Genomic DNA, 230,686 nt, shown 5'->3' with positions numbered 1-230,686 from the left:
GCTGGTATTGCTGAAGACTTCCTGCATGGTGTCCAGGTACAGACGCTGACGCGTGACCTCTGGAGCCTTGCGATACTCGGCAACCAGTTTGGTAAAGCGATCCGCTTCACCCTTGGCGCGCGAGACAGTCTCGTCGCGGTAACCATTGGCATCCTCGAGGATGCGCTGGGCCTGACCACGGGCTTCCGGCACCACGCCGTTGGCGTAGGTTTCGGCCTGGTTACGCGAACGCTGCTCGTCTTCACGGGCGCGGATCACGTCATCGAAGGCTTCCTGAACTTCACGCGGTGCAGCTGCGCTCTGTACGTTGACCTGGGTAACGGTGATACCAGTGCGATAGGTGTCGAGGAAACGTTGCAGACGCTCCTTGATTTCGCTGGCCATCAGCTCACGACCTTCGGTCAGCACCTGATCCATCGCGGTGGAACCCACCACGTGACGCAGAGCACTGTCGGTCGCGTGCTGCAGGCTGATTTCCGGCTGGTCGACGTTGAGCACGAAGTCCTGCAAGTTGCTGATCTTGTACTGCACGGTCAGCGGCACTTCGACGATGTTCTCGTCTTCGGTGAGCATCTGACCCTGCTTGGTGTACGCCCGCTCACGCGTGACGTTCTCCATGTACTTCTTGTCGATCGGCGGGAAGTAGATGTTCAGGCCCGGGCCGACAGTCTCGTAGTACTTGCCGAAGCGCAGCACAACGGCTTGCTCCTGCTCGTCGACCACGTACACCGCGCTGTACAGCCAGACGGCCGCGAGCACAACGAGGCCGATGCCGAGCAGGCCGCCAAAGCCGCCACTCCTGCTCGAACCACCGCCGTCGCCACCACGTTTCTTACCACCACCGAACAACCCGTTCAGGCTTTCCTGCAGCTTTCGGAAGGCCTCGTCGAGATCTGGTGGCCCCTTGCGGTCGCCGTTATTGCGGCGCTTGCCACCCCAAGGATCCTGATTATTCGAGTTGCCACCCGGCTCATTCCAAGCCATAGCGCTCTCCATCTGATAAAGCAAAGACGCACCCACGGCGCGCCGACCAATGCTACAGAATGCCTGCGACTGCGGCACAACCGCTTTTTCAGGCTTTTATTGCAAAGTGTGTTGTTCGATGAACTCAGCCGGTACAACGCCTTCACGGCTGACCAGCCGATTAAGCTCCGAGCGCGGCAATCGAACGGCCAGCAAGCTGACACCCTCTTCGTCGTGTTCTTCTTTCTGCACCGCGCCGAGTTCGAAGAACTGCGCACGCAGTCGAGCGAATCGTTGCGGCAAGCGCAAAGTCCCCACAAACAACTCACTGCCTAGCAATTCGGCAATGGCTTGTTCAAGCAATTCCAGACCACTGCCATCACGCGCCGACAGCCAGACCCGTTGCGGCTTGCCATCGGCATCGCGCTGGATCTGTGGCTCAACGCCTTCAAGCAAATCGAGTTTGTTGTATACCTCGAGGATCGGCAAGTCCTGGGCACCAATCTCGCCCAGCACCACCATCACCTGCTCGATCTGCAACATGCGATCCGGCTCGGCCGCATCGATCACGTGCAACAGCAGGTCGGAGTTGCTCGACTCTTCGAGCGTAGACCGAAATGCCTCGACCAGCTTGTGCGGCAAGTGCCGAATGAAACCCACGGTGTCGGCGAGGACAATCGGCCCCAGGTCGTCCAGTTCCAGACGGCGCAGGGTCGGGTCCAGCGTGGCAAACAGCTGGTCGGCCGCGTACACGTCGGATTTGGTCACGTTATTGAACAGCGTGGATTTGCCGGCGTTGGTATAGCCCACCAGAGAGACGGTAGGGATATCCGCGCGCATGCGGCCGCGTCGCGATTGTTCGCGCTGGCTGCGCACTTTTTCCAGACGGCCCTTGATCTGTCGCAGGCGCACCCGCAGCAGACGGCGGTCGGTCTCGAGCTGGGTTTCGCCCGGACCACGCATGCCGATACCGCCACCTTGACGCTCAAGGTGAGTCCAGCCGCGAACCAGCCGGGTGCTCATGTGATCAAGCTGGGCCAGTTCGACCTGGAGCTTGCCTTCATGGGTCCGGGCGCGCTGGGCGAAAATATCGAGAATCAGACCGGTACGGTCGATCACGCGACACTCGAAAACACGTTCGAGGTTACGTTCCTGACTGGGCGTGAGGATGTGATTGAAGATCACCAGATCGGCCTTCTCGGCATGGACCAGGTCGCGTAGTTCCTCGACCTTGCCGCTGCCGATCAGGAATTTGGCGGTTGGCCGATGACGCGGCACGTTAAAAAACGCAACGGTCTCGGCGCCGGCCGAATTAGCCAACTCCTGAAACTCCTGCGGATCTTCGCGCGCCTCAGGGTCCTGTCCATCCAAGTGAACGAGGATTACTCGCTCACCACCACCGTGGCGCTCAAAGAACAAAGGAGACTCCTATCAGGCGTTACCTGGCTCAGCGTCCGCTTGTTCGCCATCAGCTGCGCTAGGCAGACGAATTGGACGAACTGGAACGACTGTCGAGATAGCGTGTTTGTAAACCATCTGGCTAACGGTGTTTTTCAGCAGGATGACGAACTGGTCGAACGATTCGATCGTGCCCTGCAGTTTGATCCCGTTGACCAGGTAGATGGAAACCCCAACTTTCTCTTTACGTAAAGTATTCAGGTAAGGGTCTTGTAGCGAATGCCCTTTTGACATGTGCCGCACTCCTTTAAGGATTCAATAATAAAAATAGGTAAACAGATGGCTTTGGCCGTCACACCCCCAAGGATAGACGGCAATTGCAAGGACTCAGCTCAATATGGAGATGGTCCCAAGGTATTTCAAGGCGCGTGGCAGATTGTCGCAATCGAGACTGTCGAGCCAGTGTAAGTCTTCCCAACTGCGCAGCCAGGTGAACTGGCGTTTGGCCAATTGGCGCGTGGCAATGATGCCGCGCTCCTGCATCTCGGCTGACGTCAGCTTGCCATCCAGATAATCCCAGACTTGGCGATAGCCTACTGCACGTATAGACGGCAACCCCGAATGCAGGTCACTTCTTGTACGCAGGGCTACGACCTCGTCGATGAACCCCTGTTCCAGCATATTTGTGAATCTTTGTTTAATGCGCTCGTGCAGTACCTGGCGATTTGCCGGGGCAATGGCCAAGTTCGCGACAGTATAGGGCAATTGTTGGCGCCCCGATGCCGCAGCTTCAGTACTTTGCGCAGATTGTTGCAGGCGCAGGTCGGTCATGCTTTTACCGCTGACTCGATAAACTTCCAGCGCGCGACTCAGGCGTTGCGGATCATTCGGGTGAATGCGCGCCGCCGAGACCGGGTCGATCAGCGCCAATTGCTCGTGCAGGGCTTGCCAGCCAAGGCGTGCAGCCTCTTCTTCGATCTGCGCGCGCACTTCGGGATCGGCCGCCGGCATATCTGCCAGACCTTCGACCAAAGCCTTGTAATAGAGCATTGTGCCGCCGACCAGCAGCGGGATTTTGCCGCGCGCGGTGATCTCTGCCATGGCCTCCAGCGCGTCGCGGCGGAAATCCGCAGCCGAATAGGCGTCGGCCGGATCAAGAATATCGATAAGACGGTGCGGAAACTCGGTCAGCAGCTCTTTCGAAGGTTTGGCGGTGCCGATGTCCATGCCGCGATAGACGAGCGCCGAATCGACGCTGATCAGTTCGCACGGCAGCACCTTGGTCAGCTCGATGGCCAGGTCAGTCTTGCCCGCAGCGGTCGGGCCCATCAGGAAAATCGCTGGAGGTAACTGGCTCATCAACGTCCGCGCAAAAACAGTTTGTCCAGATCGTCCAGGCCCAGTTGGGTCCAGGTCGGTCGGCCATGGTTGCATTGACCGCTGCGCTCGGTGTTTTCCATATCGCGCAGCAAGCCATTCATTTCCGGCAGGGCCAGACGCCGGTTGGCGCGGATCGCGCCGTGGCAGGCCATGGTGCCGAGCAGTTCGTTCAGGTGTGCCTGAATCCGGTCGCTGGTGCCGTATTCCATCAGATCCGAGAGCACGTCACCGACCAGACGATTGGCTTCAGCTTGTTTGAGCAGGGCCGGAATCTGGCGGATCGCCAGGGTTTCCGGACCAAGCCGCTGCAATTCGAAGCCCAGCCGCTGGAACCACGCCGCATGTTCTTCAGCACAATCGGCCTCGCGCTGACTGACCGCCAGCGACTCCGGCACCAGCAACGGCTGGCCGCTCAGGCCCTCACTGGCCATGGCGATTTTCAGCCGTTCGTACATGATTCGCTCGTGCGCGGCGTGCATGTCCACCAGCACCAGACCCTGGGCGTTCTCCGACAGAATGTAGATGCCCTTGAGCTGGGCCAGTGCGTAGCCGAGCGGCGGAATGTCCTCCTGACCTTCCGGCAATGCGTTGGCATTGGCCTCGGGCAGCGGCGCGAAGAACTCACGATAAGCCGCTTGCGCTTCACCCGCCGGCACGCCGGATTGCGGGCGCGGCGTGTATTGATACTGATAACCGCCGCCCGTGCTGGCGCCGGATGAAGTATTGAACGTCGGCTGCGCCTGCGGTTGTTCGAGCAAGGCATTCGCCGCCAGACGCATCTCGCCCTGCGGGCCGAATTCCCCGGCATCGATACCGGTAGGTCGAACGATGCCAGCAGTTGCGGCAGGCGCCGCGAGTTGATCCTCGGGCCGCACATCGCCCAGCGCGCGGTGCAAGGTGCCATACAGGAAGTCATGCACCATGCGTCCGTCACGGAAGCGTACTTCGTGTTTGGTCGGGTGCACGTTGACATCGACCGCCGCCGGATCGACCTCGAAAAACAGTGCAAAGGTCGGATGCCGCCCGTTGAACAGCACGTCGCGATACGCCTGACGCACTGCGTGCGCCACCAGCTTGTCGCGCACTGCTCGGCCGTTGACGAAGAAGTACTGCAAATCGGCCTGACTGCGGTTAAAGGTCGGTAGACCGACCCAGCCCCACAGGTGCAAACCATTGCGCTCGATCTCGATCGGCAATGCCTGTTCAAGGAACCCGGCACCGCAAATCGCCGCCACGCGCCGCGCACGGGCCGCATCGTCGTGGGCCTCGTGCAGGCTGAGGATGGTCTTGCCGTTGTGACGCAGATGGAACGCCACGTCGAAACGCGCGAGCGCCAGACGCTTGATCACTTCTTGCAGGTGATCGAATTCGGTTTTTTCGGTCTTGAGGAATTTGCGTCGCGCCGGGGTGTTGAAAAACAGGTCGCGCACTTCCACCGAGGTGCCCACGGGGTGCGCCGCAGGCTGGACGCGCGGGGCCATGTCGCGCCCCTCAGTCTCGACCTGCCACGCCTGATCGGCATCACGGGTGCGCGAGGTCAGAGTCAGGCGTGCGACGGAGCTGATCGATGCCAGCGCCTCACCGCGAAAACCCAGGCTCATCACCTGTTCCAGGTCTTCCAGATTGCGAATCTTGCTGGTGGCGTGACGCGCCAGCGCCAGCGGCAAGTCATCGGCAGAAATACCATTGCCATCGTCACGCACCCGCAGCAGTTTGACGCCGCCCTGCTCGACATCGACATCGATGCGTTTGGCACCGGAATCGAGGCTGTTTTCCAGCAACTCCTTGATCACCGATGCCGGGCGCTCGACCACTTCACCGGCGGCGATCTGGTTCGCCAGCCGTGGGCTGAGCAGCTCGATGCGGCCGGTGTTGCTCATCTGGTTCATTCTTTGGACGCCAGTTCGGTACCGGGAATGGTCAGGTGCTGGCCGACTTTCAACTCATCGTTTTTCAGATTGTTGGCGCTGCGCAGCGCGGCCGGTGAGATCTGATAGCGCACGGCGATCATTGCCACGGTTTCACCCGGGCCGACGCGGTGATCACGCGGCCCCTGAGCAATCTTGCCGGAATCACGTAGCCACGCAATGTAAGTGCCCGGTGGCGGATTCTGCTGGAAGAACTGGCGCACGCCGCTGCTGATCGACCGCGCCAGCGCCTGCTGGTGGCCGGATGCCGCGAGCTTCGAAGCTTCGTTGGCGTTGGAGATAAAACCGGTCTCGACCAGAATCGACGGGATGTCCGGCGACTTCAGCACCATGAACCCGGCCTGCTCCACGCGCTGTTTGTGCAGAGGAGTTACCCGGCCGATGTTGGTCAGGACTTTCTGGCCGACGTTGAGGCTGGAGGTCAGCGACGCGGTCATCGACAGGTCGAGCAGCACACCGGCGAGCATACGGTCCTTGTCATCGAGGCTGACGTTGCCGGCACCACCGATCAGGTCGGAACGGTTTTCGCTGTCTGCCAGCCAACGGGCGGTCTCCGAGGTGGCGCCACGGTCGGACAGGGCAAACACCGAGGCACCGAAGGCTGCCGTAGATGGCGCGGCGTCGGCGTGGATCGAGACGAACAGATCAGCCCCCTTCTTGCGGGCGATCTCGGTACGGCCGCGCAACGGGATGAAGTAGTCGCCGGTGCGTGTCAGTTCGGCGCGGAAGCCTTTCATGCCGTTGATCTGCCGTTGCAGTTCGCGGGCGATCTGCAGCACCACGTCTTTCTCACGCTGACCGCGCGAGCCGGACGCACCCGGGTCTTCGCCGCCGTGCCCGGCGTCGATCACCACGATGATGTCGCGCTTGCCGGGCGGGGCCGGTGGCATTTTGATCGACGGCTCGGTCGGGGTGACCGGCACCGCCGGGATGTTCGCCACCGCCGGGGTCGGGATTGGCGCAGGCGGCGGCGCGGCATCGGCGGCGTTGTCGAACAGATCGACCACCAAGCGGTTGCCATACTGCGCGTTCGGCGCCAGCGAGAAGCTTTTCGGGGTGACGGCTTTTTTCAGGTCGATGACCACCCGCAGGTCGGTCGGCGTGCGCTGCGCCGAGCGCATTGCGGTGATCGGGGTGTTGGCCGACTGAATTTTCAGCGGCGCGCCGAGGGTGGCGCCGTTGATGTCGATCACCAGTCGATCCGGCGACGTCAGGGTGAACACACTGTGCTGCACCGGGCCACTGAGGTCGAACACCAGTCGCGTGTTGTCCGGCGCCCGCCACAGGCGCACGCTGTTGACCTTTGTTTCGGCCACAGCGTTGACGGTTACTGCCATCAACAACAGTCCAACGGCAGCTACCACCGCGCGAAAGCGCATACCTGACCCCATCATTTAATTGGATTCCAATGCCAAAGCGGCACACCAGGCCTCGCCACGCGAGCCCTGGGACAAAATATTCAGCGAACGCCCGCTGTCTTGCGGGCTAATGGTAATGGTCAGGTCCGGCTTTGGCAAAAAGCCTGCACCTTTATCGGGCCACTCGATCAGACACAGGGCGTCGTCTTCGAAGTAGTCGCGGATGCCGAGAAACTCCAGTTCCTCCGGATCGACCAGTCGATACAGGTCGAAGTGGAACGCGCGGATGTCGCCGATCTCGTAGGGTTCGACCAACGTGAAGGTCGGACTTTTTACCGCACCGATATGCCCCAAGCCACGAATAATGCCCCGCGACAGGGTGGTTTTGCCCATCCCCAGATTGCCTACAAGAAAAATCAGGCCATGGCCCTGGGTAACGCGGGCGATGCGTGCGCCAAATTCGCTCATGGCCTGTTCATCGGCCAGGTACAGGGTTACTTCAGACACGGTGCATGCTCCTCCAACAACTGACGAATGGCTGGAATCAGATCACTGGCCGCCAGCCCACGGCCGAATTTGCCTTGTTGCATTCCGGCGTTGGCGTGCAGCCAGACCGCCAGACACGCGGCATCAAAAGCATCCATGCCTTGCGCCAGCAGCGCGCCGACCAACCCGGCCAGCACATCGCCGAGACCGGCAGTGGCCATGGCCGGATGGCCCTGATGGCACAGCGCCAAGCGCCCGTCGGGATGGGCGATCAGGCTGCCGGCGCCCTTGAGCACCACCACAGCTGTGTATTTTTTGCTCAATGCCAACGCCGCCGCCGGACGATCAGCCTGCACCTCGGCAGTGCTGATCCCGAGCAACCGCGCAGCCTCGCCCGGATGCGGAGTGATCACACAGTCCTTGGGCAAGCTGACCAAACCGCTTGCCAGCAAGTTCAGCGCATCGGCGTCCCATACTTGCGGCAACGGAGCATTCGCCGCTGCGGACAGCAGACTGCGCCCCCAACCGGCGTGGCCCAATCCCGGCCCGACGACCAGCACCGAGACCTTATCCAGCAAACCCATCAACTGATTGGCCGAGGAAGTGCCGAGCACCATCACTTCCGGCACTCGGCTCAACGCGGCCGGCACATGCTCCGGACGGGTTGCCAGCGACACCATGCCGGCGCCGCTGCGCAAAGCGCTCTCACTGCTGAGCAGAATCGCCCCGCCGAAACCGTGATCGCCACCGATCAGCAAGACATGCCCGAAACGGCCTTTGTGGGAGGTCGGCGCGCGGGCGGGCAGCAGGGCAAGATTAGCGGCGTTGAGCCGTTTGGATGCGACGGGTATGTCACTGAAGGTTTCGTCGGTGGCTTGCAGATCGTTGAACACCAGCGCGCCTACGTGATCCGCCGCGTCACCGGTGAACAGTCCCAGCTTGAGGCCAATGAACGTCACGGTGAGATCCGCATGCACCGCATCGCCCAGCACGCGGCCGGTATCGGCGCACAGCCCGGACGGAATATCCACCGAGGCGACTGGTAGACCGCTGGCATTGATCGCTGCGATTGCCGAAGCATAGGGTTCACGCACTTCGCCGCTCAGGCCAGTGCCGAGCAATGCGTCGAGGATGACTCCGCGTAACTCACCTTGAGCATTGACGGTAACGCCTTCGGCCAGTGCTTCGGCATGCGCCAGTGCGGCGTCGCCCTTCAAGAGTTGCGGATCGCCGACAGCCCACACCCGCACCTGCCACCCGGCACGCTGCGCCAGCGCTGCCACCAGATACCCATCTCCGGCGTTATTGCCATGCCCGGCCAGCACGGTCAATTCGCTCGCCGCAGGCCATTGCCGGACCAATGCGCGCCACATCGCATGCGCCGCACGCTGCATCAATTCGAAGCCCGGCGTGCCGGCGGCGATCAGCCGCGCGTCGAGTGCTCGCACCTGTGCGGCGCGGTACAGCGCGTCGGGTAATTCATCTTTAGTGTGCGGCATGCGTCTTCCGGCTCCGATGTCTGGCAGAATTATACGCACCTCAGCTCCGGTTTCTCTCGCCTCATGTCCGCCATCACCACAGACCTGCCCGCCCTCGCCCAATCCATCAAGGACTGGGGCCGCGAGCTGGGCTTTCAACAAGTCGGCATCAGCGGTCTGGATCTGGCTGAACACGAGCAGCACCTGCAACGCTGGCTCGATGCCGGCTACCACGGCGAAATGGATTACATGGGTGCCCACGGCAGCAAACGCTCGCACCCCGAAGAACTGGTACCGGGCACCTTGCGCGTGGTTTCGCTACGCATGGACTACCTGCCGGGCGACACGCAGATGGCGCACATGCTCGCCCAACCGGAAAAAGCCTACGTCTCGCGCTATGCCCTGGGCCGCGATTACCACAAGCTGATTCGCAAGCGAGTGCAACAACTGGCCGACAAGATTCAAGCCGAGATCGGCCCGTTCGGTTTCCGCGCCTTCGTCGACAGCGCGCCGGTGCTGGAAAAAGCCATCGCCGAACAGGCTGGTCTGGGCTGGATCGGCAAAAATACGCTGGTGTTGAATCGCAAGGCCGGCAGTTACTTCTTTCTCAGCGAACTGTTTGTCGATCTGCCGTTGCCGGTGGACGAGCCGCACGGCACCGAACATTGCGGGCGCTGCACCGCGTGTCTGGACATCTGCCCGACCAATGCCTTCGTCGGGCCATACGTGCTGGACGCCCGGCGCTGTATTTCCTACCTGACCATCGAGCTGAAGAGCGCGATTCCCGAAGACTTGCGACCACTGATCGGCAACCGCGTATTCGGCTGTGATGATTGCCAGATCTGCTGCCCGTGGAATCGCTTCGCAAGCCCCTCGAAAGAGAGCGACTTCAAGCCACGGCATAATCTGGACAACGCGGAGCTGGCCGAATTGTTCATGTGGGATGAAGACAAGTTTCTCAGTAGTACCGAGGGCTCGCCATTGCGCCGCGCCGGTTATGAACGCTGGTTGCGCAATTTGGCGGTGGGGCTGGGCAACGCGCCGTCGAGCATTCCGGTGCTGGAAGCACTTAAATCACGCCGCGACTATCCTTCGGATCTGGTGCGCGAACACGTTGAATGGGCTTTGAGGCAACACGCTGACCGCGTTAGGTAGTTTAGCGGGTGAAAATTCGCGGCCTCACATCGGCTTCCTCCATTTGGCACTGCGCCCGTTGCCTGTAGACTCAATCAGCCCATCCGCCTTGAGCGCACGCAGCACCATTCGAACTGTGTCGCGACTTACTCCAGGGCAGGATCTTTCAATGTCCGAAATGGAAAAGGGCAATTCACGCTTCAGTGCTTCGCTTCTGACCCGATCACTCTTACCTCCCCGACGGCTATCAATCTTACCGACTCGACTCTCAAACTCTTTGTACGCTCGAAGCATCGCACCCCAAAAATAGTCAAGCCATGGCTGAACGTCATGTAAACCTTCATGCCAGTCCTTTGAGCTCAGCTCAAGCGTCTCGTAGTAACCTTCTTTTGATTCTTCAAATATTCGTTCAAGACTGATGAAGCGCCCGACTCGATAATCGAATTGATAAAGCAGCAGCGTCAGCAGGCGCGCAACTCGCCCGTTGCCATCCGAAAAGGGGTGTATACAAAGAAAATCAAGAACAACGAGCGGAACTAGAACCAAGGGATCAGCCGAGTTCTGGTCCACTGCTCGCCGGTATTGCGTGACCATGTCGGCAACCGCGATAGGGGTCAAATGCGCAGCGACCGGCCGGAAACGAACGCGTGAGCTTCCATCGATGTGCCGCTCGATGATGTCATTGTTCGTTGCCTTCCAATGGCATGGGGTAAAAAACAGTAAATGGGGTAATAAGCATCTCAAATACCCCTTTTAATACTCCTTTACCCCATTCAGTGAGTGTCGACCATTAACCAACCTCAACAGGATATTTCTGATCGCGAAATCAATGCTCGTCGTTATAAACAAACTTCGGCATTTCCCAATGAAAGCGAATCGCCAACAGCCGTAGCAGGAAGCCACCGAACAAAGTGATCAGAATCGCCTGCTCGCTCGGCACATTCAGATACAGGCAGAGCATGTAGCACCACGCGGCGGCGAACGAGACGCTGGCGTAGAGTTCGCGGCGGAAAATCAGCGGGATGTCGTTGCAGAAGATGTCGCGCAAGATGCCGCCGAACACGCCAGTGATCACACCGCTGACCGAGGCGACGAGCATGCCGTGACCCATTTCCAGCGCCGTCATGCAGCCAATCAGGGTGAACGCCACCAGACCGACGGCGTCGAGCACCAGAAACAGCGAGCGCAGATGGCGCATCCAGCGTGCGGTGAACACGGTGAACATCGCCGCCACCGTCGTCAGCACCAGGTATTCCGGGTGTTTGACCCAAGTCAGCGGGTAGTGCCCGAGCAGCACATCGCGCACCGAACCGCCGCCCAGAGCAGTGACGCAGGCGATCAGCACCACACCAAACCAGTCCATGCCGCGACGGCCCGCAGACAGGGCGCCAGTCATGGCTTCAGCGGTGATGGCGACGAGATAGAGCATCAGCAACATGGTGGCGGTCCTTGCAAGAAGGCGCGCAGTCTACTCACTTCGCCATCGCACCAAAAGAGCGCGCGATGGTGAAGTTCGCCGATGTCAGAACTTGATGAAATGCTTGCGGTAGTGCTGCAGTTCGGCGATGGATTCGCGGATGTCGTCCAGCGCCAGGTGCGTGCTGCCCTTCTTGAAGCTGTCGCGCACGTCCGGCGCCCAGCGTGCGGCCAGCTCTTTGAGCGTGGACACGTCGAGGTTGCGGTAGTGGAAGTAGCTTTCCAGCGCCTTCATGTGCGTATAAAGGAAGCGTCGATCCTGGCAGATACTGTTGCCGCAAATCGGCGACTTGCCCTTCGGCACCCACTTCTCGAGAAACGCGATGGTTTCGGCTTCGGCTTCGGCCATGGTCACGCGGCTGTCGCGCACGCGCTGGGTCAGGCCGGAGTTGCCGTGGGTGCGGGTGTTCCATTCATCCATACGCGCGAGCACTTCGTCGCTGTGGTGAATCGCGATGACCGGACCTTCCGCGAGGGTGTTCAGATCGCTGTCGGTCACAATAGTGGCCATCTCGATGATGACGTCATTTTCCGGATCCAGACCGGTCATTTCCAGGTCGATCCAGATCAGATTCTGCGGGTTTGGCATGTTTCGGCTCCTGAGCAATGCTGCGCAGTTTAGCTTAGGCAGGTGGCCGGGCGTGCTAAACTCGCGGCCGTTTTACCTAATCGCTGCATTATTCATACGGAACACCCATGGCCAAACGCCAACTTAATCGACGTCAAAACTGGCGTATCGAAAAAATTCAGGGCGAGCGCGCCGCCCGCGCCGCCAAACGCGAGTCCTCGGCTGTCGAAGCCCTTGAGGGCGGCGATCTGGGCCCGGAACAAACCGGCCTGGTGATCGCGCACTTCGGTGTGCAGGTCGAAGTCGAAGCCATTGACGGCGATCAGGCCGGCCAGGTCTTCCGCTGCCACTTGCGCGCCAACCTGCCGGCGCTGGTAACCGGCGACACCGTGGTCTGGCGTGCCGGCAACCAGGGCATCGGGGTGATCGTCGCGCAACTGCCGCGCACCACCGAGCTGTGCCGCCCGGACAGCCGTGGCCAGCTCAAACCGGTCGCGGCCAACGTCGACATGATCGTCATCGTCTTCGCCCCGCTGCCCGAGCCGCATGCCAACCTGATCGACCGCTATCTGGTCGCGGCCGAACACGCCGGCATCCGCCCGTTGCTGCTGTTGAACAAATTCGACCTGATCGACGAACAGAATGCCCCGGCGCTGAATGCCTTGCTCGCGGTCTACCGCACGCTCGGCTACCCGGTGCTGGAAGTCTCCGCGCACCACGGCGACGGCATGGAGCAACTGCAGAAACAGCTCGACGGACGCATCAGCGTGTTCGTCGGCCAGTCCGGTGTCGGCAAGTCGTCGCTGGTCAACAGCCTGTTGCCGGAAGTCGAAACCCGTGTCGGCCCACTGTCCGAACTGTCCGGCCAGGGTACCCACACCACGACCACTGCGCGCTTGTTCCACTTCCCGGGTGGCGGTGAACTGATCGACTCCCCGGGTATCCGCGAGTTTGGTCTGGGTCACGTGAGCCGGGCTGACGTAGAGGCCGGTTTCATCGAGTTTGATGATCTGCTCGGCACCTGCCGCTTCCGCGACTGCAAACATGATCGCGAACCAGGTTGTGCGCTACTCAAGGCGCTGGAAGATGGGCGTGTGCAGCAGCAGCGGATGAATAGCTATCGGTCGATTATTGCCAGCCTGGGTGATAACGGATATTGAGTCGGAGCGCTCCGCTGAGGGGACTGGATTCAGACACAAAAAAGCCGCGATCATCTCGCGGCTTTTTTTCGCCTCAGGAAACGCTCGCCGGCGGTTTCGGCGCTACGACCTTCGGCTCAGGCTTCTGAAACGCATACAGATGCTGACGCACTATCCCGCCGGGCAATTCTTTGCCAAACACGCCGTAACGCACCGGCCACTCTTTCGGCGGTAGCTTGAACGTGCCGAACAGCATGTCCACCAGCGGCGTGTGGATGGCGTAGTTCTTGTAGATGTAATCCTTGTGCCGCGCGTGGTGCCAATGGTGATAGCGCGGCAGGACGATCACGTAGTTCAGCCAGCCGCCATCAATCCGCACGTTGGCATGGGCCAGCACTGCCTGCACGCCGACGAGGATTACATAGGCATTCAATGCTTGCGGCGCGAAGCCCAGCAGCATCAACGGCACCAGCACGCCGGTTCGGGTCAGCAGGATTTCAATGAAGTGCACGCGCGAACCGGCGAGCCAGTCCATGTGCGTGCTCGAGTGATGCACGGCATGCACGCGCCATAGCCACGGCACTACGTGATATAGGCGATGCAGCCAGTACTGGCCGAGATCCGCCACCAGCACCGCGAGGAAAAATTGCAGCACAATCGGCAAGCTCTGCACGCTCGCCTGCAAGTCCGGCGACATCGCCCAACCGGCGACGTAACTCGACGATGCGGTGATGAAGATCAGGATGAATTGCACCAGCATGTGGCTGACGAAAAAGTAGGTCAGATCGGTGCGCCAGTGTGGGCGCAGGATGTTTTGCTGGGGATCCTTGGAGTAGAGCTTTTCCAGCGGAATGAAGACGATGGCCGACACCAGCAAGGCCAGGACGAACCAGTCCAGCCCCAGCGAGTACGGCGTCTGGCCGATCGCGTTGATCTGCACATCGGTGCCGCCGAGAAACACCGCCAGGCCCGAGGCAACCAGCCCGGTGATTCCCAGGCGTTTGCGCTTGTTCAGCAGAATGTTCAGGGTGCCGAGGCTGAACGACAGCACCAGCCCGAGCAGCAAGGTCGTGCGCGCGAACTGTTCGTCGTAGACCTTGCGCAGTTCGGCGGTGGTCAACCACTCAGGGAACAGAAAACACAACACCGCCAGCAGGCTCAACAGGCCGAGAGTCGCGGAGATATAGCCGCTGACCCGCCCCTCACCGAATTTGAAAGGCGCGTTGCCATGCCGCTGAAAATAAGACTTGAGTCTTTCCATTACTGATCTTCCATGATTCAAAGAAACGTTGTGCAGTGAGTGACGCAGGCACACACAAAAAAGCCACGAATGTCGTGGCTTTTTTGCGGGTTATTGCTTGGGCGGTTCAGCCGGTTTCGCTGGGTCACCCGGCTTCGGCGCCGCGTCGTCGAACAGGTTCAACCGTTCGCGCAACTCGTGCGCTGGCACCGGTTGCTGATCGGCCGGCAAGGCGTTCGGGTCGACCGGGGTGGCCGGAGCGGCGCCGTTCTGGCCGTCTTCTGCCGGCTTCGCGGCGTCGGCACCTTGTGCACCTTCGATGGCCGCCTGAGCCTTCTTGGTCAGTACCACGATGTCGATGCGGCGGTTGACCGGGTTGAACGGGTTTTCCTTGTCGAACAGTGCCGACGAGGCGTAACCGACAACACGCGCCACTTGCGCATCCGGATAACTGCCGGCAATCAGCGCGCGGCGTGCCGCGTTGGCACGGTTGGCCGAAAGCTCCCAGTTACCGAAATCACCGCTGCCGGTGTAAGGCTTGGCATCGGTGTGGCCGCTGATGCTGATCTTGTTCGGCACTGCTTTGATGGTGTCCGCCATGGCCAGCAGGATGTCCTCGAAGTACGGCTTCAGACGCGCAGAACCTGAGTCGAACATCGGCCGGTTTTCTGCGTCCATGATCTGGATGCGCAAACCGTTCGGGGTGATTTCGAACAGGATCTGATCCTTGAATTTCTGTAGCTGCGGGTTCTCGTCGACCTTGTTCTGCAATTCTTGCAGCAGCAGTTCCAGGCGTTCCTTCTCGACCATTTCGGCCATGCCTTCGACTTGCTCGGTATCGACCGTGACCTTGTCCGGTTGCGGCTGGGACTTCACCTCAGGGTTGAGGGTGTTTTCCGGCGCCAGGGTCGGCGTGCCGCCCAGGTCGATGATGTACGGCGTGCCGCTCTCGGAGAAACCGACCGGGTCTTTGAAGTAGCCGGCGATCGCGATCTTCTGTTCCGGGGTCGCGGTGGACAGCAGCCACAACACCAGGAAGAACGCCATCATCGCCGTGGCGAAGTCGGCGAAGGCGATTTTCCACGCCCCGCCGTGATGCCCGGCAGCAATGCGCTTGACGCGCTTGATGATTATCGGCTGGTTATTTTCCATGACTTAGCGACCGCGAACCGCTTGTTCCAGCTCGGCGAAGCTTGGACGGTGCGCCGGGTACAGAACCTTGCGCCCGAACTCGACGGCCAGCGACGGCGGCATGCCGGAAGCCGAAGCTACCAGGGAAGCTTTAATAGCTTCATACACGTTCAGCTCTTCCTTGGCATCGTGCGCCAGGGAATGCGCCAACGGGCCGAAGAAACCGTAAGCCGCGAGAATACCGAAGAAGGTACCGACCAGTGCCGCACCTACGTGCAGACCGATGGATTTCTGATCGCCTTCACCCAGGGAGGCCATGGTCACCACGATACCCAGTACCGCCGCAACGATACCGAAACCGGGCATGGCGTCGGCAATGCCGTTGACCGCGTGGGAAGGATGCTCGAGATCTTCCTTGAGGCTGTACAGCTCCATGTCGAACAAGCCTTCCAGCTCGTGCGGAGCCATGTTGCCGGACGACATGATGCGCAGGTAATCGCAGATGAACGCGGTCATGCGTTCGTCCTTGAGCACTGCCGGGTACTTGGCGAAGATCGGGCTCGCGGCGGCATCTTCGATGTCGCCCTCGATGGCCATCATGCCTTCGCGGCGGCTCTTGTTGAGGATCTCGTAAATCAGACCCAGCACTTCCAGGTAGAACGTGTGGCTGAAACGCGAACTGAACATGCTCAGGGATTTCTTGAGCACGTGCATCGTCATATAACTGGGGTTGGCCTGGAGGAAAGCGCCGAGCGCGGCACCGCCGATGATCAACACCTCGAAAGGCTGGATCAGGGCGGCAATCTTGCCGTGGGAAAGCACGTATCCGCCGAGCACGCTCGCGAATACGACGATGATGCCGATAATTTTAGCCATAGGTAGAAAGTACTTATTTAAGTCGGGTTCAAGGTCATATTCGGAAGTTAAAAAATCTCTTCTTCTACTTATCGGCAAAACTGCGCCAGACTATAGCCAGTTCAGGCGAAAAGCCAATTTAGCCCGTGCCGGGCGCGTCTACAGCAGATGAAGATCCCGTCCAGACATGGCTAATGAAACGAACGTCCCACACCCGACACCGACCACGCTCGAAGGCTGGGTCAAGCTGCTCGACAGTGTTCACTTGCCAGTGCCGCAAGAAGCGCATGACCGGGTTTGCCGGGCCATCCGCGATGACCGCAGCTCGCTGCGCGACATCGCCGATCTGATGCAGGACAGCCCAGCGCTAGCCTTGAGCATCATCCGTGAGGCCAATCGTCACACTCACGGCAGCATGAGCGAACCGGCGGAAAACCTTGAAGTGGCGATCAATCGCCTCGGCCTGGCGCGCACCGAAGAACTGCTCGCACGCCTGCCCGCTGAACCCAACAAACAGATTCCCCAAGCGCTGCGCCAATTGCAGATGGTCAGCCAGCACGCCACGCAACAGGCCAACGGTTTTTTCGCCAGTCGCCTCGCGCGGCTGTGGCAGGACATACATTGGGGCAGCTTGCTGTTCCTCTCGCCGCTGTGGCCGTTGGCGCTGACTCATCCCAAGCTGCTGGAAGAATGGGAGCTGCGGGTCATCCACAAGGGAGAACCGGCGCGCGAGGTCGAAAAGCAGCTATTTGGCGTACGCCTGCTGAAGATCGCCGAGGCGCTGGTGGAGATCTGGCGTCTGCCGATCTGGGTCCAGCAAGGTTACAAACTGTTGCTCAGCGAGCAGCGTGAACTGGTCAAAGTGCTGCGCATCGCCCGGGATGTCGATCACCCGTTGCGCCAGCAAAATCGCCTTGACGACGATCCGACCCTGCGCCGCTGGCTCAATCAGCCGGCCAACACTGTGCTGTTGGCCAACGGTCTGGCGCTGTCGGCGCAACAGGCGTGGGACAGTCCGCACAGTGAGCGCTGGCAATACCTGACCAGCCTTTATCTGCAAATCTCGATGGATGAGGTGCAACAACAGTTGCACCAGCAAGCTGCCAACAGCGCCCGTCAGCACGCCATGCCGGACCTGTGGCACCCGGCGGTTGCGCTGCTGTGGCCATCGGGTACCCGCCGCCTCCCTGCCGGGATGTTGCCCGCCGCTGCGCCGACTGCCCAAGACTTGACCGAGTGGCGCAAGCAATGCGCCGAATTGCTCGCAGAGCCAAGCCGCTTCGCCAATGCCATGAGCCTCACCGTCGCCGCGCGCGACGCACTGGTCTCCAGCGGCATGCGCCGGGTGATGATCCTGATGGCCGACCGCACCCATTCCAGTCTGCGCGTGCATCAAACCTCGGGTTTGCCCAAGGACGCTGCGGCGCTGAATTTTGTCGTCAGCCAGAGCAAGGTCCTGCAACGGCTGCTCGCACAACAGGCGCAGGTACGGATCACCCCCGAGAACAACGCCCAGTTTTCCGCGCTGCTGCCGCCGAGCCTGCGTACGCTGTTTCGTGGCGAGCATCTGTTTCTGCGCTCACTGGTCAATAACGGTCGAGTGATCATGATCGTGGTTGCCGATCAGGGCGGCGGGCCGTTTGCCGACATCAGCGTGCAAGCCTTCGGCAAAACCGCGCAGTGCATCGAGAAAGCCCTGCACAGCTTTAGCCAGCGCGGCCAATGACAGCTACAATCGTTCCCCTTTGTGCTCTGGAGACCTCACATGTCTGACTTCTCTGGCCTGTCGCTGGTGATCGAGCCGAGCGACCTGCTCGCGCGCCTCGACGCCCGCAACCTGATTCTGGTCGATCTGACCAGCCCGGCGCGCTATGCCGAAGGGCATCTGCCCGGCGCGCGGTTTGTCGATCCCAAGCGCACCCAGCTCGGCCAGCCGCCGGCGCCGGGCTTGCTGCCGAGCAAGGAAAAACTCGAAGAACTGTTCGGCGAACTCGGCCATCACAAAGACGCGGTGTACGTGGTCTATGACGACGAGGGCGGCGGTTGGGCCGGACGTTTCATCTGGCTGCTCGACGTGATCGGTCACGACAAATATCACTACATCGACGGTGGTCTGCCGGCATGGCTGGCGGAAGGTTCGCCGATGTCGATCCAGATTCCTCCTGCGGTTGGCGGCCCCGTAGCCCTGACCCTGCACGACGAACCGACCGCCACCCGCGAATACCTGCAAAGCCGTCTCGGCGCCGCCGATCTGGCGATCTGGGATGCGCGCGGACCACTGGAATACTCGGGCGAAAAAATCCTCGCCGCCAAAGCCGGGCACATCCCCGGCGCGGTCAATTTCGAATGGACGGCAGGCATGGATCAGGCGCGTCATCTGCGCATCCGCAGCGACATGCCGCAGATCCTCGAGAAACTCGGGATCACCAAGGACAAAGAAATCATTACCCACTGCCAGACCCATCACCGGTCCGGTTTCACTTATCTGGTGGCCAAATCCCTCGGTTATCCGCGGGTCAAGGGCTACGCTGGTTCCTGGGGCGAATGGGGCAACCACCCCGACACCCCCGTCGAGCTTTAAGGATTTTCAAGGACAGTCATGAAAGAGCGTTTATTTATCATCAGCCAATACCTGCTGCCGCATCACCTGCTGTCGCGCCTCGCCGGCTGCGTTGCCGAGTGCCGTGTGCGCTGGTTCAAGAATGCCTTCACCACCTGGTTTGCCAAGCGTTATCAAGTGGACATGTCGCTGGCGCTGGTTGAAGACGTGACGGCTTACGAGCACTTCAACGCCTTCTTCACTCGCGCACTGAAAGACGGCGCACGTCCACTGGACCAGACGCCGGGCGCGATCCTCAGCCCGGCGGACGGCGCGATCAGCCAGCGCGGCCCGATTGAACACGGGCGGATCTTCCAGGCCAAGGGCCACAGCTTCAGCGTGCTCGAATTGCTCGGCGGTGATGCGGCGAATGCCGCGCCGTTCATGGGCGGCGAATTCGCCACTGTTTATCTGTCGCCAAAAGACTACCACCGCGTACACATGCCGCTGGCCGGCACCCTGCGCGAAATGGTCTACATCCCGGGACGGATCTTCTCGGTGAACAAGACCACCGCGGAAAACGTCCCGGAACTGTTCGCGCGCAACGAGCGTGTGGCGTGCATCTTCGACACCGAGCGCGGGCCTATGGCCGTGGTGCTGGTGGGCGCGATGATCGTGGCGTCGATTGAAACCGTGTGGGCCGGTCTGGTCACGCCGCCGAAGCGCGAACTGAAAACCTTCCGCTATGACGAAGCTGCGCGCGCACCGATTCATCTGGAAAAAGGTGCGGAGTTGGGGCGCTTCAAGCTGGGATCGACCGCGATCGTGCTGTTCGGGCCGGATCAAGTGAAATGGGTTGAAGAACTGGGCGCAGGTGCGCCAGTACAAATGGGTCAAGCGCTGGCATTACCAGCCGCCTAGGCCTGTTGATCCGCCCCGGCGCACGTCTGCGCCGGGGCGGACACGACCTGAGTGGCGCCGTTACTCTATCTGCCCACGGAAGCCGATTGGCCCTTCGTTGGCGTAGGTATTGGTGCCGCTGAGGTTTTTCCCGCCGTCACTCGAGGTGACGCTCAACGCGATAACGTTCTGGTTATCCCGCCCGCCGATTACCCACTTGCCGCCCGGATGCCATGGAGCATCGTTGCCGCCCCACTGATTCTCGACCGTGTACTGGTTCTGGCCGGTGCGTTGCGCCTTGAAGCCAATGGGACCTTCGCCGGCGTAAGTCATGGTGCCGGTGAAGCTTTTGCCGCCATCGCCAGACTTGATGTCAATCGCGACGACTTTCTGGTTGTCCCGCGCGCCCAGCACCCAGTCTCCGCCCGGATGCCAAGGTGCCGAACTACCGCCCCATTGATTTGCCACTACGTATTTAGACATGAACCTCATCTCCTTGAAGTTTTCCGAAACCTGCCCGAAGTAGCGGCAGGCCGTGCAACCGTGCGTTTCCGATCGCACGCCTGAAAGCCTAGTAGCGCTCGCCGACTGGCATCCGGCCAGCAGACCAACGGTTAGAATGTCTGACAAGATCCGGCGAACTAGACCACAACTGCTAGAGTTTCCAGCAATGCCCAATTCGCCGCCGGAGCCTTGCACGGCATGAGTGAGCCTAAATTCCAACCCGCGCTACGCACCCCTACTCCGACGCAGTTGCGCCTGTCTTTCTGTGAAGCTACCCCGCGCGACCTCAAGCGCTGGATCGCCCAACTGCCCAAGGCCAACATCGGCGAAACCGCGCGCCAGCTCTATCAGGGCCTGGGCGAACTCAATCAACTGCTCACGCCCAGCGACAATCGCCTGCATCTGCTGGAACTGTTGCGACCCGAGGTGTATTACGTTTGCCAGCATCTGGAGCGGCATTTTCTGCATCAGGCGATTGTGCTGGACGAGCGCTCGCGCAAGATCAGTAACCTGTGTCAGGCGCTGCAAAGTCATCTGGCGATTGGCTACAAGCAGATCGTCATGCGCATTGCGCCGAAGTACTCCAAAGACCGCGCAACGTTGGTAAGTGAGGCGCTGCAACGCGCGGCGCATGCGCTCAAGGGCCAACTGGTGCGCGCCACTCGGCTATATACCTCAGCGCCGGAGCATCTGTGGCTTGAGCTGCATCAGTTGTATCGCACAGCATGCGGTTTGCAGCTGCAACATCGCCGGGTGCGCGACGAGTTGGCCAGCCTGAGCGGCGAACTGAGCCTCGAACAAACCTATATCGCCGCCCTGCTGCTCGGCAGTGCGCGCTGCAATCAACTACGGCAGAACCAGATCGCGCGCCTCGCCGAAGTGCTGGAACCGTGGAGTGGCTGGCTCAAGCTGTATCCGGGCAATCCAGGTGACGGCTTGTTCGCCATTTCGTGGGAGATCGATGCAGGTCCGCGTTATCGCAGCATGTTCCGCAGCGAGCAGTTGCCGGGGTTGCTCGGTTTCGATCCGCAGCCGCTGGTGAATGCCATCGAAGCGCATTTATTGCATCAGGACACGACTACGCCGCTGCCAGTGCCGAATGGCCTGAGCCTCGACACCCTGCAACACCTGCACGCGACTTGGGGTCAGGCCGCCGAGCGCAGTTTTCAGCGCACCGTCGGCCAGGGCAGTCTGACCGTGTGTGTCGGCATGAGCGCCCTGCACTTCTACCTCGGCGGCGAACGTAGCTTCAGCGACATGCTCAAACATCCCGGCGCCCGCCCCGCGAACTTCAGCCAAACGGTGACCCAGGGCGAGAAAGACAGTTGGAGTCAGGCGTTCGACGCCGCGCCGCAGAGCAAAACCGATGAGTTTTTGCCCTACGAAGAAATTCAGTACGAACAACTGATCGACAACGAAGGCAACGCCGACAGCCCGGCGCACTATCCGACCTATGCCTTGCCGGTGATCAATCACAGCCCCGGCGGGTATTGCGTGGGTTGGCCGAACGAAGTACCGGCCGAATTGCAGGCCGGGGAAATGCTCGGGATTCAGGACACGGTCAGTCAGGGCTGGAGCATTTCCGTGGTGCGCTGGATTCGTCAGGTGCGCGGTGGCGGGACGCAAATGGGTATCGAACTGGTGGCACCGCATGCCCAGCCCTGCGGGTTGCAGCTTGTGCGGTCGAGGGATGATCACAGTCAGTACTTACGGGGTTTGTTGTTGCCGGAGATTAGTGCGATTGACTTGCCGGCGACGCTATTGGCGCCACGCCTGCCGTTTCAGGAGGGCAGCAAGGTGTTGATCAATACCCTGGGAGAGGAGCACCGCGCGGGGCTGGATCGACGGGTGTCGAGCACGCACAGTTTCAATCAGTTCGCCTATCGCTCGCTGGAGGCCGCGCAGAATGGCGCAAGCGAGGAGGATTTTGATTCGTTGTGGAAATCACTTTAAAGCGTAAACACGAATTATGTGGCGAGGGAGCTTGCTCCCGCTGGACTGCGCAGCAGTCCCCTTCTTTGAATTGAAGAGTGGGGCCGCTTCGCGACCCAGCGGGAGCAAGCTCCCTCGCCACAGAGGCCAGCTCAGATCTCAGAGCTGCCCGTCACGATCGCGAAAACCCAGCAGATACAACACGCCATCCAGCCCCAAGGTCGAAATCGCCTGCTTCGCCGACTGCTTGACCAATGGCTTGGCGCGGAACGCCACACCCAACCCGGCAATCGCCAGCATCGGCAAATCATTCGCACCGTCGCCGACCGCGATGGTCTGCTCCAGACGCAAGCCTTCCTTGTGCGCCAGCTCTCTCAGCAGATCAGCCTTGCGCTGTGCATCGACAATCGGCTCCACCGCGACGCCCGTGACCTTGCCATCGACCACTTCCAGTTCATTGGCGAACACATAGTCAATGCCGAGTTTGGCCTGCAATTGCTTGGCGAAATAGGTGAAGCCGCCGGACAGGATCGCCGTCTTGTAACCGAGGCGCTTGAGTTCAGCGAACAGCGTTTCCGCACCTTCGGTCAAACGCAGCGACGCGCCAATCGAATCGAGCACGCCGACGTCCAGACCTTTGAGCAGCGCCAGACGTTCTTTGAAACTGGCACGGAAATCCAGTTCGCCGGCCATGGCCCGCTCGGTGATTTCCGAGACCTGGTCGCCGACGCCGGCGGCCTTGGCCAGTTCATCGATGACTTCGGCTTCGATCAGGGTCGAGTCCATGTCGAATACCGCCAGACGGCGGTTTCGGCGGAACAGCGAATCTTCCTGGAACGCGATATCGACGTTCAATTCCTGCGCCACGCTGAGGAATTCGGCACGCAGCGCCTGCGGATCAGCCGCTTCGCCACGCACGGAAAACTCGATGCAGCCCTTGCCCTGGTCAGCCGGAGTGTCCAGCGGCATGCGTCCCGACAAACGGTCGATATGGTCGATGTTCAGCCCGTATTTGGCGGTGATCGAGCTCACAGCCTGCAGTTGGCCGGCAGTCACTTTGCGCGTCAGCAGGGTGACGATGTGACGCTTTTTGCCCTGATTGCCCACCCATTGCTGGTAATCCTCTTCGGACACCGGGGTGAAGCGCACTTGCTGATCCAGCTCGTAGCCCTTGAACAGGATGTCCTTGAGCACCGACTTGCCTTGCTCGGAGTCGGGGATTTCCACGAGGATGCCAAACGACAAGGTGTCGTGAATTACCGCCTGACCGATGTCTAGGATGTTCACACCACCCTGGGCCAGAACGCCGGTAATGGCCGCAGTCAGACCCGGACGGTCGACTCCCGTGATGTTAATCAGGACGATTTCGCGCAACGCGCACCCCCGCAACTGGAAAAAAACCGCATTCTACCCACTTTCAGTGACCATCGGGCACCGCCAGCGCTTTGCCGGTCTAGGGCCTGTCGCTATACTGCGCGTCAACTTCACGGACAAGAGCCGAGCTCAGTGAACCGGCCCACGCCAGTTAAAACCGATAACTTCTTTCTGCTGATCTTCCGTGCACTGCGTCATCGCCGTGTACCGATTGCATTACGCATTGCCAGCCATAACGTGATCCTGGTCGCTCTGGCCCTGGTGATCTATGCCTGCGTGATGGGCTTGCAGTTCAAGCAGGCCATGCACGAGCAGGCCGATGCGCTGGGCGAAAGCCTGACCACGCAGACCGCCACCTCCGCCACTGAGCTGCTGGTGTCCAACGACATCCTCAGCCTCAACGTGCTGCTCAACAACCTGACCAAGAACAAGCTGGTGGCCCACGCCGCCATCTACAGCGTGGATAACCGCATCCTCGCCGAATCCGGTCAGCGCCCCAAGCACAGCCTGCTGGGCGAAGCCGAGGGCATGTACGAGAGCAAGATCACTTTTCAGGACGTGACTGCCGGGCAACTGCGCATCAGCCTGGACATGGATCAGTTCCAGCAGCCGATGACCATCAGCCTGCAAAGCATGGGCATCCTCAGTGCGATTCTGTTGGCGCTGTCGCTGGCCCTGAGCCTGCGACTGGGCCGGCACATCTCCACGCCGCTGCTGCAATTGCGCGTCTGGCTGCGGCGGATCGACGAACACACACCGGGTATCGAACGTCAGGACGAAATCGGCGATCTCGCCCGTCAGTTGCACGCCAACTACGCACCGGAACCGACGGTAGTAGAGCCCGAACCGGAACCGGAATTCGAAGATGACGACGTCGAGCCGGAATTCGAAGTGCGCAACCTGCGCGACCCGAGTTTCGACGAGAGCCGCCCGCTGGCCGCGAAGAAGCCTGCACCGCGGCATGTGGTCAGCACCGTTGAGGACGACGATGACGAAGACCCGTTCGCTGATCTGCGCGACGAGTCGCTGAACAGCACGCCGCAACCGGCTGTGCGCCGCCCGACCCCGAGCGTGCCGCAACACACGGCGGTGCTGGCGGTGCAACTGGGTTCGCAGGAGCAACTGCGCCGTCTGCCGCGCGCACGCCTGGATGAGTTGCAGGAGCGTTATCGCGACTGCCTGGAACAGGCTGCTTCGCTGTATCAGGGCGAGATCGAGACGCTCAATGATGGCAGCACGCTGATGCTGTTCCACACCGAAGACAGCGGCGACGATTACCTGACTAACGCGATTTGCTGCGGCGAACTGCTGCGGGCGCTGGGCCATCAGTTGCAGATCGAAGTCGCGGACAGCGGCATTACCCTGCAATTGCAGTTGGGCCTGACCCTTGGCGATGAGTTGTTTGGCATGAGTCAGATTGACCTGCTGCTGACTGACTCGGCGCAGGATGCCCTGGCGCTGTCGCAACACAGCCGCAATCTGCTGCTGGTCGAGCGCAAGATCGGTGACGACGCGCTGATCCGTCAGCGTGCGCGGATCCGGCCGATTGCCAGCCCTGAAGGGGCTTGCTGTGTGGAGCGGTTGATGGAGCCTTATCCGTCGATGCTCGAGCGGCAGTTGGCGCGGATGCATGAGCGCCGGGCCTGACGGTTTGCCCTGGATGTGAAGAAGCCCGCAGATGAGTGATTGTCTGCGGGCTTTTTTGTGCGTGCTGGTTTTGAGATTGCGCTTGGCCTTGAATAGCCCCTCACCCTAGCCCTCTCCCATAGGGAGAGGGGACTGACCGAGGTGTCTCGCGTCATACATCGACCTGAAAGATCGTGTCGATTATGGATTCGGCACAGCACGTTCCGGTCGATGAGTGCCTGGAGCATCCCCCAATCAGTCCCCTCTCCCTCCGGGGGAGAGGGGACTGACCGAGTCGCCTTGCGTCATACATCGACCTGAAAGAACGTGTCGATTATGGATTCGGCACAGCACATCCAGGTCGATGAATTTCTAAAGCATCCCCCATTCAGTCCCCTCTCCCTCTGGGCGGTCCGACGTTTCGGGAGGGCTAGGGTGAGGGTAGCTCTTGATCTTCAATCCCCAGAAACAACAAAGCCCGCACAAGGCGGGCTCTGGTTTGACTCGATTAACGCTTAGAAGCGAAACACTTCCATATCCGTGCGAATCGGCGAAGCCATCGGAATCTTCGGCTGCTTCTCGGCTTCCGCCGCCGGCGCTGCCGGTTTCGGTGCCGATTTACGTGGGGCTTCAGCAATTGGAGGCTGATTGGCCAACGGCTTCAGCGCCACCGACAACTGTTCGGCCAGACGCTGCAACAATACGCCTTGCGCCTGAACCTGAGCCGCCGTTGTACCGGCATGCTGCTCCTGCAAATGGATAATGCGGTTATCGCGCACCTTTCCACGACGATCGATCAAGCGCCACTGCGCGTCGAGAATCGCCGGTTGCTTCTGGCCCGAATCCAGACGCGTGATCGTCAGCAATACCTGCACATCCGGAGTGAATCCCGGCGTAGCCGGCGACAGCACAACGCGTTGGCTGTCCAGATGACCAGCCACCTGACGCAGCAACAGCTGATCGATATCCGACGACAGGCTACCCGCCCAACGACCGTCCATCGAAGCTTGCAAACTGCCGTCCGGCTGACGCTGCAACAGGGTTTCGCGTTGCAGATAGTCGGCCAATACCACTGGCCCCAACAAAACCGCCATGCCCGCGCTTTGCGCAGGCTGAACCGGACTTCCGCTGTCCAGTTGATACAGCGACACCGGCTGGTGAACGCTGCAACCCGCCAGGCCAAGAACGCCCGCGAGCAACAAAATAAGTGGAAGGCGCAGCGCAGTCATCATCCCGTCCAGGTGGCCGCCACAAAGCTGACCACAGTGAAAATACTCAATAAATATGAAGAACGCTCGGCCACGCCGGCGCTTGAAAGGCCATATCATCCGTGAATATGCGTTCCGACTCCAGCGCCAAAGCGTCGATCTACGCGTTAAATCGTAGATCGAGCCGTCTAGGACGCCTGATTGAGGTTTTCGACGAGCAGCGCATCGACTCGCTGGAAGCCACGCGGGAGTTTATTACCACGTCGACCGCGCTCACCTTTGTAGTGTTCGAGGTCGTCGGCCTTTAGCGACAAGGTACGTTTGCCGGCCTGCAGCACCAGCGTGGCACCTTCCGGCAGGACCGCGATGTCCGTGACATATTCCTCGCGACTGGCCACCCGCTCACCGGAAATACCGATGATCTTGTTGCCTTTGCCCTTACCTAGTTGTGGCAGGTCGCTGATTTTGAAGATCAGCAGGCGACCTTCGGTCGTGACCGAAGCCAGCCAGTTGTGCTCACGGTCAGCCACTGGGCGCGGCGCAATCACTTTGGCGTTGTTCGGCAGGCTCAACAGGGCTTTACCCGCCTTGTTTTTGGCTTGCAGATCTTCGCCTTTAACCACGAAGCCGTAACCGGCGTCGGAGGCGATCACGTACAACGAGTCCTCTTCCGGCATCAGCACGCACTCGAACGTCGCGCCCGGCGGCGGCGTCAGACGGCCGGTCAAAGGCTCGCCCTGACCGCGTGCCGATGGCAGGGTGTGAGTGGCCAGCGAGTAACTGCGACCCGTGGAGTCGATGACCACGGCGGACTGGTTGGAGCGCCCCGCCGCCGAGGTCTTGAAGCCGTCACCGGCCTTGTACGACAGGCCAGTGGCGTCGATTTCGTGGCCCTTGGCCGAGCGGATCCAGCCTTTTTCCGAGAGCACAACGGTAACTTTCTCGTTCGGTAGCAGGTCATGCTCGGTCAGTGCTTTGGCTTCGGCACGTTCGACGATTGGCGAACGACGGTCGTCGCCGTAGGTTTCGGCGTCCTTGATCAGTTCGGTGCGCACCAGTTTCTTCAGCTTGGCTTCGCTGCCCAGCAGGGCTTGCAGCTTGGCTTGTTCCTTGAGCAGTTCATCCTGCTCGCCGCGCAGCTTCATTTCTTCCAGTCGTGCCAACTGACGCAGACGGGTTTCAAGAATGTATTCGGCCTGGATATCGCTGAGGGCGAAACGCGCGATCAGCGCGCTTTTCGGATGTTCCTCGGTACGGATCAGGTGGATCACCTCATCCAGGTTGAGGTAAGCAATCAGCAAACCGTCCAACAGGTGCAGGCGACGCTCGACCTTGTCGAGGCGGAATTGCAGGCGCCGGCGCACGGTCTGCACCCGGAATTCCAGCCACTCGACCAGCAACGCACGCAGGTTTTTCAGCTGCGGCTTGCCATCCAGACCGATGATGTTGACGTTGACCCGGTAGGTCGACTCCAACTCGGTGCTGGCGAACAGGTGCTGCATCAGCGCTTCATGATCGACACGGCTGTTGACCGGAATGATCACGATGCGGCATGGATTTTCGTGGTCGGATTCATCGCGCAGGTCGGCGATCTGCGGCGCTTTCGACGGCTTGGCCTGCATCAGCGCGGCAATCTGCTCCAGCACCTTGGCCCCGGAAACCTGATGCGGCAGCGCGGTGACGATGATATCGCCGTCCTCGACGTGGTACACGGCACGCATGCGCACCGAGCCCTTGCCGGTTTCGTACATCTTCAGCAGGTCGGCGCGTGGGGTGATGATTTCCGCTTCGGTCGGATAGTCCGGACCCTGAATGTGTTCGCAAAGCTGTTCGACCGTGGCTTTAGGCTCATCGAGCAGGCGCACGCAAGCGGTGGCGACTTCGCGCAGGTTGTGCGGCGGCACATCAGTGGCCATACCCACAGCGATGCCAGTGGTGCCATTGAGCAGGATGTTCGGCAAACGTGCCGGCAACACCAGTGGTTCCTGCAGGGTGCCGTCGAAGTTCGGGCCCCAGTCTGCGGTGCCTTGGCCGAGTTCGCTGAGCAGCACTTCGGAATAACGCGACAGGCGTGCTTCGGTGTAACGCATGGCGGCGAAGGACTTGGGATCGTCCGGCGCACCCCAGTTGCCCTGGCCGTCGACCAGCGTGTAGCGATAGCTGAACGGCTGGGCCATCAGCACCATCGCTTCGTAGCACGCCGAGTCACCGTGCGGGTGGAACTTGCCGAGCACGTCGCCGACGGTACGCGCCGACTTCTTGTGCTTGGAATCGGCATCCAGCCCCAACTCGCTCATGGCGTAGATGATACGCCGCTGTACCGGCTTCAGACCGTCGCCGATATGCGGCAGGGCACGGTCCATGATCACGTACATGGAGTAGTTGAGGTAGGCACTTTCGGTGAAGTCAGCCAGCGATCGGCGTTCTACGCCATCCAGGCTGAGATCAAGGGAGTCGCTCATGCGGGCCTCATCGGTTCGTTGTCTGGCGCAGCAGCATGGTGCCACCGCGCTGGGTAAATTCAAGTTTGTTCAGGGCGCTCATGCCGAGCAGCACCTGATCGCCATGCAGGCCGGGCGCGACCAGTGCGCGCACGTCGCGCAGCACGATGTCGCCCAGTTGCAGGCGGTCGATACGGGTGCGATAGCCCTGGCTCAGGCCATTGGCCGTGCTCAGGGTCACACCGAAACCTTCTTCCAGCTTGAGGCTCTTGGCCACATCCGCCGGGATTGCCACGTCGGTCGCGCCGGTGTCGAGCATGAACTCGACGGGCTGACCGTTGATCTGGCCACTGGCGACAAAATGCCCTTGGGCATTGCCGACCAGTTTCACTTCGATAAAACCTGCGCCCTGCTCCGAACTGACGACTACGTTCGGATTCTGCTGGCGCTGCTCCCAGTCACCGAAAAACCGCGTGGCGAGAAACAGCCCCGCGCACCATGCCAGAATCATCAGCACCCGACCGGCACGTTTGCCCGGCGGTTGCTGGCTCATGGCTTGGCGCTCCAGCCACCATCGGGGGCGGCGAAACGCCAGACAATCGGCCGGACCTCGCCATCGGCGCGCGGGCCGAAATTGTTGTCGACGCCAATCCACGCACCGTCAGCATCGACGATCAGCGCTTCTTCCAGCCCGTAGTTCTGTTTATAGCGGCGATTTTCCTGCAACAACTCGGCGGCGTACGACCAGCAACGCTCGACCTTGGCGGTTTGCGCATCGCGCCGGCAAATCTGGAACGCGTTGCGGTCAAGGGTGAACAGCTTGCCGTTGAACAACGAAATATCGGAGAAATCCCGGTCGACCGCTTTCGCATTGGGGAACTGCGGCGGTTGCATTTCCTTGCCGCCCTCGCTGAGCAGTACACAACGTCCGTCGCAATCCCACACTGTCTGCTGGCGCTTGATCAGCAACACGCCACGACTTTGCCGTTCGGCGGCCAGCCACATCTGATCACCAGCCGGGTTGATCGCCAGTCCTTCGAATATTGCATTGAATTTCAGCAGCATGCCGCTGGCCCGCGCTTCGCGCACCAGCATCGGCGAGATCTTCAGCCAGTTAACCGGGCCGCTAACCGGCACTTGCAAAACCGCCGCCTGCCCTTCGCTGACGATGTAGCGATTGCCGGCGCTGTCGCAGCTGATGCCTTCGAAATCCAGATCACCGCCACGCACGAACGATGCTGCCCAGTTGCGCGAACGCAAACCCCACGGCAAACCGGTTTCCGGCACTTCGGGAACGTCGATGTGCACGGTTTCGGCCTGCCAGGTAGATTGCCGGGTGTCGAGACGATAAATCTGATCATCGTCGCGGTCGGACACCGTCCACAACTCGTTGCCGCACAGCGCAAGCCCCGAAAGATTGCCGCCGCGCATGCCGTCCACCGGATGCTCGAACAGCACGCGCAACTCCGGCAGCGGTTCGGCCAGTGCCGACACCGAGGTCAGAAGTAACGCACACGCCAGGGCCAGGCCAACCCGCATCAACCAAGAACCTCGGCCAGGTTGCCTTTGGATTCCAGCCACGACTTGCGATCACCGGCGCGTTTCTTCGCCAGCAGCATGTCCATCATTTCCGCAGTCGCCGGGTAGTCTTCCAGGGTCAGCTGCACCAGACGCCGGGTGTTCGGGTCCATGGTGGTTTCGCGCAGTTGCGGCGGGTTCATTTCACCCAGACCTTTGAATCGGGTGACTTGCGGCTTGCCGCGTTTTTTCTCGGCCACCAGCCGGTCGAGAATGCCGTCGCGCTCGGCTTCGTCGAGGGCGTAGTAAATCTCTTTACCCAAGTCGATGCGGTACAGCGGTGGCATGGCGACGTAAACGTGACCGGCATCCACCAACGGACGGAAATGCTGGACGAACAACGCGCAAAGCAAGGTTGCGATGTGCAGACCGTCGGAGTCGGCGTCGGCGAGGATACAGATCTTGCCGTAGCGCAGTTGCGCGATGTCGGCCGAGCCTGGATCAACGCCGATGGCCACGGCGATGTTGTGCACTTCCTGGCTGGCGAGCACTTCGCTGCCGTCGACTTCCCAGGTATTGAGGATCTTGCCGCGCAACGGCAGGATCGCCTGAAACTCTTTGTCCCGCGCCTGTTTCGCCGAGCCGCCGGCGGAATCACCTTCGACCAGGAACAGTTCGGAGCGCATCGGATCCTGTCCGGCGCAGTCCGCCAGTTTGCCCGGCAATGCCGGCCCGGCGGTGACGCGCTTGCGCTCGACCTTCTTGCTCGCCTTGAGACGGCGACCGGCGTTGTTGATCGCCAGCTCGGCCAGCGCCAGACCGGTTTCCGGGTTGGCGTTGAGCCACAGGCTGAACGCGTCCTTGACCACACCGGAAACGAACGCCGCCGCCTCACGCGACGACAGACGTTCTTTGGTCTGGCCGGAGAATTGCGGTTCCTGCATTTTCATCGACAAGACGAAGGCAATGCGTTCCCAAACGTCTTCCGGCGCCAGCTTGACGCCGCGCGGCAGCAGGCTGCGGAATTCGCAGAACTCGCGCATTGCATCGAGCAGGCCCTGACGCAGGCCGTTGACGTGAGTACCGCCCTGCGCGGTCGGGATCAGGTTGACGTAGCTTTCCTGCACCGCGTCGCCACCTTCCGGCAGCCACAGCAGCGCCCAGTCGACGGCTTCTTTATTACCGGCGAAAACCCCACAGAACGGCTCGTTCGGCAGACGCTCGAATTCGCTGACCGCGTCCACCAGATACGAGCGCAGACCATCTTCGTAATGCCACTCGATTTTCTCGCCGGTGCTCTTGTCTTCGAAGCTGACCAGCAGGCCCGGGCACAAAACCGCCTTGGCCTTGAGCACATGCTTGAGGCGGCTGATGGAGAATTTTGGCGAATCGAAATACTTCGGGTCCGGCGCGAAGTACACGCTGGTGCCGGTGTTGCGCTTGCCCACCGCGCCAACCACTTCCAGCTCGGTGGCCTTGTAGCCGTCGGCGAAAGTCATCTGGTATTCGTTGCCGTCGCGTTTCACCCGCACGCGGACTTCGGTGGACAAGGCGTTGACCACCGAAATACCCACCCCGTGCAGACCGCCGGAGAACTGGTAGTTCTTGTTGGAAAACTTGCCGCCCGCATGCAGCTTGGTGAGGATCAGCTCGACGCCCGATACACCCTCTTCGGGGTGGATGTCGACCGGCATGCCTCGGCCATCGTCGCTGACTTCCAGCGAGTGGTCGGCATGCAGGATGACCTGCACCGATCTGGCGTGGCCGGCCAGCGCTTCGTCGACACTGTTGTCGATGACTTCCTGGGCGAGGTGGTTCGGCCGACTGGTGTCGGTATACATGCCCGGGCGTTTGCGCACCGGGTCGAGGCCCGAGAGGACTTCGATGGCGTCGGCGTTATAGGAGCTAGCGCTGGGAGTGGCCATAGGGTCTCGTCGTCAATGATTCAGTGAAATTGGGGCAAGATTTCACAGTGCGGTGAAATCGATTGCCTGATACAGATCGGCGCCAATGCCGGCAAAACTCAGCAGTGCCGGAATTTGTCCGGCGAAATTTTGAAAACTGTGGTCGCCGCCGGCCTGAATGCGCAAGGCACATGCCCGGTAATACTGCTGGGCGAGGCGATAATCGAGGGTTTCGTCCCCGGTCTGCAACCACACCTGAAACCGCTGCGGATCCTGCGGCGCCGGCACTTCCAGTTCGGCCAGAGCCGTAACGTGGTCGTGGGTCAATTCCCAGGTTTCATCGGTATACAGGTTTTTCTGCGTGCCCAGATAGCCGTCGAACATCCGGTGCGGGCTGACCGCCGGGTTGACCAGCAAAGCTTTCAGGCCATGGCGCTCGGCCAGGCAGGTCGCATAGTAGCCGCCGAGGGAGCTTCCCACCAGTAATGGCCGGTCGAGCTCGGTGATTGCTTGTTCTAACTGACCGATGGCTTCGCGCGGATGGTGATGCAGCGCCGGGATGCGCAATTGATCGCTCAAACCCAGCTGCTTCATCACCTCGACCAACTGACAAGCCTTCTTCGATGTCGGGGCGCTATTGAAACCATGGATGTAGAGGATCGAACCGGACATTTGAGCTCCCTGGGCGTCGGTTGGAAAGAGCGGAGTTTACAGGGAGATGTGCTTGGGTTGGGGGCGAGGTCTGGAGAATTTGATGAATCGTCAGGAGCGGCCCTCACCCTAACCCTCTCCCAGAGGTAGAGGGGACCGATTGGGGGATATTTATGAAATACGCCGACGTGAAAGTACTGCATGGAATCCACAATCGACTGGATTTCTCAGGTCGACGTATAGCGCCAGACACCTCGGTCGGCCCCCTCTCCCCCCGGGCGGTCCGACGTTTCGGGAGGGCTGGGGTGAGGGGCTTTTGATCGTCGAGTCAATAACCGTCAGAACCATAATCCACGGTAAATTCGAAATCGGTCACGCGCTCGACGCCGGTTTCGATTCGGCCATCGGGCATCAGGCGCAACCAGCGATACCCTGGTTTCTGTTCGCCGACCTTGAAATCCTCACTCCCCGGCTCGAACTGAATACAGGTCGAAGGTGAAGCCAGCAAGCGCACGCCACTACGCTCGCGATCAATCTCCTGATGTACATGCCCCCACAGCACGGCCCGCGCCTGCGGAAAGCGATCCAGCACTTCGAAAAATGCTTCGGGATTGCGCAAACCGATCGGCTCCATCCATGCGCAGCCGATCGACACCGGATGATGATGGAAGCACACCAGATGATGGCGCTCCGGAGCTTCACTCAGCGAACGCGCGAGCAATTGCAGCTGTTCATCCTGCAAATACCCCGGCACCGAACCCGGCACGGCCGAATCAAGCAAAGTCACACGCCAGTTGCCGATATCCACAACCGACTCGAGCAATGCGCTGTGTACGGCGGCGACTTCCATGATCTGTGGTTCGTCGTGGTTACCGGGGATCCAGCGGGCGGGAGCGTCGAGCTGTGCAGTCAATTCGCGAAACAGCTGGTAAGACTCCAGCGTGCCGTCTTGCGACAGATCACCGGTGGCCAGAATCAGATCAATCCGCGGTTGTTGCGAAAGCACCAGCTCAATGACCTTTTGCAGGCTGTCGCGGGTGTCCATGCCCAGCAGCGTACCGCCCGGCTCGGCATACAAATGGCTGTCAGAGATTTGCACCAGCAACGCGGCATCGGCGGTGGTCAACGTGGATACGCTCGGCAAGGCGCTCTCCCAAGGCTGCAACGGGTCTGGATAGGTGCGGCAATTATGCTGGGCGACAAGCGAAAGAGGAAACCACCGAACCGGGCACAGTTCACAACTCGCAGTTATCGAACCGCCGCGTACTCATGCCCGCAGGCCAGGCAATGACTCAGCCATTCCCCGAGGAACAGATTGAGCTGGGCCTTTTCATCCGGCTGGTGCATCGCCGCGTTCGGGTAAGGATAGACGCCGCGAAAGCGTCGTGCATGCTCGGCGCTGACCACTTCGGCCATGCGTGCGTCGTGATAGACCTGTACTTCCAATTGCGGGATCGGCAGCCATGGCAGGCTGTGTTCCTGACGCACTTGCAAAGTGGTGGTGTACGGGCAGGTTTGCAGCACTTCGAGGGCCAGCACGCCGAGCATTTGCTCGCCTTGGGAAACGGCAATGCGCCGCGCTTCGGGATCGCTGCGCATGTCCGGCAACAGTCGCATCAGGCGCGCGTAGTTGGCCTCGCAGGCGGCTTGCAGCCCCACGAGGTCAACCCGATACCGATCGCGCAACTTGTTTACAACCATAGCCCCCTCACTTCGGCGCGATTGAGCGCCAGCCACTGCAAGGCGATGATGCTCGCCGCGTTGGCAATCCGTCCGTCGCGTACGGCCTGCAAGGCATCTTCGAATGCCCAGACCGTGACGCGGATATCTTCTGCCTCTTCCTCCAGCCCATGCAGGCCGCCAACGCCGGTGGTCTCGCAACGCCCCAGGTACAAATGCACGAATTCGTTGCTGCCGCCCGGCGACGGGAAATATTTGGTCATCGGCCACAGGGCCTTGATGTTCAGCCCAGCTTCCTCCTGCGCCTCGCGGTGAGCAACTTCTTCCGGTTGTTCATCCTTGTCGATCAGACCGGCGACCAGTTCGATCAGCCAGGGGTTGGCCGTCTTGCCCATCGCGCCGACACGAAACTGCTCGATCAGCACCACTTCGTCGCGCTGCGGATCGTAAGGCAGCATGCACACCGCATCGTGACGCACGAACACTTCACGGTTGATCTCGCGGCTCATGCCGCCGTCAAACAACTCGTGGCGCAAGTGCAGGCGATCGAGCTTGTAGAAGCCCTGATAGCAATTCTCGCGGCGCACGATGTCGACGGTGGTCGGAGTAGCGTTGGCAAAATCAGTCATGAGCATCCTCGTTTACTGCAAATCCGTTACGCGGCTGCCTGGTGTTGCTGGCAACCTCGACTTCGCGCCATCCTAACGCGCCCGAACCGTTTGATGCAGCCCCTTTACCGTGATCGGGATGGACGGTGGAGCCGAAACCCACTCTAATTAGCTTAGTGGCGAACTGACTGCTTCGTTGAGAGTCGAAGCGGTAACTTTTTGCCTTCCCCTGCTTCAGAAAGGACGCCCATGTCGCTTTTCAAAATTGCCTCCGTGGCCGCCATCGCCCTGACCCTGGGCGCCTGCGCCAGCCTGTTTCAGCCCAATCTGCGCACGCCGCTGGAAACCACCCGCGATGCGTCGGAACAACTCAAACCCGGCTGCTCAAACCCTGATTGCCCGCTGGTGAATATCGATACCCTGCGCTTCCCGGCCGAACCTGCGCTGGACGGCATCATCGAAAAACGCCTGCTGCAAATGACCCGCACCGAAGCCAATGCACCGGTTGCGCCGACACTGGCTGCCTATCGCGAGCAGTTTCTGGCGAACGCCGGCCCGCGCAACAGTATTTATCTGCAAGCGAAAGTACGTGAGCAGCATGACGGTCTGGTGATCATCGAACTGTCGAGCTACCTCGACACCGGCGGTGCGCATGGCACGCCGGGCCGTGGCTTCATCAACTATTCGCGCCAGCAGCACAAGGTGCTGAATCTGTCGGACATGTTGCTGCCGGGTCAGGAAGATGCGTTCTGGAAGGCTGCGCAAGTTGCGCACAACAGCTGGCTGATCAGCACCAAACTCGATCAGGAAGCCGAGTTCATCAAGAGCTGGCCGTTCGTGAAAACCCCGCACGTGGCACTGACCTACGGCGGGGTGATCCTCAAGTACGAAGTGTCGACGATTGCGCCTTACGCGCTGGGCCACATCGAACTGAAGATCCCTTATCCACGTCTGAACGGCATCCTCAAGCCTGAGCTGTTCCCCGGCCGTAACTGAAGGCTCGACCGAGCACGAGTTGCAGCAGCCCTGCCAGCACCAGCGCCGGCAGGGTTGCGCCGACATCCGGATACAGATTGGCCAGCAAGTGATAGGTGCTTACCCCACCCAGCCAGGCCAACAGCGCCGGCCAGCGCAATGCGGCCGATGCGACCTGACCGCTGCGTTTGCGCAAGATGAAGTGATCCACCAGCACCACGCCGAACAGCGGCGCAAACACCGAACCGATCAATAGCAGGAAATTCTGGTACTGCGCCAGTGGCGCCAGCAGCGCGATCAAGGTGCAGATCACGCCGATGGCCAACGCCAGATGTTCGACTTTCGCGCGCAACAGAATCCCGCTGGAAACCGCTGCCGAGTGAATATCGGCGAAGGCGTTTTCCGACTCGTCGAGCAGGATCAACAACAACGGAATTCCCAGCCCCGCACCGGCCAGTGCCAGTAGCAACGCGTTGACTTCACCGCTCGGCGCAAACGCCAGCGTGTAGGCCACGCCGAGGCTCATCAGCCAGAAGTTGCCGATGAAGAAACCGATGGCGGTGCCACCGAAAACATTCTTCGCACGTTTGCCGAAACGCGAGTAATCAGCGATCAGCGGCAGCCACGACAGCGGCATCGCGATGGCAATGTCGAAGCCCACGGCGAATGGCATCGAACCGTCACCGGAGCGCGCCCAGATTGCGGCCAGGTCGGCTTTGGCAAACAGGTTCCAGGTCAGCCAGATGCACGCGGCCAGCAGCAGCCAGATGCCCCACTTGCGCAGGATCTGCCGCACGAAAGTCAGCGGCCCGCTGACGGCGAGCAAGGTTGCCAAGGCGCCGAAAAACAATGTCCACAGCACTGGGTTCGACCACAGCGAACCTTCGCTGAACGCGCGGGTGCCGAGCAGGCTGGCGGCGTCGCGCATGACGATGATCTCGAACGAGCCCCAACCGATCAGTTGCAGCAGGTTGAGCACGGCCGGCAGGCTCGCGCCTTTTGCACCTAGACTGAGTTTCAGTGCGGCCATCGACGACAGGCCGGTGTCGCTGCCGATCACGCCGACGGCGGCCAGCAGCAATACGCCGACCAGCGTGCCGAGGAAAATCGCCAGCAACGAACCCGACAGGCCCAGACCCGGCGCCAACAACGCGCCGGTCTGCAACACCATCAGGCCGATGCCGAGGGAAAACCACAGGGAAAACAGATCTCGACCGCCGAATACCCGCTTGGCGGCGGGCACGGCGAGATCGGGGGAGTAAGTGCTGGGTTGAATGCTCAAGGGTGTTATCTCAGAGGGACATTTGTTGTTTTTTTAAATCGCCATCGCGGGCAAGCCCGCTCCCACAGGGTCCTCGCTGATCACAAATTTTGTGGCCAACGCGGAACACTGTGGGAGCGGGCTTGCCCGCGATGACGGCGGTGATGTCACCGCCGCACGCAGGTCAGATCAAACCTTCTTGTACAACTGACTACCTTCCTTCTTGAATCGCTCAGCCTGCTCTGCCAGTCCCTGGGCAACCTCGGCGTCGACGGTTTCGATACGCTGGTTGGCCGCGTACTCGCGGACTTCCTGAGTGATCTTCATCGAGCAGAATTTCGGCCCGCACATCGAACAGAAATGCGCGACCTTGGCCGAGTCCTTCGGCAGGGTTTCATCGTGATACGAACGCGCGGTGTCCGGATCAAGGCCCAGGTTGAACTGGTCTTCCCAACGGAATTCGAAACGCGCCTTGCTCAAGGCGTTATCGCGGATCTGCGCGCCCGGATGCCCTTTGGCCAAGTCCGCTGCGTGGGCGGCGATCTTGTAAGTGATGATCCCGGTCTTTACGTCATCCTTGTTCGGCAGGCCCAAGTGTTCCTTGGGCGTGACGTAGCAGAGCATCGCGCAACCGAACCAGCCGATCATCGCCGCCCCGATGCCCGAAGTGATGTGGTCGTAGCCCGGCGCGATGTCGGTGGTCAGCGGACCGAGGGTGTAGAACGGTGCCTCGTCGCAGCACTCGAGCTGCTTGTCCATGTTCTCTTTGATCAACTGCATCGGCACATGACCCGGGCCTTCGATCATGCATTGCACGTCGTGCTTCCAGGCAATTTTGGTCAGCTCGCCGAGGGTCTCCAGTTCGCCGAATTGCGCTTCATCGTTGGCATCGGCAATCGAGCCCGGACGCAGGCCATCGCCCAGCGAGAAGCTGACGTCGTAGGCCTTCATGATTTCGCAGATTTCGTCGAAGTGGGTGTAGAGGAAGTTCTCTTTGTGGTGCGCCAGGCACCACTTGGCCATGATTGAACCGCCACGCGAAACGATGCCGGTCACGCGTTTGGCTGTCAGCGGCACGTAGCGCAGCAGCACGCCGGCGTGAATGGTGAAGTAGTCGACGCCCTGCTCCGCCTGCTCGATCAGCGTGTCGCGAAACAGCTCCCAGGTCAGGTCTTCGGCTACGCCGTTAACTTTTTCCAGCGCCTGATAAATCGGCACGGTGCCGATTGGCACTGGCGAGTTGCGGATGATCCATTCGCGGGTTTCGTGAATGTGTTTGCCAGTGGACAAATCCATCACCGTGTCCGAACCCCAGCGAATGCCCCAGGTCAGTTTCGCCACTTCTTCTTCGATGGAAGAACCCAGTGCGCTGTTGCCGATGTTGCCGTTGATCTTCACCAGGAAGTTACGGCCGATGATCATCGGTTCCAGTTCGGTGTGGTTGATGTTGGCCGGAATGATCGCGCGACCGCGGGCGATCTCGTCACGGACAAATTCGGGTGTGATGATTTTCGGCACGCTGGCGCCGAAGCTGTGGCCGGCGTGTTGCTGGTCCAGCAGCCCGGCGGCGCGGGCCACTTCGAGCTTCATGTTTTCGCGGATGGCGACGTATTCCATCTCGGCGGTGATGATGCCCTTGCGGGCGTAGTGCATCTGGCTGACGTTGGCCCCGGCCTTGGCGCGGCGCGGGTTGTTGACGTGGGCGAACCGCAGCTTGGTCAGTTCGGCATCGGCGAGGCGTTGCTGGCCGAAGTTCGAGCTCAAGCCGGGCAGGCGCTCGGTGTCGCCACGGTCGTCGATCCACGCCGAACGCACATCGCCCAGGCCTTTGCGCACGTCGATCACCACGTTGGGATCGGTGTACGGGCCGGAGGTGTCGTAGACGGTGACTGGCGCATTGATTTCGCCGCCGAAGTCGGTCGGGGTCACATCAAGGGAAATTTCGCGCATCGGTACGCGGATGTCCGGGCGAGAACCCTGAACGTAGACTTTTTGCGAACGGGTGAACGGCTTGACCGATTGTTCGTCGACCTTGGCCGAGTCACTCAGGTTGATCGCGTTTTTAGATTTTGTAGTCATCACGGGCTCTCCAGACAGCATCCAGGCAGTGGATTGTCGGAGCAGAACCTGAAAGGCACGGACGCACCAGGACTGGTGCTGTGCATCGTCGTCGAGCGTTCGATTGTCGAACAATTTCCCGGACGAAGCACAAGAGGACTCGCCGGGTGACGAGAAATCTTGTTCCCTACGCAGGCGCTAACCTGATCAGGTTCAACGGGATCCGAAATTATTCGATCTCAGCCTCATAGCAAGGCACCCCGACAAGAACCCGGCCAGTCTAGACACAACCGGCAAAGAACGCCAACACCGTGGCATACACCATGATGAATGGCGCAATTAGCGGATTGTTGCGATGCGCGCGCGCAACTACACTCGCTACGCCATGCTGCGCCTTGACGCTGCACGGCCCGCGTCTTACCTTTGGCGCGCGGATTACTTCCATAATATTCATGCTAGGGATCGCCTCATGCTGCGCAAACTTTCACTGGCTGTTGCCGTGTCGTGTGCCTCCACCGCAACGGTCTGGGCAGCAGAAGCGCCTTTATCGACCAAGACCGATCTGGTCAGCGTTTATCAGGAAGCGGTCGACAACAACGCCGACCTCGCTGCCGCCCGCGCGCAGTACGGCGCGCAGAAAGAAATCGTGCCGCAGGCGCGGGCCGGGTTACTGCCGAATCTGTCGGGTGGCGCCGAAGTCGCCGACGTGCGCACAGCGATTGATCAGCCCTCGGCGGTGGCCAATCGCAGCGCGCATTCGTATCAGGCGACCCTCGCCCAACCGTTGTTCCGCGCCGACCGCTGGTTCCAGTATCAAGCGGCCAAGGACGTCAACGAACAGGCTGCGCTGCAACTCTCGGCCACCGAGCAGAACCTGATCCTGCAAAGTGCTGAAAGCTATTTCAACGTGCTGCGCAGCCAGGACAACCTGGCCTCGACCAAGGCCGAAGAAGCCGCGTTCAAGCGCCAGCTCGACCAGTCCAACGAGCGCTTCGATGTGGGCCTGTCGGACAAGACCGACGTGCTGCAATCGCAAGCCAGTTACGACACGGCGCGGGCCAACCGGATCGTTGCCCAGCGTCAGGTCGATGATGCGTTTCAAGCGCTGATCACTCTGACCAACCGTCAGTACAACTCGATTCAGGGCATCGTCCACACGCTGCCGATCCTGCCGCCGGCGCCGAACGACGCCAAATCGTGGGTCGACACCGCTGCCAGACAGAATCTCAATCTGCTCGCCAGCAACTACGCGGTCGCCTCCGCCGAGCAGACGTTGAAGCAGCGCAAGGCCGGGCACTTGCCGACCCTTGATGCAGTGGCGAAGTACGAGAAAGGCGACAACGATAATTTCGGCTTCAGCAACCCGAATGCGTTCGGCACGCCGTATGGCGGCAACGTCGAGCAGCGCACGCTGGCCTTGCAAGTGAACATTCCGATCTACAGCGGCGGCCTGACCAGCTCGCAAGTGCGCGAGTCCTACTCACGCCTTGATCAGACCGAGCAGCAGCGCGAAGGTCTGCGCCGTCAGATTGTCGAGAACACGCGCAATCTGCATCGCGCGGTCAACACCGATGTCGAACAGGTGCAGGCGCGCCGCCAGTCGATCATCTCCAACCAGAGCGCGGTCGAAGCCACGGAAATCGGTTATCAGGTGGGTACGCGCAACGTCGTCGACGTACTCGATGCGCAGCGTCAGCTCTACACTTCGGTGCGCAACTACAACAACACCCGCTACGACTACATCCTAGACAACCTGCGGCTGAAGCAGGCGGCGGGCACGTTGAATCCGGGGGACTTGCAGGATCTGGCGCGCTATCTGAAAGCCGACTACAACCCGGACAAAGACTTCCTGCCACCGGATCTGGCCAAGGCTGCAGCCGAACAGCTCAAGGCGCGACCTTAAAAGCAAATTGCGAACGGCATCCTGTGGCGAGGGAGCTTGCTCCCGCTGGGCTGCGAAGCGGCCCCATTATCTAAGACACCGCGTCGTCAAGTTTTGCGACTGCTGCGCAGCCGAGCGGGAGCAAGCTCCCTCGCCACAATAAGCGTTTCAAGCGGTTATTTGATCAACCTACCCAACCCATCCAGCAACCTCTGCAACACGCCCTGATTGCGGCGCATCACGCTCAGTCCGGCTTCGGCCATGCGCTGCGCATCGCGTGGCAGTTCGAACAGCCGCTGCACTTCCACCGCCAAACCTTCGGCATCATCCACTTCAACCAACGCCCCGGCGCTGCGCAGTTGCGCGGCGATGTCGAGGAAGTTGAACAGGTGCGGGCCGCAGATCACCGGTTTCGCGAGTGCCGCCGGCTCCAGCAGATTGTGCCCGCCGTTCGGCACCAGGCTGCCGCCGACAAATGCGCTGTCGGCCAAGGCATACAGAAACAGCAACTCGCCCATGGTGTCGCCGAGCAGCACCGAAGTGTCGGCCTCGACGTTCACGCCAGTGGAACGACGCACCGTCGCAAAGCCTTCGCGCTGGCACAACTCAAACACCGAGTTGAAACGCTCCGGATGACGTGGCACCAGAATCAGCAGCGCATCGGGATGATTGGTCAGCAAACGACGATGCGCCGCCAGCACCACTTCGTCTTCACCTTCGTGAGTACTCGCGGCAATCCACACCGGGCGCTCCTGCGCCTGCCACTGGCCGCGCAATTCAGCAGCGCGTTGCAACAGTTGCGGGTCGATGGTCAGGTCGAACTTGATCGAACCGGTAACCTCGACCGTTTCCGTGCGTGCGCCTAAATCGCGGAAGCGCTGGGCCTCGGCTTCGGTCTGCACGGCAAACAGGCTCATCTCGGCGAGCATCGGCGCAGTCAGTTTGCGGAACCGGCCGTAACCCTTGGCCGAACGTTCAGACAAGCGACCGTTGGCCAGCGCCACCGGAATTCCGCGTTTGGCGCACTGATGAATGTGGTTGGGCCAGAGTTCGGTTTCCATGATCACCGCGAGTTTCGGCTGCGCACGATCGAGAAAACGCGCCGCAGCACACGGCAAGTCGTACGGCAAATAGCAGTGCTGAATGCGCGGTTCGTTGGCGAACAAGGCCTGAATCCGTTCCGAACCGGTCGGGGTCATGCAGGTCACGGTGATTGGCAACTGCGGATAACGTTGCAGCAAGGCACGGATCATCGGCGCCGCCGCGATGCTCTCGCCGACCGACACCGCGTGCACCCAGATGCCGCCCGGTTGCAGCGCCGGCATCCCGTAAGAGAAGCGTTCGCCAATCCGCTTGGCGTAGGCCGGTGCCTTGCGCGAGCGCAGCCACAGCCGTATCGCCACCAATGGCAGCCCCAGATAAAACAGCGCGGTGTACAGAGTTCTATTCATGGCGGCGGAGTTTATCGACTTTTTTCGCCGATCGCGCGCAAGTGCACGGCAAAACGCTCGGCCAGCCACCGCGCGGCCGGACCCAGCGGCTCGTCACGGCGCCAGACCAGTTCAACCACCAGCGCCGGCGGCGTCCATTCGCTGTCGAGTTCGACCATCAAGCCCTGATACGCCGAATACTGCACCACATGCCGTGGCAGCCAAGCCCAACCGAGATCGCGCACCAGCCATTCGGCCATCACGTAAAAACTGTCGGCACGCCACACTTGCGGGCTGGCCGGCTCGCTGCCGGGATAGACGCTGGACTGGGTCGACATCAACAGTTGACGATGTTGCGCGAGTTGCTGCGCCTTGACGTATGACTGCGCCGCCAAGGGATGATTGACGCCACACACCGTGACCATTTCCACGCTACCCAGCACACGGCGCTCCAGCGCTTCGGGGATTTGGTCGTGATAGAACAGCAGTCCGAGATCGGCGCGACGCTCGACCAGTTTGCGCGCGACTTCACCCTGCGCAGCGCTGGTCAGTTGCACTTCCAGACTGGGAAACTGCTCGGCCAGCGCGTCGAAACTTTCCACCAGCGCCTGATACGGCATCGCTTCGTCCTGCGCGACGCGCAACTGCGCTTCCTGGCCGCGCAGCATCGCCATCGCCCGACCATTGAGACGCTCGCACTGGCGCAGCACTTCGCGCGCTTCTTCGAGCAACGCCTCGCCTGCTTCGGTGAGACTCGGCTGGCGACCGCTGCTACGCTCAAACAGGCTCACGCCCAGATCGTCCTCGAGCATGGCAATCGCGCTGCTGATCGCCGACTGTGCCTTACGCTGCTGGCGCGCCACGGCAGAAAACGAACGCTGCTCGGCGACGGCGATGAATACGCGTAACTGATCGAGATTCCACTGCATGCTCATGCAACAACCCATCTTTCAAACAGATAGGTAATGACTTTACCGCATCTGAACAGTCTCTAGAATGCCGACCTCAGAAAGCAACGTTTCACACGAGGATTGAACATGAACGCTTACGCCTACCTGGCCATCGCCATCTGCGCCGAAGTAATGGCCACCGTTTCGATGAAAGCGGTCAAAGGCTTCAGCACGCCGCTGCCGCTGCTGGTGGTGATTGTCGGCTACGCCATCGCGTTCTGGATGCTGATCCTGGTGGTGCGCACGGTGCCGGTAGGTGTCGCGTATGCGGTGTGGGCCGGGATGGGGATTGTGATGGTCAGTATTGCGGCGCTGTTTATTTACGGGCAGAAGCTCGATGTGCCGGCGATGTTGGGCATGGGGCTGATCGTGCTTGGCGTGGTCGTCATCCAGCTGTTCTCGAAAACCGCCGGCCATTAAAAGCAGCTTCGGGTTGCAGCTTGCAGCTTGAAGCTTGAAACTTGCGACTTCTTCAAATCCCGAGGTCGCTGCATGCCATCCGTTATTTCCACCGACGTGCTGATTGTCGGCGCTGGTGTCGCCGGCCTCTGGCTGAACGCGCGCCTGCGCCGTCAGGGTTTTTCGACCGTGCTGGTGGAAAGCGCCAGCCTCGGCGGCGGGCAGAGCGTGAAGTCCCAGGGGATCATTCACGGCGGCGCCAAGTACGCGCTGCACGGCGCGTTGACCGGCGCCTCCGAAGCCATCGCCGACATGCCACGCCGCTGGCGTGAAGCGCTGGCCGGCGACGGCGAACTCGACCTGAGCGGCGTGCGCCTGCTATCCGAGGCGCATTACCTGTGGTCGCCAGGCACACTGGCCGGCAATCTCACCAGTTTCTTCGCCAGTAAAGCGGTGCGCGGGCGGGTTGATCAGGTCAAGGGCGAGCAACTGCCGCCGGCCCTGCAAGACAAGCGCTTCAAGGGCAAGGTCTACCGACTCGCGGAACTGGTGGTCGACGTGCCGAGCCTGATCCAGCGTCTGGCAGATCTGGCTGGCGACGGCTTGCTCGCAGGGCAAAATATCGAACCGTTGCTTGATGGCGGTTTATTGGTCGGCCTCAGAGTCGACGGCCGCGAAATCCGCGCGCAACGTATCGTCCTCAGTGCCGGCGCTGGTACCGCAGCGCTGCTGGAGGCGCTGGGCTTGACGCACCCGGCCATGCAACGCCGACCGCTGCACATGATCATCGCCAAAGGCCCGAGCCTGAAACCGCTGTACGCGCATTGCCTGGGTGGCGGTACCAAACCGCGCATCACCGTGACCACTCACCCGGCCGCCGACGGCCAGTGGGTCTGGTATCTGGGCGGCGACATCGCCGAGTCCGACGGTGTGGCGCGCACGCCTGCCGAACAAATCGCCACCGCGCAAAAAGAGCTCGGCCAGTTGCTGCCGTGGATCGACCTGAGCACCGCGCAATGGGCAACCTTGCGCGTCGACCGTGCCGAACCGCTGCAAACCGGCCTGACCCGCCCCGACAACGCATTCCTAGCCGAAGAAGGCCGACTGCTGGTCGGCTGGCCAACCAAACTGGCGCTGGCGCCGGACTTCGCTGATCGAGTCTTAGCGTCCTTGCAACGCGACGGCATCCAGCCGAGCCACCCGACCCCGCTGCCGGAGCTGCCAAAACCACCAATGGGCGTTCCTGCCTGGGATCAATTACTGCCATGAGCCTGCCAACCCTGCACGAACTGCATCGCCCGTTGGGCAGCACCGGTCTGCTGGTTTCGCCGCTGGGCCTGGGCACGGTCAAACTCGGTCGCGACCAAGGCGTGAAATACCCCAATGGTTTTCAGATCCCCGACGACGACACCGCGCGCATGCTGCTCAGACAGGCGCGCGAACTCGGCATCAACCTGATCGACACTGCGCCGGCTTATGGCCGCAGCGAAGAACGCCTCGGCCCGCTGTTGCGCGATCAGCGTCAGGACTGGGTGATCGTCAGCAAGGTCGGCGAAGAGTTTACCGATGGGTTGTCCAGCCACGACTTCAGCGCTGCCCATACACGGATGTCGGTGGAGCGCAGCCTGCAACGTCTTGAAACCGATTTTATCGACCTGGTGCTGGTGCATTCCGACGGCAATGATCTGGCGATTCTGAATGACAGCGAGGTGTACGCGACACTCGCGGCGCTGAAGGCCGAAGGCAAGATCCGTGGCTTCGGTTTCTCCGGGAAAACCGTCGAAGGTGGCTTGAAAGCACTGGAGCAGGGCGATTGCGCGATGGTCACCTACAATCTGAACGAACAGAGCGAGAAGGCAGTCATTGACTATGCTGCTGCCCACGGCAAAGCCATTCTGGTGAAGAAAGCCTTGGCCAGCGGTCACGTTTGTCTGAGCCCCGGTGTCGATCCGGTGCGCGCCAGTTTCGAGTTGTTGTTCCAACAGCCCGGCGTAGCCAGTGCTATTGTCGGCACGATCAATCCGCTGCACCTCGCCCACAACGTTGCGACCGTTGCTCAAGTCCTTCGTGGTCACTGACGCCGCTTCGCGGCCTTAAGCTGGAGCCGACATGCCGCGCACGCTCATCAGAAAGAACCCGAGCAACTTCAAGACCCTGCCACTGTTCGTCGAAGCGACCCCCGAAGGCCTGACTTACCAGAGCGTCGGCATGCCGCTGAATTTCTCCCAGACTTTGCAACGCAGGCGTCCGGTCACGGTGCCGGACGCCGAGCGTTTTGCGCTGGAACTGGCCAACCTCGGCGTTTCGGTACGCCTGACCCTGCATTGGCAGAATCGCGATTACTGGGTGCTGGTGCGCCAGCGCCGGCAGGATCGCGGCGACGTGGTGTTGAAGCTGATTTCCGGTTACGTGCCGGCACATGAACTCAATCTGCCGTTGCACACGGCGATCCAGGAGGTCGCTGAAGAATGCCTGCTGGAAACCCCGGAAGGCTGGCTCGGCGGGCGCTTCAAAGACACCTGGCTGCCAGCGCCCTACGCCACTGCCCTGCACTATCGCGAGGCCCTGCCGTTTCGTCTGACGCCGCTGTCCGGCTCGGCGCGTCCCGTGCGCTGTGCCAATTTGCAATTGATCGAGCGGCCGCGTGCCTATGTGCACTTGCCGACCGCGTCATTGCAGTTGATCTACGACTTGCGGCTGGACGTACCCAAGGAAGCCAAGAACCTCAGTCTGTTCCACGTCGATGAGCGACTGGAGGGCGACCAACTGGTCGCACGGCTTGATCGCAAGCGGCCGGATCTGTATCTGATGCCCTTGCAGGACGGTCAACCGCTGGCCGAGCTGTACACCCTCAAGCGCGACAAGCTCACGCCGGCCAGCACCCGTGGGCTGTATCTGGCCGAGAGCTTCGCCGCTCAGCAAGGCTGGGTGGTGCGCGAGGAGCGCATTCGCTGGAAAGACTGGCTGGTGCAACAAGGTTTCGCCGCGCCCAAAGTCACACGCCCGGGACTCAAGCAACTGAGCATCAAGGCGTTGCGAATGGTGGGGCTGGTCAAGAAGTGACGCGGCTTGACGCTAGCCGTTGCGCAGCTTGTCGAGGCCGGTACGTAACCGGGCAAACAAGTGGAAATAGCGATTCTCGCGCTTGCCCATGCCACGTTTGGGCGAGAACGATTCCTCGGCAAACGCGCCAGTAATGCGCACCCGCGAGGCCTGCGTGGCCATGGTGCAGACCTTGGCGTCAGCCTGTTGCAGCGCGTATTTGAGCAAGCGTTCGGAATGCAGCTTTCTGCCAGTGGCTTTGCAGAATTCGAATATTTTCTCGACGCGCTTGCCATACGCAACGTAGGTGTCGCGACCGCAAATGGCAAAACGGTCGTTGAGCCCCCCCCACCACTGCCAGTCCGGAATGTAGGCATTCAGCCGCCGGGCTTCCGGCTGCTTGAAGACATACGCCGGAAGCGCTGTATGGAAGAAATTGTCCGGCCGTACGAACACGACGAAATCCGGATTGAACGACTCCATCATGGTAGTCACGGCGTGCAAAGAATTGAGTTGGTAGATCAGGTTGCGCAGCGATGCGTAATCATCCGCCCAGGTATCGCCCTGCGCCTTGACCTGTTCAAAGTCCCAACGCTCCAGCACGCCGTCGGTTGAGGTCAGCGTGCCAGTCATCGACTCGAAGACCTGATAGTTGTCAGCGCTCAGCTCGCCGCGCTCATCGGAGCGGGTGTTCTGAATCTGGTCGATTTTGTACAGGTGATAAAAGCATTTGACGTTGCTGTCCGCAGGCAGTGACGCCAACACCTTCTCTTGAATGGAAGGGAAACAGATCTGCGAATTTCTCGGAATCCCGAAAAAAGCCACCGCGATATTCAACACTGCCAAGCACCTTGATCACGTCATTCGGGCCGGTTGTCGATGCCTTGCCAGGCGCGAACCGGGGATTGTCTATTTGCGGCGAAACAGCTTCTGCCACCAGCGCCGCGGTTGCAGCGGAACAACGATGACGTCGGACTTCTGCAGCCATTCGCGCTCGTAATCCCAGGCATGTCCGCCCCAGAGTTTGCCGGCCTCGTTGGAGAATCCGAGCGTCATCAACTGATAGGCATAACCGCTGTGACTACGCAGCCAGTCGAACAGCACCAGCGTATTGAAACCAGTAGAAGGCCCGACGTAGCGCTTGCCACCTGGCCGGTCGACCGGGTAGTTCCACAGCGGCGGCAACGGAATGCGGTCCCAGTACATGGCCACTCGCGGCAACGGACACATCGGCGCAGCACAACCGACCACCAGCGTGAAGCAACGCTCGGCCGCCCGCTCGAAGAGCTGCTGCACATCCGGCGCGTAAGGCAGACCAAAAAAATACGCGTCTGGCGCGTTGAAACCATGCACGAACAGATTGACGCTCTGCTCATTGAGCAAAGGTGCCTTGATACAGTTGTTGAAGCTGACCACTACGTCATTAGCACCGATGTCGAGCGCCTGAAAGTCCGCGAGGGTAATTGCAGGATTGTTGGCGATCAGCACCACACGAGCAGCTCGCTGCAAGCATGCCCGCAATTCTTGCGGCAATGCTTCCAACACCGACTGGTGACCGCCGGGCAGTGCATCCAGCGCCATGTGTTCGGCAGCCTGCGGCGATAGCTCCGTCATCTAGACCGGAACCTTCATGCCGTAACGCCACTTCACCCACAACCGCACGAGCGCGGAAGGCGGCTGCCACGGACGCATTTCGCGCTGGATCTCGCGGGCAAGCGTCTGACCGACGCGGGCGAAAGAGTAGCGGCTTTGCGCGAACGCCTGACCATTGGCGGCGATCCGCTGTGCGAGCTCGGGATCGTCCTGGAGCATTTTGATCTTTTCCACAGCCTCGGCTTCGCTGCGATAGAACACCGTGTTGTGCATGTCTTCAAAACCGAGCAGGCGGTCTTCCTCGCCCTGGCTCCAGGCCAACAGCACGCAACCGCAAGCCATCGCTTCGAAGTTCTTGATCATGAACTCGTTCATGCCGATATCGGCACTGACGAAAATCTTGATGCGATTGAGCGTTTCCAGATACTCGGTACCCGACTTGGTGCGGGTCACCAGCATGCCGGTACGCCGGGAAAGCGCCTCCAGCAACGCCTTGCGCTGGGCATACTCGGTGCTTTTCAGACTGCCAAGGAAACCGATGGGAATGTCGCGCTCGACGCCGGTATTGCGCAGCATCTGCTCGTCGTAGCCCTTGGAAACGAACACCGTGTCGATGCCTTCAGCCTGCATCCGCTGCGCCACGACCGCCCCGGAAACCACGGCGCGGCAGCTCGGCAGGCGCTTGTACAGACGCGAGTAAACACGCCGGTACTTACTCGCTGGCATGTAGTTCTGGTAGGCATCGTGTTCAAGAAAGACCAGACCGGGGATGCACTTGAGCACCCGCAGTTGCGGGGCCAGGCGTTTGACCCGGGAGAAAATCACCACACGATCGAAGGTCTGATAATCAACCGAGGCGAGAAACGGCCCCAGGTTCATCTGCTGCTGTTTGCTCAAACGGAAGATCAAACATTCGTCACAGTTCTGCTGCGCAATTTCGTAGAGCCGATCCAGAATCACACGCTGTTCGTCCATGACCAGAAGCATGACTTTCATAGTTTATTGACCACGCTACAGAGGCAAGCAGGTGCGCCGCCGCCGAAATTGCCTACATGGCGATTCCCGAGGCGAATCTGATTCGCACGCTGCGCGCTGTGGTAAAGATCCATGAGATCAACGACTGCGAATTTTTTCGACGATCGCAGTCGTCGAGCTGTTTGCTACAAGCCCGAGCACCGCAACGGTACCACCATAGGCTGTCACGATATCCGCACCCACTACCTGATCGACGCCATAGTCTCCGCCCTTGACCAATACATCGGGTTTTACTTCGCGCAGCAGATTTTCCGGGGTGCCTTCCGGGAAGCTGATGACCCAGTCCACGGCGCCCAGACCTGCCAGAACGGCCATGCGCCGGTCGACGCTGTTGATCGGTCGGCCTGGCCCTTTCAGGCGGCTGACCGAGGCATCGTCGTTGACCGCGACAATCAATCGATCGCCTTGGGCCCGAGCCTGCTCGAGGTAGGTCACATGACCGGCATGGAGGATGTCGAAACAACCGTTGGTGAACACGATGCGCTCGTTGTGCGCACGGGCATCGGCCACTGCCTGCAGCAGTTGCTCCAGACCCAGCACGCCACGCTCGGAACCTTCTTCGCGCTGAATCGCGCGGCGCAGTTCCGGAGCGCTGATCGCCGCCGTACCAAGCTTGCCGACCACGATGCCCGCCGCGAGATTGGCCAGGGCCACCGCATGCGGCAGTTCTTCGCCAGCGGCAATCGCTGCGGCCAGCGTGGAAATCACTGTATCGCCAGCACCGGTCACGTCGAATACTTCACGCGCACGTGCCGGCAAGTGCAGAGCGGGATGATCCGGACGCAGCAAAGTCATACCGTGTTCGCCACGCGTAACCAGCAGCGCGCCGAGGTCGAGATCGTGCATCAGCGTTGCGCCCTTGCTCACCAGTTCGTGTTCATCGGCGCAACCGCCGACGATGGCTTCGAACTCGCTGAGATTGGGGGTGATCAGGCTGGCACCACGGTAGATCGAGAAGTCCTTGCCCTTCGGATCGGCCAGCACCGGAATGCCTTTGGCGCGGGCAACCTGAATCAGCGCCTGATGGTTTTTCAGAGCGCCCTTGCCGTAATCGGACAACACCAACACTTTGATGCCTTCGAGCAGTTCGTCAACCTGTGCACCAAGTGCCAGCGCGTCAGTGGCGAACGGTTCTTCAAAGTCGATACGCAGCAATTGCTGGTGCCGGCTCATGACCCGCAGCTTGACGATGGTCGGCTGGTGCGCAATGCGCTGGAACAACGCGCGCACGCCCGCGCCCTTGAGACTGTTGCTCAGGCTGTCGGCGGCTTCGTCATCGCCGGTCACACCGACCAGCGAGGCCGGCGCACCCAGCGCGGCAATGTTCAAGGCAACGTTGGCGGCACCGCCTGGACGATCTTCGATTTGCTCGACTTTAACGACCGGAACCGGCGCCTCAGGGGAAATCCGTGAGGTTCCACCATGCCAGTAACGGTCGAGCATGACATCGCCGACCACCAAGACAGGGGCTTGATCGAATCGCGGCATGGACAACTTCATGGAGCAACCCACATACAAAATGAACAGGGGCGCGATATTAACACAGGGTGGGCGCAGGCTTGCGTGCTGGCTGCAACAGGATGAAACAGGTGGTTTTTTTGTGCACTTTTTGAGCACGGAGCGTCTTGGAAAGAATCGCCGGGCGCATTGCACGCCCGGTGATTTCGGGTCGGATCAGGCGATATCTACGGCAGGAGCGTCGAGGCCCATGGCATTTAGCCGCGCGTAATAGCCGTTTTGTGCCAGCAGTTCATCATGGGTGCCGCGTTCGACGATCCGGCCCTGATCCATGACCAGAATCAGATCGGCCTTTTCGATGGTCGACAGACGGTGGGCAATCACCAGCGTGGTGCGGCCCTTCATCACTTGATCGAGTGCAGCCTGAATGTGCCGCTCGGATTCAGTGTCGAGGGCCGAGGTGGCCTCGTCGAGAATCAGCAGCGGGGCATTCTTGAGCAGCGCGCGGGCAATCGCCAGACGCTGACGCTGACCACCGGAGAGCAATACACCGTTCTCGCCGACCTGGGTATCCAGGCCTTCCGGCAGTTGCGCGATGAAATCCATGGCGTAGGCATCACGCGCGGCTTTTTCGATGTCTTCGCGCGGTGCACCGGCCAGATCGCCATAGGCGATGTTGTTGGCCACGGTGTCGCTGAACAGCGTGACGTGCTGGGTCACTTGCGAGATGTGGCGGCGCAGGTTGAGCAGCTTGTATTGCTCGACTTCCACACCGTCGATCAGGATCTCGCCCTTGTCGTGGTGGTAGAAACGCGGAATCAGGTTGGCCAGGGTCGATTTACCGCTGCCCGAACGTCCGACCAGCGCGACCATCTGCCCCGGTTCGACCGAGAAGCTGATGTCGTCGAGCACCTGCCGCTCGGTGTCCGGATAGGTGAAGCTCAGATTGCGCACCTCGAGACGACCGGTCACCGCATCGCGCTCGACCGTGCCGGTGTCGACTTCCGGAGCCACGTCCAGTTGCTCGAAAATGCTTTCCGCCCCGGCCACGCCTTTCTGGATGGTCGAACTGACTTCGGACAACTGGCGGATCGGTTTCGGCAACAGGCCGGCCAATGTGATGTAGGCAACCATGTCACCCGCCGAAGCGTCGCCACGCAGATACAGCACGAGGAACATCAGCACCGCCATGGCGCTGTAGATCACCAGTTGCAGCAGCGGCGTATAGATCGCCCCGGTGCGGGTCATGCGCAGCTGTTTATCGGTGTTGCCCTGGCTGGCGTCGAAGAAGCGCTTCTCTTCATAGACTTCGCCGCCGAAGCTGCGCACCACGCGATAACCCTGGATGGTTTCCGACGCGACGTGGGTCACATCGCCCATGGCCGCCTGGATTTTCTTGCTCTGTTTGCGGAATTTCTTGCTCGCGGTGCGCACCATTATCGCAATCAGCGGCAGGATCGCGACCATCACCAGCGTCAGCTTCCAGTTCATGAACAGCAACGAGGCGAACAGGAAGATCACCGTCATGCCTTCACGAATCACGACCTTGATCGCATCCGTTGCCGCCCCCGTGACCATGGTCACGTTGAAGGTGATACGGGAAATCAGATGACCGGAGTTATGCTTGTCGAAGTAGCGGTTCGGCAGCACCAGCAGGTTGTTGAACAGCTGTACCCGCAAGTCGTGCACCAGACCGAGAGAAACCTTGGCGAGGAAATAGTTGCCCAGATAAGATCCCAGCCCCTGCCACGCGGCGATCAGGATGATCAGCAGCGGAACGGCCTGCAACAGTTGCAGATCACGCAGGTACGGCACGCTCGGGAACAGCACCGCTTCGGGATTGGACAGGCCATCGACAAAGTACTTGAGGATGTAGCCGAGCATCGGCTGCGTCGAAGCGAAAATCAGGAAACCGACGATGCTGATCAGGAACAGACTGATGTACGGCCGGACATAGCCGAGCAGGCGGAAGTAGATTTTCAAGCTCGAAGGGCTTGCAGCGGGACTGGAGTCGGTCATATCACGCGAAAGGTCGAGAAAAAGGACGCTGACTTTAGCACAGCTTCTTCGGGGTTCTGGCAATCGGGCAAAGGCTGTTATTGTTAGACGTCTTTTTCAGCATCAAATAGCCATCATCGAAATGGCCGATCAACTTCAGGATTGAATCTCACAGCATGCAATCTCGCGGCTTCAGCAATACGTCCAATCGAGTTTTCGATTTCATCAGCCTGTGGATTCTGCCCATCGGTTATTTCTTGCTCTTGTGCGCGCTGTTCTTTCTGCCGGGCCGCAGCCTGCATCACAAGCTGTTTTATGGCTTGTTCAGCATCCCGACGCTGATTGCCCTGTGCCTGCGCCCGCGGGCGTTGAAAGAGTTGTTGCGCGAACCGATCTTCATCGCGTTGCTGACCTTCGCCGCATGGGCTTTGCTCAGCCTCTGCTGGGGGCCGAGTGACGAGCCGATCAGCGGCAGCTTCAAGGCCCCCTTGCACACCATCATGTTGTTCGCCGGTTGCTATCTGCTGGTGCGCTATTGCAATGACATCCTCGCGCCCTTGCTGTTCAGCGCCGCGCTGGTCGCATTGATCGCCACGATCTGCTTTATCACCCAGTTCATCTACCACCACGAACCCGGCACGCGCCTGGTCGGCGGCGGGGCGTTCGACAATCCACTGCTCAGTTCGCACATGTTCGGGTTTTTCTGTGCCTACTGGCTCAGCCTGAGCATGACCTGCAAGCACAGCCGTGTGCTGTGGCTGAGCGTGCCGGCGATGCTGATCATGTTTGCCGCAGTCATCGGCACCGGCTCAAGAACCCCGCTGGTAGCACTGACCATGGCCGCGCTCTGGCTCGGCTTTATCTGCTGGAATCGTCGCTCTCTGCTGCTGTTGGGTACATTGGCCGCCAGCGGCATCGCGGTGATCGCGCTGTTCTCGAAAATGCTCATCGAGCGCGGTGACTCCTATCGCTTCGAAATCTGGCAGATTGCCCTGCAAAAGATTGCCGAACATCCATGGATCGGACATGGCTACAACGCCAGCCTGGCGATTGATCCCGGCGTCGGTTACAGCTTTGAAGAGCCACACAGCTTTGCGCTGGGCGTGCTCTATTACGTGGGCATCCTCGGCCTGCTGCCGTGGTTGTTTTTCCAGGCTTGGGGTTTGCTCAGCAGTTGGCGCCAGCGTGTGCAACCGTTGCTGATCATTGCCTCGACCTGGCTGGTGTTCGGCATCGGCGCCGGTCTGACCGAGGGCGGCGGGATCATTTCGCGGCCCAAGGAGCACTGGTTTCTGCTGTGGATTCCACTGGCGCTGATCGCAGCGCTGAGCATCAATCAGCGCGCACGGCGCTTGCTGGCAATGCCGGTACAAAAGCTTGCGCCAGCGGATCTGCAACGCCTGAACAGCGATGCCCAGGTGATCGAAGAAGACGGCCTCGGCCCCAAAGTGCTGCGTCTGGTCGATGGCAGTTTCCTCAAGCTGTTCCGCCGCCGTCGCTGGTACACGTCGGGCAGTTTCAACCCGTATTCCGAGCGTTTTGCCGTTAACAGCGAGCAGCTGCGGACCATGGGCATTCCGACGCCACAGGTGCTGAATCTGTATCGCCTCGAGGACGGCAGCAGCGCGGTCCACTACCAGCCACTGCCGGGCCACACGTTGCGCCAGGTTCTGCAAAGCATCACAGCACCAGCGGTGCGCGGCGCACTGGTGGAACGCTTCGGCAAATTCATGGCGCAGTTGCATGAGCAAGGCGTGTATTTCCGCTCGCTGCATCTGGGCAATGTGCTGGTTCTGGAGGATGGTGAGTTCGGTCTGATTGATCTGGCCGACCTGCGGGTCTACCCGTCCCCCCTGAGCCTTTCGCTGCGCCAACGCAATCTGCGCCACATGCAACGCTACACCGTGGACAAACGCTGGCTGTTCGAAGAACACCTTGATGCGTTGCTTGAAGGGTATGCCGTAACGGCGTCGAAATCAGCTGTGGATAACTTGCGCAGGCAAGTCCTGGCTGGCAGCACCCCAGCCCCCGTCAACTGATCGCGAGCGGGGTTAGCCTCAGTCCTTTTCCAGTGGTGAAAAGTACAGGCGCCCCAATCCACGCCAGGTCTTCTTGTTCCACGCGCGAAACGGAATCTGCGCCAGCAGTTCACGCGCCATTGCGCGGTCGCGGTTGGCGAGTTTGAGGAACATCGAACTGAGAAACTTGTAGCGCACTTCGTCGTACAGCGGATGATCGCTGAACAACGCGTAGGTGCGCAGAATGTTGTCAGTCATGAAACGGTGATTCTTGTAGGAGTTGGAGGCGTGCTTGCGATAGCGCGCCATCACCACGCTCAAGCCATCAATGAAATACCCGGCGCGAGTGACCTTCAATTCGATCAGCAAGTCCTCCAGGCGAATCGTCGGATCAAAACCGCCGACCTTTTCCAGCGCTTCACGACGGATCATCAGCGTCGGCGCCGGCGGATAGGGTTTGCGCTCGAGAAACATGTCGTCGAAATCGATGCGGCGGAACGGCACGTCACGGCGCTGACGCTTCTCCGGATACAAGTTGCCTTCAGCGTCAATCAGCTCGATGTTACCGGCACAAATGCCCACCTCAGGCTTGCCGTCCATATGCGCGACCTGGATGGCGATGCGGTCTGGGTACATGATGTCGTCCGAACCGAAGGGGACGATCAGGCTGCCTTTGGCACGTGCGATTGCACCGTTGAGCGTGTTGGTCAGGCCCTGATTCTCTTGCACTCGAAAATCGAATCCGTGCAACGCCTGCAAAGCCGTGATGCGCTCGACGCTGTCGTCCTGCGAACCATCGTCGACCACCAGCAACTCGATGTTTTTGTAGCTCTGGTTGATGACGCTGAGGATGCTTTCTTCGATATACGGGCCATGGTTGTACGACGCAATGATGACCGTAACGATGGGTTGTGTGTCGCTCATGGGCGTTCCTTGCGAGCTTGCTCGAGGCCGGAGTCAATCAGATCCAGGTACTCCTGACGGAACACCTCTATGTCGTGCTGTTCCTGCAGATAGCGGTAGGCTTGAGCGCCCTTGGCCTTGAGCTCTTCGTCCGAGAGCGCCAGATATGTGTCCAGCGCTGCGACCAGACTCGGTACGTCTTTGGGCGTAATCGCCAGACCGCCAGCGCCTTCGATCAACGGCACCATTGCCGGCACATTCGAAGCGATCACCGGCAAGTGCCCGCTCATGCCTTCCAGCAACGCCAACCCCAGGCCTTCAGCCAGCGACGGCATGGTCCAGATATCGAATGCGCGCACGTATTGCAGGGCGTTTTCCTTGAAGCCCAGCAAGTGCGCACGTCCCACCAGACCAAGCTGCTCGATCTCGGCCGCCAGCGGCGCCTGCAGGCGCCCGGCACCGATTATCGCCAACTGCGTGTCGGGGTATTTGTCTTTAAGTGCGGCGAAAGCCTGCAACAGATAGGTATGACCTTTGACCGACACCAATCGCCCCAGCGCGCCGATCAGACGCACATTCGGATCGATGCCGAGCAACTCGCGAGCGCGCTCACGGCTGTGCTGCAAACCTTCGGCCTGCTCGATATCAATGGCGTTGGTGATGGCCCAGGTGTTGGCGTCGGTGAAACCGCACTTGCAGTCCAGCAGGTACTGCTTGACCGCGGGCGAGACGCCGACGAAACGCCAGTGCCGATCAATCAGACGTTGCGTCTGACGGCGCCGGTAGAAGCGGTCGTATTCGCCAAAGCCGTGGGAAATGCCGATGCACAGCGGCACTTTCAGCCAGCGATTGAGCGTGAGCATCATGTTCACCGGTTTGAAGCGATTGCAGATGACTACGTCGAATTTTTCCTGACGACAGAATTTGTACAGCGCCCACATCGCGCGCAAGCGCAGGCCCTTGAGCGACTTGTCGGAAAACTCGAAATACACCGAACGGTCGGCCCGGCTGACAGCCTCGCCCGGCCCTGGTTTGCCGCGCAGAAACGCTGCGGTTACCTCAAAGCGATCAGCCGGCAGGGCTTTGACAATCTGCTCCGCGAGGTCGGCGAAATCATGGGCTTTGACGTTGTAGTCTGGCTGCAGCTGCAGAACCTTTGACCGTTGACTCATAAATCTCCCCGGTGAAAACCCGTTGCATCAATGATCCAGGCGGGATCGGCAGCAATGCGCCTGATCTCCGCCGGATCGGGTTGAGGTAACCGTGACCATTCGTTGCGCTTCCAGCAGACGAAATGGAAATACGGAAACCGGCGATCGCCATCGCGATCGTTGCTCAAATTGCCATTGCGCCAAAACCAGCGGCGCGGAAAATCATCGGTGCCATCGTGCCACTTGATGCAGCCCCCGGGTGTACTGAATGCCTCAGTGAACTCGCTGCGGCGACGCCACGGATTGAACTTGCCCACCAGAGTGAACAGCGGCTCGGGAAAATTCTTGCGCCAGAGAAAAATTCGACTGAATGCTCCTTCATCCAGCGCATGGTGTTCTTGATCGGTAAACCGCAGCCGCCAATTCTTTATCTTCATGAACAGCTCACGCTTGCGCGCCGTGTTGCGCATCAGGCACAGATGCCCGGCAACCCGTCGTTCATGGGTCGAAAACAGGTCATATCCGGCCAGTCGATCAGGCGTGAAGTAACTTCGCAGGTCACCGTATACGAGGTCAATATCGCCGAATGCCCAAAAATCATAGCCTTGCAGTCGATCGGCATGGATGTGGCCAAGCGCAGGCTTGATGTCGCACAGCTTGTAAGCCGCCCGAGGGGCGAAATCGATCCCCAGCCGTTTTGACACCAACCCGCAGTAATCGTCGAACGTCATGGCCTCGACCGTGACGTTGGGCGGCAGATTCGGCGGTGTACCGCAGTCACTGAACAGCAGCCAATCAATGTCGGCATTGTGCCGGCAACTTTCAAGGAAGAACGGCATCCAGAATGGCCACTGGCCAAAATACGGAATCAGAAACAGAATCCGAGGGTATGGATTAATCACAGTAAATCACCGGCGCTATCAAACACACGTCAATGCTAAGCCGCGAATGGCTTCAATTCTGCTTCACAGGTGTTTCACCATGCTTCAAAAGCCAGAACAATTCATGGCGTCTGACGGCTTTTCTGAAGAATTCGTTCTCGCCGTACACCGACGGTGCCCTGCAAGCCAGAAAACGCTGGAATAACCGGCGCAAGCGGCGCTTGAAAGGTGCCGGCGGTTGCAGGTCATGCATCATGCCCAGCGCCATGGCTTTATCGCGTTGCTGCTCGATTGATAACGGCAAACACAACGGCTGCATCGCTACCGATGCGTCAAACGCCGGTGGCAGTGCGATGCCTTGCCCGGAATCACCCATCGGCCAGCGGTCGTTGTCGTGCAAATGATTGGCGTAACCCAGCAGCGTCGGCTGCCAGTCGAGACCGCTGAGGGCTTCGAGCACAGCTTGTCGGGCACAGATATGGTCGGGGTGCGGATCAAGTGTCGGGTGCGGCAACACGAGCACATCCGGACGTGCCCGGATCAGCACTTCGCGCAAGTCGGCCAGCAGATTGTTCCAGGTCGGTGCGCCGTCGGCATCGCCGGGCAAGATGAACGGATTGAGTTGGCGAAACAGCCGAGTGTCGTTCAAATCCGCTTCGCGCGAACCAACAGGCTGGCTTGGTGCAGCTTGCATCGCCGCCAGTTGCAGGCAGAAATAGCCAAGCTGTACGCAGTTCTCCGGCGGCACACCGGCCCAGCGCGGCACCGCAAGGCTGTCCCAGGCACGCAGCCGGCCCTTGAGCCGTGCCGCCTCGACCTGGTTCAGTCCGAGCTTTTGGTAGTGCTCGGCTTCGATCTCGCCGGCCGTCAGGGTGACGATCCAGGCGTCATCGGCCTGGCTGTACAAACCGTAAGCGGCGAGCTCGGCATCGTCGGCGTGGGGTGCGATGACCATGACTCGCTGACGGCGGTAGTCCGGCTGTTCCAGCGCCCACAGGACGGGTTCGCCAGAGACTCGGCAATAGCGCCCGCGCAGGCGCAGCTGACCTTGCGACAAGGCCTGCGCCTGACCGCTGAGGTTCAGATAACGCAAACCGTTAACGCCTCGCTCGAAGGTCTGCACGTCGGAATTGGTTCCGCCGATCAACTCGACGCGCGGATCGAGAAAACGTCCGAGCCAAGAGCCTTTCACCCGTACAGCGAGAATCAGCGTGGCATCGTCGACCAGCATCACGCCCTCGTCCAGGCGCAATTGCTCACCGCTCAAATGCACTTTCGGCTGCGGGGTATAGGGAGGAAAGCTGTATTGGTAATCGTCTTTAGGCGAATAGAACAAATGGTCGGCAAACCACGCTTCATGGGCGATCCAGCCGACGACTGCCAGCACCAGCGGCAGCCACCAGACGACCAACACACCGAGGGCAATCAACCCGACCAGCGCAATCAACAGACCGATCCGCTTGTTGCGACGGTGACGCTTGAGCAGTTGCTGTTTGCGGCTCATGGGCTGACTCATACGGTGAACACCGGCACAGGATTGCACCAGCGATCCTTGTATTCACGGTCGGCGCGACCAAAGGAAAAACGCAGCGGCTTGTTCAGCGCGCGGGCATGTTCCCAGGCGCTTTGCGTGTTGAGGAAACTCAGTACGCTGCCGGGGCTGAACTCACGGGTTTCGGGATCGACGCCGCCATTGATGTACTCGACGCTGATCCACTCGGCGGCCTCGACGCGATACACCAATTGGATCGCAATCGGCGCATCGTTGAGGAAAATCACCGAACCGATCAACAGTTCGCGCAACAGCTCGATGACTTCAGCCATGCGCGCCGCGCCAGTGGCCGGGAAGCCCCAACGACGCTGAAACAGATCGCAGTAGATCGCTGCCAGTTCACTGCTGGAAAACTCGCTGACCGGTCGCACCACACCGCCGGCCTCTTCCAGCAGACGCAATTCGCGGCGCTGGTTGTAGCGAAACTTCTTCGACAGTTCTTCGGGAGTTCGGGCCATCGCCAGTTGTTCGGTCTGCGGTTTGAGACCGCTGAAGCGAGTTTCGTTGAGTTGCGACAGGTAGCGCCCGCGATGACGCAGCGGTGCCTGAGCGTCAGCGGCGGCTGGCAGGATCAGCTCGGCGTTACCGAGATCAAACAGCCCCTTTTTGCCATTGCGCTTGAGCACGTCCTTGGACAGTGCCAGATCGCGGCCCCAGGTCGGGATCGCGGCTTGCATTTCGCCCTGCAGCTCCCAGGCCAGATAACGCACCGGAATGCCGGCCAGATCCGCCAGACGCTCAACCACCATAGGATGGGTCGCGACGCTGCCGCCAAAACGCTGCCAGGCCTGCGCATAAGTTGAGGCGTCGACGAGCGACCAGCCACGTTCACGCCAGCCTTGAAATCGGTTGAGCATCAGCCCCTCGGTGCCAGATCGGTAACTTGTGGCAAATGCCAGAAGATTTCGCGCACCGCGCGGTCGGAAAAGCGCTCACGCAGGCGATCGAGCATCATTTCGGCACACTGCCGACGTTGATGATCGTCCATCGCGGCCAGATGCTGCAGCCCCTGAGCCAGGCGTTCGGCATCGCCGACCGGGAACAGAATGCCCACGCCTTCGGCCACTTCCCTGGCCCCGGAGCACGCCGTGGCGAGCAACGGCACACCGGCGGCCATGGCCTCCAGCAGCACCATGCCGAACGGTTCGTGATCGGAGCTCAGAGCGAATACATCGAAGGCGCGGAAGTAGATGCGCGCTTCCGGTACCTGACCGAGAAACAGCACCCGGTCACCGATACCCAACTCGCGAGCCAGCTCTTTGAGGTTCTGCTCCAGACGTCCGATGCCAAGGATCACCAGTTGGCTATTGGCCGGCAGACCGGGCAATGCCGCGGCGAAACCATGCAGCAACGTGGTCTGATCCTTGTCCGGATGCAGGCGACCGACGTTGCCGACAATCCACGCATCCGCTGCCAGACCGAGGGTCTCGCGCGCTTCGCGAACTGACACCTGACGGGTCTGCAGCGCTAGCACATCGATGCGGTTGTACAGGGTCTGGATACGCTCTGCCGGCCACTTCGGCAAGCAGCGCCGCATGTTGTCGCGCACCGAATCGGACACGCCCAGCAGGCTCAGACGCTTGCGAAAGAACTGCGCGAACAATCTGCGCGTGCCGCGTTTGTAGTCGTCAAACGCGTGATGCACGCCAATCACCGGCAGCGAGGTGCCGAGCAAGGCGATGTAGGTCGGCTTGAAGCGATGGGCGATGCAGAAACTGAAATTGCGTGAAGCGGCGATCTTGCGCAGATCGCCAATGGCTCCCAGCTTCAGGCCACGAATGGCCTTGGAGCTGTATTCCATGAATAACACTTCATCGGAAGCGCAGGCCGCGGCCACCTCGCTATCAGCCGCCCCGGTCAGGAAGACCGTGGTGACCCGATAGCCGGTGCCGACAAACAGGCTGGCATACTGCCGCGCGCAGTCCAGGAACGGCCCGTCATAGCCGTGGCAGAACTGCAACACATGGCGTTCAGCCGAGCGTGTCATAAGCGTTTGCGCCCTCTTTGACCACCAAGATGTCTTCCATGATCAGATACTGTAGATCGGAACCGAAGAACATGTTCAGCGCATCGGTCGGTGAGCAGATCATCGGCTCGCCACGGCGGTTGAGCGAGGTGTTCAGCGACACGCCGTTACCGGTCAGCACTTCGAGCGCTTTCATCATGTCGTAGTAGCGCGGATTGTATTCGCGCTTGAGCACCTGAGCCCGGGACGTACCGTCTTCATGGACAACTTCCGGCACGCGGGTCTTCCACTCTTCGGCCACTTCGAACGTGAAGGTCATGAACGGTGCAGGATGATCGATCTTGATCATCTGTGGAGCAACGGTGTCGAGCATCGACGGGCAGAAAGGCCTCCAGCGCTCGCGGAACTTGATCTGGTGGTTGATGCGGTCAGCCACACCGATTGCGCTCGGGCAACCAATGATCGAGCGACCGCCCAAGGCACGCGGACCAAACTCCATGCGGCCCTGGAACCAGGCTACCGGGTTGCCGTCGACCATAATCTTGGCGATGTTTTCCGGCATGTTGTCGAGCTTGCGCCAGGCCGGCTTGCTCGCATGACGCGCGCAGGCAGCGATCACGTCTTCGTTGCTGTACGACGGGCCGAGGTAGACGTGTTCCATCTTCTCTACCGGTACTCCGCGAGCGTGCGACACGTAAGCTGCCGCGCCAACCGCAGTGCCGGCATCGCCGGACGCCGGTTGCACGAACAGTTCTTTTACGTCGTCACGCGCGATGATTTTCTGGTTGAGCTTGACGTTCAACGCGCAGCCGCCGGCGTAGGCCAGCTTGCCGGTTTCCTTGAGCACGTCGCCCAGGTAGTGATCGATCATCTGCAGCGAAATTTTTTCGAACAGCGCCTGAATGCTCGCCGCGTAGTGGATGTACGGCTCGTCGGCGATGTCGCCTTCGCGCTTCGGTCCCAGCCACTCGATCAGCTTCGGCGAGAAGTAATAGCCTTTGCCCTTCTCTTTGTAACGACGCAGGCCGATGACGTTGGCGTAGTCGGTGTTGATCACCAGCTCGCCGTTTTCGAACGAGGCCAGACGCGAAAAGTCATATTTGCTGGCGTCGCCGTACGGCGCCATGCCCATGACCTTGAACTCGCCATCGAGCATATCGAAACCGAGGAACTCGGTGATTGCGCCGTAGAGGCCGCCGAGGGAGTCCGGATCAAAGAATTCCTTGATCTTGTGGATCTTGCCGTTCTCGCCGTAACCGAAGAAGGTCGTGGCGTATTCGCCCTTGCCGTCGATACCGAGAATCGCGGTTTTCTCTTTGAAACCCGAGCAGTGGTAGGCGCTGGAAGCGTGAGCCAAGTGGTGTTCAACAGGCTCGATCTTGATTTTTTTCGGATCGAAGCCCAGTTGCTCAAGGCAGAAGACGATCTTGTTGCGATAGCGCTTGTAGCGACGATTGCCCATCAGGATCGCATCGAGGGCGCGATCCGGGGCGTACCAGTAACGCTTGGCGTACTGCCAGCGCGCCTTGCCGAACAGGCTGATCGGGGCGAAAGGAATCGCCACCACGTCAACGTCGGAAGGCTTGATGCCGGCTTGTTCCAGGCAGAACTTTGCCGATTCGTAGGGCATGCGGTTCTTTGCATGTTTATCGCGTACGAAGCGCTCTTCCTCAGCCGCCGCGACCAGCTTGCCGTCGATGTACAAGGCTGCGGAAGGATCATGGCTAAGGGCGCCGGACAGGCCAAGAATCGTCAATGCCACAGGGGTCTAGCCTCTTTAGTCTGCATTCAGGCGCAAGGCGCCTCGAAAAATAATGTGCCCTCGCACCGGGCGAGTGACAGCTAAAGGGCGGGATTATAGCGTAAACGTGGCTGGAATAATCCTGTGCGAATTGACCCAGGCTCTTCAACCCGGTGAACCCCGTCCTGGCGGGCTATCTGCGACCCACGCGCCAGTAAATGCTGATGCTCCCATCCACCGTCTGGCGATAGATCGTGTACGGCAGGCACGCCGTGTCGAGTACCCCGGACAGGGTCAGGTCAAGCAGGACGACGGGCACCAGAATGCCCGTGGGATCGGGAGGCGCATGCAGCAGACAGAAGCCGTGGGCCAGACCGCTGTAAACGCGCGGAATGGATTGGCAGTAGGTTTTTTGTTTTCTCAGACTTCGCGTAGCGCCTTCATCATCCTGCAACACCGTGACGGCGGTGCCGCAGCCGGATAAAGCCCAGGAAAAAGCGCCGATGGTTACAGCCGTTTTTATGCTCAAGATTTGCCCTCCACAAACATTGGGGCAAATTAGCATCGGGCCTGAAGGAGGGGCAGTTCATGGGTTCTGTAGAGGCTGTAGGACAAGTCACAAGGATTTGTCGCCACATGCCCCATCAGAATTTTTTGCGGAATGGCCCTACAGGCATGCGAGATAAATCACGCAGCGCCCGACACATCCTTGGGCAAACGCTGATCAATCAGTTGATACAACGCGCTGCTCTCCGGCCAGTTACGCATGAACCGCGCGCGATCCTTCGCATAGGCCGGGGCAAAGCTGCCCACGGAGCCGTGCTGGCACATCGAATCCAGATCGATAAGCGCCCAGCGATCCTCGTGCCAGAACAGGTTGTGGCCCTTGAAATCGCCATGGCTGATGCGCTCGGCAATCAGCCGCGCGAACAAGTTATCCAGCGCGAGTAATTCATTTTCCGGCGCATCGCCGTTTTCCACGTACGGCGCAAACCGCTCGATGATGTCCGGCCCCGGCAGATATTCCGTCACCAGGTAAGCCTTGCAGCGCAGCCAGAAAAACCGCGTCTCCAGCATCGCCAGCGGTTTCGGCGTGGCGATCCCGAGGAAGGCCAGGCGATTGCCTTCACGCCACGAATGCCAGGCGCGGCTCGGACGCCAGAAACGTTTGAGCCAATGGGCGAACCCCTTGATGTTGTAACGCTTGATCACCAGCGCGCGACCGGCCACTTCGACCTTTCCGACGCTCGCCGCGCCGCCGGTCTTGTACAGATGGCCCTGATCGAGCAAGGCATCGGCCTGCTCCAGCACCGGCAGCATCGCCGCTTCTTCCTCGCGGCGAATCGCGCGCAATCCGAACGCGCCGCGCTGGACACTGAACAGCGTGCATTCACGCCCGACCTTGATCAGGTAATCGCGCAAACGCCAGGCGCGGACTTTGTCGATCTGCTTCTGCAAGGCTTCCAGCGGCAATGCATGCTCGGCGTTGCTCAGCAGGTAATGCACGAGCAGTTCTTCGGTGAACGGTTCCAGCGCCTTGGGCAACTGGGCGAAAAACACCCCGAGGTTTTCCAGCACTTTCTGTCGCGACAACGGTTGGCCAGCGCTTTCGGCGCAGATACCGGCACCGTCGATCAAGTACAACTGACCGCCGTGGCGCAGCAAGTTATCCAGATGCAGATCTTCCTGCCACAACCCTTTGCCGTGCAGTTGAGCAATAGCGCCAAGGGCTTCGGCCAATACGGCTGTTTGCTCATCTGCCAGCACCGGCAATGCTTCGACTTGCTGCCAGGCATCACCCAGACTTTCCGCGTTTTCGAGGAATTCGAACAGCAGCCAGCCGCCCTCACCGTCCTTCAAACCATCGGCCAATAGCAGCGGCGTGGTCAGGCCCTGCGCGGCCAGCAGTTTCACGCCTTGCAGTTCACGCTGAAAATGCCGCGCGGCTTTGCCGCCCACCAGCAACTTGGCCAGCACCGGGCGCCCGCGCCACACGCCGGCACCGACGTAACGCTGGCCCGGCAATACCCGCAGCAGGCTGAGCAACTGCAAATCCGCCGTGCCCGCCGCATCCGCCAACGAGACAGTCAGCGGCAGACTCGGCGTGCGCCCGGCGTTTTTCAGGTCGGACAGCTGCATCAGCGCGCCCTCTTGTAGCTGCGGCGCGCGGTCAGCCGTGTGATCCAGCTGTCGACCAGCGAACTGTCGGTCGATTGCTCGAGATACACCGCCAGCAGTTCACGCTGCTGCGCTTCGCTCCACTGCGGTGCACGCCGCAGTAGCGGTTCAAGATCCTTGACCCGATCACGCTGACCGAACAGCAATGGCCGGGTTTTCTCCAGATCGATCAACTGCGCTCGATAGCCCGCGCCATTGGCCTGCAAGAAAATGTGCTTGGGATAAAAACAGCCATGCACCTGACGCACACCGTGCAGATACCGCGCCAGTTGACCGCAGGCCGTGAGAATCGCCGATTGCTGCGCAGCGCTCAGACTCGACCAGCGCTGCAACAGCGAATCAAGATCGTCCCAGCCATCGAGGGCACGGGTCAGCAGGATCGCGCGGACTTCGCCTTCGACTTTGCGCTGACCGAAGAACACCGCTTGCAACGCTGGAATCCCGAGCTTTTTGTAGCGACTGATGTTGCGAAATTCCCGGGCAAAGGTCGGCTCGCCGAACGGCGCATGCAAGGTGCGGGTCAGATAATTGCTCTGGCGCTTGAGGTAATAGGCGTGACCTTCAACCTCGAGGCGAAACACGCTGCTCCAGCCTCCGCCGGCGGTGTTCGGCTCATCCACCGCTTCGAGCTGTTTGGCCCAGAGTGCGTCGAAGGAACCGAGGCCGTGGCGCTCAAGCAGCGCTCGGTCTTCAGCGGCGAGAAAATCAGTCATTCGCGTCCCTCGAAAAATCTCACTACGTGACGAATGCGTTTCTTGTCGGCGGCATTCAGTCGGTCACGCTGGCGATATTGCAGGTAAAAGCGCAGGCGCTGGGTACTCGACAGGTGATATTTGGCCACCTTGTCGAGGCAGGCCAGATCCTTGGTGATCCGGTACTTGAGCCAGAACCCGCGCCAGAAATCGCCGTTCGGGCAGTCGATCAGAAACAGCTGTGCCTGATCGTCGATCAGCAAATTGCGCCATTTCAGATCGTTGTGCGTGAAGCGATGGTCATGCATCACGCGGGTATACGCGGCCAACTGGCGGCTGACACCATCGACCCAGGCCCGATCCTTGAGTTTCGGATCATTGCGGTCGGCCAGCGCCGACAGGTCTTCGGTACGCGGCAATTCGCGGGTGATCATCGCCCCACGGTCATACGCCATGCCGTTGCGTTCCAGGCCCCAAGCCACAACCTCGGCTGTGGGAATACCCCATTTGGCGAAACGCTTGAGATTCTGCCACTCCATCTTCACCCGAGGTTTGCCCAGATAACGGCGCAAGCCTTTGCCGGCACCGACGTAGCGCTTGACGTAATAATTGACGCCATTGCGCTGTACGCGAATCACCTCGGACAGCGGATCCCAGGTCAGGCGCTCGCCCTGCAACGCGAACACCGCTTCAAGGCTACCGAAATCTTCCGCGAGGTCGCTGTACTCAGGCTCTAAAGTCCAACCGGCCATCAGAGCGCATCCCCATAACGCTGTTTGCGCGCATAAAGCTTGTTGGCCTTGCCTTCGAGCCAGCTCAGCAGCGCTGCTTCTTCCGCCAGAATCTGGCGCAGCGGTTGCTGGAAATAGCCTTGGAGAAAACGCAGTTTGTCGCGGCGAGTCAGACCGATGTCCAGCGCGGAAAAGTACAGCGCGGCCAGATCCTTGTTGCGCCAGCGCTGTGTGATCTTCGTGCGGGTCTGGGCACGGTGCAGGTCGATCACCGAAAGCTTGAAGTCTTCAGCCGTCACCGGTTTGTCGGTGTGCAGCAGGAAGTGGCAGATGTAGCAGTCGCGATGGTTAACCCCGGCGCGGTGCATCATGCCGGTCATGCGTGCGACTTCGGCGATCAGTGCGCGCTTGAGTTTCGGCTGCGGTGGCTGCTTGATCCAGTCGATGCTGAAATCTTCGAGGCTGACGGTCGGCGCCAGCTCTTCGGTGACGATGAACGAATGCTGATCTGCCGGGTTGCTACCCTTCTCGCCGTATGCAACGGCGGTCATGGTCGGCACGCCGACTTCCTGCAAACGCTGGATCGCCTTCCACTCCTGGCCCGCGCCGAGCACCGGCAGCTTGGCGGTCAGCAGATTTTTGAAGATTTCGCCCCAGCCAATGCCCCGGTGGATCTTGACGAAAAATCCGTTGCCGTCGACTTCCGTGCGCAAAGTCCGCCGAGCTTCCAGCTCGCGGTATACCTCGCCTTGCAAGCCCTCGACTTCCGCGAACGGATCGCGGCCAGCCCAGAGGCTCTTGAACGGTTCAGCCAGCATCAACTTCATTTAAGCGTGCTCCGCCAGAATCACATCGGCCGCGTGCTGCGGCATGCTGTAGAGGTCGGCCGTCTCGGCAAAAGCCAGACCGTTGCGGCTCCAGGCCGCCCGTGCAGCGTCGTCGTGCAACATTTCAGTCAAAAATTGCGTCAACTGCGCCTGATCGAACGGTTCGTCCAGCACTCGCCCGGCGTCGGCCTCGGCGATGTAATGGGCGTAACCGCAGACCGCGCTGACCAGTACCGGCAACCCGGCGACCAGCGCTTCGAGCAGCACGGTACCGGTGTTTTCGTTGTACGCCGGGTGGATCAACAGATCGGCGCCGAGCAGGAAACGCGGGATATCGCTACGGCCCTTGAGGAACGTCACGTTATCGCCGAGCCCCAGAGTGGCGCTCTGCATCTGGAACAATTTGGGGTCATCCTGGCCGATTACAAACAGCCGGGTGCGTTTCTTCAATTCGGCTGGCAGCGCGGCCAGTGCTTTGAGGCTGCGATCAACGCCCTTGGTCTTGAACCCGGAGCCGATCTGCACCAACAGCAATTCGTCGTCTTTCAGATTGAATTCGGCGCGGAACCCGGCACGAATCTCGTCGGCATCCGCTGGACGGCGACGATCCTGAGCGATGCCCGGCGGCAGCAAATGGAAGCGTTCCAGCGGCGTGTCGTAATGCTTGATGAACAGCGGCTGCTGCACTTCGGAAATCATCAGCACTTCGGTCTTCGCGTCTTTGGCGAACACCGCGCGCTCGTACTCGGCGAAATGCCGGTAGCGGCCCCAGCGACGGTACAGCAAGTTGCGCAGATTCTGCGCCTTGTCTTCGAAGCAGCCGTCGGCGGCGTAATACACGTCCAACCCCGGCATCTTGTTGAAGCCGATCAGACGATCCACCGGACGCTTGGCCAGATCAGCCTCCATCCACGCGCTGAGTTTTTCGTTACGGCGGTGATTGAAGAACGCCTTGACCGGCGCCACCAGCACTTCGAAACCGGGCGGCACGTCGCCCTCCCAGATCAGCGTGTAGACGCGAATCTTGTGGCCGCGCTGTTGGCATTCGAGGGCGATGCGCATGAAATCGCGCTGCAGACCACCGAACGGGAAATATTTGTACAGGACAAAAGCCAATTGCATCAGCGCAGCTCCTCAGCCATTAACAACGTGCTCAGACGGCTGGCGACACGCTCGGGATTCAGACGCGTGAAGCACAGAGGCCACTCGCGTTTCAGGTCAAACTGACGGGCATCCTGCGCGGTCGGTTGATACGTACATTTCTTTTGCAGGCACGGCGCGCACGGGAAGTCACTGCCGAGATGAATCTGCAGCTTGCCATAGGCGCCGGTCAGGCCCGGATTGGTCGGGCCGAACAGGGAAATCGTCGGCACATCCAGCGCAGCGGCCAAGTGGCCCAGACCGGTGTCCACCGCCACGCAAGCCTGCGCGCCGGCCAAGACTTTGCCGACCCCGGCCAGATTGAGTTTCGGCAGCACTTCGGCGTGTTTGAAACCGGCAGCGATGCGCTCGGCGCGGGCCTTCTCCAGCGGATTGCCCCACGGCAGCTTGATGCCGACGCCGAGGTAGCCGACGCGTTCGGTCAGCTCGCGCCAGTAGGCTTCCGGCCAGTGTTTGGTGTCCCACGTGGTGCCGTGCAGGAACACCACGTAGGCACTCTTGCGTGGCAACTCGACCAGCGGCTCGACGTTGAGACCGTAATCGCCCAAGCCTTTCGGCAAGTCATAGCCTAAAGCGATGGCGAACAACTGACGCACACGCTCGACCGCGTGCTGACCACGCGCCACTGCCAGTTTGCGGTCGTAGAACCGCGCGGCAATTGGCTCGCGCGCCGAGCCTTTATCCAGACCGGCCACCGGAGCCTTGACGTAGCGCGTCAGCCAGGCGCTTTTCAGCAGGCCCTGGGCGTCGATTACCAAGTCATATTTCTGCGCGCGTACCGCTTGCTTGAAGCGCTTCCACTCGCCGCTGGTGATGGTTTTCCAGATGTTCTTGCGCCAGCGGCGGATCGCCACCGGAATCACTTTGCCCACGGCCGGGTGCCAGGTCGGAATCTCGGCGAAGCCTTCTTCCACCACCCAGTCGAACTTGATTCCGGGAATGGCCCGGGCGGCGTCAGTCAGCGCCGGCAACGCGTGAATCACGTCGCCCAGCGATGAAGTCTTGATCAGCAATATGCGCAAACTATTGAACCTCGACCACAGAGCCCTGCAAACGCTGCAAGGCTTCGTTGACCGCGTCCGGCATCAGCTGGCGCAGGCAGTTGTAATGGCCGAAACGGCAAGTGCGCTCGAAGCACGGGCTGCAATCGAGGCCCAGGCGCACGATCTCGACGTGCTCGGCGAGCGGCGGGGTGAAGCCCGGCGAAGTCGAACCGTAGACCGCCACCAATGGACGATTCAGCGCCGCCGCAACGTGCATCAGCCCGGAATCGTTGGAGACTACCGCGTCGGCGCAGGACAGCAGATCAATCGCCTCGGCCATCGATGTATCGCCACTGAGGTTGACCGATTCTTCACGCAAGCCAGGAATCAGCCGCGCGCGGATTTCTTCACCAACCGCGTGATCGTTCTTCGAACCGAACAGCCACACCTGCCAGCCTTCGCGAATGCGTGCTTCGGCAACCTTGGCGTAGTGCTCGGACGGCCAGCGCTTGGAAATACCAAACTCGGCGCCGGGACACAGGGCCAACACCGGACGGTCGAGGCTCAGACCGAACTTGGCCAGCGCGGCCTCGCGGCTGACCGGATCGATTTGCAGGCTTGGACGCGGATAGGGTTTTGGCAGCTCGGCGTTCGGCTCATAAGCCAGCGCCATGAAGCGCTCGATCATCAGCGGATAGCGCTCTTTATCGAGCGTGCGCACGTCATTCAGCAAGCCATAACGGAATTCGCCGCGCCAGCCAGTACGTTTGGGGATGCCGGCAAAGAACGGCACCAGCGCCGACTTCAGCGAGTTCGGCAGCAGAATCGCCTGGTCATACTGGCCGCGCAGGGACTTGCCGATGCGTCGACGCGTCGCCAGTTCCAGCGCGCCGTGGCCGAGCGGGAAGCTCAAGGCCTTGCGCACTTCAGGCATGCGCTCGAGGATCGGCCGGCTCCACTCGGGGGCCAGTACGTCGATCTCGCACTGCGGGTGGCGTTGCTTGAGACACTGAAACAGTGTCTGCGCCATCACCATGTCACCGACCCAACTGGGCCCAACGATCAGAATATTCATGTGGTTTCCAAAAACGAACCGGGGAGGCCAATGCCTCCCCGCCGCGAAAATCAGCTTAGCCCCAGCTCACGCCAGATTCGCATTACCTGGCGCCGTTCGTCCGCGAACTGGTCGCCCGGTATTACCCCGGGATCCTTCTGCAAGGCCTGTCGGTGCGCGGCGGAGCGGTAGGCTTTGTAGGCCTCGCGCAACAGACTGGCATCTTCGGCAGGCATCAGCCCTTCGTGTTCCAGCTCTTCCAGAATGCGGATATTGTCGCTCCAGCGCAGTAACGCCGGGTGGGTCTGCGACAACGCCAGGGCCGCGTATTGCACCATAAATTCAATATCGACGATACCTCCGGCGTCCTGCTTGAGATCGAACGGCGCCGTGGCCTCGAAGGCGTTAGCCGCCGTACCGGCAGCGGTGCTCTTGCTACCGAGGTTGCCGCGCATCTTCGCGCGCATCTCGCTGACCTCCTGTTGCAGCTTGGCCAGATCGCGCCCCTTGCCCAACACTTGCGCGCGAACCTTCTCGAACGCTTGGCCAACATCCTGACTGCCGACCAGCACCCGCGCGCGCACCAGCGCCTGATGCTCCCAGGTCCAGGCTTCGTTTTCCTGATAGCGCGCAAACGCGCCGAGCGAACTCACCAGCAACCCGGATGCCCCGGACGGGCGCAGACGCATATCAACTTCATACAGCTGACCGGAGTTGGTCTGCGCCGTCAGCAAGTGAATGATCCGCTGGCCGAGACGGGTGAAGAACTGCGCGCCGTCGATAGGTTTCGCCCCATCGGTTTCCGCCTGCGGATCGCCGTCGTGGATGAACACCAGATCCAGATCCGAACCATGCCCGAGCTCCAGACCGCCGACTTTGCCGTAACCGACAATGATGAAGCCGGGATCGCACAGGGTGCCGTCGGTGCGCAGCGGCGTGCCGTACTTGGCCACGGTCTGACGCCAGGCCAGGGCCAGCACTTGCTCGAGGATCGCTTCGGCGAGCCAGGTCAGATAATCGCTGACTTTCATCAACGGCAGGCTGCCGGCGATTTCCGAGGCAGCCACGCGCAAACGGTGCGCCAGTTTGAAATGGCGCAGCGCTTCCATCTGTTGTTCGAGATCGTCTTCCGGGATACGCGTCAGGCGTTCGCGCAACTCGGCGGCCAGTTCCGGCGCCAATGGCGGTTTGAACAAACGCCCTTCGTTGAGCAATTCATCGAGCAGCAGCGGGAAACGGGTGATCTGCTCGGCAATCCACGGACTGGCCGCACACAGCGTCAGTAAGCGGCGCAGCGCGCCAGGGTTTTCCGTGAGCAATACAAGATAGGCCGAGCGCCGGGCAACCGCTTCCACCAGCGGCAATACCCGTTCCAGCACCAGATCCGGGTTGTCGTGCTCAACTGCTTGGGCAAGCAGACGCGGGATAAACGCATCGAGGCGCTCACGGCCCAGACGCTGCATCGCGCGCAATTGCGGACTGCCGCGCAGGCCCGCCAACGCTCTCAGGGCCTTGCTCGCATCAGCGAAACCGCCCTCCTCCAGTTGTCGGCAAGCGGCCTCTTCGTCCTGCGCTTCTTCCCACAGCGGCAGCCATTCGCCGCCGACCACCACTTCGCTTTCGGTGCCCTCTTCTTCGTCGGGATCAGCGATCACCTGAGCGAAATGCCAGGCCACGCGGCCACGCCAGAACACCAGTTTTTCGTGGAACGCATCCCAGCTGTCGAAGCCGAGCATGAAAGCGATACGCGCCTGATCCTGCGCGCCGTCCGGCAGCATTTGCGTCTGCCGGTCGGCAATCGCCTGGATCGCGTGTTCGGTGTAACGCAGAAACTCGTAACCTTCGCGCAACTCGCTGACCACCGCCGGCGGCAGATAACCCTGTCCCTCCAGCGTGCTCAATACCTTTAATAGCGGACGCTGTTGCAGACTCAGATCGCGTCCGCCGTGGATCAACTGGAACGCTTGGGCGATGAATTCAACTTCACGAATGCCGCCAGAACCCAGCTTGATGTTGTCGGCCATGCCTTTGCGCCGCACTTCCTGCTGGATCAATTGCTTCATGGTGCGCAGTGCTTCGATAGCCGAGAAGTCCAGATAGCGCCGATAAACGAACGGTCGCAGCATCTCTTGCAACTGCGCACCGGCGACTTGATCGCCGGCCACCACCCGCGACTTGATCATCGCGTAGCGTTCCCAGTCGCGGCCCTGATCCTGGTAATACTGCTCCAGCGCATTGAAGCTCAGCACCAGCGCGCCGGAAGAACCGTACGGCCGCAGGCGCATATCGACGCGGAACACAAAACCGTCGACGGTGATCGGATCGAGGGCCTTGATCAGGCGCTGACCGAGACGGATGAAGAATTCCTGATTATCCAGCGCACGTTTCACGCCGACGGTTTCGCCGCCCTCGGGGTAGGCGAAAATCAGGTCGATATCCGAAGACAGATTTAGCTCGACCGCGCCGAGCTTGCCCATGCCGAGGATGACCATTTGCTGTGGCTCGCCGCTGCGGCGGCCGGTCGGTGTGCCGAACTGCTGGCAATGGCGGCTGTACAACCACTGATAGGCTTGATCGATGCTGGCGTCGGCCATGTCCGAGAGATCACGGCAGGTCTGCACCAGATCGGCCTGGCGCGTCAGGTCGCGCCAGATGATCCGCACCTGATGCCGGGCGCGCTGACGACGCAGAACGCGGCCAAGTTCGTCTTCGGTCTGCGCGGCACTCACCGCCGCTGCGATCTGCGCGCACAACTCACCGGCAGCGAACGGTCGGTCGAGCTCGCCGGACTGCACCAGCGCGAGCAACATCAAAGGGTCACGAACACTCTGTTCAATCACGAAATCGCTGGCAGCGGTGACACGCTCGAATTGCGCCCAGCGCTCAGGCGTCCACAATGCGAAGCCATGATCGTCGTCCAGCGCGGCAACCGCCGTGTGGAACGACTGCGCAGATCGGCTGACCAATGGCAGGAGAATGGCGGGCAGTTCGGCAAGCACGGGCAGGGTCATGGTCTATCCTTGATCGGCGTGTAAATGGCCGCTTGTAGTGAATGGTGAAAACCCGCTACGCGATGGACTGTCGAACAAAAGTTAGAAATAGCTGATTTTTCTTCTTCTTTGGCAGCCAGCATCAATCTTTCACCTTTTGCGGATGGAAAACGACCAACCTTAACGATTATTCTCACAACGCAGTTGGAGGCCAGAAGCCTTTCATCTGTAGTTTTACTACTCGTCTATACATGCGAAAGGCTGAAATGCCGGAAGATTTGTAGTAAAACTACACGCCGCCGGAACAACCAGTCGGCAATCCAAGAATTTTAAATCGTCTGCCCACAAGGCCAGTCGCAAACTCAGGCAACCGATTCTGGAAGCCTTTCCGCCCTGGAGCAAGCCATGCAAGACCTCGATCCCGTCGAAACCCAGGAATGGCTGGACGCCCTGGAATCGGTTCTCGATAAAGAAGGCGAAGACCGCGCTCATTATCTGATGACCCGTATGGGTGAGCTAGCAACCCGCAGCGGTTCGCAACTCCCGTACGCCATCACCACGCCTTACCGCAACACCATCCCCGTTACCCACGAAGCACGCATGCCTGGCGACCTGTTCATGGAACGCCGCATTCGCTCGTTGGTGCGCTGGAACGCGATGGCCATGGTAATGCGCACGAACCTGAAAGATTCTGACCTGGGCGGTCACATCTCCAGCTTCGCTTCCAGTGCGACCCTGTATGACATCGGCTTCAACTACTTCTTCCAGGCCCCGACCGAAGAACACGGCGGCGATCTGATCTACTTCCAGGGCCACACCTCGCCAGGCGTTTACGCCCGTGCATTCATGGAAGGCCGCATCACCGAAGACCAGATGAACAACTTCCGTCAGGAAGTTGATGGCAACGGTCTGTCGTCCTACCCGCACCCATGGCTGATGCCTGATTTCTGGCAGTTCCCGACCGTTTCGATGGGGCTGGGCCCGATCCAGGCGATCTACCAGGCACGCTTCATGAAGTACCTCGAAGCCCGTGGTTTCATCCCTGAAGGCAAGCAGAAAGTCTGGTGCTTCCTCGGCGATGGCGAGTGCGACGAGCCGGAATCGCTGGGTGCAATCTCCTTGGCCGGCCGCGAGAAGCTCGACAACCTGATCTTCGTCATCAACTGCAACCTGCAGCGCCTCGACGGCCCGGTTCGCGGCAACGGCAAGATCATCCAGGAACTCGAAGGCGTGTTCCGTGGTGCTCAATGGAACGTGACCAAAGTCATCTGGGGCCGTTTCTGGGACCCTCTGCTGGCCAAAGACGTCGACGGCATCCTGCAACGTCGCATGGACGAAGTCATCGACGGCGAGTACCAGAACTACAAAGCCAAAGACGGCGCGTTCGTGCGTGAACATTTCTTCAACACGCCAGAACTCAAGGCGATGGTTGCTGATCTGTCCGACGACGAGATCTGGAAACTCAACCGTGGCGGCCACGACCCGTACAAGGTCTACGCGGCATACCACGAAGCGGTCAACCACAAAGAACAACCGACCGTCATCCTCGCCAAGACCATCAAGGGTTATGGCACCGGTGCCGGCGAAGCGAAAAACACTGCGCACAACACCAAGAAAGTCGATGTCGACAGCCTGAAGTTGTTCCGTGATCGTTTCGACATCCCGGTCAAGGATGAGGAGCTGGAAAACCTGCCGTTCTTCAAGCCGGAAGTCGGCAGCGCAGAAGCTCGCTATCTGAGCGAGCGCCGCACGGCCCTCGGCGGTTTCGTGCCACAGCGCCGCGCCAAGAGTTTCAACATTCCGACGCCGCCACTGGATACCCTCAAGGCTATCCTCGACGGTTCGGGCGACCGTGAAATTTCCACCACCATGGCTTTCGTGCGCATCCTCGCGCAACTGGTCAAGGACAAGGAAATCGGCCAACGCATCGTACCGATCATCCCGGACGAAGCCCGTACCTTCGGTATGGAAGGCATGTTCCGTCAGTTGGGCATTTACTCCTCCGTCGGCCAGCTCTACGAGCCAGTCGATAAAGACCAGGTGATGTTCTACAAGGAAGACAAGAAGGGCCAGATTCTCGAAGAAGGCATCAACGAAGCGGGCGCCATGAGCTCCTTCATCGCTGCCGGTACTTCGTACTCCAGCCACAACCAGCCGATGCTGCCGTTCTACATCTTCTACTCGATGTTCGGCTTCCAGCGTATCGGCGATCTGGCATGGGCCGCTGGCGACAGCCGCACCCGTGGCTTCCTGATCGGCGGCACCGCCGGCCGTACCACCCTGAACGGTGAAGGCCTGCAACACGAAGACGGTCACAGCCACATGCTGGCCGCGACCATCCCGAACTGCCGCACCTATGATCCGACCTACGGCTACGAGCTGGCGGTGATCATTCAGGACGGCATGAAGAAGATGACCGAAGAGCAACAGGACGTCTTCTACTACATCACCGTGATGAACGAGTCGTACCAGCAGCCAGCCATGCCGGCCGGTGCCGAAGAAGGCATCAAGAAAGGCATGTATCTGCTGGAAGAAGACACCCGCGAAGCCGCGCACCACGTGCAACTGATGGGCTCCGGCACCATCCTGCGTGAAGTGCGTGAAGCTGCGAAGATCCTTCGTGAAGAGTTCAACATCGGTGCCGACGTATGGAGCGTTACCAGCTTCAACGAACTGCGTCGCGACGGCCTTGCCGTTGAACGCAGCAACCGTCTGCACCCGGGCCAGAAGCCGCAGCTGAGCTACGTCGAAGAGTGCCTGAACGGCCGTAAAGGTCCGGTCATCGCCTCCACCGACTACATGAAACTGTTCGCCGAGCAGATTCGTCAGTGGGTACCGTCCAAGGAATTCAAAGTCCTCGGCACCGACGGCTACGGCCGCAGCGACAGCCGCAAGAAACTGCGTCATTTCTTCGAAGTTGACCGTCATTTCGTGGTGTTGGCAGCCCTGGAAGCACTGGCTGACCGTGGTGATATCGAACCTAAGGTGGTGGCTGAAGCCATCGTCAAGTTCGGCATCGACCCGGAAAAACGCAACCCACTGGACTGCTGAGGAGAACCCCTGTGAGCGAACTCATTCGCGTACCTGACATCGGCAGCGGTGAAGGTGAAGTAATCGAATTGTTTGTGAAGGTCGGCGACCGTATCGAAGCCGACCAGAGCATCCTGACCCTGGAATCGGACAAGGCCAGCATGGAAGTGCCGGCCCCGAAGGCCGGTATCGTCAAGAGCCTGAAAGTGAAGCTGGGCGATCGCCTGAAAGAAGGCGACGAACTGCTTGAACTGGAAGTCGAGGGCGCCGCTGAAGCGGCTCCTGCGGCAGCCGCTCCGGCGGCCAAGGCGGAAGCAGCTCCGGCTGCTGCACCTGCACCGGCCGCGCCTGCTGCTGCACCTGCTACCGCTTCGGTTCAGCAAGTGCACGTGCCGGACATCGGCTCGGCCGGCAAGGCACAGATCATCGAGATTCAGGTCAAGGTCGGCGACACCGTCGCAGCTGATCAATCGCTGATCACCCTTGAATCCGACAAGGCCAGCATGGAAATCCCATCGCCTGCCGCTGGCGTGATCAAAGCCATCAGCGTCAAGCTCAACGATGAAGTCGGCACTGGCGACCTGATTCTGGATCTGGAAGTGGCGGGTGCTGCGGCGCCTGCTGCGGCCGCTCCGGCTCAGGCTGCTGCTCCGGCCGCTGCTGCTGCGCCGGCTCAAGCTGCCGCGCCTGCTGCACCGGTTGCCGACAGCGTTCAGGACATCCACGTTCCGGACATCGGTTCGGCTGGCAAAGCCAAGATCATCGAAGTTCTGGTCAAGGCTGGCGACAGCGTGACAGCCGATCAGTCGCTGATCACCCTGGAATCCGACAAGGCCAGCATGGAAATTCCATCGCCTGCCGCCGGCGTGGTGGAAAGCATTTCCGTCAAACTGGATGACGAAGTCAGCACCGGCGACCTGATTCTGAAACTGAAAGTCAAAGGCGCCGCTCCGGCTGCTGCTCCGGCACCTGCCGCGGCTGCACCGAGCGCACCTGCGCCAGCCGCTGCTGCTCCTGCTGCCGCCGCACCTGCGGTTGCCGCTGCGGTTGCTGCTCCTGCCAAGCCAGGCGCCAAAGTTCACGCCGGCCCGGCCGTGCGTCAACTGGCGCGTGAGTTCGGTGTCGAGCTGAACGCTGTCGGCGCAAGCGGTCCACACGGTCGCATCTTGAAAGAAGACGTCCAGGCTTACGTCAAAGCCATGATGCAGAAGGCCAAGGAAGCACCGGCCGCTGCTGCCGGCGCAACCGGTGGCGCAGGCATCCCGCCGATTCCGGTCGTCGACTTCAGCCGTTTCGGCGAAATCGAAGAAGTGCCGATGACTCGTCTGATGCAGATCGGCGCGTCGAGTCTGCACCGCAGCTGGCTGAACATTCCGCACGTGACGCAGTTCGATTCGGCTGATATCACCGAGCTGGAAGCGTTCCGTATCGCGCAGAAAGCCGTTGCAGAGAAGGCTGGCGTCAAGCTGACCATCCTGCCGCTGCTGCTCAAGTCTTGCGCGCATATGCTCAAGGAACTGCCGGACTTCAACAGTTCGCTGGCGCCAAGCGGCAAAGCGATCATCCGCAAGAAATACGTGAACATCGGCTTCGCCGTCGACACGCCGGATGGCCTGCTGGTACCGGTGATCAAGAACGTCGATCAGAAAAGCCTGCTGCAACTGGCTGCTGAAGCGGCTGCGCTGGCAGCCAAAGCCCGCGACAAGAAGCTCACCGCTGACGACATGCAAGGCGCCTGCTTCACCATTTCCAGCCTCGGCCACATTGGCGGCACCGGCTTCACGCCGATCGTCAACGCGCCGGAAGTGGCGATCCTCGGTGTTTCCAAGGCAACCATCCAGCCAGTCTGGGACGGCAAAGCCTTCCAGCCGAAACTGATGCTGCCGCTGTCGCTGTCCTACGATCACCGTGTGATCAACGGCGCCGCTGCCGCACGCTTCACCCAGCGTCTGAGCAGCCTGCTGGCGGACATCCGCACGATCCTGCTGTAAGCCGATCGGCCCTCCGGCAACGGAGGGCCAATCGCGTTCCACGTTTTCGAGCGCCACACGCTCGTACCTCAACCCCGTCAGTTTGGCGGGGCTTTTTTTGCCTGTAATAAAGACCTATCGAATTTTTCCCACAAACTGTGCTGAATTCGGCCACAGCCCAAGTCCCCTTCGCTTCGATATTTTTTATGCGCGCACAACTAACCTTGGCGCAACTAAGTTACCGCCGACAATAGTTGGGAAACTGTAACTTTTAACTTATATCAATTCGAATGGATTCGAACATGCTCAAGCCCACCGTCGGCCCGATTATTGGCCACACCACAACTAATCAATCGCGAATTTTTATACGCGGTGAGTTTCAATTAAATACCGCAGTGTTCGGTGGAATTCGTTACCGGGTATCCGGAACGCAACAGTGGCTGAAAGCCCCGTTCGCAAAACTTGAGTTACTGCGCGACATGTCAGCCGTTATCCTGCTCGACAAATTAACCGCCGACACCGACTACGAATACCAGGCGGGCTGGTTTAGCCCGATGAGTCCGACCCACACTGTGGACAGCGTGATGGAGCTGCCGCTGCAATGGCCTCGCGAAGTTTATCGCCTGCGCACCCGCGCCGCTGCGATCGCGCAACCGCGTGCTTATATCCTCGGCTCGTGTCGCTACCTGCGTCTGACGGCGGGAATCCCGTCACTGCCGCACTTGGGCGATCGAATTTTTTCATCCATCGGCCAGTTGATCGAAGGCGCGCAGCCACCGGTCAGCGCGATCATGATGACCGGCGACCAGATCTACGTAGACGATCTGAACCTGATTGCGCCGGATCGGGAGTATAACGAAATTCTTGAAAAGTACCGCGCAGCGTTCTCCCAACCCAACATTCAACGCTTGATGTCCGGCACGCCAACTTACATGATTCTCGATGATCATGAGATAGAAGATAACTGGCCGGTCAATGCCCACAAATCCGACGCTTCGTTGTTCCGTAACGCAATGACGGCTTATGAGATATATCAAGCCAGTCACAGTCCGGCCTGCGCGGTTACTTCCAACGGACAAGTTGACCAGGTATTAAAAAACTATTGGTATCAGTTCAGCGATGGAGATATCGAATGGTTTGTCACTGACAGTCGCACCCGGCGCAACTTGGCGCAAGATGACCGCCGGATTCTGGACGAAGAACAGGAGCAAGCGCTGTGCCAATGGCTGATCGAAAGCCCGGCACGGGTCAAGTTTGTAGTCACCAGTGTCATGTTCTATCCGGATCGCAAACTCCACGGCGATGACGCGTGGAAGAGCTTTCCCGCGCAACGCTTGCGCCTGCTGGAAGTGATTCGCACCCATCGACTGAAGAACGTAGTGTTCATCTCCGGCGATGTGCATGGCTCACTGACCTCGCGCCTGACCCACAGCGCAGACCCGGACTTCGAAGTCCATACCATCGTTTCCTCGCCGCTGCACAACAGCAAGTTGCTGCCCTACGCCAAAGCCTCGACATTTATCCTCGATCAGCCTTTGGCGCTAACGGCCGACGGTGACTATCGGCATGAGCTGACCAGCGCAGTGGTGAGTCAGGACAATTTTGCCCACATGCTGGTCGATGCCGGGCAGATCCGCGTGAATTACCATGATCGCGATGGAAAACAGCTGCAATCAATCAAGATAGATCTGCGCTGAATCGTGCGAGATCGAAGCATGTTTCGCTGATTTCAGCCAACCGCTGGAGAAAACCCGAACGCAGCCGACACATTCTTATAGCACTTGGCCTTCATCACTCTTGTCAGTCAGTGCCGCAATGATGCAACCTTGCCGCAGGCAAGAGTAATGAGGGCGAGAGCCCGGCGCGTTCAGCATATATCCAAGCGAGTTCCCTCAATGAAGAGCCAGCCCGATGCCGCCAGCCGTATGGTGGCCGAGGTAGTGACGCAGTTGCCCGTGCCTTCGCGGCTCGGCATGCTGCGTTTCGAGCGCTTGAATGAGGCGAGCTGGGCGATGCTGTTTCTCGACCCCAACTGCGAGCGTCAGTTTGGTCAGCCGGCGGTTGAGCTATGCGCTCTGGTCGGTTCGCCCTACGCGAGTCTGATGGAGCCGGAAGCGCGTTATCAATTGCACGACGCCATCCAGCAGCAACTCGCCGCCAGCCCGCATTACATGGCGCGCTACACCCTGCACACCCCGGCCGGCGCACTGAATGTGCTGGAACTGGGCGAAGCCTACAAACAACACAATCGTCATTTGCTGCGCGGTTACCTGATGGTGGTCGATGCGGTGTTCGATGCTGCGCCAGCGCCACCCTCGCTGGATCTGGAAACGCAGAATTCGCGCCTGCAAATCGCCCTCGAACTCAACCAGCGCGCCCAGCAGGAACAGTTGCAACATCTGGAGCGCGTGCGCGCGCAACAGGATCTGATCCTGCTCTTGGCCCGTCAGCGCTACAGCAGCCACAACTCGCTGCAAGAAGCCGCCGAACTGATCACCCGCTGCGCCTGCGACATCTACGAAATCGACTGCGCCAGCCTGTGGAATCTTGAAGATCAGCGCCTGATTCCGATCTCGGCCTATCATCGCGCCACGCAGGAATACATTCTGCCGGACGTGATCGACGTCAGCGGCTTCCCCGACTACCTGGACGCACTGCACAGCAGCCGCGCCATCGACGCCCACAACGCGATGCGCGACCCGCGTACCCGGGAAATGGCCGAAGCCCTGCGCCCGCGCGACGTCAACGCCATGCTCGATGCGAGCATCCGCGTCGACGGCCAAGTGGTCGGTGTGCTGTGCCTGGAACAAACCGGCGCCACTCGCGCCTGGCAGTCCGACGAAATCGCCTTCGCCGGCGAGCTGGCCGACCAGTTCGCGCAAGTCATCAACAACCACAACCGCCGCACCGCCACCAGCGCCCTGCACCTGTTCCAGCGTGCGGTCGAGCAAAGCGCCAACGCGTTTTTGCTGGTCAACTGCGACGGCGTGGTCGAGTACGTCAACCCGAGCTTCACCGCGATCACTCAATACACCACAGACGAAGTCCATGGCCAGCGTCTGTCGGAGCTGCCGGCACTGGAAAACCTCAGCGAATTGCTGTTCGACGCGCCCTCGGCGCTGGCCAAGAGCAACAGTTGGCAGGGCGAATTCAAGAGCCGCCGCAAGAATCTCGAACCGTACTGGGGCCAGCTGTCGATCTCCAAGGTCTACGGCGATAACCGCGAGCTGACGCATTACATCGGCATCTACGAAGACATCACCCACACCAAGCTCGCGCAGCAGCGTATTGAGCGTCTGGCCTATACCGACAACCTGACGAACCTCGGCAATCGCCCGGCGTTCATCCGCAATCTGGACGAACGCTTCGCCCGCGACAGCGATTCGCCGATCAGCCTGCTGCTGGTGGACATCGATAATTTCAAGCGGATCAACGACAGCCTCGGCCATCAGACTGGCGACAAATTGCTGATCAGTCTGGCGCGGCGTCTGCGCAACAGCCTCAGCCCGAGCGGCAGTCTGGCGCGCTTCGCCAGTAACGAATTTGCCGTGCTGCTGGACGACACCGACCTTGTGACGGGTCAGCAGATTGCCAATCAATTGCTGGCGACCCTCGACAAACCGATGTTCGTCGACAACCAGTTGATCAGCGTCACCGGCTCAGTAGGCCTGGCGTGTGCGCCGCTGCACGGCCGCGACCCGCAGACTCTGATGCGCAACGCCGGTCTGGCCCTGCACAAGGCCAAGGCCAACGGCAAACATCAGGTGCAAGTGTTCACCGAAGCACTGAACGCCGAGGCCAGCTACAAGCTGTTCGTCGAGAACAACCTGCGCCGCGCCCTGACCCAGAACGAGCTGGATGTGTTCTATCAGCCGAAGCTGTGTTTGCGCAGCGGCCGCCTATTGGGCATGGAAGCGCTGTTGCGCTGGAACCACCCGGAGCGCGGCATGATCCGCCCGGATCAGTTCATCAGCGTCGCCGAAGAAACCGGTCTGATCATCCCGATCGGCAAGTGGATCGCGCGTCAGGCGTGCCGCATGAGCAAAGCGCTGACTGCGGCCGGGCTGGGCAATCTGCAAGTGGCGATCAACCTGTCGCCCAAGCAGTTCTCCGATCCGGACCTGGTCGCCTCTATCGCCAATATCCTCAAGGAAGAAGCGCTGCCGGCCAATCTGCTCGAGCTGGAGCTGACCGAAGGCCTGCTGCTGGAAGCCACCGAAGACACGCACTTGCAGCTCGATCAGCTCAAACGTCTCGGTCTGACCCTGGCGATGGACGACTTCGGCACTGGTTACTCGTCGCTCAGCTATCTGAAAAAATTCCCGATCGACATCATCAAGATCGATCGCAGCTTCATCCACGAAATCCCGGACAACCAGGACGACATGGAAATCACCTCCGCCGTGATCGCCATGGCGCACAACCTGAAACTCAAGGTTGTGGCCGAAGGCATCGAGACCGCTGAACAGTTGGCATTCCTGCGCCGTCACCGTTGCGACGTCGGTCAGGGCTACCTGTTCGACCGGCCGATCCCCGGCGCCGAGCTGATCCAGGCACTCAAGCGCTACCCGCGCGGCCCGCTCTGCCTCTGAATTTGCGCCCCACATTTGAATAGTGCGAAATCGGGCATCATTCGGCACACTGGCGGTCTGATTTTTTACATTCAACCTGACTGAGAGGACTGATCATGGTTCTGCGCTCGGAAATTCTGGTGAACAAAAACGTGCTCCCGACTAAAGATCAAGCTCTGCCTGGCCGCGAAACCGCGATGACCCTGCCGGAAAATCATTTCGTATTCACAGACACGCCGCTGCTCGGCCCGTTCTTTCAAGACGTGGATTTTGCAATTTTCGGTCTGGGTTGTTTCTGGGGCGCCGAACGCCGCTTCTGGCAGCGCGAAGGCGTGGTCAGCACCGTGGTCGGTTACGCCGGCGGCTTCACACCGAACCCGACTTACGAAGAAGTCTGCTCGGGCCTGACCGGTCATGCTGAAGTGGTGTTGGTGGTGTTCGACAAGGACAAGCTCAGCTACGAAGCGCTATTGGCGATGTTCTGGGAACTGCACAACCCGACACAAGGCATGCGCCAGGGCAATGACATCGGCACCCAGTACCGCTCAGTGATCTACGCGACCTCGCCGCAGCAACTGGACGCGGCCTTGAAGAGCAAAGAGGCCTATCAGGCTGAACTGAGCAAGGCTGGCCTGGGTGAAATCAGCACCGAGATCGAGCAGGCGCCGACCGTGTATTTCGCCGAGACGTATCACCAGCAGTATCTGGCGAAAAATCCGGAAGGTTACTGCGGGATTGGCGGCACGGGCGTGTGCATGCCACCGAGTCTGGCGGGGAATTAAGCTTTAAAGCTACAAGCTGCAAGCTGCAAGCTGCTTCAACTTGCAGCTTGTAGCTTCAAACTTGCAGCTGTTACTCGGCAATCAACCAATCCATCTGCCACCCACCCTGCGTCTGCCCAAGCTTCTTCGACAACCACGGCAGCAGCTCACGCAATTCTTCCTCCAGCCCCCACGGCGGATTGGCAATCGCCATTCCTGAACCGTTCAGACTGTTCGGCGTATCCAGCGGATGCACCAGCAGCTCGACCCGCAACAGTTTCGGCGCGCCAGTGCCGGCCAGATCCTGATAAAAACGTCGCAGCGCACGCTGATCCTTCACCGGATACCAGATCGCCGCCACGGTTTGACGCATCCGGCCAATTGCCTCTTTCATCGACGCGGCACAACGCTGCATTTCATCCAGTTGCTCGAACGGCGGATCGATCAACATCACCGCGCGCTTTTCCTGCACCGGCAACATCGCCCGCGCGACATGCCAGCCCTCGCCCAACTGCACTTTGACCCGGCGATCACCGGCCATGTTGTCCTTGAGCAGCACGCCGTCTTCCGGGTGCTTCTCGTTGAGCATCACCCGATCCTGCGGCCGCGTCAGACGCCGCGCCAGCTCCGGCGAACCCGGGTAATAGCGCAACTGACCGTCCGGATTCATCTCGTGCAACACCTGCATATAGTCGGCGGTCAGCGCCGGCAGATCCGGTTGATCCCACAAGCGCGCGATGCCTTCCAGGTACTCGCCGGTCCGATTGGCCTGATCGCCCTGCAAGTCATACAGACCGATACCGGCGTGGCTGTCGAGATAGGCAAACGGCTGCTCCTTGCGCGCCATCAGGGCGAACAGGCGGGTCAGAGTCAGGTGTTTGAACACATCGGCGTGATTGCCGGCATGGAAGGCGTGACGATAATTCATGATTGCTCCTGCGCAGGGCGGGAAGTTTACCTTTTACCGCGCGGCAAGTCAGGGGTTGCGGGCTGAGTGGCCAGTCTTGCTACCGCGTACATCCTCTAGGAGCCCCTCACCCTAACCCTCTCCCAAAGGGAGAGGGGACTGACCGAGTTGATCTCCCGGCTTACATCGACCTGAAAATCACCGCGACCTCAGGCTTGACCAAGCTAAGCCCAGCCCAGCCCAGCACCCTGCGACCCAGGCTTGGCCAAGCCAAGTTCACCATCGAAGCCGCAGGTCGGCGTAGGTCTCCCAAACACCTCGGTCGGTCCCCTCTACCTCTGGGAGAGGGCTAGGGTGAGGGCCACGATCGAAAGCCTTACACTGGCCCAACAATCCAGACAGGAAGTCAGAAAACATGCATCGCCTGATCATTCCCTTAGCGTGCCTACTCACATCAGCCCAAACCCACGCCAACGAAAACCACACCGAACAAGCCCGCCAAACCCTGAAAAACTATGGCTTGAGCCAATGCATCCTGGCGCCCTTCCCCGAACCATCCGAACTGAAAAAAGACATCAGCCTGTCCGCCGGAGCCTATTCCTTCATGGGCAAAGGCATGCACACAGTCCTGCAGAATGAAGACACGCTGCAAGACCTGCACGATCCCTACGAACAAACCAGGGCTTACGTCCTCGCAGCCTACGAACAGACGCACTCGGCCAGCAAATACTCAAATCAGAAAGTCGTCTTCCACGCATGCCTTGAGGTCTACAACTCCAAAGCCTTCGACAGCTTCATCAAAACTCAAGACCCTTACATTTCCGAATAACCACCAAAGGTCGAACTATCAAATAGGTACAGTTTGGATCTCGCGCCGGAAATTGACTGCTTCAACCCGATAAAACCCATCTCACAGCGAACGCTGACCAAATCCCGACAGACGGTGCGCTTTTCCAGCGTTTCGCGCCCCATACCTGTCAACTCTGACAGTACCCAAATCGCCGAAAAACGACACTTAATGAATCCACTGAACCAGCAGCCATTACCGCTTGGGCAGTCTCAATCCCTCTCGAAAAGGAACTCAAAAATGGCTAAGCCTATTACAACCACGACAGGAACCGGCACCGTTGCATCAGTTTCGGACACCACAGACCCGCGATACGCTGCGCTAATTGGTGCTACCTACAACATCACCGTGACTCTCGACAATGGAGGAGCAACATTGATGGAGACGACGCGAACAGCACCGACAGTAAAAGCCGGTGACAAAGTCAGCTTTTCGATCACCGATGGTCCCATGGGACAACTCATGACTGGCGTTACAAAAACCTCCTGAAAGCAATCTGCCGCGAGAGGGCTCACCCCCTCGCTGCAGAGGATTCTTTATCAGGCGCGTAAGCGTTTGCCGATCACATCCAGCACATCACACCCATCGCGCAGCGGTATCACGCACAACTGGGCGAAGTCGCTGAGGATGATTGAGTCGCACTCGACCGAGCCGCGCATGCACATGTTTTCCAAGACCTGAATTACGGCGCGGATGCGGTAGTTGGCGGCGTCCATCAGGATGTCGAGCGGGACGTGGGTGTCGACGAACAATGCGGGCATGTCGCTGCAATTGCCGGTCAAGGCCATGAAGCGGTTGTTCGGATGGGGGATGATTTTTTCGTAGGGTGGATCGGGGTGCAAATTCGTCATTTTGTTATCTCCATGATTGTGAATGTGAACCGCCAACGCACCTTCCTACAGGTTTGGGTGGCAGCCGTGCGCAAGAGTAGGAACCGAGCAATCATGGACCTCGGTCACGCCGAAGCGTGTCCTGCGCACAGCCGCCGCGAACGATCTTACGGACTTGAATCAAGTGCCGCAAAATGCCAACGAACTGTGACGCCATGAAAGCGAGGGTTCCTACACCCTGTCACCACTCTCGCAGTGACAGCCAAAAGACTATCCCTCCCACCCCGCGCCCACCAGTTCACGCAAACCGCCGCGACTCGCAGGAAACTTCCGACGGCTTCGCCCGGAAATTTCACTCTGACTCGTCTCGCAAGTAGTCCAGCAACGCCGAATCCGACGATTCGTCCGACGCCGAAACAGCAAAAAACCTGACAACTTTGCTGCGTAAAACGTTGCCGGAAAACGCCTCGAACAATGCCGGATGATCTTCACTCAACCACTGCAAGGCATTGGCGATCCGCGCCTCATCACCGAACTCCGCCAAGAGTTTTTCCGGCACCTGCCACCAAGGAAAAACCCGCCCCGAAACCTGCGCCCTGCCGCCAATATCCAGCGCTTGAGCATTGATCAAAGCATGTGAAATCACCGGCAATAACTTGCTCGCATCCACATCTTCTGACTGCAAGATCGGCAGCAAAAACCGCCCATCCCAAAAGCGGAAAAACACCGATTTACCATCCGGCATCAACACCTGAGTCAAACTGCGAAAGTGCTCAACCACCACCTCCAGACTCGCCGAAGAAACCGCCAGCCAACCCCAATCGCGAGACTCCGTGCTCGCCACCCAATCCAGAAACCCACTGTGAGCGTCGACAATTCCCACGTAGGGCATGACCGCATCCCACTCGCTGTAAATCGTCTCCGCCCAGATCGGCCTCGGCGCCTGAGCACTCGCTGACGCCTCCCAAACCTTGAACGGCTCGGCCGCGCTGGCACTGCCGAAGATGGCGAAGAGTTGTTCGGTGTGTTGAAGCGGCTGGGTCTGTAGCCAGTTTTTGACGCAATCATCACTCATACGAATTGTCCCTAGTTGCAGTCCACCAACGAAGAAATTAATGATTCCAAACCAACTTTCCACCCAAACCAGAGCACGCTCTAGAAATGATCTGTGCTTTTAAATTTGAGCTTTCAGCAACGAGGACTACCGCAACCATCCATAAAACTTTCCAACAATCACACCAGTTATGGCGACTGCGGTTAACACCAACATCATCAAAAGTGAATACTCAATTACCCGTCGCAAGCCGACGGGAAAGCACTCGTAGTCTTTGATGCATAGCTCTCCCTTCCTCACGGATTTCCGTTTGAAAATCAGGACAGCGCCTACGTTGCTGATAAATAGAAGTCGCTCGATTGGCTCCCCCCCCAAGGTGCTCTTTCTCGCGATAACAGCTGGCGAGTTGCTCATATACTTGAATATCTTTCCTGCATAAACGTAAGACACAATCAACAAGAACAATGAAGCAAGCAAAATCAGAGAAATCAAAACGAAACCAAACAAATGAAAAATCACTTCAATATCAGTCCTAACCCTCATCTCATTAATACTTTTTACGCTTACCCATGAATTTTTAAACCACCACTCATCTAAAATGAGGATCAACGATACAACATATATAGAACTGCAAGCAGCGCAGACAGGAACCACATAAAGCAGTTGCAGAATTTAATTAACAATTTTAGGTACCCAGGAAAGTTCTCGTAGTCTTCGGCATCCAAAAGCCCTTTATTTATGGCGTGACGAGGAATAGTTAGCATCATCCCCACATAGCCCAGCAATGAAAGTCTACCAAGTGGGCTCCGATCAGACGTCAGTGATCTGTACATCACTGCGGGAGAATTTGTTAAATATCCCAGCACCTCTTTTATACGGAAGTATGCGAGGTAGAACATCAAAGCAAAGTTAACCAAAAACAATCCAACCAGCGTCAGCACGCCCCAAACGCATCTATCATTCATAAGCACCCCTGGTATTCACACTCCGACTTCAACTCGAACAATTCACTGAATCCATCCCATAAATTTTCCACCCAAAAAAAGTGTCATCATCGAAGCGGCGCCCGCAAGACCTGCACCATAAACAAACCGTATTAATTGCAAAAGACCCCGAGGAAAATTTGAATAATCCTTTGCATCTAAATTCCCGCACTTTATCGAGCTAGCCGGAGTCATCAAAATAGCCCCGATACTTATCAACATGAAATGCGCACCAAAAATACTGCCATTCATTATCGGCTTCCGCAGTAAAACCCCACGAGAGTTACTCAAATAGCCGATTATTTTTTTTACTTTAAAGCATGCCAAGTAAATCTGCCCCAAAACAAAAAACAATCCTAGCCCAAAGAACAAACCTCCAGTAGTCAATGCAAATATGACTTCCTCATTGCTTCTCACTGAATACCCTGCTCATAAATAATCTCACCAAAATATTCACCTGAAGCCTCACCAGCAACGCCTCCTACAAGGGTTCCAGCTCCAACTAACACAAGTGAGCAGAGCACACCTCCAGTGCCAGCGCTAACGAGACCAATTCCGACGCAAGTACTAACACCCAGTGTTCCGACACTTGCGCCCACAGCACTTCCAATAAATACGCCGCTAAATTTCGCGCCCTCAGTGAATTTAACCTTTCTGCAAGCCTCCTCCGTTCCGACCCGACACGTTTCTTTGACCTTTAAGCCTGAAGCTCCTGCCCCCAAAGCAACCCCTACCCATCCGCCCAACTTGATCACCTTGCTGACTTTACCCACCCCATCGATATGCGTTGCATAACCCGGGATCCCGCCGGCCGTACCAGCCTTGCTCCAGTGATGTACGAGACTGCGACTGGAAATACCCAAAGCGCGTTTGAGGTTTGGGTGATTGGGCAAGCCAACGGTTTTACGGACTAGAGGGCCGAGGCTGCCGTCCAGTTTTGTCATCAGCTGTTTACGCTTGGAAAAGAAGTCAGCACCCTGCAGTTTTCCGTGTTTCTCGAAGGTTCGCTTGTGCAGCGCTTCAAGCTCTCCTAACGCCTTGCTCAGGTTATCCAAGTGATTACTGAACATCGCCGCCCCAATCCCGACGCTAGTCGAACCCTGCGAAAGAAAAGATTCAATCTCACCATGATGCCGAGCCATAAACTCAGCCTCTGCATCACTCATCGGCGCCAGCGCCGCATCAACTTTCTGCGCCGCTTCCATCAACAACGCTTCTTCCCGCGTGCATTGCGTATTACGCGGATCGCTCAGGACGATCAGTTGGCCGGGTTTGGCGTATTGCGTGAGTTGCGGATTAAGACTGCGGAATTTGTCCATCACGGCCGGATCCGGCTGCGGGAAGAGTGTTGATTCCAGCGCAGACCGGGACATTCCCTGTTCAACAATATGAAAGCCCGGTTCAACGCTGGAAGGCGTCGGCCGGGCTGAGGACTTTGGGGAGTTGGTCAACTCGCTCGGCGTCGGGCAAACACCGTTCTTGCAGCGCTCACACTCTTCACAAAACGGCGCATCGCCTTTCAGGCTCATGATTTGCGCGGCAGTCAGCATCGCGGCCGGCGCAGCCAGCAGTTTTTCCGGCAAACCCGGCACTGTCGGTGCCGCGCTCATGGCCGCCATTGGCGCACCACCCACCATAATCGGCACGCTGCTGAAGATCCCTGCGGGGCCGATGTTGATCCACTGTCCGCCCGCCTGAATCGTCGCGCTGGCGCCGCCATCGATCACTACCTGCTGCCCGGCGCTTACGTGGAATTGCGCACTGGCGCTGAGCGCCTGACTGTTCACGCGAATGTGCCGGTCGCCGGACACCGTGAGATGGTCGTCCTGCTTCACCTCGGTCTGGCGCTGGCCGTGGGTGATGCGTTGTTCGTCGGCTTTCAATTCATGTTTGGCGAGGCCGGTGACGACGATGCTGCGCTGGTTATCGACCTGCACTTGTTGATCATTCAACACATGCTGCGTCCAGTTGCGCTGGGCGCGCAGGTAGATTTCCTCGGCGCCTTTGCGATCTTCGATGCGCAATTCGTTGTAACCGCCGCCGCCGGGACTGCTCTGGCTACGGAAAATACTCCGGGTTTTGTCGGCCGGCAGATCCAGCGGCACCGGGGTTGCGGCGTTTGGCAGGCAACCCATGACCAGCGGTTTGTCGGCGTCGGCGTCGATGAAGCCGACCAGCACTTCCATGCCGACCCGGGGAATCAGCACGCTGCCGTAGCGGTCGTGCGCCCAACCCGTTGCGACACGCAACCAGCAACTGGAATGTTCATTGAGTTCGCCGTCACGATCCCAGGCCATTTGCACCTTTACCCGGCCGTACTCGTCGCAGTGGATTTCACTGTCTTTCGGGCCGGTGACCACGGCCGGTTGATAGCCGAGCATGCGCGGTTTCTCAGGCCCCAGCGCCGGGCGGAAGAACACGTCCCACGGCGTGGCGAGAAAGGTATTACGGTAACCACGGAATTCTTCCCCGTCGCTGGTGACCGATTCCTCGAGCACTTGCGGCTGTCGCCCACGATGCTCGATGGCAGTCAGCAGCCACAGGTCGTTCAAATCCTGACGCGGATGCTCGGTGAGTTGCAGGAAATGTCCGCTGACCAAGGCCGATTGATCGCTACGACCCTCGGCCTGACGGTAGTCGGCGACATGCCGCTCAAGGCTGCGCTGCGCCAGTTGTTTACCGCTATCGCGCTCGTTGAATTGGCCGGGGAAGTGGTAGTCCTCCAGCACCGGACGCTGCTCGCCATCGACTCGACTTTCCATCAGCAGGCGCGGTTTTTCGAAATTGTAGTCGCGTCGGGTGACCACGCTGGTGCGGGTCTCGACCCGAACCGTGAAGCGCTTGATCGCTGGGGCCGCCGCAGCCATGCCGCTTCCCGGCAGATACAGAGTCGGCTCGGCCAGACGCGGGAATACGGTTTGATCGTCGCCGAACACCAGCAAGTGGCCGTCGCTGCTGTGCTGGAAATGGAAGTGAATGCCGACCTCGGCACATAAGCGCTGGGTGAACGCCAGATCGCTCTCGGCGTACTGCACGCAATACTCGCGCGCCGGATAGTCGCTGCCGAGGCGAAATTCGAAGGCGTCGCGCAGGATCGCGTGATCCTTGAGAATCTGCGTCACGATCTGCGGCACGCTCTGATGCTGGAAAATCCGCTGATTGATGCGGTGCTCCAGATAGGCCAGACGCGGAACGAGGCTGACGTGGTAGCGGGTCAGACGCTTGCCGGAATCGCCCTGTCCGACTTGATAAATCTGACCATGGATACCAGAACCTTCCTGGTCGAAACTCAGAAACGCCTGACAGTGCAGCAGGCTTTCCAGATCGAGATCCGGCCGCTCGCTGACCAGTTCAAGGTCGAAACGAAACGGTTGGCTGATGGCTTCCTTGCCCGTGAACTCAAGGACTTTGAGGTCAAACTGAGCACCTTCGACGGTCAACGTGAAACGCGGTTGATTGGCAGGCGCGAACATCCGATGTCTCTCTGCAGAATGAAGGCGGGCGATTCTGCATGAGGGGCAAGGGGTGCAGGTTAGGTGACTGAAAAATCAGATTTGCCCTACTAAAAACTTCGAATTGTCCTGCGTGAATCAGCGCATTCAACTACAGACACGTCCGTCAGAAATATCGCAGATCCATGTGGGAGCTCCAGCGTTGATCAGAAATCGTACACAATAAAAAACGGCCCGCCTCCAGTAGGAGACGGGCCGTTTTCTTGTCAGTAAAAGCTTTGAGCGTTAGCTCAGCGCAATCACTTGTTCAGGTTGTAATCTTTTTCCGCCGCGTCGAAGCGCTGAACCATGCCGGCAGTCGGCTGGCCCAGTTTGCTGACGAAGTAGATCGCCAGGCTGGCGAAGATGAAGCCCGGGATGATTTCGTACAGGCCCAGCAGTTCGAAGTGCTTCCAGACCACAACGGTGATCGCGCCGACCAGGATGCCGGCCAGTGCGCCGTCGCGGGTCATTTTTTTCCAGATGACCGAGATCAACACGACCGGGCCGAACGCCGCGCCGAAACCGGCCCACGCGTAGCTGACCAGACCGAGGACACGGTTTTCCGGGTTGGACGCCAATGCGATAGCGATCAGTGCTACCAGCAGCACCATGGCGCGACCGACCCAGACCAACTCGACCTGGGAGGCGGTTTTACGCAGGAAGGTCTTATAGAAGTCTTCAGTCAGGGCGCTTGAGCACACCAGCAGTTGGCAGCTCAGGGTGCTCATGACCGCAGCCAGAATGGCCGACAGCAAGACACCGGCAATCCATGGGTTGAACAGGAGCTTGGCCAGTTCGATGAACACGCGCTCAGGGTTTTCGGTCACCGGACCTGCAACTTCCGGGTGCGCCGAGAAGTAAGCGATACCGAAAAAGCCTACAGCCACGGTGCCAGCCAGGCACAGGATCATCCAGGTCATGGAGATGCGACGCGCCTTGGCAATCGATTTCACCGAATCAGCGGCCATGAAACGCGCCAGGATATGCGGTTGACCGAAGTAGCCCAGACCCCAGCCCATCAGCGAAACGATGCCGATGAAAGTAGTGCCTTTGAGCATGTCGAAGTTGCTTGGGTCCTGTGCTTCGATCGCCAGGAACGTGGTGTCGACGCCGCCGGTGGCCAGCAGGACGATGATCGGCGTCAGAATCAGCGCGAAAATCATCAGGGTGGCTTGTACGGTGTCGGTCCAGCTCACGGCCAGGAAACCGCCGATAAAGGTGTAAGCAATCGTCGCCGCAGCACCGGCCCACAGCGCAGTCTCGTAGGACATGCCGAAGGTGCTTTCGAACAGACGGGCGCCAGCCACGATGCCGGAAGCGCAGTAAATGGTGAAGAACACCAGAATCACAACCGCCGAAATGATCCGCAGCAGACCGCTTTTATCTTCGAAACGGCTGGCAAAGTAATCCGGCAGGGTCAATGCGTCGCCGTTGTGCTCGGTCTGCACACGCAGACGGCCGGCAACGAACAGCCAGTTGAGGTAGGCACCGACGACCAGACCGATGGCGATCCAGCTTTCGGACAGACCGGACATATAGATGGCGCCCGGCAGGCCCATCAGCAACCAGCCACTCATGTCGGAGGCACCGGCAGACAGCGCGGTAACGACGCTGCCCAGGCTGCGACCGCCCAGAATATAGTCAGAAAGGTTGTTGGTGGAGCGATAGGCCATCAAGCCGATCAGCACCATTGCTGCGATGTAGATCACGAATGTGATCAGTGTTGGATTGCTTACGCTCATTGAGTTACGCCCTGGCATTGTTTTTATGTAGCGGCGGTGGTGAACCGCTCGCAAACGACGACGTTTGACAGACGATCCGGGATACCGCGCGTTTAAGACTGATGTTTCCCCAGGAAAGCCATCAGCCGGTGCGAGAGGGATAGCCCGGTTGCACCTTGGGCGCGAATGCTATGCAACAAATGAAATGAGGTGCAACCACTTTCACGAGAATAAGTTGCACCTAGTCGGAAATATCTGACAAAGGTCGTTTTTTGCTCCCTTTTAGCGCAGTCATGGCGCTTTGCTAGAAGCAAAAGCACCAAGCAGGGGCGGCACTTTCGTACCAGAAATTAATTCCTGACGAGCTGCAGAACTTTCCGACAAAAAAGGGTTGCACCCGGTTGCACCTCTTTCAGCGCACGGCTAATCTTGCCGCCAGCTGCTGCCACGCAACTGTGGCACCTATGAGGATAAAAATATGGCTACCACCACCCTTGGGGTCAAACTTGACGACCCGACCCGCGAGCGCCTGAAGGCTGCCGCGACCTCGATTGATCGCACGCCGCACTGGCTGATCAAACAGGCAATTTTCAATTACCTGGAAAAACTCGAGGGTGGTGCAACCCTGACCGAGCTGAACGGTTTGACCGCCAAGGACGCCGACGAAGCGGGCGAAGTGCACAACGATCACGCGCACCAGTGCTTCCTCGAATTCGCTGAAAGCATCCTGCCGCAATCGGTACTGCGTGCCTCGATCACTGCCGCTTACCGTCGCCCGGAGCCGGAAGTGGTGCCGATGCTGATCGAGCAGGCGCGTTTGCCTGCAGCGATGGCCGAAGCCACCAACAAACTCGCCGCCTCCATCGCAGAAAAACTGCGTAACCAGAAAAGTGCCGGCGGTCGTGCAGGCATTGTTCAGGGGCTGTTGCAGGAATTTTCCCTGTCGTCCCAGGAAGGCGTGGCCCTGATGTGCCTCGCCGAAGCGCTGCTGCGCATCCCGGACAAAGGCACTCGCGATGCACTGATCCGCGACAAGATCAGCACCGGCAACTGGCATCCGCACCTAGGCAACAGCCCTTCGCTGTTCGTCAACGCTGCCACTTGGGGCTTGTTGCTGACCGGAAAACTGGTCGCCACCCATAACGAAGCCGGCCTGACTTCGTCGCTGAGCCGCATCATCGGCAAGAGCGGCGAGCCGATGATCCGCAAGGGCGTCGACATGGCCATGCGCCTGATGGGCGAGCAGTTCGTCACCGGCGAAACCATCGCCGAAGCGCTGGCCAACGCGAGCAAGTTCGAAGCCAAGGGCTTCCGTTATTCCTACGACATGCTCGGTGAAGCGGCGCTGACCGAACACGACGCGCAGAAGTACCTCGCTTCGTACGAACAAGCCATTCACTCGATCGGCAAAGCCTCCCACGGTCGTGGGATTTATGAAGGCCCGGGCATTTCGATCAAGCTGTCCGCACTGCACCCGCGCTACAGCCGCGCCCAGTACGAACGCGTGATGGACGAGTTGTACCCGCGCCTGCTGTCGCTGACCTTGCTGGCCAAGCAATACGACATCGGCCTGAACATCGACGCCGAAGAAGCCGACCGTCTCGAACTGTCGCTGGATCTGCTCGAGCGCCTGTGCTTCGAACCGCAACTGACTGGCTGGAACGGCATCGGTTTCGTGATTCAGGCTTACCAGAAGCGTTGCCCGTATGTGATCGACTACGTGATCGATCTGGCGCGTCGCAGCCGTCATCGCCTGATGATCCGCCTGGTGAAAGGCGCGTACTGGGACAGCGAAATCAAGCGCGCCCAGGTCGAAGGTCTGGAAGGCTATCCGGTCTACACCCGCAAGGTGTACACCGACGTTTCCTACATCGCTTGCGCACGCAAACTGCTGTCGGTGCCGGAAGTCATCTACCCGCAATTCGCCACGCACAACGCCCATACCCTGTCGGCGATTTACCACATTGCCGGTCAGAACTATTACCCCGGCCAGTACGAATTTCAGTGCCTGCACGGCATGGGCGAACCGCTGTATGAGCAAGTTGTAGGCAAAGTTTCCGAAGGCAAGCTGAACCGTCCGTGCCGCGTGTACGCTCCGGTCGGCACCCATGAAACCCTGCTGGCGTATCTCGTACGCCGCTTGCTGGAAAACGGTGCCAACACTTCGTTCGTCAACCGCATCGCTGACCAGTCGATTTCGATTCAGGAGCTGGTGGCCGATCCGGTTGCTCAGATCGAGCAGATGGCGACCGTGGAAGGTGGCTTCGGCCTGCCGCACCCGCGTATCCCGCTGCCGCGCGACCTGTACGGTGCCGAGCGCGCCAACTCCAGCGGCATCGACATGGCCAACGAACATCGTCTGGCATCCTTGTCCTGCGCCCTGCTGGCGACCGCGCACAACAACTGGAAAGCCGCGCCGATGCTTGGCTGCGCTTCCAGCAATGAAGCCGCTGCCCCGGTATTGAACCCGTCCGATCTGCGCGACGTGGTGGGTCATGTACAGGAAGCGACCGTCGAAGACGTCGACAACGCGATTCAATGTGCGCTGAACGCGGCACCGATCTGGCAGGCTACCCCGCCAGCCGAGCGCGCGGCGATTCTGGAACGCGCTGCTGATCTGATGGAAGGCGAGATCCAGCCGCTGATGGGCCTGCTGGCGCGTGAAGCCGGTAAAACCTTCGCCAACGCCATCGCCGAAGTCCGCGAAGCCGTCGACTTCCTGCGCTACTACGCAGTGCAGGCGCGCAACGATTTCAGCAACGACGCCCACCGCCCACTGGGTCCGGTGGTGTGCATCAGCCCGTGGAACTTCCCGCTGGCAATCTTCAGCGGTCAAGTCGCCGCCGCACTGGCCGCCGGTAACCCGGTACTGGCCAAACCGGCCGAACAGACCCCGCTGGTTGCCGCGCAAGCCGTGCGTTTGCTGCTTGAAGCCGGGATTCCTGAAGGCGTGCTGCAACTGCTGCCGGGTCGCGGTGAAACCGTCGGCGCCGGTCTGGTGGGTGATGAGCGCGTCAAAGGCGTGATGTTCACCGGCTCCACCGAAGTTGCGCGCTTGCTGCAACGCAACATTGCCGGTCGCCTCGACAACCAGGGTCGTCCGATTCCGCTGATCGCCGAAACCGGTGGCCAGAACGCGATGATCGTCGACTCCTCGGCACTGACCGAGCAAGTTGTGATCGACGTGGTTTCGTCGGCCTTCGACAGCGCCGGTCAACGTTGCTCGGCGCTGCGGGTTCTATGCCTGCAGGAAGATTCCGCTGATCGCGTCATCGAAATGCTCAAGGGCGCGATGGCTGAATCGCGCCTCGGTAACCCGGAGCGTCTGAACGTGGACATCGGCCCGGTGATCGACGCCGAAGCCAAGGCTGGCATCGAGAAGCATATCCAGGGCATGCGCGACAAAGGTCGCACCGTGTACCAGATGGCCATCGCCGACAGCGAAGAAGTCAAACGTGGCACCTTCGTCATGCCAACGTTGATCGAACTGGAAAGCTTCGACGAATTGCAGCGCGAAATCTTCGGCCCGGTGCTGCACGTGGTGCGCTACAAGCGTAAAGAGATCGACCAGTTGATCGCGCAGATCAATGCGTCCGGTTACGGCCTGACCCTCGGCGTGCACACACGCATCGACGAGACCATCGCCAAGGTGATCGACAACGTCAACGCAGGTAACGTCTACGTTAACCGCAACATCGTCGGAGCCGTAGTCGGCGTGCAGCCGTTCGGTGGCGAAGGCTTGTCCGGCACCGGTCCGAAGGCCGGTGGCCCGCTGTACCTGTTCCGCCTGCTGTCGACGCGTCCTACCGATGCCATCGAACAATCCTTCGCTAGCGGTGATGCTGCCGTGGCACCGGACGTGCGTCTGCGTGACGCCATGAGCAAGGCGCTGACCGCACTGAAAGCCTGGGCCGACAGCAACAAGTTTGCCGACCTGAGCACCCTGTGCGTGCAGTACGCTGCGCAATCGCAGAGCGGTATCACCCGCGTACTGGCCGGCCCGACCGGCGAGAAGAACAGCTACGCAATCCTGCCGCGCGAACACGTGTTGTGCCTGGCGGACGTCGAAGGCGATCTGTTGACTCAACTGGCTGCGGTATTGGCGGTAGGCGGTTCGGCGGTATGGCCGGAGTCCGACATCAGCAAGGCATTGTTCGCACGCCTGCCGAAGGAGATTCAGGCGCGGATCAAACTGGTTTCCGACTGGAACAAGGACGAAGTGGTGTTTGATGCGGTTCTGCATCATGGCCATTCCGACCAGTTGCGTGCGGTTTGCCAGCAGGTTGCCAAGCGTGCCGGTGCGATTGTCGGAGTCCAGGGCTTGTCCCAGGGCGAGACCAACATTGCGCTGGAGCGTCTGGTGATCGAGCGCGCGCTAAGCGTTAACACTGCTGCGGCGGGCGGTAACGCCAGTCTGATGACAATCGGATAAAAGCAGCTGCAAGCTTCGAGCGACAAGCTGCAAGTAAAAGCGAACTGCTCTTACTTGCGGCTTGAAGCTTGTAGCTTGTAGCTTGTGCCGCCCCATCACCCTCATCTATCTTCCTTCCCCATTTTTATAAGCCTCCCTAGACTGCGGCATACTTTTTTAAGGTAGACCGCCATGTCCGAGACGTTGCTCAGTTCCCGCAATCTGGCTTTCGAGCTGTACGAAGTCCTCGATGCCGAGGGCCTGACCCGGCGTGAGCGGTTTGCCGAGCACACCCGCGAGACCTTCGATGCGGCCATCGGCACGGCGCGTAACATCGCCGAAAAGTACTTCGCACCGCACAACCGCAAGGGCGACGAGAACGAGCCGCGCTACGAAAACGGTCAGGCGATTCTGATTCCTGAAGTCAAACCGGCGGTGGATGCCTTCCTCGAAGCCGGATTCCTCAACGCAGCGCGAAGTTTCGACGCGGGCGGCATGCAACTTCCTACGCTTCTCTCCCAAGCCTGCTTTGCGCATTTCCAATCGGCCAACGCCGCATCGACTTCGTACCCATTCCTGACCATGGGCGCGGCCAACCTGATCGAAAGCTTCGGCACCGATGAGCAGAAGCAGCGCTTCCTGCAACCCATGATCGACGGGCGTTTCTTCGGCACCATGGCTCTGACCGAACCACACGCAGGTTCGTCGCTGTCGGATATTCGTACACGCGCCGAGCCTGCGTCTGACGGCACCTATCGCCTCAAGGGCAACAAGATCTTCATTTCCGGCGGAGATCATTCGCTCTCGGAAAACATCGTGCACATGGTGCTGGCCAAACTGCCGGACGCCCCGGCCGGGGTGAAAGGGATTTCGCTGTTCATCGTGCCGAAGTTTCTGGTCAACGATGACGGTAGCCTCGGCAAGCGCAACGATGTGCTGCTGGCCGGTCTGTTCCACAAGATGGGCTGGCGCGGGACCACTTCGACAGCGCTGAACTTCGGCGATAACGGCGAGTGCGTCGGCTACCTGGTGGGCAAGCCGCATCAGGGCCTGAGCTACATGTTCCAGATGATGAACGAGGCGCGCATTGGCGTCGGCATGGGCGCAGTGATGCTCGGTTATGCCGGTTACCTGTACTCGCTGGAATACGCCCGCGAACGTCCGCAAGGTCGCGTGCCTGACAGTAAAGACCCGAGCACCGCGCCCGTGCCGATCATTCAGCACGCCGACGTCAGACGCATGCTGCTGACGCAAAAATCCTACGTCGAAGGGGCGTTTGACCTCGGCCTGTACGCGGCGCGGTTATTCGATGACACCACGACACTGGAATCCGAAGCCGAGCGCAAACAGGCGCATGAGTTGCTGGATCTGCTGACGCCAATCGTCAAATCCTGGCCATCGGAGTTTTGCCTCAAGGCCAACGAACTGGCGATCCAGATTCTCGGCGGCCACGGTTATACCCGCGAATATCCGGTCGAACAGTACTACCGCGACAACCGCTTGAACCCGATCCACGAGGGTACTCACGGCATTCAGTCGCTGGACTTGCTCGGGCGCAAACTGGCGCAGAACGGTGGTGCTGGGCTGAAGCAGTTGATCCGCTTGATCGCCACCACCGCCGAGCGCGCCGTGGCATACGAATCCTTAACCGCATTGCGTGAGCCGCTGGAGAAGCTTGTGGCGCGTTTGCAGACCGTGACCATTGGCCTGCTGACCGACCTGGCGCAGGGCAAGGTCAACAGCAGCCTGGCGAATTCGGCGCTGTACCTGAAAGTGTTCGGGCACACGGTGATTGGCTGGCGCTGGCTGGAGCAGGCGATTCGGGCGGAGGAAGGGTTGGCTCGGGGGAATGTGGCGGATGCTGATTTCTATAAGGGCAAGTTGCAGGCGGCGCGGTATTTTCTGACGTGGGAAGTGCCGGGTTGTCATCATGAGTTGGCGTTGTTGGAAGCGCGGGATGATGTTTGCCTGAGCATGCAGGATGCGTGGTTCTGATCACAGTCATTCAGTGCTGCTGAAATCCAATCGCTGGCAAGCCAGCTCCCACAGGGTATGTGTTGGAACACTATTTTGTGTCCAGCGCGAAACCTGTGGGAGCTGGCTTGCCAGCGATGGCGTCAGCACAGTCGCCGCACTATTCAGCCAAGTTTGAACCCTCCCATCTGCCGCGCCAGATCATCCGCCAGCCGCTGCAACATCTGACAATCCTCGCGACAAGCCCGAACCTCCCCCGCCGTCGCCCGCGCCAGATCAGAAATCCCCTGCACGTTGCGGTTGATCTCCTCGGTCACTGCCGACTGCTCTTCAGTCGCCGTCGCCACCTGATGGTTCATGTCGCTGATGCGCTCCACCTGCCCGGTGATCGCTGTCAACGACGCACCGGTGCGCTGACTCGATTCGACGCCAGTACCCGTCGCAGCCTGCCCGGTGCGCATCGATGAAACCGCATTTTCCGCGCCCTGCTTGAGGCTGCCGATCATCTGCTGGATCTCGTCAGTCGAGGCCTGCGTGCGCCGCGCCAAGGTGCGCACTTCATCCGCCACCACGGCAAAACCACGACCCATGTCCCCGGCCCGCGCTGCTTCAATTGCCGCGTTCAGCGCCAACAGATTGGTCTGCTCGGATATCCCGCGAATCACCGCCAGCACCTGATCAATCGACGCGACCTGATGCGCCAACTCACCCACCGCGCCAGCCGCCAAGCCAATCTCATCCGACATGCTTTCAATATGCCGAATCGAGCCGCCGACCACTTCGCGCGCCTGCATCGCTTCATCGCGAGCAGTTTGTGACGCCAGCGCCGCGTTGCCCGCGTTCTGGGCGATTTCCTGCACGGTCAGGCCCATCTCGTGAACGGCGGTGGCGACCATGTCGGTCATCTCCTGCTGGCGACCGGAGCGCTCGGCGGTGTTATCCACAACCTTGGCCACTTGCACGACGGCGGTGCGCAAGCGTTCGCTGGTGGCCAGCACTTCGGCGATCATCCCGCGTTGGCTGTCGAGGAAGCGGTTGAAGCCTCGCGCAAGGTCACCGAGTTCATCGGCGCGGCTGGAATCTAACCGGTGAGTCAAATCTCCCCCACCGCTACCGATTGCTACCAGCGCGGCTGTTACCTGACGAATCGGTCGCACCAATCCCTGAGCTAACCAGACCACCAGTGCCAGACACACCAGTGCCACCACCAGGCCAATCCCGCTGCTCATCCACATCGCTCGCCGGGCTTCGGCGTAGATCTGCGACTGCGGCACTTCGGCCACCAGCGTCCAGCCCAGATCGCGCAATGGCAGGCTGAACGCGAGAAATTCCTCGCCGTCTCGCTGGAAGCTGCTGTTGGCGGAATTTTTGTGGCCCATAAGTGCTTGCGACGCCTCGGCGCCAACCTGCTCACTCAAGGTGCGCTTGCCACTGAATTGCGCTTCAGGATGGACTTGGATCAAACCGTCGGAACGCACGAGATAGACCTTGCCGCGCTCGCCGAAGCTGAAGTTGTGAATCAGCTCCGACAGCTCCTTCATGCTCAGCCCAAGCCCGGCCACGCCGACCACTTTGCCGGCCTGCTCGACCTTCAAATCAATGAACAACGCAAGCTCACCAGTCGCCCCGTCGTTGGCGATATTCAGGGTGCGCGGCTGATTACTGTCGAGAAAAGAGTAGAACCAGGCGTCGGCCGGATTGGATCGGCTGAGGGTGCGATCCAGACCTTTTTCGGTGAAGTAATGATTGGAGTCAGTGCCGACGATCAGTGCAGTGAAAGCTTTGTGTTCGGCGCGGATGCCTTCCAGATACCGCACGAAGTCCGCCGTTTTGCCGGCGTCTTCACCTGCGGCCAACCAGTCACGCACCATGCTGTTACTGGCAATGTCCTTGGCGGCAGTGAGCGGTTGAACGAGGATTCGTTCGATGTCATTGCGCGTCGCTTCGATGCTCGACGGCAGGGCTTGCTCGACCAGATAGCTCTGGGCGAGGCGGTTGACCACCAGGGTATAAATGCCAACCACGATCAGAATGCTGACCAGCAGAGCGGTGCCCATGCTGAGGATCAACTGCCACTGAATACTGCGACGCCAGAACTGCATGGAGCACCCCCAAAGAATAAGAGGCTGAAACATTGCAACAGCCGTGCCGATTGTATACAACCCGATCGACAATCCTACTCTTTGGTTGTGCGCAACCCATCAACCCTGATTGATGGTCTTGGCGATGGTCTCGACCGTGGCGCTGACTTGCTCTTGGTAACGCTCGAGTTCCAGCTGATGCTGCTTCTTCATTTCGATCTGCTGCGAGCACAGATTCATCGCCGCCAGCACCAGCAGACGATCACCGATCAGCGTCGGGTATTTGCGTTTGGTGTCGGCCAATGCAGCCTTGAGCATCAATGCGGCGTCCAGCAGGGTCTGTTCTTCCCCGGCCGGTGCCTTGATCGAATAGTCCTCCCCGAGAATCGAGACGACTTTTACCCCTGCTGTGCCGTGGTTCATGCGCTGACCGGACCGGCGTTGACGCGATCAACCAGGGCTTGAATGCGCGCGGCGGTGGCGCCGTGTTTTTCTTCCTGTTCCATCAGGTTCAGTTGCAGGCTCTCGTTTTCATCCTTGGCCTGGGCCAGTTCCGTGGACAGGGTCTGGTTGGTTTGCGTAAGGGTCTGGTTCTGTTGCACCAGGTCGCTGACGAGCTGTTCCAATTGGCTGAGGGATGCTTCCAACATGATGAATTCCAAGCAATTTCAAAGGGCGCGTACGATAAAGAAAAGTCGCCGTGGACGCTAGGGATAAACCGGCGCAAAGCCTTGATTTTCCTGACGACGGACCGTTCTTGCGAGTGTTAGAGACTGTGATCTGCCGATCTGGTTCCTGCACTTCGTCGATCCGGCCCGGATGCGACAAAAACGCGCACGGACTAAAGAGTTCGTTTTCAAGACCGATAAGTCATCCATCAGCAGTATTTGCCCGCATGGATGCGGCCCTCTTCGGTATCCGCCCCATGTCCCTTCGCAATATGAATATCGCGCCCCGCGCGTTCACCGGTTTCGCCCTGATCGGCGGCCTGATGCTGATCCTCGGGGTGTTTGCCCTGAACCAGATGAGCAAGATCCGCGCGGCTGGCGAAGACATCGCCAATGAAAGCGTGCCGTCGATCAAGGCTATCGATGAATTCACTCAACTGACGTTGCGCTTGCGAGTGCTTTCCTATCGCTTGCTGATCAACCGTGAACCGGACGTGCAGCAAAAAACCATCGAGCTGTTCGATTTGCGCAATCGCCAGATCGCCGATGCGCAAAAAGCCTACGAACCGCTGATCGATGGCCCGCAGGAACGCGCGGCGTACGACCAGTATCGCCAGTTGCTCGACCAATACCGCCAACTTGAAGACCGGATGAAATCCTTGTCGCGCAACAATCAGGTTGATGAACTGCGACAGATGCTCAACAGCGATTTGCTGAGTAACTCCGAAGCAGTGAACACCGCGCTGACGCGTCTGCTGGAGATCAACACTCAGCAGATTGCCGAGACCAATCAAGGCGCAAGCGACCAGTTTTCGATGTCGTTCGATCTGGTGGTGGGTTTGCTGCTGATCGCTACCGGCCTGACGATTCTGTTTGCCTGGCTGCTGACCAACAGCATCACCCGACCGATCGGCAAGGCCCTTGAGGCCGCGGAGACCATCGCCGAGGGCAATCTGACCCAGCCAATCCATGTCGATGGTGAAGATGAAGCCGGGCGCCTGCTGGCGGCCATGGCCAAGATGCAGTCGAAACTGCGCGACACCTTGCAGCGCATCTCCGGCTCGGCCACACAACTCGCTTCCGCAGCGGAAGAGCTGAACAGCGTCACCGACGAAAGCGCCCGTGGCCTGACCCAGCAGAACAACGAAATCGAACAAGCCGCGACCGCTGTCAACGAAATGACCAGCGCCGTGGAAGAAGTTGCGCGCAACGCGGTCAGCACTTCCGAAGCGTCGAAAAACGCTACCGCTTCGGCCGGTGATGGTCGCGATCTGGTGCAGGAAACGGTCAGCGCCATTGAGCGCATGAGCGTCGACGTGCAGAGCACCGCGAGCCTGATCGGTGATCTGGCCAATGAGTCCCGCGACATCGGCAAGGTGCTGGACGTGATTCGCGGTCTGGCGGATCAGACCAACCTGCTGGCGCTGAACGCCGCAATCGAAGCGGCGCGTGCCGGTGAAGCCGGTCGTGGTTTTGCCGTAGTAGCTGACGAAGTGCGTGCCTTGGCCCATCGCACGCAGCAGTCGACCAGCGAAATCGAGCGCATGATCGGCAGCATTCAGAGCGGCACCGAGCATGCTGTGGATTCGATGCGCAACAGCACCGAACGCGCTGAATCGACGTTGAACATTGCACGTGGCGCCGGCATGTCGCTGGACACCATCAACACGGCGATTGTCGAAATCAACGAGCGCAACCTGGTGATCGCCAGTGCCGCTGAAGAGCAGGCGCAGGTGGCGCGCGAGGTTGATCGCAATCTGGTGAACATTCGTGATCTGTCGGTGCAATCGGCGACCGGGGCGAATCAGACCAGTGCGGCGAGCAATGAGCTGTCGCGATTGGCGCTGGATCTGAACAACATGGTTGGGCGGTTTAGCCTTTAAGATCAAAGGCTAACCCCCTCACCCCAACCCTCTCCCCCAGGGGGGCGAGGGGGAAAGGGGGCAGATCGGGGAAGTTTCTGAACTTGAGTTCGATTCCGGACTTTCAGGTCGCAGTAACTTGAGCAAACAACTCGGTCAGTCCCCTCTCCCCCCGGGAGAGGGCTAGGGTGAGGGCAGCGGTCCCAAGCCGAACACCTGACTCGAATACGCCAGCGCAAAAAACCTTTTTGACAGCATCACATTTCAACAGGTTAGAATCGCTGGCACGCAGACTGCATGGTCAGTTTGTGCCCGTTTCCACGCTTCTGGAGTACTGCCTTTGAATGCGACGACCATCAACAGCCTGTTCTTGATCGGCGCGTTGCTGGTAGGTGCAAGCATTCTGGTGAGCTCACTTTCTTCGCGCCTCGGCATCCCGATTCTGGTGATCATCCTCGCGGTCGGCATGGCTGCCGGGGTCGATGGCGGCGGGATCATTTTCGATAACTATCCGACGGCCTATCTGGTCGGCAACCTCGCACTCGCGGTGATCCTGCTCGACGGCGGTTTGCGCACACGGGTCTCAAGTTTCCGCGTGGCGTTGTGGCCAGCCTTGTCGCTGGCAACGGTCGGGGTGTTGATCACCACCGGCCTGACCGGCATGGCCGCCGCGTGGCTGTTCGACCTGAACATGATTCAAGGCCTGTTGATCGGCGCGATTGTCGGCTCGACCGACGCCGCCGCGGTGTTCTCGCTGCTCGGCGGCAAGGGCCTGAACGAACGGGTAACTGCCACTCTGGAAATCGAGTCCGGTAGCAACGACCCGATGGCGGTGTTCCTCACCGTGACCCTGATCGACATGCTCGCCAGTGGTCAGACCGGCCTGCACTGGAGCCTGTTGACGCACCTGATCCGCGAGTTCGGTATCGGTGGCGTGATCGGTCTCGGTGGCGGCTGGCTGATGTTGCAACTGGTCAACCGCATCAACCTCGCGGCCGGGCTGTATCCGATTCTGGTGATTGCCGGCGGTCTGGTGGTGTTCGCGTTGACCAACGCCTTGCACGGCAGCGGTTTCCTCGCGGTTTACCTGTGCGGTCTGGTGATCGGCAACCGGCCGGTGCGCAGTCGTCACGGCATCCTGCACATGCTCGACGGCATGGCGTGGCTGGCGCAGATCGGCATGTTCCTCGTGCTGGGGCTGCTGGTCACACCGCATGATCTGCTGCCGATCGCCCTGCCCGCTCTGGGTCTGGCGCTGTGGATGATCCTGTTTGCGCGACCGTTGTCGGTCATGGTCGGGTTGTTGCCGTTCAAGGCGTTCCATGGGCGCGAGAAGGCGTTCATCTCCTGGGTTGGGCTACGCGGCGCGGTACCGATCATTCTGGCGGTGTTCCCGCTGATGGCCGGGCTGCCGAACGCGCAGCTGTACTTCAACCTGGCATTCTTTATCGTGCTGGTGTCGCTGCTCGTGCAGGGCACAAGCCTGCCGTGGGTGGCCAAACTGTTGAAGGTGACGGTACCGCCGGAGCCTGCGCCGATCTCGCGCGCGGCGCTGGAAGTACACGTCACCAGCGAGTGGGAGCTGTTCGTTTATCGCCTCGGCGCCGAGAAATGGTGCATCGGTTCACCCCTGCGCGAGCTGAAAATGCCCGAAGGCACCCGCATCGCGGCACTGTTTCGTGGGCAACAACTGCTCCATCCGTCGGGTAGTACGGTGCTGGAAGTCGATGATTTGCTGTGTGTTATCGGCCATGAACACAACTTGCCAGCCCTCGGAAAACTCTTCAGTCAGGCGCCACAACGCGGCCTCGATCTGCGCTTCTTCGGCGATTTCGTACTTGAAGGAGACGCCCAGCTCAAAGCGGTTGCCGCCCTTTACGGGTTGCCGGCCGAAGGCATCGATCCGGACATGACCCTGGGCACGTTCATCGCGCACAAAGTGGGTGGTGCGCCAATCGTCGGTGACCAGGTCGAGTGGAACAACACCCATTGGACGGTTGCGGTCATGGACGGGAACAAGATTGGCAAAGTCGGCGTCAGATTCCCCGAAGGAAGTCGCCCGGGCCCCGGTCTCTTCCTCTAAACTGCGTCCACTCTCACTTGCTCGACCGGTCTCTATGCCTAACCTGCGCTCCGTTTTCGCCGCCGCCCTGCTGGGCCTGAGTCTCACCGTCGGCCCGCTGTATGCCGCCGAACCGCCGTCCACTGCCACCGTACAGGCCAGCCTGGACAAGATCGCCGACAGCAAACTGCCGGAGGCTGATAAAAAGACTCTGCAAACCGTTCTGCAAAACACGCTGACCCAGCTCAATAACCAGCGTGACTACGAGCAGAAGCTGGTCGATCTCAAGCAGCAGTTGGCCAGCGCGCCGAAGGCAACCATCGAGAATGCTCGCGAGCTGACGCGCCTCAAGGCCAGCACGGTGATTCCGATTGCCCAGCGCTTTCCCAAGGAAAACATTCAGCAGCTCGAGCAGATTCTCACCGAGCGCTCGACCCAGCAAAGCGACCTGCAAAAAGCCCTGGCCGATGCCAACAGCCTGATCATCACCGCCCAGACTCGTCCCGAGCGGGCGCAGGCGGAGATATCCAGCAGCCAGACGCGCATTCAGCAGATCAACAACATCCTCAAGTCCGGCAAGGACAACGGCAAGGCCGTGAGCAGCGAACAACGCGACCTGCTCAACGCCGAGCTGGCCGCGCTGAATGCGCTGATTCCGCTGCGCCGTCAGGAGTTGGCCGGCAACAACCAACTGCAGGATCTGGGCAACAGCCAGCATGACTTGCTGTCAGAAAAAACCGAGCGCCTCGACCACGAGATTCAAGAGCTGCAGACACTGATCAACCAGAAGCGTCTGGCGCAGTCGCAGGAAACCGTCACCCAGCAGTCGATCGAAGCGCAGAAGTCCGGCAGCAGTGCCCTGCTCGCGACTGAAAGTGCGACCAACCTCAAGCTCTCCGATTACTTGCTGAAAAGCACCGACCGCCTCAACGAAGTCACCCAGCAAAACCTGCAAACCAAGCAGCAGCTGGACAGCGTGACCCAGAGCGACGCGGCGCTCGACGAGCAGATCAACGTGCTCAAGGGCAGTCTGCTACTGTCGAAAATTCTCTATAAGCAAAAGCAAGCGCTGCCACGCCTCAAGGTCGACCGCGATCTGGCCGATCAGATCGCCGATATTCGCCTGTATCAGTTCGACGTCAGTCAGCAGCGCGAACTGCTGAGCAATCCTGCGACTTATGTCGATACTCTGCTGGCCACACAGCCGCCGGAGCAAATCACACCGCAACTGCGCAAAAGCCTGCTGGAGCTGGCCAACACCCGTGCCGACCTGCTGGAACGCCTGAACCGCGAATTGAGCGCGATGCTCAATGAATCGATCACCCTGCAACTCAATCAGAAACAACTGCTGAGCACCGCGCAGAGCCTGCGTGCGACCCTCGACGAGCAGATGTTCTGGATCCCGAGCAACAAGCCGCTGGACACCGAATGGATGCGCGGCGTGCCGGAGCGGCTGAAACGCCAGGTTGATACGTTGCCGTGGACTTCCAGCCTCAGCGAGTTGGTTGATGGTCTGACTCAGCGCCCGCTACTGTTCCTGCCGCTGGCCCTGTTGATCGGCGCGCTGCTGTGGCGTCGCAAAAGTCTGTACGGGCGCCTGAACAAGGTTCACCAGGACATCGGTCACTTCAAACGCGACAGCCAATGGCACACGCCGCAGGCGATTCTGATCAACATCCTGCTGGCAATGCCGGTGGCGCTGGGCCTCGGCCTGTGCGGTCTGGCGTTGCAGATCGACGCCCGTGGGCAGAACGCCAATATGGGCGCGGCGCTATTGCAAATGGGCCAGGCGTGGCTGGTGTTCTACACCGCGTACCGGATTCTCGCGCCGGGCGGCGTTGCTGAATTGCACTTCCGCTGGGAGAAACCGCAGGTCGAATTCCTGCAAGGCTGGGTGCGCAAACTCGGGCTGGTGGTCATGGCATTGGTAGCCGTGGTTGCGGTCGCCGAGTTGCAACCGGCGGCATTGGCTGACGACGTGCTCGGTATGCCGGTGGTACTGACCTGCTACGCCCTGATGGCGTGGTTGCTCAGCCGCTTGCTGATCAGCAGCCCGACCCACGAAAACGCCTCGCTGTTCCGCAAGACATTGGGCGTGATGTTCACCCTGCTGCCGATCGCCTTGTTCGTAGCCGTGTGCTTTGGCTACTACTACACCGCGCTCAAGCTCAGTGATCGCTTGATCAACACGCTGTACCTGCTGATGTTCTGGCTGGTGATCGAAGCCACCTTCGTGCGTGGCCTGTCGGTTGCGGCGCGGCGCCTGGCTTACCAGCGTGCGCTGGCCAAACGTCAGGCGGCGAAAGAGGCTGGCGACGGCGAAGCAATCATCGAAGAACCGACGCTGGACATCGAAAAGGTCAACGAACAATCCCTGCGCCTGATCCGTCTGGCGCTGCTCAGCGGTTTTATCGCTGCGCTGTACTGGGTCTGGTCGGATCTGATCTCAGTGTTCTCGTACCTCGACAACATCACCCTCTACGAATACACCAGCGGCACCGGCGCCAACATGAGCATGGTGCCGATCAGCATCGGCGACATGCTCGGGGCGCTGATCATCATCGGCATCACCTTCGCCCTCGCCCGCAACTTGCCCGGCCTGCTCGAAGTGTTCGTGCTGTCGAAACTCAACCTGGCGCAGGGCAGCGCCTATGCGACCACAACGTTGCTGTCCTACGTGATCGCCGGCATCGGCTTTGTCTCGACCCTGTCGACCCTCGGCGTGAGTTGGGACAAGTTGCAATGGCTGGTGGCGGCGCTGTCAGTCGGCCTCGGGTTCGGTATGCAGGAGATCTTCGCGAACTTCATCTCCGGCATCATGATCCTGTTCGAGCGCCCGGTGCGCATCGGCGACACCATCACCATCGGCAACCTGTCCGGCACCGTGAGCAAGATCCGCATTCGTGCCACGACCATCACCGACTTCGACCGCAAGGACATCATTGTCCCGAACAAAACGTTCATCACCGGACAACTGATCAACTGGTCGCTGACGGACACCGTTACTCGAGTCACGCTGAAACTGGGTGTTGATTACGGTTCCGATCTGGATCTGGTCAAGGAGCTGCTGCTCAAGGCCGCCCGGGAAAACCCGCGCGTGCTCAAGGAACCGGAGCCGCTCGTGTACTTCCTCAACTTTGGCGAAAGCACCCTCGACCACGAACTGCGCATGCACGTTCGCGATCTGGGTGACCGCAACCCGGTGCTGGATGAGGTCAACCGCTTCATCAATAGCGAATTCAAGAAGCAGCACATCAACATTTCGTTCCGCCAGATGGAGGTTTACCTGAAGAACCTGCACGGCCAGGAATACAAGTTGGTGCCAATCGAACCCGAAAGCAAAACCATCGTCGCCGTGCCCGACGAGCAGAAACCGCTGCAAGAGCCGCCGCCGGTCAAACTCGACTAACCCGGTCAGACCCAGCAGAATGCCCGGACATTCTGCTGGAGCCGGCCCGTGAAAGCCCTCGACGAACTGACCTTCGACAATCGTTTCGCCCGCCTCGGCGATGCGTTCTCGGCCCATGTGCTGCCCGAACCGATCGACAATCCACGCCTGGTAGTCGCCAGCCCCGCCGCACTGGCGCTGCTCGATCTCGACCTGACGGTGGCCGATACCCAGGAATTCGCTGAACTGTTTGGCGGCCACAAGTTGTGGGCCGACGCCGAACCGCGCGCGATGGTGTATTCCGGGCATCAGTTCGGCGGCTACACGCCGCAGCTGGGCGATGGTCGCGGATTGTTGCTGGGCGAGGTGTACAACGAGGCCGGCGAGCATTGGGACTTGCACCTCAAGGGCGCAGGGCAGACGCCGTTCTCGCGCATGGGTGATGGTCGCGCGGTGCTGCGCTCATCGATCCGCGAATTCCTCGCCTCCGAAGCCTTGCACGGGCTGAACATTCCTTCTTCGCGCGCGGCCTGCGTGATCGGCTCCGACACTCCTGTCTGGCGTGAGAAGCAGGAACGCGCAGCGATGGTGCTGCGTCTGGCGCCGAGCCACATCCGTTTCGGCCACTTCGAATATTTCTACTACACCAAGCGGCCCGAACAGCAAAAGCTGCTCGGGGAGCATGTGCTGGCGATGCATTTTCCGGAATGTCTGGAGCAGCCGGAGCCTTATCTGGCGATGTTCCGCGAGATCGTTGAGCGTAACGCCGAACTGATCGCCAAGTGGCAGGCGTACGGTTTCTGCCACGGCGTGATGAACACCGACAACATGTCGATCCTCGGCATAACCTTCGACTTCGGCCCGTTCGCCTTCCTCGACGACTTCGATGCCAATTTCATCTGCAATCATTCCGATGATCAGGGCCGCTACTCGTTCAGCAATCAAGTGCCGATCGGACAGTGGAACCTCAGCGCCCTCGCCCAGGCGCTGACGCCATTCATCAGCGTCGACGCCCTGCGTGAAGCCCTGGGCCTGTATCTGCCGCTGTATCAAGCGCACTACCTCGACCTGATGCGCCACCGCCTCGGCTTCACCACGGCAGAAGATGACGATCAGAAACTCATCGAGCAACTGCTGCAATTGATGCAGAACAGCGGCGTCGACTACACGCTGTTTTTCCGCCGTTTAGGCGAGGATTCAGCCGAACAGAGCGTGGCTCGGCTGCGAGATGACTTCGTCGACATCAAAGGCTTCGATGCCTGGGGCGAGCAGTACGTCGCCCGGGTTGCGCGCGATGGCCTCAGCGATCAAGAAGCACGTCGTGCGCGGATGCATGCGGTGAATCCGCTGTACATCCTGCGCAACTATCTGGCGCAGAAAGCTATCGATGCGGCTGAACAAGGTGATTACTCGGAGGTTCGGCGCTTGCATGCGGTGCTGAGCAAACCGTTTGAAGAACAAACGGGGATGGACAGCTACGCCGAGCGGCCTCCGGAGTGGGGCAAGCATTTGGAGATTAGTTGTTCTTCGTAAGGAGCAATCAGTCCTGCGGATCGATAGCACTGACGACGCGAGCAACAATGTCGGCCATCGTGACATCATCTAGACGCTCGATGAATTTGGCTGAGCCGTCTCGTACACGCTGTTCGATATCGAAGCTGCGAACCTGATTGCAAACTGCAACGCCGTTGGTTTCGTGGCCAGAAATAACAACGGCAAGACCCGAATTTCGACTGAAGTTTCCACCACTGGTGACCGGGACAGTCATGCTGACGCCCAAAGCGTTGATTTCCCGAGGCGTGATCACTACAAAGCGGTGTCGATTCATCATTTCCCGCCCCGCCACCGGATTTGGATCAATCCAATAAACATCACCCCGCTGTGGGGGTTGCCTGCGTACCATCAACCCAACTCCCGACCAACAGGATCACCTTCACGAGCCTCGGCTGTTTGGGCATTCAATTCCTGAAGCGACTCTGACCCTTCGAGAAGTTCAGACAGGTTGTAACGCTTGCGTGCGGGAGGAGCCACCGGTCGTGCGACCAGCTCACCATCGACCACATTCAATTCCAACTGCGCCCCGACTTCGAGGTGCAAGAGCTTCAGCAGTGTCGGCGGAATGGTGATGACAGCGGCACCACCCTGACGACGTATTTTGGAGGTTACGGACATGAAATCACTCCGATTCGGAAAAATATGGCTATCAATTTCTTGATTAGTGCAACAAAAGTAGCACGCAGATATAAGCAAAGCGACATCCCCACGACAAGCGTAAAAAAATTGAGTTCGCTAGCAGCCTAGTCATCGATTGGGCAATTCAACGCGCATAACTGTTAGCAGTTGCAACATTGATAATTCACTCCTGCGTCACTACATCAGTTGCATAGACCTCCTCTTCAAGAGCCAATCATGACCAACCCACTCCTGATCCCCTGCCCCCACTGCAACGGCCTCAACCGCATCCCCGCCGAACGCCTCGGCGACGCACCCAAGTGCGGGCGCTGCAAGGCTGAGGTTCTATTGAGCAAGCCGTTCGAACTCAAGCAAGGCGATTACGCCAGTCAGATCAAGGGTGATCTGCCGTTATTGGTGGACGTGTGGGCGGACTGGTGCGGGCCGTGCAAGTCGTTTGCACCGGTGTTCGAGCAGGCGGCGGCGCAGTTGGCGGGCAAGTGTCGGCTGGCCAAGCTCGACAGCGAGGCGAATCAGCAACTGTCGGCGCAGTTGGGGATTCGCTCGATTCCGAGTTTGATTCTGTTCAAGAATGGCCGGGAAGTGGCGCGCCAGAGTGGGGCGTTTCCGCTGCCGCAGTTGATGGCGTGGTTGCGTAGCCAAGGCATCTGACACGCCCCCCTGGGAGCTAGCAGGCTAGCTCCCACATTGGTTTGTGGGGTAGCTTGAAATTCAGGCTTCGAGCAGGTTGTGCAGCTCGACAAACTGCTGCGTCAGCTTGTGCCGTGGATCGAGGTGGATCAGCGGCGTATTCGCCTGATGCGACTCACGCATGCGCACCGAGCTGGTGAGATACACCGGCAGCACCGGCAAACCCTCGGCAATCAACTCATCAAGAATCTGCTGCGGCAGGCTCGCCCGGGCCTGGAACTGGTTGACCACGATGCCTTCGACTTCGAGGCCTTCATTGTGGTCTTCCTTCAGCTCTTCTATTTCCTCCAACAAGCCATACAGGGCCTGACGCGAGAAACTGTCGCAGTCGAACGGAATCAACACACGATCTGCGGCAATCAGCGCCGATACCGCATAGAAATTCAAGGCTGGCGGCGTATCGAGGTAAATCCGATCGTAATCTTCCGAGAGTTCGTCGAGCAATTTACGCAGCTTGTTGATCTTGTGCTTGGCCTCAAGCTTGGGCTGCAAGTCGGCCAGTTCGGCAGTAGCGGTGATGATGTGCAGGTTATCGAACGGAGTTTCGTAGATATCCGCCTGATTCTTCTTCGAGAACGGCCCTGAAGACAGGGTCTGCTTGAAGAAATCGGCAATACCCATCGGAATGTCGTTACCCGTGAAGCCGGTCAGATACTGAGTGGAATTGGCCTGGGCATCGAGGTCCACCAACAACGTGCGATAACCTTCGCTGGCGCTGACCGCCGCCAGATTGCAGGCAATGCTCGACTTGCCTACGCCACCTTTCTGATTGAACACCACGCGCCGCATGACAAAACCTCCGTGTATCAAAGAATGACCGAGTGTAGTTGTGCCCGGCATGGCTTCGCTACCTTCAACGACACGGACTACAGAGTCAGGCGCAAATATCCCCATGCCTGCGGTGCCAAAACCGCCGTTGATCGCCGAACTGACCGACAGACAAACCTTCAGCGATCCGGATAATGGCCAAGTGACAGTTTTTCCCACGAACCACTCAGTACATTTCATTGGCCAAAATGTAACCAGCATTTGCTACACACCCGTCGCACCGGGATAATGCGCCACCCGGCGCCACGCGCCAGATCAAGTCAGCTGCGCCATGGGCGACTCAGCGCGTCAATTTAAGCCCGCAGGGGCGGGATGAATGTCCGTGATCAACTTCAACATCGCCCAATGGCGCGCCTGGGCCCCCGGGCTCGACAGCGTGGACGCGTGGCAAGCCTGGAGTCGACAGCCGGTCGTGCTGCAGAGCAGTGATGCCGCGCCCGATGTGTCGTTCCTCCCGGCCATGCAGCGCCGTCGCCTCAGCCGTCTGGCGCGCATGGCTTTCAGCGTCGGCTGGCCACTGGCCGACGGTCGGAAAGACCTGCCACTGGTGTTCATCTCCCGGCACGGCGAAACCCCACGCACTTACGAAATCCTCAGCGATCTGGCCAACGAACAACCACTGTCGCCGACCCAGTTCAGCCTGTCGGTGCACAACGCGATCATTGGTCTGTGGTCGATCATGCGCGGCGAAACCAGCGAAATGACCGCCCTCGCCGCGGCTGGCGACGGCCTGGAACACGGCATGCTCGAAGCCGCCGCGCTGCTCAACGAAGGCGCTCCGGCGGTGTTGCTGGTGATCACCGAGGAACAACCGCCCGCAGCTTATTCGGCGTGGATCGACGACGTGCCGTTCCCCTACGCTCTCGGCCTGTTGCTGACCCCCGGTACCGACTGGCGGCTGACCCTGAACAGCACCCCTGAAGCACTGTCCAAAGCGCACTGGCCCCACGCGCTGAATCTGCTGCCAACCCTGCTCGGCCAGCAAACCCACTGCCAACATGCCTGGAAAAATCGCGTATGGAACTGGCAACGCAACCCGTGACCGGGAAAACCCGCGACGCCTACTACTGGCGCCTGCTGGCCACTGCCGCAAGCTTCGTGCTGTTCGGGCTCGGCGGTCTGTGCCTGCGCGTGCTGGTGTTTCCGCTGCTCGGCTGCCTGCCCGGCGATGCGCGCAAACATCGCGAGCGGGCACGCTGGACGGTCAGTCGGCTGTTCTGGTTTTTCGTACGGTTCATGGCGCGTACCGGCGTGCTGACTTATGACATTCAAGGTGCCGAGCGTCTGGGTCGTCCGGGACAGATGATCATCGCCAACCATCCATCGCTGATCGACGTGGTGTTCCTGATCGGTCTGGTACGCCACGCCAATTGCGTGGTGAAGAAAAGCCTGTGGGAGAATCCCTTCACCCGTGGCCCGCTGCGCAGCACCGAATACATCAGCAACGACGGCAGCATGGACATGCTCGATAGCGCCGCACAGGCGTTGCAAAACGGCCAGACCCTGATCATTTTCCCCGAGGGCACGCGCACCCAGCCGGGGCAGGCGCCGGCCTTTCATCGGGGCGCTGCGGCCATTGCCCTGCGTGGTGCGAGAATCCTCACCCCGGTAGTGATCAAGGTCAGCCCGACCACTTTGACCAAGGCCGAACCGTGGTATCGCATCCCGCATCGCCGCGTGCACTTCAGTTTTCAGGTCGGGGCCGATATAGACCCACAGACCTTTGCCGCGCAAGGCCCTGCACCGCAGGCCTCGCGCAAGCTCAACGATTATTTGCATCAATTCTTTATCAAGGAGCTCGCCGAAGATGAGCGATCTGCACCGTGACATCAAACTGCTGATCATCGACGCCCTCGGCCTCGAAGACATCAGCGTCGCCGACATCGGCGACGACCAGACATTGTTCGGCGAAGGGCTTGGCCTGGATTCGGTCGATGCATTGGAACTGGGCCTGGCGATTCAGAAAAAGTACGGCATCAAGATCGACGCCGACGCCAAGGACACCCGCAACCATTTCTCCAACGTGGCGAGCCTTGCGGCATTCGTCACGGCAAAACAGGCAGCTTGAGACCGGACCATGCAAACTCGTGACGATATTTTCAACACCCTGCGCGATGCCTTGGTCGAGCTGTTCGAACTGGATCCGGCCCGTGTGAGCCTGGAATCCAACCTGTATCAGGATCTGGAAATCGACAGCATCGATGCGGTCGACCTGATCGACCACATCAAGCGCCAGACCGGCAAGAAAATCGCCGCCGAGGAATTCAAATCGGTGCGCACCGTCGGCGATGTGGTCGAGGCGGTCTACCGTCTGGTTCATCCGGCCGCATGAGTCGACTGATCGGCCTCGGCCTGCTATTGGCCGGGCTGCTGTACCCATTTGCGGTGTATTTCGGCATGGAGCACTTCGCGCCGTGGCAGTTCGGGTTGCTGCTCGGCAGTCTGTGGCTGGCCCGCGCGCTGACCGGCGAGCGCAAACCCGGCAGTCTGTGGATGGCCGTTGTAGCAATCGTGTTCTGCGTACTGCTGGCGCTGTTCGACAACCCGCTGTTGCTGCGTTGGTACCCGGTGCTGATCAGCGCTTTCATGTTGGCGCTGTTCAGCCTGAGCCTGAAATACGGCCCGCCGATGGTCGAGCGCATGGCGCGTCTGCGTGAACCGCAGTTGCCAGCTATCGCAGTGCGCTACTGCCGCAAGGTCACCGTGGCCTGGAGCATTTTTTTCTTCTGCAACGGTTTGTGCGCCGCCCTGCTCACGCTATGGGCACCGCTGAACTGGTGGATGTTGTACACAGGCCTGATCTCCTACGGATTGATCGGCCTGATGTTTGCCATTGAATGGCTGATACGACAACGGGTAAGAGGTCACCCATGAACTGGATAAAACTTGAGCTGCTGTTGCTCAAGGCACTGCCGTCGCGCGCGGTAACCGACGCGCCGGTACTCGATCATGCACAACTGCGCGACCAGGCCCTGAGTCTGGCCGCTGGTCTGCAAGCTCAAGGCGTACAGCGTCTGGCACTGCATCTGGAAGATGCCGCCGATCTGGCCATCGCCTTGCTCGGAGCCTGGCGCGCGGGTGTCAGCGTGTTGCTGCCTTCCGACCTGCAAGCGCAAACGCGCCAGCGCTGGTCGGGTGAAGTCGATCTGTGGCTGACCGATCACGCCGGTGACGCGCATCTGAGCGATTTTCAGCAGCCGCCACTGGATGGTGCTGAGCTGGATCTCGACCACTGCCAACTCAGCCTGTGCACCTCCGGCTCCAGCGGCGAGCCCAAGCGCATCGACAAGACCCTGCGTCAGCTCGCCAACGAAGTCGAAGCCCTCGAACACCTTTGGGGCGCCGACCTTGGCGGGGCCTGCATCATCGGCAGCGTCGCCACTCAACATATCTACGGTTTGCTGTTCCGCGTGCTGTGGCCGCTGTGCGCCGGGCGCCCGTTCGTGCGCAAACAACTGGCATTCCCCGAAGACCTGCAACGCGCCAGCCGCGAATACCCGGCCTACGCCTGGGTCGCCAGCCCGGCGTTGCTCAAGCGCATGGGCGACAATCTCGACTGGCCAGCCTTGCGCAGTGTGCGTCGGGTGTTTTCCTCCGGTGGCGCGCTGCCGGCGGATGCCGCGCAAAGTCTGCATCAGCGTCTGGGTCAATGGCCGACGGAAATCCTCGGCAGCTCGGAAACCGGCGGAATCGCCTGGCGTCAGGGCGAACAACTCTGGCAGCCCTTCGCCAACGTCAAGCTCACCCAAGACGCCGACGGCGCGCTGCTGATTGCCTCACCGTATCTGCCTGCCGGGCACATCGAACACACCGCCGATGCTGCACGCATTGCGCACGATGGTCGTTTCGAACTGCTCGGGCGCCTCGACCGGATCGTCAAACTCGAAGAAAAACGCATCTCTTTGCCGATGCTTGAACAAGCCTTGGTCGCCCACGACTGGGTCGCCGAAGCGCGACTCGGCGTGGTCCAGGAAAACCGCGCATCCCTCGGGGCGTTGCTGGTGCTCAGCGAGTCCGGCCTGTTTGCCCTGCGCGAGCACGGCCGCCGCAGCCTGACCGAAGCCCTGCGCCGCCACTTGAGTCAGCACTGCGAAGCTCTGGCCCTGCCCCGCCGCTGGCGTTTGCTGCGCCAGATGCCGCTGAACACTCAGGGCAAACTGCCGCAGTCCGAGGTCGAGGCACTGTTGCTGGCGCCGCGACCTAAAGCGGCGCAAGTGCTTGAGCAAAGTGAAACTGATGGTGAATGGAACCTGCAACTCAGCGTTCCGCCAGATCTGGCGTACTTCAGCGGCCATTTCCCCAAAGCCCCGGTGCTGCCGGGCGTGGTGCAGGTCGAATGGGCGCTGAATCTTGGTCGACAGTTGCTCAACCTGTCCGGCGCGTTTGCCGGTATGGAAGTGCTGAAATTCCAGCAACTGATACGCCCCGGCGATGAAATCCAGTTGCATCTGCGGTTCGATCCGGCACGCGGCAAACTGTATTTCACCTATCGCAACGACACCGCTACCTGCTCCAGCGGCCGCATCTTGCTGGAGACGACTGATGAGTAACCTGTGGCGAGGGAGCTTGCTCCCGCTGGCTTGCGCAGCAGCCCCAAAGTCGTCCGGCGCGATATCCAGGGCGAGCGCTTCGCACTCGAGCGGGAGCAAGCTCCCTCGCCACAGGGGGGGTGTATTCCATGCATAACCCGTGCGCTGTTATTCCGGTCTACAACCACGAAAGCGCGATCACCACGGTGGTCGATGCGCTGCTCGCACAAGGTCTGCCGTGCATTCTGGTCGACGACGCCAGTACTCAATCGTGCGCGCGGGTGCTGGATAGCCTGGCCGAACGCGAGCAGGTTTATCTGGTGCGCCTCACGGTCAATCAAGGCAAGGGCGGCGCGGTGATGACTGGCCTGCGTGAAGCGGCGCGACTGGGTTTCAGCCATGTCTTGCAGGTGGATGCCGACGGTCAGCACGACTTGCAGGACGTCGCGCGTTTCGTTGACGAGTCCCGCACGCACCCCGCAGCGCTGATCTGCGGTTATCCGCTGTACGACGCCAGCGTGCCCAAGGGCCGTTTGTATGCACGCTATCTGACCCACGTAATGGTGTGGATCAATACCCTGTCGCTGCAGATCCGCGACTCGATGTGCGGCTTTCGCGTGTATCCGCTGCCGCCGACCCTGGCGGTGATTGACTCGGCGCGGATCGGCAAGCGCATGGATTTCGACTCCGACATTCTCGTACGTCTGGCGTGGCGCAATCAGCCGATGCGCTGGCTGCAAACCAGCGTGCATTACCCGCTGGATGGCGTGTCGCACTTCCGGATGTTCCACGACAACGTACTGATCTCGAGCATGCACACCCGCCTGTTCTTCGGCATGTTGCTGCGCTTGCCGCTGATCCTCTGGCGACGGTGGCGTCCATGAGCGTCGAGACTGATAAAAAGCACTGGGCCGACCGCGAAGAACGCGGCAGTTTCCTGCTGATGAAATTTACCGCGCTCGCCGCCAAACTCCTTGGCCGACGCCTGCTCAGTCCGTTGCTGTACGGCATCGTCCTGTACTTTTTCCTGTTCGGCCGCGCCGCGCGACGCAGCGCCTGGCAGTATCAGCAGCGCCTCGCCGACTTCAACGCGCGCAGTGATTTGCAGCCGAGCCATTGGCGGGTGTTTCGCCAGTTCATGGCGTTTGCCGATTCGATGCTCGACAAGCTTGACGTGTGGAACGGCAAACTGAAGATCGAGCAAATCGAAATCATTGATCCGGCGCTGCTGCGCACACAGTTGCGCGGCAGTCGCGGACAGCTGTTGGTCGGCGCGCATCTGGGCAATCTCGAAGTGTGCCGGGCGCTGGCGGAACTCGGTGAAAAAGTCACCATGAACGTGCTGGTGCACACCAAGCACGCCGAACAATTCAATCGCCTGCTGGGCGAGGCCGGGGCGACCAATCTGCGGCTGATTCAGGTCAGCGAACTCGATCCGGTAATCATGCTCCAGCTGCACGAACGCCTGGAGCGCGGCGAGTGGCTGGCGATTGCCGGCGACCGTGTGCCGCTGCACGGCGGCCGCAGTGTGACCGTGGATTTCCTCGGCCACCCGGCGCCGTTCCCGCAAGGGCCGTGGCTGCTGGCCGGCCTGCTCAAATGCCCGGTCAATCTGCTGATGTGCCTGAAGCAGCCGGACGGCCACTATCGCCTGACGCTCGAACCGTTCGCCGACGCCGTAGTGTGGAAGCGCAGCGACCGCGAGCAGGTCATTCATCAGTGGGCGACCCGCTATGCCGAGCGCCTGAGTCACTATTGCCTTGAAGCACCGCAGCAATGGTTCAACTTTTACCCTTTCTGGAAGACCGATGACCACGCCAAACCATGAGCCGGTAACCTTCGGCGAACGCCCTTTGCGCATCGAAGACGTGCTGGCCCTGGCCAACCGTCAGGCGCCCGTGCAGTTGCAGAACGACGCCGATTACCGTGAGCGCATTGCCAAAGGCGCGCGGTTCCTCGATTCGCTGCTGGACAAGGAAGGCGTGATTTACGGCGTGACCACCGGTTACGGCGATTCCTGCGTGGTTGCGGTGCCGCTGCACCACGTCGAAGCGCTGCCACGCCACCTCTACACCTTTCACGGCTGCGGGCTGGGCAAACTGCTCGACGCCCAGGCCACCCGCGCAGTGCTCGCGGCGCGTTTGCAGTCGCTGTGCCACGGCGTATCCGGGGTGCGAGTTGAGCTGCTGGAGCGACTGCATGCCTTTCTCGAACAGGACATCCTGCCGCTGATCCCGGAAGAAGGCTCGGTCGGCGCCAGCGGCGATCTGACGCCGCTGTCCTATGTCGCCGCGACTCTGTCTGGCGAGCGCGAAGTGCTGTTCCGTGGCGAGCGTCGGCAGTCTGCCGACGTGCACCGCGAACTCGGCTGGACACCGTTGGTACTGCGCCCGAAAGAAGCGCTGGCGCTGATGAACGGCACCGCAGTGATGACCGGCCTCGCCTGCCTGGCCTTCGCCCGCGCCGATTACCTGCTGCAACTGGCCACGCGCATCACCGCGCTCAACGTGGTGGCGCTGCAAGGCAATCCGGAGCATTTCGACGAGCGTCTGTTCGCCGCCAAACCGCATCCGGGGCAGATGCAAGTTGCCGCGTGGCTGCGCAAGGATCTGGCGATCGACGCCCCGACCGCGCCGCTGCACCGCTTGCAGGATCGCTACTCGCTACGCTGCGCGCCGCACGTGCTTGGTGTGTTGGCCGACAGCCTGAACTGGCTGCGCTCGTTCATCGAGATCGAACTCAATAGCGCCAACGACAACCCGATCATCGACGCCGAAGCCGAACGTGTGCTGCACGGCGGGCACTTCTACGGCGGACATATCGCGTTCGCCATGGACAGCCTGAAAAATCTGGTGGCCAACGTCGCCGACCTCCTCGACCGTCAGCTCGCACTGCTGGTGGACGAACGCTACAACCACGGTTTGCCAAGCAACCTGTCCGGCGCCAGCGCCGAGCGCGCAATGCTCAACCACGGCTTCAAAGCGGTGCAGATCGGCACCAGCGCCTGGACCGCCGAAGCGTTGAAAAACACCATGCCCGCCAGCGTGTTCTCGCGCTCCACCGAATGCCACAACCAGGACAAGGTGAGCATGGGCACCATCGCCGCCCGTGATGCGATCCGCGTGCTGGAGCTGACCGAACAGGTCGCCGCCGCCACCTTGCTCGCAGCCAATCAAGGTGTGTGGCTACGCAGCCGCGATGCTGACGCGCGGCCGCTGCCACCGTCACTCGCCGCCATGCACCAAGAGCTGGCCAAAGACTTCCCGCCAGTCATTGAAGACCGTGCGCTGGAAGGCGAACTGCGCCTGTGCCTGCAACGCATCGCCGAGCAACACTGGAGGCTGCATGCGTAGCGCCGGGGTACTGCACGCCGACACGGAAATCCTCGTGCCGTTTTTCGACGTCGACACCATGCATGTGGTCTGGCACGGCCACTACGTCAAATACCTCGAAGTAGCGCGTTGCGCGCTGCTCGACAAGATCGGCCACAACTACACGCAGATGGTCGATTCCGGTTATGCGTGGCCGGTGATCGACCTGCAACTGCGCTACGTGCGCGGCGCGGTGTTTGGCCAGAAGCTCAACGTGCGCGCCAGTCTGGTGGAGTGGGAAAACCGGCTGAAGATCAATTATCTGATCACCGACGCGCAAAGCGGCGAACGCCTGACCCGCGCCAGCTCGGTGCAAGTGGCGGTCGAAATGAGCAGCCGCGAGATGCAGCTGGCTTCACCCAGAATATTTACCGATGCCGTGGAAAGGATGCTGCGATGAACCTGTTTTTGAAGTCCCTTGGGGCGGTGGCGCTGTTGGCGGTCTCGACGCTGGCTAATGCCTTTGACCTGCAACAGCTCAGCGCGCAACTGGCGAAACCGGACGTGATCCACGGCCAGTTCATACAGGAAAAACACCTGCGCGCCCTGCCCCAGCCGCTGCTCAGCAAGGGCAGTTTCGTGCTGGCAAAAAACCACGGCCTGCTGTGGTTGTTGAAAACCCCGCTGCAACAGGACTACCGCATCAGCGCCAAAGGCATCGCCCGCCGCGACGCCAACGGCTGGCAACTGCTGCCGAACAAGAGCGCCGGTGCCGAGCAGAACCGTTTGTTCCTCGCCGTACTGCAGGGCGACAGCAGCGGCCTGCAACGGGATTTCGAACTGGCGCTGAGCGGCGACGCGCAGAAGTGGCACCTGACCCTGACTCCGCGTTCGCTGCTGCTCAAGCAAGTGTTCAACCAGATCAACATCGACGGCGGCGAACTGGTACAAACCATCGAGCTGCTGGAAACCCAGGGCGACAGCACGGTGTTGCGCATGCACGACAGCAGCGCCAGCCAACCTCTGAGCGACGCGGAGCAACATGACTTTGCCGAGTGAACGCAGGCTGCCCTGGCTGTTTTTGATCCTGCTGCTGGCAGTCGTCGCGCTGGGCGCCTGGCAGTGGCGTGACGGCGCGCCGCTGTCAGCGAACCTGATGGAGCTGGTGCCCGGCACCCACCCGGACGCCCTTGAACTGCGCGCCGAACAGCGCATGCAGGAACCGCTCAACCGCGAAATGCTGGTGCTGGTCGGGCATGCCGATCGCCAGCAAGCGGTGGCGATGGCTCAGACCCTTGGCGAACAATGGCAGTCGAGCGGGCTGTTCGAGAAAGTGCAGTGGAACCTGCAAGCCGATCTGCCGGCCCTGCGCACGCAACTACTGCAAGGCCGGCTGGCAATGCTTTCGGCCGATGATCGACAACTGCTGAGTGAACATCCCGACGCCTTCATCCAGCAACGGGTGCATGCGCTGTTCGACCCGTTCACGGGTTTCAGTCTGGTGCCGAGTCAGGACGACTGGCTGGGCCTGACCGGACGCATCCAGAACAGCCAGCCGCAACACGGTGCGGTGCAACTGGACATCGGCAGCGGCGCGTTGATCGCCGACGCCGACGGCAAGAGCTGGGTGCTGCTGCGCGCACGCACCACCGGCAATGCCTTCGACATGAACCTGCCGCTGCAAGTCGCCGCGCTGCTGCAACAGAGCCGTGAAGACGCCGCCAAGGCTGACGTGCAACTGCTCGCCGCCAGTGGGCTGCTGTACGCGGCCAACGGTCAGCAGCAAGCCACCCGGGAAATGACCTGGGTCGGTGGCGGCGCCACTATCGGCATTCTGTTGCTGCTGTTGCTCGCGTTCCGCCGCTGGCGGGTGTTGCTGGCATTCGTGCCGGTGCTGGTGGGCATGCTGTTCGGCATGGTCGCCTGCGTGGCTTTGTTCGGGCATATGCACGTGATGACGCTGGTGCTCGGTTCAAGCCTGATCGGCGTGGCGGTGGATTATCCGCTGCACTATCTGTCGAAGAGCTGGAGCCTCAAGCCGTGGCGCAGTTGGCCGGCGTTGCGCCTGACTTTGTCCGGGCTGACGTTGAGCCTGATCACCAGCGCCATCGGTTATCTGGCGCTGGCCTGGACGCCGTTCCCGGCGCTGACGCAGATCGCGGTGTTCTCCGCCGCCGGGTTGCTCGGTGCGTATCTGTCGGCGGTGTGCCTGTTGCCGGCGCTGCTGAACAACGTCGAACTGCGCCCGGCGCAATGGCCGCTGACCTTCGCCGAACGCTTGATCCAACTGCGCGAAACCCTGCTCCAACACGTCAAGACTCCGGTGTTGCTGGCATTGCTGATCGCGTTCTGCATCGGCGGTTTGCTGCAACTGCAAAGCAAGAACGATATCCGCCAATGGGTCGGAGCGCCGCAACAGCTGACCGATGAAGCGCAGTCCATTGCGCGGATCACCGGTTATCAGCCGACCAGCCAGTTCTTCCTAGTGCGTGCGGCCAATCAACAAGAGTTGCTGGAACGCCAGGCGGCGCTGAGCGAACGCCTCGATCAACTGGTCAACCTCGACAAGCTGCAAGGTTATCTGGCGCTCAATCAACTAGTGAGTCCGCCGAGTCAACAGCAACAGGTGCGCGATTCGCTGAACAAATTGCCGCAGTTCTGGCAGCCGCTGCTCGACCTCGGCGTGCCGCTCGCGGCGCTGCAAACCGAGTTGCAGCAGTTGCAGAACCTGCCGCTGGAAGACATCGACGCCGCACTGGCCGGCCCACTCGGCGAACCGTACCGAACCCTGTGGCTCGGCCCGACCGACGATGGCGTGGCGGCCATGGTCAGCCTGCAAGGCCTGAACAATCCGGCGCTGCTGCGGGTGCAGGCGTTGGACTTGCCCGGCGTGATGCTGGTGGATCGCCTCGGTGATCTGAACAAGGTCTTCGCCGAAACCCAGATCAGCGCCGCCGAACTGAAACTCGCCTCCTGCGTGCTGATCGTGCTGGTGCTGATGCTGCCGTTCGGCCTTGGTGGCGCGGCACGCATTGTCGCCCTGCCGTTGCTGGCAGCGTTATGCAGTCTGGCCAGCCTCGGTTGGCTCGGGCAGCCGCTGACCCTGTTCAGCCTGTTCGGCATGTTGCTGGTGACCGCGATCAGCGTCGACTACGCGATCCTCATGCGTGAGCAGGTCGGCGGTGCGGCGGTCAGCCTGCTCGGGACCCTGCTTGCAGCGGTCACGACGTGGCTGTCGTTCGGGCTGTTGGCAGTGTCGAGCACGCCTGCGGTAAGCAACTTCGGCCTGTCAGTGAGCCTCGGCCTGGCGTTCAGCTTCATGCTTGCGCCTTGGGCCGGGCGCCATGCGGAGCCGGCAACATGATGGTTGTCGTGTTCTGGCTGCTGGCCATGGCGTTGTTCTTCGTCGCGACTCGCGTCGGTCGGCACTTCGGGCTGATCCCGATTGTCAGCCAATTGCTGCTGGCGAGTTTCGGTTTGCCGCTGCTGATGTACTTCTGGATCGAACCGGGCTGGCAACTCAGCGGCGCCGAATTGATCAGCCCGACGTGGCTGAAAAATCTCTACAGCCTGAGCTTCGCGCTACTGCTCGGGCACATCCTCAGCGACGTGATCGACCTCGATCTGGATCGTCAGAGCGTGAAAATCGCCATCCCGAGTTTCGCCGTGCCGTTCGCCTGCGGGCTGGCCACGGCGTACTGGCTGCTGCCGGCGCAACCGTGGATCAATTCGTTGGCGATTGGTCTGGTGTTCGCCATTACCGCGATTCCAGTGCTCTATCTGTACTTGCGTCACATCGACTACCCGCCCGCTGCCACCCGGCGCCTGGTGCAGACTGCAATCCTGATTGATCTGACCTGCTGGACGCTGTTCGGTCTGGCTCAGGGCAGTCTGCATTTGAGCAGTTTGCTGCTACCGCTGGCGATGGCCTGCGTGCCGCTGATTCTGTATGCGCTGCGCGTGCGTCAGCCGCTGGTTTACAGCATCGGTTTCTTCGCGCTGCTGGTGGTCGCCGAACACTTCAAGCTCAACGCGCTGATTTTCGGCATCGGTTATCTGCTGTGTATGGCCGCGCTGAAAGTGCCGCTGGTGCTGCCGCTGCCGGCGCGCTGGATGAACCGTTTGCAGACGTGGATCGCGATCCCGCTGATCCTGACCTTCGGCATCGTGCAGATCGACGTGCACAGCGCCCTCGCCAGCCTCGGCGCCGGGCAATGGGCGGCGCTGTTGCTGCTGCCGATTGCTGGCAAAGTACTCGGCAACTGGCTTGGCCTCGGCTGGGCCGGTGCCTCATTCGAAGGCGCCAGCCGCTGGCGCGAAAGCGTGCTGCTGAACATTCGTGGCCTGAGCGAAATCGTTTTTCTCAATCTTTTGTTGCAGCAGCAACTGATCAGTCCGGCGCTGTACTTCGCGCTGATGCTGATGGGTCTGATCGCAACGCTGCTGCCGGCCGTGATCGGCCTGCATCGTGCCCCCCTGAATATCAGCGCCGTTACGGCCAGGAGCTCTCGTGTCAACCGTTGAAATGGAATCCCGTCAGGTTGTGATCATCGGCGCCGGCCCGTCCGGCGCCATCGCGGCCGCGCTGCTCAAACGCAGGGGCCACGATGTGCTGGTGATCGAGCGCCAGCACTTCCCAAGGTTTTCCATCGGCGAAAGCCTGCTCAGCCATTGCCTGGATTTCGTCGAAGAAGCCGGCATGCTTGAGGCAGTGAACGCCGCCGGTTTCCAGCGCAAGAACGGTGCGGCATTTGCCTGGGGTGAGCGCTACAGCGCGTTCGATTTCGGCGACACTTTCAGCGACGGCAAGCCGACAACCTTTCAGGTGCAGCGCGCCGACTTCGACAAGTTGCTCGCCGATCAGGCTGAGTTGCAGGGCGTGGAAATCCGCTACGGCGAGACCATCGTCAGCGTCGATTTCCAACGGCCGAAACCGCAATTGAATGTGCAGCGCGAGGACGGCAGCGAATACCTGGTCGAAGCCGATTTCGTACTGGATGCCAGCGGCTACGGTCGCGTGCTGTCGCGCTTGCTCGATCTGGAAGCGCCGTCGGACTTCCCGGTGCGCCAGGCGGTGTTCACCCACGTCGAAGATCATATCGATCCGGCGATTTTCGACCGCGAAAAAATCCTCATCACCACGCATCCCGAGCATCGCGACATCTGGTTCTGGTCGATCCCGTTCAGCAATGGCCGCTGCTCGATTGGTGTAGTCGCCGCCGCAGAACATTTCAATGGACGCGATCAAGATCTGGACGCCTGCCTGCGCGGTTTTATCGCAGAAACCCCAAGTCTGGCCAAGGTCCTGGAAAACGCCGTATGGGACACCCCGGCGCGTACGCTTGGCGGTTATGCGGCCAACGTCAAAACCCTGCACGGCCCGGGTTTTGCGCTGCTGGGCAACGCGGCGGAATTTCTTGATCCGGTGTTCTCTTCCGGCGTGACCATCGCGATGCGCTCGGCGAGCATGGCCGCCAGCGTTTTGAATCGTCAGCTGCAAGGTGAAACCGTCGACTGGCACAGCGAGTTCGCCGCCCCGCTGAAACGCGGCGTCGATACCTTCCGCTGCTACGTCGAAGGCTGGTACGCCGGGACGTTTCAGGACGTGATCTTCCATGAGCAAGCTGCGCCGGAAATCCGCCGCATGATCTGCTCGATTCTCGCCGGTTACGCCTGGGACGAACGCAACCCGTACGTCAGCGAAGCGCGCCGTCGACTGAAGACCATCTCCGAACTCTGTGCAAAGGACTACACATGAGCTACTTGAGCGACAGCTACGTCGAGGAAACCCGCTTCGGCTTGTGGTTCCTGCGCAGCCACACCTGGCAGCACCACGTTTTGCGTGTCGCGATTGATGATTTGCGTGGTTTGTTCAGCGAGGCGCCGCCGGCCAATCCGGTGCTGCTGGATGCGGGTTGCGGTCAGGGCAAGTCGTTCGGCCACCTGCGCCAGACTTTCGCCCCGCAGCATTTGATCGGTGTGGATGCCGATCCGCACAGCCTGCAAATGAGTGGTGAAGAAGCCGCGCGTTTGAGTATGCATGTCGAGCTGATCGGCAGCGATTGCGCGACCCTGAATGTGGCGGACGCCAGTGTTGATCTGCTGTTCTGTCACCAGACTTTCCATCATCTGGTGGAGCAGGAAAAAGCCCTCGCCGAGTTTTACCGGGTGCTCAAACCGGGCGGTTATCTGCTGTTCGCCGAGTCCACCGAGGCCTACATTGATACGTGGGTGATTCGCTGGCTGTTCCGTCATCCGATGCACGTGCAGAAAAGTGCGGCGCAGTATCTGGGGATGATTCGCCAGCAGGGATTCGAGTTCTCCGAGCAGAACGTCTCGTACCCGTATCTGTGGTGGAGCCGTTCGAAGGATTTCGGCTTGCTGGAACGTTTCGGGTTGCGCAAGCCGAAGCCGTTTGGGCAGCGGGAAGAGACGTTGGTTAACGTCGTGGCGCGCAAGCCGCTTGCGGGTGGTATCTGATGTACTGCAGTCGATCTATGCACACTGAACCCTGTGGGAGCTGGCTTGCCAGCGATTGCGGTGGGTCAGTTGAATTCAATGTTGGGTGTGCCGACGCTATCGCTGGCAAGCCAGCTCCCACAGTTTTGGCGGTGTGGCGGCTGTTTGTGCTTGGCGTTGTAATGTTGCTCAGTGCTTGCGCCAGTCAGGCGCCGTTGCCGGCGGGCAATCCGGATCTGCCGTTGCCGCTGCAACTGCACATCGAGCGCACGCTGGCCGAGCAGCGTCAGGACTGGCTGCTGGTGATCCAGCGCGAAGGCCTGGGCATCCGCTGGTCGATGATGGACCCGTTGGGCATTCCTCAGGCGCGTCAGCAACTGATCGACGGACACTGGCAGGCCGACGGTCTGTTGCCGCCAAATCCGGAAGCCCGAGAGCTGTTCGCTGCGCTGCTGTTCGCCCTGACCCCATCCGGTGAGCTGACGCGCAACTATCCCGCAGCACAACAACAGGCCGGGCAACGCTCCCTGCCAGCGCGCTGGGATATCCGTTATTCACAACCGTTGAGCTTCGAATTGAATCTGCCCCAAGGCCCGCACTATCGCGTGTCGCCACTCGGTGAATCGACGCCATGACCGCTTACCTGAATGCCCTCGGCGTGATCTGCGCCCTCGGTCGCGACAAGCAAAACGTGGCGCAGAAACTGTTTGCCGGCGATTGCTCAGGCATGCGCCTCGAATCCGGCTGGGTGCCGGAGCGCGAGTTGCCGGTGGCCGCCGTGCATGGCGACCTCGCTCCGATTCCGCCAGAGCTGTCGGCCCAGCGCAGCCGCAACAATCAGCTGTTGCTGGAAGCGGCGTTGCAGATCCGCGACGACATCGACCAGGTGATCCACACCTACGGCCGCGAGCGCATCGGCGTTGTGCTCGGCACCAGCACGTCGGGCATCGACGAGGCCAGCCGTGGCCTGGCGCATTACATTCGCGACCAGCAGTTCCCGGCCGACTACGACTACCGGCAGCAGGAACTCGGCGCCCCGGCAAATTTCCTCGCCGACTGGCTGCAACTGAGCGGCCCGGCGTACGTGATTTCCACCGCTTGCACCTCCAGCGCGCGCGCCTTGATGAGCGCCCAGCGCCTGCTCGATCTGGGCTTGTGCGACGCGGTGTTGTGCGGCGGCGTCGACAGTCTGTGCAAGCTGACGCTGAACGGTTTCTCGGCGCTGGAAGCAGTATCCGAGCAACGCTGCAATCCATTTTCGGCCAATCGCAACGGCATCAACATCGGCGAAGCGGCGGTGTTGTTCGTGATGAGCAGACAGCGCGGCGACGGCCCGGCCATCGCCCTGCTCGGTGCTGGCGCCAGCTCCGATGCGCACCATATTTCCGCGCCGGAACCGAGTGGCCGTGGCGCTCAACAAGCGATGCAAAAAGCCCTGAGCCGCGCGCAGTTGCAAGCAGAGCAAATCAACTACCTGAACCTGCACGGCACCGCCACCCAACACAACGACTCGATGGAAAGCCTCGCCGTCGCCGCGCTGTTCCCGGCCGGCGTAGCCTGTTCGTCAACCAAACCGCTGACCGGCCACACCCTCGGCGCCGCCGGTGCGCTGGAAGCGGCGTTCTGCTGGTTGAGCCTGAGCGCCGACAATCCCGATCACGCCTTGCCGCCGCACGTCTGGGACGTACAACCCGATGCCGCGCTGCCGGCGCTGAAGTGGGTGACTGCAAGCGAACGCCTGTCGTCCATTGCACCCCGCTACCTGATGAGCAATTCGTTCGCTTTCGGTGGCAATAACGTCAGCCTGATTATCGGAGACGCCCCATGACCGACTGGCCGCTCGCAGAACTGCTGCCGCACGCCGGCGACATGATTCTGATCGACGAAATCCTCAGCTTCGACGATGAGCAGATCCACACCCGTCTCACGGTCAAATCCGACGGCCTGTTCAACCTGCCCGACGGCAGCTTGCCGGCATGGGTCGGCGTCGAGTTGATGGCGCAAAGCGTCGCCGCGTTTGCCGGTTGTCATGCGCGACGCAAAGGCAATGCGGTGGAGCTGGGCTTTCTGCTCGGCACGCGCAAATTTGAATGCAATGTCGCGGCGTTTCCCGCTGGCAGTGAGCTGACCATCCACGGCATGCGCTCGCTGGAAGACGACAACGGCATGGGCGTTTTCGAATGCCACATCAACGCGCCCGGCATCGCGGCCAGCGCCCGGCTCAATGTGTTCCGCCCGCCACACGCGGCGAATTATCTAGAACAGAAAAAGGAGTCGAACGATGACTGAATCAATCCTGGTCACCGGCTCCAGCCGTGGCATCGGCCGCGCCATCGCCCTGCGTCTGGCGCAGGCCGGGCATGACATCGTCGTGCATTGCCGCAGCGGCGTGGCCGAGGCGCAAGCGGTGCAGGCGGAAATTCAAGCGCTGGGCCGCAACGCCCGCGTGCTGCAATTCGACGTCGCCGACCGCGAAACCTGCAAAGCCATTCTCGAGGCCGATGTCGAAACTCACGGTGCCTATTACGGCGTGGTACTCAACGCTGGCCTGACCCGCGACGGCGCGTTTCCGGCGCTGAGCGACGATGACTGGGACGTGGTGCTACGCACCAATCTCGACGGTTTCTACAACGTCCTGCACCCGGTGATGATGCCGATGATTCGCCGTCGCGCCGCCGGGCGCATCGTCTGCATCACCTCGGTGTCGGGGCTGATCGGCAACCGTGGCCAGGTCAACTACAGCGCGTCCAAGGCCGGCGTAATCGGAGCGGCGAAGGCATTGGCGATTGAGCTGGCCAAGCGCAAAATCACCGTCAACTGCGTCGCGCCGGGTCTGATCGATACAGCGATGCTCGACGAAAACGTGCCGGTCGAAGAACTGATGAAAATGATCCCCGCACAACGCATGGGCACGCCTGAAGAGGTGGCCGGTGCGGTGAATTTCCTGATGTCGGCGGAAGCCTCGTACATCACCCGCCAAGTACTGGCGGTCAACGGAGGCCTGTGTTGATGAAGCGCGTCGTCGTCACCGGCATGGCCGGCATCACCTCTCTGGGCAGCGATTGGGAGACCATCGCCGGCAACTTCGCGGCCAACCGCAGCGGCATTCGCCGGATGGACGAATGGGATCGGTTTACTGAACTCAACACACGTCTGGCCGGGCCGATCGATGATTTCGTGGTGCCGTCGCACTGGACTCGCAAGCAACTGCGCAGCATGGGTCGTGTCTCGCGTCTGGCGGTCGGCGCCGCCGAACAGGCACTCGCCGACGCGGGCCTGCTCGGTGACCCGGCGATCAAGGACGGACGCATGGGCGTGGCCTGCGGCTCGTCCACCGGCAGCACCGACGAGATCAAAGCGTTCGGCAACATGCTGCTCAATTCGGTAGCCGAGGGTCTCAACGCCAACTCCTACGTACGGATGATGCCGCACACCACAGCAGCGAACATCAGCATCTTCTTCGGCCTCACCGGTCGGTTGATCCCGACCTCCAGCGCCTGCACCAGCGGCAGCCAGGGCATCGGCTATGCCTACGAGGCGATCAAGTTCGGCCGCTTGCCGCTGATGCTTGCCGGCGGTGCAGAAGAACTGTGCCCGACCGAAGCCATGGTTTTCGATGCGCTGTACGCCACGAGCCTGAAAAACGATGCGCCACAAACCAGTCCGCGTCCGTATGACAAGGATCGCGACGGCCTGGTGATCGGTGAAGGTGGCGGCATGCTCGTGCTTGAAGAGCTGGAACACGCCCTCGCACGCGGCGCGCACATCCACGCTGAACTGGTCGGTTTCGGCAGCAACGCCGACGGCCAGCACACCACCCGTCCGGAACAGACCACCATGCGCCGCGCAATGGAACTGGCGCTGGAAGACGCCGGCCTGACGCCGGATGCCATCGGTTATGTGAACGGTCACGGCACCGCGACAGAACAGGGCGACATTGCCGAAACACTGGCCACCAGCAGTCTGTTTGGCGAACGCATGCCGATCAGCTCGCAGAAGAGTTTCCTCGGCCACACCCTGGGTGCCTGTGGTGCGCTGGAGTCGTGGTTCAGCATTGAAATGCTCAACCGCGACCTGTACGTGCACACCTTCAATCTCGACGAGGTCGATCCGCACTGCGGCAAGCTCGACTACCTGCGCGGCGAGTTCCGTCAGATGACCAATGAATACGTGATGAACAACAATTTTGCGTTTGGCGGGGTCAACACCTCGTTGATCTTCCGCCGCTGGCCGCAACCGAATTAATCCGGGTCAAGGAGACCTTCATGCACTTCAAGAAACTCGCTACCGCCGCCACCCTGCTGATCTGCGCCCTGCCGGCCGTCAGCCAGGCCCGTGACACCGCGGTCTACCTGCCGCTGGACAAAGCCGTCGCCGAAGCCACCCGCAGCGGCAAAATCGATGGCAGCGTGAAGTTCTACCTGGCCGGCAACACCCCGGCCGGTAAAGTCACCGTCCTCAGCCCGGGCGCCGTGACCAACAAGAAAACCAACGCCTTCAACAAGTCCGATCAAGTCGCCTGCGAATGGGTCGCCCAATCGGCAATCATCAGCCTGCACCAGGCCGCCAAAAGCGCCGGCGCCAACGCCGTGACCAACATCGTCAGCTTCTACAAGAGCAACGAGCGCAAGGATGCGAAGAACTATGAATGCCATGCAGGGGCAATCATGGCCGGTGTTGCGTTGAAGGGTGATCTGGCGCAGGTTCAGTAAGCGTCAGAAACGACAAAGGGCGCCTTTCGGCGCCCTTTCACAAACAGGTTGGCTTGTCATGGCCGGTCACCTGTCTGGCTCTGCGATGGCTGGTTGCCCAGGATCCTCAGAGTCTCACAAGCCCCTTTCGGGAACGCCTGCAGTATTGCCCAAAAACGAGTCGGGGGGCAACGGATAGCATTTGGCTTCGATGCGCCACTTCCTCTGCCATCACAGCCCCAGCGCCCGTCTGACTGCGGTTTTTATGGCGTAAAACTCATCTGTTGCAAGATGTGAGATCAAGTAGATGCGTTTGCCTTCACGATCCCGGCTTTTGATTCGATCAAGCCTCGAAAGGCTGACAGTCGCAATCATGTCGCACTTTGCCCAACACGTTGGACTCGCGCCCTGCAGATGACTTGCGAGCTCAAGATGATGGTCGAGCAAGCATTCTGGAGCAGTGGTACTCAGAGGCACGACCGTCACCAACATGCTGTTCGTTCGGTGCTTGCGTATCACGACTACAGGTCTGACTTTGACCATCTCAGGAACTTCATAACCCCTGAAATCGCAAATCAAAACGCTGCCCTCCTTGGGCTGATATCTAAGTGGCATCCGTGGCACTCGTTTGAGAAAAAACTGATCTTGCGTGACCGCAACAATATCCTCTACGACAGTTACGTTACTCCAAATGTACGACGTCTAACTGTGCGTTCTCTCGCACCATCTACACTCGCTCAAGCAGGCCATCGCGCAGCGCCTGCCGGAACTGCGAACGAGATGGGTCGAGCATTCGCGGTTCTCTTTCACCATCAAGGAGATGACCATGCAAGTGAAAGCACTGATCGCCGCCGTCCTGTTCAGCGTGCTACCCAGCGCCAGCCATGCGACCAATCTGATGTACATGCCATTTGAAACGGTGGTATCGGATGCCCTGCGCGCCGGGCGGCTGGATGGCAGTGTGAAGTTTTATCTGGCGGGGAACGGGCCGCAGGGGACTCAGCGCTTGATGCAGCGCGGGGTGGTCAGTGATCTGAAGACCAACGGCTTCAACAAAAGCGATCACGCTTCGTGCGAGTGGGTGTTGCAGTCGAATCTGATCAAGTTGCAGGCGGATGCGAAGCGTGTCGGGGCGAATGCGGTGACCAATATCGTCAGTTATTACGACCAGCGGGTGCGCAAGGATTTGAATACGTACGAGTGTCGGGCGGGGATCTTTGTGACGCGGGTGGCGTTGAAAGGGGATTTGGTGCGGTTGCCCTGAAATATGTAGTGATTGAGCGGACGTCATCGCTGGCAAGCCAGCTCCCACAGGGTTTCGGATGTACACAAAAAATGTGAACAACAGCGAAAACTGTGGGAGCTGGCTTGCCAGCGATTGACGGCGAAGCCGTCAGTTTTGTTCGACCTTGCGCGTGAGGAGGTCGACAAACGCCTTGGCCATCGGTGATTTCTGATCCTTGCGCTGCACCAGCCACACTGCCGAGATCGCTTCGGGGTCAAGCAGCGGCCGATAGACCACGCCGTCGATGCGCATCCGCTGATAAGACGCCGGCAGCACCGAGACGCCCAACCCCGCTGCCACCAGGCCAATGATGGTCATCGCTTCGCCGGCCTCCTGCGCAAAGTGCGGGCTGAACCCGGCATCACGCGCCAGGCTTAACAGTTGCGCGTACAAACCGCTGCCGTAACTGCGTGGGAAAAATACGAAAGGTTCGAGGGCCAATGCCGAGAGAAATAGTCCTTCTTCACTGCCGGTGGCCAACGGATGTTTGGAGCTCAGCACGGCGACCAAAGGCTCGCGCATCAATTCGACCACGCTCAGCGAATCCGGCAAACTCAGCGGCCGCATGATGCCCACTTCGATTGATTCATCCACCAGCGCTTCGGCGACCTGGGTGCTGCTCATTTCCCGCAGGTTCAGGTGCACTGCCGGAAAGCGCTGGCGGAACGAGAAAATCGCCTGAGGAATGGTCGAGTTGAACGGTGCCGAAGAGGTGAAGCCGATTTTCAGTTCGCCGATTTCACCTAACTGCGCGCGTCGCGCCACATCCGCCGCTTTGTCGACCTGCGCAAGCACCAACCGCGCCTCTTGCAGGAACAATCTCCCGGCCTCGCTCAGCTCGACCCGACGATTGGTACGTTCGAACAGCCGCGCGCCGACCTCTTGTTCCAGCGCCTGAATCTGCTGGCTCAGCGGTGGTTGGGAGATGCCCAGCACCTGAGCGGCGCGGCCGAAGTGCAGTTCTTCGGCGACGGCGATGAAGTAGCGCAGATGACGTAATTCCATGCAAATCCCATTAGGTCGTTAAAGCTATCAAACAGGTCGAACAATATATTGGATAGAAACATTAGCCAGCTATATGATTTTTTCATTGCCTGACCGGCCGCGCCCTCCGAGGTCTGAAGTGAAAACTGCTGTCGCCCCTCTCGCCCACGAAGTCCCGCCCGCCGCAGCCGACGATGTGCTCGCCGAACTGCAAGAAATCTACATCGAAAAAGGCACACCTGCGTTCATGCGCACGGTGCTGGCGTTGTTCTGTGGCGGCTTCGCGACTTTTGCGTTGCTGTACTGCGTGCAGCCGATGATGCCGCTGCTGTCCCACGAATATTCGATCAACGCGGCGCAAAGCAGTCTGATTCTGTCGGTGGCGACCGGCATGCTCGCTATCGGTCTGCTGATCACCGGACCGATTTCGGATCGGGTCGGACGCAAACCGGTGATGGTCGCGGCGTTGTTCGCGGCGGCGCTGTGCACCATCGCCAGTTCGGTGATGCCGAGCTGGGAAGGCGTGCTGGTGATGCGTGCGCTGATCGGCTTGTCGCTGAGCGGGCTGGCGGCAGTCGCGATGACTTATCTGAGCGAAGAAATTCACCCGCAGCACATTGGCCTGGCGATGGGTTTGTACATCGGCGGCAACGCGATTGGCGGGATGAGTGGACGCTTGATCACCGGGGTGCTGATCGACTTCGTCAGTTGGCACACGGCGATGCTGGTGATCGGTGGTCTGGCGCTGATCGCGGCGGCGGTGTTCTGGAAAATCCTCCCCGAATCGCGCAACTTCCGCTCGCGCTCGCTGCACCCGCGCAGTCTGCTCGACGGCTTCACCATGCACTTTCGCGACGCCGGTCTGCCGCTGCTGTTTCTTGAAGCCTTCGTGCTGATGGGCGCATTCGTCACCCTGTTCAACTACATCGGCTATCGCCTGCTCGCCGGGCCATACAACCTCGATCAGGCGTACGTTGGCCTGCTGTCGGTGGTGTATCTATCCGGGATCTACAGCTCGGCGAAGATTGGTTCGCTGGCCGACCAACTGGGGCGCCGCAAAGTGCTGTGGGCAACCATCGCGCTGATGTTCGCCGGTCTTGCGCTGACCATGTTCACCGCGCTGCCGCTGGTGATCATCGGCATGCTGATCTTCACCTTCGGCTTCTTCGCTGCGCACTCGGTGGCCAGCAGCTGGATCGGCCGCCGCGCGACCAAGGCCAAGGGCCAGGCGTCGTCGTTGTACCTGTTCAGTTATTACGCGGGGTCGAGTATCGCCGGGACGGCGGGCGGAGTGTTCTGGCATATCGGTGGGTGGAACGGGATCGGGTTGTTTATTGGCGCGCTGTTGCTCGTGGCGTTGCTGGTGGCGTTGAAGCTGGCGAAGTTGCCGCCATTGGGTGGCGTCAACGCCTGAAACAAAAACGCCCGGCATCTAGCCGGGCGTTTTGGTTTTCTACCATCAAAGCTGGGCGCGGATCACTCGTGATACTGCCCCGACAGATCATGCACCGCGCGCAGGAACGCACCGGCATGTTCCGGATCAACTTCCGGCGTGATGCCATGGCCGAGGTTGAACACGTGGCCGCTGCCTTTGCCGTAGCTGGCGAGGATGCGTCCGACTTCGGTACGAATGGCTTCTGGTTTGGCGTAGAGCACGGTTGGGTCCATGTTGCCTTGCAGCGCAACTTTGTCGCCAACGCGGGCGCGGGCATTGCCGATGTCACAGGTCCAGTCCAGGCCGAGTGCGTCGGCGCCAGCGTCGGCGATGCTTTCCAGCCACAGGCCGCCGTTCTTGGTGAACAGGATCACCGGGACCTTGCGCCCTTCGTGCTCGCGGATCAGGCCGCTGACGATTTTCTTCATGTAGGCCAGCGAGAATTCCTGATACGCCGCCGCCGACAGATTGCCGCCCCAGGTATCGAAGATTTGCACCGCTTGCGCGCCGGCCATGATCTGGCCGTTGAGGTAGCTGGTGACCGACTGCGCGAGTTTATCCAACAGCAGGTGCATGGCTTGCGGGTTGTCGTAGAGCATGGCTTTGGTCTTGCGGAAGTCTTTCGACGAGCCGCCTTCAACCATGTAGGTCGCCAAAGTCCACGGGCTGCCGGAGAAGCCGATCAGCGGCACGCGACCGTTGAGTTCGCGGCGGATGGTGCTGACCGCGTCCATCACGTAGCCGAGGTCTTTGTGCGGATCAGGGATCGGCAGGGCTTCGATGTCGGCCATCGTGCTGACGACTTTCTTGAAGCGCGGGCCTTCACCGGTTTCGAAGTACAGGCCTTGGCCCATGGCATCGGGGATGGTGAGGATGTCGGAAAACAGGATCGCCGCGTCCAGTTGTGGATAGCGGTCGAGCGGTTGCATGGTGACTTCGCAGGCGAACTCCGGGTTCATGCACAGGCTCATGAAGTCACCGGCTTTGGCGCGGCTGGCGCGGTATTCCGGCAGGTAGCGACCGGCCTGACGCATCATCCACACGGGGGTGACGTCAACGGGTTGCTTGAGCAGGGCACGAAGGAAACGGTCGTTCTTGAGGGCAGTCATGTCGGCATCCGCAAAAAAAGTGCGGGCATTTTCTCAGAGCGCGACGCAAAAGGCACGGTTGCAGGTCAGCCTTTTGTCTATCGGGTCAATTTATTGCGCTGGAACACCGACTTTGTAACACCACAAATCACTGTGGGAGCTGGCTTGCCAGCGATGCAGACACCTCGGTGCGTCCAGATAAACCGAGGTGATGCTATCGCTGGCAAGCCAGCTCCCACAGGTATTGCGATGCAGTCAGTTAGACGCCGAGGTAATCGAGAATCCCTTCAGCCGCATTGCGCCCTTCGAAGATCGCCGTCACTACCAGGTCAGAGCCACGCACCATGTCGCCACCAGCAAAGATTTTCGGGTTGCTGGTCTGGTGCTTGTACTGAGCTTGCTCAGGCGCAACAACGCGGCCCTGGCTGTCGGTCTGGATTTCGAACTGTTCGAACCACGGCGCCGGGCTTGGGCGGAAACCGAAAGCGATGACCACGGCGTCGGCCGGAATGATCTCTTCGGAACCCGGGATCGGCTCGGGGCTGCGACGGCCACGGGCGTCCGGTTCGCCGAGACGGGTCTCGACCACCTTCACGCCTTCAACCCGATCTTCACCGACGATGGCGATTGGCTGGCGGTTATAGAGGAATTTCACGCCTTCTTCCTTGGCGTTCTTCACCTCTTTGCGCGAGCCGGGCATGTTCGCTTCGTCACGACGATAAGCGCAGGTCACCGACTTGGCGCCCTGGCGGATCGAGGTGCGGTTGCAGTCCATGGCCGTGTCGCCGCCGCCGAGTACCACGACCTTTTTGCCTTTCATGTCGACGAAATCTTCCGGCGACTTTTCAAAGCCCAGGTTGCGGTTGACGTTGGCAATCAGGAAATCCAGCGCGTCGTGCACGCCCGGCAGATCCTCACCGGCAAAGCCGCCCTTCATGTAGGTGTACGTGCCCATGCCCATGAACACCGCATCGTATTCGGCGAGCAGTTGCTCCATGGTCACGTCTTTGCCGATTTCGGTGTTGAGACGGAACTCGATGCCCATGCCGGTGAAGACTTCGCGACGATTGCTCAGCACGCTCTTCTCAAGCTTGAACTCGGGGATGCCGAAGGTCAGCAGACCGCCGATTTCCGGGTTCTTGTCGAATACCACCGGGGTCACGCCGCCACGCACCAGCACATCGGCACATCCCAGACCCGCCGGGCCTGCACCGATGATCGCAACACGTTTGCCGGTCGGTTTGACCTTGGACATGTCCGGACGCCAGCCCATGGCAAACGCGGTGTCGGTGATGTACTTCTCGACCGAACCGATGGTCACCGCGCCAAAACCGTCGTTGAGCGTGCAGGCACCCTCGCACAGACGATCCTGCGGGCACACCCGGCCGCAGACTTCCGGCAGGGTGTTGGTCTGGTGCGACAGTTCGGCGGCCTGGAGGATGTTGCCCTCGGCCACCAGCTTCAGCCAGTTGGGAATGAAGTTGTGCACCGGGCACTTCCATTCGCAATACGGGTTGCCGCAACCCAGGCAGCGGTGGGCCTGATCGGCCGAGTGCTGGGGTTTGAACGGTTCGTAGATCTCCACGAACTCTTTCTTGCGTTGACGCAACAGTTTCTTCTTCGGATCTTTGCGCCCGACGTCGATGAACTGGAAGTCATTATTCAGACGTTCAGCCATTGTTAAAACCTCATCAAACTCTTCAGGCGCATATCACTGCGGGTTGGCACGAGTGCTGGAAAGCAACGATTTCAGGTTGGCAGCCTTGGGCTTGACCAGCCAGAAACGACGCAAGTAATCATCGAGGTTCTCGGCGAGTTCACGACCCCACTCGCTGTCGGTTTCCTCGACGTACTCGTTCAGCACGCGTTGCAGGTGGCTGCGGTAGGCTTCCATCGCCTCGCCGCTGATCCGCTGGATTTCCACCAGTTCGTGATTGACGCGGTCAACGAAGGCGTTGTCCTGGTCGAGCACGTAGGCGAAACCGCCGGTCATGCCAGAGCCGAAGTTGTAACCGGTCTTGCCCAGGACGCAGACGAAACCACCGGTCATGTACTCGCAGCAGTGATCGCCCGTGCCTTCAACCACGGCGTGAGCACCGGAGTTACGCACGGCAAATCGCTCGCCCGCGGTGCCGGCGGCGAACAACTTGCCGCCAGTGGCGCCGTACAGGCAGGTGTTGCCGATGATGGCACTGTCCTGAGTCTTGTAGACGCTGCCCTTCGGCGGCACGATGGTCAGCTTGCCGCCGGTCATGCCTTTGCCGACGTAATCGTTGGCGTCGCCTTCGAGGTAAAGGTTCAGCCCGCCGGCGTTCCACACACCAAAGCTCTGACCGGCAGTGCCCTTGAAGCGGAAGGTGATCGGCGCATTCGCCATGCCCTGATTACCGTGCTTGCGCGCGATTTCGCCGGAGATCCGCGCGCCGATCGAACGGTCGCAGTTGCAGATATCCAGATCGAACTCGGCGCCGCTCATGTCATTGATGGCCGAGGTGGCCATGTCGACCATTTTCTCGGCCAGCAGGCCCTGGTCGAATGGCGGGTTGCGCTCAACCTGGCAGAACTGCGGCTTGTCCGCCGGGATGTGATCGCTGCCGAGCAGCGGAGTCAGATCCAGATGGTTTTGCTTGGCGGTCTGGCCTTCGAGGACTTCCAGCAGATCGGTGCGACCGATCAGCTCTTCGAGGGAGCGCACGCCCAGCTTGGCCAGCCACTCACGGGTTTCTTCGGCGACGTAGGTGAAGAAGTTCACCACCATGTCGACGGTGCCGATGTAGTGATCCTTACGCAGCTTCTCGTTTTGAGTGGCAACGCCAGTGGCGCAGTTGTTCAGATGGCAGATGCGCAGGTATTTGCAGCCCAGCGCGATCATTGGCGCGGTGCCGAAGCCGAAGCTTTCGGCGCCGAGAATCGCAGCCTTGATCACGTCGAGGCCGGTTTTCAGGCCGCCATCGGTCTGCACCCGAACCTTGCCGCGCAGGTCGTTGCCGCGCAGGGTCTGGTGGGTTTCGGCGAGGCCGAGTTCCCACGGTGCGCCGGCGTACTTGATCGAAGTCAGTGGCGAAGCGCCGGTGCCACCGTCGTAACCGGAGATGGTGATCAAGTCCGCATAGGCCTTGGCCACACCGGCGGCGATGGTGCCGACGCCCGCTTCCGCTACCAGCTTCACCGAAACCAGCGCCTTCGGATTGACTTGTTTCAGGTCGAAAATCAGCTGCGACAAGTCTTCAATCGAGTAGATATCGTGATGCGGCGGCGGCGAAATCAGGGTCACGCCCGGCACTGCATAACGCAGCTTGGCGATCAGCCCGTTGACCTTGCCGCCCGGCAGTTGACCACCTTCGCCGGGCTTGGCGCCCTGGGCGACTTTGATCTGCAACACTTCAGCATTGACCAGGTATTCCGGAGTCACACCGAAACGGCCCGTCGCAACCTGTTTGATTTTCGAACTCTTGATGGTGCCGTAACGCGCCGGGTCTTCGCCGCCTTCGCCGGAGTTGGAACGCGCGCCGAGGCGGTTCATGGCTTCGGCCAGGGCTTCGTGAGCTTCCGGCGACAGTGCGCCCAAAGAGATACCGGCGGAGTCAAAGCGCTTGAGCACCGATTCCAGCGGTTCGATTTCACTGATGTCCAGCGGCGTGTCGAGGGTCTTGACCTTGAGCAGGTCGCGAATCATCGACACCGGACGGTTGTCCACCAGCGCGGTGTATTCCTTGAACTTGGCGTAGTCGCCCTGCTGCACAGCGGCCTGCAGAGTGTTGACCACGTCCGGGTTATACGCGTGATATTCGCCACCGTGGACGAACTTCAGCAGACCGCCCTGCTGGATCGGCTTGCGCGGGCTCCAGGCTTCGGCGGCCAAGGCTTTCTGCTCGGCTTCGATATCGACGAAACGCGCACCCTTGATGCGGCTCGGCACGCCACGGAAGCTCAGGTCGCACACTTCTTCGGACAGGCCGATGGCTTCGAACAGCTGTGCACCGCGATACGAGGCAATGGTCGAAATGCCCATCTTCGACAGGATCTTCAGCAGACCTTTGGTGATGCCTTTGCGGTAGTTCTTGAACACCTCATAGAGGTCGCCCAGCACTTCACCGGTACGGATCAGGTCGCCCAGCACTTCGTACGCGAGGAACGGATACACCGCCGAGGCGCCGAAACCGATCAGCACCGCGAAGTGATGCGGGTCGCGTGCAGTGGCGGTTTCGACCAGGATGTTCGAGTCGCAACGCAGGCCTTTTTCGGTCAGGCGATGGTGCACCGCACCGGTGGCCAAGGATGCGTGGATCGGCAACTTGCCCGGCGCGATATGCCGGTCGCTCAGAACGATCTGGGTACGCCCGGCGCGCACGGCTTCTTCAGCCTGATCGGCAACGTTGCGGATCGCCGCTTCGAGGCCGAGGCTTTCATCGTAGTTGAGGTCGATGACCTGACGCTCGAAACCTGGGCGGTCGAGGTTCATCAGCGAGCGCCACTTGGCCGGAGAAATCACCGGCGAGCTGAGGATCACGCGCGAGGCGTGTTCCGGCGACTCCTGGAAAATGTTGCGCTCGGCACCGAGGCAGATTTCCAGCGACATCACGATGGCTTCACGCAACGGATCGATCGGCGGATTGGTGACCTGCGCGAACTGCTGACGGAAATAGTCGTACGGCGTGCGCACGCGCTGGGACAGCACCGCCATCGGCGTATCGTCGCCCATCGAGCCAACGGCTTCGTAGCCTTGCTCGCCAAGCGGACGCAGCACCTGATCGCGCTCTTCGAACGTGACCTGATACATCTTCATGTATTGCTTGAGCTGATCGACGTCGTAGAAAGCCGAACCGTGATCGTTGTCTTCCATGGTCGCCTGAATACGCAGGGCATTCTTGCGCAACCATTGCTTGTACGGATGACGGGATTTCAGACGGTTGTCGATCGCGTCGGTGTCGAGGATCTGCCCGGTTTCGGTGTCCACGGCAAGGATCTGGCCCGGGCCAACGCGGCCCTTGGCGATCACGTCTTCTGGCTGGTAATTCCACACGCCGATTTCCGAAGCCACCGTAATGAAACCGTTGGTGGTGGTCACCCAGCGCGCCGGGCGCAGACCGTTACGGTCGAGCAGGCACACCGCGTAGCGACCGTCGGTCATGACCACGCCCGCCGGGCCGTCCCACGGTTCCATGTGCATCGAGTTGTACTCGTAGAACGCACGCAGATCCGGGTCCATGGTTTCGACGTTCTGCCACGCAGGCGGAATGATCATGCGCACGCCACGGAACAGGTCGATGCCGCCGGTGACCATCAGTTCGAGCATGTTGTCCATGCTCGATGAGTCGGAGCCGACGCGGTTGACCAGCGGGCCGAGTTCTTCCAGATCCATCAGATCGTTGGTGAACTTGGTCCGACGGGCCTGAGCCCAGTTGCGGTTACCGGTGATGGTGTTGATTTCGCCGTTGTGGGCGAGGAAGCGGAATGGCTGAGCCAGCGGCCATTTCGGCAGGGTGTTGGTGGAGAAGCGCTGGTGAAACACGCAGATCGCGGTTTGCAGGCGCTCGTCACTCAGGTCCGGATAGAAGGCGGCCAGATCGGCCGGCATCATCAGGCCTTTATAAATGATGGTCTTGTGCGAAAAGCTGCAGATGTAGTGGTCGCTGTCGACAGCGTTGGTCACCGACGAACGACGACGGGCGCTGAACAGCTTGACCGCCATGTCCTGATCGCTCAGGCCTTCACCACCGATGTACACCTGCTCGATCTGCGGCAGGCGCTCAAGGGCCAGGCGGCCGAGGACGCTGGTGTCGATTGGCACTTTGCGCCAGCCGATCAGTTGCAGGCCTTCAGCAAGGATCTCGCGGTTCATGTTCTCGCGAGCGGCTTCGGCTTTGACCGGATCCTGGTTGAAGAAAACCATGCCCACGGCGTATTGCTTGGGCAACTCGACGCCGAAAGTTTCCTGGGCGATAGCACGCAGGAAGGCGTCGGGCTTTTGAATCAGCAGACCGCAGCCGTCACCGGTCTTGCCGTCGGCATTAATCCCACCGCGGTGGGTCATGCAGGTCAGGGCCTCAATGGCCGTTTGCAAAAGGGTATGACTGGGTTCGCCCTGCATATGGGCTATCAGGCCGAAACCGCAGTTATCCTTGAATTCATCTGGTTGGTACAGACCTGCTTTCATAGACACTTTCTCACCAGGCTGCCTCTTTTCGAGGCAAATTTCTTTTCAATTCAACCACTTGCGATCCGCGCCGAACGTACGCCGGCTTAGCGGGGGCAAAAGGGTGGTCATTGTACACAGCGACACAGAGGCTCACAAATTTGACGACGAAATGTCGCAAATTCATGTCGCATTTGTGAAAGGTTTAAAGCGATCTGCTGTGCTAGTCAAAACTTTTTTAATTTTGACCGCAACGACTCAAAGACTACTGTGACGCAGACACCACAAGGCGCGCGGCCTGTAGAGGCGGCGCGCACATGCAGAAATTTTGAGGTGCTTGGAGAGGCGGCCTGGGTAAGGCCGCCGAATCTTCAGCGAGTTGTTGCCAGTTCCTGTTGGACGCTGGCGACAGTGCGAGGCCAAGGTTTACCAGCCTGAACCTTCGCTGGCAAGGCCTTGATGGCAGAAACAGCCGCATCACGATTGGCGAAGTTGCCGTAGGTGATCACGTAGAGCGGCTTGCCGTTGAGGACTTTCTTGAAATAACGGTACTCACCGCCCTGCTCCTTGACGAAGCTTTGCGCGGCCGTCTCGGAGCTGGTGCCGAGGATCTGCACCACGTAGTTGCTGGTCGGCTGGCCGGCGTACCAGCTGCCACCGGCAGCTTTGGCGACGACGACTGGCTTCTCGGCCGGTTTGGCGGTGGCAACCGGCTTGGCCGGTGCTGGCGCCGGTTTCACCGCTGGTGCAACCGGAGCAGGCTTGGCGGTGGCGATCTGGGTCGGCGCAGGCGTTGGTTTAGCCGCAGGCACTGGAACCGGGGTCGGCGCAGGACCGGCCGGAACGCCCGCAGGTGGCGCGGAAGTGGTCACGGTTGGCGGCGTATCGCTGGAGCCTTCGAGCGGCACGCCGTCGTCGCCTTCGGTGATACCGCCAGCCGCTTCAGCCAACGGGCCGCGCATCACTGGCTGCGAGTTGCCGACCAGCGGCAGCGGCATTGGCTGCGTATTGCCGTTGAATTCGACGGATGGGTTGGCGCCCGCCTGAGGCGTGCCTTGACCCAATGGCAATTGCGCCTGTTCGTTGGCCGGCGCACCGGTTGTCGGTGTCTTGTTGCGACCCGGCATCAGCCAGGCGGCAGCGACCGCGACCACAACGACGGCGGAAATCGCCAATACGTGTTTCTTCGGCATGTTGAACCCCATACTTGGACGCTTGACCGCAGAGCGGCTGGCAATCATGGCTTCGATCAGTGCATCGCGAGCGACCTGGTTGATATTACCCGGCCAACCCTCGGAGCTTTCGTGAATATCAGAGATCTGATCCGCGGTGAAAAGTTCGATACCGCGGCCAGCGCCTTGCAGACGCAGATCGAGATATTCGCGGGTTTCTTCTTCGGTGTACGGCTGCAATTCGATGACGTGAAAACGCTCTTCCTCAAGCTGCAAAGCCTCAAGCTGCGCGATCAGCGACGACTCGCCGAACAGGAACACGTGCGGGCGACCTTCCGGTGCGCCGGCACCCAGCGCCATCAGCGCTTCGAGAGCGGATTCGTCGAGCTGCTCGGCGTCATCTACCAGCAGATAGACTTCCTGACCGGTCAGCGCCAACTGCACTACCTGATCAAGAATCGCACCGACGTCGGCCTGCGCCACGTCCAGCGCCTGAGCGACCTGGCGCAACACGCCCGCCGCATCGCCGGCACCGCGTGCGGAAACCACCACGCTCTGCACCGATTGTTTGTTGGTACTGGCCACCAGCGCCTGACGCAGCAGGGTCTTGCCGCTGCCTTGCGGGCCGGTAACCACCAGCAGCAACTGGCTGTAACGCGCCAGATGATGCAGTTGACCCAGCACTGGTTTGCGCTGGGCCGGGAAGAATTTGAAGCCCGGCACCCGTGGAGCGAAAGGGTCGTGGCTTAACTGGTAATGGCCGAGGAACGCCTCGTCGGCATGCAAACTAGTCATCGGAATCTTATTAACCTTTAAGCTGAGCCAGAGCGCGGTAATCCGCGCTCAGCGTGGCCTGTAGAACCTCTTTCGGATAATCGGCGGTCACCACCGCTTCGCCCATCCGGCGCAGCAGCACCAGGCGTAGACGACCGTCGATCACTTTTTTATCTATTGCCATGTGTTCGAGAAAATCGGCTTCGCTCATCTCTTCAGGCGGAACCACCGGCAGACCGGCGCGCTGGAACAGACGAATGCCGCGATCGCGCTCCTGCTCGGTGATCCAGCCCAGACGCGCGGACATCTCCAGCGCCATCACGGTGCCCGCGGCGACTGCTTCGCCATGCAACCAGACACCATAGCCCATGTGGGTTTCGATGGCGTGGCCAAAGGTGTGGCCGAGGTTGAGCGTAGCGCGCACGCCAGTTTCTTTCTCGTCAGCGCCGACCACCGCAGCCTTCGCGGCGCAGGAGCGCTCGATCGCGTAGGTCAGGGCTTGCTGATCGAGATTGCGCAGGCGATCGACGTTTTCTTCGAGCCAGGCGAGGAACGGCTCGTCGCAGATCAGCCCGTATTTGATGACTTCGGCCAGACCGGCGGACAGTTCGCGCGCCGGCAGGGTATTCAGCGAGGCGGTATCGATCAGCACCACGTTCGGCTGATAGAACGCGCCGACCATGTTCTTGCCCAGCGGATGGTTGATCCCGGTCTTGCCGCCCACCGACGAATCGACCTGGGACAGCAGCGTGGTTGGAATCTGAATGAAATCGACACCGCGCTGGTAGCAGGACGCCGCGAAACCGGCCATGTCGCCGATCACCCCGCCGCCCAGGGCGATCACGGTGGTGCGGCGGTCATGCCGCGCGGTGAGCAGGCCGTCGAAGATCAGTTGCAGGGTTTCCCAGTTCTTGAAGGCTTCGCCGTCGGGCAGCACTACGGAAATCACCGAGAACTGCGCGAGGCTGCGGGTCAGACGTTCGAGATACAGCGGCGCTACGGTCTCGTTGGAGATGATTGCCACTTGCCGCCCGTGGATATGCGGCGCCAGCAACTCGGGCTGATCCAACAAACCTTCGCCGATATGAATCGGGTAGCTGCGCTCGCCTAAATCGACCTTGAGTGTCTGCATGTGTCCCCACAGTGAAGATGGAAGCAGGCGTCCTGCCTTGAATTATCGGACGTCCCCGGCCTTGAGTGGTGTGACGTCGCTTGCGTGCGATCCGCCACAACCCTCGACAGGACGCCGAGGATAGCGCATTTCGGGCAACGGTTTAACGGGGTGGAAGCTGCGCCAGACGCTCGAGAATATCCAGCACGACCATGCGTGGCGGCCGCTCGTCGGTTTCCACCACCAGATCAGCGATTTCTCGATACAGCGGATCACGGATCGCCAGCAGATCACGCAGGGTTTTTTCGGGATTGCCGGTGCGCAGCAACGGGCGGTTGCGGTCGCGAGAAGTGCGACCGACCTGCTGTTCGACCGAGGCGTGCAGATACACCACTCGCCCGCCCTCATGCAGGGCCTTGCGGTTGGCATCGCGCATGACTGCGCCGCCGCCGGTTGCCAACACCACGCCATCGAACCCGCACAGCTCGGCGATCATCGCCTGCTCACGGTCACGAAAGCCGGGCTCGCCTTCCTTGTCGAAGATCCACGGGATATTGGCGCCCGTACGCAGTTCAATTTCCTTGTCGGAATCTTTGAACGGCAGGCGCAGCTCTTTGGCCAGTAATCGGCCGATGGTGCTTTTACCAGCCCCCATCGGTCCTACAAGAATCAAATTTCGCACAGAATCAACGACTCACAGCAATCGCCTGGTTATTCATGATACGCGGAGTGAGAAATACCAGCAGCTCGGATTTTTTCTCCGAAACCACATCACGCCGGAAAAGGCGGCCAAGATACGGCACATCGCCAAGAAATGGCACCTTATCTACGACCTTGCTTTGAGTATTTGAGAAAACCCCACCGATCACGATGGTTTCGCCGTCATTCACCAGCACCTTGGCGTTGACCTCGTTTTTCTTGATCGGCGGCACGTCCTGCACTTTGTTCAGGTAATCCGGTTCGTCCTTGGTGACCTTGACCTCCATGATGATGCGGTTGTCCGGGGTGATCTGCGGCGTCACTTCCAGCGACAGCGACGCTTCCTTGAACGACACCGACGTGGCGCCGCTGGAGCTGGCCTCCTGATACGGAATCTCGGTGCCTTTGAGGATTTTCGCGGTTTCCTTGTCCGAGGTGACCACCTTGGGCTGCGAAACGATTTCGCCGTTGCCGGTTTTCTCCATCGCCGTCAGCTCCAGGTCGAGCAGCACGTTGTCGGTGATGAACGCGATGCCGATCCCCGAGGTGTTGCCGATGGTGCCCATGTCGACGAACGGCGAGTTGGTGCTGGTACTGCCCGGCGTGCCGATGGTGGTCGACGAACCGTTGCTCACGCCGGAGGTGTTCCAGTTGCCTTTGTTCTGGATCGAACCGCCCCAGCGCACGCCCAGGCTCTTGTCATAATCGACGTTGGCCTCGACGATGCGCGCTTCGATCATGACCTGACGCACCGGGATATCCAGCTGCGCCACGATCCGCCGCAGTTCGTCGAGGCGATCCTGAGTCTGATAGGCAATGATGTTGTTGGTGCGTTCATCGACGGTGATCGAACCGCGCTCGTCGATTTTCGCCTCGGCACTGGTCACCGACTGAAACAGCTTGGCAATGTCCGCTGCCTTGGCGTAGTTGACCTGCAACAGTTCGCGGCGCAACGGCGCCAGCTCGGCGATCTGTTTCTGCGATTCCAGTTCCTGGCGCTCACGCGCAGCGATTTCATCGGCGGGGGCCACTAGCAACACATTGCCGATCTTGCGCTTGTCCAGGCCCTTGGTCTTCAGCACCAGATCCAGCGCCTGATCCCACGGCACGTTTTGCAGGCGCAAGGTGATGCCGCCCTGCACCGTATCGCTGGCCACCAGATTGAGGTTGGTGAAATCGGCGATCAGTTGCAGCACCGAGCGCACGTCGATGTCCTGAAAATTCAGCGAAAGCTTCTCGCCGCTGTAGGCCTTGCGATCGGCGTTGCGCTTTTGCAAGTCATCGACCGTCATCGGCCGGATGCTTACGGTCAGCTTGTTGTCGGTCTGGAACGTTGAATAGTCGAACGTACCGCTCGGTTCGACGGTGATCACCGCGCGATCCCCGCTGACAGCGGCGTTGACGAATTGCACCGGAGTGGCGAAATCCTTGACGTCGAGGCGCACCCGCAATGGCTCAGGCAACTGAGTGCGGGCGAAGCTGAGGATGATCTTGCCGTCGTGCTCCTGAATATCGGGGGCGATAGTCGGGTCGGACAGGTCGATCACCACATTGCCTTCGCCCGCCGTGCCGCGCTGAAAATCCACGCCGCGAATGGCTTTGGACGACGGCGCGTACGCCCGAGTCGGCGCTTTAACCGCTGTGGCCCGTGGTGCAATGGTTTTCGGGCGCGCAGCCACAGGTTTGGTGCCCTGCCCGACCACCACGAACACGTTATTGCCTTCAACCCGCGTGTCATACGGGGCCAACTGGGTCAGGCTGATGATCAGTCGCGTACGATCCTTGGCCTCGACCACCGTGGCAGTGCGCGCATTGCCGCTGCCCAGGTCACGATTCTTGTTGGCCAATTGGCTGGCGACACCCGGCAGATCCAGCGCAATACGCGCCGGCGACTCGGTGGTGTAACCCTTGGGCTGCGGCGGCGGGCCGTCGAACGACAACTTGAGTTCGACACGATCACCCGGCAACGCCGCAACATCCAGCGCCTGCAGATTGGCCGCGATTACCATCGGTGACAGCAACGCTATCCATAGCGAAAAACCGAAGGTTGAGAAAATCCTGTTCATTGATCGACTTCCACTATGAGTGCTCTTTCAAAGGAATGGTGCGCGGCCGCTCCAGCCAGGCGCCGTCGCCATCGGGAACGATTTCGACCACATCGACCTGAGCCGCATTGATCGCGACGATGCGTCCGTCATTGCGCCCCAGGTAATCGCCGACCTTGAGCCGATGCACCCCGCCCGCTCCGCGCAATAACGCGAAGGAGCCGCTGGCATTGGAGATCGTGCCGACCATTTCAAACTGCTCGATGTTGAAACCTTCGAGGTATTGCTTGACCCGGTTCGGGTCTGGTTTGACGTTGCGCGAGCCGCGTTTTTGTCCGGCCATATCAGCGCGCACCTGGCGCGAGAACGGGCTGCGCAGGTTGGCGGCGCTGTAGGTAAATGTGGGATAGGAACGGAACGTCGGTGTCGGTTCGATCTTGCCCGGTGGGCGTAGACGCTCTTGGTTCATGTAGGCGTCGAGGTCGCTGAAGTCATCGCCGCCGCCACAACCGTTAAGCGTGAGGATCAGCAAAGCCAGGGTGGAATAACGAATCGGGGTCATTTCTGCAGCCCCTTGTCGTTATAACGGTAGGTCTTGGCGAGGATGCTCATGCGCAACTTGGTGCCGCCCTCGGGATTGGCCGGGGCCAGTTCGAAATCGTGCAGGGTAACGATGCGTGGCAGCCCGGCGACGCCGCTGACGAAGGTGGCGAGGTCGTGATAGGCGCCGGTCACGGTGATCTGGATCGGCAGTTCGATGTAGAACTGCTGGGTGACCTCGGGCAGCAGTTTGATCTCTTCAAACTCCAGACCGCTGCCCAGCCCCGTGCGGGTGATGTCTTCGAGCAAGCCCGGCACTTCGGTATCACTGGGCAATTGCCGCAGCAGCACGCCGAAGGAGTTTTCCATTTCCTTCATCTGCTGGGTGTACAGCTCCAGATTGGCCGCCATACGTGCTTTGCTGGCGAACTGCTCCTTGAGGGTGATTTCTTCCTCGCGCTTGAGATCGAGCTGGCTCTGCATGTCGCTGATGAAAAAGCTGTAGCCAAGCGCCAGAACCACGATCATCAACAGTGCGCCGGCCAAGCCTTTGACTGCTGCGGGCCACGAACCGATGTTGCTCGTATCGAGGTCGTTGAAATCGATACTGCGTAGACTTTCCAGCCATTCGGACGGCTTCATTGGTCGCCCTCCAGGTTCTTCGGCCGGGTCTGGCGTACGGTCAGTTGAAAGACATTGGCCTGCTCAAGCTGCCCGGCCGTGGTCGCCTTGACTTCCGTCAGGCTCGGCGCGTCGAACCAGTCGGAGGCGTCGAGGTTGCGCATCAGGTCGGACACGCGATTGTTCGACTCGGCCGCACCGCTGATCGACAGGGTTTTGCCGGTCATTTTCACGTCGGTGAAATACACCCCGTCCGGCAGCGTGCGCGCCAGTTGATCGAAGATCCGCCCGCTGATCTGCCGGTTGACCTGCAAGTCCTGGATGATGCGCATGCGCTCCACCAGTTGCTGGCGGTGGGCCTTGAGTTCGCTGATCTGTTTGATCCGCTCATCGACTACCGCGATCTGTTTGCCGATGTAATCGTTGCGCGCCATTTGTCGCTGGATGGCAGCACTGACGATCTGGTCGGCGATAAACACCGCTCCGACCGAGCCGACCACCACGCCGATCAAGACCAGCAGAAAGCGTTTGCGCTTTTCTTCGCGACGCTCCTCGCGCCAGGGTAAAAGGTTGATCCGCGCCATCAGTCAAAACTCCTGAGCGCGAGCCCACAGGCAATCATCAGGGCCGGCGCATCACTGGCCAGCGCCCCGGCGTTGACCTTGCTGCTCAGGGCCATGTCGGCAAACGGGTTGGCAACCTGGGTTGGCGTGTTCAGGCGCTGTTCGATCAGTCGATCCAGCCCCGGCACCGAGGCTGTGCCGCCGGCCAGCAAAATATGATCGACCGCGTTGTACTGACCGGAGGCGAAGAAGAACTGCAACGAGCGCGAAACTTGCTGCACCAGCGCCTCGCGAAATGGCTGCAATACCTCGCTGACATAGTCGTCGGGCAAGCCGCCCTGTTTTTTTGCCAGGCCGGCCTGTTCGACGGTCAGGCCGTAGCGCCGCTGGATTTCTTCGGTCAACTGGCGACCGCCGAACAACTGCTCGCGGGTATAGATGATGCGGCCGTTATGCAGAACGCTGAGGGTGGTCATGGTCGCGCCGATATCGACTACCGCGACAGTCAGGCGCTCTTGCGACGCAGCCAGTTGTGTGGCGAGCAACCCGAACGAACGCTCCAGCGCGTAGGCTTCGACATCGACCACCCGCGCAGTCAGCCCGGCCAGCGCCAGCGCCGCTTCGCGGACTTCGACGTTTTCCTTGCGACAGGCGGCCAGCAACACATTGACCCGCTCGGGGTTACGCGGCGAGACGCCCTGAACTTCGAAATCAATGGCGACTTCATCCAGCGGATAGGGGATGTATTGATCGGCTTCGATCTTGAGCTGGTTTTCCAGTTCGTCGTCGGAAAGTCCGGCGTCCATCTCGATGATCTTGGTGATCACCGCAGAACCGGCGACAGCCACCGCCACGTTTTTCTGCCCGGTGCGGGCCTTGCCCAATACCTTGGACAGGGCAAGCCCGACGCCCTCAAGTTCGGCAATGTTCTTTTCGACCACGGCATTCGCCGGCAACGGCTCGACCGCATACGCCTCGACCCGATAGCGATCGCCCTGACGGCTCAGCTCCAGCAGCTTCACTGAGGTGGAACTGATGTCGATCCCCAGTAACGTATTGGTCTTTTTATTGAAGAGTCCTAGCACTACCAATTCCCTATGACTATCCGTGAGTTACGGACTCTGTAATGCCCATTGCGTTCCCTGACCCCGTCTTGACAGCAGCGCAAATGACGCCCCCGGCGGAAAAGTGCTTATAATGCCCAGCGATTTTTTCCGCTTTTTACTGCCAGCGCGGGCCGTTCTGTGTGTTCCCGGAACCCTGTCGCCTAATTCATTCTTTGCCCTGGATGTTCAAACGCCTTGATTCGTCTGCTGAAATTTTTCGGTTGGTCCATCGTCGCCATTTTCTGCGGACTGCTTTTAGCTCTCAGCGGCGCGTACCTTTACCTTAGTCCGGGATTGCCGTCCGTGGAGGCGCTGAGAAGCATCCAGTTGCAGATTCCCCTTCGCGTCTACAGCAGCGACGACAAATTGATCGCAGAGTTTGGCGAAATGCGCCGGACTCCGATCCGTTTCGCCGACATTCCCCCCAATTTCATTAATGCGTTACTAAGTGCTGAAGACGATAACTTCGCCAACCACTATGGCGTCGATCCGAGCAGCCTGATGCGCGCCGCGACCCAACTGGTCAAAAGCGGACACATCCAGTCCGGCGGCAGCACCATCACCATGCAGGTGGCGAAGAACTTCTTCCTGAGCAGCGAACGCAGCTTCTCGCGCAAAACCACCGAAATCCTCCTGGCCTTGCAGATCGAACGGCAGCTGACCAAGGACGAAATCCTTGAGCTGTACGTCAACAAGATCTATCTGGGCAACCGCGCCTACGGCATCGAGGCTGCTGCGCAGGTCTATTACGGCAAGTCGATCCGCGACGTCAGCCTGGCGCAGATGGCGATGATCGCCGGCCTGCCGAAAGCTCCGTCGCGTTTCAACCCGCTGGCCAACCCGGCACGCAGTAAAGAGCGGCGCGACTGGATTCTCGGCCGCATGTACAAGCTCGGCAAAATCACCGAAGCGGACTACACCGCCGCGATCAACGAGCCGCTGAACGCCAGTTATCACGTGCCGACCCCGGAAGTGAACGCGCCGTACATCGCCGAAATGGCTCGCGCGGAAATGGTCGGTCGTTACGGCAGCGACGCCTACACCGAAGGTTTCCGCGTCACCACTACGGTGCCGAGCAACTTGCAGGAAATGGCCAACACCGCGCTGCACGAAGGCCTGATGACCTACGACCAGCGTCACGGCTACCGTGGGCCTGAGTCGCGTCTGCCAGGCAAGACCCGTGAAGCCTGGGCCGCTGAACTGACCAAACAACGCACCATCAGCAGTCTAGAGCCAGCCATCGTTACCCAGGTGGACAAGAACGGCCTGCAAGTGTTGACCCGTACCGGCGAAGAGCACGTGGCCTGGGACACCATGAAATGGGCACGACCGTTCCTCAACACCAACAGCATGGGCGCCAACCCGCGTCAGCCGTCGGATGTAGCGCAGATCGGTGACCTGGTGCGCGTGCAACGGCAGAAAGACAACTCGCTGAAGTTCAGCCAGCTCCCGCAGGCGCAAGGCGCGCTGGTGTCGCTGGATCCGCAGAACGGCGCAATCCGCTCGCTGGTCGGTGGTTTCGCTTTCGAGCAAAGCAACTACAACCGTGCGATGCAGGCCAAGCGTCAGCCGGGTTCGAGCTTCAAGCCATTCGTTTATAGCGCCGCGCTGGATAGCGGCTACACCGCCGCCACACTGGTGAACGACGCACCGATCGTGTTCGTCGACGAGTACCTGGACAAGGTCTGGCGTCCAAAGAACGACACCAACACGTTCCTCGGCCCGATCCGCTTGCGTGAGGCGCTGTACAAGTCGCGCAACCTGGTGTCGATCCGTTTGCTGCAAGCAATGGGCGTGGGCAAGACCATCGACTACATCAGCCGCTTCGGCTTCAACAAGCAGGACTTGCCGCCGAACCTGTCGCTGGCACTCGGCACCGCGACCCTGACGCCGATGGAGATCGCGACCGGTTGGGCCACCTTCGCCAACGGTGGCTACAAGATCACCCCGTTCATCATCGACAAGATCGAAAGCCGCAACGGCGACACGCTGTTCGTCGCCAACCCGCCAAGCGTGCCGCAGGGCGCCGCAGCGACTGACGGCATCGCCGCGCCGTCGGCCGAGACCTTCACGGTCAACGCGACACCGGGTGAAGCACCGGGCAGCCCGGCCACGCCGCAGACGCCAGCGGTTGCCGAGCGCATCGTTGATGGCCGCACTACCTACATCCTCAACAGCATGTTGCAGGACGTGATCAAGCTCGGCACCGGTCGCCGTGCACTGGCGCTGGGTCGCAGCGATATCGCCGGTAAAACCGGTACTACCAACGAATCCAAGGACGCGTGGTTCTCCGGTTACAACGCCGATTACGTGACTACCGTGTGGACTGGCTTCGACCAGCCGGAGAGCCTCGGTCGCCGCGAATTCGGCGGCACCGTGGCGCTGCCGATCTGGATGAACTACATGGCTGCCGCGCTGAAGGACAAGCCACCGCATGTGCAGGCCGAGCCGGAAGGGCTGCTGAGCTTGCGGGTGGATCCGGCCAGTGGTCGTGCGGCATCGCCGAGCACGCCGGGGGCGTACTTCGAGCTGTTCAAGGCTGAAGATACGCCGCCGTCGGTGAATGAGCTTGGTAATGGCGCGGTGCCGGGCAGTCCGTTGCCGGCGGATGAACAGGCGCCTATCGACCTGTTCTGATTTAGCCACCTGATGAAAAGCCCCGCCTTCGAGAGAAGAGCGGGGCTTTTTTATACATGAAGATCAAGAGCCCCTCACCCTAGCCCTCTCCCAGAGGGAGAGGGGACTGACCGAGGTGTCTTCCGCCATACATCGACCTGAATGACCGAGTCGATTATGGATTCGGTAAAGCAAGTTCAGGTCGGCGTATCTCTCAAACATCCCACGGTCGGCTCCCTCTCCCTCTGGGAGAGGGCTGGGGTGAGGGTTGCTTTTGACCAACAAAAAAGCCCCGACTCTCACGAGCCGGGGCTTTCGTTTGAAGCGCTACAACGACTTAACCGTTGAACACGTCATCCACGCTTTTCAGCGGGTAGTTCTTCGGATACGGCAGGGTCGCCACACCGGTCTCGATCGCGGCTTTGGCCACAGCATCGGAGATCAGGGTGATCAGGCGCTTGTCCATTGGCTTCGGAATGATGTACTCACGGCCGAATTCCAGCGGAGCACCACCGTAGGCATCGCACACGTCCTGTGGCACTGGCAGTTTGGCCAGTTCACGCAGGGCGTTGGCGGCGGCCACTTTCATTTCTTCGTTGATGCGCTTGGCGCGAACGTCCAGGGCACCACGGAAGATGAACGGGAAGCCCAGCACGTTGTTGACCTGGTTCGGGTAGTCCGAACGGCCGGTGGCCATGATCACGTCGCTACGGGTGGCGTGCGCCAGTTCCGGGGAGATTTCCGGATCCGGGTTCGAGCAGGCGAACACGATCGGGTTGGCCGCCATCGACAGCAGGCCTTCAGCGCTCAGCAGGTTCGGGCCGGACAGACCGACGAACACGTCAGCGCCTTTCAGCGCGTCAGCCAGAGTGCGTTTCTCAGTGGCGTGAGCGAACACGGCTTTGTACTGGTTCAGGTCGTCACGGCCGGAGTGGATCACGCCGGTACGGTCAACCATGAAGATGTTTTCGATGCTTGCGCCCATGCTCACCAGCAATTTCATGCAGGAGATGGCAGCAGCGCCGGCACCGAGGCAGACGATCTTGGCGTCAGCCAGGGTTTTGCCAGCGATTTCCAAAGCGTTGATCATGCCCGCAGCGGTCACGATGGCGGTGCCGTGCTGGTCATCGTGGAACACCGGAATGTCGCACTGCTCGATCAGAGCGCGTTCGATCTCAAAGCACTCAGGCGCCTTGATGTCTTCCAGGTTGATGCCGCCGAAGGTGATGGAGATGCGCTTGACGGTGTCGATGAAGGCTTGCGGGCTTTCGGAGTCGACTTCGATGTCGAACACATCGATGCCGGCGAAGCGCTTGAACAGCACGCCTTTACCTTCCATCACTGGCTTGGAAGCCAATGGGCCGAGGTTACCCAGACCGAGAATCGCGGTGCCATCGGAAATGACTGCAACCAGGTTGCCTTTGCCGGTGTATTTGTAAGCCAGTTCAGGATCGCGAGCGATCTCGCGCACTGGTTCGGCTACGCCGGGGCTGTACGCCAGCGACAGGTCGCGAGCAGTAGCTGTGGCCTTGGTGAGCTCGACACTCAGCTTCCCTGGACGAGGATGGGCATGGTATTCGAGAGCGGCAGTTTTCAGATCAGACATGGGGGCATTCCGCTTTTTACTGTTGGACAGACTGGTCAGCGAGGATACGCGCCTCGCAAAGTCCCCACAAGACTGACCGGTCACCCCTGTCAAGCGCCCTGTCCTACGACTTTGGGCCAAGAGCCACGGTGCACAAGGGCTGGAGTGTTCACAATCGAGTTGATAAATGTCTACAATTTTTCTTCAGCGCGAAGACTGCAGCATCGACGGATCGGTCAGTGGCAGCAGCCAGCGTGGCTGTCCTGATTTCAGTCCGCCGCGTCGCGAACGATCAACGATCCAGCCACGAGCCTCGATTTGTCGGCCCTTCAACGCTTGCAGCGCCGCGCCGTCAAAGTGCTCAAGCAGATTGGGTGCAACGCGCAATACAAGCGAGTCCTGCAACTCGATCCAGATTCCGCCACGATTGCGCTGAACCTTGCTAACACGCCCGCTGATCACGGCAAAACCCGAACGCTGGATCTGCTCTGCTTTCAGTACAGGCGACTGCTTCCACACGCCAAGACCGGCCTGCCGCGCATTGCGTTCGGCCGCTTGCTGACAGGCAACCAGATCGACATTCGGCGCCACCGCGACCTGGAATCCCAGGCCATCGGCAAGCATTTGCGCTTCGAGATTGGCGCCGCTGGCGCTGTAGAGGTGGGCCAGCGTGCGGCCGTAATGATCCTTGGACTCCTTACCGGGAAGCACACCGACGCGCCCGCCACTGCTGGCCACTAGCGCTTCCAGGCGTTGCCGCGCGGCTACGGCGAATGGCTCGTCGCTGCGGCCCGTCTTGCCGAGTTCAGGCGTATTGAGGCCAATCATGCGTACGCTGCGCCCGTCGCTCAGGCGCACGGTGTCGCCATCGATCACGCGCTGCACCGCGACTTGCGGGAGTCCCGTCGGGCCCGGGCAGAACGCCTGCGCCGTTGACAGCCAAATCGCAGGCATAAAAAAGGCGCCCGCGAGGGACGCCTTTTTCAGCAATGAGGAAAAGCCCACCGGGCCTTTCAACCTTACTCTGCAGCTGCAGGTTTCTTGCCGAAAGCACCGAAACGGTCTGCGAAGCGCTGAACGCGGCCGCCAGTGTCCAGAGTCTTTTGCTTACCGGTGTAGAACGGGTGGCATTCGTTGCAAACGTCGATTGGCAGCGGCTTGCCGAAAGTCGAACGAGTTTCGAACTTGTTGCCACAGCTGCAGGTAACAGCAATGACTGGGTAATTCGGGTGGATATCAGCTTTCATGGTGTCTTCCTCAGCTAGCGTGCCGCCATCCAACACTATTGTTGAATACCGCACGTAATTAGGCCGCGGATTCTACCAGACCTTTGCAATGACGCAAGCTGTCACTGAGACCGACCGTCTGCTAGGCTCCCGCCCCTCTTCACCGCCCCACCAGTGAGTATCCCCCGCGTGCCCGACGCCATCTTGCGCCTCGCCCTGCCTTCGCCCCTGCGCCGACTGTTCGATTATCGAGCGCCGGCCGGCGTGCTGCGTGAGCAGTTGCAGCCGGGCATGCGCCTGCGGGTGCCGTTCGGGCGACGCGAGATGATCGGGATTCTGGTGGAGGTCACCGACACCAGCGAAGTGCCAGCGGAAAAGCTCAAACCGGCACTGGCCCTGCTCGACGCTACCGCGCCGCTGCCGCCAGCGCTGTTCAAGCTGTGCCTGTGGACGTCGCAGTATTATCAGCACAGCCTCGGCGACACCTTGAGCTGGGCGCTGCCGGTACTGCTGCGTCAAGGCGAATTGGCCGAAGCACGCCAGGAACGCTTCTGGTCGGCCGCCCCCGGCGCCAGCCTGGATGATCCACGCATCGCCCGTGCGCCGCGTCAGCGTGAAGCCCTGGCCACGCTGGCCCAGCATCCGCACGGCGTCGCCCATCAGTTGCTGAGCAAACTGATGCTGAGCAAGGACAGCCTCGATCTGCTGCTGGCGAAAAATCTGGTGCAGGTGGAAATCCGCCGGCATGCGCCGGGCGCGCGTCACGAGCGTTGGCTGGCACAGCCGGAATTGCCGCTCAACAGCGAACAACGCGCTGCTTATGAAGCGATCCGCGCCGGGTTCGACAGTTATCATGCGTTCTTGCTGGCCGGCGTCACCGGCAGCGGCAAGACCGAAGTGTATTTGCAGTTGATCCGCGAAACCCTGGAGGCCGGCAAGCAGGCGCTGGTGCTGATCCCCGAGATCAACCTCGGCCCGCAGACGCTGGCGCGTTTCGAGCAGCGCTTCAATGCGCGCATCGCGCTGATTCACTCCGCAGTCAACGACCGCGAACGCCTTGACGCCTGGCTCGCCGCCCGCGACGGCGAGGCCGACATTATTATCGGCACCCGTTCGGCGCTGTTCACCCCGATGAAAAATCCTGGGCTGATCATTATCGACGAGGAGCACGACGGCTCCTATAAACAGCAGGAAGGCCTGCGCTACCACGCCCGCGATCTGGCGCTGGTGCGCGCGCGGCAAGAAAACATTCCGATTGTCCTCGGCTCCGCGACGCCGTCGCTGGAAAGCCTGCACAACGCCTACACCGGTCGCTACGGCCTTTTGCGCCTGAACGAGCGCGCCGGCGGCGCCAAGCAGCCACGCTTCCTGCGACTGGACGTGAAAAGTCGTCCACTGGACAGCGGGATTTCCGGGCCGATGCAGCAAGCGATCGGCCAGACCCTGGCGAAGGGGCAGCAGGTGCTGGTATTCCTCAATCGCCGGGGCTTCGCGCCGACTTTGCTGTGCCACGATTGCGGCTGGATGTCCGAGTGTCAGCGCTGCGATGCGCGGATGACCGTGCACCAGCGCCACGGCGAGCTACGTTGCCATCACTGCGGCTACGTTGAACGCACGCCGCGCCAGTGCCCGAAGTGCAACAAGGTCGATCTGCGGCCAGTGGGCGCCGGCACTGAACGTGCCGAGGAACGACTGGCGATTCTGTTCCCGGACTATCCAGTGCTGCGCGTCGACCGCGACAGCACTTCGCGCAAAGACGCAATGAATCAGTTGTTCGCGACGATTCAGAAGGGTCAGCCGTGCATTCTGGTCGGCACGCAGATGTTGGCCAAGGGTCACCACTTTCCACGGGTGACGTTGGTGTCGATCCTTGACGCCGACGGCGGACTGTTTTCCGGCGACTTCCGCGCCAGCGAGCGCATGGCGCAGTTGATCGTGCAAGTGGCCGGGCGTGCCGGACGGGCAGAAGAACCGGGCAAGGTGATCATTCAGACGCACCTGGCCGACCATCCTTTATTGGTGCAGTTAACCGAGCAGGGTTACTTCGCTTTCGCCGAACAGGCGTTGAGCGAGCGCCGTGCGGCCGGGCTGCCGCCGTTCGCCCATCTCGCCCTGCTGCGCGCTGAAGCGCATAAACCGGGGCAGGCCGAAGGCTTTCTCGATGAGGCGTGCAGCGCGGCCGAGCGTTTGCTGGCGGAGCAGAATCTGACTGGCATCGAGTTGCTCGGGCCAGTGCCGGCACCGATGGAACGCCGCGCCGGGCGTTATCGTGCGCAGTTGTTGTTGCAGGCGACGGCTCGCGCACCGTTGCATCGGTTGCTGGCCAGTTGGTTGCTGGTGCTGGAGCAGATGCCGAGCGGGCGCGCGGTGCGTTGGTCGCTGGATGTTGATCCCGTCGATTTGTATTGACCCTGAATCTGTGGCGAGGGAGCTTGCTCCCGCTCGGCTGCGAAGCAGACGCACATTTCAGGGCCGCTTCGCGCCCCAGCGGGAGCAAGCTCCCTCGCCACAGGATAATCGCCCATCGATTTGTCACCACATATCCATAACCTGCCTGCTAAGGTTGGCAAGCCCGTCTTCGCAACGGATAATGCCCAGTTTTTCCACCCGCGCATTGATGCGCCGCCGCGCTTGCGGTCGAAAGAGAAGACCATGAAAGACACCATTCGCCAGCTGATCCAACAAGCCATCACCCAACTCGTCAACGAAGGTGTGTTGCCTGAAGGCCTGTCGCCGGCGATCCAGGTGGAAAACGCCCGCGACAAGACCCACGGTGACTTCGCCAGCAACATCGCGATGATGCTGGCCAAACCGGCGGGCATGAAGCCGCGCGATCTGGCGGAAAAAATCATCGCCGCACTGCCAGCCGACGAGAACGTCACCAAGGCTGAAATCGCAGGCCCAGGCTTCATCAATTTCTTCCAGAACACCCAAGCGCTGGCCTCGCGCCTCGACGCCGCTCTGGCCGACGCCCATGTCGGCGTGCGCAAGGCCGGTCCTGCGCAACGTACCGTGGTCGACTTGTCGGCACCGAACCTCGCTAAAGAAATGCACGTCGGTCACTTGCGTTCGACCATCATCGGCGACGGCGTGGCGCGGGTTCTCGAGTTCCTCGGCGACACCGTGATTCGTCAGAACCACGTTGGCGACTGGGGCACCCAGTTCGGCATGTTGATGGCTTACTTGCAGGAAAACCCGATCACCAGCGACGAGCTGTCGGACCTGGAAAACTTCTACCGCGCCGCCAAGCAGCGTTTCGACGAGTCGCCGGAATTCGCCGACCGCGCTCGTGGCCTGGTGGTCAAGTTGCAGGCCGGCGATGCCGAGTGCCTGACACTGTGGACCAAGTTCAAGGACATCTCGCTGTCGCATTGCCAGAAGATCTACGAACTGCTCAACGTCAAACTGACCATGGCCGACGTGATGGGCGAAAGTGCCTACAACGACGACCTGGTCAACGTGGTCAACGACCTGAAAGCCGCTGGCATGCTTGTGGAAAGCAACGGCGCGCAGTGCGTGTTCCTCGACGAATTCAAGAATGCCGATGGCGACCCGCTGCCGGTGATCATCGTCAAGGCTGACGGCGGTTATTTGTACGCCACCACCGACCTGGCGGCCGTGCGCTATCGCAGTGGCCAACTGAAAGCTGATCGCGCGCTGTACTTCGTCGACCAGCGCCAGGCCCTGCACTTCCAGCAAGTGTTCGCCGTAGCGCGCAAGGCCGGTTTCGTGACCCATCCGATGGAAATGGAACACATGGGCTTCGGCACCATGAACGGCGCCGATGGCCGTCCGTTCAAGACCCGTGATGGCGGCACCGTCAAGCTGATCGATCTGCTGACCGAAGCTCAGGAACGCGCCTACAGTCTGGTGAAAGAGAAGAACCCGACGTTGGCTGAAGACGAACTGCGCAACATTGCCAAAGTGGTCGGCATCGGCGCGGTGAAATACGCCGACCTGTCCAAGCATCGCACCAGCGACTACAGCTTCAACTTCGACCTGATGCTCAACTTCGAAGGCAACACCGCGCCGTACTTGCTGTACGCCTACACTCGCGTGGCCGGTGTGTTCCGCAAACTGGGCAAGGATTTCAGCGAAGTCGACGGCCAGATCGTTCTCGAAGCTGCGCACGAGCAGGAACTGGCGGCCAAACTGGCGCAGTTCGGCGAAGTGCTGAACAACGTCGCGGAAAAAGGCACGCCGCACACGCTGTGCACCTACCTGTACGACGTCGCCGGCCTGTTCTCCAGCTTCTACGAGAACTGCCCGATTCTGGCTGCCGAAACCCCGGCGCAAATGCAGAGCCGTCTGCGCCTCGCTGCGCTGACCGGCCGTACCCTCAAGCAAGGCCTCGAACTGTTGGGCCTGGAAACTCTGGAGCGCATGTAAGTTGGCTGCCAAGAAAAAACCTGCACCCAAGCGTGGCGCCAGCCGTTACCAAGCTCCTGCAAAGCAACCGATTCCGGGTTGGCTGTGGATGGCGATCGGCCTCACGGTCGGCGCGTTCATCGTGTTTCTGATGAAACTGGAACCGGGCAAGGGCAGCGACGCGGTCAAGCGTGAAAAGTTCGAGCAACAGCAACAACAGAAAGCCAGCAAGATCGCCGAGGCGAACAAAACCCCGCCGAGCCCGACGCAACCGGTGAAGCCGAAGTACGACTTCTACACCCTGCTGCCGGAGTCGGAAGTGATTGTGCCGCCGGACGCCGTGCCGGAGAAAACCCTGCCGACGCCACAAGTGCCGGCAATCCCGACGACGCCGGTAACGCCTGCGGAAGCGGCGAAGATCGACACCGCGCGCGCTCAGGCTGCACTGGCCGGGATCACCCCGCCGCCAGCACCGCCAGTAAGCAAAGCGGCGCCGGTGACCAAGTTTTTCCTGCAGGCCGGTTCGTTCCGCAAAGAGGCTGACGCAGACAAAGTGCGCGCGCAGATCATTCTGCTCGGTCAGGCCGTGGCGGTTGAGTCCGGCACGGTGAAAGAGGAAACCTGGTATCGCGTACTGGTCGGCCCGTTCAGCAACCGCGAACAGCTGACCACAGCGCAGAAACAACTGGCCGGCGCAGGCTTTAGCAACCTGTTGTTACAACAACGCCAGAGCCGCTGATCCAAAGCTGAACCTAAACAGTTCGGCGGACATTGTGGCGAGGGAGCTTGCTCCCGCTGGGGTGCGAAGCGCCCCCAAACTCTGTGAATTCGGTGCATCAGACAGACCGGGATCCCAGGGTTTGCGGCTGCTGCGCAGCCGAGCGGGAGCAAGCTCCCTCGCCACAAGGGTTTGTCCCCATCACCACACCGCTCGTCCCCTCTCCCGCCCCACAGTTGAAATCCTCTCCACCACCCCCATATGAATGGGAATCAGGCATTTTCGCCTCGCTGCGTGGAGACTCTTCCCTTGACCACCATCGTTTCAGTCCGCCGCCACGGCAAAGTCGTCATGGGCGGCGACGGCCAGGTTTCTCTTGGCAACACCGTGATGAAAGGCAACGCGAAGAAAGTGCGTCGCCTGTACCACGGCCAGGTCATCGCCGGTTTTGCCGGCGCCACCGCTGACGCCTTCACTTTGTTCGAACGCTTTGAAGGCCAGCTCGAGAAGCATCAGGGCCACCTGGTCCGCGCCGCTGTCGAACTCGCCAAAGAATGGCGCACCGACCGTTCCCTGAGCCGCCTCGAAGCCATGCTCGCGGTGGCCAACAAAGACGCCTCGCTGATCATCACCGGCAACGGTGACGTAGTTGAGCCGGAAAACGGCCTGATCGCCATGGGTTCCGGCGGCGGTTACGCCCAGGCTGCTGCCAGCGCGCTGCTGAAAAAGACTGATCTGTCGGCCCGCGAAATCGTCGAGACTGCGCTCGGCATCGCCGGCGACATCTGTGTATTCACCAACCACACTCAGACCATTGAGGAGCAGGATCTCGCTGAAGAAGCCTGATTTGGCCCCTGCGCCACGGCTTGTTTCTGCTTGAGGACCGCCAACTATTATGTCCATGACTCCCCGCGAAATCGTTCACGAACTCAATCGCCATATCATCGGCCAGGACGATGCCAAGCGCGCCGTCGCGATTGCTTTGCGCAACCGCTGGCGCCGCATGCAGCTGCCGGAAGAGCTGCGCGTTGAAGTGACCCCGAAAAACATCCTGATGATCGGCCCGACCGGTGTCGGTAAAACCGAAATCGCCCGTCGCTTGGCGAAACTGGCCAACGCGCCGTTCATCAAGGTCGAAGCGACCAAGTTCACCGAAGTCGGCTATGTCGGCCGTGACGTCGAATCGATCATTCGTGATCTGGCCGACGCCGCAATCAAGCTGTTGCGCGAACAGGAAATGACCAAGGTTCGCCACCGCGCCGAAGACGCCGCCGAAGACCGCATTCTCGACGCCCTGCTGCCGCCGGCACGCATGGGCTTCAGCAATGAAGAAGCGCCGAGCGCGGATTCCAACACCCGCCAGCTGTTCCGCAAGCGCCTGCGCGAAGGTCAGCTGGATGACAAGGAAATCGAAATCGAAGTCGCCGAGATGGCCGGCGTCGATATTTCCGCGCCTCCGGGCATGGAAGAGATGACCAACCAGCTGCAAAGCCTGTTTGCCAACATGGGCAAAGGCAAGAAGAAGGCGCGCAAGCTCAAGGTTAAAGAAGCACTGAAGCTGGTGCGCGATGAAGAAGCCGGGCGTCTGGTCAACGACGAAGAGTTGAAGGCCAAGGCGCTGGAAGCGGTCGAGCAGCACGGCATCGTGTTCATCGACGAAATCGACAAGGTTGCCAAGCGCGGCAATTCCGGTGGCGTCGATGTGTCCCGCGAAGGCGTGCAACGTGACTTGCTGCCGCTGATCGAAGGCTGCACCGTCAACACCAAACTGGGCATGGTCAAGACCGACCACATCCTGTTCATCGCTTCCGGTGCGTTCCACCTGAGCAAGCCGAGCGATCTGGTGCCGGAGCTGCAAGGTCGTCTGCCGATCCGCGTCGAACTCAAGGCCCTGAGCCCGGAAGACTTCGAACGCATCCTCAGCGAACCGCATGCCTCGCTCACCGAGCAATATTGCGCGCTGCTGAAGACCGAAGGCCTGAACATCGAGTTCAAGCCAGAAGGTATCAAGCGCATCGCCGAGATCGCCTGGCAGGTCAACGAAAAGACCGAGAACATCGGTGCCCGTCGTCTACACACGCTGCTTGAGCGGTTGCTCGAAGAGGTTTCGTTCAGCGCCGGCGATCTGGCCAGCGCGCATGATGACAAGGTGATCCTGATCGACGCTGAATACGTCAACAGCCACCTCGGCGAATTGGCGGAGAACGAAGACCTGAGCCGTTATATCCTGTAGGTCACTTCTCCCTGTAGGAGCTGCCGCAGGCTGCGATCTTTTGATCTGTTTTTTTGAAATCAAGATCAAGAGATCGCAGCCTGCGGCAGCTCCTACAGGGGCTCATCACAGTCGGATGACCTGCCATGACTAATATCCCCACCGACATCAAACTGCACAAAGCCTCGAAAACCCTGACGCTCACCTATGCGTCCGGCGAAGAATTCACCCTGCCCGCAGAATTCCTGCGCGTGCATTCTCCCTCCGCCGACGTCCAGGGCCACGGCAAACCGATCCTGCAATTCGGCAAGCTCAACGTCGGGCTGACCAAGCTGGAACCGGCCGGTCAGTACGCACTGAAACTGACCTTCGACGACGGTCACGACAGTGGTCTGTTCACCTGGGAATATCTCTACGAGCTGGGACGACGTCATGACGCACTCTGGGCGGATTATCTCGCCGAACTAAAAGCTGCCGGGAAAACCCGCGACCCGAACGAGTCGATCGTCAAGCTGATGCTCTAGTCCGCACCTCCTGCTCTTTAGAGGGCATTTTCTAAATTCATCTGATTGAATGCTCCGCACCGGCGGCCAGGATCGGCTGCTTGCGAAAAAAATTAAACTCGGGTAACCAATGGAGCTGGCAAGTTCCCTGCAGTGCTCTACGACTGTAAAGCAGCTATGCAGAATCAACGGTCACCCGAGCAGTAGTACCTGGCATTGGCTGTGGAACTGCACAGCAGAAAACCGGGTACTCGTCTCAGGACAATGGAGCGTCGTAGATGAGTAACAAGAATAACGATGACTTGAAGTACCAAGCCTCGGAAAACACCCTGGGGCTTAATCCCGTCGTTGGGCTACGCGGAAAGGATCTGCTGGCCTCTGCTCGAATGGTGCTGACCCAGGCCATTAAACAACCGATCCATAGTGTCAAACACGTCACGCATTTCGGCCTCGAATTGAAGAACGTGCTGTTTGGTAAATCCGAACTGCAACCGGCTGGCGATGACCGTCGCTTTGCCGATCCGGCGTGGAGTCAGAACCCGCTGTACAAACGCTATCTGCAAACTTATCTGGCGTGGCGCAAGGAACTCCACGCCTGGATTGACGACAGCAGCCTGACGCCCAAAGACATTGCGCGCGGGCACTTCGTGATCAACCTGATGACTGAAGCCATGGCGCCGACCAACAGCGCGGCCAACCCCGCAGCGGTCAAACGCTTCTTCGAAACAGGCGGCAAAAGCCTGCTCGACGGGCTCTCACATCTGGCCAAGGATCTGGTGCACAACGGCGGCATGCCGAGCCAGGTCAACATGGGCGCGTTCGAAGTCGGCAAGAGCCTCGGTGTCACCGAAGGCGCGGTGGTGTTTCGCAACGACGTGCTGGAGCTGATCCAGTACAAGCCGATCACCGAGCAAGTGCACGAGCGCCCGCTGCTGGTGGTGCCGCCGCAGATCAACAAGTTCTATGTATTCGACCTCAGCCCGGACAAAAGCCTGGCGCGGTTCTGCCTGCGCAATAACGTGCAGACCTTCATTGTCAGTTGGCGCAATCCGACCAAGGAACAGCGCGAGTGGGGCCTCTCGACTTACATCGATGCCTTGAAGGAAGCAGTCGATGTGGTCACCGCGATCACTGGCAGCAAAGACATCAACATGCTCGGCGCATGCTCCGGCGGCATCACCTGCACCGCCCTGCTCGGCCATTACGCCGCGCTCGGCCAGAACAAAGTCAACGCCCTGACGCTGCTGGTCAGTGTGCTCGACACCACCCTGGACAGCGACGTAGCGCTGTTCGTCGACGAGCAAACCCTTGAAGCCGCCAAGCGCCATTCGTATCAGGCCGGCGTGCTCGAAGGCAAAGACATGGCCAAAGTCTTCGCCTGGATGCGTCCAAACGATTTGATCTGGAACTACTGGGTCAACAACTACCTGCTCGGTAACGAGCCGCCGGTGTTCGACATCCTGTTCTGGAACAACGATACGACCCGCTTGCCGGCAGCGTTCCACGGCGACCTGATCGAGATGTTCAAAAACAACCCACTGATCCGCTCCAATGCACTGGAAGTGTGCGGCACTGCGATTGACCTCAAGCAGGTGACCGCCGATATCTTCTCGCTGGCCGGCACCAACGACCACATCACGCCGTGGAAGTCCTGCTACAAGTCGGCGCAGTTGTTTGGGGGCAAGGTTGAATTCGTGTTGTCGAGCAGCGGGCACATCCAGAGCATTCTGAACCCGCCGGGCAACCCGAAATCACGTTACATGACCAGCGAAGGCATGGCCGCCAACGCCGATGACTGGCAGGCGAATTCGACCAAGCACACCGATTCCTGGTGGCTGCACTGGCAGGCGTGGCAAGCCGCGCGCTCGGGCGAACTGAAAAAGGCACCGACCAAACTGGGCAACAAGGCTTATCCGGCGGGTGAAGCGTCGCCGGGCACTTATGTACATGAGCGGTAACTGACACACCGCGCTCCCACACAGGGGCGCGGTGACCTTAAATCCACAGGGCCTGACGCATGCCGCACCCGTTTATTTTTCGTACTGTCGAGCTGGATGGCCAGACCCTCCGCACCGCAGTACGCCCCGGCAAGCCTCACTTGACGCCCTTGCTGATTTTCAACGGCATCGGCGCCAACCTGGAGCTGGTGTTTCCGTTCGTCGCGGCTTTGGACCCGGATCTGGAAGTGATCGCCTTCGACGTGCCCGGTGTCGGCGGCTCTTCGACGCCGAATCGGCCGTACCGCTTTCCCGGACTGGCCAAGCTCACCGCGCGCATGCTCGATTACCTCGACTACGGACAGGTCAACGTGATTGGCGTGTCCTGGGGTGGCGCGCTGGCGCAGCAGTTCGCCTACGACTATCCCGAGCGCTGCAAGAAGCTTGTACTCGCGGCGACAGCGGCAGGCGCGGTGATGGTGCCGGGCAAGCCGAAAGTGCTGTGGATGATGGCCAGTCCACGCCGCTATATTCAGCCGTCACACGTGATTCGCATCGCGCCGATGATCTACGGCGGCGCGTTCCGTCGCGATCCGACGTTAGCGGCAAGCCACGCGGCGAAGGTGCGTTCGGCGGGCAAGCTTGGCTACTACTGGCAACTGTTCGCCGGCCTCGGCTGGACCAGCATTCACTGGCTGCACAAGATCCATCAACCGACGCTGGTGCTGGCCGGCGACGACGATCCGCTGATCCCGCTGATCAACATGCGCATGCTCGCCTGGCGCATTCCCAACGCGCAGTTGCACATCATCGATGACGGCCATCTGTTCCTGATCACCCGCGCCGAAGCCGTGGCGCCGATCATCATGAAGTTCCTCCAGGAGGAACGTCAGCGTGCGGTGATGCATCCGCATCCGACTCCGCTGGGCGGATAAACGGCTCCCTCAGCTTTATTGGATGGTTTTTTGCAAAGTGCGTGGCAGGACGCTGCGCAGGCAACAACCCGCAACAGCGTCTATGGTGTTCTGGTTCGGTGTGTTTGTTTTTGGCCTGAAGACGAAGGAGTGTTGAGTCATGCGCGACAAACCAGCGACGGGCGTAGTGCCCAGCCCCGCCGTGTTTATCAATGCACAGAGTGCGATGACCGGCCTGCGCGGCCGCGATCTGATTTCGACATTGCGCAGCGTCGCCGCCCATGGCCTGCGTAATCCGCTGCACAGTGCCAAACACGCCTTGAAGTTCGGCAGCGCGCTCGGACGTGTGCTGCTCGGCGAAACCCTGCATCCGACCAATCCGCAGGACACGCGTTTCGCCGATCCGGCGTGGAGTCTCAACCCGTTTTACCGGCGCAGCTTGCAGGCGTATCTGGCCTGGCAGAAACAGGCCAAGAGCTGGATCGACGACAGCAACATGACCCCCGACGACCGCGCCCGCGCGCACTTCGCCTTCACCCTGCTCAACGACGCGGTGGCGCCGTCCAATACCTTGCTCAATCCGCTGGCGCTAAAGGAGCTGTTTAACTCCGGCGGGCACAGCCTGGTGCGCGGTTTCAGCCATTTGTTCGATGACATGCTGCACAACGATGGCCTGCCACGCCAGGTCACCAAGCAAGCGTTCGAGGTCGGTAAAACCGTGGCGACCACCACTGGCTCGGTGGTGTTTCGCAACGAAATGCTCGAGCTGATCCAGTACAAGCCGATGAGCGAAAAGCAGTACGCCAAGCCGTTGCTGGTGGTGCCGCCGCAAATCAACAAGTACTACATTTTCGACCTCAGCCCGCACAACAGCTTCGTTCAGTTCGCTCTGAAAAACGGTTTGCAGACGTTCATGATCAGTTGGCGCAACCCGGATGTTCGCCATCGCGAATGGGGTCTGTCGACTTACGTCGAGGCCGTCGAAGAAGCGATGAACATCTGCCGGGCGATCACTGGCGCGCGCGAAGTCAATCTCATGGGCGCCTGCGCTGGCGGGCTGACCATCGCCGCGCTGCAAGGGCATTTGCAGGCCAAGCGCCAATTGCGCCGGGTCGCCAGCGCGACCTATCTGGTGAGCCTGCTCGACAGCCAGATGGACTCCCCGGCCACGCTGTTCGCCGATGAACAAACGATTGAAGCGGCCAAGCGCCGTTCGTATCAGAAAGGTGTGCTCGACGGTCGCGACATGGCCAAGGTGTTCGCCTGGATGCGCCCCAACGATTTGATCTGGAGCTACTTCGTCAACAACTACCTGCTGGGCAAAGAGCCGCCGGCGTTCGACATCCTGTACTGGAACAACGACAGCACGCGCCTGCCCGCCGCGCTGCACGGCGATCTGCTGGACTTTTTCAAGCACAACCCGCTGACCCATCCGGGTGGACTGGAGGTGTGCGGCACGCCAATCGATTTGCAGAAAGTCACGGTCGACAGCTTCAGCGTCGCCGGCATAAACGACCACATCACGCCGTGGGACGCGGTGTATCGCTCGACCCTGCTGCTGGGTGGCGAGCGACGCTTCGTACTGTCCAACAGTGGCCATGTGCAGAGCATTCTCAACCCGCCGAACAACCCGAAAGCCAACTACGTCGAGAACGGCAAACTGAGCAGCGATCCGCGCGCCTGGTACTACGACGCCAAGCATGTCGACGGTAGCTGGTGGCCGCAGTGGCTGACGTGGATTCAGGAACGCTCGGGCGCCCAACACGAAACCCAGATGCCCCTTGGCAACGCCAACTATCCACCGATGGAGGCTGCGCCCGGTACTTACGTGCGCGTGCGCTGACCCGCCCCAACCTTTTTTAAGAAGACTGGATGAAAACAAGCGAACGGATCCTCGAATGTGCCCTGCAGTTGTTCAATGAAAAGGGCGAGCCGAACGTCTCGACCATGGAAGTGGCCAATGAAATGGGGATCAGCCCCGGCAACCTCTACTACCACTTCCACGGCAAGGAGCCGCTGATTCTCGGGCTGTTCGAACGTTTTCAGAATGAACTGGCGCCGTTGCTCGATCCGCCGGCCGATGTCGAACTGGCGCCGGAGGATTATTGGCTGTTTCTGCATTTGATCGTCGAGCGACTGGCGCAGTACCGGTTCCTGTTTCAGGACCTGTCGAACCTGGCCGGGCGTTTGCCGAAACTGGCGAAGGGCATTCGCAACCTGCTCAACTCGCTCAAGCGCACGCTGGCTTCATTGCTGGCGCGATTGAAGGCGGCCGGGCAGTTGGTGAGTGATACGCAGGCGTTAGGGCAGCTGGTGGAGCAGATCACCATGACGCTGCTGTTTTCGCTGGATTATCAGCGGATTCTTGATCGCGAGGGAGAGGTTCGGTTGGTGGTTTATCAGATCATGATGCTCGTGGCGCCGCATTTGTTGCCGCCGGTGAAGGTGGCTACGGAGCGGTTGGCTTTGCGGTATCTAGAGGACCATGGGTGAGTCAGATAGATCGTTGCCCTCACCCTAGCCCTCTCCCAGAGGTAGAGGGGACTGACCGAGTTGTCTCGCGTCATACATCGACCTGAGGTACCGAGTCGATTATGGATTCAATACAGCACTCTCAGGTCGATGCAAGACTGAAGCATCTCCCAATCGGCCCCCTCTCCCTCCGGGAGAGGGCTGGGGTGAGGGTAAGCCTGTAAACCGAAAAAATAAAAACGCCCGACCTTCACAGGCCGGGCGTTTTGTTGAAGCCCCGAAAAAATCAGGACTGACTGGTTGGCGTCGACAGTGTCGATGCAGCAGTCGATGTAGCCGCCGGAGTCGGAGCCGCGACGGAGTTCGACGCGCTCACCGGGGCTGCCGGTGTTGCTGGTTTGGCGGCTGGCGCTGCCGGTTTCGGCGCAGCGGCTTTCGGCGCGGCCGGTTTTTTCACTGCGGGTTTCTTCGCAGCCGCCGGTTTGGCGGCAGCGGTTTTCGCTGCTGGCTTGGCTGCGGGTTTTGCCGCAGGTTTGGCCGCGGCCTTGGCAGCTGCAACCGGTTTGGCTGCAGCTTTTGCAGCAGGTTTGGCCGCAGCAGTTTTCGCCACCGATTTGACCGCAGCTTTAGCTTTGGCAACCGGTTTGGCGGCAGCTTTGGCCAACGGCTTGGCAGCAGGTTTCGCTGCAGCAGTTTTAGCCGCAACCGGACGAGCCTTTTCGCCAGTCAGTTTTTCAATCTGCTTGGTCAGTGTTTCGACCTTGCTGTGCAGCGCTTTCACTTCATTGCGGCTCGGCACGCCGAGACGCGAAATCGCGCTGTTCAGGCGCTTGTCGAAAGCCCCTTCGAGCTCGTCCCACTTGCCCAGTGCGCGATCTTTCACGCCGCTGATGCGCGACTTGGCGGAAGAAGCAGAGTCCTTGGCCGCATCGACTTTTTTGCCGACTGCGTTCTTGGTGAGCTTCTCGGCTTTCTCGCCGTCTTTGACCAATGTATCGAAGAGCTTGCTGCCGTCAGTGTCGATCTTCGAGTACACGCCTAAACCAGCCAGCCAGATCTTGCGGGAGTAGTCTTCGACCTTCCCGATCCACGAGCTGCCTTCTTTATCGGTGTTCTTTTTACCAGCCATCCCGTTCTCCTTAAGATTTACGCGCGACGCGTTCGAGCAATGCCGTCAGCTCATCGAGCTTAGCAGAGAGTGTCTCAACGTCATGTTTAGACGGAATGCCGATACGATTCAAGGCACTGGCAACACGCGTGTCGAAGACCTTCTCGACCTTGTCGAGCTGAACTTCGACCCGGCCTTTGAAAGAGCTGACTTCACTTTTGGCTTCATCGATCTCGGCGTTGGCCGCTTCGAGCTTTTCGGTGACAGCTTTTTTGCCTTGTTTTTCAACAGTTTGACCAGCCTTGATCAACTCTTGAAAGTACTCGCTACCCTCTTGGCCGACCTTGGTGTAGGCACCCAGGCCTGCCAGCCAGATCTTGCGGGCATAGGATTTGACGTCGCTCAGAGCAGTTGTCGAAGCGTCGATTTTTTTCTTCAAAATTACTTTAGCCATGGTCCACCTCACGCGCAGAAGGTTTGAGGAACTGCCCGGATAAGTGTCGGGCTCAGGCACAAAGTAGGTTTAAAAATTAGAAACGGCACCCTAACAACTGACATAAAACGTCTGCAGGACAAACACGAACCCTGTGGGAGCGGGATTCAGGAAGAACTGTGTCAGACCAGGGCTTTGTCGAGTGCTTTCTCGATCTCGGCTTTGATCATGCCGCTCATGGCCGACATCATCAGCCCCAGCTCGACATCCACGCGGATCGAATCGTCGCCAACATGCACCGCGCCTTTCACGCCCGAACGTTTAAGGTTCAACACGTCGCCGGCCCACTGCGGCTCCAGGCCGTATTGTTCATTAAGCTTTTGGGCCAGTTTGTCGGCCTTCTCGCGGGCGGCTTCCTTGCCCAGTGTGTGGGCACGCTCAACAGTGATTTTGGCCATTGAATGACTCCTGATTGATCAATAGGTGACAGTAAATCTTGACCGCCGCTGCGGCAAATCGTCCCGAAGGTTGCCCATCTTACCTTTCGCCATTCCAAGACAAAGCATGGCTTGGGGATTAGAATGTCGCGCATTCTCTTTTGGTGACAGCGATATGACTGATCAGCGCAAAGGCAGCGATGCCGAACCCACCACTCACTTCGGCTTCAAAAACGTTCCGGAAAGCCAGAAAGCGGAAAAAGTCGCTGAGGTGTTCCACTCCGTAGCCGCCAAATACGACTTGATGAACGACCTTCTGTCGGGCGGCATGCACCGTTTGTGGAAGCGTTTCGCGATCGAACTGTCGGGCGTGCGCAGCGGTAACCGCGTACTGGACATCGCCGGCGGCACGGGCGACCTGACCAAAAAGTTCTCGCATCTGGTAGGCCCTACCGGTCAGGTCGTTTTGGCCGACATCAACGAATCCATGCTCAAGGTCGGTCGTGACCGTCTGCTCGATCTCGGGGTCTCGGGCAACGTCGAATTCGTCCAGGCCGACGCAGAAAAACTGCCGTTCCCGGACAACCATTTCGACTGCGTGACCATCGCCTTCGGCCTGCGCAACGTAACGCACAAAGAAGACGCCCTGCGTTCCATGCTGCGCGTGCTCAAGCCCGGCGGTCGTCTGCTGGTGCTGGAATTCTCCAAGCCGACCAACGCGCTGATGTCCAAGGCCTACGACGCCTACTCGTTCGCGTTCATGCCGCTGATGGGCAAGCTGATCACCAACGACTCGGAAAGCTATCGTTATCTGGCCGAATCGATCCGCATGCACCCGAATCAGGAAACCCTGAAGTCGATGATGGTCGAGGCCGGTTTCGACCGCGTGACCTATCACAACATGACTGCCGGCATCGTCGCCCTGCACCGTGGCATCAAGCCCTGATGCTCTTGACCGGGCTGCTCGCCAGCGTTGAACTCGGCCTGAACCGGGTGCTGCGTCTCGACAGCACGGCACTGCCGCGCTTGGCGCATCTGACCGGCAAGGTAATTGCCGTCGACTGTCGCAGCCCGGCGCTGCAACTGTTCATCCTGCCGAGCGATGAAGGTCTGATGCTGGCTTCGCATTGGGAAACCGGTGTCGACTGCACCCTGCGCGCCCCGGCCTCCAGCCTGCTGAAACTGGCGCTGAGCAAAGACAAGACGGCGGTGCTGCATGCGCCAGAAGTCGAGCTCGACGGCGACAGCGGCGTGCTGCTGGAGTTGGCCGGCGTGCTGCAAGACCTCGAGCTGGACTGGGAGTACGAACTCTCGCGCTGGCTGGGCCCGGTCGCCACGCAACTGGTGGGCGGTCATCTGCGCAGCCGCGCGCGCTGGTATCAAGAAGGATTTGCCAGCCTCAACCAGAACCTCGCCGAATACCTCGCCGAAGAATCGCGCACCCTCGTCGGGCAGCGCGAAGCCGAAGCGCGCTTCAGCGAACTGGACCGGATCAAACTTGATCTGGAACGTCTCGAGGCGCGCTTCGAGCGCCTTTCCCGATCCCTCGACCCAAGCGATAACGCATGAAGCTGCTCGCCGTCCGCCGTCTGCTGCGCATCCAGTCCGTCGTGATCCGCTACCGCCTCGATGACTTGCTGTTCGACCTGCCACTGCCGTGGTTCCTGCTCGCGTTGCGCTATGCGCTGCCGTGGCGCTGGTTCCCGCGCAAGCCGCTGGACCTGAGTCGCGGTGCGCGCCTGCGTCTGGCGTTACAGGATCTGGGGCCGATCTTTATCAAGTTCGGGCAGATTCTTTCGACCCGTCGCGACCTGCTGCCGGAAGACATCGCCGATGAGCTGATGCTGTTGCAGGACCGCGTGCCGCCGTTCGATTCGCAGGTGTCGATCAAGCTGATCGAAGCCCAGCTCGGCAAGAAGATCAGCGAAGTGTTCACGCGTTTCGACGTCGAACCGCTGGCCTCGGCCTCGGTGGCGCAGGTGCATGCCGCGCAGTTGAAAACCGGCGAAGAAGTGGTGGTCAAGGTGATCCGCCCGGGCCTGAAACCGATCATCGCGCAGGATCTGGCGTGGCTGTTCATCCTCGCCCGCGCCGCCGAAAAGGTCTCGGCCGACGCACGTCTGCTGCACCCGGTGGACGTGGTTCAGGATTACGAAAAAACCATCTACGACGAACTCGATCTGCTGCGCGAGGCGGCCAATGCCAGCCAGTTGAAGCGCAACTTCGAAGGTTCGCCGCTGCTTTACGTGCCGCAAGTCTATTGGGACTGGTGCCGGCCGAAAGTGCTGGTGATGGAGCGCATCTACGGGATTCAGGTGACGGATCTGGCGACCCTCGCCGACCAGCGCACCGACATGAAAATGCTCGCCGAACGCGGTGTGGAGATTTTCTTCACCCAAGTGTTCCGCGACAGCTTTTTCCACGCCGACATGCACCCGGGCAACATCTTCGTCAGCACCGTCAACCCGTGGAGCCCGCAGTACATCGCGATCGACTGCGGCATTGTTGGCAGCCTGACCCCGGAAGACCAGGATTACCTGGCGCGCAACCTGTTTGCCTTCTTCAAGCGTGACTACCGCCGTGTGGCGCAATTGCACATCGATTCGGGCTGGGTGCCGGCGGAAACCAAACTCAACGAATTCGAAGCGGCGATCCGCACCGTCTGCGAACCGATCTTCGAAAAACCGTTAAAAGATATTTCATTTGGCCAGGTGCTGATGCGCCTGTTCCAGACTGCACGCCGCTTCAACATGGAAGTGCAGCCGCAACTCGTACTGCTGCAAAAAACCCTGCTGAACATCGAAGGTCTGGGCCGTCAGCTGTATCCGGATCTGGATCTGTGGAACACCGCGCAGCCGTTTCTCGAACGCTGGATGCGCGAGCGCGTCAGCCCGAAAGCCCTGCTGGGCAACGTGCAGAGCCAACTGGAGCAGATCCCGCACTTGTCGAACATGGCCCGCGATCTGCTCGAGCGCATGTCGCAGCCCCACGCCAAAGACCCTACGCCGCCGTGGCACAAACGCAAGGACGACTGGTTCCTGAGACTGCTCGGCAGTGCGCATCTGGCCGGCGGTGCGATCCTCGCGGCAGGTGGCCCGATGCATGAATTGGGGCATTGGCCGGCGGGCATCATGGTGGCAGTCGGCTTGTATCTGGTCGTTCGCCGATAGCCAGTTCGGTGATCGGCTGGCACACTGTTTCAACGCCCTGAGCCCGACTAATTCAAGTGTGGGGCTCGCTGTCGGAGTCGAAGATGAAAAACTGGCTGGACGAGATCAAGTGGGACGCTGATGGCCTGGTGCCGGCGATTGCCCAGGATCACAAGACCGGACGCGTGCTGATGATGGCCTGGATGAACCGCGAAGCCCTCGAGCTGACCGCGGCAGAAAACCGTGCCATCTATTGGTCACGTTCGCGTGGCAAGCTGTGGCGCAAGGGCGAAGAGTCCGGCCACGTTCAGACTTTGCATGAAATGCGTCTGGACTGTGACGCCGACGTGATCATCCTGATGGTCGAACAGATTGGCGACATCGCTTGCCATACCGGCCGTCAAAGCTGCTTCTACCGTGTCTTCGAAAACGGCGACTGGACCACGGTCGACCCGGTACTCAAAGACCCGCACGCCATTTACTCCGCAGGACACAAACATGAGTGACACCCTGACTCGCCTCGCTCAGGTACTTGAGGAGCGCAAGGGCGCGGCCGCTGACAGTTCGTATGTCGCCAGCCTGTATCACAAGGGTCTGAACAAGATTCTGGAGAAAGTCGGCGAAGAGTCGGTCGAAACCATTATTGCCGCCAAGGACGCTGCGATCAGCGGCGACTGCAGCGACGTGATCTACGAGACCGCCGATTTGTGGTTCCACAGCATGATCATGCTCGCCCAACTGGGGCAGCATCCGCAGGCTGTACTGGATGAACTGGATCGCCGCTTCGGCCTGTCCGGACACGTCGAGAAAGCCTCGCGTCCGTCCGCCTGAACAACTTTTAGAGAGGAACAGCCACATGGGCATTTTTGACTGGAAACACTGGATCGTCATTCTGGTTGTCGTGGTGCTGGTGTTCGGCACCAAGAAACTGAAAAACCTCGGCACTGATGTCGGCGAGTCGATCAAGGGCTTTCGCAAAGCCATGAACGATGACGAAAAACCGGCCGCCGATCCGACCGTCACGCCTGCGCAGCCAGTGCCACCGGTACAGCCGCAAGCCACCGCTCAGGCCAACCCGCCGCACACCATCGACGTGCAGGCGCAGAAAGTCGAAGAGCCGATCCGCAAAGACGTGTGAGCACTGACTAATGTTTGGTATCAGCTTCTCTGAACTGCTGCTCGTCGGCCTCGTGGCCCTGCTGGTGTTGGGCCCCGAGCGTCTGCCGGGTGCTGCGCGCACCGCTGGCCTGTGGGTCGGACGGCTGAAGCGCAGCTTCAACGCGATCAAACAGGAAGTTGAACGTGAGATCGGTGCCGACGAAATTCGCCGGCAACTGCACAACGAGCACATTCTGTCGCTGGAGCAAGAAGCGCGGAAGATCTTCCAGCCGGTTCAGCAAGAGCCGACGCCGGTTGAACACGTGGGCGGGCAGACGATTCATGCGCCTGCCCCCGCTACCCCAGTTGTGGCGACTGTCGAACCTGCACCTGTCGCTGCACCGACTCCGGTTGAACCTGTTGCTCCAGCCGCCGCGCCAACAGCGCCGGCCCCTCACGACCCAACACTGCCGCCGCGAGCCCCATGAGCGATCTCCCCGAAAACGACCAGCACATGCCGCTGGTATCGCACCTCACCGAGTTGCGCACCCGCCTGCTGCGTTGCGTCGCGGCGATCTTCATCATCTTCGCCGGGTTGTTCGCCTTCACCCAGCAGATCTACACCTTCGTCTCGACGCCGCTGCGCCAGTACCTGCCGGTCGGCGCGACGATGATCGCCACTGACGTATCGTCACCGTTCCTGACACCGTTAAAGCTGACGATGATGGTCTCGCTGTTCCTGGCGATCCCGGTGATCCTGCATCAGATCTGGGGCTTCATCGCGCCGGGTCTGTACAAGCATGAGAAGCGCATCGCGGTGCCGCTGCTGGTTTCCAGCATTCTGCTGTTCTACACCGGCATGGCCTTCGCCTATTACTTCGTATTCCCGCTGATCTTCAAGTTCTTCGCCGCTGCCACCCCGGCCGGCGTGGAGATGATGACCGATATCGCCAGTTACCTCGATTTCGTCATGACGCTGTTCTTCGCCTTCGGCGTAGCGTTCGAGATCCCGGTGGCCGTGGTGCTGCTGGTGTGGATTGGTGTGGTCAACGTCGTTTACCTGAAGAAGATCCGCCCGTACGTGATCATCGGCTGCTTTGTGGTCGGCATGATCCTGACCCCGCCGGACATCTTCTCGCAGACCCTGCTGGCCGTGCCGATGTGGATGCTGTTTGAAATCGGCATCATCTTCGGGGGCTTGATCAGCAAACGCGAACGGCCCGCAGAAGAATCGGCCGACGATCACAACGATCAGCCGCCAGCGACCCAGGCATGAACCTGCTGTTGCTCGAAGAAGCCGATTTCATCGCGGCCGACCGCGTCGTGTTGCGTGACCGCCGTCTGACGCATATGCAGGAAGTGCATCGCTCGGAAGTCGGCGACAGCCTGCGGGTCGGGCGCATTGGCGGCTTGATGGGAACCGCCGAACTGCTGCGTCTTGAACCCGGCGAAGCGGAACTGCGCGTCACCCTTGATCAACCTCCGCCGGCCAAGCTGCCGTTGACGCTGGTATTGGCGCTGCCCCGCCCGAAGATGCTGCGACGCGTGTTCCAGACCGTGGCGACCATGGGTGTGCCACGGGTGATTCTGGTCAACAGTTACCGCGTCGAGAAGAGTTTCTGGCAGACGCCGTTTCTTGAGCCCGAAGCGATCCGCGAACAACTGATCCTCGGCCTCGAACAGGCCCGCGATACCGTGCTGCCGGAAATCGTCATCGAGAAACGCTTCAAGCCGTTTGTCGAAGATCGCCTGCCCGCGATCAGCGAAGGCACGCTGGGGCTGGTCGGCCATCCCGGTAATTTCCCGCCCTGCCCGCGCGCCCTCAGCGAACCAGTAACCCTGGCCATCGGCCCCGAGGGTGGCTGGATTCCTTACGAAATCGACCTGCTGGGCAAGTCCGGCCTGCAACCGGTGAAACTCGGTGAGCGCATCCTGCGCGTCGAAACCGCCGTCACCGCCCTGCTCGCACGCCTCTTTTAGGCTCGACACCGATCCCCTGTAGGAGCTGCCGAAGGCTGCGATCTTTTGATGTTGTTTTTTAGAGGCAAGATCAAAAGATCGCAGCCTTCGGCAGCTCCTACATTGATACCGTGCGGGGCCGGCGGATAAATGGTGTTACAGATTGCCATCATTCAGCCGATACAGTCCCCATAAGTCCAATTAGTGGTCCGAGGGGAGTGGTCGCATGTACCGTTGGTTAGCCGAAAGTCTTGGAAACGTCAGCGTCAAACGCAAGCTGGGCATCGGTTTCGGCCTGGTGCTGTTGCTGACGCTGTTGATTACCTTCACCGGCTGGACCGGTATGAGCGGCATCATCAGCCGTGGCGACAAGCTCGGTTTCATCTCGAGCCTGAATGAGCTGACTAAGGACCTGCGTCTGGCCCGTGTCGACTACGACGCGCGCCGCGGCGAACAAGGCCCCGGCGCGGTCAACGACCTGCTCGGCAAACTCGACAGCGGCCTGCAGAACGCGCGCAACATGATCGAGCAACCAGCCGATGTGGCGATGGTCGATCAACAACTGGCAGCGGTCGCAGAATACAAACGCGCCTTCGCCGACATGACCCAGGCCACCGTTCAGCGCGAGGATGCGCGCAGCAAGCTCGGCGCCAGCGCTGACAATGCCGTGGCCAGGGTCAGCGAAGTCGAGAAATCCCTGCTGCAAGGTGAAAGCGTTGCGCAATTCAATAGCGTGATCGAGCTGAGCAAGCTGTTGCAGCAAGCGCGCTATCAGGTTCGCGGCTACACCTACAGCGGCAAGGCCGAAGCCGAGCAACCGGCACTCGACGCCATCGCCAACGCCCTGAGCAATCTCGAAAGCCTGCCGGCCAAACTGCCTGAGCAACACATCGCCAACCTGCAACAGGCGGCCGATTCGCTCAAGGCGTATCGCGCGGCGGTCGGCCAATTCCGCGACTCGCAAGTGATCAATGCCAAGGCTCTCGCACGCATGGCGGCGCAGGGCGACATCCTGATCGACGTCAGCAAGAAGCTCACCGCCTCGCAAACCATCGTGCGCGACACTGACGCGGCTCACGCCAAGAACATGCTGCTGATCGCCACCGTGTTGGCCCTTGCGTTTGGTTTGCTGGCCGCTTGGGCGATCACCCGGCAGATCATTATTCCGCTAACCCAGACCCTGAAAGTCGCCGAACGCGTGGCGGCTGGCGACCTGACGCACAACCTGGTGTCCCTGCGCCGCGACGAACTTGGTCAACTGCAACGTTCGATGCAGAGCATGACCCAAGGCCTGCGCGAGTTGATCGGCGGCATCAGCGACGGCGTAACGCAGATCGCCAGCGCCGCTGAAGAGCTGTCGGCCGTGACCGAGCAGACCAGCGCCGGGGTCAACAACCAGAAGATCGAGACCGATCAGGTCGCCACCGCCATGAACGAAATGGCCGCTACCGTGCAGGAAGTCGCGCGCAACGCCGAGGAAGCTTCCGAGGCAGCGGTCGCGGCTGATCAGCAGGCACGTGAGGGCGACAAGGTGGTCGGTGAGGCCATCGCGCAGATCGAACGTCTGGCGACCGAAGTCGGCCACTCCACCGAGGCCATGGGCGAGCTGAAGCGCGAGAGCGACAAGATCGGCAGCGTGCTCGACGTGATCAAATCCGTCGCTCAACAAACCAACCTGCTGGCGCTCAACGCTGCCATCGAAGCCGCCCGCGCAGGCGAGGCCGGACGTGGTTTTGCCGTGGTTGCAGATGAAGTACGTAGCCTCGCGCAGCGTACGCAGAAGTCGACTGAAGAGATTGAAGAGCTGATTGTCGGCCTGCAGAACGGCACCCAGCAAGTGGCGACGATCATGGACAACAGTCGCACGCTGACCCAGAGCAGCGTGGAGCTGACCCGCCGTGCCGGTGGCTCGCTGGACAACATCACGCGCACCGTTTCGGCGATTCAGGCGATGAACCAGCAAATCGCTGCTGCGGCTGAACAGCAGAGCGCGGTCGCGGAGGAGATCAACCGCAGCATCCTGAACGTACGCGATGTGTCGGATCAGACTTCGGCGGCGAGTGAAGAAACGGCGGCGTCCAGCGTTGAGCTGGCGCGACTGGGTACGCATCTGCAGACGCTGGTGGGGCGGTTCAAGGTTTGAGGTGATTTACCCACCTCGGTTCGCTGTGGACCGAGGTGATGCTATCGCTGGCAAGCCAGCTCCCACAGGTTTTTGCGTCGTTCACAAGGTCTGTGTTCGACTCATTCACTGTGGGAGCTGGCTTGCCAGCGATGGCGTCCGAAAGAGCGCCGCAGTTACAGGACTTGGCGCAGAAAGGCCTGCGCGCGCGGATCCTTCGGTGCATCGAAGAACTCGGCCGGGGAAGCATCCTCCAGCAGTTTGCCGTGATCGAAGAACAACACCCGATCCGCCACTTCCCGCGCAAAACCCATCTCGTGGGTCACGCAGACCATGGTCATGCCCTCCACGGCCAGGTTCTTCATCACGTCCAGCACTTCGCCGACCATTTCCGGGTCGAGCGCCGACGTCGGCTCATCGAACAGCATGACTTTCGGGTCCATCGCCAACGCGCGGGCAATCGCCACGCGCTGCTGCTGACCGCCAGACAGACGCGACGGATACTCGCGAGCCTTCTGCGCAATCCCGACCTTCTCCAGCAACGCCAGAGCCTTGGCCTCGCTTTCCTTCTGCCCGCGCTTGCGTACGACTTTTTGCGCCAGGCAGAGGTTTTCCAGCACGGTCATGTGCGGGAACAGATTGAAATGCTGGAACACCATGCCGACTTCGCGGCGATAGGCGTTGACGTCGGTTTTCGGGTCGGCCAGTTGCAGGCCGTCGATGCTCACCGAGCCGGAATCGAATTCCTCCAGACCATTCAGGCAGCGCAGGAAGGTCGACTTGCCGGAACCGGACGGGCCGATCACCACCAGCACTTCACCCTTGGCCACTTGGGTGCTGACGTTATCCACCGCACGCACGACTTGGCCGCGAGTGTCGAAGACTTTTACCAGATCGCGGACTTCAATCACTTTGCGCGAGCCTCCGCTCAAGCCGGCTGGCGATTTTCGACAGCGGCAGGTTGATCAACAGGTACAGGCCGGCAACGCAGAACAGAATCTCGAACGGCGAGAACGAAGTGGTGATGACTTCACGGCCGCTTTTCAGCAGCTCGGTGATGGCGATCACCGACACCAGCGACGTGTCCTTGACCAGACTGATGAACTGCCCGGCCAGCGGCGGCAGCACGCGCTTGAGCGCTTGCGGCAACACCACGTGACGCATCGACTGACCGGAGCTGAGGCCCAGCGACCGCGCGGCTTCGTTCTGCCCGCGAGCGATCGATTGCACGCCGGAACGGATGATCTCGGCCACGTAGGCGCCGGTGAACAGCGACAGCGCAGCGATCCCGGCGAACTCGCGGGACAGGTTCATCACCGTGCCGATGAAGAAGTAAAAAATGAAAATCTGCACCAGCAACGGCGTGCCGCGCACCAGTTCGACGTAGATCGTCGACAGGTCGCGCAGGGTCGGGTTGCTCGACAATCGACACAGCCCGGTAGCCAGACCGATCAGCAGCCCGAGTACTCCGGACACCACCGACAGCCACAACGTCGTCCACAGCCCCCACAACAGCGGCCCTGCCGCCCAATGTCGAGTGACACCCACGACGTCGCCTTCAGCGACATCATCGCCCTGAGCGAATGCCAGGCTGTTCTCGTCGACGGTCAGGTGCTGCTCGTCACCGGCGTCGTTGCGCAGGGTGACTTCAGCAGTGCCGCCCTTGCGCACCAACTCGCTCACGGTGGAAATGTCGCTGGCGCGCTGGGTCTCCTCGGCCTGATAGGCGAAGTACTGCGGCACACGGTTCCAGCGCCATTCGTAGGACATCAGCGACGTGGCGTAATACAGCGCGCCGGCCAGGCCGATCAGCACCAGCACGGTCAGCACATGCCAGGGCCATTGGGCTTTTTTCTGTTTCATGGTTTTTTGCAGGTTCCGAATTCTGTGTCGCCTGGGAGACCGCCATCGCTGGCAAGCCAGCTCCCACAGGTCTAGTGTGTTCACCTAAATCCTTGTGGGAGCTGGCTTGCCAGCGATTGGGGCAACTCGGTCTGGATGACCGAGTTATTCCATGTCCTTGAGCCACTCGGTGCTCTTGAACCACTTGTCATGGATGCGATCGTAGGTGCCGTCTTCGTGGATCTGGTGCAGGAAGTTATTGATGAAGTTGAGGCTGTCGTAATCACCCTTCTTCAAACCAAAAGCCAGCGGCTCGTAGGTGAACGGCTTGTCGAGGAATACCAGTTTGCCGGCCCCGACCTTGTTCACCGCCACAACGTTGTACGGTGCGTCGTAGATGAAGGCATCAGCCTTGCCATTGACCACGTCGAGCACCGCTTCCTGCTCGTTGTCGTAGCCGTGGTACTTGGCTTTGGAGATCAGCTTCTTGGCGACCATCTCACCGGTGGTGCCGAGCTTGGAGGTGATGCGGTAGTCGGCAGTGTTCAGGTCTTTGTACGACTTGATGGTGCCTTCCAGTTCCTTGCGGATCAGCAGGGTCTGGCCGACGACGATGAACGGTTCGCTGAAGTTCAGGCGCAGGTTGCGTTCCTGAGTCAGGGTCATGCCGCTGCCGATCATGTCGAACTTGTCGGTCAGCAGCGCCGGGATGATCCCGTCGTAACCGGTGGAGACCAGCTCCAGCTTGACGCCCATGGCTTTGGACATGGCTTTGAGGAGGTCGACTTCGAACCCGATGATCTCGCCACGCTTGTTAGTCATCTCGAACGGCATGTAGGTCGGGTCCATGCCGACTTTCAACGTGCCGCGCTTGACCGCGTCATCGATTGCGCCGGCCTGTGCCGCATTGACTGCAACCAGTGCCGTGACGCCGACCAGCAGCATCGACAGATACTTCTTCATCTTCAAGTCCCCAAAACCATTGCGTTTGCGGCGCGAAAACCGACAGAGATGAGCCAAAAAGCCCGGGCGCGCCAATTCGGGGACGGATGCTAACGCACTCGTCCGTTTGCACAAGGTTTTTTGCTCCGTCGCATTGCTATGCCTGCATTCGCAAGGCGAAAAAAAACCCCGCTTTCGCGGGGTTTTTTCATCAGGCCGGTTGAGCCTCAAGACTCAACGGCCGCAGCGGCAACAACGGCGCGTGCGGATCGGCTTTCACCGAAGCCCGCCACGCGTCCAGCCACTCGGCATGGCCTTCGCTCCAGACGATTTCGTGCAAGCGCGCCAGAGCCACCGGATCGCTCAGCAGTTGCAGACGATCATGGTTGTTCAGCCCGGCCGGACCGACCTTGATCGCGTGACGCACGCGCTCCTGGCGCAGCCACTCGATCGGCTCGGCCTGACCATGACGCGAGGTCGCCAGCGAGCACGCCAAGGCGTTCTGCTGGGGATCGACCACCGCGCGGACGAAGCCGTCGTTGAGTGCATGCCAGCGGTTTTCGTGGGTGTACTGATCGGTCGCCAGCAGCGCCTGTGGCGGATTGTATTCCTCGGGAATGAGGAACAGGCTCTCGTCACGGGATTTGAGGCCCAGACCGACACGGCTGGAAATCACCGACACCGGGATCGACAACATCAGCGAACCGACGATCGGCACCAGCCACCACAGGAAGCTCGGGTTCAGCCAGATCACCAGCAGCGCCCAGAAGAAACCCAGCAGTGTCTGTGGACCGTGGCGTTTGACCGCCTCGCTCCATGGTGTCGAGTCGTCGTCACGCTGTGGCGAGTTCCACGTTGCGGCCCAGCCGAGGAACGCGGCCAGTACGAAACGGGTGTGGAAGATCATGCGCACCGGCGCCAGCAGCATGGAGAACAGCATCTCCAGCAGCATCGACAGGGTCACCTTGAACTTGCCACCGAACTCTTTCGCGCCCTTGGCCCAGATCAGGATGATGCTCAACAGTTTCGGCAGGAACAGCAGCACGATGGTCGTCGAGAACAGCGCAATCGCTTTGTCCGGGTGCCATTGTGGCCACAGCGGATAGAGCTGACGTGGTTCGAGGAAGTACTGCGGCTCCATCAGCGTGTTCACCGCCAGCAGCGCGGTCGACAACACCAGGAAGAAGAACCACAGCGGCGCCGACAGGTACGACATCACGCCGGTGAGGAACACCGCACGGTGCACCGGGTGCATGCCTTTGACCAGGAACAGCCGGAAGTTCATCAGGTTGCCGTGGCACCAGCGACGGTCACGCTTGAGTTCGTCGAGCAGGTTCGGCGGCAGTTCTTCGTAGCTGCCCGGCAAGTCGTAGGCAATCCACACGCCCCAACCGGCACGACGCATCAGCGCGGCTTCAACGAAGTCGTGGGACAGAATTGCCCCGGCGAATGCGCCTTTACCCGGCAACGGCGCGAGGGCGCAATGCTCGATGAACGGCTTCATGCGGATGATCGCATTGTGACCCCAGTAGTGGGATTCGCCCAACTGCCAGAAGTGCAGACCGGCGGTGAATAGCGGGCCGTAAACGCGGGTAGCAAACTGCTGCATGCGCGCATACAGGGTGTCCATGCCCGACGCACGCGGCGCGGTCTGGATGATCCCGGCGTCCGGTGTGGCTTCCATCAAGCGCACCAGACTGGTCAGGCATTCACCGCTCATCACCGAGTCGGCGTCGAGTACGACCATGTACTTGTAGTCACCACCCCAGCGACGGCAGAAGTCGTCGAGGTTGCCACTCTTGCGTTTCACACGGCGACGGCGGCGGCGATAGAAGATCTTGCCAAAGCCCTTGGCTTCGCGGCAGACGTCCAGCCAGGCTTGTTGCTCGGCAACGCAGATGTCGCTGTCGTTACTGTCGCTGAGCACGAAGAAGTCGAAGCGATCCAGATCACCCGTGGCAGCGACCGACTCGAAAGTCGCACGCAGGCCGGCGAACACTCGCGGCACGTCTTCGTTGCAGATCGGCATGACCAGTGCGGTACGCGCGTCTTTGGCAATCGGCTCGTTGCCGGCGCTTTTGCCCGAGATGCGGTACTTGTCGTGACCAGTGAGCAACTCGAGGAAGCCCATCAGCGCCGTCCAGAAACCGGCCGACACCCAGCAAAACAGGATCCCGAACAGAATCAGGATGCTGGTTTGCAGCGCATACGGCAGCACTTGCGTGACGGTCTGCAGCAGCGGCTGGTGCAGGACTTCGTCGAGATCAACGAACGACCAGCCCTGATACGGCATGATGCCTTTCATGTACCAGCCAGCGACGATGGTCTGGCCGAGCATCAGCACCAGCAGAATGTAGCGACGGATGGAACCGACCGTACGCCAGCGCGCTGCCGGCAGGACGTTTTCGTCCTTCGGCGGCTGTGGCGGGTTGGTGCGGCCGGTCAGGCGACGCCAGCCACGCACCAGAATGTTGGTGCGCCACGGCTCTGGCACAACCTTGGTCCGACGAATCGGCGGCGTTGCTTTCAGGCAAACACGGCCGCTGGCGTCGAGCACCAGCATTTCCGCATCTTGCAGTTCTTCGGCAGTGCTCAGCGTCAGGCGCTTGCCCACCGAAGCCTGGGCGGCCTCGGCAGGAGCGTCGAAGGTTTTCGACGACAGGCGTTCATGCAGCTCGCTGAACGACTGGCAGCCCGCGAGTTCCGCGCGCTGCTCGTCGGTCATCGGCAGATGCGCCAGATACTCGGACAGAGTCTCTGGCTGTACTTGAGAATTACTCATCGGCAGGCAACTGATAGCTCCAGGTCTCGGTCAGGACTTCTTCAGTCGACGCCGATTCCGGTGTGGCTGGGGCCGCGTCCGCAGCGACTGGCTGCTTGGCGTCTTTGTTGGCCTTGTCCTTGGCATCTGCGGCTGGCTTGGCGTCGGCCTGTTTGGCCTCGGCTGCCTTGGCTTCCTTGTCGAGTTTCTCTTGTTGCTTGGCGGCGACCTTGTCAGCTTTGGCGACCGACGAATTGGAGGTCGGCAGCGAAGTCTTGGCCAGATCAGCCGGCACCACGTTTTGCGCCAGTGCCGCACGCATCTCGGTGGACTTGCTCGGATCCTTGATCTTCATCCGCAGGGTCAGGCGCCAGCCCTTGGTTTCCGGGTTGTAACGCACGCTGTTCTCGACCAGCTCGGCGTTGTCGCCGACGCTGACCTGGCTGCGCACGTCTGCATCCGGAGCCAGTGCGGCCAGGGATGGACCCATGAAATCCACCAGATAGGCAACGCTGCCATCCGGCTGACGAATCAGGTTCGACTGTTTCACATCACCGGTGGAACGCAGAGTCTGCTCGACCCAGGCGCTGTCCGGCGCGTGAAGTGCTGCTTCGTCGATGGTCCAGTGCATGCGATAGGCAAAGTCCAGCGGCTGGCCTGGCTCCGGCAGTTTTTCCGGGTTCCAGAACGCAACGATGTTGTCGTTGGTTTCGTCAGCGGTCGGAATTTCAACCAGCTCGACGGTGCCCTTGCCCCAATCGCCCTTCGGCTCGATCCAGGCGCTTGGACGTTTGTCGTAGCGATCGTCGAGGTCTTCGTAGTGGCTGAAGTCGCGGCCACGTTGCAGCAGACCGAAACCACGCGGGTTCTCGACGCTGAACTGGCTGACGGCCAGATGTTTAGGGTTGTTCAGTGGACGCCAGATCCACTCGCCGTTGCCGGCATGGATCGACAGACCGCTGGAGTCGTGCAGTTCACGACGGTAGTTGAGCACTTTCGACGGCTGGTTGGCGCCGAACAGGAACATGCTGGTCAGCGGCGCGATGCCGAGCTTGCCAACCTTGTCACGCAGGTACATCTGGCCTTTGACATCGACAATCGTGTCGCTGCCCGGACGCAGAGTCAGGCGATAAGCACCGGTAGCACGCGGCGAATCGAGCAGGGCGAAGATCACCAGGTGCTTGTCACCCGGCTTCGGCTGCTGAATCCAGAACTCGCGGAAACGCGGGAATTCTTCACCGGATGGCAAAGCGGTATCGATCGCCAGACCACGGGCGGACAGACCGTAGGTATGACCCTTGCCGACGACGCGGAAGTAACTCGCGCCGAGCATGGTCATGATTTCGTCTTGCTTGTCAGCCTTGTTGATCGGGTACAGCACACGGAAACCGGCATAACCCAGTTGTTCGGTGGCTTTAGGATCGAATTTCAGATCGCCGAAATCGAAACGTGCCGGATCGTATTTGATCTCTTCGACGTTGTTCGCGGTGATTTCGTTGATTTTCACCGGCGTATCGAAGTGCATGCCCTGGTGATAGAAGGACAGCTTGAACGGGGTTTTCTGATCAGCCCATTCGGCTTTTTCAGTGCGGAAACGAATTTTCTGATAATCCGCGAATTTCATTTCGCGGAATTCGTTCGGCAGGTTACTGCGCGGGGCTTCGAATTTCTGCCCGGCCAGCTCTTTAGCCTTGACCGACACATCGTCGAGATTGAATGCCCAAAGCTGGCCGGCGCTGAGCAGGCACAGGAGTGCCGAGCCCGCTACCAGAGCACTTCGCAAGCGTTTGGCAGACAATTTTGGTGCATTACAGGGACTAACAATCACGAGCAACCCTCGCCGAAAACAGATCAAAAAACCAACGGCCAGCTATCTATATGCCAGGTTGGCGAGCATTGTTCCGACTCCGGCAGGGCAAAATGATTCCCCAATCGGATACGGACAAGTCTCTACCTAAGTCAAAACGGATACAGCGGACGCTGATCCCCATGCTCGCGATTATCTAGTAGCCCGCATGACAACGCATCAGGGGTAACAAAGTATTTATCGCGAAAAAACCCTGTTTTCAGTCGAAAAGCCTTTAAAAAGATGTTTCAAGCGCTTTCACGTCTGTAACAGGAAGGTTACCGGGCCATCGTTGACCAGGTGCACCTGCATATCCGCGCCGAATCTACCTGATGCCACAGTGCCATGCACCTGTTTCGCTTTGGTTAATAGATAGTCGAATAATTCCTCGCCCAGAACCGGAGGGGCGGCGGTCGAAAAACTCGGGCGCAACCCGCTTTTGGTGTCGGCAGCCAGGGTGAACTGAGAGACCAGCAGCAACCCGCCATCGACGTCCGCCAAGGACAGATTCATCTTGCCGTCGGCGTCACTGAACACTCGATAGTTAAGCAGTTTATGCAGAAGTTTGTCGGCGCTGGCGCGCGTGTCGTCGGGTTCGACAGCCACCAGTACCAACAAACCCTGATCCACCGCGCCAACCACTTCGCCCGCCACTTCGACCCGCGCGCCTTTCACGCGCTGCAACAAACCCTTCATGCTTCTTCGGGCGGCAGATCGAGCAGGCGTTGGGCCATCTGGCCGGCCGCGCGCACCAGTGCGTCGGTAATGCCCGGTTCAGACGCGGCGTGGCCGGCGTCGCGAATAACCTGCAGCTCGCTGTTCGGCCATGCCTGATGCAATTCCCAGGCATTATCGAGCGGGCAGATCACGTCGTAGCGGCCGTGGATGATCACGCCCGGCAGGTGGGCGATCTTGCCCATGTCGCGAATCAGCTGATTCGGCTCAAGGAACGCGTTGTTGGTGAAGTAATGGCATTCGATCCGCGCAATCGACAGCGCGCGCTGCGGCTCGGAGAAACGATCGACCACCAGCGGATTCGGGCGCAGGGTTGCGGTGCGCCCTTCCCACGTCGACCACGCTTTGGCTGCGTGCATTTGCGCGATCTGATCGTTGCCGGTCAGACGTTTGTGGAAAGCGCTGAGCAGGTCGTCGCGCTCGTCCTGCGGGATCGGCGCAATGTAGTCCTGCCAGTAATCGGGGAACAGACGGCTGGCACCAGCCTGATAGAACCACTCGATTTCCTGCGGACGGCAGAGAAAGATCCCACGCAGGATCAAGCCGTGTACCCGTTCCGGGTGGGTTTGCGCGTAGGCCAGCGCCAGGGTCGACCCCCAGGAACCGCCGAACAGCACCCATTTGTCGATGCCCAGATGTTTGCGGATGCGCTCAAGGTCGGCGACCAGATCCCAGGTGGTGTTGTTTTCCAGGCTGGCGTGGGGGGTGGAGCGTCCGCAGCCGCGCTGGTCGAAGGTCACAATGCGATACAGGTTCGGATCGAAGTAGCGCCGGCTCTGTGCGTCACAACCGGCGCCGGGGCCGCCGTGGATGAACACCACCGGCAAGCCTTCCGGTGAACCGCTTTCGTCGACGTACAGGGTATGGGTGCCGTCGACGGCCAGATCGTGCCGTGCGTGAGGTTTGATCTGCGGAAACAAAGTCTGCATTGCGCGCTCCGTAAGGGGTCGGGTCATCCCTGGGGGGACTTGTATTATTCTGCCGTCCGGCATCATAAACCCGATTTACGTCAATGAGCATGCCCCGGATCGAATCAAAACCTGTGGCGAGGGAGCTTGCTCCCGCTCGGCGGCGCAGCCGTCGCAGAATGTTATGGGGCTGCTTCGCAGCCCAGCGGGAGCAAGCTCCCTCGCCACAAAGGTCGTCTCCCGCACGGGTTATGCGGTGTGATGGGTTTTGCCCCACGCCAGGAAGGCTTCCAGCAATTGCTTGAGGACTACTCGCGTCGGCTCCGCCAGATCAGGGCGATAGCGGAACGGTTCGAACTCTTCCATATAGGTGCACTGGCCAAGCTCCAGTTGCACGGCGTGGATATTTTCCGCCGGGTTGCCGTAATGGCGGGTGATGTGCCCGCCCTTGAAACGCCCGTTGAGCACATGGCTGTACTCTCCGTGCCGCGCGCAAATCGCCTCCAGTTGCGCGGCCAGTTGCGGATCGCAACTCGCGCCGTTGAAAGTACCGAGATTGAAGTCCGGCAGTTTGCCGTCGAACAGGTGCGGGATGATTGAGCGGATCGAATGCGCGTCGAACAGCAGCGCGTAGCCAAACTCGGCCTTCAGCCGCGCCAGCTCTTGCTGCAAGGTGCGGTGATAGGGCGTCCAGATTTGCTCCAGATAGGTCGCCCGCTCTTCTTTCGACGGCTCCAGCCCTTCGCGGAACAGAGGAATGCCGTCAAACAACGTCGCCGGGTACAGACCGGTGGTCGCGCCGACGTACATCGGCTTGTCGTCGGAAGGCCGGTTCAGATCGATGACAAAACGCGAATATTCGCCAGCCAAGGTGCTTGCGCCAAGTTCAGCAGCGAAGTCATACAGCTGTGGAATATGCCAGTCGGTGTCCGGCAGGCTTTTCGCATCGGCGATCAACCCGGCCTCGACCATCGGCGTCAGACGCAAACCGGCGTGAGGCATGCTGATCAGCAGCGGCACGCGACCTTGTTTGAAATTCAGAACCTTATCCACAACCACTCTCCTACAGACTTGATTCAACGCCGTGACGCACGACGCGTTTGTCCAGTTCACCGCCCAGCCAATAGGCCAGATCCGCCGGCCGGTCGATCTGCCAGGCGACAAAATCCGCGACCTTGCCGACTTCCAGCGAACCGTGGGTCTTGGCCATGCCCAGCGCTTGCGCCGCATGAATTGTGGCGCCGGCCAGGGCTTCTTCCGGGGTCATGCGGAAACAGGTGCACGCCATGTTCAACATCAGCCGTAGCGACAGCGCTGGCGAGGTGCCGGGGTTGAGGTCGCTGGCGATGGCAATCTTGACCTTGTGTTTGCGCAAGGCGTCCATCGGCGGCAACTGGTTTTCGCGCAGGAAGTAGAACGCGCCCGGCAGCAACACCGCGACGGTATCGGCTGCAGCCATGGCGATGGCGTCGGCTTCGTCCATGAATTCCAGATGATCGGCGGACAACGCCTTATAGCGCGCGGCGAGGCTGGAGCCGTGCAATGACGACAACTGCTCGGCGTGCAGTTTCACCGGCAGCCCCAGTTTTTGCGCGGCGATGAACACGCGCTCAACCTGCTCCGGCGAAAACGCCAGGTATTCGCAGAAGGCATCTACTGCATCGACCAAACCTTCGGCAGCGAGGGCGGGAAGCATTTCAGTGCAGATATGGTCGATGTAGGCGTCGGCGCGATCGGCGTATTCCGGCGGCAAGGCGTGTGCGGCGAGACAGGTGCTGCGTACGCTGATCGGCAATTCGTCGGCGAGACGCCGGATGACGCGCAGGATCTTGCGTTCGTTGGCCAGATCCAGACCGTAGCCGGATTTTATTTCGACCGTGGTCACGCCGTCGCGCATCAGGCTTTTCAGGCGTTTGGCGGCGCTGGCGAACAGCTCGTCTTCAGTCGCTTCACGGGTGGCGCGCACGGTGCTGGCAATGCCGCCGCCCTGCGCCGCGATTTCCGCATAGCTGACGCCTTGCAGACGCTTTTCAAATTCGCCGCTGCGGTTACCGCCAAACACCGTGTGGGTATGGCAGTCGATCAGGCCGGGGGTGACCCACGCGCCTTGCAGATCGGTGACGGCCGGGTATTCGCCGGATGGCAGTTGCGTGCGTGGGCCGATCCACTCGATGTGCGCACCTGACGTCACGATGGCGGCGTCTTCGATGATCGAGTAGACGCCGTGTGCCATGGTTGCGACGTGGCAGTTTTGCCAGAGGGTTTTCACTATGGGCCTCCGTTGGGAATCTGTTTGATGAGGAGCCTGCTAAAAGCCCCTCACCCTAGCCCTCTCCCGGGGGGAGAGGGGACGGACCGAGGTGTTCTGGCGCTATACATCGACCTGAAACATCCAGTCGATCTCAGGTTTTGAAAAGCACGAATATCTACTCCCTTCCCCCTCTCCCCCACTGGGGGAGAGGGTTGGGGTGAGGGGGTAGATTCTTACAGGCTAGGCAATAGCTTCGCCGGAACCAGCTCTGTCAAACACCGCGAAGCCAACAACTCGGTCGCCGCATTGATGTCCGGCGCAAAAAACCGGTCTTTCTCGTAAAACGGCACTTCCTTACGCAGAATTGCCCGAGCCTTTTCCAGTTTTACCGAGGTCTTCAAACCTCCACGCAGATCCAGCCCCTGCGCCGCCGCCAGCCATTCCACCGCGAGAATCCCGCGGGTGTTTTCAGCCATTTCCCACAAGCGCTTGCCGGCGGCCGGCGCCATCGAAACATGGTCTTCCTGATTCGCCGATGTCGGCAGGCTGTCGACCGAATGCGGATGCGCCAACGCCTTGTTCTCGCTGGCCAACGCGGCGGCAGTCACCTGGGCAATCATGAAACCGGAATTCACCCCGCCATTCGCCACCAAAAACGGCGGCAGTTGCGACATGTGCTTGTCCATCATCAGCGAAATGCGGCGCTCGCTCAGCGAGCCGATTTCGGCAATGGCCAGCGCCATGTTGTCAGCGGCCATGGCCACCGGTTCGGCGTGGAAATTACCGCCGGAAATCACATCGCCCTCGGCAGCGAACACCAGCGGGTTATCCGACACCGCGTTGGCTTCGACCGCCAGCACTTCGGCAGCCTGACGCAACTGAGTCAGGCAGGCGCCCATGACTTGTGGCTGGCAGCGCAGCGAGTACGGATCCTGCACCTTGTCGCAGTTCTGGTGCGAATCGGACACTTCACTGCGCTCACCGAGCACATCGCGATAAGCCGCGGCAGCGTCGATCTGCCCCTTCTGGCCACGAGCCGCGTGGATCCGCGCGTCGAAAGGCGAACGCGACCCGAGCACCGCTTCAACCGTCAGACCACCCAGTGCGATGGCGCCCGCGAACAGGTCTTCACCTTCAAACAGACCACGCAGCGCATAAGCAGTGGAAACCTGCGTGCCGTTGAGCAGCGCCAGACCTTCTTTCGCGGCCAGGGTCAGCGGGGTCAGACCGGCGACTTTCAGCGCTTCAGTCGCCTCCAGCCACTCGCCCTTGTAACGCGCCTTGCCCTCACCCAGCAGCACCAGCGACATGTGCGCCAATGGCGCCAGGTCGCCAGACGCACCCACCGAACCTTTCAACGGAATGTGCGGATAAACCTCGGCGTTGATCAGTGCAATCAGCGCATCGATCACCACGCGGCGGATACCGGAAAAACCACGGCTGAGGCTGTTGACCTTGAGCACCATTACCAGCCGCACCAGCTCATCGCTGATCGGCTGGCCGACGCCAGCGGCGTGCGACAGCACCAGCGAACGCTGCAGGTTTTCCAGGTCTTCGCTGGCGATGCGCGTCGAAGCGAGCAGACCGAAACCGGTGTTGATGCCGTAGGCAGTGCGGTTCTCGGCGAGGATCTGCTCGACACAGGCGACGCTGGCTTCGATCTGCGCCGAGGCGCTGTTGTCGAGGGTCAGCTTGACCGGGTTGTGATAGATCTCACGCAGTTGGGCCAGGCTCAGTTGGCCGGGGATCAGATTCAGCGCAGTCATTTTGTGCTCCTTTTGAGAGTTTATTGTTAACTCGCCAGACGCTCCGGAGATGTCCGTTGTCCGTCGCGTCTGCCCTTTTTGGGGAGTCGCGCCTTGGCACGCTGGCGTAGATAGTTTTCAGTGCAAATTCGGTAACGCGTGATGCAACAACTTCGGATCTTTCAAAAGGCTTGCGGCGGCGGCGATATCCGGTGCCAGCCAACGATCCTGATCGTAAGCCGGGACCTTCTCGCGCAGCAGTCGCCACGCGATATCGGTGCCTGCGCCGAAGCGCTGTTCTTTCAAAAATTCAAACGCCTGCGCCGCCAGCAAATACTCGATCGCAAGGATCTGCGTGCAGTTTTCAAGCGCACGGTGCAGCTTCAGCGCGGCGTTGGTGCCCATGCTCAAATGATCTTCCTGCAAGCCCGAGGTGACGTAGTTGTCGAGCACCGCCGGTTGCGCCAACTGGCGGTTTTCCGCGCACAGCGATGCGGCGACGTATTGCACGATCATCATCCCCGAATTGACTCCCGGATTGGCCACCAGAAACGCCGGCAGACCGCTGACGTGCGGGTTGATCAGGCGATCCAGACGACGCTCGGCAATCGAGCCGATTTCAGCCATGGAAATCGCCAGTAGATCCGCCGCCAGCGCCACTGACTGACCGTGCGGATTGGCTTGGGACATCACCCGGAAATCCTCCGGCGTACCGAGCAGCAACGGGTTATCGGTACAGCCGTTGAGTTCGGTTTCGACTTGCTTGATTGCGTGTTCGAGTTGATCACGCGCAGCGCCGTGCACCTGGGGAATCGAACGAATGCTCAACGCATCCTGAGTACGAATGCCTTTGCTCGATTCAATCACTTCACTGCGATCAAGCAATGCGCGCAAATTGATGCCGACCTGCTGCATGCCCGGATGCGGCTTGAGCGCGATGATCTCGGCATCGAACGCGGCAATCTGCCCGCGCTGCGCTTCGAAACTCATGGCGCCGATCACGTCGGCCCATTGCAGCAGGCGCGTGGCATCGTCAATCGCCAGACAGCTGAGGCCGGACATGCACGGCGTGCCGTTGACCAGACACAAGCCGTCCTTTGCGCCGAGCTGCACCGGTTGGAGACCTTCTTCGGCCAGCGCTTGCTGCGCGGAAACGATTTGCCCACGATAGCTGACGTTGCCCACGCCCAACAGCGCGATGCCGATGTGCGCCATGTGCGTCAGGTAACCGACTGAACCTTGCGCCGGGACTTGCGGGGTGATGCCGCGATTGAGCAGCGCCAGCAGCGCTTCGACCACTTGCCGATGGATGCCGGATTTGCCGTGGCTGTAATTGCGGATCGCGGCGCAGATGATCGCGCGGGTCTGCTCATCGGGCAGCACTGCACCGACGCCGCAAGCGTGGCTGAGCAGCGTGTTGCGCGAGAGCTGGCTGAGTTGTTCATCTTTCAGCGACACGTTGCACAACGCACCGAGACCGGTGTTGACGCCGTAAGCGCGTTCGCCGCTGGTGACGATGCGCTGGACGATGGCCTGCGCGTTATCGATACGCGCCCAGGTCTGCACCGACAGCTCGAGTGACGCGCCGTGGCGCGCGACGGCGACCACGTCCTGCCAACGCAAATGGTCGCCAGTGATCACGATTTTTTCAGCCTGGGACATCTTCAACCTCACACCAATTCTGTTGATGCATGCTTTTTGTGGCGAGGGAGCTTGCTCCCGCTCGAGCGCGCAGCGGTCGCAGATTTTTTGGGGCCGCTTCGCAGCCCAGCGGGAGCAAGCTCCCTCGCCACAGAAGCAGTCTCACCACAAACTTCTCTCAAACCACTGCCGCCCGTCGCTGCACGAACCGGTCGACATACTCATCTGCCGGCGAATGCAGGATCTCTTTCGGTGTGCCGACCTGAATCAACCTTCCATCCTTGAGAATCGCAATCCGGTTGCCAATGCGCACCGCCTCATCAAGGTCGTGGGTAATGAACACGATGGTCTTGTGCAGGGTCTTCTGCAGCTCGAGCAACTGATCCTGCATCTCGGCGCGGATCAGCGGATCGAGGGCGCTGAAGGCTTCGTCCATGAGAATGATGTCGGTGTCCGCCGCCAGTGCGCGAGCCAGGCCCACACGCTGACGCATACCGCCAGAGAGCTGATGCGGGTATTTGTTTTCGTAGCCCTTGAGGCCGACGGTGTTGATCCAGTGCAGCGCGCGTTCGGCACACAGTTGCTTGCTCTCGCCGCGCACTTTCAGGCCGTAGGCGACGTTGTCCAGCACGCTCTTGTGCGGCAGCAGGCCGAAGCTCTGGAACACCATGCTGATCTTGTGCCGGCGAAATTCGCGCAGGGCTTGCATGTCGTATTGCAGGATGTCCACGCCGTCCACCAGGATCGCGCCGCTGGTCGGGTCGATCAGGCGATTGAAGTGCCGCACCAAGGTCGATTTGCCCGAGCCGGACAGGCCCATGATCACGAAAATCTCGCCAGTGCCGATGCTCAGCGACAGGTCATTCACGCCGACCACACAACCGGTTTCGGCCAGCACCTGATCCTTGGTCTTGCCCTGGCCAATCATGCCAAGCGCTTCTTTCGAGCGATTGCCGAAAATCTTGAAGACGTTTTTGACTTCGATCTTGCTCACGATTGCGTTGCTCATTTGCTCACCTCGTGCCGTGGCCGACCGTACGCCTGAGTAATGCGGTCGATGACCACTGCGAGAATCACGATCGCCAGACCGGCCTCAAGCCCGCGTCCGACGTTGAGGGTCTGAATCCCCACCAACACATCTTCACCCAGGCCACGGGCGCCGATCATCGAGGCGATCACCACCATCGACAGGGCCATCATGGTGGTCTGGTTGATCCCGGCCATGATGCTCGGCAGGGCCAGCGGCAGTTGCACGCCGAACAGCTGCTGCCAGCGATTGGCGCCGAACGCGTTGATCGCTTCCATGACTTCACCGTCGACCTGGCGGATGCCCAGATCGGTCAGGCGAATCAGCGGCGGCGCGGCGTAGATCACCGTGGCGAAAATCGCCGGCACCTTGCCCAGACCGAACAGCATCAGCACCGGGATCAGGTACACGAAACTCGGCATGGTCTGCATGATGTCGAGCAGCGGCATCAGCACCGAACGCAGGCGATTGCTGCGCGCCGAGAGGATCCCCAGCGGGATGCCGATCAGCACCGAAATGACAGTCGCGACCATCATCAGCGCCAGCGTCTGCATCAGCTTGTCCCACAAGCCGACCGCGCCGACCAGGAACAACAGACCGACGATCACCGCCGTGGTCACGACCTTACGGGTGGCGTGCCAGGCAACGCCGCCAACAATCGCGAGCATCAACCACCAAGGGGCGGCGCGCAGCAGGCCTTCAAGATTGACGATGGCCCACAGCAGCGTGTCGGAGATCTGCCGGAACACATCGCCGTAGTTGGTGACCAGCGCATCGACCCAACCGTTGACCCAGTCGGCGATGGAAAAGGTAAAGCTCTCGGGAAACATAAGCGGCTCTCAATCAGGAAACTCAAGCAAGCGATTGCGGTGAACACCCCGGCCCGCCTCTCGGTTGGCCGGGAGGAATTCGACCTACAGCGCCGCGTCGATTTTCTTGGCAGCGTCTTCGCTGACCCATGCATGCCAGACTTCAGGATGTTCCTTGAGGAAGATTTTCGCCAGTTTCGGCGACTCGATGCGTTCCTTGGCCATGCGCCCCAGATTCTGGTTCAACAGGTCGATTGGCAGGTTGACCTTTTCCAGCACGGCCACCAGTTCCGGGGCTTGCTCGTGGAAGGTCTTGGACAGGCCGACCTTGATCGTCACGCGCTTGTCGACACCGGGTTTTTCTTCGAGTTTGACCGCATCGATCTGGCCCATCAGCGGGGTCGGCGTCCAGTAGTAGAACAGGATCGGTTCGCCACGCTTGTAGCTCGACAGCACCGCCGCATCCAGCGCCGGGCCGGTGCCCGGACGGAAGTTGGTGTAGCTGTTTTCCAGACCGTAGCTTTTCAACATTTCGCTGTTGTCCAGCTCGCACGTCCATCCGGCCGGGCAGTTATAGAAGCGGCCCTTGGCCGGTTCTTCGGCGTCTTTGAACACGGCGGAATATTTGGCCAGGTCAGCGATGTTTTTCAGGTCTGGCGCCTTGGCTTCGAGCTTGCGCTTGGCGTCGCCTTCGATCACGTAGCGCGGCACGTACCAGCCTTCAACTGCGCCCACCACCGGCGCGCCGACACCGACGACTTTGCCGGCCTTCTCGGCCTTGTTCCAGACCTCGCTGCGACCGACCCATTCTTCGGCGAAGATCTGAATGTCGTTGCTGCTCAGGGCGTTTTCCATGGTGATGGAATTGCCCGGCAGGCTGTCGGTCTTGCAGCCGTAGCCTTTCTCCAGCACCACCTGCAGGACGTCGGTCAGCAGCATGCCGCTTTCCCAGTTCAGGCCGGCGAATTTCACCGATTTGCCGGACTCGCACCAGCCGGCAGCCTGAGTGGCGCCGGCGCTGGCCAGCAGGCCCATGGACAGCAATGTGGTCAGCAGGGTCTTGTTCGATTTCATTGTCGTGACGCTCCTAATCATGAATTGGCTTACGGCAGTCAAGAGGCATCCAGCCCTGTCCACGTCCAGATCAGGCCTGCGCCGCAGCGCGAGTGGCCCCACTTGTTGTTGGTTGTGCAACGCTGTTCTGCTCGACCGGCAGAATCAGTTGATCAGGTACCGAGCCGTGCCATTTTTTCGCACACACGTAATACAGCGCGGCGGGCACCACCAGACCGATGATCCACGAGATGTCTACATCGCCCAGCGCCGCCACCAGCGGGCCGGTGTAGAACTTGCTGGAGATGAACGGCAACTGCACCAGCACGCCGAACACATAGATGCTGATACCCAGCAGGTTCCAACGGCCGTAGCGACCATTCGGATCGGCCAGCGCCGGTACGTCGTAGCGCTCACGGGTGATGCAGTAGTAGTCGACCAGATTGATCGCGCTCCACGGCGTGAAGAACGCCAGCAGGAACAGGATGAAAGACTTGAACGCACCGAGGAACGAGTGCTGCCCGAGCAGCGCCATCAGGGTCGCCGCACCGACGATCACCAGCACGAACACCAGACGCTGCATGCGCGTGACTTTCAGCTCACCACGAAAACCACTGATGATGGTGGCGATGCACATGAAGCTGCCGTAGGAGTTCAGCGTCGAGATGGTCACCTTGCCGAACGCAATGCTGAAATACAGCAGTGCAGCGGTGGCACCGGTCCCGCCCAGACCGACGATGTATGCCACTTCATGCCCGGCAAATTGGCCGTTGGCCGAAGCCGCCGCGAACACGCCGAGAATCATCGCCACTTGCGCGCCAATCACCGAACCGGCGCCAGCGGCAAAGAAGGTTTTCACCGAGGAAGTCTTGCTCGGCAGGTAACGCGAATAGTCAGCCACGTAAGGGCCGAAAGCGATCTGCCACGAGGCCGCAAGCGACACCGCCAGCAGGAAGCTGCTCCAGCTGAAGTGGCGGATCTGCAGGAGTGCGCCAACGTCGGTCTGGCTCATCAGGCGGTAGAACAGATAAACAAAGGCGATCACACCCACCACACTGGCAACCCGGCCAATCCAGTGGATCACCCGATAACCGAGCACCGTCACCAGCACGATAACGCTGGCGAAAATCAGAATGCCGACGCTGTCGCTGACACCAAACAACTGGCCCAGCGCCTGCCCGGAAAGCACCGTACCGGTGGCAGTGAAGCCGAGGTACATCAGGCACACCAGCACGATCGGGATCGCCGCGCCATACACACCAAATTGCACGCGGCTGGAAATCATCTGCGGCAGACCGAGCTTCGGCCCTTGCGCCGCATGCAACGCCATTACCCCACCGCCGAGCACTTGGCCGATCAACAGACCGATCAACGACCAGAACACATCACCGCCCAGCACCACGGCCAACGCCCCGGTGACAATCGCGGTGATTTGCAGATTGGCGCCCATCCACAGGGTGAACTGGCTGAACAGACGACCGTGTCTTTCCGCTTCCGGGATGTAGTCGATCGAACGCCTTTCGATCAACGGTTTGTTGCTTGCACGATCGTTGCTGACAGCCATGATTCAACCTCTGTGGATTGTTATTGGAAGGGTTGGCTCGGGTGTTTATTTGCCAGTGATCATTGGCAGGTTCAGGCCTTGTTCCTTGGCGCAGTCGATGGCGATCTGGTAACCCGCATCGGCGTGACGCATGACACCGGTGGCCGGGTCGTTGTGCAGCACACGGGCAATACGCTCGGCCGCTTCGTCAGTACCGTCGCAGACAATCACCATGCCCGAGTGCTGGGAGAAGCCCATGCCGACGCCGCCGCCGTGGTGCAGGGAAACCCAGGTCGCGCCGCTCGCGGTGTTCAGCAGAGCGTTGAGCAATGGCCAGTCGGACACGGCGTCGGAACCGTCCTGCATCGATTCGGTTTCGCGGTTCGGGCTGGCGACGGAACCGGAGTCCAGGTGGTCGCGACCGATGACGATTGGCGCGGACAATTCACCGCTACGCACCATCTCGTTGAACGCCAGACCGAGCTTGGCGCGCAGGCCCAGGCCGACCCAGCAAATACGTGCCGGCAGACCCTGGAAGCTGATGCGCTCGCGGGCCATGTCCAGCCAGTTGTGCAGATGGGCGTCGTCAGGGATCAGCTCTTTGACCTTGGCGTCGGTTTTGTAGATGTCTTGTGGATCGCCCGACAGTGCAGCCCAACGGAACGGACCGATGCCGCGGCAGAACAGCGGACGGATATAAGCCGGTACGAAACCCGGGAAGTCGAATGCATTCTCGACGCCCTCTTCCTGGGCCATCTGACGGATGTTGTTGCCGTAGTCGAAAGTCGGGATGCCCATCTTCTGGAATTCCAGCATCGCTTTGACGTGTACTGCCATCGATTGCTTGGCGGCTTTGACCACGGCAGCAGGCTCGGTCTTGGCGCGAGCGCGATACTCTTCCCAGGTCCAACCGGCTGGCAGGTAACCGTTGAGTGGATCGTGGGCACTGGTCTGGTCAGTGACCATGTCCGGACGCACGCCGCGCTTGACCAGTTCCGGCAGAATTTCAGCCGCGTTGCCCAACAGCGCGATGGAGATCGCCTTGCCTTCTTTGGTGTATTTGTCGATGCGCGCCAGTGCGTCGTCGAGGTCGGTGGCTTGCTCGTCGACGTAACGGCTATTGAGGCGGAAGTCGATGCTGACTTGCTGGCATTCGATGTTCAGCGAGCAAGCGCCGGCCAGGGTTGCGGCGAGAGGCTGTGCGCCGCCCATGCCGCCGAGGCCTGCGGTCAGCACCCAGCGCCCTTTGAGGTCAGCGTTGTAATGCTGGCGACCGGCTTCGACGAAGGTTTCGTAGGTGCCTTGAACGATGCCCTGGCTGCCGATGTAGATCCAGCTGCCGGCGGTCATCTGGCCGTACATGGCCAGGCCCTTGGCGTCTAGTTCGTTGAAGTGCTCCCAGCTCGCCCAGTGCGGCACCAGGTTGGAGTTGGCGATCAGTACGCGCGGCGCATTACTGTGGGTCTTGAACACGCCGACCGGCTTGCCGGATTGCACCAGCAAGGTCTCGTCGTCATTCAGGTTGGTCAGGCTTTCGACGATCTTGTCGTAGCACTCCCAGTTGCGCGCAGCGCGGCCGATGCCACCGTAAACCACCAGTTCTTTCGGGTTCTCGGCGACTTCCGGGTCGAGGTTGTTCATCAACATGCGCAGCGGCGCTTCAGTCAGCCAGCTCTTGGCGGTCAGCGTGTTACCGCGGGCGGCACGGATTTCGACGTCACGTCTCTTTGTATAAACGGCAGTTGTAGGCTTATTGTCAGTCACGAAAAAGACTCCTCAGCGATCAATTCAAACCAACCCTGGCAGTGGGCAAGCAGCTGTGCGCATCAATGCGCGACCAGCGAATCAGTGGACGCTGCGGGGGAGTCTGGTTCGACTCATACGCATACGTCTTTACTTGTACATACAAGCATATGCAATCGAGCGGCCAACTTGTCGGTCGGGGAATCGAGAACGATTGGGCGCAGAGCTGGAGAGCTCATGAATCAAGGGTTTGGGCTTGGATGAAATTTTTTGCGGGAATTTTTTCGAGGGTGTACGAGCCGTTACATAAGCGTGGCTTTGCGCCACGCTGGGGCGTTCGGTAACAAATTGGTGCGTGAGTTGGGAACAAGTTGTGGAAGCAAATGTGGCGAGGGAGCTTGCTCCCGCTGGAGGCCGAAGGACTCCCAATTCGGTGTACACCGAATTGGGGCCGCTTCGCAGCCCAGCGGGAGCAAGCTCCCTCGCCACAAGGTATTCGTTGAATCGGGAACTAGCGTGCAGTCAGTTCGATTACGCAGCAACCCGCATCAACAGCAATTTCGACCAACCCGCTGTTACCGTCCAGTTGCAGACAATCATGCCGGCCCAGTTGCGCTGCGCTGGCACCGACCACCACTTCCAGCAGCTCACTGACACTGAACACCAACACCGTCCCCGCCGAGCTGAAAAACCGCTGCTCGCCAACCAGCCATTGCAGCCGTGCGCTGTAACGTTGCGGCGCATAGATCAGGTTGAAGTCGCGAATCGCGCCGCCGAGCAACGTGCAGGAAACCTGACTTTCACCGCTGAAGGCAAACGGGTCGAGGGGTAACAATGGTCGGGTATCGTCGCCGTCGACACACAAGGTCATGCCGTCGCCTTGCAACACCGTGATCACTCGTTGGTAACCGGCGAAGCTCGAGAAGCCGCCAGATTCAGCGATGTCGGCAATCGACAGACGCCAGCCGAAACCATCGAGGCCGGCGCCCGCGTCACGGGTGATTTCTTCAGTGCTGCCGCCGCCGTTTTTCCACGGCATGCGCGGGTAACCTTCTGCGCGTAAAACCTTGACTTGTTTCATTTATGAAACCGCCCTTCCAGACGATGACGAGAACCGGGATGAATGAGGCGCGCCGCCGTGACCGGCTGACGACCCGACCAGGTGCGGCGGCGGATCAGCAGGCATGGCTCGCCTGGTTCGATCTGCAGCAGTTTGCATTCGGACGCTTCAGCGAGGATCGCTTCGACCACGTGCTCGCCCTCAGTCAGCGGCGCGACCTGGTTCAAGTAGGCGTAAGGCGTTTGCAGGGTGAAGTCCTGCTTGAGGTATTCCGGGGCGACCAGCGCGTTGACGAAACGGTCTTCGATTTGCACCGGAATGTCGTTTTCGAAATGCACGATCAGCGAGTGAAAGACCTTCTGCCCTTCACGCATGTCCAGCGCCAGCGCGCGCTCGGAACCGGCGGCCTCTTCTTCGAGGGTGATGACCTGGCAGGTGTGGCGATGGCCGCGCGAGGCGATCTCATCGGCGATGTTGTGCACTTCGAACAGCGCGGACTGGCTCTTCGGTTCGGCGACGAACGTGCCGACGCCCTGCATGCGCACCAACAGGCCGTCAGCGGTCATCTCGCGCAGTGCGCGGTTGATGGTCATGCGGCTGAAACCGAGCTGGCTGACCAATTCGCTTTCCGACGGCACGCGGTAATGCGGAGGCCAGTTACCGCTGTCGATCTGCTGGGTGATCATCTGTTTGACGCGGGCGTACAAAGGCGCCGGACTGTCGCCCATGTTCGCGGCCAACGGAGAAACTGGAGGCGGAGTCGGCACGGTTGATCCCTGTTCATTGGATGAAGGTCGCTAGCTTGCCGGAGTTTACCGGGCAGGCAAACGTCTGTATATGTATATACAAATAACACACGATGGGGTGCTGAACCATGTCCGCCTTCTTTGCCGAACGCGCGCTGCTGCCTGACGGATGGGCCAATAATGTACGTCTTGAGGTCAGCGCCGAAGGCGTTCTGACCCGAATCCAGGCCGATTCCACCGCAGATGGCGCCGAACGACTGAGCGGTCCGTTGCTGCCGGGCATGCCCAATCTGCACTCCCACGCATTCCAGCGAGCGATGGCCGGGCTGGCGGAAGTCGCCGGAAATCCGAACGACAGTTTCTGGACCTGGCGCGATCTGATGTATCGCCTCGTCGGAAAAATCAGCCCGGATCAACTCGGCGTGATCGCCCGTCAGCTGTACATCGAAATGCTCAAGGCCGGCTACACCTCGGTCGCTGAATTTCACTATGTGCACCACGACGTCAACGGCCAGCCGTACGCTGACCCGGCCGAGCTGGCGCTGCAAATCAGCCAGGCTGCGACCTCCGCCGGGATCGGCCTGACACTGCTGCCGGTGCTCTACAGCCACAGCGGTTTCGGTGGCCAGACGCCGAACGATGGCCAGCGCCGCTTTATCAACAGCACTGAGAATTACCTGAATCTGCAATCGCGCCTGCAACCGTTGCTGGCGCAGCAAAAAGCCCAGTCGCTGGGGTTGTGTTTCCACTCGTTGCGCGCGGTCACGCCGCAGCAGATCAGCGACGTGCTGGCGGCGAGCGACAAGCAGTGCCCGATCCACATCCATATCGCCGAGCAGCAGAAGGAAGTCGACGACTGCCTGAGCTGGAGCGGTCGCCGCCCGCTGCAATGGCTGTACGAAAACACCGAAGTCGATCAGCGCTGGTGCCTGGTGCACGCGACTCACGCCAACCCGGAAGAAGTCACGCTGATGGCCAAGAGTCGCGCCATTGCCGGGCTGTGCCTGACCACTGAAGCCAACTTGGGCGACGGGATTTTTCCGGCGGTGGATTTTCTCGCTCAGGGTGGGCGGATGGGCATCGGTTCCGACAGTCATGTGTCGTTGAGCGTGGTGGAAGAATTGCGCTGGCTGGAATACGGTCAGCGGCTGCGCGATCAACGGCGTAATCGTTTGTATGGCGCGGATCAGCCGATGGTCGGGCGCACGCTGTATGACGCGGCGCTGGACGGGGGTGCTCAAGCGTTGGGCCAGCCGATTGGGGCGCTGGAAGTTGGCAAGCGTGCGGACTGGATAGTGCTCGACGGCAATGACCCGTATCTGGCGACCGCCAAGGGTGACGGGATTTTGAATCGCTGGTTGTTTGCTGGCGGCGATCGTCAGGTGCGTGACGTCTTGGTCAACGGCCAATGGGTGGTGCGCGATGGGCGGCATGCCGCTGAGGAAGACAGCAATCGCGCGTTCACCCAAGTGCTGCGCGAACTTTTAGGATAAGAAAATCAAAAGATCGCAGCCTTCGGCAGCTCACAGGAGAAATACCATTCCCCTGTAGGAGCTGCCGCAGGCTGCGATCTTTTAGCTTTTAATGCGAGGTCTTGGCCATCTGCCGATCGGACGCTCGCCAGATCAGTCGCGTGGTGTCGTAACCCTGCTGACGCGCCTTGCTCAGCAATTCTTCACGCACCACCCCGTTGACGGTCGGTGTACGCGACAGCAGCCACAGGTACTTGCGGCTCGGGTCGCCAACGATCGCGGTTTTGTAGTCATCGCTGACGTACAACACCCAATATTGCCCCTTCGCCACACCCGGAATCAGACGCGAAAACCAGTTATCAAACTCGACCCACAATTTGTCGGTCTTGCCCGGCACCTGTGGATAAGCCGTGCCTTTGGCCTCTTCCCACTGCCAGTCCGCCGTCAGGCAGCGGTTGAACACGCCGACATTGCCATCCGGCTTGAGGGTGTAACGGGCTTCGGATTGCGCGCAGTTGCGCTGGAAGTACATCGGCAACCGGGCCAGCTCGTACCAGGTGCCCTGATAACGCTTGAGATTGACACTGTCGACCGTTTTCGGCGCCAACGGATCTTCACCGGATGTGGCGCAGCCGGCCAGTAACAGGCCGGCAAAAAGAACAAGCAATAACCGCTTCATTGTTTTTCTCCCGTGGGCGTATAGCCCCGGTTTACTTCAGGCCTTGGCCGGAAAACATCAGCACTTTGTCACCGGCGTACTGCACGCTGATAAAGCTGTTCTTGTCGCCCCAGGTGCAACTGGACATGCCAAGCGCGCCCGAACAATCGGTGGGTTTGCCGAGCAAGGTCTCGACTTCGGCTTTCGGCATGCCGGCCGACAGCTTCGAATAGTTTTCCTGATTGATTTTGCCGCACGCGGCCAACAACACGCAGAACGACAGCAGGGCGATAGATCGCAGCGACATGGTGTAACTCCTGGAACGAGGGGGGATGGCATGGTGCCAACCAGAAGCTTAGAAGAGAAAACCCCTATCTGGTTCCCTGTACTGAAGGCTATTTATCAGGTCATTCGTCTGGCTTTTACCCATAAATCAAACACTTTTTGGGGCTATTGAGCATTTCGTCGCAATTCACAGGCGGCGCCTAATCTTTGGCGTGAACCGGTCGACACAAGAGCAGCGCAATGCCTTCTGATGTGGCAAATTGCCGCCCTTTCTCGATTTGACCCTCGCGGTAGCTCTCTTATGACCAGAAACATGAAGTTCAGCCACAAGATCTTGCTGGCAGCCGCGCTCGTGGTGGCTGTTGCGTTCGCCTGTTTCATCCTGTTCAACGACTATCGCCAGCGCGAGGCCCTGCAAACCAGCACCGAAGCGTCGATGCAGGAACTTGGCAGTCTGACCACCAGCAACATTCAGACCTGGCTGGAGAGCCGCATTCAGTTGCTGCAATCGATGTCGCAGCAAGTGGTCGCCGATGGCAATGCTCCGGCGAGCCTGAAACGCATCATCGACCTGCCCGCCTACACCGGCAATTTCCAACTGAGCTACTTCGGTGGTGCGGACGGCGTGATGTTCTCGGTGCCGGCCGGTAACCGTGCGCCGGATTACGACCCGCGCGCCCGTGGCTGGTACAAGGCTGCCAACGCCGCACAGCAGACCATCGTCACCGAACCGTACATCGCCGCGTCGTCGGGCAAACTGGTGATCACCGTCGCCACTCCGGTACAGCGTCAGGGCCAGATGATCGGCGTGGCCGGTGCGGACATCGACCTGACCAGCGTCAGCGCGATCATCAACTTGCTGAACTTCGGCGGCCACGGTCATGCGTTCATCGTCAGCGCCGACGGCAAGATACTGATCCACCCGGACAGCAAACTGGTGCTGAAAACCCTGGCCGAGGCCTACCCGAATGGCGCGCCAAAAGTCAGTCCGGGGCTGAAAGAAGTCGAGTTCGACGGCAAGACCCAGTTGATCTCCTTCACCCGCGTCAACGGCGTGCCGTCGGCTGACTGGTACGTGGCGCTGGTGCTGGACAAGGACACCGCGTTCGCGATGCTCAGCGAATTCCGCACCTCGGCGCTGATCGCCATGGTTATCGCCGTGCTGATCATCATCGGCCTGCTCGGCATGCTGATCCGCGTGTTGATGCAGCCGCTGCTGACCATGGGCCGCGCCATGCATGACATCGCCGAAGGTGAAGGCGACCTGACCAAGCGTCTGACTATTTACGGCAATGATGAATTCGGCGCACTGGGCACCTCGTTCAACCGTTTCGTCGAGCGCATTCACACCTCGATCCGCGAAGTGTCCTCGGCCACCGGCCAGGTCAACGAAGTCGCCCTGCGCGTAGTCGCCGCGTCGAACTCGTCGATGTACAACTCCGACCAGCAAGCCACTCGCACCAACAGCGTGGCCGCTGCGATCAACCAGTTGGGCGCCGCCGCCCAGGAAATTGCGCAGAACGCCGCCCTCGCCTCGCAACATTCCAGCGACGCGCGCAGCCTGGCCGAAGACGGTCAGCAAGTGGTGGATAAAACCATCGCCGCGATGCAACAGCTGTCGGCGAAGATCAGCGATTCGTGCGGCAACATCGAAACCCTCAACAGCAACACCGTGAACATCGGGCAGATTCTGGAAGTGATCACCAGCATCTCGCAGCAGACCAATCTGCTGGCACTCAACGCCGCGATCGAAGCCGCCCGCGCCGGTGAAGCCGGGCGTGGTTTCGCCGTGGTTGCCGATGAAGTGCGCAACCTCGCGCACCGCACTCAGGATTCGGCGCAGCAAGTGCAGAAGATGATCGAAGAACTGCAAGTCGGCGCACGTCAGGCAGTGAGCATCATGACCGACAGCCAGCGCCAGAGCGAAAGCAGCGTCGGCATTGCCAATCAGGCCGGTGAGCGACTGGGCAGCGTGACTCAGCGTATCGGCGAGATCGACGGCATGAACCAGTCGGTAGCGACCGCGACTGAGGAACAGACGGCGGTGGTCGAGTCGATCAACGTGGATATCAACGAGATCAACACGCTGAACCAGGAAGGGGTGGAGAACTTGCAGGCGACGTTGCGGGCTTGTTCGGATCTGGAGCAGCAGGCTGCGCGGTTGAAGCAGTTGGTGGGTAGTTTCCGGATTTAATACGCGGCCACTAACTTCTTCGCGAGCCTGCTCGCGAAGGCGGGTTAACTGACGCAGAATGCCTCCAGCCTGATCCGCAACTCACTAAGAGGTTTGACTGATGAACAAGAAACAGGATTGCGCTCATCCAGACCAAAGGACTTTCTTGGCCATCCTTGCATTGAGTGCCAAGGAAATTGAACAAGGAAAATACAAAGATGCTGAAACCTTGTTTTTTGAATTAGATGAAATGGACACAGTTCAACAAAATAGCTCAGGCGAGCTAAAAGCTTGAACCAGGCTGACCGAGAAACATTAACTCCTCCGCACTAGACTCCCGCTCCAAAATCGCATTGCGATGCGCAAACAACTCGATCAATTCACCGGCCAGAGCCTGATCGACAAAGACCCCGAAACGCTCTCGCGCTTCGAGGTCTTGACTGTCGCGTTTACCGAACCATAACTTGCCCTGTTGCGCCGCCACTTCGTTCGGCGATTCGGCATCACCGAACCACCAATCGAGCAACGGCTGCCAGGGCGCGTTCATGGTTTATTCCTTGTGGTAAGCCGTAACGCGGGCAACTTCTTCTTTCGAGCCGAGGTACACCGCTACGCGCTGGTGCAGGCCTTCAGGCTGGATGTCGAGGATGCGCTGGTGACCGTCGGTGGACGCGCCGCCCGCTTGTTCAACAAGGAACGACATCGGGTTGGCTTCGTACATCAGACGCAGTTTGCCCGGCTTGGACGGCTCACGGCTGTCGCGTGGGTACATGAACAGACCGCCACGGGTCAGGATGCGGTGTACGTCGGCAACCATCGCGGCCACCCAACGCATGTTGTAGTTCTTCTTCAGCGGGCCTTCTTCGCCAGCCAGCAACTCGCCAACGTAGCGCTGTACCGGAGCTTCCCAGTGACGCTGGTTGGACATGTTGATCGCGAATTCCTGGGTGGTTTCAGGAATGGTGATGTCTTCGTGGGTCAGGACGAAGCTGCCCATTTCACGGTCCAGGGTAAAGCCTTTGACGCCGTCGCCGAGGGTCAGGATCAGCATGGTCTGCGGGCCGTAGATCGCGTAACCGGCAGCGACCTGCTGGGTGCCTGGCTGCAAGAAAGCCTTCTCGTTCAGCGGCTCGTTCTGGGTCAGGTATTCGTTCGGGCAACGCAGTACCGAGAAGATCGTGCCGACTGGCGCGTTGATGTCGATGTTCGACGAACCGTCCAGTGGGTCGAATACCAGCAGGTACGCGCCCTTCGGGTATTTGCCCGGGATCTGGTAGGCATTGTCCATTTCTTCGGACGCCATGCCGGCCAGGTGACCACCCCATTCGTTGGCTTCGAGCAGGATCTCGTTGGAGATCACGTCGAGTTTCTTCTGCACTTCGCCTTGCACGTTTTCCGTGCCCATGCTGCCCAGAACACCGCCCAGGGCGCCTTTGGAGACGGCGTGGTTGATTTCTTTACAGGCGCGCGCCACCACTTCGATCAGAAAACGCAGATCGGCAGGTGTGTTGTTGCTACGGGTCTGCTCGATCAGATAGCGACTCAGGGTAACGCGGGACATGGACGGCTCCGGTGGAATGGGGGGCTAAAAACCCGCGCAGTTTACAGGGAGTCTGAAAACGTAGCGAGCAATGACGCCGGGGAACGTGCGTCGGGTGCAATTCCTGCTATCAGACGTGATCGACTGCACAGAGTTCAGGTATCGCATTAAGCGTAGATGGAAACCCGACGGGCGCGAGCGGCGCACCCGCGATCTTCAGGACTTCGCCGGCGGCTTGCGCAACAGACTGAAAGCCATTGCGCCGAGGAATACCACGCTCAGCAGCAACACTGCCCACAGGCCGAATTTCTTCCAGTTGGTTTGCTCGGCCACTGTAGCGGTGGCCGGCGCAGTCGGGGTCGCGACCGCTGCGCCTTGTACCGTGGCCTTGCCCAGCGCGGCGAGTTTGGCCGGAGTGAAATCGGGAATCAGCGTCGACAGCGGCAGGTTCGCGATTTTCACGGTCGGATTGCCCAGCGCGAGACTGAACGGGCCTTCGCCGCGAGCCAGAAAGATTACTTGAGTGGCGCGCACCGCGTACTTCACGCTCGGCGCCTGCTCCCCTAGACCGCCTCCGCGCTCATCAACTGTCAGCTTGAGCTGCTGCACCGGCTGCCCGTAGAGCTGCAATTCGTTCTGCACCACATCCTGACCGTTCTGCGTCAGGCGATAGAGCAAACCGCTGCTCAACGTCTGCCATGGCAGGCTGCTTTCGCGACGACCCGCCAAGGTCACCGGCGCCAGGCTGTTCGGCTGCTTCAGTTCGACCTGCACCCGCTCGACATTCAGCCCCATCGGCAACTGCCAGGTGTATTCGCCGGCCTTGGTAGTGCTGCCGGCCAACGCTTGCGACCAGACCAATGGCAGCGGCAGATTACGTGGGTCGCTGCTTTTCAGTTGCGCGGAGGTGAGGATTGGTGCGAAGGATGAAGAATCCCATAGCAGCCTCAGGTAACGTGCCGATCGCCCCGGCAGTGCCACTTCGTGCTGCTCGATCCTCTCGTCGGAAAACGTCAGACGCGCGACCTGGCCCTCGCCCCAAGCCTGCCAGTGCTGCAAGTCGTCGCTGGCTTCGATGCTGAAACGCTGGAAGCCGTCGCGCTCGCTGGTCCAGTCGAGGATCAACTGCTGCAACGGCGCCTTGATCGCGCTGGCGTCGAGCAGCCAGCCGCGCAAGACTTCTTCGCCCGCTTCCAGTTGGCTCGACGGCTGCACTTCGACCAGCGTGCCATTGGCGCTGGATTGCACACGCACGCTCGGCGCGCGTTCGGTGGCATCGGCCGAGTTGTACAGCGGGAACCATTTCACATCATTGAGCCTGCCGTCATCGCGGGTCTGCGCCGATTCGCGGGCCAGCGCATAGGCTTGGGGTTCGCCGGCAGCGTTGAACACGCGCAAGTCGCTGAGATCGGTCTGACGCGCCTGTAATTGCACGTTCAGCGGCAGTTCGAGGCGATACCACGGCCCGCTGCCACTCACCGCCAACAGCACCTGGGCGGCGAAGTCCGCCGGTTTTTCCTGCGCGCCCACACTCATCGCCATGCCCAGCAGCAGCCAGACCGGATTCAGCTTTTGACTCAAGACGAAACTCCTTCGGTTTCCGGCGCGGGCTTGTCCGCCGCCGGTGCAGCGTCGACGCGTTTTGGCGGCAGCGGCGCGAAGTAGCCCACCACCAGCAGCAACACGCCAACGCCGATAAACGAGACGATCCGCGCCAGCCCGCCACGGTTGCTCAATTCGACAAAAATCAGTTTGGTCACCACCAGCGCAATCAACGCCGCGCCGATCAGCCACACCTCGCGACGATGACGCAGATGCCCGCCGATCATCAGCCCCAACGCCATCAGCGTCCAGACGATGGACAACCCGGCCTGCACCAGCATCGAACCGAGCAGTTGATCCAGCTCAAACGGCACGCCGGCCCAATGGTGCGCGGCGCGCATCACCAGCACGGTGCAGAAGGCGAACAGCGAAACACCGGCAATCAATTGCGTGGCGTTGTTGGCGTAATCCTTGCGGATCGACAGTTGCGTTACGGCACTGCGCGACCAGACGTAAACACCGAACAGGGCAAACAGCAGGCCCAACTCCAATGGGTTGATCAGCGGTACGTATGGCAACGGTTCGGCGTTGCCGTCGCTGACGGCGTTGGCCAGCCAGAACCAGCCGAGCATCAACACCGCCAACGGCGCTGCCGCGTACAAGCGGTATTCGCGCGGGAACGCCGCCACCGGCCACGGCCAGTTGCGCGGCGCAGCCATTAGCAATAAATACGCACTTGGCAGAATTGCCCAGCCCAACCAGCGCCAGGCGTTGTATTGCTCGGACAACAGCAGCAAGCCGTAGCGCAACTCCAGCGCCAGCACGCCGATCAGCAGCCAGCAACCGAGCACATGCGCCGTGCTCAACGCGCGCGCCGGCAGCATCGGCGCCAGTCGCCGCAGGCTGAAGAAATGCACGGCGAACACCGCTGCCCACGCCAGCCAGCCGAAATCAGCCGCCGGGTGATAACGCGAGTGCCACGCTGCGAGCAACACCAGCGCTGAAGCCGGAATCAGCAAGGTGCAGAGCAGCCCCAGTGCCGGCCATCTCAGGCGCAGTGACAACAGTGTCCACAGCGCAACACTCAGCGCCGCGACCAACAGCAGCAACGTCGCTTGCAGGTTCAGCGGCGCAAAGCGCAGCACTTCGCTGACCCACGCCAGCGCCCACCAACCGGCGCCCCAGATCAATAGCACCTCAGACAGCCGCTGCAAACTCAGCACATCGAACGCCGAGGCGTGATTGCCCTGCTGCAAGCGCCAGGCGCCGATCATCGCTGCCAGCCCCAACACCAGCGGCGTCCAGAATCCGCCATGCGCCAGCGGCGTCAAACCTTGGCTCGACAGCGGTCCGAGCAATTGCGGCCCGGCCAGCAAAAACGCCGCACCGCCGATCAACTGCAACAGCAGACCAAAGACAAAACTCACACGCTGCTTGAGATACAGACTGAGCCAGATGATCAACAATCCGCTGGCCGCCCACACCGCGCTCGCGGTCTGCCATGGCAGCACGAACAGCACCGCCAGATTGATCAGCACCAAGCCCGCCAGCAGCACCACCGACAAGCCGCGCAGCAGCCGCACATCGCTGCGCACCATCTCGTCGCGCGCTGCCAGCAACATGCCGGCAATCAGCGCCAGACCGATCAGCGAAGCGCTGAGCAGGCCGCTCCAACCGGCGTTGAACACTGCCGCCGAATCCTCTCCCGCGCCTTGCAGACGCAACAGGAACAACGCCCCGCCAAGCAGTTGCACGGCAAACGCGGTGAACAGGAAGGTGCGCGATTGCAGGCGCAGCCCGACAAACAAAGTCACGAGTCCCGCGAGCGCCCAACTGATCGCCGTGCCGTGGGTGAAGAAGAACAGCGGCGCCAGCAGATAGAGGAACGTCAGGCCCAGAGCTGCCAGCACCGGCAAGCCTTGGCGCTCGCGATCAGAAGCCTGCTCCGGCGACGCCTGGCGCAGTTGATAGAAGCTGAACAGCAACGCCGCGCCCAGCATCAATGCGCCCAGCGGCGAACCGTCGAGCAGACTGCTCTCGCCGATGCGCAACTGACTGAGAAAGGCCAATGCCGAACCCAGTTGCAGCAACAACGCAAACGCGCGGGCAAACGGTCGATGCTGACGCAGACCGAGCCAGAAAATCCCCGCGCCCTCAACTGCCCACGCCGCCGACGTCCAACGCGCATCGAGGCCCAGCGGAATCGCCAGACTGGCGAAAATCACTCCCAACGCCAGACAGGTTTCCGCCAGCAGCAATGCGCGTCCGCCCATCAACACCTTGGCGAGAACCATGTAGATCGCGCCCAGCGCCAGCGCGCTGAATGCGGCGGCAAACTCCAGATGCTGCACCAGTGCGAACTGCAGGCCGAAACCCACCAGCGGCGGGCCGAACAGCATCGTCCCGTCGACGTAGTCACCCTTGCGCGCTGACCAGTGCAGCAGCGCTTCACGGTCGCCATCGGCCGGCGCATCCGGCATGTCGAGCAACTTGCGCCGGGCGAACAGCAAGCCGATGGCCAGGTACATCAGGAAAAACAGGATCAGGAACGGCTCGGTGCTCCACAGCAGCTCCGGCGTATACGAACGCAGGCCCCAGGCGAAACCGATGCCGAAGGTGCCGACAAACCCGATCAGGTTGAGCAGACGCCAGGCCTTGAACCAGGCGATGGCGAGGATGCCGGTGTTGAGCAGCGCGAAATAGCTGAACAGTGCGACATGGTTGCCGGCGCCGGTCGAGGTCAGGATCGGTGCTGCGAAACCACCCAGCGCGGCGGCGCATGCCAGTGCCAGAGAATCCTGAGTGATCGCCAGAATCGCCGAGAACACCGTGACTGCCACCAGCAATCCCAGCGCTGCCGTCGGATCGAGCAACGGATGCAAGCGCATCGCCGCGAACACCGTCAGATACAACACCGCGATCCCGGTGCCTTGCAGCATCAACGCGTAATTAGTGTTGCGATGCCGCAGCCACCAGCCGAGCGCCAGCAGACCCAGCGCCGCTGCCGCGACCCCGGCGTAACGCAATTCGATTGGCACTACCATGCCTTCGGTGGCGTAGCGCAGCAGGAATGCCAGACCGAAGAACAACAGCACCACGCCGACCCGCAATACGGTGTTGCCGCCGAACAGCCAGTTGCGCGCGGCACCGATGGCGCGGTCGAACAGGTTCGGGCCACGCGGTTCGGCCGGGGCTGGCGCTTCGCGGGGGATCGGCTCCGGACGCCAGACATCGGCCGGCAACGGCTGGCTTGATTCGACGGTGGCGGCGGATAGCGGTTCGAGTTCGGGCGGCAGCTCCCAGATCAGTTCCGGGGCAGCGGCAGGCGCTTGTTCAAATATCGTGACAGGCTCAGGGACGGGCTCGCTGACCGGCGCAACACTCGGAGATGGCGGTGGCGCCGGCTGAACGCGCGCGCCCTCAAGCAGAAACAAGCGCTGCTCGACACCCTGCAACGCGACTTTTGCCTGCTCAAGTTGAAGCTGTTGCTCCGCCGTTTGCGCGCCGAGACGCGCGATGCGCAGCGTCTGACCGATGGCCAGCCCGAGCAATGCACCGAGCAGCGCGCCCTCGACCGACTCGTCGAGCAGTCCGCCGAGCAGCAGCCCGATCAACATGAACATCCATTGCATGGTCGATATCCCTGAGCGCGAAGGCTAATCCGGGAAGATTAGCGCAGCCTGATCGAAAAAGATCGCAGCCTGCGGCAGCTCCTGCACAGGTTATGCAGGAGCTGTCGCAGGCTGCGATCTTTTCAGCCGCGCCAGTATATCGAGCCGTGCTGGAAGTTACTCCAGCGCCTTCCAGATTTCCGTGGCGTACTCACGAATCGTCCGGTCGGAAGAAAACCAGCCCATGCGCGAGGTGTTCAGCACTGCCGAGCGCCACCACTGATTGGCGTCATGCCAGTGCGCTTCCACGCGCATCTGCGCGTTCCAGTAGGAGTCGAAATCGGCGCAGACCAGAAAGCGGTCGTAGTCGATCAGCGAATCGATCAAACCGGTGTAGCGCGAGGTGTCGTCCGGCGAGAACACACCACTGCGGATCGCCTGCAACACATCGTTGAGGCGATGCGATGCAGCGATATCCGGCAAGGCGCTGAACTCGTGGTTCTGTTTGCGCGCTTCGACCTGCTGGGCCGAGAGACCGAAGATGAACATGTGCTCGGCACCGATGCGCTCGCACATTTCCACGTTGGCGCCGTCGAGGGTGCCGATGGTCAACGCACCGTTGAGGCCAAACTTCATGTTGCTGGTGCCCGACGCCTCGAAACCGGCAGTGGATATCTGTTCGGACAAGTCGGCCGCCGGAATGATGCTCTCCGCCAGACTGACGTTGTAGTTGGGCAGGAACACCACTTTCAGCAGCCCGCGCACGGTCGGATCGTTGTTGACCACGCGGGCGATGTCGTTGGTCAGCTTGATGATCAACTTGGCCTGGTGATAACTCGCCGCTGCTTTACCGGCAAAGATTTTCACCCGTGGCACCCAGTCGGTTTCCGGCTCGGCGCGAATCGCCTGATACAACGCCACGGTGTGCAGCAGGTTGAGCAACTGGCGTTTGTATTCGTGAATGCGTTTGACCTGCACGTCGAACAACGCCGCCGGATTGACCGCAATCCCCAGCCTTTCGTGAATCAGATAGGCCAAAGCCTTTTTGCTGTGCAGGCGTTGCTCGGCGAAGGCTTTGCGGAACGCCGGTTTTTCGGCGAACGGCTCAAGCTCAGTCAAGCGGTCTTCGGCGTGATCAAGCACGTCCGGTCCGAGGGCATCGACCAGCATCGAGGTCAGTTCGGGATTGGCCTGATACAACCAGCGACGAAAGGTGATGCCGTTGGTTTTGTTGTTGATGCGCTCCGGATACAGCTTGTGCAGCTCGGAGAACACGGTTTCGCGCATCAACTGCGTGTGCAGTCCGGACACGCCATTGACGCTGTGCGAACCGAGGAACGCGAGGTTGCCCATGCGTACTCGGCGCCCATTGTCTTCCTCGATCAGCGACACCGCCCGCAGCACGTCGAAATCGTGAATGCCTTTGGCGCGCAGCGAATCGATGTGCTGGGCGTTGATCAGATAGATGATCTGCATGTGCCGCGGCAGCATGCGTTCCATCAGGCCGACCGGCCAGGTTTCCAGCGCTTCGGGCAGCAATGTGTGGTTGGTGTACGACAGCGTATCGACGGTGACCTGCCATGCAGCGTCCCAAGCCACGTCGTAAACGTCGACCAGTTGGCGCATCAGTTCAGCGACGGCAATCGAGGGGTGCGTGTCGTTGAGCTGAATCGCGGCGTGATCGCCCAGGGTCAGTACCGAGGAGTGCATGTTGCGATGACGACGCAGCAAATCCTGCAGCGACGCGGCGACGAAGAAATATTCCTGACGCAGACGCAACTCCTGCCCCGCTTCGGTGCTGTCCGCCGGGTAGAGCACGCGGGAAATACTTTCGGCGCGGGCGACTTCGGCCACGGCGCCCAAGTGGTCACCGGCGTTGAAGCGTTCCAGGTGCAAATCTTCCACGGCGCGAGCGCGCCACAGGCGCAGGGTGTTGACGCTCGCCCCACGCCAGCCGACAACCGGCGTGTCGTAAGCGATGGCGCGGACGGTTTCGCCCGGTGTCCAGACTTGTTTGGATTTGCCATTTTCATCGATTACGGTTTCGACGCTGCCGCCGAAGCCGATCGGATAAGCCACTTCCGGCCGCTCGAATTCCCACGGGTTACCGAAATCCAGCCAGTGTTCGGTCTGCTCCTGTTGCCAGCCATCAACGATGGCCTGGCGGAACAAGCCATGCTCATAACGAATCCCGTAACCGTGGCCGGCAATGCCGAGGGTCGACATGCTTTCCATGAAGCATGCAGCCAGACGTCCGAGGCCGCCGTTACCCAGCGCCGCGTCGGGTTCGAGAATGCGGATGCGCTCCAGATCAACGCCCAGCTCAGTCAGCGCTTCGCGCGCCACATCGAGCAGGCCGAGGTTGCTCAGGCTGTCGTAGAGCAAACGGCCGATGAGGAATTCCAGCGAGAGGTAGTACACCCGCTTCTGGCCTTTGCGGTAAATCTGCCGGGTGTGATCCATCCAGTGCTCGACCATGTGATCGCGCGCCGCCAGAGCGATGGCTTCGAACCAGTCATGGTCGAAGGCGTGATCCGGGTCTTTGCCGACCGCGTAGGTGAGTTTGGTCAGGACGGCATCGCGGAATGCGGCCACCTCTGCTTCGCGAACTAGTGGTTCTTGAGTCATCGATAGGACCTCGAGCGAGCGGGAATTGTCAGAGCCTAGACGGTCTGACCGGCAGTAGGGCATGTCGTTCGGCAGTATTTCCTGTATCTGCAAGTTGGTACGGCATTCCCTTGGCGGATGCCCTGATCAATGCAGGGGCCGTGCCGATTTGTCGGCCCCGGGGTACGCACCCGGAAAAAATCTGGCGAAAGGTTGTTCAAAAATCCACCAGTCCCGGTATGATCGCGCGCCCTGATACACACGCCTGGTAAAACCCGATGATGAAGCCCAACCTGATCGCCGCAGCCGAGATTGACCGTCTCGACACCTGGGCCAAATACACGGCACCGATGTGCGGCTCGTGCATGTCGAGCTGCTGCACGCTGCCGGTCGAGGTCAAGATCAAGGATCTGGTGCGTATCGGCGTGGTCGACGAGTTCGAACTGGGCGATCCGCCGAAGAACATCGCCAAGCGTCTTCAAAAGGACGGGCTGGTCGAACGCTTCAATCAGAAGTCGGGGATCTTCACCCTGCAGCGTATGAGCAACAACGATTGCTACTACCTGGATCGTAAAAGCCGCCTGTGCACCATTTATGACAAACGCCCGGACACTTGCCGCAACCACCCGAAGATCGGACCGCGTCCGGGGTATTGCGCGTACAAGCCGAAAGAAGTGGTGCGTGAGCAGAATTTCAAGCCGATCGAGCGCTTTTGATTTTTGTGGCGGCTGACAGGCCGCCATCGCTGGCAAGCCAGCTCCCACAGTGATTGTTGTCGTACACAGAATCCATGTCCGACTCAAAACCCTGTGGGAGCTGGCTTGCCAGCGATGGGGCGCTGAAATCAATACATAACCCCCAGACAAACAAAAACGCCCCCGGTCTCTCGACCGGGGGCGTTTTCATTCAGCCTGAACTGATTACTCAGATCTTGGCTTTCTTCGCAGCGCGGGTACGCTCGCTTTCGTCCAGGATCTTCTTGCGAAGACGGATGGACTTAGGCGTAACTTCGCACAGCTCGTCTTCCTGGATGTATTCCAGAGCCTGTTCCAGAGTGAACTTCACTGGTGGAACCAGAGCGATGGTTTCGTCTTTACCCGAAGCACGCATGTTGTCGAGCTTCTTGCCTTTGGTTGGGTTGATACCCAGGTCGTTGTCGCGGCTGTTCTGGCCGACGATTTGACCGGTGTAGATCTCCTGACCGTGTTCAACGAACAGCTTGCCACGCGCCTGCAGAGTTTCCAGGGAGTAGGTCAGAGCCTTGCCGGTTTCAACCGAAACCAGAACGCCGTTCTGACGGCCGGACATGTGGCCCGACTTGACGGTGTCGTAGCGATCGAAGATCGAGGTCAGGATGCCAGCACCGTTGGTCAGGGTCAGGAACTGGTTACGGAAACCGATCAGACCACGAGCAGGGATGTTGTATTCCAGACGCACACGGCCTTTACCATCCGGGACCATGTTGCTCAGGTCGCCTTTACGCAGACCCATCTCTTCCATGACCTTGCCCTGCGCTTCTTCAGGGATGTCGATGGTCACGTTTTCGAACGGTTCTTGTTTAACGCCGTTCACTTCACGAATGATCACTTCCGGACGGCCCAGGGCCAGCTCGAAGCCTTCGCGACGCATGGTTTCGATCAGTACCGAGAGGTGCAGCTCACCACGGCCGGAAACCTTGAACTTGTCAGCGGTGTCGCCTTCTTCAACTTTCAGGGCAACGTTGTACAGCAGCTCTTTGTCCAGACGGTCCTTGATGTTACGGGACGTCACGAACTTGCCTTCTTTACCGCAGAATGGCGAGTCGTTTACCTGGAAAGTCATGGAAACGGTTGGCTCGTCAACGGTCAGAGGCTTCATCGCCTCGACAGTGTCCGGGTGGCACAGGGTGTCGGAGATGAACAGCGAGTCCATACCGCTGACGCAAACGATGTCGCCTGCGAAAGCTTCTTCAACGTCGATACGGTGCAGACCGTGGTGACCCATCAGCTTCAGGATACGACCGTTACGCTTCTTGCCATCAGCACCGATTGCAACAACCGGGGTGTTCGGCTTGACGCTGCCACGAGCGATACGGCCAACGCCGATTACACCGAGGAAGCTGTTGTAGTCCAGTGCCGAGATTTGCATCTGGAACGGACCTTCACGGTCGACTTTAGGAGCCGGAACGTGATCGACAACCGCTTGGTACAGCGGGGTCATGTCTTCAGCCATGTCGGTGTGATCCAGACCGGCAATGCCGTTCAGGGCCGAGGCGTAAACAACCTGGAAGTCCAGTTGTTCTTCGGTAGCACCGAGGTTGTCGAACAGGTCGAAGATCTGATCCAGAACCCAGTCCGGACGCGCGCCTGGACGGTCAACCTTGTTGATCACCACGATTGGACGCAGGCCGGCTTCGAAAGCCTTCTTGGTCACGAAACGGGTTTGCGGCATAGGGCCGTCTTGAGCGTCGACCAGCAGCAGCACGGAGTCAACCATCGACATCACGCGCTCAACTTCGCCGCCGAAGTCGGCGTGGCCCGGGGTGTCCACGATGTTGATGTGGTAGCCGTTCCAGTTGATGGCGGTGTTTTTCGCCAGAATGGTAATACCGCGCTCTTTTTCCTGGTCGTTGGAGTCCATCACGCGCTCGTCGTTGAGCTCGTTGCGCTCCAGAGTGCCGGATTGACGCAAGAGTTTGTCTACCAGGGTGGTTTTACCATGGTCAACGTGAGCAATGATGGCGATGTTGCGTAGATTTTCGATCACTTGTGTATCTCGATCAGAGGATTCGGTTTGCTGACAAGTCTTGGCAGCGATTAGCAGTAGTGTCCGGCGTGGCCGTTACAGCTTGACGGCGGTGTCGGGGGGCCGGTGACGCAGGCCACAGGCAAACAGCCCCGGGCACTTAGCTCGGTCGATAAACGCGCACATTGGCATGCCCCTCACTGAGCAAATGGTGGGCATGCAGGCGACTCATCACGCCTTTGTCGCAATACAGCAGGTACTGGCGAGTAGGGTCCAGTTCCTTGAAACGTGCGTTCACTGCATAGAACGGCATCGTCTGTACCTCAATGCCGGCAAGCTCCAGCGGCTCGTCCTCAGCGGCATCCGGGTGACGGATGTCGATGACGATCTGACCGGCCAGTGCTTCGCCGACTTCTTCAATTTGCAAATCCTGGCCCAATTCGTCGATCACCCGATCGATCGGCACCAGTCTGGCGTTCTCGAGCGCACGCTCAAGGACTGCCATGTCGAATTCTTTCTCTTCGTGCTCGACCCGATTGCGCTTGGCCGCGGTCTTCGGATTGACCGAGATCACGCCGCAATACTCAGGCATGTGCCGGGCGAAATCGGCGGTGCCGATCTCGTTGGCCGTGTCGATGATGTCCTGCTTGTGCGCGACGATCAGCGGTCGCAACACCAGTTTGTCGGTCACGCAGTCGATCACGGACAGGTTCGGCAGCGTCTGGCTGGAAACCTGGGAGATCGCCTCGCCGGTCACCAGCGCATCGATCTGCAACCGGTCGGCGATGCTGGAAGCCGCGCGCAACATCATACGCTTCAAAACGACGCCCATATGACCGTTATCGACTTTGCCGAGAATTTCTCCCAGCACTTCTTCGAACGGCACACTGACAAATAACACGCGTTGCGAGCTGCCGTACTTCTTCCAGATGAAATGCGCGACTTCCATAACCCCCAATTCATGGGCGCGGCCGCCCAGATTGAAGAAGCAGAAGTGGCTCATCAGGCCGCGGCGCATGATCTGGTACGCGGCAACCGTCGAGTCAAAGCCGCCGGACATCAATACCAGTGTCTGTTCCAGCGCACCGAGCGGGTAGCCGCCGATACCATTGTGCTGGCTGTGGATCACAAACAACCGTTTGTCGCGAATTTCCATCCGCACTTCAATTTGCGGCGCTTTCAGGTCGATTCCAGCGGCACCGCACTCACGGCGCAGCTTGCTGCCGACGTATTTTTCGACGTCCATCGAGCTGAAAGTGTGCTTGCCCGCACGTTTGCAACGCACCGAAAAAATCTTCCCGGCCAGCGCATCACCGTAGTGCTGTTTGCACTTCTCGGTGATGTCGTCGAAGTCACCCAGCGGGTACTCGTCGATCTGCAAAAAGTGCGCGATGCCCGGCATGCACGTCAGGCGCTCGCCCATCTCTTTCAGGGCCTTGGGGTCGCTGATGCGCGTTTCCAGCTCGAGATTGTCCCACACACCGTTCACCACCACGGCCGGGTCCAGGTCACGGAGCACGGTGCGGATATTCTTGGCCAACTGGCGGATGAATTTCGTCCGGACAGGTCGGCTTTTGATGGTGATCTCGGGGAAGACTTTTACGATTAATTTCATGAAAACAGCGCGCGCAGGGCCAGCCGAAAAAGGGGGGCGCGGATTATAGCGGAAATTGCTCAAGGTTTAACCAGTTAATGTGCAGAAGGTTTTGCCTGCACCAAAACGGGTCATTTCCGGTTAATGACGCTACATTAGAGGGCGGGTTTTTCTATATTTCGAAGCTTTGCACCTTTATAAGCGTGAATACGGGGCAAAAAACCCATGCTGGGGCACTGGCATGCAATTTGCTCCCTTGTGAGGCAGGTTGCCTTGGCAGAGTATTCGCGCCGGCATCACCACTATTAAGGGCATCCACTACCCGCCCTAATTCACCCGGAGGACACTATGTCGAAGTCGGTTCAACTCATCAAAGATCATGACGTCAAGTGGATTGATCTGCGCTTCACGGACACCAAAGGCACTCAGCACCACGTGACCATGCCGGCTCGCGATGCGCTGGAAGACGACTTCTTCGAAGTCGGCAAGATGTTCGACGGTTCCTCCATCGCTGGCTGGAAAGGCATCGAAGCCTCCGACATGATCCTGCTGCCGGACGACGATTCTGCCGTGCTCGACCCGTTCACCGAAGAGCCGACCCTGATCCTGGTCTGCGACATCATCGAACCTTCGACCATGCAAGGTTACGATCGTGACCCGCGCGCCATCGCGCACCGCGCCGAGGAATACCTGAAGACCACCGGTATCGGTGACACCGTTTTCTGCGGTCCTGAGCCAGAGTTCTTCATCTTCGACGAAGTGAAGTTCAAGTCCGACATCTCCGGTTCGATGTTCAAAATCTTCTCCGAGCAAGGCTCGTGGATGTCCGACCAGGACGTGGAAGGTGGCAACCGTGGCCACCGTCCAGGCGTGAAAGGCGGCTACTTCCCGGTTCCGCCGTTCGACCACGACCACGAAATCCGTACCTCGATGTGCAACGCACTGGAAGAGATGGGTCAAGTCGTTGAAGTTCACCACCACGAGGTGGCAACTGCCGGTCAGAACGAAATCGGTGTCAAGTTCAACACCTTGGTGAAGAAAGCTGACGAAGTTCAGACACTGAAATACGTTGTGCACAACGTTGCCGACGCTTACGGCCGCACCGCTACCTTCATGCCGAAGCCGCTGTACGGCGACAACGGTTCGGGTATGCACGTGCACATGTCCATCTCCAAAGATGGCAAGAACACCTTCGCTGGCGAAGGCTATGCCGGCCTGTCGGAAACCGCTCTGTACTTCATCGGCGGCATCATCAAGCACGGTAAAGCGCTGAACGGCTTCACCAACCCGGCTACCAACTCCTACAAGCGTCTGGTACCAGGTTTCGAAGCTCCGGTAATGCTGGCCTACTCGGCGCGCAACCGTTCCGCCTCGATCCGTATTCCTTACGTCAACAGCCCTAAAGGCCGTCGTATCGAAGCACGTTTCCCGGATCCGGCTGCCAACCCGTACCTGGCTTTCGCAGCGCTGCTGATGGCTGGCCTCGACGGCATCCAGAACAAGATCCACCCAGGCGATGCTGCCGACAAAAACCTGTACGACCTGCCGCCTGAAGAGGCGAAAGAGATCCCACAAGTTTGCGGCAGCCTGAAAGAAGCTCTGGAAGAGCTGGACAAGGGCCGTGCGTTCCTGACCAAGGGCGGCGTGTTCTCCGACGACTTCATCGATGCTTACATCGCGCTGAAAAGCGAAGAAGAAATCAAAGTCCGCACCTTCGTACACCCACTGGAATATGAGCTGTACTACAGCTGCTGATCCGGTAGCGCCGCGCTACGCGGCGTGACAAAAAAGAGGCCTCCTTCGGGAGGCCTTTTTTGTGCCTGCGCATCCATGGATAATCCGCCGCTCTCGCGCCCTGCCCGGCGCCTTGACGAAAGGATTCGTATGAAGTGGTTGTGGTTGTTCGCCCTGACGCTCGGCATTGGCTGCACGACTGTCAGCGCCACCGAGTTTTATGAAAACAAGTCGCTGGCGCATCCGCTGATTCAGGGATTGCAGGAGAGTTCGGCGACGCTGGCGTTCATCAAGGAAGCGGGCGGTGTGAAAGGCTACTACTGCGTCTGCGACTCGCCGGTTGCAGAGCCGCATCTGCTCGATGATTTCGGCGCAGCGTCCATCGAGTCGGTGTTCCTGATGTCGCTCGACAGTGAGGATCCGACCCGCTTCGTGCTGTTCCGACAAAACGGGCTCTACAAGATTCACGCCTACAAGTACAACAACAACGACCGCCTCTACAGCCGCGTCGCGAACTTGCAGAGCGCTCTGGACCGGATCACCGCCGGGCAGAAACACCTCGACGCACTGACAGTCAAGAAGGCCCTGGGCCGGATCACCCCGCTCAACTACCGCTTCTATTACGAAGAAACCGGCGTGCCGGAGTTCGATCAGATCGACTTCAGCCAAGGAACGCTGGTGGGCTATTACGGCCAATATTACGACCCGCTGAGCGACCCGACGCCGGATGCTCAACCGTACTTCTTCAAGAAGACCTACCAGGAAAAAGACGGCCGGTTTCTCACCGTTACCTTCTGGCGCTGGCTCGACACCACCCGCGTCGAGGGCAACCGCACACTCTACAACTACACGGTCAGCCGCATCGCCTGGGAGACCGCGCCGGCGCAGTTCACAGGCAGTGAGGACGGCAAGTCGGTGTCGTTCTACGACGGCGAGATCGCTTCCCGTGGCACTTACCAGCACGGTGCGCGCATCGGAGAATGGTACTTTGCCAAAGAGAACAACTATTCGGAATCAGGCAGCTATGTAAATGGCGTGCGCGAGGGAAAATGGACCGAATTCCACGATGCGCAATACGCACAAGGTGACTACCGCAACGGTTTGCGCGAGGGTCGCTGGACGCTCGCCAACTACGATGAGATGGACTGGGTTGCTACCGGGTTCGAAACCTACAGCCATGGCAAGCTCAATGGACCGAGCGAGCGGACTGTTGGCGGCGTCACCGAACGCGGCAACTACCGCGACGGAGAGCGCGAAGGCCACTGGGTTACCGAGAAGGCAGCCAGCAGCGCCCAGTGATCAAGCCTAAATGGCACAGTAGCAATGCCTCGCAACCTTAAGACCGGCGACGAACCAGTGGAGCTGATTGTGTTCTATGCTGGCGGCCAGGACATCCCATTGTCCGAGTAGTCTTCGCTGCCCACAGGGAGAATGAATGCGGCTATTTCCATGCTTGTTGCTCCTGGCCATCACATGCCCTGTGAGCGCGCAGATCTACAAGTACACCGACGCCGCCGGCAACACGGGTTACAGCGATCATGCGCCCGACGGCGTGCAGGCGCAGGCGGTGGAGTTGCCGCCGCTCAATCGCGTCGAGCCGCAGGCGCCGAGCACTTCTGCGCCACCGCCGGTATCGGATACCCGCGAACAGCCGCGCAAAACCTACGAGATTCTGGAACTGGGAGGCTTGCCCACCGAGGAAGCCCTGCGCGCCAACAACGGCACCTTTACCGTCACCGTGCTGATCAAGCCGCGCCTGCAACCGCCGCATCAATTGCGCCTGCTGCTGGATGATCAGCCTTATGGCCAGCCGAGCAATGTGCCGATCCTGCAACTGGTGAATGTCGACCGTGGCGAGCATCGGCTGGCGGTGCAGGTGATCGACGGTGAAGCGATCATCCAGCAAAGCCCCGCAGCGGTGTTTACCGTGCAGAGAGTGCACAAGCCATGAAGCGCTGGGGAATTGGGGTTCTGTTGGGGCTGATCGCGCTGTCAGCGTCGGCCGAGGTGTTTACCTACATTGATGCGCAGGGTAACCGGGTGTTTACCGACCAGCCGACCCACGGCAAAGCCAAGCGTGTGCCGCTGCCAACCAGCAACCGCATGTCGGCCAACCCCACCGGCGCCCTGCCGATCACCAGCGCAAAACAAACGCCCGAATTACCGCTGTTCCGTTACGACATGCTGCGTCTGCTGATCCCGGAACCTGATGCAACCATCCGCAGCAGTGCCGGCGAGTTGATCGTCAGCGTCACCAGCGAACCCGGCCTGCAAGCCGGGCACCGCTACCGTTTGCTGCTCGACGGTCAGGCGATTGGCGAACCCGGCCTCAGCCCGGTTTTCCCACTGAGCAACATCGACCGGGGCAGCCACAACCTGTCGGTGGAAATCCTCGACACCCAAGGGCGGACGGTCGAAAAAACCGCCAATCAGCCGTTCCACATGCTGCGCATCTCGCTGACCCAGAAACGCCAGGTCAAACCTTGCGTCGCTGACGACTACGGCGTGCGCCCGGAATGCCCGCTGAAAGACAAACCCGAAGAACCGAAAAACCCCTTCCTGCGTTTCTTCTAACGCTGTTCAGCTTTGCGCACTATATTGGTGCATAAGACTGCACCGTACTCACATTGCAGCCCATTTTGGTTCGAAACTACCCGTTGGAGCTGGCCACCTGCCACGCAAACGAGCGTCAAACGCCCGTTTCAGTGGTCGAGCGCTTCTTTTCGGAGCCTTGGTTTGGTTTTTGCATTTTCCGTTTACCGACGCTTGTTTCCTGCGCACGCTCCGCTGCAAAAGAGGTCCTGATGACCATTAGCGACGCACTACACCGTTTGCTGCTCGACAACCTGACCACCGCCACCATCCTGCTCGACGCCGAACTGCGCCTCGAGTACATGAACCCGGCGGCGGAGATGCTGCTGGCCATCAGCGGCCAGCGCAGCCATGGCCAGTTCATCAGTGAGCTGTTCACTGAGTCCACAGAGGCGCTCAACTCGCTCCGCCAGGCCGTGGAACAGGCGCACCCGTTCACCAAACGCGAAGCGATGCTCACCGCCCTCACCGGCCAGACTCTGACCGTGGATTACGCGGTGACGCCAATCCTCAGCAACGGTGCAACGCTGCTGTTGCTCGAAGTGCATCCGCGTGACCGCCTGCTGCGCATCACCAAGGAAGAGGCGCAGCTGTCGAAGCAGGAAACCAGCAAGATGCTGGTGCGCGGCCTCGCCCACGAAATCAAGAATCCACTCGGCGGCATCCGCGGTGCCGCGCAACTGCTCGCCCGGCAACTGCCGGAAGACAGCCTGCGTGATTACACCAACGTGATCATCGAAGAGGCCGATCGTCTGCGCAATCTGGTCGACCGCATGCTCGGTTCGAACAAGCTGCCCTCGCTGGCGCTGTGCAACGTACATGAAGTATTGGAGCGCGTTTGCCATCTGGTCGAGGCCGAGAGTCAGGGCTGCATCACCTTGGTGCGCGATTACGATCCGAGCATTCCCGACGTGTTGATCGACCGCGAGCAGATGATTCAGGCGGTGTTGAACATCGTGCGTAACGCGATGCAGGCCATCAGCAGCCAGAACGAGCTGCGCCTGGGCCGCATCAGCCTGCGCTCGCGCGCCATGCGCCAGTTCACCATTGGCCATATCCGCCATCGTCTGGTGACCAAAATCGAGATCATCGACAACGGGCCGGGCATTCCGCCGGAACTGCAGGAAACCATTTTCTTTCCCATGGTCAGCGGCCGTCCGGACGGTACCGGGCTAGGCCTGGCCATTACCCAGAACATCATCAGTCAGCACCAGGGCCTGATCGAGTGTGAAAGCCATCCAGGCCACACCACCTTCTCGATCTTTCTGCCACTGGAACAAGGAGCCACATCGACATGAGCCGTAGTGAAACCGTGTGGATCGTCGATGACGACCGATCAATCCGTTGGGTGCTGGAAAAAGCCCTGCAACAAGAAGGCATGACCACCCAGAGCTTCGACAGCGCCGATGGCGTGATGAGCCGTCTCGCGCGTCAGCAACCCGATGTGATCATCTCCGACATCCGCATGCCGGGTGCCAGTGGCCTCGATCTGCTGGCGCGGATTCGCGAGCAACACCCACGTTTGCCGGTCATCATCATGACCGCTCACTCCGATCTGGACAGCGCGGTCGCCTCCTATCAGGGCGGCGCGTTCGAGTACCTGCCAAAACCGTTCGACGTTGATGAAGCGGTATCGCTGGTCAAACGCGCCAATCAACACGCGCAAGAACAGCAAGGCCTGGAAGTGGTGCCAGCCCTGACCCGCACCCCGGAAATCATCGGCGAAGCGCCGGCGATGCAGGAAGTGTTTCGCGCCATCGGGCGCTTGAGCCACTCCAACATCACCGTGCTGATCAACGGCGAGTCCGGCACCGGTAAAGAACTGGTGGCCCACGCCCTGCACCGCCACAGCCCGCGCGCGGCCTCGCCGTTTATCGCGCTGAACATGGCGGCGATTCCGAAAGATCTGATGGAATCCGAGCTGTTCGGCCATGAGAAAGGCGCGTTCACCGGCGCGGCAAACTTGCGTCGCGGGCGCTTCGAACAGGCGGATGGCGGCACGCTGTTTCTCGATGAAATCGGCGACATGCCGGCGGACACTCAGACGCGCTTGCTACGGGTTTTGGCCGATGGCGAGTTTTATCGGGTTGGCGGGCACGTACCGGTCAAGGTCGATGTGCGCATCATCGCCGCGACGCATCAGAATCTGGAAACCCTGGTACATGCCGGGAAATTCCGTGAGGACTTGTTCCATCGCCTCAACGTGATCCGCATCCACATCCCGCGCCTGTCGGATCGTCGCGAAGACATCCCGACCCTGGCCAGGCATTTCCTCAGCCGCGCCGCGCAAGAACTCGCGGTCGAGCCGAAGCTGCTGAAAAGCGAGACCGAGGAATACCTGAAAAACCTGCCCTGGCCGGGCAACGTGCGTCAGTTGGAGAACACCTGCCGCTGGATCACCGTGATGGCGTCGGGACGCGAAGTACACGTCAGCGACCTGCCGCCGGAACTGCTGAACCTGCCGCAGGATTCGGCACCGGTGACCAACTGGGAGCAAGCATTGCGTCAGTGGGCTGATCAGGCTTTGGCGCGCGGGCAATCGAGCCTGCTCGACAGCGCGGTGCCGGCGTTTGAGCGGATCATGATCGAGACGGCGCTGAAGCATACGGCCGGGCGTCGGCGGGATGCGGCGGTGTTGCTGGGTTGGGGGCGCAATACTCTGACGCGCAAGATCAAGGAATTGGGCATGAAGGTTGATGGTGGGGATGATGATGAGGGCGAAGAGGGTTAATCAACCTTCAACCGTCTCGCTCGCGATGTCGCAAGGGCCAGCGTGCACCATCGCAATGCGCTCTGACCCGCAATTGCGCACGGCACCCCATTGTTATTTCTGCAATTGACCCGCAAAAAAACCGACGTAAGACACACGAAAGCCCCGAATCCCGGGGCTTTCGCATTTCTATCGAGCTATTTTGTTTCGCGATATTAAAACCTGGCACGGCCCCTGCAATAACTCAATCAGGTGATTCGATTCACCACCCGTTTCGGGGGCCTTGGTACAGGCAGGCCGGGGATTCCCCTCTTTACATCGGACTCAGCGAGTCCACCCTTTTGGGGCCCTTGATACAGGCAGGTCAGGGGTTCCTTCTTTACACCGGCTCAGCCCGCATTGCGATGAGCCCGCCCGTTTTGGGAACCTTGGTACAGGCAGGCCGGGGATTCCCTCTTTTATTTATCGCGCAGACGAATCTCCAGCCGCCAGCGGTCGTCGAGCTGTTTGCCGACCCACTCGCCTTGCAGCGGCCGCGCGGCCACCAGCGTCAGCAACAAGCCCTTGTCACTCAATCGCGTCCGCCAGTTCACGTCCTTGCCGTCGAGCTTGAGCTGGCCTTTCTGCGCCTTGCCCTCCGCTTCGAACAACAACGCCACGCTGCCGTCGACGATCTCGCCGTGCAGCTTCGGTTCGTTGTTGAACCACACCAGCAAGCCACCATCGACCACTT

At 60.2% G+C, this 230,686-nt stretch carries 190 protein-coding genes, 7 pseudogenes and 1 riboswitch (2 of these 198 cut by a window edge); of the genes and pseudogenes, 84 read left to right on the top strand and 113 right to left on the bottom strand.

Features of this window, described 5'->3' with window-relative positions; genetic code table 11:
• The 8 genes from hflK to ACP7EE_RS02270 form a co-directional block, all read right to left on the bottom strand.
• Window positions 1-984, bottom strand: the 5' portion of a protein-coding gene (gene hflK / locus ACP7EE_RS02305; protein WP_420647014.1) for an FtsH protease activity modulator HflK. Its footprint begins 186 nt before the window's first position; only the first 984 of its 1,170 coding nucleotides appear in the window; it begins with the start codon at window positions 982-984; its stop codon lies beyond the left edge, outside the window.
• 96 nt (window positions 985-1,080) lie between these two features.
• Complete coding sequence (gene hflX / locus ACP7EE_RS02300; protein WP_426206609.1) at window positions 1,081-2,382, bottom strand: ribosome rescue GTPase HflX; 1,302 nt, start codon at window positions 2,380-2,382, stop codon at window positions 1,081-1,083.
• Window positions 2,383-2,394: 12 nt separating this feature from the next.
• A complete protein-coding gene (gene hfq / locus ACP7EE_RS02295) occupies window positions 2,395-2,655 on the bottom strand; it encodes an RNA chaperone Hfq (protein ID WP_401216129.1) in 261 nt (86 codons plus the stop codon).
• Window positions 2,656-2,748: 93 nt separating this feature from the next.
• Complete coding sequence (miaA, locus tag ACP7EE_RS02290) at window positions 2,749-3,720, bottom strand: tRNA (adenosine(37)-N6)-dimethylallyltransferase MiaA (RefSeq protein ID WP_420647012.1); 972 nt, start codon at window positions 3,718-3,720, stop codon at window positions 2,749-2,751.
• Window positions 3,720-5,621, bottom strand: coding sequence for a DNA mismatch repair endonuclease MutL (gene mutL / locus ACP7EE_RS02285; protein WP_420647011.1), 1,902 nt, complete (start codon window positions 5,619-5,621; stop codon window positions 3,720-3,722). Before mutL ends, miaA begins: the two co-directional genes overlap by 1 nt.
• A 5-nt stretch (window positions 5,622-5,626) precedes the next feature.
• Entirely contained in the window at window positions 5,627-7,063 is a 1,437-nt protein-coding gene (locus tag ACP7EE_RS02280) for an N-acetylmuramoyl-L-alanine amidase (RefSeq protein WP_420647010.1), read from the bottom strand.
• A complete protein-coding gene (gene tsaE / locus ACP7EE_RS02275; protein ID WP_426233203.1) occupies window positions 7,064-7,534 on the bottom strand; it encodes a tRNA (adenosine(37)-N6)-threonylcarbamoyltransferase complex ATPase subunit type 1 TsaE in 471 nt (156 codons plus the stop codon).
• Complete coding sequence (locus ACP7EE_RS02270) at window positions 7,522-9,012, bottom strand: NAD(P)H-hydrate dehydratase (RefSeq protein WP_426233201.1); 1,491 nt, start codon at window positions 9,010-9,012, stop codon at window positions 7,522-7,524. Before ACP7EE_RS02270 ends, tsaE begins: the two co-directional genes overlap by 13 nt.
• A 63-nt stretch (window positions 9,013-9,075) precedes the next feature.
• Here ACP7EE_RS02270 and queG point away from each other — a divergent pair, with 63 nt between their 5' ends.
• Window positions 9,076-10,146: a tRNA epoxyqueuosine(34) reductase QueG gene (queG, locus tag ACP7EE_RS02265; RefSeq protein WP_426233199.1), complete on the top strand. Its 1,071-nt coding sequence runs from the start codon at window positions 9,076-9,078 to the stop codon at window positions 10,144-10,146.
• A 24-nt stretch (window positions 10,147-10,170) separates the two neighbouring features.
• Here the strand turns inward: queG and ACP7EE_RS02260 are convergent.
• The 3 genes and pseudogenes from ACP7EE_RS02260 to orn form a co-directional block, all read right to left on the bottom strand.
• Window positions 10,171-10,824 (bottom strand): annotated as a pseudogene (locus ACP7EE_RS02260) (Fic family protein); the annotation flags it as partial.
• Between the two features lie 127 nt (window positions 10,825-10,951).
• Entirely contained in the window at window positions 10,952-11,563 is a 612-nt protein-coding gene (locus tag ACP7EE_RS02255) for a trimeric intracellular cation channel family protein (RefSeq protein WP_420647006.1), read from the bottom strand.
• A gap of 84 nt (window positions 11,564-11,647) precedes the next feature.
• Complete coding sequence (orn, locus tag ACP7EE_RS02250; protein WP_420647005.1) at window positions 11,648-12,190, bottom strand: oligoribonuclease; 543 nt, start codon at window positions 12,188-12,190, stop codon at window positions 11,648-11,650.
• 107 nt (window positions 12,191-12,297) lie between these two features.
• Here orn and rsgA point away from each other — a divergent pair, with 107 nt between their 5' ends.
• Window positions 12,298-13,329 carry a small ribosomal subunit biogenesis GTPase RsgA gene (rsgA, locus tag ACP7EE_RS02245; RefSeq protein WP_420647004.1) on the top strand — a complete coding sequence of 344 codons (1,032 nt, stop codon included), beginning with the start codon at window positions 12,298-12,300 and terminating at the stop codon, window positions 13,327-13,329.
• A gap of 73 nt (window positions 13,330-13,402) precedes the next feature.
• Here rsgA and ACP7EE_RS02240 read toward each other — a convergent pair whose 3' ends face one another.
• The 3 genes from ACP7EE_RS02240 to motA form a co-directional block, all read right to left on the bottom strand.
• Window positions 13,403-14,569 carry a sterol desaturase family protein gene (locus ACP7EE_RS02240; RefSeq protein WP_426233196.1) on the bottom strand — a complete coding sequence of 389 codons (1,167 nt, stop codon included), beginning with the start codon at window positions 14,567-14,569 and terminating at the stop codon, window positions 13,403-13,405.
• A gap of 90 nt (window positions 14,570-14,659) precedes the next feature.
• Window positions 14,660-15,700, bottom strand: a complete 1,041-nt coding sequence (gene motB / locus ACP7EE_RS02235; RefSeq protein WP_426201598.1) for a flagellar motor protein MotB — start codon at window positions 15,698-15,700, stop codon at window positions 14,660-14,662.
• A 3-nt stretch (window positions 15,701-15,703) separates the two neighbouring features.
• On the bottom strand, window positions 15,704-16,555 hold the full coding sequence (gene motA, locus ACP7EE_RS02230) for a flagellar motor stator protein MotA (protein ID WP_095187344.1): 852 nt from the start codon (window positions 16,553-16,555) through the stop codon (window positions 15,704-15,706).
• Window positions 16,556-16,721: 166 nt separating this feature from the next.
• On the opposite strand from motA, the gene ACP7EE_RS02225 reads away from it, so the two are divergent.
• From ACP7EE_RS02225 to asd, 3 genes are read left to right on the top strand one after another with little or no spacing between them, the layout of a single operon-like run.
• On the top strand, window positions 16,722-18,260 hold the full coding sequence (locus ACP7EE_RS02225) for an HDOD domain-containing protein (RefSeq protein WP_426233194.1): 1,539 nt from the start codon (window positions 16,722-16,724) through the stop codon (window positions 18,258-18,260).
• A 39-nt stretch (window positions 18,261-18,299) separates the two neighbouring features.
• Window positions 18,300-19,115 carry a rhodanese-like domain-containing protein gene (locus ACP7EE_RS02220; RefSeq protein WP_426233192.1) on the top strand — a complete coding sequence of 272 codons (816 nt, stop codon included), beginning with the start codon at window positions 18,300-18,302 and terminating at the stop codon, window positions 19,113-19,115.
• Window positions 19,116-19,133: 18 nt separating this feature from the next.
• Window positions 19,134-19,994, top strand: coding sequence for an archaetidylserine decarboxylase (asd, locus tag ACP7EE_RS02215; protein ID WP_426233190.1), 861 nt, complete (start codon window positions 19,134-19,136; stop codon window positions 19,992-19,994).
• Window positions 19,995-20,054: 60 nt separating this feature from the next.
• Here asd and ACP7EE_RS02210 read toward each other — a convergent pair whose 3' ends face one another.
• Window positions 20,055-20,456: a lectin OAA family protein gene (locus tag ACP7EE_RS02210; protein WP_420646998.1), complete on the bottom strand. Its 402-nt coding sequence runs from the start codon at window positions 20,454-20,456 to the stop codon at window positions 20,055-20,057.
• A 219-nt stretch (window positions 20,457-20,675) separates the two neighbouring features.
• Here ACP7EE_RS02210 and ACP7EE_RS02205 point away from each other — a divergent pair, with 219 nt between their 5' ends.
• The gene (locus tag ACP7EE_RS02205) at window positions 20,676-22,430 is read left to right on the top strand and encodes a molecular chaperone (RefSeq protein WP_426233188.1); all 1,755 of its coding nucleotides are present in this window, start codon (window positions 20,676-20,678) and stop codon (window positions 22,428-22,430) included.
• 138 nt (window positions 22,431-22,568) lie between these two features.
• Here ACP7EE_RS02205 and serB read toward each other — a convergent pair whose 3' ends face one another.
• On the bottom strand, window positions 22,569-23,783 hold the full coding sequence (gene serB / locus ACP7EE_RS02200; RefSeq protein ID WP_420646996.1) for a phosphoserine phosphatase SerB: 1,215 nt from the start codon (window positions 23,781-23,783) through the stop codon (window positions 22,569-22,571).
• A 132-nt stretch (window positions 23,784-23,915) separates the two neighbouring features.
• Here serB and ACP7EE_RS02195 point away from each other — a divergent pair, with 132 nt between their 5' ends.
• Window positions 23,916-25,430: an AhpA/YtjB family protein gene (locus tag ACP7EE_RS02195; protein WP_426233186.1), complete on the top strand. Its 1,515-nt coding sequence runs from the start codon at window positions 23,916-23,918 to the stop codon at window positions 25,428-25,430.
• Window positions 25,431-25,924: 494 nt separating this feature from the next.
• Here ACP7EE_RS02195 and ACP7EE_RS02190 read toward each other — a convergent pair whose 3' ends face one another.
• The 9 genes from ACP7EE_RS02190 to ACP7EE_RS02150 form a co-directional block, all read right to left on the bottom strand.
• Window positions 25,925-26,638 carry a PqiC family protein gene (locus ACP7EE_RS02190; RefSeq protein ID WP_426233184.1) on the bottom strand — a complete coding sequence of 238 codons (714 nt, stop codon included), beginning with the start codon at window positions 26,636-26,638 and terminating at the stop codon, window positions 25,925-25,927.
• A gap of 167 nt (window positions 26,639-26,805) precedes the next feature.
• Window positions 26,806-29,079, bottom strand: a complete 2,274-nt coding sequence (gene parC / locus ACP7EE_RS02185; protein WP_426201610.1) for a DNA topoisomerase IV subunit A — start codon at window positions 29,077-29,079, stop codon at window positions 26,806-26,808.
• 7 nt (window positions 29,080-29,086) lie between these two features.
• Window positions 29,087-29,611, bottom strand: coding sequence for a retropepsin-like aspartic protease family protein (locus ACP7EE_RS02180; protein WP_426233182.1), 525 nt, complete (start codon window positions 29,609-29,611; stop codon window positions 29,087-29,089).
• Window positions 29,608-30,597, bottom strand: a complete 990-nt coding sequence (locus ACP7EE_RS02175) for an esterase-like activity of phytase family protein (RefSeq protein ID WP_426233180.1) — start codon at window positions 30,595-30,597, stop codon at window positions 29,608-29,610. The genes ACP7EE_RS02180 and ACP7EE_RS02175 overlap by 4 nt, the downstream gene beginning before the upstream one ends.
• The gene (gene parE, locus ACP7EE_RS02170) at window positions 30,597-32,501 is read right to left on the bottom strand and encodes a DNA topoisomerase IV subunit B (RefSeq protein WP_426201615.1); all 1,905 of its coding nucleotides are present in this window, start codon (window positions 32,499-32,501) and stop codon (window positions 30,597-30,599) included. The genes ACP7EE_RS02175 and parE overlap by 1 nt, the downstream gene beginning before the upstream one ends.
• 42 nt (window positions 32,502-32,543) lie before the next feature.
• Window positions 32,544-33,152, bottom strand: coding sequence for a YqiA/YcfP family alpha/beta fold hydrolase (locus ACP7EE_RS02165; protein WP_420646989.1), 609 nt, complete (start codon window positions 33,150-33,152; stop codon window positions 32,544-32,546).
• 307 nt (window positions 33,153-33,459) lie between these two features.
• Complete coding sequence (gene cpdA, locus ACP7EE_RS02160; protein WP_426233178.1) at window positions 33,460-34,275, bottom strand: 3',5'-cyclic-AMP phosphodiesterase; 816 nt, start codon at window positions 34,273-34,275, stop codon at window positions 33,460-33,462.
• A 104-nt stretch (window positions 34,276-34,379) separates the two neighbouring features.
• Window positions 34,380-34,832 (bottom strand): DUF1249 domain-containing protein, encoded by a 453-nt coding sequence (locus ACP7EE_RS02155; RefSeq protein WP_420646987.1) that lies wholly within the window; start codon window positions 34,830-34,832, stop codon window positions 34,380-34,382.
• A complete protein-coding gene (locus ACP7EE_RS02150; protein ID WP_420646986.1) occupies window positions 34,823-35,440 on the bottom strand; it encodes an NUDIX domain-containing protein in 618 nt (205 codons plus the stop codon). Before ACP7EE_RS02150 ends, ACP7EE_RS02155 begins: the two co-directional genes overlap by 10 nt.
• Before the next feature lie 228 nt (window positions 35,441-35,668).
• Between ACP7EE_RS02150 and ACP7EE_RS02145 the strand changes: the two genes are divergently transcribed.
• A complete protein-coding gene (locus ACP7EE_RS02145) occupies window positions 35,669-36,415 on the top strand; it encodes an RsiV family protein (protein WP_426233175.1) in 747 nt (248 codons plus the stop codon).
• Here the strand turns inward: ACP7EE_RS02145 and cytX are convergent.
• From cytX to ACP7EE_RS02130, 3 genes are all read right to left on the bottom strand, one after another.
• Complete coding sequence (gene cytX / locus ACP7EE_RS02140) at window positions 36,384-37,676, bottom strand: putative hydroxymethylpyrimidine transporter CytX (RefSeq protein ID WP_426233173.1); 1,293 nt, start codon at window positions 37,674-37,676, stop codon at window positions 36,384-36,386. The two genes, ACP7EE_RS02145 and cytX, sit on opposite strands and share 32 nt — an antisense overlap.
• 168 nt (window positions 37,677-37,844) lie before the next feature.
• Window positions 37,845-39,734, bottom strand: a complete 1,890-nt coding sequence (gene thiC, locus ACP7EE_RS02135; protein ID WP_426233171.1) for a phosphomethylpyrimidine synthase ThiC — start codon at window positions 39,732-39,734, stop codon at window positions 37,845-37,847.
• A gap of 146 nt (window positions 39,735-39,880) precedes the next feature.
• A riboswitch (TPP riboswitch) is annotated at window positions 39,881-39,986 on the bottom strand.
• 7 nt (window positions 39,987-39,993) lie between these two features.
• Window positions 39,994-40,167 carry a hypothetical protein gene (locus ACP7EE_RS02130; protein WP_426233169.1) on the bottom strand — a complete coding sequence of 58 codons (174 nt, stop codon included), beginning with the start codon at window positions 40,165-40,167 and terminating at the stop codon, window positions 39,994-39,996.
• 15 nt (window positions 40,168-40,182) lie between these two features.
• Between ACP7EE_RS02130 and ACP7EE_RS02125 the strand changes: the two genes are divergently transcribed.
• A complete protein-coding gene (locus ACP7EE_RS02125) occupies window positions 40,183-41,616 on the top strand; it encodes a TolC family outer membrane protein (protein WP_426233167.1) in 1,434 nt (477 codons plus the stop codon).
• 155 nt (window positions 41,617-41,771) lie between these two features.
• On the opposite strand, the gene waaA is transcribed toward ACP7EE_RS02125, so the two are convergent.
• Both waaA and ACP7EE_RS02115 read right to left on the bottom strand, forming a co-directional pair.
• Complete coding sequence (gene waaA, locus ACP7EE_RS02120; RefSeq protein WP_426233165.1) at window positions 41,772-43,046, bottom strand: lipid IV(A) 3-deoxy-D-manno-octulosonic acid transferase; 1,275 nt, start codon at window positions 43,044-43,046, stop codon at window positions 41,772-41,774.
• Between the two features lie 11 nt (window positions 43,047-43,057).
• Window positions 43,058-43,960, bottom strand: coding sequence for a LysR family transcriptional regulator (locus ACP7EE_RS02115; protein ID WP_426233163.1), 903 nt, complete (start codon window positions 43,958-43,960; stop codon window positions 43,058-43,060).
• Between the two features lie 102 nt (window positions 43,961-44,062).
• On the opposite strand from ACP7EE_RS02115, the gene ACP7EE_RS02110 reads away from it, so the two are divergent.
• The 4 genes from ACP7EE_RS02110 to ACP7EE_RS02095 all read left to right on the top strand — a co-directional run bounded on the left by ACP7EE_RS02110 (window position 44,063) and on the right by ACP7EE_RS02095 (window position 47,437).
• Window positions 44,063-44,395 (top strand): DMT family transporter, encoded by a 333-nt coding sequence (locus ACP7EE_RS02110; RefSeq protein ID WP_210702982.1) that lies wholly within the window; start codon window positions 44,063-44,065, stop codon window positions 44,393-44,395.
• A 72-nt stretch (window positions 44,396-44,467) separates the two neighbouring features.
• Complete coding sequence (locus tag ACP7EE_RS02105; protein WP_426233161.1) at window positions 44,468-45,643, top strand: NAD(P)/FAD-dependent oxidoreductase; 1,176 nt, start codon at window positions 44,468-44,470, stop codon at window positions 45,641-45,643.
• Entirely contained in the window at window positions 45,640-46,452 is an 813-nt protein-coding gene (locus tag ACP7EE_RS02100) for an aldo/keto reductase (RefSeq protein ID WP_420651285.1), read from the top strand. Before ACP7EE_RS02105 ends, ACP7EE_RS02100 begins: the two co-directional genes overlap by 4 nt.
• Before the next feature lie 31 nt (window positions 46,453-46,483).
• The gene (locus tag ACP7EE_RS02095; protein WP_420646976.1) at window positions 46,484-47,437 is read left to right on the top strand and encodes a metal ABC transporter ATPase; all 954 of its coding nucleotides are present in this window, start codon (window positions 46,484-46,486) and stop codon (window positions 47,435-47,437) included.
• A 12-nt stretch (window positions 47,438-47,449) separates the two neighbouring features.
• Here the strand turns inward: ACP7EE_RS02095 and ACP7EE_RS02090 are convergent, their stop codons facing one another.
• The 5 genes from ACP7EE_RS02090 to msbA form a co-directional block, all read right to left on the bottom strand.
• Window positions 47,450-48,256 (bottom strand): hypothetical protein, encoded by an 807-nt coding sequence (locus ACP7EE_RS02090; RefSeq protein ID WP_420646975.1) that lies wholly within the window; start codon window positions 48,254-48,256, stop codon window positions 47,450-47,452.
• A gap of 69 nt (window positions 48,257-48,325) precedes the next feature.
• The gene (locus tag ACP7EE_RS02085; RefSeq protein WP_426233159.1) at window positions 48,326-49,030 is read right to left on the bottom strand and encodes a hypothetical protein; all 705 of its coding nucleotides are present in this window, start codon (window positions 49,028-49,030) and stop codon (window positions 48,326-48,328) included.
• Window positions 49,031-50,005 carry a glycosyltransferase family protein gene (locus ACP7EE_RS02080; protein WP_420646973.1) on the bottom strand — a complete coding sequence of 325 codons (975 nt, stop codon included), beginning with the start codon at window positions 50,003-50,005 and terminating at the stop codon, window positions 49,031-49,033. It abuts the gene before it with no gap.
• 117 nt (window positions 50,006-50,122) lie between these two features.
• Entirely contained in the window at window positions 50,123-51,544 is a 1,422-nt protein-coding gene (gene hldE / locus ACP7EE_RS02075; RefSeq protein ID WP_420646972.1) for a bifunctional D-glycero-beta-D-manno-heptose-7-phosphate kinase/D-glycero-beta-D-manno-heptose 1-phosphate adenylyltransferase HldE, read from the bottom strand.
• 174 nt (window positions 51,545-51,718) lie between these two features.
• Window positions 51,719-53,521 (bottom strand): lipid A export permease/ATP-binding protein MsbA, encoded by a 1,803-nt coding sequence (gene msbA / locus ACP7EE_RS02070; protein ID WP_426201634.1) that lies wholly within the window; start codon window positions 53,519-53,521, stop codon window positions 51,719-51,721.
• A 155-nt stretch (window positions 53,522-53,676) separates the two neighbouring features.
• Here msbA and ACP7EE_RS02065 point away from each other — a divergent pair, with 155 nt between their 5' ends.
• Window positions 53,677-55,539 (top strand): O-antigen ligase family protein, encoded by a 1,863-nt coding sequence (locus ACP7EE_RS02065; RefSeq protein WP_426233157.1) that lies wholly within the window; start codon window positions 53,677-53,679, stop codon window positions 55,537-55,539.
• A gap of 18 nt (window positions 55,540-55,557) precedes the next feature.
• Here the strand turns inward: ACP7EE_RS02065 and ACP7EE_RS02060 are convergent, their stop codons facing one another.
• The 17 genes from ACP7EE_RS02060 to ACP7EE_RS01980 form a co-directional block, all read right to left on the bottom strand.
• The gene (locus ACP7EE_RS02060; RefSeq protein WP_420646969.1) at window positions 55,558-56,442 is read right to left on the bottom strand and encodes a glycosyltransferase; all 885 of its coding nucleotides are present in this window, start codon (window positions 56,440-56,442) and stop codon (window positions 55,558-55,560) included.
• The gene (locus ACP7EE_RS02055) at window positions 56,439-57,593 is read right to left on the bottom strand and encodes a glycosyltransferase family 4 protein (protein ID WP_426201638.1); all 1,155 of its coding nucleotides are present in this window, start codon (window positions 57,591-57,593) and stop codon (window positions 56,439-56,441) included. The genes ACP7EE_RS02060 and ACP7EE_RS02055 overlap by 4 nt, the downstream gene beginning before the upstream one ends.
• A complete protein-coding gene (locus ACP7EE_RS02050) occupies window positions 57,590-58,474 on the bottom strand; it encodes a DUF6625 family protein (protein WP_426233155.1) in 885 nt (294 codons plus the stop codon). Before ACP7EE_RS02050 ends, ACP7EE_RS02055 begins: the two co-directional genes overlap by 4 nt.
• A gap of 52 nt (window positions 58,475-58,526) precedes the next feature.
• A complete protein-coding gene (locus ACP7EE_RS02045) occupies window positions 58,527-59,957 on the bottom strand; it encodes a PIG-L family deacetylase (protein ID WP_426233153.1) in 1,431 nt (476 codons plus the stop codon).
• Between the two features lie 8 nt (window positions 59,958-59,965).
• Window positions 59,966-60,862, bottom strand: coding sequence for an antimicrobial resistance protein Mig-14 (locus ACP7EE_RS02040; protein WP_426233151.1), 897 nt, complete (start codon window positions 60,860-60,862; stop codon window positions 59,966-59,968).
• Window positions 60,862-61,992 carry a glycosyltransferase gene (locus ACP7EE_RS02035; RefSeq protein ID WP_426233149.1) on the bottom strand — a complete coding sequence of 377 codons (1,131 nt, stop codon included), beginning with the start codon at window positions 61,990-61,992 and terminating at the stop codon, window positions 60,862-60,864. The genes ACP7EE_RS02040 and ACP7EE_RS02035 overlap by 1 nt, the downstream gene beginning before the upstream one ends.
• On the bottom strand, window positions 61,976-63,733 hold the full coding sequence (locus ACP7EE_RS02030) for a carbamoyltransferase (protein ID WP_420646963.1): 1,758 nt from the start codon (window positions 63,731-63,733) through the stop codon (window positions 61,976-61,978). The genes ACP7EE_RS02035 and ACP7EE_RS02030 overlap by 17 nt, the downstream gene beginning before the upstream one ends.
• A gap of 172 nt (window positions 63,734-63,905) precedes the next feature.
• Entirely contained in the window at window positions 63,906-64,241 is a 336-nt protein-coding gene (locus ACP7EE_RS02025) for a YceK/YidQ family lipoprotein (protein ID WP_420646962.1), read from the bottom strand.
• Window positions 64,242-64,399: 158 nt separating this feature from the next.
• Window positions 64,400-65,851 (bottom strand): lipopolysaccharide kinase InaA family protein, encoded by a 1,452-nt coding sequence (locus ACP7EE_RS02020; RefSeq protein WP_426233146.1) that lies wholly within the window; start codon window positions 65,849-65,851, stop codon window positions 64,400-64,402.
• Complete coding sequence (locus tag ACP7EE_RS02015; RefSeq protein WP_426233144.1) at window positions 65,851-66,603, bottom strand: lipopolysaccharide kinase InaA family protein; 753 nt, start codon at window positions 66,601-66,603, stop codon at window positions 65,851-65,853. Before ACP7EE_RS02015 ends, ACP7EE_RS02020 begins: the two co-directional genes overlap by 1 nt.
• Complete coding sequence (locus ACP7EE_RS02010) at window positions 66,600-67,334, bottom strand: lipopolysaccharide kinase InaA family protein (protein ID WP_420646959.1); 735 nt, start codon at window positions 67,332-67,334, stop codon at window positions 66,600-66,602. Before ACP7EE_RS02010 ends, ACP7EE_RS02015 begins: the two co-directional genes overlap by 4 nt.
• Window positions 67,334-68,140 (bottom strand): lipopolysaccharide core heptose(I) kinase RfaP, encoded by an 807-nt coding sequence (gene rfaP / locus ACP7EE_RS02005; RefSeq protein WP_426201653.1) that lies wholly within the window; start codon window positions 68,138-68,140, stop codon window positions 67,334-67,336. Before rfaP ends, ACP7EE_RS02010 begins: the two co-directional genes overlap by 1 nt.
• Complete coding sequence (locus tag ACP7EE_RS02000) at window positions 68,141-69,262, bottom strand: glycosyltransferase family 4 protein (protein WP_426233142.1); 1,122 nt, start codon at window positions 69,260-69,262, stop codon at window positions 68,141-68,143.
• On the bottom strand, window positions 69,262-70,323 hold the full coding sequence (gene waaC / locus ACP7EE_RS01995) for a lipopolysaccharide heptosyltransferase I (RefSeq protein WP_420646956.1): 1,062 nt from the start codon (window positions 70,321-70,323) through the stop codon (window positions 69,262-69,264). Before waaC ends, ACP7EE_RS02000 begins: the two co-directional genes overlap by 1 nt.
• A 1-nt stretch (window position 70,324) precedes the next feature.
• Window positions 70,325-71,359, bottom strand: a complete 1,035-nt coding sequence (waaF, locus tag ACP7EE_RS01990; protein ID WP_426201660.1) for a lipopolysaccharide heptosyltransferase II — start codon at window positions 71,357-71,359, stop codon at window positions 70,325-70,327.
• 50 nt (window positions 71,360-71,409) lie between these two features.
• Window positions 71,410-74,349, bottom strand: a complete 2,940-nt coding sequence (glnE, locus tag ACP7EE_RS01985) for a bifunctional [glutamate--ammonia ligase]-adenylyl-L-tyrosine phosphorylase/[glutamate--ammonia-ligase] adenylyltransferase (protein WP_426233138.1) — start codon at window positions 74,347-74,349, stop codon at window positions 71,410-71,412.
• Window positions 74,346-74,471: a hypothetical protein gene (locus tag ACP7EE_RS01980; protein ID WP_420646953.1), complete on the bottom strand. Its 126-nt coding sequence runs from the start codon at window positions 74,469-74,471 to the stop codon at window positions 74,346-74,348. The genes glnE and ACP7EE_RS01980 overlap by 4 nt, the downstream gene beginning before the upstream one ends.
• Window positions 74,472-74,733: 262 nt before the next feature.
• Here ACP7EE_RS01980 and aceE point away from each other — a divergent pair, with 262 nt between their 5' ends.
• The 5 genes from aceE (at window position 74,734) to msrA (ending at window position 84,681) form a co-directional block, all read left to right on the top strand.
• Window positions 74,734-77,379, top strand: coding sequence for a pyruvate dehydrogenase (acetyl-transferring), homodimeric type (gene aceE, locus ACP7EE_RS01975; protein ID WP_420646952.1), 2,646 nt, complete (start codon window positions 74,734-74,736; stop codon window positions 77,377-77,379).
• Window positions 77,380-77,390: 11 nt separating this feature from the next.
• Window positions 77,391-79,349: a dihydrolipoyllysine-residue acetyltransferase gene (gene aceF / locus ACP7EE_RS01970; RefSeq protein ID WP_426233136.1), complete on the top strand. Its 1,959-nt coding sequence runs from the start codon at window positions 77,391-77,393 to the stop codon at window positions 79,347-79,349.
• A gap of 281 nt (window positions 79,350-79,630) precedes the next feature.
• Window positions 79,631-81,025, top strand: coding sequence for an alkaline phosphatase D family protein (locus ACP7EE_RS01965; RefSeq protein WP_426233134.1), 1,395 nt, complete (start codon window positions 79,631-79,633; stop codon window positions 81,023-81,025).
• 198 nt (window positions 81,026-81,223) lie between these two features.
• Complete coding sequence (locus tag ACP7EE_RS01960) at window positions 81,224-83,920, top strand: putative bifunctional diguanylate cyclase/phosphodiesterase (RefSeq protein ID WP_420646949.1); 2,697 nt, start codon at window positions 81,224-81,226, stop codon at window positions 83,918-83,920.
• Between the two features lie 95 nt (window positions 83,921-84,015).
• A complete protein-coding gene (gene msrA / locus ACP7EE_RS01955) occupies window positions 84,016-84,681 on the top strand; it encodes a peptide-methionine (S)-S-oxide reductase MsrA (RefSeq protein ID WP_426233132.1) in 666 nt (221 codons plus the stop codon).
• A 70-nt stretch (window positions 84,682-84,751) separates the two neighbouring features.
• Here msrA and ACP7EE_RS01950 read toward each other — a convergent pair whose 3' ends face one another.
• Window positions 84,752-85,588 carry a 23S rRNA (adenine(2030)-N(6))-methyltransferase RlmJ gene (locus tag ACP7EE_RS01950; RefSeq protein WP_426233130.1) on the bottom strand — a complete coding sequence of 279 codons (837 nt, stop codon included), beginning with the start codon at window positions 85,586-85,588 and terminating at the stop codon, window positions 84,752-84,754.
• A 394-nt stretch (window positions 85,589-85,982) separates the two neighbouring features.
• Here ACP7EE_RS01950 and ACP7EE_RS01945 point away from each other — a divergent pair, with 394 nt between their 5' ends.
• Both ACP7EE_RS01945 and ACP7EE_RS01940 read left to right on the top strand, forming a co-directional pair.
• Window positions 85,983-86,396, top strand: a complete 414-nt coding sequence (locus ACP7EE_RS01945) for a hypothetical protein (RefSeq protein WP_420646946.1) — start codon at window positions 85,983-85,985, stop codon at window positions 86,394-86,396.
• 258 nt (window positions 86,397-86,654) lie between these two features.
• Window positions 86,655-86,903, top strand: coding sequence for a hypothetical protein (locus ACP7EE_RS01940; RefSeq protein WP_426233128.1), 249 nt, complete (start codon window positions 86,655-86,657; stop codon window positions 86,901-86,903).
• Window positions 86,904-86,953: 50 nt separating this feature from the next.
• Here the strand turns inward: ACP7EE_RS01940 and ACP7EE_RS01935 are convergent, their stop codons facing one another.
• The 5 genes and pseudogenes from ACP7EE_RS01935 to putP form a co-directional block, all read right to left on the bottom strand.
• On the bottom strand, window positions 86,954-87,265 hold the full coding sequence (locus tag ACP7EE_RS01935; protein ID WP_426233126.1) for a hypothetical protein: 312 nt from the start codon (window positions 87,263-87,265) through the stop codon (window positions 86,954-86,956).
• A gap of 331 nt (window positions 87,266-87,596) precedes the next feature.
• Window positions 87,597-88,319, bottom strand: a complete 723-nt coding sequence (locus tag ACP7EE_RS01930) for a DUF4123 domain-containing protein (protein ID WP_426233420.1) — start codon at window positions 88,317-88,319, stop codon at window positions 87,597-87,599.
• 986 nt (window positions 88,320-89,305) lie between these two features.
• Window positions 89,306-89,533 (bottom strand): hypothetical protein, encoded by a 228-nt coding sequence (locus ACP7EE_RS01925; protein WP_426233124.1) that lies wholly within the window; start codon window positions 89,531-89,533, stop codon window positions 89,306-89,308.
• 1,214 nt (window positions 89,534-90,747) lie between these two features.
• A pseudogene (locus ACP7EE_RS01920) lies at window positions 90,748-92,754 on the bottom strand (type VI secretion system tip protein VgrG); the annotation flags it as partial.
• Between the two features lie 278 nt (window positions 92,755-93,032).
• On the bottom strand, window positions 93,033-94,517 hold the full coding sequence (gene putP / locus ACP7EE_RS01915; protein WP_420646942.1) for a sodium/proline symporter PutP: 1,485 nt from the start codon (window positions 94,515-94,517) through the stop codon (window positions 93,033-93,035).
• Between the two features lie 457 nt (window positions 94,518-94,974).
• Between putP and putA the strand changes: the two genes are divergently transcribed.
• Both putA and ACP7EE_RS01905 read left to right on the top strand, forming a co-directional pair.
• Window positions 94,975-98,928 carry a trifunctional transcriptional regulator/proline dehydrogenase/L-glutamate gamma-semialdehyde dehydrogenase gene (putA, locus tag ACP7EE_RS01910; RefSeq protein WP_426233122.1) on the top strand — a complete coding sequence of 1,318 codons (3,954 nt, stop codon included), beginning with the start codon at window positions 94,975-94,977 and terminating at the stop codon, window positions 98,926-98,928.
• Between the two features lie 171 nt (window positions 98,929-99,099).
• A complete protein-coding gene (locus ACP7EE_RS01905) occupies window positions 99,100-100,902 on the top strand; it encodes an acyl-CoA dehydrogenase (protein WP_426233120.1) in 1,803 nt (600 codons plus the stop codon).
• A 143-nt stretch (window positions 100,903-101,045) separates the two neighbouring features.
• Here the strand turns inward: ACP7EE_RS01905 and ACP7EE_RS01900 are convergent, their stop codons facing one another.
• From ACP7EE_RS01900 to ACP7EE_RS01885, 4 genes and pseudogenes are all read right to left on the bottom strand, one after another.
• Entirely contained in the window at window positions 101,046-101,777 is a 732-nt protein-coding gene (locus ACP7EE_RS01900) for a methyl-accepting chemotaxis protein (RefSeq protein WP_420647170.1), read from the bottom strand.
• 135 nt (window positions 101,778-101,912) lie between these two features.
• A pseudogene (locus ACP7EE_RS01895) lies at window positions 101,913-102,938 on the bottom strand (cache domain-containing sensor histidine kinase); the annotation flags it as partial.
• 144 nt (window positions 102,939-103,082) lie between these two features.
• Window positions 103,083-103,385 carry a cell division protein ZapA gene (locus tag ACP7EE_RS01890; protein WP_420646939.1) on the bottom strand — a complete coding sequence of 101 codons (303 nt, stop codon included), beginning with the start codon at window positions 103,383-103,385 and terminating at the stop codon, window positions 103,083-103,085.
• Entirely contained in the window at window positions 103,382-103,612 is a 231-nt protein-coding gene (locus tag ACP7EE_RS01885; RefSeq protein WP_420646938.1) for a hypothetical protein, read from the bottom strand. Before ACP7EE_RS01885 ends, ACP7EE_RS01890 begins: the two co-directional genes overlap by 4 nt.
• Window positions 103,613-103,857: 245 nt before the next feature.
• Here ACP7EE_RS01885 and ACP7EE_RS01880 point away from each other — a divergent pair.
• The 5 genes and pseudogenes from ACP7EE_RS01880 to selO form a co-directional block, all read left to right on the top strand.
• A pseudogene (locus tag ACP7EE_RS01880) lies at window positions 103,858-104,610 on the top strand (MCP four helix bundle domain-containing protein); the annotation flags it as partial.
• 30 nt (window positions 104,611-104,640) lie between these two features.
• The gene (locus ACP7EE_RS01875; RefSeq protein WP_420647169.1) at window positions 104,641-105,513 is read left to right on the top strand and encodes a methyl-accepting chemotaxis protein; all 873 of its coding nucleotides are present in this window, start codon (window positions 104,641-104,643) and stop codon (window positions 105,511-105,513) included.
• A gap of 319 nt (window positions 105,514-105,832) precedes the next feature.
• The gene (locus tag ACP7EE_RS01870; protein ID WP_426201692.1) at window positions 105,833-107,575 is read left to right on the top strand and encodes a potassium/proton antiporter; all 1,743 of its coding nucleotides are present in this window, start codon (window positions 105,833-105,835) and stop codon (window positions 107,573-107,575) included.
• A 34-nt stretch (window positions 107,576-107,609) separates the two neighbouring features.
• Complete coding sequence (mscK, locus tag ACP7EE_RS01865; protein ID WP_426201694.1) at window positions 107,610-110,963, top strand: mechanosensitive channel MscK; 3,354 nt, start codon at window positions 107,610-107,612, stop codon at window positions 110,961-110,963.
• A gap of 48 nt (window positions 110,964-111,011) precedes the next feature.
• Window positions 111,012-112,475 (top strand): protein adenylyltransferase SelO, encoded by a 1,464-nt coding sequence (selO, locus tag ACP7EE_RS01860; RefSeq protein ID WP_426233117.1) that lies wholly within the window; start codon window positions 111,012-111,014, stop codon window positions 112,473-112,475.
• Between the two features lie 7 nt (window positions 112,476-112,482).
• Here selO and ACP7EE_RS01855 read toward each other — a convergent pair whose 3' ends face one another.
• Both ACP7EE_RS01855 and ACP7EE_RS01850 read right to left on the bottom strand, forming a co-directional pair.
• Complete coding sequence (locus tag ACP7EE_RS01855) at window positions 112,483-112,845, bottom strand: type II toxin-antitoxin system PemK/MazF family toxin (RefSeq protein ID WP_426233115.1); 363 nt, start codon at window positions 112,843-112,845, stop codon at window positions 112,483-112,485.
• Window positions 112,845-113,114 carry an AbrB/MazE/SpoVT family DNA-binding domain-containing protein gene (locus tag ACP7EE_RS01850; protein ID WP_426233113.1) on the bottom strand — a complete coding sequence of 90 codons (270 nt, stop codon included), beginning with the start codon at window positions 113,112-113,114 and terminating at the stop codon, window positions 112,845-112,847. Before ACP7EE_RS01850 ends, ACP7EE_RS01855 begins: the two co-directional genes overlap by 1 nt.
• Before the next feature lie 237 nt (window positions 113,115-113,351).
• Between ACP7EE_RS01850 and trxC the strand changes: the two genes are divergently transcribed.
• Complete coding sequence (trxC, locus tag ACP7EE_RS01845; RefSeq protein WP_426201702.1) at window positions 113,352-113,786, top strand: thioredoxin TrxC; 435 nt, start codon at window positions 113,352-113,354, stop codon at window positions 113,784-113,786.
• Window positions 113,787-113,846: 60 nt separating this feature from the next.
• Here trxC and ACP7EE_RS01840 read toward each other — a convergent pair whose 3' ends face one another.
• Window positions 113,847-114,614, bottom strand: coding sequence for a ParA family protein (locus ACP7EE_RS01840; RefSeq protein WP_426233111.1), 768 nt, complete (start codon window positions 114,612-114,614; stop codon window positions 113,847-113,849).
• A gap of 355 nt (window positions 114,615-114,969) precedes the next feature.
• Here ACP7EE_RS01840 and ACP7EE_RS01835 point away from each other — a divergent pair, with 355 nt between their 5' ends.
• The 21 genes from ACP7EE_RS01835 to ACP7EE_RS01735 all read left to right on the top strand — a co-directional run bounded on the left by ACP7EE_RS01835 (window position 114,970) and on the right by ACP7EE_RS01735 (window position 133,664).
• Window positions 114,970-115,695 carry a beta-ketoacyl synthase chain length factor gene (locus tag ACP7EE_RS01835; protein ID WP_420646930.1) on the top strand — a complete coding sequence of 242 codons (726 nt, stop codon included), beginning with the start codon at window positions 114,970-114,972 and terminating at the stop codon, window positions 115,693-115,695.
• Window positions 115,671-116,480, top strand: a complete 810-nt coding sequence (locus tag ACP7EE_RS01830) for a lysophospholipid acyltransferase family protein (protein WP_426201705.1) — start codon at window positions 115,671-115,673, stop codon at window positions 116,478-116,480. Before ACP7EE_RS01835 ends, ACP7EE_RS01830 begins: the two co-directional genes overlap by 25 nt.
• Complete coding sequence (locus ACP7EE_RS01825; RefSeq protein ID WP_426201707.1) at window positions 116,461-116,721, top strand: phosphopantetheine-binding protein; 261 nt, start codon at window positions 116,461-116,463, stop codon at window positions 116,719-116,721. Before ACP7EE_RS01830 ends, ACP7EE_RS01825 begins: the two co-directional genes overlap by 20 nt.
• A gap of 9 nt (window positions 116,722-116,730) precedes the next feature.
• Window positions 116,731-116,985 (top strand): acyl carrier protein, encoded by a 255-nt coding sequence (locus tag ACP7EE_RS01820; protein WP_426201708.1) that lies wholly within the window; start codon window positions 116,731-116,733, stop codon window positions 116,983-116,985.
• A complete protein-coding gene (locus ACP7EE_RS01815) occupies window positions 116,982-117,527 on the top strand; it encodes a hypothetical protein (RefSeq protein WP_420646926.1) in 546 nt (181 codons plus the stop codon). The genes ACP7EE_RS01820 and ACP7EE_RS01815 overlap by 4 nt, the downstream gene beginning before the upstream one ends.
• Window positions 117,524-119,203 carry an AMP-binding protein gene (locus tag ACP7EE_RS01810; RefSeq protein ID WP_426233109.1) on the top strand — a complete coding sequence of 560 codons (1,680 nt, stop codon included), beginning with the start codon at window positions 117,524-117,526 and terminating at the stop codon, window positions 119,201-119,203. The genes ACP7EE_RS01815 and ACP7EE_RS01810 overlap by 4 nt, the downstream gene beginning before the upstream one ends.
• Before the next feature lie 128 nt (window positions 119,204-119,331).
• Window positions 119,332-120,066, top strand: coding sequence for a glycosyltransferase family 2 protein (locus ACP7EE_RS01805; RefSeq protein ID WP_426233107.1), 735 nt, complete (start codon window positions 119,332-119,334; stop codon window positions 120,064-120,066).
• On the top strand, window positions 120,063-121,010 hold the full coding sequence (locus tag ACP7EE_RS01800; protein WP_426233105.1) for a glycosyl transferase: 948 nt from the start codon (window positions 120,063-120,065) through the stop codon (window positions 121,008-121,010). The genes ACP7EE_RS01805 and ACP7EE_RS01800 overlap by 4 nt, the downstream gene beginning before the upstream one ends.
• Window positions 120,991-122,535, top strand: coding sequence for an HAL/PAL/TAL family ammonia-lyase (locus tag ACP7EE_RS01795; RefSeq protein ID WP_426233103.1), 1,545 nt, complete (start codon window positions 120,991-120,993; stop codon window positions 122,533-122,535). The genes ACP7EE_RS01800 and ACP7EE_RS01795 overlap by 20 nt, the downstream gene beginning before the upstream one ends.
• Entirely contained in the window at window positions 122,528-122,953 is a 426-nt protein-coding gene (locus ACP7EE_RS01790) for an acyl-CoA thioesterase (protein WP_426233101.1), read from the top strand. The genes ACP7EE_RS01795 and ACP7EE_RS01790 overlap by 8 nt, the downstream gene beginning before the upstream one ends.
• Window positions 122,950-123,552 (top strand): outer membrane lipoprotein carrier protein LolA, encoded by a 603-nt coding sequence (locus tag ACP7EE_RS01785; RefSeq protein ID WP_426233099.1) that lies wholly within the window; start codon window positions 122,950-122,952, stop codon window positions 123,550-123,552. The genes ACP7EE_RS01790 and ACP7EE_RS01785 overlap by 4 nt, the downstream gene beginning before the upstream one ends.
• Window positions 123,536-125,857: an MMPL family transporter gene (locus ACP7EE_RS01780; protein WP_426233097.1), complete on the top strand. Its 2,322-nt coding sequence runs from the start codon at window positions 123,536-123,538 to the stop codon at window positions 125,855-125,857. Before ACP7EE_RS01785 ends, ACP7EE_RS01780 begins: the two co-directional genes overlap by 17 nt.
• Window positions 125,854-127,017, top strand: coding sequence for a sodium:proton antiporter (locus ACP7EE_RS01775; protein ID WP_426233095.1), 1,164 nt, complete (start codon window positions 125,854-125,856; stop codon window positions 127,015-127,017). The genes ACP7EE_RS01780 and ACP7EE_RS01775 overlap by 4 nt, the downstream gene beginning before the upstream one ends.
• Window positions 127,004-128,251 carry an NAD(P)/FAD-dependent oxidoreductase gene (locus tag ACP7EE_RS01770; protein WP_426233093.1) on the top strand — a complete coding sequence of 416 codons (1,248 nt, stop codon included), beginning with the start codon at window positions 127,004-127,006 and terminating at the stop codon, window positions 128,249-128,251. Before ACP7EE_RS01775 ends, ACP7EE_RS01770 begins: the two co-directional genes overlap by 14 nt.
• The gene (locus ACP7EE_RS01765; RefSeq protein ID WP_426233091.1) at window positions 128,248-128,973 is read left to right on the top strand and encodes a class I SAM-dependent methyltransferase; all 726 of its coding nucleotides are present in this window, start codon (window positions 128,248-128,250) and stop codon (window positions 128,971-128,973) included. Before ACP7EE_RS01770 ends, ACP7EE_RS01765 begins: the two co-directional genes overlap by 4 nt.
• Before the next feature lie 161 nt (window positions 128,974-129,134).
• Window positions 129,135-129,587, top strand: a complete 453-nt coding sequence (locus tag ACP7EE_RS01760) for a hypothetical protein (protein ID WP_426233089.1) — start codon at window positions 129,135-129,137, stop codon at window positions 129,585-129,587.
• The gene (locus ACP7EE_RS01755; RefSeq protein ID WP_426233087.1) at window positions 129,584-130,780 is read left to right on the top strand and encodes a beta-ketoacyl-[acyl-carrier-protein] synthase family protein; all 1,197 of its coding nucleotides are present in this window, start codon (window positions 129,584-129,586) and stop codon (window positions 130,778-130,780) included. The genes ACP7EE_RS01760 and ACP7EE_RS01755 overlap by 4 nt, the downstream gene beginning before the upstream one ends.
• Window positions 130,777-131,241, top strand: a complete 465-nt coding sequence (locus ACP7EE_RS01750) for a hotdog family protein (protein ID WP_426233085.1) — start codon at window positions 130,777-130,779, stop codon at window positions 131,239-131,241. The genes ACP7EE_RS01755 and ACP7EE_RS01750 overlap by 4 nt, the downstream gene beginning before the upstream one ends.
• Complete coding sequence (gene fabG / locus ACP7EE_RS01745) at window positions 131,234-131,962, top strand: 3-oxoacyl-ACP reductase FabG (RefSeq protein WP_426233083.1); 729 nt, start codon at window positions 131,234-131,236, stop codon at window positions 131,960-131,962. Before ACP7EE_RS01750 ends, fabG begins: the two co-directional genes overlap by 8 nt.
• Entirely contained in the window at window positions 131,962-133,197 is a 1,236-nt protein-coding gene (locus ACP7EE_RS01740) for a beta-ketoacyl-ACP synthase (protein ID WP_420646911.1), read from the top strand. The genes fabG and ACP7EE_RS01740 overlap by 1 nt, the downstream gene beginning before the upstream one ends.
• Window positions 133,198-133,217: 20 nt before the next feature.
• Window positions 133,218-133,664 (top strand): excinuclease, encoded by a 447-nt coding sequence (locus ACP7EE_RS01735; RefSeq protein ID WP_420646910.1) that lies wholly within the window; start codon window positions 133,218-133,220, stop codon window positions 133,662-133,664.
• A 210-nt stretch (window positions 133,665-133,874) separates the two neighbouring features.
• Here the strand turns inward: ACP7EE_RS01735 and ACP7EE_RS01730 are convergent, their stop codons facing one another.
• Window positions 133,875-134,258 carry a type II toxin-antitoxin system PemK/MazF family toxin gene (locus tag ACP7EE_RS01730; RefSeq protein WP_426233080.1) on the bottom strand — a complete coding sequence of 128 codons (384 nt, stop codon included), beginning with the start codon at window positions 134,256-134,258 and terminating at the stop codon, window positions 133,875-133,877.
• Between the two features lie 211 nt (window positions 134,259-134,469).
• Between ACP7EE_RS01730 and ACP7EE_RS01725 the strand changes: the two genes are divergently transcribed.
• Entirely contained in the window at window positions 134,470-134,907 is a 438-nt protein-coding gene (locus tag ACP7EE_RS01725) for an excinuclease (protein WP_426201736.1), read from the top strand.
• 129 nt (window positions 134,908-135,036) lie between these two features.
• Here ACP7EE_RS01725 and ACP7EE_RS01720 read toward each other — a convergent pair whose 3' ends face one another.
• Window positions 135,037-135,933: a LysR substrate-binding domain-containing protein gene (locus tag ACP7EE_RS01720; protein ID WP_426233078.1), complete on the bottom strand. Its 897-nt coding sequence runs from the start codon at window positions 135,931-135,933 to the stop codon at window positions 135,037-135,039.
• A 118-nt stretch (window positions 135,934-136,051) separates the two neighbouring features.
• On the opposite strand from ACP7EE_RS01720, the gene ACP7EE_RS01715 reads away from it, so the two are divergent.
• Window positions 136,052-137,326, top strand: coding sequence for an MFS transporter (locus tag ACP7EE_RS01715; protein ID WP_426233076.1), 1,275 nt, complete (start codon window positions 136,052-136,054; stop codon window positions 137,324-137,326).
• A gap of 62 nt (window positions 137,327-137,388) precedes the next feature.
• On the opposite strand, the gene hemE is transcribed toward ACP7EE_RS01715, so the two are convergent.
• From hemE to ACP7EE_RS01660, 11 genes are all read right to left on the bottom strand, one after another.
• Complete coding sequence (gene hemE, locus ACP7EE_RS01710) at window positions 137,389-138,456, bottom strand: uroporphyrinogen decarboxylase (RefSeq protein WP_420646906.1); 1,068 nt, start codon at window positions 138,454-138,456, stop codon at window positions 137,389-137,391.
• Window positions 138,457-138,694: 238 nt separating this feature from the next.
• Window positions 138,695-140,113, bottom strand: coding sequence for an FAD-dependent oxidoreductase (locus tag ACP7EE_RS01705; RefSeq protein WP_426233074.1), 1,419 nt, complete (start codon window positions 140,111-140,113; stop codon window positions 138,695-138,697).
• Between the two features lie 33 nt (window positions 140,114-140,146).
• Window positions 140,147-144,592: a glutamate synthase large subunit gene (gltB, locus tag ACP7EE_RS01700; RefSeq protein ID WP_426233072.1), complete on the bottom strand. Its 4,446-nt coding sequence runs from the start codon at window positions 144,590-144,592 to the stop codon at window positions 140,147-140,149.
• A 350-nt stretch (window positions 144,593-144,942) separates the two neighbouring features.
• A complete protein-coding gene (locus ACP7EE_RS01695; protein ID WP_426233070.1) occupies window positions 144,943-146,538 on the bottom strand; it encodes an AAA family ATPase in 1,596 nt (531 codons plus the stop codon).
• Between the two features lie 10 nt (window positions 146,539-146,548).
• Window positions 146,549-147,649: a 3-dehydroquinate synthase gene (gene aroB, locus ACP7EE_RS01690; protein WP_426233068.1), complete on the bottom strand. Its 1,101-nt coding sequence runs from the start codon at window positions 147,647-147,649 to the stop codon at window positions 146,549-146,551.
• 142 nt (window positions 147,650-147,791) lie between these two features.
• Window positions 147,792-148,310: a shikimate kinase AroK gene (aroK, locus tag ACP7EE_RS01685; protein ID WP_420646902.1), complete on the bottom strand. Its 519-nt coding sequence runs from the start codon at window positions 148,308-148,310 to the stop codon at window positions 147,792-147,794.
• A 4-nt stretch (window positions 148,311-148,314) separates the two neighbouring features.
• A complete protein-coding gene (gene pilQ / locus ACP7EE_RS01680) occupies window positions 148,315-150,393 on the bottom strand; it encodes a type IV pilus secretin PilQ (RefSeq protein WP_426233066.1) in 2,079 nt (692 codons plus the stop codon).
• A 13-nt stretch (window positions 150,394-150,406) separates the two neighbouring features.
• The gene (locus tag ACP7EE_RS01675) at window positions 150,407-150,934 is read right to left on the bottom strand and encodes a pilus assembly protein PilP (RefSeq protein WP_426233064.1); all 528 of its coding nucleotides are present in this window, start codon (window positions 150,932-150,934) and stop codon (window positions 150,407-150,409) included.
• Window positions 150,931-151,554, bottom strand: a complete 624-nt coding sequence (pilO, locus tag ACP7EE_RS01670) for a type 4a pilus biogenesis protein PilO (protein WP_420646899.1) — start codon at window positions 151,552-151,554, stop codon at window positions 150,931-150,933. The genes ACP7EE_RS01675 and pilO overlap by 4 nt, the downstream gene beginning before the upstream one ends.
• Window positions 151,551-152,117 (bottom strand): PilN domain-containing protein, encoded by a 567-nt coding sequence (locus ACP7EE_RS01665; RefSeq protein WP_420646898.1) that lies wholly within the window; start codon window positions 152,115-152,117, stop codon window positions 151,551-151,553. The genes pilO and ACP7EE_RS01665 overlap by 4 nt, the downstream gene beginning before the upstream one ends.
• Window positions 152,117-153,181 (bottom strand): pilus assembly protein PilM, encoded by a 1,065-nt coding sequence (locus ACP7EE_RS01660; protein ID WP_426233061.1) that lies wholly within the window; start codon window positions 153,179-153,181, stop codon window positions 152,117-152,119. The genes ACP7EE_RS01665 and ACP7EE_RS01660 overlap by 1 nt, the downstream gene beginning before the upstream one ends.
• Window positions 153,182-153,400: 219 nt before the next feature.
• Here ACP7EE_RS01660 and ACP7EE_RS01655 point away from each other — a divergent pair, with 219 nt between their 5' ends.
• Window positions 153,401-155,839 carry a penicillin-binding protein 1A gene (locus tag ACP7EE_RS01655; RefSeq protein ID WP_426233417.1) on the top strand — a complete coding sequence of 813 codons (2,439 nt, stop codon included), beginning with the start codon at window positions 153,401-153,403 and terminating at the stop codon, window positions 155,837-155,839.
• A gap of 316 nt (window positions 155,840-156,155) precedes the next feature.
• Here the strand turns inward: ACP7EE_RS01655 and ACP7EE_RS01650 are convergent, their stop codons facing one another.
• From ACP7EE_RS01650 to rpmE, 3 genes are all read right to left on the bottom strand, one after another.
• Window positions 156,156-157,424: a malic enzyme-like NAD(P)-binding protein gene (locus ACP7EE_RS01650; RefSeq protein WP_420646896.1), complete on the bottom strand. Its 1,269-nt coding sequence runs from the start codon at window positions 157,422-157,424 to the stop codon at window positions 156,156-156,158.
• A 183-nt stretch (window positions 157,425-157,607) separates the two neighbouring features.
• Complete coding sequence (locus ACP7EE_RS01645) at window positions 157,608-158,357, bottom strand: thermonuclease family protein (RefSeq protein WP_426233059.1); 750 nt, start codon at window positions 158,355-158,357, stop codon at window positions 157,608-157,610.
• 65 nt (window positions 158,358-158,422) lie between these two features.
• Complete coding sequence (gene rpmE / locus ACP7EE_RS01640; RefSeq protein ID WP_420646894.1) at window positions 158,423-158,650, bottom strand: 50S ribosomal protein L31; 228 nt, start codon at window positions 158,648-158,650, stop codon at window positions 158,423-158,425.
• 168 nt (window positions 158,651-158,818) lie between these two features.
• Here rpmE and ACP7EE_RS01635 point away from each other — a divergent pair, with 168 nt between their 5' ends.
• The 10 genes from ACP7EE_RS01635 to ACP7EE_RS01590 all read left to right on the top strand — a co-directional run bounded on the left by ACP7EE_RS01635 (window position 158,819) and on the right by ACP7EE_RS01590 (window position 171,774).
• Window positions 158,819-161,038, top strand: coding sequence for a primosomal protein N' (locus tag ACP7EE_RS01635; protein WP_426201760.1), 2,220 nt, complete (start codon window positions 158,819-158,821; stop codon window positions 161,036-161,038).
• Window positions 161,039-161,281: 243 nt separating this feature from the next.
• The gene (gene argS, locus ACP7EE_RS01630) at window positions 161,282-163,018 is read left to right on the top strand and encodes an arginine--tRNA ligase (protein ID WP_426233057.1); all 1,737 of its coding nucleotides are present in this window, start codon (window positions 161,282-161,284) and stop codon (window positions 163,016-163,018) included.
• Between the two features lies 1 nt (window position 163,019).
• A complete protein-coding gene (locus ACP7EE_RS01625; RefSeq protein ID WP_426233055.1) occupies window positions 163,020-163,736 on the top strand; it encodes an SPOR domain-containing protein in 717 nt (238 codons plus the stop codon).
• 288 nt (window positions 163,737-164,024) lie between these two features.
• On the top strand, window positions 164,025-164,561 hold the full coding sequence (gene hslV, locus ACP7EE_RS01620; protein ID WP_420646890.1) for an ATP-dependent protease subunit HslV: 537 nt from the start codon (window positions 164,025-164,027) through the stop codon (window positions 164,559-164,561).
• A 49-nt stretch (window positions 164,562-164,610) separates the two neighbouring features.
• Complete coding sequence (hslU, locus tag ACP7EE_RS01615) at window positions 164,611-165,948, top strand: ATP-dependent protease ATPase subunit HslU (protein ID WP_426201764.1); 1,338 nt, start codon at window positions 164,611-164,613, stop codon at window positions 165,946-165,948.
• Between the two features lie 125 nt (window positions 165,949-166,073).
• Entirely contained in the window at window positions 166,074-166,451 is a 378-nt protein-coding gene (locus ACP7EE_RS01610) for a gamma-butyrobetaine hydroxylase-like domain-containing protein (RefSeq protein ID WP_426233053.1), read from the top strand.
• A 257-nt stretch (window positions 166,452-166,708) separates the two neighbouring features.
• The gene (phaC, locus tag ACP7EE_RS01605; protein ID WP_420646887.1) at window positions 166,709-168,388 is read left to right on the top strand and encodes a class II poly(R)-hydroxyalkanoic acid synthase; all 1,680 of its coding nucleotides are present in this window, start codon (window positions 166,709-166,711) and stop codon (window positions 168,386-168,388) included.
• A gap of 59 nt (window positions 168,389-168,447) precedes the next feature.
• Complete coding sequence (gene phaZ / locus ACP7EE_RS01600) at window positions 168,448-169,302, top strand: poly(3-hydroxyalkanoate) depolymerase (protein ID WP_420646886.1); 855 nt, start codon at window positions 168,448-168,450, stop codon at window positions 169,300-169,302.
• A 139-nt stretch (window positions 169,303-169,441) separates the two neighbouring features.
• Window positions 169,442-171,124 (top strand): class II poly(R)-hydroxyalkanoic acid synthase, encoded by a 1,683-nt coding sequence (gene phaC / locus ACP7EE_RS01595; protein ID WP_426233051.1) that lies wholly within the window; start codon window positions 169,442-169,444, stop codon window positions 171,122-171,124.
• A gap of 29 nt (window positions 171,125-171,153) precedes the next feature.
• A complete protein-coding gene (locus tag ACP7EE_RS01590) occupies window positions 171,154-171,774 on the top strand; it encodes a TetR/AcrR family transcriptional regulator (RefSeq protein ID WP_426233049.1) in 621 nt (206 codons plus the stop codon).
• A 265-nt stretch (window positions 171,775-172,039) separates the two neighbouring features.
• Here the strand turns inward: ACP7EE_RS01590 and ACP7EE_RS01585 are convergent, their stop codons facing one another.
• From ACP7EE_RS01585 to ACP7EE_RS01575, 3 genes are all read right to left on the bottom strand, one after another.
• Complete coding sequence (locus ACP7EE_RS01585) at window positions 172,040-172,882, bottom strand: phasin family protein (RefSeq protein WP_426233047.1); 843 nt, start codon at window positions 172,880-172,882, stop codon at window positions 172,040-172,042.
• 10 nt (window positions 172,883-172,892) lie between these two features.
• Window positions 172,893-173,315, bottom strand: a complete 423-nt coding sequence (locus tag ACP7EE_RS01580) for a phasin family protein (protein ID WP_420646882.1) — start codon at window positions 173,313-173,315, stop codon at window positions 172,893-172,895.
• A 161-nt stretch (window positions 173,316-173,476) separates the two neighbouring features.
• Window positions 173,477-173,752 (bottom strand): polyhydroxyalkanoic acid system family protein, encoded by a 276-nt coding sequence (locus ACP7EE_RS01575; RefSeq protein ID WP_420646881.1) that lies wholly within the window; start codon window positions 173,750-173,752, stop codon window positions 173,477-173,479.
• Window positions 173,753-173,906: 154 nt separating this feature from the next.
• Here ACP7EE_RS01575 and ubiE point away from each other — a divergent pair, with 154 nt between their 5' ends.
• From ubiE to ACP7EE_RS01525, 10 genes are all read left to right on the top strand, one after another.
• A complete protein-coding gene (gene ubiE / locus ACP7EE_RS01570) occupies window positions 173,907-174,677 on the top strand; it encodes a bifunctional demethylmenaquinone methyltransferase/2-methoxy-6-polyprenyl-1,4-benzoquinol methylase UbiE (RefSeq protein ID WP_093227509.1) in 771 nt (256 codons plus the stop codon).
• Window positions 174,677-175,300, top strand: coding sequence for a ubiquinone biosynthesis accessory factor UbiJ (locus tag ACP7EE_RS01565; protein ID WP_426233044.1), 624 nt, complete (start codon window positions 174,677-174,679; stop codon window positions 175,298-175,300). Before ubiE ends, ACP7EE_RS01565 begins: the two co-directional genes overlap by 1 nt.
• Complete coding sequence (gene ubiB / locus ACP7EE_RS01560; RefSeq protein ID WP_426233042.1) at window positions 175,297-176,901, top strand: ubiquinone biosynthesis regulatory protein kinase UbiB; 1,605 nt, start codon at window positions 175,297-175,299, stop codon at window positions 176,899-176,901. The genes ACP7EE_RS01565 and ubiB overlap by 4 nt, the downstream gene beginning before the upstream one ends.
• Window positions 176,902-176,984: 83 nt before the next feature.
• On the top strand, window positions 176,985-177,386 hold the full coding sequence (gene hisI, locus ACP7EE_RS01555) for a phosphoribosyl-AMP cyclohydrolase (protein ID WP_046816940.1): 402 nt from the start codon (window positions 176,985-176,987) through the stop codon (window positions 177,384-177,386).
• The gene (locus ACP7EE_RS01550; protein ID WP_420646879.1) at window positions 177,379-177,711 is read left to right on the top strand and encodes a phosphoribosyl-ATP diphosphatase; all 333 of its coding nucleotides are present in this window, start codon (window positions 177,379-177,381) and stop codon (window positions 177,709-177,711) included. The genes hisI and ACP7EE_RS01550 overlap by 8 nt, the downstream gene beginning before the upstream one ends.
• A 25-nt stretch (window positions 177,712-177,736) precedes the next feature.
• The gene (locus ACP7EE_RS01545; RefSeq protein WP_003220847.1) at window positions 177,737-178,018 is read left to right on the top strand and encodes a twin-arginine translocase TatA/TatE family subunit; all 282 of its coding nucleotides are present in this window, start codon (window positions 177,737-177,739) and stop codon (window positions 178,016-178,018) included.
• A 10-nt stretch (window positions 178,019-178,028) separates the two neighbouring features.
• The gene (gene tatB, locus ACP7EE_RS01540) at window positions 178,029-178,466 is read left to right on the top strand and encodes a Sec-independent protein translocase protein TatB (protein WP_426233039.1); all 438 of its coding nucleotides are present in this window, start codon (window positions 178,029-178,031) and stop codon (window positions 178,464-178,466) included.
• A complete protein-coding gene (tatC, locus tag ACP7EE_RS01535) occupies window positions 178,463-179,254 on the top strand; it encodes a twin-arginine translocase subunit TatC (RefSeq protein WP_426233037.1) in 792 nt (263 codons plus the stop codon). Before tatB ends, tatC begins: the two co-directional genes overlap by 4 nt.
• Window positions 179,251-179,958, top strand: coding sequence for a 16S rRNA (uracil(1498)-N(3))-methyltransferase (locus ACP7EE_RS01530; protein ID WP_426233035.1), 708 nt, complete (start codon window positions 179,251-179,253; stop codon window positions 179,956-179,958). The genes tatC and ACP7EE_RS01530 overlap by 4 nt, the downstream gene beginning before the upstream one ends.
• Before the next feature lie 205 nt (window positions 179,959-180,163).
• A complete protein-coding gene (locus tag ACP7EE_RS01525; RefSeq protein ID WP_426233033.1) occupies window positions 180,164-182,080 on the top strand; it encodes a methyl-accepting chemotaxis protein in 1,917 nt (638 codons plus the stop codon).
• A 155-nt stretch (window positions 182,081-182,235) separates the two neighbouring features.
• Here ACP7EE_RS01525 and ACP7EE_RS01520 read toward each other — a convergent pair whose 3' ends face one another.
• From ACP7EE_RS01520 to hutC, 18 genes are all read right to left on the bottom strand, one after another.
• Complete coding sequence (locus tag ACP7EE_RS01520) at window positions 182,236-182,970, bottom strand: amino acid ABC transporter ATP-binding protein (RefSeq protein ID WP_420646874.1); 735 nt, start codon at window positions 182,968-182,970, stop codon at window positions 182,236-182,238.
• On the bottom strand, window positions 182,963-183,922 hold the full coding sequence (locus ACP7EE_RS01515) for an amino acid ABC transporter permease (RefSeq protein WP_426233031.1): 960 nt from the start codon (window positions 183,920-183,922) through the stop codon (window positions 182,963-182,965). Before ACP7EE_RS01515 ends, ACP7EE_RS01520 begins: the two co-directional genes overlap by 8 nt.
• A 144-nt stretch (window positions 183,923-184,066) precedes the next feature.
• Window positions 184,067-184,864 (bottom strand): transporter substrate-binding domain-containing protein, encoded by a 798-nt coding sequence (locus ACP7EE_RS01510; protein WP_420646872.1) that lies wholly within the window; start codon window positions 184,862-184,864, stop codon window positions 184,067-184,069.
• Between the two features lie 190 nt (window positions 184,865-185,054).
• Window positions 185,055-187,625: a glucans biosynthesis glucosyltransferase MdoH gene (gene mdoH / locus ACP7EE_RS01505; RefSeq protein ID WP_426233028.1), complete on the bottom strand. Its 2,571-nt coding sequence runs from the start codon at window positions 187,623-187,625 to the stop codon at window positions 185,055-185,057.
• Entirely contained in the window at window positions 187,618-189,432 is a 1,815-nt protein-coding gene (locus ACP7EE_RS01500) for a glucan biosynthesis protein G (RefSeq protein WP_426233026.1), read from the bottom strand. Before ACP7EE_RS01500 ends, mdoH begins: the two co-directional genes overlap by 8 nt.
• Window positions 189,433-189,708: 276 nt before the next feature.
• A complete protein-coding gene (gene dtd / locus ACP7EE_RS01495; RefSeq protein ID WP_420646869.1) occupies window positions 189,709-190,146 on the bottom strand; it encodes a D-aminoacyl-tRNA deacylase in 438 nt (145 codons plus the stop codon).
• Window positions 190,143-191,114: a prolyl aminopeptidase gene (pip, locus tag ACP7EE_RS01490; protein ID WP_426233024.1), complete on the bottom strand. Its 972-nt coding sequence runs from the start codon at window positions 191,112-191,114 to the stop codon at window positions 190,143-190,145. Before pip ends, dtd begins: the two co-directional genes overlap by 4 nt.
• Before the next feature lie 228 nt (window positions 191,115-191,342).
• Window positions 191,343-192,146 carry an N-formylglutamate deformylase gene (gene hutG, locus ACP7EE_RS01485; RefSeq protein WP_426233022.1) on the bottom strand — a complete coding sequence of 268 codons (804 nt, stop codon included), beginning with the start codon at window positions 192,144-192,146 and terminating at the stop codon, window positions 191,343-191,345.
• 10 nt (window positions 192,147-192,156) lie between these two features.
• Window positions 192,157-193,362, bottom strand: coding sequence for an imidazolonepropionase (gene hutI, locus ACP7EE_RS01480; protein WP_426233020.1), 1,206 nt, complete (start codon window positions 193,360-193,362; stop codon window positions 192,157-192,159).
• 215 nt (window positions 193,363-193,577) lie between these two features.
• Window positions 193,578-195,110 (bottom strand): histidine ammonia-lyase, encoded by a 1,533-nt coding sequence (hutH, locus tag ACP7EE_RS01475; RefSeq protein ID WP_426233018.1) that lies wholly within the window; start codon window positions 195,108-195,110, stop codon window positions 193,578-193,580.
• 117 nt (window positions 195,111-195,227) lie between these two features.
• Window positions 195,228-196,751, bottom strand: a complete 1,524-nt coding sequence (gene hutH, locus ACP7EE_RS01470) for a histidine ammonia-lyase (protein ID WP_426233016.1) — start codon at window positions 196,749-196,751, stop codon at window positions 195,228-195,230.
• A 157-nt stretch (window positions 196,752-196,908) separates the two neighbouring features.
• Window positions 196,909-197,739, bottom strand: a complete 831-nt coding sequence (locus ACP7EE_RS01465; RefSeq protein WP_426233014.1) for a quaternary amine ABC transporter ATP-binding protein — start codon at window positions 197,737-197,739, stop codon at window positions 196,909-196,911.
• Entirely contained in the window at window positions 197,736-198,587 is an 852-nt protein-coding gene (locus ACP7EE_RS01460; RefSeq protein WP_426201812.1) for an ABC transporter permease, read from the bottom strand. The genes ACP7EE_RS01465 and ACP7EE_RS01460 overlap by 4 nt, the downstream gene beginning before the upstream one ends.
• An 84-nt stretch (window positions 198,588-198,671) precedes the next feature.
• Window positions 198,672-199,640 carry an ABC transporter substrate-binding protein gene (locus tag ACP7EE_RS01455; protein ID WP_426233012.1) on the bottom strand — a complete coding sequence of 323 codons (969 nt, stop codon included), beginning with the start codon at window positions 199,638-199,640 and terminating at the stop codon, window positions 198,672-198,674.
• A 70-nt stretch (window positions 199,641-199,710) separates the two neighbouring features.
• The gene (locus ACP7EE_RS01450) at window positions 199,711-201,183 is read right to left on the bottom strand and encodes a purine-cytosine permease family protein (RefSeq protein WP_420646860.1); all 1,473 of its coding nucleotides are present in this window, start codon (window positions 201,181-201,183) and stop codon (window positions 199,711-199,713) included.
• Window positions 201,184-201,228: 45 nt separating this feature from the next.
• Window positions 201,229-202,926: a urocanate hydratase gene (gene hutU / locus ACP7EE_RS01445; protein WP_420646859.1), complete on the bottom strand. Its 1,698-nt coding sequence runs from the start codon at window positions 202,924-202,926 to the stop codon at window positions 201,229-201,231.
• A 490-nt stretch (window positions 202,927-203,416) separates the two neighbouring features.
• The gene (locus ACP7EE_RS01440; RefSeq protein WP_426233009.1) at window positions 203,417-203,986 is read right to left on the bottom strand and encodes a HutD/Ves family protein; all 570 of its coding nucleotides are present in this window, start codon (window positions 203,984-203,986) and stop codon (window positions 203,417-203,419) included.
• Window positions 203,983-204,693 carry a histidine utilization repressor gene (gene hutC, locus ACP7EE_RS01435; RefSeq protein ID WP_420647166.1) on the bottom strand — a complete coding sequence of 237 codons (711 nt, stop codon included), beginning with the start codon at window positions 204,691-204,693 and terminating at the stop codon, window positions 203,983-203,985. The genes ACP7EE_RS01440 and hutC overlap by 4 nt, the downstream gene beginning before the upstream one ends.
• Window positions 204,694-204,839: 146 nt before the next feature.
• Between hutC and ACP7EE_RS01430 the strand changes: the two genes are divergently transcribed.
• Window positions 204,840-206,204 carry a formimidoylglutamate deiminase gene (locus ACP7EE_RS01430; RefSeq protein ID WP_426233007.1) on the top strand — a complete coding sequence of 455 codons (1,365 nt, stop codon included), beginning with the start codon at window positions 204,840-204,842 and terminating at the stop codon, window positions 206,202-206,204.
• Window positions 206,205-206,292: 88 nt separating this feature from the next.
• Here ACP7EE_RS01430 and ACP7EE_RS01425 read toward each other — a convergent pair whose 3' ends face one another.
• Both ACP7EE_RS01425 and ACP7EE_RS01420 read right to left on the bottom strand, forming a co-directional pair.
• Window positions 206,293-206,862 (bottom strand): lipocalin family protein, encoded by a 570-nt coding sequence (locus tag ACP7EE_RS01425; protein WP_426233005.1) that lies wholly within the window; start codon window positions 206,860-206,862, stop codon window positions 206,293-206,295.
• Between the two features lie 31 nt (window positions 206,863-206,893).
• Window positions 206,894-207,148, bottom strand: coding sequence for a hypothetical protein (locus ACP7EE_RS01420; RefSeq protein ID WP_420646855.1), 255 nt, complete (start codon window positions 207,146-207,148; stop codon window positions 206,894-206,896).
• A 228-nt stretch (window positions 207,149-207,376) separates the two neighbouring features.
• Here ACP7EE_RS01420 and ACP7EE_RS01415 point away from each other — a divergent pair.
• The 3 genes and pseudogenes from ACP7EE_RS01415 to ACP7EE_RS01405 all read left to right on the top strand — a co-directional run.
• Window positions 207,377-208,462, top strand: a pseudogene (locus ACP7EE_RS01415) (HAMP domain-containing protein); the annotation flags it as partial.
• A 93-nt stretch (window positions 208,463-208,555) separates the two neighbouring features.
• Window positions 208,556-209,320 (top strand): methyl-accepting chemotaxis protein, encoded by a 765-nt coding sequence (locus ACP7EE_RS01410; RefSeq protein ID WP_426202205.1) that lies wholly within the window; start codon window positions 208,556-208,558, stop codon window positions 209,318-209,320.
• Between the two features lie 100 nt (window positions 209,321-209,420).
• Window positions 209,421-209,594, top strand: coding sequence for a hypothetical protein (locus tag ACP7EE_RS01405; RefSeq protein WP_426201826.1), 174 nt, complete (start codon window positions 209,421-209,423; stop codon window positions 209,592-209,594).
• A gap of 75 nt (window positions 209,595-209,669) precedes the next feature.
• Here ACP7EE_RS01405 and ACP7EE_RS01400 read toward each other — a convergent pair.
• From ACP7EE_RS01400 to ACP7EE_RS01375, 6 genes and pseudogenes are all read right to left on the bottom strand, one after another.
• Window positions 209,670-209,846, bottom strand: a pseudogene (locus ACP7EE_RS01400) (DUF924 family protein); the annotation flags it as partial.
• Window positions 209,847-209,849: 3 nt separating this feature from the next.
• Entirely contained in the window at window positions 209,850-210,860 is a 1,011-nt protein-coding gene (locus ACP7EE_RS01395; RefSeq protein ID WP_420646852.1) for a class 1 fructose-bisphosphatase, read from the bottom strand.
• A gap of 195 nt (window positions 210,861-211,055) precedes the next feature.
• Window positions 211,056-212,420 carry a DUF3999 domain-containing protein gene (locus ACP7EE_RS01390; RefSeq protein ID WP_426233003.1) on the bottom strand — a complete coding sequence of 455 codons (1,365 nt, stop codon included), beginning with the start codon at window positions 212,418-212,420 and terminating at the stop codon, window positions 211,056-211,058.
• Window positions 212,417-216,013, bottom strand: coding sequence for a DUF2339 domain-containing protein (locus ACP7EE_RS01385; RefSeq protein WP_426233001.1), 3,597 nt, complete (start codon window positions 216,011-216,013; stop codon window positions 212,417-212,419). Before ACP7EE_RS01385 ends, ACP7EE_RS01390 begins: the two co-directional genes overlap by 4 nt.
• A 122-nt stretch (window positions 216,014-216,135) precedes the next feature.
• Window positions 216,136-216,186 (bottom strand): annotated as a pseudogene (locus ACP7EE_RS01380) (hypothetical protein); the annotation flags it as partial.
• Window positions 216,170-218,620 (bottom strand): glycogen/starch/alpha-glucan phosphorylase, encoded by a 2,451-nt coding sequence (locus ACP7EE_RS01375; protein WP_426201831.1) that lies wholly within the window; start codon window positions 218,618-218,620, stop codon window positions 216,170-216,172. The pseudogene ACP7EE_RS01380 and the gene ACP7EE_RS01375, both read right to left, overlap by 17 nt.
• 257 nt (window positions 218,621-218,877) lie before the next feature.
• Here ACP7EE_RS01375 and ACP7EE_RS01370 point away from each other — a divergent pair, with 257 nt between their 5' ends.
• On the top strand, window positions 218,878-219,315 hold the full coding sequence (locus ACP7EE_RS01370) for a YkgJ family cysteine cluster protein (RefSeq protein ID WP_420646848.1): 438 nt from the start codon (window positions 218,878-218,880) through the stop codon (window positions 219,313-219,315).
• A gap of 208 nt (window positions 219,316-219,523) precedes the next feature.
• Here the strand turns inward: ACP7EE_RS01370 and typA are convergent, their stop codons facing one another.
• Window positions 219,524-221,344, bottom strand: coding sequence for a translational GTPase TypA (gene typA / locus ACP7EE_RS01365; protein ID WP_420646847.1), 1,821 nt, complete (start codon window positions 221,342-221,344; stop codon window positions 219,524-219,526).
• Between the two features lie 139 nt (window positions 221,345-221,483).
• On the bottom strand, window positions 221,484-222,938 hold the full coding sequence (gene thiI, locus ACP7EE_RS01360; RefSeq protein WP_420646846.1) for a tRNA uracil 4-sulfurtransferase ThiI: 1,455 nt from the start codon (window positions 222,936-222,938) through the stop codon (window positions 221,484-221,486).
• Window positions 222,939-223,265: 327 nt separating this feature from the next.
• Here thiI and glnA point away from each other — a divergent pair, with 327 nt between their 5' ends.
• The 6 genes from glnA (at window position 223,266) to ntrC (ending at window position 229,974) form a co-directional block, all read left to right on the top strand.
• Window positions 223,266-224,672 (top strand): glutamate--ammonia ligase, encoded by a 1,407-nt coding sequence (gene glnA, locus ACP7EE_RS01355; protein WP_420646845.1) that lies wholly within the window; start codon window positions 223,266-223,268, stop codon window positions 224,670-224,672.
• Window positions 224,673-224,801: 129 nt separating this feature from the next.
• On the top strand, window positions 224,802-225,950 hold the full coding sequence (locus ACP7EE_RS01350; RefSeq protein ID WP_426232998.1) for a toxin-antitoxin system YwqK family antitoxin: 1,149 nt from the start codon (window positions 224,802-224,804) through the stop codon (window positions 225,948-225,950).
• Between the two features lie 136 nt (window positions 225,951-226,086).
• Complete coding sequence (locus ACP7EE_RS01345) at window positions 226,087-226,602, top strand: DUF4124 domain-containing protein (protein ID WP_426232996.1); 516 nt, start codon at window positions 226,087-226,089, stop codon at window positions 226,600-226,602.
• The gene (locus ACP7EE_RS01340; protein ID WP_426232994.1) at window positions 226,599-227,225 is read left to right on the top strand and encodes a DUF4124 domain-containing protein; all 627 of its coding nucleotides are present in this window, start codon (window positions 226,599-226,601) and stop codon (window positions 227,223-227,225) included. Before ACP7EE_RS01345 ends, ACP7EE_RS01340 begins: the two co-directional genes overlap by 4 nt.
• Before the next feature lie 230 nt (window positions 227,226-227,455).
• Window positions 227,456-228,541, top strand: coding sequence for a nitrogen regulation protein NR(II) (glnL, locus tag ACP7EE_RS01335; RefSeq protein ID WP_420646841.1), 1,086 nt, complete (start codon window positions 227,456-227,458; stop codon window positions 228,539-228,541).
• On the top strand, window positions 228,538-229,974 hold the full coding sequence (gene ntrC / locus ACP7EE_RS01330) for a nitrogen regulation protein NR(I) (protein ID WP_420651274.1): 1,437 nt from the start codon (window positions 228,538-228,540) through the stop codon (window positions 229,972-229,974). Before glnL ends, ntrC begins: the two co-directional genes overlap by 4 nt.
• A gap of 437 nt (window positions 229,975-230,411) precedes the next feature.
• Here ntrC and ACP7EE_RS01325 read toward each other — a convergent pair whose 3' ends face one another.
• On the bottom strand, window positions 230,412-230,686 hold the 3' portion of the coding sequence (locus tag ACP7EE_RS01325) for a hypothetical protein (RefSeq protein ID WP_426232992.1). Its footprint extends 166 nt past the window's final position; 275 of the gene's 441 nt are visible here — the last part of the coding sequence; the start codon falls outside the window, past its right edge; the stop codon is at window positions 230,412-230,414.

The organism is Pseudomonas sp. TWP3-2 (assembly GCF_049897765.1).
Classification (GTDB): Bacteria; Pseudomonadota; Gammaproteobacteria; order Pseudomonadales; family Pseudomonadaceae; genus Aquipseudomonas.
The sequence above is the reverse complement of the archived record's forward strand: the minus strand, read 5'-3'. Positions and strand labels throughout refer to the sequence as shown.

What these genes read in the sequence shown, in the direction of transcription:
- ACP7EE_RS01930 (WP_426233420.1), bottom strand. Translation starts at nt 88,319, where the DNA reads ATGAGTGATGATTGCGTCAAAAACTGGCTACAGACCCAGCCGCTTCAA.
- ACP7EE_RS01590 (WP_426233049.1), top strand. Translation starts at nt 171,154, where the DNA reads ATGAAAACAAGCGAACGGATCCTCGAATGTGCCCTGCAGTTGTTCAAT.
- ACP7EE_RS01740 (WP_420646911.1), top strand. Translation starts at nt 131,962, where the DNA reads ATGAAGCGCGTCGTCGTCACCGGCATGGCCGGCATCACCTCTCTGGGC.
- ACP7EE_RS01905 (WP_426233120.1), top strand. Translation starts at nt 99,100, where the DNA reads ATGTCCGAGACGTTGCTCAGTTCCCGCAATCTGGCTTTCGAGCTGTAC.
- ACP7EE_RS01825 (WP_426201707.1), top strand. Translation starts at nt 116,461, where the DNA reads ATGAGCGATCTGCACCGTGACATCAAACTGCTGATCATCGACGCCCTC.
- mscK (WP_426201694.1), top strand. Translation starts at nt 107,610, where the DNA reads ATGCCTAACCTGCGCTCCGTTTTCGCCGCCGCCCTGCTGGGCCTGAGT.
- phaC (WP_420646887.1), top strand. Translation starts at nt 166,709, where the DNA reads ATGAGTAACAAGAATAACGATGACTTGAAGTACCAAGCCTCGGAAAAC.
- ACP7EE_RS01980 (WP_420646953.1), bottom strand. Translation starts at nt 74,471, where the DNA reads ATGCTGGCTGCCAAAGAAGAAGAAAAATCAGCTATTTCTAACTTTTGT.
- ACP7EE_RS02240 (WP_426233196.1), bottom strand. Translation starts at nt 14,569, where the DNA reads ATGGAAAGACTCAAGTCTTATTTTCAGCGGCATGGCAACGCGCCTTTC.
- miaA (WP_420647012.1), bottom strand. Translation starts at nt 3,720, where the DNA reads ATGAGCCAGTTACCTCCAGCGATTTTCCTGATGGGCCCGACCGCTGCG.
- ACP7EE_RS01840 (WP_426233111.1), bottom strand. Translation starts at nt 114,614, where the DNA reads ATGCGGCGCGTGGTGTTCAATCAGAAAGGTGGCGTAGGCAAGTCGAGC.
- ACP7EE_RS01345 (WP_426232996.1), top strand. Translation starts at nt 226,087, where the DNA reads ATGCGGCTATTTCCATGCTTGTTGCTCCTGGCCATCACATGCCCTGTG.
- ACP7EE_RS01780 (WP_426233097.1), top strand. Translation starts at nt 123,536, where the DNA reads ATGACTTTGCCGAGTGAACGCAGGCTGCCCTGGCTGTTTTTGATCCTG.
- ACP7EE_RS02055 (WP_426201638.1), bottom strand. Translation starts at nt 57,593, where the DNA reads ATGAGTCAACGGTCAAAGGTTCTGCAGCTGCAGCCAGACTACAACGTC.
- orn (WP_420647005.1), bottom strand. Translation starts at nt 12,190, where the DNA reads ATGCCAAACCCGCAGAATCTGATCTGGATCGACCTGGAAATGACCGGT.
- ACP7EE_RS01875 (WP_420647169.1), top strand. Translation starts at nt 104,641, where the DNA reads ATGGCCAAGATGCAGTCGAAACTGCGCGACACCTTGCAGCGCATCTCC.
- ACP7EE_RS01720 (WP_426233078.1), bottom strand. Translation starts at nt 135,933, where the DNA reads ATGGAATTACGTCATCTGCGCTACTTCATCGCCGTCGCCGAAGAACTG.
- ACP7EE_RS01410 (WP_426202205.1), top strand. Translation starts at nt 208,556, where the DNA reads ATGTACAACTCCGACCAGCAAGCCACTCGCACCAACAGCGTGGCCGCT.
- ACP7EE_RS02150 (WP_420646986.1), bottom strand. Translation starts at nt 35,440, where the DNA reads ATGACTGATTTTGCCAACGCTACTCCGACCACCGTCGACATCGTGCGC.
- ACP7EE_RS01340 (WP_426232994.1), top strand. Translation starts at nt 226,599, where the DNA reads ATGAAGCGCTGGGGAATTGGGGTTCTGTTGGGGCTGATCGCGCTGTCA.
- ACP7EE_RS01795 (WP_426233103.1), top strand. Translation starts at nt 120,991, where the DNA reads ATGACCACGCCAAACCATGAGCCGGTAACCTTCGGCGAACGCCCTTTG.
- ACP7EE_RS01885 (WP_420646938.1), bottom strand. Translation starts at nt 103,612, where the DNA reads ATGTTGGAAGCATCCCTCAGCCAATTGGAACAGCTCGTCAGCGACCTG.
- ACP7EE_RS01935 (WP_426233126.1), bottom strand. Translation starts at nt 87,265, where the DNA reads ATGACGAATTTGCACCCCGATCCACCCTACGAAAAAATCATCCCCCAT.
- tatB (WP_426233039.1), top strand. Translation starts at nt 178,029, where the DNA reads ATGTTTGGTATCAGCTTCTCTGAACTGCTGCTCGTCGGCCTCGTGGCC.
- ACP7EE_RS01805 (WP_426233107.1), top strand. Translation starts at nt 119,332, where the DNA reads ATGCATAACCCGTGCGCTGTTATTCCGGTCTACAACCACGAAAGCGCG.
- motA (WP_095187344.1), bottom strand. Translation starts at nt 16,555, where the DNA reads ATGGCTAAAATTATCGGCATCATCGTCGTATTCGCGAGCGTGCTCGGC.
- ACP7EE_RS01695 (WP_426233070.1), bottom strand. Translation starts at nt 146,538, where the DNA reads ATGACTAGTTTGCATGCCGACGAGGCGTTCCTCGGCCATTACCAGTTA.
- ACP7EE_RS01730 (WP_426233080.1), bottom strand. Translation starts at nt 134,258, where the DNA reads ATGCCACTTAGATATCAGCCCAAGGAGGGCAGCGTTTTGATTTGCGAT.
- ACP7EE_RS02040 (WP_426233151.1), bottom strand. Translation starts at nt 60,862, where the DNA reads ATGCTCAACCGATTTCAAGGCTGGCGTGAACGTGGCTGGTCGCTCGTC.
- queG (WP_426233199.1), top strand. Translation starts at nt 9,076, where the DNA reads ATGTCCGCCATCACCACAGACCTGCCCGCCCTCGCCCAATCCATCAAG.
- ACP7EE_RS01525 (WP_426233033.1), top strand. Translation starts at nt 180,164, where the DNA reads ATGTACCGTTGGTTAGCCGAAAGTCTTGGAAACGTCAGCGTCAAACGC.
- ACP7EE_RS01925 (WP_426233124.1), bottom strand. Translation starts at nt 89,533, where the DNA reads ATGAATGGCAGTATTTTTGGTGCGCATTTCATGTTGATAAGTATCGGG.
- pilQ (WP_426233066.1), bottom strand. Translation starts at nt 150,393, where the DNA reads ATGAACAGGATTTTCTCAACCTTCGGTTTTTCGCTATGGATAGCGTTG.
- ACP7EE_RS01705 (WP_426233074.1), bottom strand. Translation starts at nt 140,113, where the DNA reads ATGGCTGAACGTCTGAATAATGACTTCCAGTTCATCGACGTCGGGCGC.
- ACP7EE_RS01755 (WP_426233087.1), top strand. Translation starts at nt 129,584, where the DNA reads ATGACCGCTTACCTGAATGCCCTCGGCGTGATCTGCGCCCTCGGTCGC.
- ACP7EE_RS01790 (WP_426233101.1), top strand. Translation starts at nt 122,528, where the DNA reads ATGCGTAGCGCCGGGGTACTGCACGCCGACACGGAAATCCTCGTGCCG.
- ACP7EE_RS02015 (WP_426233144.1), bottom strand. Translation starts at nt 66,603, where the DNA reads ATGACTGATTTTCTCGCCGCTGAAGACCGAGCGCTGCTTGAGCGCCAC.
- ACP7EE_RS02280 (WP_420647010.1), bottom strand. Translation starts at nt 7,063, where the DNA reads ATGATGGGGTCAGGTATGCGCTTTCGCGCGGTGGTAGCTGCCGTTGGA.
- asd (WP_426233190.1), top strand. Translation starts at nt 19,134, where the DNA reads ATGAAAGAGCGTTTATTTATCATCAGCCAATACCTGCTGCCGCATCAC.
- ACP7EE_RS01750 (WP_426233085.1), top strand. Translation starts at nt 130,777, where the DNA reads ATGACCGACTGGCCGCTCGCAGAACTGCTGCCGCACGCCGGCGACATG.
- ACP7EE_RS01455 (WP_426233012.1), bottom strand. Translation starts at nt 199,640, where the DNA reads ATGAAATCGAACAAGACCCTGCTGACCACATTGCTGTCCATGGGCCTG.
- phaZ (WP_420646886.1), top strand. Translation starts at nt 168,448, where the DNA reads ATGCCGCACCCGTTTATTTTTCGTACTGTCGAGCTGGATGGCCAGACC.
- ACP7EE_RS02270 (WP_426233201.1), bottom strand. Translation starts at nt 9,012, where the DNA reads ATGCCGCACACTAAAGATGAATTACCCGACGCGCTGTACCGCGCCGCA.
- ACP7EE_RS01725 (WP_426201736.1), top strand. Translation starts at nt 134,470, where the DNA reads ATGCAAGTGAAAGCACTGATCGCCGCCGTCCTGTTCAGCGTGCTACCC.
- hutH (WP_426233016.1), bottom strand. Translation starts at nt 196,751, where the DNA reads ATGTCCCAGGCTGAAAAAATCGTGATCACTGGCGACCATTTGCGTTGG.
- motB (WP_426201598.1), bottom strand. Translation starts at nt 15,700, where the DNA reads ATGGAAAATAACCAGCCGATAATCATCAAGCGCGTCAAGCGCATTGCT.
- ACP7EE_RS01810 (WP_426233109.1), top strand. Translation starts at nt 117,524, where the DNA reads ATGAACTGGATAAAACTTGAGCTGCTGTTGCTCAAGGCACTGCCGTCG.
- dtd (WP_420646869.1), bottom strand. Translation starts at nt 190,146, where the DNA reads ATGAAGGGTTTGTTGCAGCGCGTGAAAGGCGCGCGGGTCGAAGTGGCG.
- ACP7EE_RS02035 (WP_426233149.1), bottom strand. Translation starts at nt 61,992, where the DNA reads ATGACACGCTCGGCTGAACGCCATGTGTTGCAGTTCTGCCACGGCTAT.
- fabG (WP_426233083.1), top strand. Translation starts at nt 131,234, where the DNA reads ATGACTGAATCAATCCTGGTCACCGGCTCCAGCCGTGGCATCGGCCGC.
- ACP7EE_RS02175 (WP_426233180.1), bottom strand. Translation starts at nt 30,597, where the DNA reads ATGCGGGTTGGCCTGGCCCTGGCGTGTGCGTTACTTCTGACCTCGGTG.
- waaA (WP_426233165.1), bottom strand. Translation starts at nt 43,046, where the DNA reads ATGAATAGAACTCTGTACACCGCGCTGTTTTATCTGGGGCTGCCATTG.
- rsgA (WP_420647004.1), top strand. Translation starts at nt 12,298, where the DNA reads ATGGCCAAACGCCAACTTAATCGACGTCAAAACTGGCGTATCGAAAAA.
- ACP7EE_RS02065 (WP_426233157.1), top strand. Translation starts at nt 53,677, where the DNA reads ATGCAATCTCGCGGCTTCAGCAATACGTCCAATCGAGTTTTCGATTTC.
- ACP7EE_RS02205 (WP_426233188.1), top strand. Translation starts at nt 20,676, where the DNA reads ATGAGTGAGCCTAAATTCCAACCCGCGCTACGCACCCCTACTCCGACG.
- ACP7EE_RS01575 (WP_420646881.1), bottom strand. Translation starts at nt 173,752, where the DNA reads ATGGCCAAAATCACTGTTGAGCGTGCCCACACACTGGGCAAGGAAGCC.
- parE (WP_426201615.1), bottom strand. Translation starts at nt 32,501, where the DNA reads ATGGCCACTCCCAGCGCTAGCTCCTATAACGCCGACGCCATCGAAGTC.
- ACP7EE_RS02210 (WP_420646998.1), bottom strand. Translation starts at nt 20,456, where the DNA reads ATGTCTAAATACGTAGTGGCAAATCAATGGGGCGGTAGTTCGGCACCT.
- ACP7EE_RS01900 (WP_420647170.1), bottom strand. Translation starts at nt 101,777, where the DNA reads ATGGTCGCCACCGCCGTTCACGAGATGGGCCTGACCGTGCAGGAAATC.
- ACP7EE_RS02220 (WP_426233192.1), top strand. Translation starts at nt 18,300, where the DNA reads ATGTCTGACTTCTCTGGCCTGTCGCTGGTGATCGAGCCGAGCGACCTG.
- ACP7EE_RS02020 (WP_426233146.1), bottom strand. Translation starts at nt 65,851, where the DNA reads ATGCAGCTGTCCGACCTGAAAAACGCCGGGCGCACGCCGAGTCTGCCG.
- ACP7EE_RS02255 (WP_420647006.1), bottom strand. Translation starts at nt 11,563, where the DNA reads ATGTTGCTGATGCTCTATCTCGTCGCCATCACCGCTGAAGCCATGACT.
- ACP7EE_RS01610 (WP_426233053.1), top strand. Translation starts at nt 166,074, where the DNA reads ATGACTAATATCCCCACCGACATCAAACTGCACAAAGCCTCGAAAACC.
- ACP7EE_RS01405 (WP_426201826.1), top strand. Translation starts at nt 209,421, where the DNA reads ATGAACAAGAAACAGGATTGCGCTCATCCAGACCAAAGGACTTTCTTG.
- ACP7EE_RS01580 (WP_420646882.1), bottom strand. Translation starts at nt 173,315, where the DNA reads ATGGCTAAAGTAATTTTGAAGAAAAAAATCGACGCTTCGACAACTGCT.
- ACP7EE_RS01395 (WP_420646852.1), bottom strand. Translation starts at nt 210,860, where the DNA reads ATGTCCCGCGTTACCCTGAGTCGCTATCTGATCGAGCAGACCCGTAGC.
- ACP7EE_RS01820 (WP_426201708.1), top strand. Translation starts at nt 116,731, where the DNA reads ATGCAAACTCGTGACGATATTTTCAACACCCTGCGCGATGCCTTGGTC.
- ACP7EE_RS02085 (WP_426233159.1), bottom strand. Translation starts at nt 49,030, where the DNA reads ATGACGGAGCTATCGCCGCAGGCTGCCGAACACATGGCGCTGGATGCA.
- ACP7EE_RS01550 (WP_420646879.1), top strand. Translation starts at nt 177,379, where the DNA reads ATGAGTGACACCCTGACTCGCCTCGCTCAGGTACTTGAGGAGCGCAAG.
- ACP7EE_RS02095 (WP_420646976.1), top strand. Translation starts at nt 46,484, where the DNA reads ATGCCGCGCACGCTCATCAGAAAGAACCCGAGCAACTTCAAGACCCTG.
- ACP7EE_RS01735 (WP_420646910.1), top strand. Translation starts at nt 133,218, where the DNA reads ATGCACTTCAAGAAACTCGCTACCGCCGCCACCCTGCTGATCTGCGCC.
- ACP7EE_RS01460 (WP_426201812.1), bottom strand. Translation starts at nt 198,587, where the DNA reads ATGTTTCCCGAGAGCTTTACCTTTTCCATCGCCGACTGGGTCAACGGT.
- hutH (WP_426233018.1), bottom strand. Translation starts at nt 195,110, where the DNA reads ATGACTGCGCTGAATCTGATCCCCGGCCAACTGAGCCTGGCCCAACTG.
- ACP7EE_RS02100 (WP_420651285.1), top strand. Translation starts at nt 45,640, where the DNA reads ATGAGCCTGCCAACCCTGCACGAACTGCATCGCCCGTTGGGCAGCACC.
- mdoH (WP_426233028.1), bottom strand. Translation starts at nt 187,625, where the DNA reads ATGAGTAATTCTCAAGTACAGCCAGAGACTCTGTCCGAGTATCTGGCG.
- ACP7EE_RS02010 (WP_420646959.1), bottom strand. Translation starts at nt 67,334, where the DNA reads ATGGCCGGTTGGACTTTAGAGCCTGAGTACAGCGACCTCGCGGAAGAT.
- ACP7EE_RS01350 (WP_426232998.1), top strand. Translation starts at nt 224,802, where the DNA reads ATGAAGTGGTTGTGGTTGTTCGCCCTGACGCTCGGCATTGGCTGCACG.
- ACP7EE_RS02115 (WP_426233163.1), bottom strand. Translation starts at nt 43,960, where the DNA reads ATGAGCATGCAGTGGAATCTCGATCAGTTACGCGTATTCATCGCCGTC.
- ACP7EE_RS01675 (WP_426233064.1), bottom strand. Translation starts at nt 150,934, where the DNA reads ATGACCCCGATTCGTTATTCCACCCTGGCTTTGCTGATCCTCACGCTT.
- ACP7EE_RS02110 (WP_210702982.1), top strand. Translation starts at nt 44,063, where the DNA reads ATGAACGCTTACGCCTACCTGGCCATCGCCATCTGCGCCGAAGTAATG.
- thiI (WP_420646846.1), bottom strand. Translation starts at nt 222,938, where the DNA reads ATGAAATTAATCGTAAAAGTCTTCCCCGAGATCACCATCAAAAGCCGA.
- ACP7EE_RS01960 (WP_420646949.1), top strand. Translation starts at nt 81,224, where the DNA reads ATGAAGAGCCAGCCCGATGCCGCCAGCCGTATGGTGGCCGAGGTAGTG.
- msrA (WP_426233132.1), top strand. Translation starts at nt 84,016, where the DNA reads ATGGTTCTGCGCTCGGAAATTCTGGTGAACAAAAACGTGCTCCCGACT.
- ACP7EE_RS01835 (WP_420646930.1), top strand. Translation starts at nt 114,970, where the DNA reads ATGTCCGTGATCAACTTCAACATCGCCCAATGGCGCGCCTGGGCCCCC.
- rpmE (WP_420646894.1), bottom strand. Translation starts at nt 158,650, where the DNA reads ATGAAAGCTGATATCCACCCGAATTACCCAGTCATTGCTGTTACCTGC.
- ACP7EE_RS01510 (WP_420646872.1), bottom strand. Translation starts at nt 184,864, where the DNA reads ATGAAGAAGTATCTGTCGATGCTGCTGGTCGGCGTCACGGCACTGGTT.
- ACP7EE_RS02080 (WP_420646973.1), bottom strand. Translation starts at nt 50,005, where the DNA reads ATGAAAGTCATGCTTCTGGTCATGGACGAACAGCGTGTGATTCTGGAT.
- gltB (WP_426233072.1), bottom strand. Translation starts at nt 144,592, where the DNA reads ATGAAAGCAGGTCTGTACCAACCAGATGAATTCAAGGATAACTGCGGT.
- ACP7EE_RS01425 (WP_426233005.1), bottom strand. Translation starts at nt 206,862, where the DNA reads ATGAAGCGGTTATTGCTTGTTCTTTTTGCCGGCCTGTTACTGGCCGGC.
- ubiE (WP_093227509.1), top strand. Translation starts at nt 173,907, where the DNA reads ATGACTGATCAGCGCAAAGGCAGCGATGCCGAACCCACCACTCACTTC.
- ACP7EE_RS01940 (WP_426233128.1), top strand. Translation starts at nt 86,655, where the DNA reads ATGGCTAAGCCTATTACAACCACGACAGGAACCGGCACCGTTGCATCA.
- ACP7EE_RS01850 (WP_426233113.1), bottom strand. Translation starts at nt 113,114, where the DNA reads ATGTCCGTAACCTCCAAAATACGTCGTCAGGGTGGTGCCGCTGTCATC.
- hslU (WP_426201764.1), top strand. Translation starts at nt 164,611, where the DNA reads ATGTCCATGACTCCCCGCGAAATCGTTCACGAACTCAATCGCCATATC.
- ACP7EE_RS02165 (WP_420646989.1), bottom strand. Translation starts at nt 33,152, where the DNA reads ATGTCCGGTTCGATCCTCTACATCCATGGTTTCAATAGCGCCCCGACA.
- phaC (WP_426233051.1), top strand. Translation starts at nt 169,442, where the DNA reads ATGCGCGACAAACCAGCGACGGGCGTAGTGCCCAGCCCCGCCGTGTTT.
- ACP7EE_RS01945 (WP_420646946.1), top strand. Translation starts at nt 85,983, where the DNA reads ATGCATCGCCTGATCATTCCCTTAGCGTGCCTACTCACATCAGCCCAA.
- ACP7EE_RS02060 (WP_420646969.1), bottom strand. Translation starts at nt 56,442, where the DNA reads ATGAGCGACACACAACCCATCGTTACGGTCATCATTGCGTCGTACAAC.
- ACP7EE_RS02000 (WP_426233142.1), bottom strand. Translation starts at nt 69,262, where the DNA reads ATGCAATTGGCTTTTGTCCTGTACAAATATTTCCCGTTCGGTGGTCTG.
- putA (WP_426233122.1), top strand. Translation starts at nt 94,975, where the DNA reads ATGGCTACCACCACCCTTGGGGTCAAACTTGACGACCCGACCCGCGAG.
- ACP7EE_RS02125 (WP_426233167.1), top strand. Translation starts at nt 40,183, where the DNA reads ATGCTGCGCAAACTTTCACTGGCTGTTGCCGTGTCGTGTGCCTCCACC.
- hemE (WP_420646906.1), bottom strand. Translation starts at nt 138,456, where the DNA reads ATGACTGCCCTCAAGAACGACCGTTTCCTTCGTGCCCTGCTCAAGCAA.
- ACP7EE_RS01440 (WP_426233009.1), bottom strand. Translation starts at nt 203,986, where the DNA reads ATGAAACAAGTCAAGGTTTTACGCGCAGAAGGTTACCCGCGCATGCCG.
- glnA (WP_420646845.1), top strand. Translation starts at nt 223,266, where the DNA reads ATGTCGAAGTCGGTTCAACTCATCAAAGATCATGACGTCAAGTGGATT.
- hutC (WP_420647166.1), bottom strand. Translation starts at nt 204,693, where the DNA reads ATGGGCGACAGTCCGGCGCCTTTGTACGCCCGCGTCAAACAGATGATC.
- ACP7EE_RS02225 (WP_426233194.1), top strand. Translation starts at nt 16,722, where the DNA reads ATGGCTAATGAAACGAACGTCCCACACCCGACACCGACCACGCTCGAA.
- msbA (WP_426201634.1), bottom strand. Translation starts at nt 53,521, where the DNA reads ATGACCGACTCCAGTCCCGCTGCAAGCCCTTCGAGCTTGAAAATCTAC.
- ACP7EE_RS01515 (WP_426233031.1), bottom strand. Translation starts at nt 183,922, where the DNA reads ATGAAACAGAAAAAAGCCCAATGGCCCTGGCATGTGCTGACCGTGCTG.
- ACP7EE_RS01950 (WP_426233130.1), bottom strand. Translation starts at nt 85,588, where the DNA reads ATGAATTATCGTCACGCCTTCCATGCCGGCAATCACGCCGATGTGTTC.
- pip (WP_426233024.1), bottom strand. Translation starts at nt 191,114, where the DNA reads ATGCAGACTTTGTTTCCGCAGATCAAACCTCACGCACGGCACGATCTG.
- pilO (WP_420646899.1), bottom strand. Translation starts at nt 151,554, where the DNA reads ATGAAGCCGTCCGAATGGCTGGAAAGTCTACGCAGTATCGATTTCAAC.
- ACP7EE_RS02045 (WP_426233153.1), bottom strand. Translation starts at nt 59,957, where the DNA reads ATGAGCCGCAAACAGCAACTGCTCAAGCGTCACCGTCGCAACAAGCGG.
- ACP7EE_RS01760 (WP_426233089.1), top strand. Translation starts at nt 129,135, where the DNA reads ATGTTGCTCAGTGCTTGCGCCAGTCAGGCGCCGTTGCCGGCGGGCAAT.
- ACP7EE_RS01785 (WP_426233099.1), top strand. Translation starts at nt 122,950, where the DNA reads ATGAACCTGTTTTTGAAGTCCCTTGGGGCGGTGGCGCTGTTGGCGGTC.
- ACP7EE_RS01890 (WP_420646939.1), bottom strand. Translation starts at nt 103,385, where the DNA reads ATGAACCACGGCACAGCAGGGGTAAAAGTCGTCTCGATTCTCGGGGAG.
- ACP7EE_RS01430 (WP_426233007.1), top strand. Translation starts at nt 204,840, where the DNA reads ATGTCCGCCTTCTTTGCCGAACGCGCGCTGCTGCCTGACGGATGGGCC.
- ACP7EE_RS02180 (WP_426233182.1), bottom strand. Translation starts at nt 29,611, where the DNA reads ATGAGCCAGCAACCGCCGGGCAAACGTGCCGGTCGGGTGCTGATGATT.
- glnE (WP_426233138.1), bottom strand. Translation starts at nt 74,349, where the DNA reads ATGACCCTGCCCGTGCTTGCCGAACTGCCCGCCATTCTCCTGCCATTG.
- aroB (WP_426233068.1), bottom strand. Translation starts at nt 147,649, where the DNA reads ATGCAGACACTCAAGGTCGATTTAGGCGAGCGCAGCTACCCGATTCAT.
- ACP7EE_RS02145 (WP_426233175.1), top strand. Translation starts at nt 35,669, where the DNA reads ATGTCGCTTTTCAAAATTGCCTCCGTGGCCGCCATCGCCCTGACCCTG.
- ACP7EE_RS02130 (WP_426233169.1), bottom strand. Translation starts at nt 40,167, where the DNA reads ATGAATATTATGGAAGTAATCCGCGCGCCAAAGGTAAGACGCGGGCCG.
- argS (WP_426233057.1), top strand. Translation starts at nt 161,282, where the DNA reads ATGAAAGACACCATTCGCCAGCTGATCCAACAAGCCATCACCCAACTC.
- thiC (WP_426233171.1), bottom strand. Translation starts at nt 39,734, where the DNA reads ATGACTACAAAATCTAAAAACGCGATCAACCTGAGTGACTCGGCCAAG.
- ACP7EE_RS02155 (WP_420646987.1), bottom strand. Translation starts at nt 34,832, where the DNA reads ATGGTTGTAAACAAGTTGCGCGATCGGTATCGGGTTGACCTCGTGGGG.
- ACP7EE_RS01800 (WP_426233105.1), top strand. Translation starts at nt 120,063, where the DNA reads ATGAGCGTCGAGACTGATAAAAAGCACTGGGCCGACCGCGAAGAACGC.
- ACP7EE_RS01645 (WP_426233059.1), bottom strand. Translation starts at nt 158,357, where the DNA reads ATGCCTGCGATTTGGCTGTCAACGGCGCAGGCGTTCTGCCCGGGCCCG.
- glnL (WP_420646841.1), top strand. Translation starts at nt 227,456, where the DNA reads ATGACCATTAGCGACGCACTACACCGTTTGCTGCTCGACAACCTGACC.
- ACP7EE_RS01545 (WP_003220847.1), top strand. Translation starts at nt 177,737, where the DNA reads ATGGGCATTTTTGACTGGAAACACTGGATCGTCATTCTGGTTGTCGTG.
- ACP7EE_RS02105 (WP_426233161.1), top strand. Translation starts at nt 44,468, where the DNA reads ATGCCATCCGTTATTTCCACCGACGTGCTGATTGTCGGCGCTGGTGTC.
- ubiB (WP_426233042.1), top strand. Translation starts at nt 175,297, where the DNA reads ATGAAGCTGCTCGCCGTCCGCCGTCTGCTGCGCATCCAGTCCGTCGTG.
- ACP7EE_RS01775 (WP_426233095.1), top strand. Translation starts at nt 125,854, where the DNA reads ATGATGGTTGTCGTGTTCTGGCTGCTGGCCATGGCGTTGTTCTTCGTC.
- ACP7EE_RS01650 (WP_420646896.1), bottom strand. Translation starts at nt 157,424, where the DNA reads ATGTCTGATCTGAAAACTGCCGCTCTCGAATACCATGCCCATCCTCGT.
- parC (WP_426201610.1), bottom strand. Translation starts at nt 29,079, where the DNA reads ATGAGCGACTCCCTTGATCTCAGCCTGGATGGCGTAGAACGCCGATCG.
- mutL (WP_420647011.1), bottom strand. Translation starts at nt 5,621, where the DNA reads ATGAGCAACACCGGCCGCATCGAGCTGCTCAGCCCACGGCTGGCGAAC.
- ACP7EE_RS01585 (WP_426233047.1), bottom strand. Translation starts at nt 172,882, where the DNA reads ATGGCTGGTAAAAAGAACACCGATAAAGAAGGCAGCTCGTGGATCGGG.
- ACP7EE_RS01815 (WP_420646926.1), top strand. Translation starts at nt 116,982, where the DNA reads ATGAGTCGACTGATCGGCCTCGGCCTGCTATTGGCCGGGCTGCTGTAC.
- putP (WP_420646942.1), bottom strand. Translation starts at nt 94,517, where the DNA reads ATGAGCGTAAGCAATCCAACACTGATCACATTCGTGATCTACATCGCA.
- ACP7EE_RS02190 (WP_426233184.1), bottom strand. Translation starts at nt 26,638, where the DNA reads ATGACTGCGCTGCGCCTTCCACTTATTTTGTTGCTCGCGGGCGTTCTT.
- ACP7EE_RS01765 (WP_426233091.1), top strand. Translation starts at nt 128,248, where the DNA reads ATGAGCTACTTGAGCGACAGCTACGTCGAGGAAACCCGCTTCGGCTTG.
- ACP7EE_RS01665 (WP_420646898.1), bottom strand. Translation starts at nt 152,117, where the DNA reads ATGGCGCGGATCAACCTTTTACCCTGGCGCGAGGAGCGTCGCGAAGAA.
- hisI (WP_046816940.1), top strand. Translation starts at nt 176,985, where the DNA reads ATGAAAAACTGGCTGGACGAGATCAAGTGGGACGCTGATGGCCTGGTG.
- rfaP (WP_426201653.1), bottom strand. Translation starts at nt 68,140, where the DNA reads ATGAAGTTGATGCTGGCTGAACCGTTCAAGAGCCTCTGGGCTGGCCGC.
- ACP7EE_RS01465 (WP_426233014.1), bottom strand. Translation starts at nt 197,739, where the DNA reads ATGAGCAACGCAATCGTGAGCAAGATCGAAGTCAAAAACGTCTTCAAG.
- ACP7EE_RS01830 (WP_426201705.1), top strand. Translation starts at nt 115,671, where the DNA reads ATGGAACTGGCAACGCAACCCGTGACCGGGAAAACCCGCGACGCCTAC.
- ACP7EE_RS01370 (WP_420646848.1), top strand. Translation starts at nt 218,878, where the DNA reads ATGATGAAGCCCAACCTGATCGCCGCAGCCGAGATTGACCGTCTCGAC.
- ACP7EE_RS01965 (WP_426233134.1), top strand. Translation starts at nt 79,631, where the DNA reads ATGCTCAAGCCCACCGTCGGCCCGATTATTGGCCACACCACAACTAAT.
- hldE (WP_420646972.1), bottom strand. Translation starts at nt 51,544, where the DNA reads ATGAAGTTGTCCATGCCGCGATTCGATCAAGCCCCTGTCTTGGTGGTC.
- ACP7EE_RS01375 (WP_426201831.1), bottom strand. Translation starts at nt 218,620, where the DNA reads ATGACTCAAGAACCACTAGTTCGCGAAGCAGAGGTGGCCGCATTCCGC.
- trxC (WP_426201702.1), top strand. Translation starts at nt 113,352, where the DNA reads ATGACCAACCCACTCCTGATCCCCTGCCCCCACTGCAACGGCCTCAAC.
- aceE (WP_420646952.1), top strand. Translation starts at nt 74,734, where the DNA reads ATGCAAGACCTCGATCCCGTCGAAACCCAGGAATGGCTGGACGCCCTG.
- ACP7EE_RS01420 (WP_420646855.1), bottom strand. Translation starts at nt 207,148, where the DNA reads ATGTCGCTGCGATCTATCGCCCTGCTGTCGTTCTGCGTGTTGTTGGCC.
- ACP7EE_RS01385 (WP_426233001.1), bottom strand. Translation starts at nt 216,013, where the DNA reads ATGCAATGGATGTTCATGTTGATCGGGCTGCTGCTCGGCGGACTGCTC.
- waaF (WP_426201660.1), bottom strand. Translation starts at nt 71,359, where the DNA reads ATGAATATTCTGATCGTTGGGCCCAGTTGGGTCGGTGACATGGTGATG.
- ACP7EE_RS01565 (WP_426233044.1), top strand. Translation starts at nt 174,677, where the DNA reads ATGCTCTTGACCGGGCTGCTCGCCAGCGTTGAACTCGGCCTGAACCGG.
- ACP7EE_RS01855 (WP_426233115.1), bottom strand. Translation starts at nt 112,845, where the DNA reads ATGGTACGCAGGCAACCCCCACAGCGGGGTGATGTTTATTGGATTGAT.
- hfq (WP_401216129.1), bottom strand. Translation starts at nt 2,655, where the DNA reads ATGTCAAAAGGGCATTCGCTACAAGACCCTTACCTGAATACTTTACGT.
- tatC (WP_426233037.1), top strand. Translation starts at nt 178,463, where the DNA reads ATGAGCGATCTCCCCGAAAACGACCAGCACATGCCGCTGGTATCGCAC.
- ACP7EE_RS01530 (WP_426233035.1), top strand. Translation starts at nt 179,251, where the DNA reads ATGAACCTGCTGTTGCTCGAAGAAGCCGATTTCATCGCGGCCGACCGC.
- ntrC (WP_420651274.1), top strand. Translation starts at nt 228,538, where the DNA reads ATGAGCCGTAGTGAAACCGTGTGGATCGTCGATGACGACCGATCAATC.
- ACP7EE_RS01450 (WP_420646860.1), bottom strand. Translation starts at nt 201,183, where the DNA reads ATGGCTGTCAGCAACGATCGTGCAAGCAACAAACCGTTGATCGAAAGG.